At 68.2% G+C, this 226089-nt stretch carries 221 protein-coding genes, 1 tRNA gene and 2 pseudogenes (2 of these 224 only partly in view); 124 read left to right on the forward strand and 100 right to left on the reverse strand.

Features of this window, described 5'->3' with window-relative positions; all coding sequences use genetic code 11:
- From ABCS02_RS27565 to araA, 4 genes are all read left to right on the forward strand, one after another.
- A protein-coding gene (locus ABCS02_RS27565) for a LacI family DNA-binding transcriptional regulator (RefSeq protein WP_345838901.1) crosses the window boundary here: on the forward strand, positions 1-454 show its 3' portion. 545 nt of this gene lie to the left of the window's left edge; 454 of the gene's 999 nt are visible here — the last part of the coding sequence; the start codon falls outside the window, past its left edge; the stop codon is at positions 452-454.
- A gap of 68 nt (positions 455-522) precedes the next feature.
- Complete coding sequence (locus ABCS02_RS27570) at positions 523-2136, forward strand: FGGY-family carbohydrate kinase (protein ID WP_345838902.1); 1614 nt, start codon at positions 523-525, stop codon at positions 2134-2136.
- Positions 2133-2837, forward strand: coding sequence for an L-ribulose-5-phosphate 4-epimerase (locus ABCS02_RS27575; RefSeq protein ID WP_345838903.1), 705 nt, complete (start codon positions 2133-2135; stop codon positions 2835-2837). The genes ABCS02_RS27570 and ABCS02_RS27575 overlap by 4 nt, the downstream gene beginning before the upstream one ends.
- Positions 2837-4354 (forward strand): L-arabinose isomerase, encoded by a 1518-nt coding sequence (araA, locus tag ABCS02_RS27580; RefSeq protein WP_345838904.1) that lies wholly within the window; start codon positions 2837-2839, stop codon positions 4352-4354. Before ABCS02_RS27575 ends, araA begins: the two co-directional genes overlap by 1 nt.
- 141 nt (positions 4355-4495) lie before the next feature.
- On the opposite strand, the gene ABCS02_RS27585 is transcribed toward araA, so the two are convergent.
- Both ABCS02_RS27585 and ABCS02_RS27590 read right to left on the reverse strand, forming a co-directional pair.
- Positions 4496-4807, reverse strand: coding sequence for a GyrI-like domain-containing protein (locus ABCS02_RS27585; RefSeq protein WP_345838905.1), 312 nt, complete (start codon positions 4805-4807; stop codon positions 4496-4498).
- Positions 4808-5171: 364 nt separating this feature from the next.
- Positions 5172-5321, reverse strand: a pseudogene (locus tag ABCS02_RS27590) (MerR family DNA-binding transcriptional regulator); the annotation flags it as partial.
- 60 nt (positions 5322-5381) lie between these two features.
- Between ABCS02_RS27590 and ABCS02_RS27595 the strand changes: the two are divergent.
- Positions 5382-6278, forward strand: a complete 897-nt coding sequence (locus ABCS02_RS27595) for an alpha/beta hydrolase-fold protein (protein ID WP_345838906.1) — start codon at positions 5382-5384, stop codon at positions 6276-6278.
- A 66-nt stretch (positions 6279-6344) separates the two neighbouring features.
- On the opposite strand, the gene ABCS02_RS27600 is transcribed toward ABCS02_RS27595, so the two are convergent.
- From ABCS02_RS27600 to ABCS02_RS27610, 3 genes are read right to left on the reverse strand one after another with little or no spacing between them, the layout of a single operon-like run.
- The gene (locus ABCS02_RS27600; RefSeq protein WP_345838907.1) at positions 6345-8015 is read right to left on the reverse strand and encodes an alkaline phosphatase family protein; all 1671 of its coding nucleotides are present in this window, start codon (positions 8013-8015) and stop codon (positions 6345-6347) included.
- A gap of 46 nt (positions 8016-8061) precedes the next feature.
- On the reverse strand, positions 8062-9300 hold the full coding sequence (gene efeB, locus ABCS02_RS27605; RefSeq protein ID WP_345838908.1) for an iron uptake transporter deferrochelatase/peroxidase subunit: 1239 nt from the start codon (positions 9298-9300) through the stop codon (positions 8062-8064).
- Entirely contained in the window at positions 9297-10472 is a 1176-nt protein-coding gene (locus tag ABCS02_RS27610) for an EfeM/EfeO family lipoprotein (RefSeq protein ID WP_345838909.1), read from the reverse strand. Before ABCS02_RS27610 ends, efeB begins: the two co-directional genes overlap by 4 nt.
- Positions 10473-10709: 237 nt before the next feature.
- Between ABCS02_RS27610 and ABCS02_RS27615 the strand changes: the two genes are divergently transcribed.
- Entirely contained in the window at positions 10710-11015 is a 306-nt protein-coding gene (locus ABCS02_RS27615; RefSeq protein WP_345838910.1) for a hypothetical protein, read from the forward strand.
- Positions 11016-11029: 14 nt separating this feature from the next.
- Here ABCS02_RS27615 and ABCS02_RS27620 read toward each other — a convergent pair whose 3' ends face one another.
- Entirely contained in the window at positions 11030-11206 is a 177-nt protein-coding gene (locus tag ABCS02_RS27620) for a hypothetical protein (RefSeq protein ID WP_345838911.1), read from the reverse strand.
- 98 nt (positions 11207-11304) lie between these two features.
- On the opposite strand from ABCS02_RS27620, the gene ABCS02_RS27625 reads away from it, so the two are divergent.
- From ABCS02_RS27625 to ABCS02_RS27640, 4 genes are all read left to right on the forward strand, one after another.
- A complete protein-coding gene (locus tag ABCS02_RS27625) occupies positions 11305-12018 on the forward strand; it encodes an alpha/beta hydrolase (RefSeq protein ID WP_345838912.1) in 714 nt (237 codons plus the stop codon).
- Positions 12019-12118: 100 nt separating this feature from the next.
- Positions 12119-12505 (forward strand): META domain-containing protein, encoded by a 387-nt coding sequence (locus tag ABCS02_RS27630; protein ID WP_345838913.1) that lies wholly within the window; start codon positions 12119-12121, stop codon positions 12503-12505.
- A 62-nt stretch (positions 12506-12567) separates the two neighbouring features.
- The gene (locus tag ABCS02_RS27635) at positions 12568-13989 is read left to right on the forward strand and encodes a glutamate decarboxylase (protein ID WP_345838914.1); all 1422 of its coding nucleotides are present in this window, start codon (positions 12568-12570) and stop codon (positions 13987-13989) included.
- Positions 13990-13998: 9 nt separating this feature from the next.
- Positions 13999-14607 carry a hypothetical protein gene (locus tag ABCS02_RS27640; RefSeq protein ID WP_345838915.1) on the forward strand — a complete coding sequence of 203 codons (609 nt, stop codon included), beginning with the start codon at positions 13999-14001 and terminating at the stop codon, positions 14605-14607.
- Here the strand turns inward: ABCS02_RS27640 and ABCS02_RS27645 are convergent.
- On the reverse strand, positions 14580-15506 hold the full coding sequence (locus tag ABCS02_RS27645; RefSeq protein ID WP_345838916.1) for an SDR family oxidoreductase: 927 nt from the start codon (positions 15504-15506) through the stop codon (positions 14580-14582). The two genes, ABCS02_RS27640 and ABCS02_RS27645, sit on opposite strands and share 28 nt — an antisense overlap.
- 102 nt (positions 15507-15608) lie before the next feature.
- Between ABCS02_RS27645 and ABCS02_RS27650 the strand changes: the two genes are divergently transcribed.
- Entirely contained in the window at positions 15609-16169 is a 561-nt protein-coding gene (locus tag ABCS02_RS27650; RefSeq protein WP_345838917.1) for a TetR family transcriptional regulator, read from the forward strand.
- A 70-nt stretch (positions 16170-16239) separates the two neighbouring features.
- Here ABCS02_RS27650 and ABCS02_RS27655 read toward each other — a convergent pair whose 3' ends face one another.
- Positions 16240-17232, reverse strand: coding sequence for an aldo/keto reductase (locus ABCS02_RS27655; protein WP_345838918.1), 993 nt, complete (start codon positions 17230-17232; stop codon positions 16240-16242).
- Between the two features lie 41 nt (positions 17233-17273).
- Here ABCS02_RS27655 and ABCS02_RS27660 point away from each other — a divergent pair, with 41 nt between their 5' ends.
- Both ABCS02_RS27660 and ABCS02_RS27665 read left to right on the forward strand, forming a co-directional pair.
- Positions 17274-18413, forward strand: coding sequence for a low temperature requirement protein A (locus tag ABCS02_RS27660; protein ID WP_345838919.1), 1140 nt, complete (start codon positions 17274-17276; stop codon positions 18411-18413).
- A gap of 37 nt (positions 18414-18450) precedes the next feature.
- Positions 18451-19389, forward strand: a complete 939-nt coding sequence (locus ABCS02_RS27665) for a hypothetical protein (protein ID WP_345838920.1) — start codon at positions 18451-18453, stop codon at positions 19387-19389.
- On the opposite strand, the gene rimK is transcribed toward ABCS02_RS27665, so the two are convergent.
- On the reverse strand, positions 19390-20589 hold the full coding sequence (gene rimK, locus ABCS02_RS27670) for a 30S ribosomal protein S6--L-glutamate ligase (protein ID WP_345838921.1): 1200 nt from the start codon (positions 20587-20589) through the stop codon (positions 19390-19392).
- Positions 20590-20614: 25 nt separating this feature from the next.
- Here rimK and ABCS02_RS27675 point away from each other — a divergent pair, with 25 nt between their 5' ends.
- Together ABCS02_RS27675 and ABCS02_RS27680 are read left to right on the forward strand one after the other, a co-directional pair.
- Entirely contained in the window at positions 20615-21133 is a 519-nt protein-coding gene (locus tag ABCS02_RS27675; RefSeq protein WP_345838922.1) for a RimK/LysX family protein, read from the forward strand.
- Positions 21130-22533: an MFS transporter gene (locus tag ABCS02_RS27680; RefSeq protein ID WP_345838923.1), complete on the forward strand. Its 1404-nt coding sequence runs from the start codon at positions 21130-21132 to the stop codon at positions 22531-22533. The genes ABCS02_RS27675 and ABCS02_RS27680 overlap by 4 nt, the downstream gene beginning before the upstream one ends.
- Before the next feature lie 474 nt (positions 22534-23007).
- Here the strand turns inward: ABCS02_RS27680 and ABCS02_RS27685 are convergent, their stop codons facing one another.
- The 3 genes from ABCS02_RS27685 to ABCS02_RS27695 form a co-directional block, all read right to left on the reverse strand.
- Entirely contained in the window at positions 23008-24531 is a 1524-nt protein-coding gene (locus ABCS02_RS27685) for an ATP-dependent DNA ligase (protein ID WP_345838924.1), read from the reverse strand.
- 33 nt (positions 24532-24564) lie between these two features.
- Positions 24565-25173 (reverse strand): DUF308 domain-containing protein, encoded by a 609-nt coding sequence (locus ABCS02_RS27690; protein ID WP_345838925.1) that lies wholly within the window; start codon positions 25171-25173, stop codon positions 24565-24567.
- Between the two features lie 80 nt (positions 25174-25253).
- Entirely contained in the window at positions 25254-25424 is a 171-nt protein-coding gene (locus ABCS02_RS27695; RefSeq protein ID WP_345838926.1) for a hypothetical protein, read from the reverse strand.
- Between the two features lie 378 nt (positions 25425-25802).
- Here ABCS02_RS27695 and ABCS02_RS27700 point away from each other — a divergent pair, with 378 nt between their 5' ends.
- Together ABCS02_RS27700 and ABCS02_RS27705 are read left to right on the forward strand one after the other, a co-directional pair.
- Positions 25803-26678: a hypothetical protein gene (locus ABCS02_RS27700; protein ID WP_345838927.1), complete on the forward strand. Its 876-nt coding sequence runs from the start codon at positions 25803-25805 to the stop codon at positions 26676-26678.
- 128 nt (positions 26679-26806) lie between these two features.
- Positions 26807-27343, forward strand: coding sequence for a hypothetical protein (locus ABCS02_RS27705; RefSeq protein ID WP_345838928.1), 537 nt, complete (start codon positions 26807-26809; stop codon positions 27341-27343).
- Here ABCS02_RS27705 and ABCS02_RS27710 read toward each other — a convergent pair.
- Positions 27322-28026, reverse strand: a complete 705-nt coding sequence (locus ABCS02_RS27710; RefSeq protein ID WP_345838929.1) for a response regulator — start codon at positions 28024-28026, stop codon at positions 27322-27324. The genes ABCS02_RS27705 and ABCS02_RS27710 overlap by 22 nt on opposite strands.
- On the reverse strand, positions 28023-29603 hold the full coding sequence (locus ABCS02_RS27715; RefSeq protein ID WP_345838930.1) for a sensor histidine kinase: 1581 nt from the start codon (positions 29601-29603) through the stop codon (positions 28023-28025). The genes ABCS02_RS27710 and ABCS02_RS27715 overlap by 4 nt, the downstream gene beginning before the upstream one ends.
- A 234-nt stretch (positions 29604-29837) precedes the next feature.
- Between ABCS02_RS27715 and ABCS02_RS27720 the strand changes: the two genes are divergently transcribed.
- From ABCS02_RS27720 to ABCS02_RS27730, 3 genes are all read left to right on the forward strand, one after another.
- Entirely contained in the window at positions 29838-30692 is an 855-nt protein-coding gene (locus ABCS02_RS27720; RefSeq protein WP_345838931.1) for an ABC transporter ATP-binding protein, read from the forward strand.
- 5 nt (positions 30693-30697) lie between these two features.
- Positions 30698-31600 (forward strand): ABC transporter permease, encoded by a 903-nt coding sequence (locus ABCS02_RS27725; protein WP_345839176.1) that lies wholly within the window; start codon positions 30698-30700, stop codon positions 31598-31600.
- Between the two features lie 77 nt (positions 31601-31677).
- Positions 31678-32772, forward strand: coding sequence for an ABC transporter substrate-binding protein (locus ABCS02_RS27730; RefSeq protein WP_345838932.1), 1095 nt, complete (start codon positions 31678-31680; stop codon positions 32770-32772).
- A gap of 154 nt (positions 32773-32926) precedes the next feature.
- Here the strand turns inward: ABCS02_RS27730 and ABCS02_RS27735 are convergent, their stop codons facing one another.
- Positions 32927-33568: a class I SAM-dependent methyltransferase gene (locus ABCS02_RS27735; RefSeq protein ID WP_345838933.1), complete on the reverse strand. Its 642-nt coding sequence runs from the start codon at positions 33566-33568 to the stop codon at positions 32927-32929.
- 18 nt (positions 33569-33586) lie between these two features.
- The gene (locus tag ABCS02_RS27740) at positions 33587-35140 is read right to left on the reverse strand and encodes a molybdopterin-dependent oxidoreductase (RefSeq protein ID WP_345838934.1); all 1554 of its coding nucleotides are present in this window, start codon (positions 35138-35140) and stop codon (positions 33587-33589) included.
- Positions 35141-35299: 159 nt separating this feature from the next.
- Here ABCS02_RS27740 and ABCS02_RS27745 point away from each other — a divergent pair, with 159 nt between their 5' ends.
- Complete coding sequence (locus tag ABCS02_RS27745) at positions 35300-35962, forward strand: fasciclin domain-containing protein (RefSeq protein WP_345838935.1); 663 nt, start codon at positions 35300-35302, stop codon at positions 35960-35962.
- A gap of 89 nt (positions 35963-36051) precedes the next feature.
- Here the strand turns inward: ABCS02_RS27745 and ABCS02_RS27750 are convergent, their stop codons facing one another.
- From ABCS02_RS27750 to ABCS02_RS27765, 4 genes are read right to left on the reverse strand one after another with little or no spacing between them, the layout of a single operon-like run.
- Positions 36052-36819: an SDR family oxidoreductase gene (locus tag ABCS02_RS27750; RefSeq protein ID WP_345838936.1), complete on the reverse strand. Its 768-nt coding sequence runs from the start codon at positions 36817-36819 to the stop codon at positions 36052-36054.
- Positions 36816-37031: a hypothetical protein gene (locus tag ABCS02_RS27755; protein WP_345838937.1), complete on the reverse strand. Its 216-nt coding sequence runs from the start codon at positions 37029-37031 to the stop codon at positions 36816-36818. Before ABCS02_RS27755 ends, ABCS02_RS27750 begins: the two co-directional genes overlap by 4 nt.
- Positions 37031-37438 carry a cupin domain-containing protein gene (locus ABCS02_RS27760; protein WP_345838938.1) on the reverse strand — a complete coding sequence of 136 codons (408 nt, stop codon included), beginning with the start codon at positions 37436-37438 and terminating at the stop codon, positions 37031-37033. The genes ABCS02_RS27755 and ABCS02_RS27760 overlap by 1 nt, the downstream gene beginning before the upstream one ends.
- 9 nt (positions 37439-37447) lie before the next feature.
- The gene (locus ABCS02_RS27765; RefSeq protein WP_345838939.1) at positions 37448-38353 is read right to left on the reverse strand and encodes a helix-turn-helix transcriptional regulator; all 906 of its coding nucleotides are present in this window, start codon (positions 38351-38353) and stop codon (positions 37448-37450) included.
- An 86-nt stretch (positions 38354-38439) separates the two neighbouring features.
- Between ABCS02_RS27765 and ABCS02_RS27770 the strand changes: the two genes are divergently transcribed.
- The 4 genes from ABCS02_RS27770 (at position 38440) to ABCS02_RS27785 (ending at position 41751) form a co-directional block, all read left to right on the forward strand.
- A complete protein-coding gene (locus ABCS02_RS27770) occupies positions 38440-39327 on the forward strand; it encodes an aldo/keto reductase (protein WP_345838940.1) in 888 nt (295 codons plus the stop codon).
- Positions 39328-39353: 26 nt separating this feature from the next.
- Positions 39354-39992, forward strand: a complete 639-nt coding sequence (locus tag ABCS02_RS27775; protein WP_345838941.1) for a hypothetical protein — start codon at positions 39354-39356, stop codon at positions 39990-39992.
- Positions 39993-40105: 113 nt separating this feature from the next.
- Positions 40106-40504 (forward strand): hypothetical protein, encoded by a 399-nt coding sequence (locus tag ABCS02_RS27780; RefSeq protein WP_345838942.1) that lies wholly within the window; start codon positions 40106-40108, stop codon positions 40502-40504.
- Positions 40501-41751, forward strand: a complete 1251-nt coding sequence (locus tag ABCS02_RS27785; protein WP_345838943.1) for an FAD-binding protein — start codon at positions 40501-40503, stop codon at positions 41749-41751. The genes ABCS02_RS27780 and ABCS02_RS27785 overlap by 4 nt, the downstream gene beginning before the upstream one ends.
- A 9-nt stretch (positions 41752-41760) precedes the next feature.
- On the opposite strand, the gene ABCS02_RS27790 is transcribed toward ABCS02_RS27785, so the two are convergent.
- Positions 41761-42219, reverse strand: coding sequence for a MarR family winged helix-turn-helix transcriptional regulator (locus ABCS02_RS27790; RefSeq protein ID WP_345838944.1), 459 nt, complete (start codon positions 42217-42219; stop codon positions 41761-41763).
- A 72-nt stretch (positions 42220-42291) separates the two neighbouring features.
- Between ABCS02_RS27790 and ABCS02_RS27795 the strand changes: the two genes are divergently transcribed.
- Positions 42292-42861 (forward strand): isochorismatase family protein, encoded by a 570-nt coding sequence (locus ABCS02_RS27795; protein WP_345838945.1) that lies wholly within the window; start codon positions 42292-42294, stop codon positions 42859-42861.
- A 13-nt stretch (positions 42862-42874) separates the two neighbouring features.
- Here ABCS02_RS27795 and ABCS02_RS27800 read toward each other — a convergent pair whose 3' ends face one another.
- Both ABCS02_RS27800 and ABCS02_RS27805 read right to left on the reverse strand, forming a co-directional pair.
- Entirely contained in the window at positions 42875-43924 is a 1050-nt protein-coding gene (locus ABCS02_RS27800; RefSeq protein ID WP_345838946.1) for a LacI family DNA-binding transcriptional regulator, read from the reverse strand.
- Positions 43925-44006: 82 nt separating this feature from the next.
- Positions 44007-44558: a CGNR zinc finger domain-containing protein gene (locus tag ABCS02_RS27805; RefSeq protein WP_345838947.1), complete on the reverse strand. Its 552-nt coding sequence runs from the start codon at positions 44556-44558 to the stop codon at positions 44007-44009.
- A gap of 116 nt (positions 44559-44674) precedes the next feature.
- Here ABCS02_RS27805 and ABCS02_RS27810 point away from each other — a divergent pair, with 116 nt between their 5' ends.
- From ABCS02_RS27810 to ABCS02_RS27840, 7 genes are all read left to right on the forward strand, one after another.
- On the forward strand, positions 44675-45685 hold the full coding sequence (locus tag ABCS02_RS27810) for an EamA family transporter (protein ID WP_345838948.1): 1011 nt from the start codon (positions 44675-44677) through the stop codon (positions 45683-45685).
- Between the two features lie 84 nt (positions 45686-45769).
- On the forward strand, positions 45770-46783 hold the full coding sequence (locus tag ABCS02_RS27815) for a LacI family DNA-binding transcriptional regulator (RefSeq protein ID WP_345838949.1): 1014 nt from the start codon (positions 45770-45772) through the stop codon (positions 46781-46783).
- Between the two features lie 74 nt (positions 46784-46857).
- Positions 46858-48723, forward strand: coding sequence for a sugar-binding domain-containing protein (locus ABCS02_RS27820; RefSeq protein WP_345838950.1), 1866 nt, complete (start codon positions 46858-46860; stop codon positions 48721-48723).
- A gap of 107 nt (positions 48724-48830) precedes the next feature.
- A complete protein-coding gene (locus ABCS02_RS27825; protein ID WP_345838951.1) occupies positions 48831-50081 on the forward strand; it encodes an ABC transporter substrate-binding protein in 1251 nt (416 codons plus the stop codon).
- Between the two features lie 100 nt (positions 50082-50181).
- Positions 50182-51057, forward strand: coding sequence for a sugar ABC transporter permease (locus ABCS02_RS27830; RefSeq protein WP_345838952.1), 876 nt, complete (start codon positions 50182-50184; stop codon positions 51055-51057).
- Positions 51054-51971: a carbohydrate ABC transporter permease gene (locus ABCS02_RS27835; protein ID WP_345838953.1), complete on the forward strand. Its 918-nt coding sequence runs from the start codon at positions 51054-51056 to the stop codon at positions 51969-51971. The genes ABCS02_RS27830 and ABCS02_RS27835 overlap by 4 nt, the downstream gene beginning before the upstream one ends.
- Before the next feature lie 56 nt (positions 51972-52027).
- Positions 52028-54382: a family 16 glycoside hydrolase gene (locus ABCS02_RS27840; RefSeq protein WP_345838954.1), complete on the forward strand. Its 2355-nt coding sequence runs from the start codon at positions 52028-52030 to the stop codon at positions 54380-54382.
- 24 nt (positions 54383-54406) lie between these two features.
- On the opposite strand, the gene ABCS02_RS27845 is transcribed toward ABCS02_RS27840, so the two are convergent.
- Positions 54407-55228, reverse strand: coding sequence for an aldo/keto reductase (locus tag ABCS02_RS27845; RefSeq protein ID WP_345838955.1), 822 nt, complete (start codon positions 55226-55228; stop codon positions 54407-54409).
- A gap of 109 nt (positions 55229-55337) precedes the next feature.
- Between ABCS02_RS27845 and ABCS02_RS27850 the strand changes: the two genes are divergently transcribed.
- Genes ABCS02_RS27850 through ABCS02_RS27860 form a run of 3 tightly spaced genes read left to right on the forward strand, consistent with a single transcriptional unit; the run spans position 55338 to position 56830 of the window.
- Positions 55338-55598 (forward strand): hypothetical protein, encoded by a 261-nt coding sequence (locus ABCS02_RS27850; RefSeq protein ID WP_345838956.1) that lies wholly within the window; start codon positions 55338-55340, stop codon positions 55596-55598.
- On the forward strand, positions 55588-55899 hold the full coding sequence (locus ABCS02_RS27855) for a hypothetical protein (protein WP_345838957.1): 312 nt from the start codon (positions 55588-55590) through the stop codon (positions 55897-55899). Before ABCS02_RS27850 ends, ABCS02_RS27855 begins: the two co-directional genes overlap by 11 nt.
- A gap of 55 nt (positions 55900-55954) precedes the next feature.
- Positions 55955-56830 (forward strand): NmrA/HSCARG family protein, encoded by an 876-nt coding sequence (locus ABCS02_RS27860; protein WP_345838958.1) that lies wholly within the window; start codon positions 55955-55957, stop codon positions 56828-56830.
- A gap of 210 nt (positions 56831-57040) precedes the next feature.
- Here the strand turns inward: ABCS02_RS27860 and ABCS02_RS27865 are convergent, their stop codons facing one another.
- Positions 57041-58924, reverse strand: coding sequence for a DEAD/DEAH box helicase (locus tag ABCS02_RS27865; RefSeq protein WP_345838959.1), 1884 nt, complete (start codon positions 58922-58924; stop codon positions 57041-57043).
- A gap of 140 nt (positions 58925-59064) precedes the next feature.
- Between ABCS02_RS27865 and ABCS02_RS27870 the strand changes: the two genes are divergently transcribed.
- Positions 59065-59625 carry a hypothetical protein gene (locus tag ABCS02_RS27870; RefSeq protein WP_345838960.1) on the forward strand — a complete coding sequence of 187 codons (561 nt, stop codon included), beginning with the start codon at positions 59065-59067 and terminating at the stop codon, positions 59623-59625.
- Here ABCS02_RS27870 and ABCS02_RS27875 read toward each other — a convergent pair.
- From ABCS02_RS27875 to ABCS02_RS27890, 4 genes are all read right to left on the reverse strand, one after another.
- Complete coding sequence (locus tag ABCS02_RS27875; RefSeq protein WP_345838961.1) at positions 59622-61109, reverse strand: glyceraldehyde-3-phosphate dehydrogenase; 1488 nt, start codon at positions 61107-61109, stop codon at positions 59622-59624. The two genes, ABCS02_RS27870 and ABCS02_RS27875, sit on opposite strands and share 4 nt — an antisense overlap.
- Positions 61110-61284: 175 nt before the next feature.
- Positions 61285-61590 (reverse strand): hypothetical protein, encoded by a 306-nt coding sequence (locus ABCS02_RS27880; protein ID WP_345838962.1) that lies wholly within the window; start codon positions 61588-61590, stop codon positions 61285-61287.
- Positions 61591-61699: 109 nt separating this feature from the next.
- Positions 61700-63583 (reverse strand): DUF2207 domain-containing protein, encoded by a 1884-nt coding sequence (locus ABCS02_RS27885; RefSeq protein ID WP_345838963.1) that lies wholly within the window; start codon positions 63581-63583, stop codon positions 61700-61702.
- Positions 63584-64070: 487 nt separating this feature from the next.
- Positions 64071-64574 (reverse strand): hypothetical protein, encoded by a 504-nt coding sequence (locus ABCS02_RS27890; RefSeq protein WP_345838964.1) that lies wholly within the window; start codon positions 64572-64574, stop codon positions 64071-64073.
- 212 nt (positions 64575-64786) lie between these two features.
- On the opposite strand from ABCS02_RS27890, the gene ABCS02_RS27895 reads away from it, so the two are divergent.
- On the forward strand, positions 64787-66277 hold the full coding sequence (locus tag ABCS02_RS27895) for a hypothetical protein (protein ID WP_345838965.1): 1491 nt from the start codon (positions 64787-64789) through the stop codon (positions 66275-66277).
- A 2400-nt stretch (positions 66278-68677) separates the two neighbouring features.
- On the opposite strand, the gene ABCS02_RS27900 is transcribed toward ABCS02_RS27895, so the two are convergent.
- Genes ABCS02_RS27900 through ABCS02_RS27910 form a run of 3 tightly spaced genes read right to left on the reverse strand, consistent with a single transcriptional unit; the run spans position 68678 to position 72626 of the window.
- A complete protein-coding gene (locus ABCS02_RS27900) occupies positions 68678-69688 on the reverse strand; it encodes an ATP-binding protein (RefSeq protein ID WP_345838966.1) in 1011 nt (336 codons plus the stop codon).
- Positions 69682-71670: a hypothetical protein gene (locus tag ABCS02_RS27905; protein ID WP_345838967.1), complete on the reverse strand. Its 1989-nt coding sequence runs from the start codon at positions 71668-71670 to the stop codon at positions 69682-69684. Before ABCS02_RS27905 ends, ABCS02_RS27900 begins: the two co-directional genes overlap by 7 nt.
- Positions 71667-72626, reverse strand: coding sequence for a TnsA-like heteromeric transposase endonuclease subunit (locus ABCS02_RS27910; RefSeq protein ID WP_345838968.1), 960 nt, complete (start codon positions 72624-72626; stop codon positions 71667-71669). Before ABCS02_RS27910 ends, ABCS02_RS27905 begins: the two co-directional genes overlap by 4 nt.
- 906 nt (positions 72627-73532) lie before the next feature.
- On the opposite strand from ABCS02_RS27910, the gene ABCS02_RS27915 reads away from it, so the two are divergent.
- The gene (locus ABCS02_RS27915) at positions 73533-73763 is read left to right on the forward strand and encodes a hypothetical protein (protein WP_345838969.1); all 231 of its coding nucleotides are present in this window, start codon (positions 73533-73535) and stop codon (positions 73761-73763) included.
- Positions 73764-73971: 208 nt separating this feature from the next.
- On the forward strand, positions 73972-74145 hold the full coding sequence (locus ABCS02_RS27920) for a hypothetical protein (RefSeq protein ID WP_345838970.1): 174 nt from the start codon (positions 73972-73974) through the stop codon (positions 74143-74145).
- Positions 74146-74703: 558 nt separating this feature from the next.
- Here ABCS02_RS27920 and ABCS02_RS27925 read toward each other — a convergent pair.
- Positions 74704-75870, reverse strand: coding sequence for an epoxide hydrolase family protein (locus ABCS02_RS27925; RefSeq protein ID WP_345838971.1), 1167 nt, complete (start codon positions 75868-75870; stop codon positions 74704-74706).
- Positions 75871-75905: 35 nt separating this feature from the next.
- A complete protein-coding gene (locus tag ABCS02_RS27930) occupies positions 75906-76895 on the reverse strand; it encodes a sugar-binding domain-containing protein (protein WP_345838972.1) in 990 nt (329 codons plus the stop codon).
- A gap of 104 nt (positions 76896-76999) precedes the next feature.
- Here ABCS02_RS27930 and ABCS02_RS27935 point away from each other — a divergent pair, with 104 nt between their 5' ends.
- From ABCS02_RS27935 to ABCS02_RS27990, 12 genes are all read left to right on the forward strand, one after another.
- The gene (locus ABCS02_RS27935; RefSeq protein ID WP_345838973.1) at positions 77000-78562 is read left to right on the forward strand and encodes a sugar ABC transporter ATP-binding protein; all 1563 of its coding nucleotides are present in this window, start codon (positions 77000-77002) and stop codon (positions 78560-78562) included.
- Complete coding sequence (locus tag ABCS02_RS27940; RefSeq protein WP_345838974.1) at positions 78559-79599, forward strand: ABC transporter permease; 1041 nt, start codon at positions 78559-78561, stop codon at positions 79597-79599. The genes ABCS02_RS27935 and ABCS02_RS27940 overlap by 4 nt, the downstream gene beginning before the upstream one ends.
- Positions 79596-80684, forward strand: coding sequence for an ABC transporter permease (locus ABCS02_RS27945; RefSeq protein ID WP_345838975.1), 1089 nt, complete (start codon positions 79596-79598; stop codon positions 80682-80684). Before ABCS02_RS27940 ends, ABCS02_RS27945 begins: the two co-directional genes overlap by 4 nt.
- Before the next feature lie 122 nt (positions 80685-80806).
- Positions 80807-81712: a substrate-binding domain-containing protein gene (locus tag ABCS02_RS27950; protein ID WP_345838976.1), complete on the forward strand. Its 906-nt coding sequence runs from the start codon at positions 80807-80809 to the stop codon at positions 81710-81712.
- A 111-nt stretch (positions 81713-81823) separates the two neighbouring features.
- Positions 81824-83332, forward strand: a complete 1509-nt coding sequence (locus ABCS02_RS27955) for an aldehyde dehydrogenase family protein (RefSeq protein ID WP_345838977.1) — start codon at positions 81824-81826, stop codon at positions 83330-83332.
- Complete coding sequence (locus ABCS02_RS27960) at positions 83333-84319, forward strand: dihydrodipicolinate synthase family protein (RefSeq protein ID WP_345838978.1); 987 nt, start codon at positions 83333-83335, stop codon at positions 84317-84319. It begins immediately after the preceding gene.
- Positions 84312-85244, forward strand: coding sequence for a DUF2090 domain-containing protein (locus ABCS02_RS27965; RefSeq protein ID WP_345838979.1), 933 nt, complete (start codon positions 84312-84314; stop codon positions 85242-85244). Before ABCS02_RS27960 ends, ABCS02_RS27965 begins: the two co-directional genes overlap by 8 nt.
- On the forward strand, positions 85241-85741 hold the full coding sequence (locus ABCS02_RS27970; protein ID WP_345838980.1) for a MaoC/PaaZ C-terminal domain-containing protein: 501 nt from the start codon (positions 85241-85243) through the stop codon (positions 85739-85741). Before ABCS02_RS27965 ends, ABCS02_RS27970 begins: the two co-directional genes overlap by 4 nt.
- Entirely contained in the window at positions 85728-86984 is a 1257-nt protein-coding gene (locus ABCS02_RS27975) for a CoA transferase (RefSeq protein ID WP_345838981.1), read from the forward strand. The genes ABCS02_RS27970 and ABCS02_RS27975 overlap by 14 nt, the downstream gene beginning before the upstream one ends.
- On the forward strand, positions 86978-87736 hold the full coding sequence (locus ABCS02_RS27980) for an SDR family oxidoreductase (protein WP_345838982.1): 759 nt from the start codon (positions 86978-86980) through the stop codon (positions 87734-87736). Before ABCS02_RS27975 ends, ABCS02_RS27980 begins: the two co-directional genes overlap by 7 nt.
- Positions 87733-89397 (forward strand): glycerol-3-phosphate dehydrogenase/oxidase, encoded by a 1665-nt coding sequence (locus ABCS02_RS27985; RefSeq protein ID WP_345838983.1) that lies wholly within the window; start codon positions 87733-87735, stop codon positions 89395-89397. Before ABCS02_RS27980 ends, ABCS02_RS27985 begins: the two co-directional genes overlap by 4 nt.
- Positions 89398-90903, forward strand: a complete 1506-nt coding sequence (locus tag ABCS02_RS27990; protein WP_345838984.1) for an FGGY-family carbohydrate kinase — start codon at positions 89398-89400, stop codon at positions 90901-90903.
- Positions 90904-91035: 132 nt separating this feature from the next.
- On the opposite strand, the gene ABCS02_RS27995 is transcribed toward ABCS02_RS27990, so the two are convergent.
- Positions 91036-92448: an FAD/NAD(P)-binding protein gene (locus ABCS02_RS27995; protein WP_345838985.1), complete on the reverse strand. Its 1413-nt coding sequence runs from the start codon at positions 92446-92448 to the stop codon at positions 91036-91038.
- A 121-nt stretch (positions 92449-92569) separates the two neighbouring features.
- Between ABCS02_RS27995 and ABCS02_RS28000 the strand changes: the two genes are divergently transcribed.
- The gene (locus tag ABCS02_RS28000) at positions 92570-93706 is read left to right on the forward strand and encodes a glycerate kinase (RefSeq protein WP_345838986.1); all 1137 of its coding nucleotides are present in this window, start codon (positions 92570-92572) and stop codon (positions 93704-93706) included.
- A gap of 449 nt (positions 93707-94155) precedes the next feature.
- Here the strand turns inward: ABCS02_RS28000 and ABCS02_RS28005 are convergent, their stop codons facing one another.
- Genes ABCS02_RS28005 through ABCS02_RS28015 form a run of 3 tightly spaced genes read right to left on the reverse strand, consistent with a single transcriptional unit; the run spans position 94156 to position 98149 of the window.
- Complete coding sequence (locus tag ABCS02_RS28005; RefSeq protein WP_345838987.1) at positions 94156-94704, reverse strand: PfkB family carbohydrate kinase; 549 nt, start codon at positions 94702-94704, stop codon at positions 94156-94158.
- Positions 94701-96191, reverse strand: coding sequence for a mannitol dehydrogenase family protein (locus ABCS02_RS28010; RefSeq protein ID WP_345838988.1), 1491 nt, complete (start codon positions 96189-96191; stop codon positions 94701-94703). The genes ABCS02_RS28005 and ABCS02_RS28010 overlap by 4 nt, the downstream gene beginning before the upstream one ends.
- Positions 96188-98149, reverse strand: a complete 1962-nt coding sequence (locus ABCS02_RS28015; RefSeq protein WP_345838989.1) for a glycoside hydrolase family 2 TIM barrel-domain containing protein — start codon at positions 98147-98149, stop codon at positions 96188-96190. The genes ABCS02_RS28010 and ABCS02_RS28015 overlap by 4 nt, the downstream gene beginning before the upstream one ends.
- Positions 98150-98325: 176 nt before the next feature.
- Here ABCS02_RS28015 and ABCS02_RS28020 point away from each other — a divergent pair, with 176 nt between their 5' ends.
- From ABCS02_RS28020 to ABCS02_RS28035, 4 genes are all read left to right on the forward strand, one after another.
- Positions 98326-99618, forward strand: a complete 1293-nt coding sequence (locus ABCS02_RS28020; protein WP_345838990.1) for a sugar ABC transporter substrate-binding protein — start codon at positions 98326-98328, stop codon at positions 99616-99618.
- On the forward strand, positions 99615-100550 hold the full coding sequence (locus ABCS02_RS28025) for a sugar ABC transporter permease (RefSeq protein WP_345838991.1): 936 nt from the start codon (positions 99615-99617) through the stop codon (positions 100548-100550). The genes ABCS02_RS28020 and ABCS02_RS28025 overlap by 4 nt, the downstream gene beginning before the upstream one ends.
- A complete protein-coding gene (locus ABCS02_RS28030; RefSeq protein WP_345838992.1) occupies positions 100547-101374 on the forward strand; it encodes a carbohydrate ABC transporter permease in 828 nt (275 codons plus the stop codon). The genes ABCS02_RS28025 and ABCS02_RS28030 overlap by 4 nt, the downstream gene beginning before the upstream one ends.
- A gap of 62 nt (positions 101375-101436) precedes the next feature.
- A complete protein-coding gene (locus ABCS02_RS28035; protein ID WP_345838993.1) occupies positions 101437-102423 on the forward strand; it encodes a LacI family DNA-binding transcriptional regulator in 987 nt (328 codons plus the stop codon).
- A gap of 16 nt (positions 102424-102439) precedes the next feature.
- On the opposite strand, the gene ABCS02_RS28040 is transcribed toward ABCS02_RS28035, so the two are convergent.
- Together ABCS02_RS28040 and ABCS02_RS28045 are read right to left on the reverse strand one after the other, a co-directional pair.
- On the reverse strand, positions 102440-103615 hold the full coding sequence (locus ABCS02_RS28040) for an MFS transporter (RefSeq protein WP_345838994.1): 1176 nt from the start codon (positions 103613-103615) through the stop codon (positions 102440-102442).
- On the reverse strand, positions 103612-104511 hold the full coding sequence (locus tag ABCS02_RS28045) for an SDR family oxidoreductase (RefSeq protein WP_345838995.1): 900 nt from the start codon (positions 104509-104511) through the stop codon (positions 103612-103614). Before ABCS02_RS28045 ends, ABCS02_RS28040 begins: the two co-directional genes overlap by 4 nt.
- An 80-nt stretch (positions 104512-104591) precedes the next feature.
- Between ABCS02_RS28045 and ABCS02_RS28050 the strand changes: the two genes are divergently transcribed.
- Complete coding sequence (locus tag ABCS02_RS28050) at positions 104592-105302, forward strand: TetR family transcriptional regulator (protein WP_345838996.1); 711 nt, start codon at positions 104592-104594, stop codon at positions 105300-105302.
- Positions 105303-105718: 416 nt separating this feature from the next.
- Here the strand turns inward: ABCS02_RS28050 and ABCS02_RS28055 are convergent, their stop codons facing one another.
- Complete coding sequence (locus ABCS02_RS28055; RefSeq protein WP_345838997.1) at positions 105719-106207, reverse strand: hypothetical protein; 489 nt, start codon at positions 106205-106207, stop codon at positions 105719-105721.
- Positions 106208-106840: 633 nt separating this feature from the next.
- Here ABCS02_RS28055 and ABCS02_RS28060 point away from each other — a divergent pair.
- The gene (locus tag ABCS02_RS28060; RefSeq protein ID WP_345838998.1) at positions 106841-107269 is read left to right on the forward strand and encodes a hypothetical protein; all 429 of its coding nucleotides are present in this window, start codon (positions 106841-106843) and stop codon (positions 107267-107269) included.
- A gap of 287 nt (positions 107270-107556) precedes the next feature.
- Here the strand turns inward: ABCS02_RS28060 and ABCS02_RS28065 are convergent, their stop codons facing one another.
- Genes ABCS02_RS28065 through ABCS02_RS28075 form a run of 3 tightly spaced genes read right to left on the reverse strand, consistent with a single transcriptional unit; the run spans position 107557 to position 108662 of the window.
- Positions 107557-108090, reverse strand: a complete 534-nt coding sequence (locus ABCS02_RS28065; protein WP_345838999.1) for a hypothetical protein — start codon at positions 108088-108090, stop codon at positions 107557-107559.
- A complete protein-coding gene (locus ABCS02_RS28070; protein WP_345839000.1) occupies positions 108080-108376 on the reverse strand; it encodes a hypothetical protein in 297 nt (98 codons plus the stop codon). The genes ABCS02_RS28065 and ABCS02_RS28070 overlap by 11 nt, the downstream gene beginning before the upstream one ends.
- Complete coding sequence (locus ABCS02_RS28075; RefSeq protein WP_345839001.1) at positions 108354-108662, reverse strand: hypothetical protein; 309 nt, start codon at positions 108660-108662, stop codon at positions 108354-108356. Before ABCS02_RS28075 ends, ABCS02_RS28070 begins: the two co-directional genes overlap by 23 nt.
- A 92-nt stretch (positions 108663-108754) precedes the next feature.
- On the opposite strand from ABCS02_RS28075, the gene ABCS02_RS28080 reads away from it, so the two are divergent.
- Positions 108755-109219 (forward strand): hypothetical protein, encoded by a 465-nt coding sequence (locus tag ABCS02_RS28080; RefSeq protein ID WP_345839002.1) that lies wholly within the window; start codon positions 108755-108757, stop codon positions 109217-109219.
- Positions 109220-109758: 539 nt separating this feature from the next.
- Here the strand turns inward: ABCS02_RS28080 and ABCS02_RS28085 are convergent.
- The 5 genes from ABCS02_RS28085 to ABCS02_RS28105 all read right to left on the reverse strand — a co-directional run bounded on the left by ABCS02_RS28085 (position 109759) and on the right by ABCS02_RS28105 (position 113374).
- Positions 109759-110784, reverse strand: coding sequence for a hypothetical protein (locus ABCS02_RS28085; RefSeq protein WP_345839003.1), 1026 nt, complete (start codon positions 110782-110784; stop codon positions 109759-109761).
- 137 nt (positions 110785-110921) lie between these two features.
- Entirely contained in the window at positions 110922-111803 is an 882-nt protein-coding gene (locus ABCS02_RS28090; protein WP_345839004.1) for a hypothetical protein, read from the reverse strand.
- Positions 111804-111852: 49 nt separating this feature from the next.
- Complete coding sequence (locus tag ABCS02_RS28095; protein WP_345839005.1) at positions 111853-112338, reverse strand: hypothetical protein; 486 nt, start codon at positions 112336-112338, stop codon at positions 111853-111855.
- Positions 112339-112427: 89 nt separating this feature from the next.
- The gene (locus ABCS02_RS28100; RefSeq protein WP_345839006.1) at positions 112428-112607 is read right to left on the reverse strand and encodes a hypothetical protein; all 180 of its coding nucleotides are present in this window, start codon (positions 112605-112607) and stop codon (positions 112428-112430) included.
- 71 nt (positions 112608-112678) lie between these two features.
- Positions 112679-113374 (reverse strand): hypothetical protein, encoded by a 696-nt coding sequence (locus tag ABCS02_RS28105; protein ID WP_345839007.1) that lies wholly within the window; start codon positions 113372-113374, stop codon positions 112679-112681.
- Between the two features lie 184 nt (positions 113375-113558).
- On the opposite strand from ABCS02_RS28105, the gene ABCS02_RS28110 reads away from it, so the two are divergent.
- On the forward strand, positions 113559-114143 hold the full coding sequence (locus tag ABCS02_RS28110) for a hypothetical protein (RefSeq protein ID WP_345839008.1): 585 nt from the start codon (positions 113559-113561) through the stop codon (positions 114141-114143).
- Between the two features lie 753 nt (positions 114144-114896).
- Positions 114897-115049, forward strand: coding sequence for a hypothetical protein (locus tag ABCS02_RS28115; RefSeq protein WP_345839009.1), 153 nt, complete (start codon positions 114897-114899; stop codon positions 115047-115049).
- 452 nt (positions 115050-115501) lie between these two features.
- Here the strand turns inward: ABCS02_RS28115 and ABCS02_RS28120 are convergent, their stop codons facing one another.
- The 4 genes from ABCS02_RS28120 to ABCS02_RS28135 form a co-directional block, all read right to left on the reverse strand.
- Complete coding sequence (locus tag ABCS02_RS28120) at positions 115502-115822, reverse strand: hypothetical protein (RefSeq protein ID WP_345839010.1); 321 nt, start codon at positions 115820-115822, stop codon at positions 115502-115504.
- 7 nt (positions 115823-115829) lie between these two features.
- Positions 115830-116750 carry a hypothetical protein gene (locus ABCS02_RS28125; protein WP_345839011.1) on the reverse strand — a complete coding sequence of 307 codons (921 nt, stop codon included), beginning with the start codon at positions 116748-116750 and terminating at the stop codon, positions 115830-115832.
- Positions 116747-116926: a hypothetical protein gene (locus ABCS02_RS28130; RefSeq protein WP_345839012.1), complete on the reverse strand. Its 180-nt coding sequence runs from the start codon at positions 116924-116926 to the stop codon at positions 116747-116749. The genes ABCS02_RS28125 and ABCS02_RS28130 overlap by 4 nt, the downstream gene beginning before the upstream one ends.
- A gap of 65 nt (positions 116927-116991) precedes the next feature.
- Entirely contained in the window at positions 116992-117900 is a 909-nt protein-coding gene (locus ABCS02_RS28135) for a PIN domain-containing protein (protein WP_345839013.1), read from the reverse strand.
- 278 nt (positions 117901-118178) lie between these two features.
- Between ABCS02_RS28135 and ABCS02_RS28140 the strand changes: the two genes are divergently transcribed.
- Positions 118179-118793: a hypothetical protein gene (locus ABCS02_RS28140; RefSeq protein ID WP_345839014.1), complete on the forward strand. Its 615-nt coding sequence runs from the start codon at positions 118179-118181 to the stop codon at positions 118791-118793.
- A gap of 71 nt (positions 118794-118864) precedes the next feature.
- Positions 118865-119818 carry a zeta toxin family protein gene (locus ABCS02_RS28145; protein WP_345839015.1) on the forward strand — a complete coding sequence of 318 codons (954 nt, stop codon included), beginning with the start codon at positions 118865-118867 and terminating at the stop codon, positions 119816-119818.
- A gap of 447 nt (positions 119819-120265) precedes the next feature.
- Here the strand turns inward: ABCS02_RS28145 and ABCS02_RS28150 are convergent, their stop codons facing one another.
- Together ABCS02_RS28150 and ABCS02_RS28155 are read right to left on the reverse strand one after the other, a co-directional pair.
- Positions 120266-120535 carry a hypothetical protein gene (locus tag ABCS02_RS28150; RefSeq protein ID WP_345839016.1) on the reverse strand — a complete coding sequence of 90 codons (270 nt, stop codon included), beginning with the start codon at positions 120533-120535 and terminating at the stop codon, positions 120266-120268.
- 296 nt (positions 120536-120831) lie between these two features.
- Positions 120832-120902, reverse strand: a tRNA-Gly gene (locus tag ABCS02_RS28155).
- A 265-nt stretch (positions 120903-121167) separates the two neighbouring features.
- Here ABCS02_RS28155 and ABCS02_RS28160 point away from each other — a divergent pair.
- Positions 121168-121569, forward strand: coding sequence for a hypothetical protein (locus ABCS02_RS28160; protein ID WP_345839017.1), 402 nt, complete (start codon positions 121168-121170; stop codon positions 121567-121569).
- A 13-nt stretch (positions 121570-121582) separates the two neighbouring features.
- On the opposite strand, the gene ABCS02_RS28165 is transcribed toward ABCS02_RS28160, so the two are convergent.
- The 6 genes and pseudogenes from ABCS02_RS28165 to ABCS02_RS28190 form a co-directional block, all read right to left on the reverse strand.
- On the reverse strand, positions 121583-124246 hold the full coding sequence (locus ABCS02_RS28165; protein ID WP_345839018.1) for an AAA family ATPase: 2664 nt from the start codon (positions 124244-124246) through the stop codon (positions 121583-121585).
- 507 nt (positions 124247-124753) lie between these two features.
- The gene (locus ABCS02_RS28170) at positions 124754-125020 is read right to left on the reverse strand and encodes a hypothetical protein (RefSeq protein ID WP_345839019.1); all 267 of its coding nucleotides are present in this window, start codon (positions 125018-125020) and stop codon (positions 124754-124756) included.
- A 289-nt stretch (positions 125021-125309) separates the two neighbouring features.
- Positions 125310-126962, reverse strand: a complete 1653-nt coding sequence (locus ABCS02_RS28175; RefSeq protein ID WP_345839020.1) for a glycoside hydrolase family 13 protein — start codon at positions 126960-126962, stop codon at positions 125310-125312.
- Between the two features lie 28 nt (positions 126963-126990).
- Positions 126991-127557, reverse strand: coding sequence for a TetR family transcriptional regulator (locus ABCS02_RS28180; RefSeq protein WP_345839021.1), 567 nt, complete (start codon positions 127555-127557; stop codon positions 126991-126993).
- Positions 127554-128150: a sugar O-acetyltransferase gene (locus ABCS02_RS28185; protein ID WP_345839022.1), complete on the reverse strand. Its 597-nt coding sequence runs from the start codon at positions 128148-128150 to the stop codon at positions 127554-127556. The genes ABCS02_RS28180 and ABCS02_RS28185 overlap by 4 nt, the downstream gene beginning before the upstream one ends.
- Positions 128151-128238: 88 nt before the next feature.
- Positions 128239-129428 (reverse strand): annotated as a pseudogene (locus ABCS02_RS28190) (IS481 family transposase).
- Between the two features lie 520 nt (positions 129429-129948).
- On the opposite strand from ABCS02_RS28190, the gene ABCS02_RS28195 reads away from it, so the two are divergent.
- Together ABCS02_RS28195 and ABCS02_RS28200 are read left to right on the forward strand one after the other, a co-directional pair.
- Positions 129949-130362 (forward strand): DUF4383 domain-containing protein, encoded by a 414-nt coding sequence (locus ABCS02_RS28195; protein WP_345839023.1) that lies wholly within the window; start codon positions 129949-129951, stop codon positions 130360-130362.
- Between the two features lie 23 nt (positions 130363-130385).
- The gene (locus tag ABCS02_RS28200; RefSeq protein WP_345839024.1) at positions 130386-130952 is read left to right on the forward strand and encodes a hypothetical protein; all 567 of its coding nucleotides are present in this window, start codon (positions 130386-130388) and stop codon (positions 130950-130952) included.
- Between the two features lie 114 nt (positions 130953-131066).
- Here the strand turns inward: ABCS02_RS28200 and ABCS02_RS28205 are convergent, their stop codons facing one another.
- The 8 genes from ABCS02_RS28205 to ABCS02_RS28240 form a co-directional block, all read right to left on the reverse strand.
- Positions 131067-131618 (reverse strand): hypothetical protein, encoded by a 552-nt coding sequence (locus tag ABCS02_RS28205; protein WP_345839025.1) that lies wholly within the window; start codon positions 131616-131618, stop codon positions 131067-131069.
- Between the two features lie 223 nt (positions 131619-131841).
- The gene (locus ABCS02_RS28210; RefSeq protein WP_345839026.1) at positions 131842-132351 is read right to left on the reverse strand and encodes a DUF6328 family protein; all 510 of its coding nucleotides are present in this window, start codon (positions 132349-132351) and stop codon (positions 131842-131844) included.
- 93 nt (positions 132352-132444) lie between these two features.
- Positions 132445-133581, reverse strand: coding sequence for an enolase C-terminal domain-like protein (locus ABCS02_RS28215; protein ID WP_345839027.1), 1137 nt, complete (start codon positions 133579-133581; stop codon positions 132445-132447).
- Positions 133571-135409: a thiamine pyrophosphate-requiring protein gene (locus ABCS02_RS28220; RefSeq protein WP_345839028.1), complete on the reverse strand. Its 1839-nt coding sequence runs from the start codon at positions 135407-135409 to the stop codon at positions 133571-133573. Before ABCS02_RS28220 ends, ABCS02_RS28215 begins: the two co-directional genes overlap by 11 nt.
- 14 nt (positions 135410-135423) lie before the next feature.
- Positions 135424-137055, reverse strand: coding sequence for a GMC family oxidoreductase (locus ABCS02_RS28225; RefSeq protein ID WP_345839029.1), 1632 nt, complete (start codon positions 137053-137055; stop codon positions 135424-135426).
- The gene (locus ABCS02_RS28230; protein ID WP_345839030.1) at positions 137052-137693 is read right to left on the reverse strand and encodes a gluconate 2-dehydrogenase subunit 3 family protein; all 642 of its coding nucleotides are present in this window, start codon (positions 137691-137693) and stop codon (positions 137052-137054) included. The genes ABCS02_RS28225 and ABCS02_RS28230 overlap by 4 nt, the downstream gene beginning before the upstream one ends.
- Positions 137690-138154 (reverse strand): hypothetical protein, encoded by a 465-nt coding sequence (locus ABCS02_RS28235; RefSeq protein ID WP_345839031.1) that lies wholly within the window; start codon positions 138152-138154, stop codon positions 137690-137692. Before ABCS02_RS28235 ends, ABCS02_RS28230 begins: the two co-directional genes overlap by 4 nt.
- A 28-nt stretch (positions 138155-138182) precedes the next feature.
- A complete protein-coding gene (locus tag ABCS02_RS28240) occupies positions 138183-138530 on the reverse strand; it encodes a hypothetical protein (protein WP_345839032.1) in 348 nt (115 codons plus the stop codon).
- Positions 138531-138665: 135 nt separating this feature from the next.
- On the opposite strand from ABCS02_RS28240, the gene ABCS02_RS28245 reads away from it, so the two are divergent.
- The 3 genes from ABCS02_RS28245 (at position 138666) to ABCS02_RS28255 (ending at position 141268) form a co-directional block, all read left to right on the forward strand.
- Positions 138666-139688: an SDR family oxidoreductase gene (locus ABCS02_RS28245; protein WP_345839033.1), complete on the forward strand. Its 1023-nt coding sequence runs from the start codon at positions 138666-138668 to the stop codon at positions 139686-139688.
- Positions 139689-139712: 24 nt separating this feature from the next.
- Positions 139713-140576 carry an alpha/beta hydrolase gene (locus tag ABCS02_RS28250; RefSeq protein WP_345839034.1) on the forward strand — a complete coding sequence of 288 codons (864 nt, stop codon included), beginning with the start codon at positions 139713-139715 and terminating at the stop codon, positions 140574-140576.
- A 110-nt stretch (positions 140577-140686) separates the two neighbouring features.
- Complete coding sequence (locus tag ABCS02_RS28255; RefSeq protein WP_345839177.1) at positions 140687-141268, forward strand: DNA starvation/stationary phase protection protein; 582 nt, start codon at positions 140687-140689, stop codon at positions 141266-141268.
- Between the two features lie 75 nt (positions 141269-141343).
- Here the strand turns inward: ABCS02_RS28255 and ABCS02_RS28260 are convergent, their stop codons facing one another.
- Genes ABCS02_RS28260 through ABCS02_RS28270 form a run of 3 tightly spaced genes read right to left on the reverse strand, consistent with a single transcriptional unit; the run spans position 141344 to position 143537 of the window.
- Entirely contained in the window at positions 141344-142240 is an 897-nt protein-coding gene (locus ABCS02_RS28260) for an SDR family oxidoreductase (protein WP_345839035.1), read from the reverse strand.
- 30 nt (positions 142241-142270) lie between these two features.
- Positions 142271-142393, reverse strand: a complete 123-nt coding sequence (locus ABCS02_RS28265) for a hypothetical protein (RefSeq protein ID WP_345839036.1) — start codon at positions 142391-142393, stop codon at positions 142271-142273.
- Between the two features lie 34 nt (positions 142394-142427).
- Complete coding sequence (locus tag ABCS02_RS28270; RefSeq protein WP_345839037.1) at positions 142428-143537, reverse strand: glutathione-independent formaldehyde dehydrogenase; 1110 nt, start codon at positions 143535-143537, stop codon at positions 142428-142430.
- A gap of 319 nt (positions 143538-143856) precedes the next feature.
- Here ABCS02_RS28270 and ABCS02_RS28275 point away from each other — a divergent pair, with 319 nt between their 5' ends.
- From ABCS02_RS28275 to ABCS02_RS28315, 9 genes are all read left to right on the forward strand, one after another.
- The gene (locus ABCS02_RS28275) at positions 143857-144870 is read left to right on the forward strand and encodes an acyl-CoA dehydrogenase family protein (protein ID WP_345839038.1); all 1014 of its coding nucleotides are present in this window, start codon (positions 143857-143859) and stop codon (positions 144868-144870) included.
- Complete coding sequence (locus ABCS02_RS28280) at positions 144864-146129, forward strand: bifunctional PIG-L family deacetylase/class I SAM-dependent methyltransferase (RefSeq protein WP_345839039.1); 1266 nt, start codon at positions 144864-144866, stop codon at positions 146127-146129. Before ABCS02_RS28275 ends, ABCS02_RS28280 begins: the two co-directional genes overlap by 7 nt.
- Positions 146126-146800 carry a glycosyltransferase gene (locus ABCS02_RS28285; protein ID WP_345839040.1) on the forward strand — a complete coding sequence of 225 codons (675 nt, stop codon included), beginning with the start codon at positions 146126-146128 and terminating at the stop codon, positions 146798-146800. The genes ABCS02_RS28280 and ABCS02_RS28285 overlap by 4 nt, the downstream gene beginning before the upstream one ends.
- Positions 146801-146883: 83 nt before the next feature.
- A complete protein-coding gene (locus tag ABCS02_RS28290; RefSeq protein WP_345839041.1) occupies positions 146884-147174 on the forward strand; it encodes a hypothetical protein in 291 nt (96 codons plus the stop codon).
- 129 nt (positions 147175-147303) lie between these two features.
- Positions 147304-147642 carry an ATP-dependent DNA ligase gene (locus ABCS02_RS28295; protein ID WP_345839042.1) on the forward strand — a complete coding sequence of 113 codons (339 nt, stop codon included), beginning with the start codon at positions 147304-147306 and terminating at the stop codon, positions 147640-147642.
- Between the two features lie 223 nt (positions 147643-147865).
- On the forward strand, positions 147866-148813 hold the full coding sequence (locus tag ABCS02_RS28300) for a helix-turn-helix domain-containing protein (protein ID WP_345839043.1): 948 nt from the start codon (positions 147866-147868) through the stop codon (positions 148811-148813).
- 91 nt (positions 148814-148904) lie between these two features.
- On the forward strand, positions 148905-149846 hold the full coding sequence (locus ABCS02_RS28305) for an AraC family transcriptional regulator (protein ID WP_345839044.1): 942 nt from the start codon (positions 148905-148907) through the stop codon (positions 149844-149846).
- Between the two features lie 358 nt (positions 149847-150204).
- Positions 150205-150600 (forward strand): hypothetical protein, encoded by a 396-nt coding sequence (locus tag ABCS02_RS28310; protein WP_345839045.1) that lies wholly within the window; start codon positions 150205-150207, stop codon positions 150598-150600.
- Positions 150601-150653: 53 nt separating this feature from the next.
- Positions 150654-151781 carry a tyrosine-type recombinase/integrase gene (locus ABCS02_RS28315; protein ID WP_345839046.1) on the forward strand — a complete coding sequence of 376 codons (1128 nt, stop codon included), beginning with the start codon at positions 150654-150656 and terminating at the stop codon, positions 151779-151781.
- 249 nt (positions 151782-152030) lie between these two features.
- Here ABCS02_RS28315 and ABCS02_RS28320 read toward each other — a convergent pair whose 3' ends face one another.
- A complete protein-coding gene (locus ABCS02_RS28320) occupies positions 152031-152408 on the reverse strand; it encodes a VOC family protein (protein ID WP_345839047.1) in 378 nt (125 codons plus the stop codon).
- Between the two features lie 48 nt (positions 152409-152456).
- Positions 152457-152849: an SRPBCC family protein gene (locus ABCS02_RS28325; RefSeq protein ID WP_345839048.1), complete on the reverse strand. Its 393-nt coding sequence runs from the start codon at positions 152847-152849 to the stop codon at positions 152457-152459.
- A gap of 128 nt (positions 152850-152977) precedes the next feature.
- Between ABCS02_RS28325 and ABCS02_RS28330 the strand changes: the two genes are divergently transcribed.
- Positions 152978-153646, forward strand: coding sequence for a cation diffusion facilitator family transporter (locus ABCS02_RS28330; protein ID WP_345839049.1), 669 nt, complete (start codon positions 152978-152980; stop codon positions 153644-153646).
- Between the two features lie 4 nt (positions 153647-153650).
- Here the strand turns inward: ABCS02_RS28330 and ABCS02_RS28335 are convergent, their stop codons facing one another.
- The gene (locus ABCS02_RS28335; protein ID WP_345839050.1) at positions 153651-154133 is read right to left on the reverse strand and encodes a carboxymuconolactone decarboxylase family protein; all 483 of its coding nucleotides are present in this window, start codon (positions 154131-154133) and stop codon (positions 153651-153653) included.
- Between the two features lie 46 nt (positions 154134-154179).
- Between ABCS02_RS28335 and ABCS02_RS28340 the strand changes: the two genes are divergently transcribed.
- Entirely contained in the window at positions 154180-155580 is a 1401-nt protein-coding gene (locus ABCS02_RS28340; protein ID WP_345839051.1) for a PLP-dependent aminotransferase family protein, read from the forward strand.
- Between the two features lie 18 nt (positions 155581-155598).
- On the opposite strand, the gene ABCS02_RS28345 is transcribed toward ABCS02_RS28340, so the two are convergent.
- On the reverse strand, positions 155599-156696 hold the full coding sequence (locus tag ABCS02_RS28345) for a GNAT family N-acetyltransferase (RefSeq protein WP_345839052.1): 1098 nt from the start codon (positions 156694-156696) through the stop codon (positions 155599-155601).
- A 155-nt stretch (positions 156697-156851) separates the two neighbouring features.
- Between ABCS02_RS28345 and ABCS02_RS28350 the strand changes: the two genes are divergently transcribed.
- Positions 156852-157778 (forward strand): helix-turn-helix domain-containing protein, encoded by a 927-nt coding sequence (locus tag ABCS02_RS28350; RefSeq protein ID WP_345839053.1) that lies wholly within the window; start codon positions 156852-156854, stop codon positions 157776-157778.
- Between the two features lie 50 nt (positions 157779-157828).
- Positions 157829-158110 (forward strand): hypothetical protein, encoded by a 282-nt coding sequence (locus tag ABCS02_RS28355; protein ID WP_345839054.1) that lies wholly within the window; start codon positions 157829-157831, stop codon positions 158108-158110.
- A 6-nt stretch (positions 158111-158116) separates the two neighbouring features.
- Here ABCS02_RS28355 and ABCS02_RS28360 read toward each other — a convergent pair whose 3' ends face one another.
- Together ABCS02_RS28360 and ABCS02_RS28365 are read right to left on the reverse strand one after the other, a co-directional pair.
- Positions 158117-159373, reverse strand: coding sequence for a phosphatidylserine decarboxylase family protein (locus tag ABCS02_RS28360; RefSeq protein ID WP_345839055.1), 1257 nt, complete (start codon positions 159371-159373; stop codon positions 158117-158119).
- A gap of 1 nt (position 159374) precedes the next feature.
- Complete coding sequence (locus ABCS02_RS28365) at positions 159375-159497, reverse strand: hypothetical protein (protein WP_345839056.1); 123 nt, start codon at positions 159495-159497, stop codon at positions 159375-159377.
- Between the two features lie 106 nt (positions 159498-159603).
- Between ABCS02_RS28365 and ABCS02_RS28370 the strand changes: the two genes are divergently transcribed.
- Positions 159604-161586 (forward strand): ATP-binding protein, encoded by a 1983-nt coding sequence (locus ABCS02_RS28370; RefSeq protein ID WP_345839057.1) that lies wholly within the window; start codon positions 159604-159606, stop codon positions 161584-161586.
- Between the two features lie 11 nt (positions 161587-161597).
- On the opposite strand, the gene ABCS02_RS28375 is transcribed toward ABCS02_RS28370, so the two are convergent.
- Genes ABCS02_RS28375 through ABCS02_RS28390 form a run of 4 tightly spaced genes read right to left on the reverse strand, consistent with a single transcriptional unit; the run spans position 161598 to position 165138 of the window.
- On the reverse strand, positions 161598-162224 hold the full coding sequence (locus ABCS02_RS28375) for a 3-oxoacid CoA-transferase subunit B (protein ID WP_345839058.1): 627 nt from the start codon (positions 162222-162224) through the stop codon (positions 161598-161600).
- 1 nt (position 162225) lies between these two features.
- Positions 162226-163005: a CoA transferase subunit A gene (locus ABCS02_RS28380; protein ID WP_345839059.1), complete on the reverse strand. Its 780-nt coding sequence runs from the start codon at positions 163003-163005 to the stop codon at positions 162226-162228.
- Positions 163002-163748, reverse strand: a complete 747-nt coding sequence (locus ABCS02_RS28385; protein ID WP_345839060.1) for a 3-hydroxybutyrate dehydrogenase — start codon at positions 163746-163748, stop codon at positions 163002-163004. Before ABCS02_RS28385 ends, ABCS02_RS28380 begins: the two co-directional genes overlap by 4 nt.
- Before the next feature lie 34 nt (positions 163749-163782).
- Positions 163783-165138, reverse strand: coding sequence for an MFS transporter (locus tag ABCS02_RS28390; RefSeq protein WP_345839061.1), 1356 nt, complete (start codon positions 165136-165138; stop codon positions 163783-163785).
- Between the two features lie 105 nt (positions 165139-165243).
- Here ABCS02_RS28390 and ABCS02_RS28395 point away from each other — a divergent pair, with 105 nt between their 5' ends.
- Together ABCS02_RS28395 and ABCS02_RS28400 are read left to right on the forward strand one after the other, a co-directional pair.
- Positions 165244-166170: a LysR family transcriptional regulator gene (locus ABCS02_RS28395; RefSeq protein ID WP_345839062.1), complete on the forward strand. Its 927-nt coding sequence runs from the start codon at positions 165244-165246 to the stop codon at positions 166168-166170.
- A 66-nt stretch (positions 166171-166236) separates the two neighbouring features.
- Positions 166237-166932 (forward strand): hypothetical protein, encoded by a 696-nt coding sequence (locus ABCS02_RS28400; RefSeq protein ID WP_345839063.1) that lies wholly within the window; start codon positions 166237-166239, stop codon positions 166930-166932.
- Positions 166933-166939: 7 nt separating this feature from the next.
- Here ABCS02_RS28400 and ABCS02_RS28405 read toward each other — a convergent pair whose 3' ends face one another.
- Both ABCS02_RS28405 and ABCS02_RS28410 read right to left on the reverse strand, forming a co-directional pair.
- Positions 166940-168217, reverse strand: a complete 1278-nt coding sequence (locus ABCS02_RS28405) for an MFS transporter (protein WP_345839064.1) — start codon at positions 168215-168217, stop codon at positions 166940-166942.
- A complete protein-coding gene (locus tag ABCS02_RS28410) occupies positions 168214-168816 on the reverse strand; it encodes a winged helix-turn-helix domain-containing protein (protein ID WP_345839065.1) in 603 nt (200 codons plus the stop codon). The genes ABCS02_RS28405 and ABCS02_RS28410 overlap by 4 nt, the downstream gene beginning before the upstream one ends.
- A 107-nt stretch (positions 168817-168923) precedes the next feature.
- Here ABCS02_RS28410 and dcd point away from each other — a divergent pair, with 107 nt between their 5' ends.
- Positions 168924-169529 (forward strand): dCTP deaminase, encoded by a 606-nt coding sequence (dcd, locus tag ABCS02_RS28415; protein ID WP_185275885.1) that lies wholly within the window; start codon positions 168924-168926, stop codon positions 169527-169529.
- 24 nt (positions 169530-169553) lie between these two features.
- Complete coding sequence (locus ABCS02_RS28420) at positions 169554-170081, forward strand: hypothetical protein (protein ID WP_345839066.1); 528 nt, start codon at positions 169554-169556, stop codon at positions 170079-170081.
- Between the two features lie 139 nt (positions 170082-170220).
- Here the strand turns inward: ABCS02_RS28420 and idi are convergent, their stop codons facing one another.
- On the reverse strand, positions 170221-170772 hold the full coding sequence (gene idi, locus ABCS02_RS28425) for an isopentenyl-diphosphate Delta-isomerase (RefSeq protein ID WP_345839067.1): 552 nt from the start codon (positions 170770-170772) through the stop codon (positions 170221-170223).
- 79 nt (positions 170773-170851) lie between these two features.
- A complete protein-coding gene (locus ABCS02_RS28430) occupies positions 170852-172093 on the reverse strand; it encodes a hypothetical protein (protein ID WP_345839068.1) in 1242 nt (413 codons plus the stop codon).
- Between the two features lie 56 nt (positions 172094-172149).
- Between ABCS02_RS28430 and ABCS02_RS28435 the strand changes: the two genes are divergently transcribed.
- The gene (locus tag ABCS02_RS28435) at positions 172150-172878 is read left to right on the forward strand and encodes a MarR family transcriptional regulator (protein ID WP_345839069.1); all 729 of its coding nucleotides are present in this window, start codon (positions 172150-172152) and stop codon (positions 172876-172878) included.
- Between the two features lie 267 nt (positions 172879-173145).
- On the opposite strand, the gene ABCS02_RS28440 is transcribed toward ABCS02_RS28435, so the two are convergent.
- Both ABCS02_RS28440 and ABCS02_RS28445 read right to left on the reverse strand, forming a co-directional pair.
- Positions 173146-174576 carry an MFS transporter gene (locus ABCS02_RS28440; protein WP_345839070.1) on the reverse strand — a complete coding sequence of 477 codons (1431 nt, stop codon included), beginning with the start codon at positions 174574-174576 and terminating at the stop codon, positions 173146-173148.
- A gap of 49 nt (positions 174577-174625) precedes the next feature.
- Positions 174626-175258, reverse strand: a complete 633-nt coding sequence (locus ABCS02_RS28445) for a DUF2461 domain-containing protein (RefSeq protein ID WP_345839071.1) — start codon at positions 175256-175258, stop codon at positions 174626-174628.
- A gap of 76 nt (positions 175259-175334) precedes the next feature.
- On the opposite strand from ABCS02_RS28445, the gene ABCS02_RS28450 reads away from it, so the two are divergent.
- The gene (locus ABCS02_RS28450) at positions 175335-176114 is read left to right on the forward strand and encodes an SDR family oxidoreductase (RefSeq protein ID WP_345839072.1); all 780 of its coding nucleotides are present in this window, start codon (positions 175335-175337) and stop codon (positions 176112-176114) included.
- A 22-nt stretch (positions 176115-176136) separates the two neighbouring features.
- On the opposite strand, the gene ABCS02_RS28455 is transcribed toward ABCS02_RS28450, so the two are convergent.
- Both ABCS02_RS28455 and ABCS02_RS28460 read right to left on the reverse strand, forming a co-directional pair.
- Positions 176137-176706 carry a signal peptidase II gene (locus ABCS02_RS28455; RefSeq protein WP_345839073.1) on the reverse strand — a complete coding sequence of 190 codons (570 nt, stop codon included), beginning with the start codon at positions 176704-176706 and terminating at the stop codon, positions 176137-176139.
- Between the two features lie 48 nt (positions 176707-176754).
- A complete protein-coding gene (locus ABCS02_RS28460) occupies positions 176755-177480 on the reverse strand; it encodes a GTP pyrophosphokinase family protein (RefSeq protein ID WP_345839074.1) in 726 nt (241 codons plus the stop codon).
- 84 nt (positions 177481-177564) lie between these two features.
- Between ABCS02_RS28460 and ABCS02_RS28465 the strand changes: the two genes are divergently transcribed.
- From ABCS02_RS28465 to ABCS02_RS28490, 6 genes are all read left to right on the forward strand, one after another.
- Positions 177565-179145 carry an MFS transporter gene (locus ABCS02_RS28465; RefSeq protein WP_345839075.1) on the forward strand — a complete coding sequence of 527 codons (1581 nt, stop codon included), beginning with the start codon at positions 177565-177567 and terminating at the stop codon, positions 179143-179145.
- Positions 179146-179172: 27 nt separating this feature from the next.
- On the forward strand, positions 179173-179805 hold the full coding sequence (locus ABCS02_RS28470) for a pyridoxal 5'-phosphate synthase (protein WP_345839076.1): 633 nt from the start codon (positions 179173-179175) through the stop codon (positions 179803-179805).
- Positions 179806-179995: 190 nt separating this feature from the next.
- Complete coding sequence (gene dnaK, locus ABCS02_RS28475; protein ID WP_345839077.1) at positions 179996-181864, forward strand: molecular chaperone DnaK; 1869 nt, start codon at positions 179996-179998, stop codon at positions 181862-181864.
- A 2-nt stretch (positions 181865-181866) separates the two neighbouring features.
- Positions 181867-182511 carry a nucleotide exchange factor GrpE gene (locus ABCS02_RS28480; protein WP_345839078.1) on the forward strand — a complete coding sequence of 215 codons (645 nt, stop codon included), beginning with the start codon at positions 181867-181869 and terminating at the stop codon, positions 182509-182511.
- A gap of 139 nt (positions 182512-182650) precedes the next feature.
- Positions 182651-183640 carry a DnaJ C-terminal domain-containing protein gene (locus ABCS02_RS28485; RefSeq protein ID WP_345839079.1) on the forward strand — a complete coding sequence of 330 codons (990 nt, stop codon included), beginning with the start codon at positions 182651-182653 and terminating at the stop codon, positions 183638-183640.
- A 2-nt stretch (positions 183641-183642) separates the two neighbouring features.
- Positions 183643-184056 (forward strand): MerR family transcriptional regulator, encoded by a 414-nt coding sequence (locus ABCS02_RS28490; RefSeq protein WP_345839080.1) that lies wholly within the window; start codon positions 183643-183645, stop codon positions 184054-184056.
- Positions 184057-184140: 84 nt separating this feature from the next.
- Here the strand turns inward: ABCS02_RS28490 and ABCS02_RS28495 are convergent, their stop codons facing one another.
- From ABCS02_RS28495 to ABCS02_RS28515, 5 genes are all read right to left on the reverse strand, one after another.
- Complete coding sequence (locus ABCS02_RS28495) at positions 184141-185814, reverse strand: hypothetical protein (protein ID WP_345839081.1); 1674 nt, start codon at positions 185812-185814, stop codon at positions 184141-184143.
- Between the two features lie 294 nt (positions 185815-186108).
- Positions 186109-187791, reverse strand: coding sequence for an alkaline phosphatase family protein (locus tag ABCS02_RS28500; RefSeq protein ID WP_345839082.1), 1683 nt, complete (start codon positions 187789-187791; stop codon positions 186109-186111).
- Between the two features lie 291 nt (positions 187792-188082).
- The gene (locus ABCS02_RS28505; RefSeq protein WP_345839083.1) at positions 188083-188823 is read right to left on the reverse strand and encodes a cysteine hydrolase family protein; all 741 of its coding nucleotides are present in this window, start codon (positions 188821-188823) and stop codon (positions 188083-188085) included.
- 9 nt (positions 188824-188832) lie between these two features.
- Positions 188833-189516 carry a hypothetical protein gene (locus ABCS02_RS28510; protein WP_345839084.1) on the reverse strand — a complete coding sequence of 228 codons (684 nt, stop codon included), beginning with the start codon at positions 189514-189516 and terminating at the stop codon, positions 188833-188835.
- Positions 189517-189541: 25 nt separating this feature from the next.
- Positions 189542-190213, reverse strand: a complete 672-nt coding sequence (locus tag ABCS02_RS28515; RefSeq protein WP_345839085.1) for a GAP family protein — start codon at positions 190211-190213, stop codon at positions 189542-189544.
- Between the two features lie 112 nt (positions 190214-190325).
- On the opposite strand from ABCS02_RS28515, the gene tdh reads away from it, so the two are divergent.
- Together tdh and ABCS02_RS28525 are read left to right on the forward strand one after the other, a co-directional pair.
- A complete protein-coding gene (gene tdh, locus ABCS02_RS28520) occupies positions 190326-191369 on the forward strand; it encodes an L-threonine 3-dehydrogenase (RefSeq protein WP_345839086.1) in 1044 nt (347 codons plus the stop codon).
- Complete coding sequence (locus ABCS02_RS28525) at positions 191369-192556, forward strand: glycine C-acetyltransferase (protein ID WP_345839087.1); 1188 nt, start codon at positions 191369-191371, stop codon at positions 192554-192556. Before tdh ends, ABCS02_RS28525 begins: the two co-directional genes overlap by 1 nt.
- A gap of 56 nt (positions 192557-192612) precedes the next feature.
- On the opposite strand, the gene ABCS02_RS28530 is transcribed toward ABCS02_RS28525, so the two are convergent.
- On the reverse strand, positions 192613-193983 hold the full coding sequence (locus ABCS02_RS28530) for an alpha/beta hydrolase-fold protein (protein ID WP_345839088.1): 1371 nt from the start codon (positions 193981-193983) through the stop codon (positions 192613-192615).
- 170 nt (positions 193984-194153) lie between these two features.
- Here ABCS02_RS28530 and ABCS02_RS28535 point away from each other — a divergent pair, with 170 nt between their 5' ends.
- From ABCS02_RS28535 to ABCS02_RS28555, 5 genes are all read left to right on the forward strand, one after another.
- Positions 194154-195092 carry an ABC transporter ATP-binding protein gene (locus ABCS02_RS28535; RefSeq protein ID WP_345839089.1) on the forward strand — a complete coding sequence of 313 codons (939 nt, stop codon included), beginning with the start codon at positions 194154-194156 and terminating at the stop codon, positions 195090-195092.
- On the forward strand, positions 195085-196122 hold the full coding sequence (locus tag ABCS02_RS28540; RefSeq protein ID WP_345839090.1) for an ABC transporter permease: 1038 nt from the start codon (positions 195085-195087) through the stop codon (positions 196120-196122). Before ABCS02_RS28535 ends, ABCS02_RS28540 begins: the two co-directional genes overlap by 8 nt.
- A gap of 209 nt (positions 196123-196331) precedes the next feature.
- The gene (locus ABCS02_RS28545; RefSeq protein ID WP_345839091.1) at positions 196332-197732 is read left to right on the forward strand and encodes a hypothetical protein; all 1401 of its coding nucleotides are present in this window, start codon (positions 196332-196334) and stop codon (positions 197730-197732) included.
- Entirely contained in the window at positions 197729-198415 is a 687-nt protein-coding gene (locus ABCS02_RS28550; RefSeq protein WP_345839092.1) for a nitroreductase family protein, read from the forward strand. Before ABCS02_RS28545 ends, ABCS02_RS28550 begins: the two co-directional genes overlap by 4 nt.
- The gene (locus tag ABCS02_RS28555) at positions 198412-199749 is read left to right on the forward strand and encodes a YcaO-like family protein (protein ID WP_345839093.1); all 1338 of its coding nucleotides are present in this window, start codon (positions 198412-198414) and stop codon (positions 199747-199749) included. Before ABCS02_RS28550 ends, ABCS02_RS28555 begins: the two co-directional genes overlap by 4 nt.
- A 6-nt stretch (positions 199750-199755) precedes the next feature.
- Here ABCS02_RS28555 and ABCS02_RS28560 read toward each other — a convergent pair whose 3' ends face one another.
- The gene (locus ABCS02_RS28560) at positions 199756-200142 is read right to left on the reverse strand and encodes a hypothetical protein (RefSeq protein ID WP_345839094.1); all 387 of its coding nucleotides are present in this window, start codon (positions 200140-200142) and stop codon (positions 199756-199758) included.
- 317 nt (positions 200143-200459) lie between these two features.
- Here ABCS02_RS28560 and ABCS02_RS28565 point away from each other — a divergent pair, with 317 nt between their 5' ends.
- From ABCS02_RS28565 to ABCS02_RS28580, 4 genes are read left to right on the forward strand one after another with little or no spacing between them, the layout of a single operon-like run.
- Complete coding sequence (locus tag ABCS02_RS28565; protein ID WP_345839095.1) at positions 200460-200621, forward strand: thiocillin family RiPP; 162 nt, start codon at positions 200460-200462, stop codon at positions 200619-200621.
- Positions 200622-200674: 53 nt separating this feature from the next.
- Positions 200675-201778 carry a site-2 protease family protein gene (locus tag ABCS02_RS28570; RefSeq protein WP_345839096.1) on the forward strand — a complete coding sequence of 368 codons (1104 nt, stop codon included), beginning with the start codon at positions 200675-200677 and terminating at the stop codon, positions 201776-201778.
- The gene (locus ABCS02_RS28575) at positions 201775-204132 is read left to right on the forward strand and encodes a hypothetical protein (protein ID WP_345839097.1); all 2358 of its coding nucleotides are present in this window, start codon (positions 201775-201777) and stop codon (positions 204130-204132) included. Before ABCS02_RS28570 ends, ABCS02_RS28575 begins: the two co-directional genes overlap by 4 nt.
- The gene (locus tag ABCS02_RS28580; RefSeq protein WP_345839098.1) at positions 204125-204874 is read left to right on the forward strand and encodes a thiopeptide-type bacteriocin biosynthesis protein; all 750 of its coding nucleotides are present in this window, start codon (positions 204125-204127) and stop codon (positions 204872-204874) included. The genes ABCS02_RS28575 and ABCS02_RS28580 overlap by 8 nt, the downstream gene beginning before the upstream one ends.
- Before the next feature lie 27 nt (positions 204875-204901).
- Here ABCS02_RS28580 and ABCS02_RS28585 read toward each other — a convergent pair whose 3' ends face one another.
- Positions 204902-205942, reverse strand: a complete 1041-nt coding sequence (locus tag ABCS02_RS28585; RefSeq protein WP_345839099.1) for a LacI family DNA-binding transcriptional regulator — start codon at positions 205940-205942, stop codon at positions 204902-204904.
- 143 nt (positions 205943-206085) lie between these two features.
- Between ABCS02_RS28585 and ABCS02_RS28590 the strand changes: the two genes are divergently transcribed.
- From ABCS02_RS28590 to ABCS02_RS28655, 14 genes are all read left to right on the forward strand, one after another.
- Positions 206086-207480, forward strand: coding sequence for an MFS transporter (locus tag ABCS02_RS28590; RefSeq protein ID WP_345839100.1), 1395 nt, complete (start codon positions 206086-206088; stop codon positions 207478-207480).
- A gap of 12 nt (positions 207481-207492) precedes the next feature.
- Entirely contained in the window at positions 207493-209958 is a 2466-nt protein-coding gene (locus ABCS02_RS28595; protein WP_345839101.1) for a glycoside hydrolase family 3 C-terminal domain-containing protein, read from the forward strand.
- Between the two features lie 356 nt (positions 209959-210314).
- Positions 210315-210620, forward strand: coding sequence for a hypothetical protein (locus tag ABCS02_RS28600; RefSeq protein WP_345839102.1), 306 nt, complete (start codon positions 210315-210317; stop codon positions 210618-210620).
- A complete protein-coding gene (locus tag ABCS02_RS28605; protein WP_345839103.1) occupies positions 210617-211846 on the forward strand; it encodes a hypothetical protein in 1230 nt (409 codons plus the stop codon). The genes ABCS02_RS28600 and ABCS02_RS28605 overlap by 4 nt, the downstream gene beginning before the upstream one ends.
- Before the next feature lie 8 nt (positions 211847-211854).
- Complete coding sequence (locus tag ABCS02_RS28610; RefSeq protein ID WP_345839104.1) at positions 211855-212202, forward strand: hypothetical protein; 348 nt, start codon at positions 211855-211857, stop codon at positions 212200-212202.
- Entirely contained in the window at positions 212199-212534 is a 336-nt protein-coding gene (locus ABCS02_RS28615) for a hypothetical protein (protein WP_345839105.1), read from the forward strand. Before ABCS02_RS28610 ends, ABCS02_RS28615 begins: the two co-directional genes overlap by 4 nt.
- 309 nt (positions 212535-212843) lie before the next feature.
- Positions 212844-213350, forward strand: a complete 507-nt coding sequence (locus tag ABCS02_RS28620; protein ID WP_345839106.1) for a hypothetical protein — start codon at positions 212844-212846, stop codon at positions 213348-213350.
- 235 nt (positions 213351-213585) lie between these two features.
- Positions 213586-214794, forward strand: a complete 1209-nt coding sequence (locus ABCS02_RS28625) for an ROK family protein (protein ID WP_345839107.1) — start codon at positions 213586-213588, stop codon at positions 214792-214794.
- Entirely contained in the window at positions 214794-215747 is a 954-nt protein-coding gene (locus ABCS02_RS28630) for a sugar ABC transporter permease (RefSeq protein WP_345839108.1), read from the forward strand. The genes ABCS02_RS28625 and ABCS02_RS28630 overlap by 1 nt, the downstream gene beginning before the upstream one ends.
- Positions 215740-216555, forward strand: coding sequence for a carbohydrate ABC transporter permease (locus tag ABCS02_RS28635; RefSeq protein ID WP_345839109.1), 816 nt, complete (start codon positions 215740-215742; stop codon positions 216553-216555). The genes ABCS02_RS28630 and ABCS02_RS28635 overlap by 8 nt, the downstream gene beginning before the upstream one ends.
- A gap of 64 nt (positions 216556-216619) precedes the next feature.
- Positions 216620-217861: a sugar ABC transporter substrate-binding protein gene (locus ABCS02_RS28640; RefSeq protein WP_345839110.1), complete on the forward strand. Its 1242-nt coding sequence runs from the start codon at positions 216620-216622 to the stop codon at positions 217859-217861.
- A gap of 77 nt (positions 217862-217938) precedes the next feature.
- Positions 217939-219081 (forward strand): glycoside hydrolase family 15 protein, encoded by a 1143-nt coding sequence (locus ABCS02_RS28645; protein ID WP_345839111.1) that lies wholly within the window; start codon positions 217939-217941, stop codon positions 219079-219081.
- Positions 219078-221318, forward strand: coding sequence for a TIM-barrel domain-containing protein (locus ABCS02_RS28650; RefSeq protein WP_345839112.1), 2241 nt, complete (start codon positions 219078-219080; stop codon positions 221316-221318). The genes ABCS02_RS28645 and ABCS02_RS28650 overlap by 4 nt, the downstream gene beginning before the upstream one ends.
- A gap of 25 nt (positions 221319-221343) precedes the next feature.
- Positions 221344-221892: an isochorismatase family protein gene (locus tag ABCS02_RS28655; RefSeq protein ID WP_345839113.1), complete on the forward strand. Its 549-nt coding sequence runs from the start codon at positions 221344-221346 to the stop codon at positions 221890-221892.
- A 13-nt stretch (positions 221893-221905) separates the two neighbouring features.
- On the opposite strand, the gene ABCS02_RS28660 is transcribed toward ABCS02_RS28655, so the two are convergent.
- A complete protein-coding gene (locus ABCS02_RS28660; RefSeq protein ID WP_345839114.1) occupies positions 221906-222382 on the reverse strand; it encodes a hypothetical protein in 477 nt (158 codons plus the stop codon).
- 47 nt (positions 222383-222429) lie between these two features.
- Here ABCS02_RS28660 and ABCS02_RS28665 point away from each other — a divergent pair, with 47 nt between their 5' ends.
- Entirely contained in the window at positions 222430-223545 is a 1116-nt protein-coding gene (locus ABCS02_RS28665; protein ID WP_345839115.1) for a methyltransferase, read from the forward strand.
- A 54-nt stretch (positions 223546-223599) separates the two neighbouring features.
- On the opposite strand, the gene ABCS02_RS28670 is transcribed toward ABCS02_RS28665, so the two are convergent.
- The gene (locus tag ABCS02_RS28670; RefSeq protein ID WP_345839116.1) at positions 223600-224493 is read right to left on the reverse strand and encodes a glycerophosphodiester phosphodiesterase family protein; all 894 of its coding nucleotides are present in this window, start codon (positions 224491-224493) and stop codon (positions 223600-223602) included.
- Between the two features lie 172 nt (positions 224494-224665).
- On the opposite strand from ABCS02_RS28670, the gene ABCS02_RS28675 reads away from it, so the two are divergent.
- Positions 224666-225334 (forward strand): GNAT family N-acetyltransferase, encoded by a 669-nt coding sequence (locus ABCS02_RS28675; RefSeq protein WP_345839117.1) that lies wholly within the window; start codon positions 224666-224668, stop codon positions 225332-225334.
- A gap of 136 nt (positions 225335-225470) precedes the next feature.
- Positions 225471-226089, forward strand: partial view of an APC family permease gene (locus ABCS02_RS28680; protein ID WP_345839118.1) — the beginning only. It continues 899 nt past the right edge of the window; the window shows 619 of its 1518 coding nt (coding positions 1-619); it begins with the start codon at positions 225471-225473; the stop codon falls past the right edge of the window.

Here is a 226089-nt window from a genome sequence, read left to right on the forward strand (position 1 = left end):
CCACACCCGCATCGCCCACCTCAGCGGCCCCGGCGACTGGTCGGAGGCGCGGGCGCGCCGCGACGGCTACCTGGCCGAACTGGCCGCGGCCGGGCGGGAGCCTGTGGTCTCGCGGGAGGGCGACTGGACGGCCGCGTCCGGCGCGGCGATCGGCGCGGAGCTCCTCGCCGACCCGGAGCTGACGGCGGTGTTCTCGTCCAACGACCAGATGGCGCTCGGGCTGCTGCACGCCGCGCGCGAGCGGGGGTGCCGGGTGCCGGAGGACCTCGCCGTGGTCGGCTTCGACGACATCCCGGAGGCCGCGTACTTCGCGCCGCCGCTGACGACCGTGCGCCAGGACTTCGCCGAGCTGGGCCGCCGTGGGGTGGCGCGCCTGGTCGCGCTGATCGAGGGACGCGAGCTGGCGTTCGACGCGCCGGTGGCGCCGGTGCTGGTGGTGCGCGACTCGGCTTGACACCTCCCGCGGGGGATCGTCTACACTCGTCACATACGAATGTGACCGGTCACAACGGAGTGAGAACCATGAACACCCAGCGCGACGCCCTCGTCGCCGGACGCACCGCCCTCGGCATCGAGCTCGGCTCCACGCGCATCAAGGCCTGCCTGGTCGACGCCGACGACCCCGCGACGGTCCTGGCCGTCGGCTCCCACGACTGGGAGAACGAGTTCGCCGACCGCGTGTGGACCTACTCGCTGGACGCCGTCTGGTCCGGCCTCCAGGCCGCGTACGCCGCGCTCGTCGCCGACGCGGAGGCGCGCCACGGCGTCCGGCCGCGGACCTTCGGCGCCATCGGCGTCTCCGCGATGATGCACGGCTACCTCGCCTTCGACGCCGCGGGGGAGCTGCTGGCGCCGTTCCGCACCTGGCGCAACACGACGACCGGCCCCGCGAGCGCCCAGCTCAGCGCACTGTTCGGCGTCAACATCCCGCTGCGCTGGTCGATCGCGCACCTCCACCAGGCCGTCCTCGACGCCGAGCCGCACCTGGGGCGCCTGCACTCGATCACCACGCTCGCCGGCCACGTGCACGAGCGCCTCACCGGCCGCCGCGTGCTCGGCGTCGGGGACGCGTCCGGGATGTTCCCGATCGACTCGGCCACGAAGACCTACGACGCCGAGCTGGTCGCCCGGTACGACGGCCTCGTGCGGGACAAGGCGCTGCCGGGCCTCCGGGAGCTCCTTCCCGAGGTCCTCGTCGCCGGTGAGCCCGCCGGCGAACTGACGCCCGCCGGCGCGCTCCTCCTCGACCCGTCGGGAGAGCTCCAGCCCGGCATCCCGCTCTGCCCGCCGGAGGGCGACGCCGGCACCGGGATGGTCGCCACGGCCTCGGTCGCCCCGCGCACCGGCAACGTCAGCGCGGGCACGAGCATCTTCGCGATGGTGGTCCTGGAGCGCCCGCTCGCCGAGGCGCACCACGAGCTCGACCTGGTGACGACGCCCGCCGGCGACGCCGTCGCGATGGTGCACTGCAACAACGGCGCGAGCGAGCTCTCGGCGTGGGCCGGGCTGTTCGGGAGGTTCGCGGAGGCCGCCGGCGCGCCGGTCGCACCCGACGCGGTGTTCGAGACGCTGTTCCGCGAGGCGCTCGACGGCGAGCCGGACGCGGGAGGCCTCCTCGCGTACAACTACCTGGCCGGCGAGCCGATCACCGGCCTGGAGGAGGGCCGCCCGCTGGTCGTCCGCACGCCGGACAGCCGCCTCACGCTCGCCAACTTCGCCCGCGCGCAGCTCTACGGCGTCTTCGGGACGCTCGCCCTCGGGATGCGCGTGCTGCACGCGGAGGGAGCGGCCCTCGACCGGATGTTCGCGCACGGCGGGATGTTCCGCACCGCGGGCGTCGCGCAGCGCTTCCTGGCCGGAGCGCTGGATGCGCCGGTCTCCGTCGCCGACACCGCGTCGGAGGGTGGGGCGTGGGGGGTCGCCGTGCTCGCCGCGTACCTCCGCGCGGCCCGCTCGGGCACGCCGTTGGATGTCTACCTCGACCGCGACGTGTTCGGAGGCTTCGCCGTCGAGACCGTGGAGCCGGACGCGGGCGACGTGGCGGGCTTCGCCGCGTACCTCGCCCGGTACGCCGACGGGCTGGCCGCCGAGCGCGCCGCCGTCGCGTCGATCGCTCTGAAGGGAGCCGCCCGATGACCCCCACCCCCGAGTCCCCCGCCACCCGCCGCACCCGCGAGCAGGTCGCGGCCCTCCACGCCGAGCTGGTCCGCTACGGCCTCGTCGTCTGGACCGGTGGCAACGTCTCCGGCCGCGTCCCCGGCGAGGACCTCTTCGTCATCAAGCCGAGCGGCGTCGACTACGACGACCTCGCGCCGGACAACATGATCCTCTGCACCCTCGACGGGGAGGTCGTGCCGGGCTCGCCGGGATCCGACCGGTCCCCGTCCTCCGACACCGCCGCGCACGCCTACGTGTACCGCAACATGCCCGAGGTCGGCGGCGTCGTGCACACTCACTCCACCTACGCCACGGCGTGGGCGGCCCGTGCCGAGGCCATCCCGTGCGTCATCACCGCGATGGCGGACGAGTTCGGCGGCGAGATCCCGGTCGGCCCGTTCGCGATCATCGGGGACGACTCCATCGGCCGCGGCATCGTCGCGACGCTCGACGGCCACCGGAGCCGTGCCGTGCTCATGCAGAACCACGGCCCCTTCACCATCGGACGCGACGCGCGCGACGCCGTCAAGGCCGCGGTCATGGCGGAGGACGTCGCCCGCACCGTGCACATCGCCCGGCAGGGCGGCCCGCTCGTCCCCATCCCGCAGGAGGCCATCGACAGCCTCTTCGACCGCTACCAGAACGTCTACGGACAGAACCCGGAAGGATCCGTCGCCTGATGCCGAAGCTCACGACCTCCCTCGACCACTACGAGGTCTGGTTCCTCACCGGCAGCCAGCACCTCTACGGGCCGGAGACGCTCGCGCAGGTCGCCGAGCAGTCCCGGGGGATCGCCGACCGGCTGGGCGCGTCCGCCGACGTCCCGGTCCGCGTCGTCTGGAAGCCGGTGCTGACCGACTCCGACGCCATCCGCCGCATCGCGCTGGAGGCCAACGCCGACGACGCCGTGATCGGGCTGGTCGCGTGGATGCACACCTTCAGCCCCGCCAAGATGTGGATCGCCGGACTCGACGCCCTCCAGAAGCCGCTGCTGCACTTCCACACCCAGGCGAACGTCGAGCTGCCGTGGGGCGAGATCGACTTCGACTTCATGAACCTCAACCAGGCCGCGCACGGCGACCGGGAGTTCGGGTACATCCAGACGCGGCTCGGGGTGCCGCGGACGACGGTCGTCGGCCACGTCAGCGACCCGGCCGTGACGCAGCGGATCGGCACCTGGACGCGCGCCGCCGCCGGCCACGCGGCCACCCGCTCCCTGAAGCTCGCCCGCTTCGGCGACAACATGCGCTTCGTGGCGGTGACGGAGGGCGACAAGACGGAGGCCGAGCTGCGCTTCGGCGTGCAGGTCAACACCTGGGGCGTGAACGAGCTGGCCGACGCGGTCACCGCCGCCTCCGGCTCGGCCGTGGACGCGCTGGTCGCCGAGTACGAGGACCTCTACGACGTGGCTCCCGAGCTGCGCCGCGGCGGAGAGCGCCACCAGTCGCTGCGCGACGGAGCCGCGATCGAGGTCGGGCTGCGGTCCTTCCTGGAGGAGGGCGGCTTCGGCGCCTTCACCACCAGCTTCGAGGACCTCGGCGCGCTCAAGCAGCTCCCCGGCCTCGCAGTGCAGCGCCTGATGGCGGAGGGCTACGGCTTCGGCGCCGAGGGCGACTGGAAGACGGCCATCCTGGTCCGCGCCGCGAACGTCATGGGCGCGGGCCTCCCCGGCGGCGCGTCGCTGATGGAGGACTACACCTACGACCTCACGCCCGGCGACGAGCGCATCCTCGGCGCCCACATGCTGGAGGTCTCGCCGTCGCTCACCAGGGCGAAGCCGACCCTGGAGGTCCACCCGCTCGGCATCGGCGGCAAGGACGACCCGGTGCGTCTGGTCTTCACGGCCGACCCCGGCCCCGCGGTCGTCGTGGCGCTGTCGGACATGCGCGACCGCTTCCGGCTCGTGGCGAACGTCGTGGAGGTCGTGGAGCCGACGGCCCCGCTGCCGAAGCTCCCGGTCGGCCGCGCCGTGTGGAAGCCCGCCCCCGACTTCACCACATCGGCGACGGCGTGGCTGGAGGCCGGCGCGGCGCACCACACCGTGATGAGCACCGCCGTCGGCATCCAGGCGTTCGAGGACTACGCCCGCATGGCCCGCACCGAGCTGCTCATCATCGACGAGGACACGACGCTCCGCGCCTTCTCCCGCGAACTCGACTGGAACGCCGCCTACTACCGCCTGGCCCGCGGCCTCTAGCCGCGCCCCACTGACCCCCGGCCGCCGGCATGTCATCGGCGTCGGCGGCCGGGTCCCACCTCCCCAAACAATCTCTTCCGGAGTTGTGTACGCAACACGCCGGGCCGCGACGTACACAACTCCGGAATTGATGGGAGGGGGTCAGGAGGTGGGGGCTACGGGGGCTTGGAGTTCGGTGAGCCAGTCGGGGCCGGGGGTGTGGCCGGTGGCCTGGAGGTAGACCTCGCGGGTGGGGCCGGTCACGTGGTAACCGTCGGCGGCGATGCGCTCCATCAGCGCCATCCACGAGTCGCCGATGCCGGTCATGTCGCCGCGGTGCAGCAGCGTCGCCGCGAGCGGGACCGCCGGGAGGTCGACCACCTCGTAGCCGTCGCCGGGCCGCGGCGGCGTCTCGGCCGGGTACGAGATGTGCACCTCCAGCCGCTCGTCGTCTCTGGCCTCGTACCAGAACACGGACGGCGCGAGCAGCGGGCGCCCCGCGGCCTCCAGCGCCTGGTCGAGCGAGCCGATGAGCGGGGTCGACCATCGGCCCGACCAGCTCCGGGCCCATCCCGGGCGCGGTGCCGCTGACGGCGTAGACGGTGACCGGCTCCAGTGCGCGGTATTCGACGGGTGTGGCCATGATCTCTGTTCCTTCCAGTAGGAGGAGGCGTCGCTCCAGGCGGTCGAGCCGGTTCCGGTCGTCGGCGATGCCGTCCGCCAGCTCGGCCCGGCGCTGCCGCAGCGCCGCCGTGAGGGCGGGCCGCGGGTCGTCGGACGCCAGCACGGCGGCGATCGCGTCGAGGCCGATCCCGAGCTGTCGCAGCTCGACGATCAGCAGCAGGCTCCCCAGCTGCGCGTCCGAGTACCAGCGGTAGCCGGTGTGCTCGTCCACGCGCGCCGGCCGCAGCAGGCCGATGGCGTCGTAGTGGCGCAGCATCCGGACGCTGACCCGCCCGATCGCGGCGAACTCTCCGATGGTGTACATGATGGAGGCCACGATCCAGCCTGACACGGTGTGAGGGTCAAGCGCCGTTAGGGTGAGCGCATGAGCGTCGCGCGTCGCACCCTGATCGGGGCCGGGATCGGAGTGGCCGCCCTCGGCGTCCTCGGCGGGGGCGCGGCGTTCGCGGTGGAGGAGCGGCTCCTGCCCGGCCGCTCGGAGCTGCACCGGCTCCTGGGCCTGAACGGCACGCCGGGCCGCATCCCCGACGTCGCTGCCGGCCCGGCCGTCAGCGGTTCGTTCGTCTCCGCCGCGCGGCTCGGCACGACCGTCGGCTGGACCGTGAGCTACCCGCCGGGCTCGAAGCCGGGCGACGCCCTCCCCGTCCTGATCGCACTGCACGGCTTCGGCGGCGACCACCGCTCGGCGTTCGGCTCCGGGCTGGGGCTCGACCGCTTCCTCGCCCAGGCGGTGCAGCACGGCGCGCGGCCGTTCGCCGTCGCGTCCGCGGATGGCGGCAACACCTACTGGCATCGCCGGGCGACCGGGGAGGACGCGGGCGCGATGCTGACCGACGAGTTCGTCCCGCTCCTCGCGAAGGCCGGGTTGGAGACGACGAAAGTCGCGTTCCTTGGCTGGTCGATGGGCGGCTACGGCGCCCTCCACCTCGCCGGCGTCCTGGGCGCCGCGCGGATCGCGTCGGTGGTCGCGGAGAGCCCGGCGATCTGGCACACCGCGAAGGAGGCCGCCCACGGCTCGTTCGACGGCGCGGCCGACTTCGCCGCGAACACGCCCTTCGGCAAGGAGGCGTCGCTCGCCGGGATCCCGCTGCGCGTCGAATGCGGCACGGGAGACGGCTTCTGCCCGAACGTCCAGGACTACGTCGCCGGCCTCCACCCGCGGCCGGCCGGCGGCTTCACCCCGGGAGGCCACGACCTCGACTACTGGCGGCGCCAGGCGCCCGCCCAGCTCGCGTTCGCCGCCTCCCACTTCGCCCGATGACGAGGGGCACGTCGTTGTCACTTTCCTGGCGGAAAAGTGACAACAACGTGCCCCTCGCGTCACGGGTTACTTGTCGTCGGCGACACCGCTGCGGCCGTGCGTGGGCACGACCTGCGTGACGGCGCCGGAGGCCGGGTCGAGCAGCACCTCGCGCTGCTGCGGGTGCTTCCAGTCGAACAGCCCGTTCAGCGAGCCGGCGCGGGCGTCGAACGACGCGTCGCCGATCCGGCCCGTGCCCCAGTTGTCCTCGATGAACTTCAGCGGGCTGGTCTGCTCGATCGCGGTGTGGTCGACCTTGTTCTGCGCGGCCCACGGCGAGACCACGAGGAACGGCAGGCGCTGGCTCGGGCCGCAGCGGTCGGCGTAGCCGCCGGCGATCTGCGTCTGGCTGGTGCAGACCGCGGAGTCGACGGCCGCGTCGTTCGAGCCGTTGGCCACGGTCGGCGCGACGTGGTCGTACCAGCCGTCCGAGTCGTCGTAGGTCACGACGACAGCGGTGCTCTTCCAGTCCTTCGACTTCTGGAGGGCGTTGATCTCGTTGACGAGGAACTTCTGCTCGTCCAGCGGGTCGGAGTAGGCGGCGTGGCCGTCCTGGGCCTCCGGGGCCTTGAGGAACGAGACGGCGGGCAGGTTGTTCGCCGCGAGCGCCTTGTCGAACGAGGTCAGGTCGTACTGGTGGTTGGCCTGGTCGGTGTGACCGATGGCCTGGGTCGACGTCGGCGGCAGGTGGTGCGGGTTCGACGTGGACTTGTAGTACGAGAACGGGTTGTGGTGCGGCGAGTAGTCCTTCGGCGTCGCGCCACCGATGTTCGCGGTGGTCGCGTCGCACTTGGCGTAGCTGCCGGCCTGGCCGTTCCACGCGGTGGTCGGCGTGAAGCCGCCCTGGAACCAGCCCCAGCTGACGCCGCGCGAGTTGAGCAGGTCACCGACGTTCTTGCCGGCCATGCCGACCAGCGCCGAGGTGGAGGTGTGGTCGCTGTCCGAGCAGTCGTCGTACACCGGGTCGGGGTCGCCGATCACGGTGCCGACGCTCGCGGCGTTCTTCGACACGACCGACGTGGAGGCCGGGAGGACCGCCCCGGTCTTCGGGTCGTAGGCGGTGCCGCCGTGGGTCTGGCCCGAGATCAGGTTGAGCGCGCCCGGCGTCGACGGGCCGAACGTGGTGTCCCACATGTTGTCGCTCATCGAGTAGTTCTGCGCGTAGTTCCACAGCCCGGTGACCGTGTTGCCGTCGTAGTAGTCCATGACCAGGCCCGGCTGGCCGAACGCGCCGGTGCAGGTGTCGGTCTCGGTCTTCTGGACGAACATGTCCATCTTGCCGTTGTCCACTGCCTGCTGCTCGGCGGCGTAGCCGTGGTTCTGGTCGCAGGTGAGGGCCTGCGCCGGGGTCAGCCGCTGCGGGGCGTACAGGTTCGGGTTGTTGGTGAGGGTCCCGCTGCTGGCGAGGGTGTTGGCCGCGGGGGTTCCGGCGGCGGCGGTGAACGTCGTGCCGTCGGTGTTGGCCGCCTTCGGGTAGGTGCCGAAGTAGTGGTCGAAGGAGATGTTCTCGTCGAAGATCACGACGAGGTGCTTGATCGGGGTCTGGGTCTGGTTGGAGTGGTCGGGGGTCCCGTGGGCCGGGAACGCCGACGCGGGGGCGATGGCGAGGACGCCTGCTCCCACGAGGGTCGCCGCGCCGAGCAGCGCCAGCCCGGCCGAGGCGACCGGGCGGCGGCGCAGACGAGAGAGTCTGGACACGATTTCTGCTTCCTTCTGTCGGTGGGTGTTACCTGATGCCTCCGGCTCACGCGAGCATGCTGCGCCCGAGCCAGTCGGAGGAGTCGCGGGCTCCGGGGAGCGCGAAGTAGTAGCCGCCGCCGAACGGCTGGACGTAGTCCGTCAGCGGCTCGCCGGCGAGCCGCTTCTGAACGGCCACGAACTGCCGGTCGAGGTCCTGGTTGAAGGCGACGAAGACGAGTCCCATGTCGAGCGTCCCGTTGGCGTCGACGCCGCCGTCGTAGTTGTAGGCGCGGCGCAGCATCCGCTGGTCGGCGCTCGCCGTCGTGCGCGGGTTGGCGAGGCGGATGTGGGCGTCGAGCTGGATGACGTCGCCGGTCGGGTCGTTCTCGTAGTGCGGGTCGTCGTGCTCGGCCGACGCGGTGAGCGGCGCCCCCGTGTCGCGGCGGCGGCCGATCATGTTCTCCTGCTCGTGCAGGTTCACCCGGTCCCAGAACTCGACCAGCATCAGGATGACGCGGACGACGTGGTAGCTGCCGCCGGCGGTCCAGGCGGGCTCGCGTCCCGTCCCCTGCGTCCAGACGAGCCGCTTCATCAGAGCGGCGTCGTGGACGTCCGGGTTGCTCGTGCCGTCCTTGAAGCCCATCAGGTTGCGCGGGGTGCCGCTGGGCCGCGGCGGGGAGACGAAGCCGTCCTGGCGCCAGCGCACGCCCATCCCGCCGCGGGTCGCCCGCGCGATCTCGCGGACCGCGTGCGTGACCGCGTCCCGGTCGTCGGCGCAGACCTGCAGCAGGAGGTCGCCGTCGCACACCTCGCGGCGGAGGGAGTCGTCGGGGAACTCGTCCATCGTCCGCAATTGCGCGGGCTTCGCGGAGGCCAGGCCGAAGCGGCCGTCGAACAGCGACGCTCCCGCCGAGAGCGTGACGGTGAGCCCGTCCGGCACGACCGTGGGGCCGAGGACGCCGGAGTCGCGCGGCGGCGCGGTCAGCCCGGGGTCGGGAGGGGTGCCTCCGGTGGTCAGGAAGCGTGCGCGCTCGGTGATCGTCTTGAGCAGGTCGGCGAGCTCGGCGCGGGAGGCCGCGGTCACGTCGAGCGCGACGAACGCGGCCGAGCGCTGCACCGGCGTGAGGATGCCCTGCTGGTGCTCGCCGTGGAACGGGGCAGCCGCCGCGCGGATGGCCGGGGGCGCCTGGTGCGCGCTCGCCGCGACCGGCGCGAGCGCGACGCCCGCACCTCCCGCCACGGCAGCCCCCGCCGCGACGCCGGCGCCCGCGGTGAGGAAGTCCCTCCGCCCCAGCCCCGTCACGGTGTCCTCCTCGGGTCGCAGATCGCCGCGACCGGCGCCAGCAGCTCCGCCGTCTCGCTGAGGGCCGCGTCGACGTGCTCGCGCTGGGCCGTGGTCAGCGCCGACAGCCGGGTCCAGGTCCCGTCGGCGCCGCGGAAGCCCTCCACGAGCTGCTGGGTGGAGGCGATGGACTGCTGCGTCGCGGCCAGCTGGGGATAGCGCGACGCGAGGAGGTCGTGCAGCGGCGCCAGCGCCTGGGCCGCGCCGGTCAGGTTGGCGTCGACGGTGGCCAGCTCGGTGCCCGAACCGGCGTCGGCCGCGCCGGCGAGCACGTCCCGGAGCGCGTCCTCCACGATCTCGTGCGCACGCAGCCCCATGTCGCCCGGGTCGATCTGCGCCTTCGGGAACTGCGCGAGGAGCGTGTCGACGTCGGAGACGAGCTGTTGCGCCGGTCCGACGACGGCGGCGGCAGTGGCACCGGAGAACAGGGGCGACTCGACCGCGTGGAAGCCGGTCAGCCCGTGGCCGGGCAGCCCGTCGATCGCGTCACCCGCCGCGCCGAACGCGCCGTAGGCGGCGCCGAGCGTCTCATAGGTGGTGTGTGCGGTCAGCCAGTCGCGCTTCGCCGCCGGTAAGTCGCCCTCCTCGGCGTCGGCCGCGACGGCGGCGACCTGCTGGCGCAGGGCCGGCAGGCGCGAGCCGACCCAGGCGCCGTACGCCTTGGCCGGCGGGATGAGGTCGGCGCGGGTCACCGGCACCATTCCCGGGGTGAGCGCCGTCCCCGGTGGAGCGGGGCCCACCCGGACCGTCGGTCCGCTCGCCGGGTCGGCGTCCGCGGGGAGGCAGACGAACCGGTACCGCCCCGAGCCGAGCGCCACGCGGGCGTGGGCGTGCGCGCCGGCGCCGATGCTCTCCAGGTCGAGGTAGACCTTCTTCGTGTCGACCGCCTGAAGGTACACCTCGACACCGGCGATGGTGGTGTTGGAGACGTCGAAGGAGACGGTGCCGCCGAGCGCCCGTCCGTCGTCGGCCCAGCCGCGACCGCAGTCGTCCGTCCCTGCGCTGACCTCGACCTCCGAGGACGGCGCAGCGCGAACCGCGGCCGGCCGCGCCGCGACGGCGACGATCACGGCCACGACGACGAGGGCCGCCAGTACGCCGACGAGCGCCGTGAGCCGGGCGCGCTGGGACATGGACGACGAGCCTCCTGAGGAGTGGACAGGAGCGAGCCTAGGAGGCGCCTGTGCGTCCCCGGGGGTGCTTCATCCGCTGTTCACCAGACCGTCACGGCGAGGGCCCCGAACGGGGGTGGTCGGCGCGTCGACGCCCGCCGGCAGAACAGTTGTCCCACTGGACACCATCCGAATTGCGCGTACCGTTCGTGGATTTGGGTTCTTCAAAAGAGAGCGCGCCCATGAGACGATCGATTCATGAAGGATTCTCACGCTATTGATGTCGCTGAGCCCGCGAGCGCTCACGGCCCCGGTCGTGCGCCAGCAGGAATCCCCCTGACGATCCGCCTCGGTGAGCGCGAGTTCGCCGCCCTGGTCCGCATCGCCCGCCACAGAGAGACGACCGCCGCCGGCCTTGTCGAGCAACTCGTACTGCACGCGCTCAGCCGCGCCGACGTCCCGCCGCCAGCCGAGTCCCACCCCGCCCGCAAGCACACCACCTACGAGGAGGCCACCGCCGGCTTCCGCGCCGATGCCGGGGTCCACACGCCGCCAGACATGTAGCCCCTCGACGGGCTTCAGAGCTCCGAGTGCCCCAGCAGATGCACCGGGATGCCGAACGACAGCGCGACGCAGACGATCCCAGCGAAGAACACCAGCCCCTGCCAGGCGGGGAGCGTGTCCGCGAGGCCCAGCAGGAAGAGGCCCACCAGGAAGAGCACGAAGCACAGGATGAATGCGATCACATCGCCCATGCCGCAACTATCCACCCGGCCCTTGAGGTTGGCAAGAGCCGGAGATTGGCAAGAGCGAGAGGTTGGCAAGACCGGTCCTGCGGCGCGATGCTGGCGACGTGGAAGAGAACGCGCGCCCCGGTCCCGTCCGCGCCGCGCTGCGCTTCGTCCGCAAGGCCGGCGTGCTCCTCGCCGACTACGAGTACGTCCTCCGGCACCAGCTCCGGGCGAACTTCGAGCGCGACCCGCCCGAGGCGCTCGTCGACGAGGCCGGGGAGGGCGCGCCCATCGTGCTGCTGCCCGGCATCTACGAGACCTGGCGCTTCCTGCACCCGCTGGCGCGCCGCCTCCACGCCGCCGGGCATCCCGTGCATGTCGTCACGTCCCTCGGTCACCTGGGCATGTCGCTCGCGGAGGCCGCCGACCAGGTGGAGCACTATCTGCGCGAGCAGCATCTGAGCGGGGTGACGATCGTCGCGCACAGCAAGGGCGGCCTCGTCGCCCGCCTCCTGCTCGGCAGGCCCGACGCGTCGGCGCGCATCCGCCGCGTCGTCGCGATCGCCACGCCGTTCTCGGGGTCGCCGCTCGCCGTGCTGGTGCCGTTCCCGGCCGTGCGCGCGCTGCGGCCCGGCCACCCCGAGCTCGTGCGGCTGGCAGCCGACGGCGCGGACGTCGGCCGTGTCGTGTCGATCTGGGGCTGGTACGACCCGCACATCCCGGGAGGCTGCGCGCTGCCGGGCGCGCGCAACCTCCGGATGCCGGTCGGCGGCCACTTCCGCATCCTCGGCAGCCCGGCCGTCCTGGCGCTGGTGGACGAGCTCACGAGCGGATGAAATCCCGGGTTACGACCCTGGCGCGCGTTCGTCGCGCGCCGCTATCCTCGGCCTCGTGACGCGGTCCGCAGCACCCGGCGGGCCACAGGGGGAGGACGACATGACGCGAACGATCGGGCGGGCGCCGGCTCGTCTCACCGGCGGCCTCGTCGCCGCAGCGGCTCTCGCCCTCCTCGCCGGCTGCGCCGGCACCCCGAGCGGCGCGGCGCTCGTCGGCACCTGGGGCTCGACGGCCGCGTCGCAGCCGAACCTCACGATCGAGAACGACGGCGCCTTCTCCGGCACGGACGGCTGCAACCGCCTGTCCGGCAAGGGCTCCGTCGACGGCGACACCATCACCTTCGGCCCGATCGCCAGCACCCTGATGGCGTGCCAGGGGGTCGACGAGTGGCTGGCGAAGGCGTCCAGCGGGACGGCGAAGGGCAGCACCCTCGTCGTCTACGACATCAGCGGCAACGAGATCGGAAAGCTCGACAAGTCGAAGTGATCCGCTGCCGATAGGAGGGCGCCGCCGACCCGTGGCGGCGCCGAGGCAGAGAGGGGCGGCGCATGGCGCGGCTCGAGTCAGACATCCAGACGGCGAGCGGTGACACCCGGCTCGCCCCCGCCTACACCGGCCGACTGTCGCGGAAGAGCCCGCCGGCCATCCTGCCGGACGACGCCACCGACCCGGCCAGCACGTACCGGCTGCTCCACGACGAGCTTCTCCTCGACGGCAGCTCGCGCCTCAACCTCGCCACCTTCGTCACGACGTGGATGGACCCGGAGGCCGAGATCCTGATGGCCGAGGCGTTCGACAAGAACATGATCGACAAGGACGAGTACCCGGCGACCGCGGCGATGGAGCGTCGCTGCGTGTCCATCGTCGCCGACCTCTTCCACGCCGAGCCCGGCGAGCCGACCGGGGCCGCGACGATCGGGTCGAGCGAGGCCGTGATGCTGGGGGGTCTCGCCCTCAAGTGGCGCTGGCGCGCGAAGCGGGCGGGCGTCTCCGGCGCCGACCCGGGCGCGATGCCCAACCTCGTGCTCGGCTCGAACGTGCAGGTCGTCTGGGAGAAGTTCTGCCGCTACTTCGAGGTCGAGCCGCGCTACCTCCCGGTGGCGAAAGGCCGCTACGTCATCACGCCGGAGCAGGTGGTCGACGCCGTTGACGAGAACACGATCGGCGTCGTCGGCATCCTCGGCACCACCTACACCGGCGAGCTGGAGCCGATCGCCGCGATCTGCGACGCGCTCGACGCCCTCGCCGCGTCGGGCGGACCCGACGTCCCGGTGCACGTCGACGCCGCGAGCGGAGGCTTCGTCGTCCCGTTCCTGCACCCGCACCTGGAGTGGGACTTCCGCCTCCCGCGGGTGGTGTCGATCAACGTCAGCGGGCACAAGTACGGGCTCACCTACCCGGGGATCGGCTTCGTGGTGTGGCGCTCGCCGGAGTACCTGCCGGACGACCTGGTGTTCCGGGTGAACTACCTCGGCGGCGACATGCCCACGTTCACGCTGAACTTCTCCCGTCCCGGCAACCAGATCGTCGGCCAGTACTACAACTTCGTGCGGCTCGGCCGCGCCGGGTTCACCGCGATCATGGAGGCCCTGCGCGACACCGCGCTGCTCATCTCGACGGGCCTCGCCGAGGACCCGGCGATCGAGGTCATCACGGACGGCTCAGCCATCCCGGTCATCTCGTTCGCGCTGAAGGACGGCACGCCGTACACGGTCTTCCAGGTGTCGCACGAGCTCCGCGCCCGGGGCTGGCAGGTGCCCGCGTACACGATGCCGGACGACGCGACCGACGTCGCCGTGCTGCGGATCGTGGTGCGCGACGGCTTCAACGCCGACCTCGCGGAAGACCTCGTGAACGACGTCCGCGCGGTGTGCGCCGAGCTGGGGGAGCAGGCCGAGAAGGCCGGTGCGACGCACCCGGCGGCGACGGCGACGGAGTCCGCGCGCACGCGGACGCACTTCGCGCACTAGCGGGGCGGCGTGAGCGACGGAGGAGGCGGCGGCGAGCGGAGGAGACTCCTGCTCTCCGACGCCTCCTTCGCGGTCGGCTCGGTGTGCTTCGCGGTCGCGGCGCTGCCATCGGTCGCGGCCGCGCTGGGCGCGATCGTCACCAACGTGGTGTTCGTGGTCGGGTCGGTGTTCTTCACGCTCGGCGCGGGGCTGGCCCTCGGCGTCCCGAACCGGAGCTCGTCCATCATCCAGTTCGTCGGGACGCTGTTCTTCAACGGGAGCACGACGATCGCGCTCGCCGCGGCGGTCCCCGCGGGAGCGGCCGGGGGTACGGGCTGGCGGCCGGACGCGTACGGGTCGATCTGCTTCCTCGTCTCCAGCCTGATCGCTGTGGCCGCGGTCGCCCGGCAGCACGGGTCGCGCCGGGACGGAGCCGGAGCCGTGCTCAACCTGCTCGGCTCGGTGCTCTTCGGCTTCGCGGCCGTCGGCGCGTTCGAGCTGCCGGGGACGGACACCCTCCTCAGTGCGTTCTGGACCGGCGTCGGCACGGTCGGCGGCGCGGTGTGCTTCCTGGTCGCCGCCGTGCTCGGCCTGCTTCCCGCGCCCGGCGCTCAGCGCGCGGCGACGGCCTCGAAGTAGGAGCCGGACGCGAAGTCCTCCAGCAGGGTCGGGCCGGTCGGCGTCCAGCCGTAGCGCTCGCGGGTGATCGCGCTGGAGGCCGGGATGTCCATCCCGAAGAACCGGCCGATCCAGCCGAAGTGCGCGTCCACGTCCTCCGGCGCGATGGACTCCACGGGAATCCCGAGCCCCTCGCCGATCGCCGCCGCGATGTCGCGGGCCGGGATGCCCTCCTCGCCGACCGCGTGCACGCGCGCCGCCGGGGTGGCCTGCTCCAGAGCGAGCCGGACCAGCTTCCCGGCGTCGAGCCGGTGGACGGCCGGCCAGCGGTTGGAGCCGTCGCCCACGTACCCGGCGACGCCCTTCTCGCGGGCGACGCGGACCAGCTCCGCGCTGAAGCCGTGGTCGCCGCGGCCGTGGACGGTCGGCGAGAACCGCAGCGCGACCGGCCGCACGCCGCGGTCGGCGTACTCGAAGGCGAACGCCTCGCCGCCGCCGCGTGGGGCGTCCGGGCCGACGTAGGGCGACGGCACGTCCTCCGTCAGCACCTCGCCGGGGCGCGCGACGATGCCCGACGCGAACAGGAACGGCCGGTCGGAGCCGGCGAGCTCGTCGCCGATCGTGGCGACGACCGCGCGCTCGGTGCGGCCGGCGCCGGCGTAGTCGGAGAAGTCGTGCTTGAAGCCGAGGTGGATGACCGCGTCGGACGCCGCGGCGCCGGAGCGGATGCTCTCCAGGTCGTCGAGCGAGCCGGCGACGGCGGTCGCGCCGGTGGCGCGGATGCGCTCGGCGGACGCCTCCGAGCGGGCGAGGCCGGTCACCTCGTGACCGGCGGCGAGGAGTTCGGGGACGACGGCGGAGCCGATCCAGCCGGATGCTCCAGTGACGAAGACGCGCATGGGGATGACCTCCCGAGTCATGGGATCGTGATGATGTCAGTGACTGTCGTCAGTGACTGACATCACGATAGCACCGATGTCAGCAACTGTCATCACCGCGTCGAAACCGGCTACACTCGTCCCGTGGGACGCTGGACACCGGACGCGCGCGGCCGCCTGGAGCGGGCGGCGATCGAGCTGTACGCCGAGCGCGGCTTCGAGGGGACCACCGTCGCCGACATCGCCGAGCGCGCGGGCGTCACCGAGCGCACCTTCTTCCGGCACTACGCCGACAAGCGCGAGGTGCTCTTCGCCGGATCGACCGCGATGCAGGAGGCCGTGCTCGCCGCCATCGCCGCCGCGCCCTCCGACGCGCCTCCCTTCGCGGTGGCCGCCGCCGGGATGCGCGCCGCGGCCGCGCTGATCGACAGCCGCGGCGGCGACTTCCCGCGCCGCCGCTCGGCGGTCATCGCGGCGAACCCGAGCCTGCAGGAGCGCGAGCTGCTCAAACTTGCGTCGCTCGCCACGGCGTCGGGGGAGGCCCTGCGCGCCCGCGGCGTCGCCGAGCCCGCAGCCAGCCTCGCGGGACAGGCCGCCGTGGGCGCGTTCCACGTCGGCTTCGCCCAATGGATCGCCGGCCCCGCCGACGCGACCCTCTCCTCCCACGTCGACGAGGCGCTCGCGACCCTCCCAACCCTCGCCTAAGCGCCGACAGGGGTCGCAACACGCCGCCACGCGTCGCGGACAGCGGCGTGTCGCGACCCCGCTACAGACCTCAGGCGAGCGCGGCGTCGATCGCGGCCAGCTCGCCGGCCTCCAGCGCCGGCGCGTGCACCGCGCCGAGGTTCTGCTCCAGCTGCGCCACGCTGCTCGCCCCGATGATCGCGGACACCACCACCGGGTTCCGGAGCACCCACTGCAGCGCGAGCTGCGCCAGGCTCTGCCCGCGCCCGGCCGCGATGTCGTTGAGCGCCCGCACCCTCGTCAGCACGTCGTCGGTCAGGTCGGACTCGTGCAGGAACACGCTCGTGACGGCACGCGAGCCCTCCGGCACCCCGTTGAGGTAGCGGTCGGTCAGCATCCCCTGCGCCAGCGGCGAGAACACGATCGCGGCGGCGCCAGCGGCCTCCACCGCGTTCAGGACGCCGTCCTCCACGTGCCGGTCGAACATCGAGTAGCGCGGCTGGTGCAGCAGCAGCGGCGTCCCGGCGTCGGCGAGCAGCGAGGCCGCCGCGGTGGTCTGCGCCGGGTCGTAGTTCGAGACGCCGGTGTAGAGCGCCTTGCCGTGCGCGACGGCCGTCGTCAGCGCGCCCATGGTCTCCTCCAGCGGGGTCTGCGGGTCCGGGCGGTGGTGGTAGAACACGTCCACGTACTCCAGCCCCAGCCGGCGCAGGCTCTGGTCGAGCGATGACAGCAGGTACTTGCGCGAGCCGAAGTCGCCGTACGGCCCCGGCCACATCAGGTAGCCGGCCTTGGTCGACACCACGATCTCGTCGCGGTAGGCGCGCAGGTCGGTGGCGAGGATGCGGCCGAAGAACTCCTCGGCGGCGCCGGGAGGCGGCCCGTAGTTGTTGGCCAGGTCGAAGTGCGTCACGCCCAGGTCGAAGGCGCGCAGCACGATGGCGCGCTGGGTGTCGAACGACCGCGCCGTCCCGAAGTTCTGCCAGAGCCCGAGCGAGAGCGGCGGCAGCTGGAGGCCGCTGCGTCCGGCGCGGCGGTAGGGCATCGAGTCGTAGCGGGCGGGATCGGCGACGAACGGAGTGGGCATGGGGCCAGCCTAGAGGGCGCGCCCACCGCTACCGTTGCCCTGTGAGCGGGGCGACCGGAGGCCGGATCGCGCGGGTGGCGTCGCGCGTGTCCACGATCGAGCTGCTGTTCGACCTGGTGTTCGTGTTCACGATCGGCCAGCTCACCGCGGTCATCGTGCAGCATCCCGGCGTCGAGTCGGTGCTGCGCGCGGCCGCCATCCTCGCCGTGGTCTGGTGGATGTACGACGCGTTCGCCTGGCTCACCAACCAGGCCGTGCCCGACACCGTCCCCGTCCGGCTGCTGCTGATCGCGGCGATGGCGGCGTTCCTGGTGCTGTCGCTCGCCATCCCTGACGTGTTCACCGGGTCGGGCGTGCTGTTCGGGCTGGCCTACCTGACGGTCGTGATCATCCACGCCGGGCTGTTCATCGCCCGGGGAGGCCGCGGCTCGGTGCGCGTGATGCTGCGCGTCGGGCCGCTGAACGCCCTCGCGGCGCTGCTGCTGATCGCCTCCGGGTACGCGACCGGGTGGCTGGAGTGGGTGCTCTTCCTCGCGCCGCTCGCGCTGTTCCTGGTGGGCGGGCTGCTCGCGCGGTCGAGCCCGTTCGCGCTCGGCGCCTCGCACTTCGTGGAGCGTCACGGCCTCCTGATGATCATCGCGTTCGGCGAGTCGATCGTGTCGGTCGGCGCCGGCCTGACCGCGTCAGGGCTCCGTCCGCAGGTGGTCCTCGGCGCAGTGGCCACGGTCGCGATGGTCGCGGCGCTGTGGTGGTGCTACTTCTCCGGCGACGACGAGCGGGCCGAGCAGTCGTTCGGGAGGGCCTCCGGGCGGCGCGGCACGACGCTCGCCCTCACCGCCTACTACGTCGCGCACTTCGTGATGCTGTTCGGTCTCGTCGGCGTCGCTGCCGGCCTGCACCTCTCGCTGGAGGATGCCTTCGCCCCCGTCACGCCCGCGGCGGCCTGGCTGCTCTCCGGAGGCGTCGCCGTCTACCTCGTCGGAGACGCGGAGTACCGCCGCGAGCTGCGGCTGGGTCCGTGGGCGTACCGGCTGATCGGAGCGGCCGGAGCCCTCGTCGCTGGCCTCCTCGCGGCGTGGATGCTGCCCCTGCGGGCGGGAGAGCTGCCGGGGATCGCGCTCATCGCCGCGCTGCTGGCGATCGTCGTCCTCGTGCTGGTGGCCGAGCGCTCGCGACGGTGACCCGCGACTGTCCGCGGGCCTGAGTAGCATGCGGGGCATGGACACGATCGAGTGGCTCCTCGACTCCGACCCGAGCATCCGCTGGCAGGTGCTCCGCGACCTCGCCGGCGCGTCCGACGAGACCGTCGCCGCCGAGCGCGACCGCGTCGCGACCGAGGGCTGGGGCGCCAGGCTCCTCGACGCCCAGGGGCCGGACGGTCGCTGGGACGGCGGCGTCTACCGGCCGGGGTGGGCGCAGGAGGACCGCCCGTTCTTCGACGCCTGGACAGCCACGCACTTCACGCTGCAGCAGCTGGCCGACTTCGGGGTCGACCCGGCGCACCCGCGCGCGCTGGAGGCCGTCTCCCACGTGCGCGACCACGTCCGCTGGGACCACGCCGGCGAACCCTACTTCGAGGGCGAGACCGAGCCGTGCATCAACGGCGTCGTGCTGGCGCTGGCCGCCTACTTCGGCCAGGACGGCTCGAACGCCGCCGCCACGCTCGCCCGCGGCCGGCTCGCCGACGGCGCCTGGAACTGCTGGGCCGAGTACGGCGCGCGGGTCTCGTCGTTCCACTCCACGATCTGCGCGGTGGAGGGCCTCGCCGCCTGGAACGCGACCGGCCGGGGCGACGCGGCGTCGGCCGACGCGCAGCGCACGGGCGAGGAGTACCTCCTGGCGCGCGGCCTGTTCCGCCGGCTGAGCACCGGCGAGGTCGCCGACCTGCGGATGACGCTGCTCAGCAACCCGGTGCGCTGGTTCCACGACATCCTGCGCGGCCTGGAGCACTTCCGCAGCGTCGACCGCCGCGACCAGCGCCTCGTGGAGGCCGTGGAGCTGCTGCGCGGCAAAGCGGACGCCGACGGCCTCTGGAACCTGGAGAACCGGCACGAGGGCCCGGCCTGGTTCGACTTCGGCGAGAACGAGGGGATGCCGAGCCGCTGGATCACGCTGCGGGCGCTGCGGGTGCTGCGCTGGTGGGATGCGGCGGTGTAACTACGCCGACGCGGCCTCCGCCATGTGGTCCTTCGGCAGCCGGCGCACCTTGGTGCGGCGCTTCCGCCGGTCCGGGATCATCGACCGCATCTCCTCCAGCTTGCCGAAGCACAGCAGCCGGTCGCCCGCCTGCAGCTCCACGCCGCTGCGCGGGTTCGGGATGACCGTGGCTCCGCGGTGCAGCGTGAGCACCGTGATGTCGCGGTCCCACAGCCCGGACTCCTTGATCGTCTTGCCGATCAGGTCCGCGTTGCCGTGCACGAGCAGTTCGGCCACGCCGTAGCCGCGCGAGACGCTGAGGCGCTGGCGCACGTCGATCTCCGGGAACGCCACCTGGTTGGAGATGAAGTCGATGATCGCGCCCGCGACGTCCAGACCGGTGGCGCGCTCGATGCCCTCCAGGCCGGGCGAGGAGTTGACCTCCATCACCAGCGGACCCTCGTGGCCCTCCAGCATGTCGACGCCGGCCACGCGGAGGCCCATGATCTGGGCCGACCGCACCGCGGCCTCCTCGTACTCCGGGGTCAGCTCGACCTTCTCGACCGTGCCGCCGCGGTGGACGTTGGAGCGGAACTCGTCGCCGCTCGCCACCCGCCGCATCGCGGCGACCACCCGGTCGCCGACGACGAGCGCGCGGATGTCGCGGCCGCGGCTCTCCGAGATGAAGCTCTGGATGAGCACGTTCTGCTTGGTCGAGTGCAGCGTCTCCACGATCGACTCCGCGATCTTCGCCTCCGGGGCGAGGATGACGCCGATGCCCTGGGTGCCCTCCAGCAGCTTGATGACGACGGGCGCGCCGCCGACCTGCTCGATCGCCATGCGCACGTCGGCGCGGCTGTTCACGAAGGTCGTCGCCGGCATCCCGATGTTGTGCCGGGACAGGATCTGGTTGGCCCGCAGCTTGTCGCGCGAGTTGGTGATCCCGTTCGCGGTGTTGGGCGTGTAGACGTCCATCTGCTCGAACTGCCGCACGACCGCGGTGCCGTAGTAGGTGATCGAGTTGCCGATGCGCGGCAGGACGGCGTCGTAGTCGGACAGCAGCCGGCCGCGGTACTGCAGGTCGGGCTCCTCGCCGGACAGGTCGATCGCGAAGCGGAGGGTGTTGAGCACCTTCACGGTGTGGCCGCGGTCGCGCGCGGCCGCACGCAGCCGCTGGGTCGAGTACGCGTGCGGAGCGCGGGAGAGGATGGCGAGCTTCATCGATGGATCCTGCAAAGATAGGGGAATGGCCGGTGACCTCCATTCAAACACCCTCGTCGTGGGGTGGCGTGAATGGGCGAGCCTGCCCACTATCGGCATTCCGTGGACCAAAGTCAAGATCGACACCGGAGCCCGCAGCTCCGCGCTGCACGCGTTCGATCTGGAGGAGCTGCCCGGCGACCGGGTGCGGTTCACGGTGCACCCCTGGCAGGACGCCGACACCGACGCCTCGGTGGTGGAGGTCCCCATCCACGACCGCCGCGTCGTGCGCAGCTCGTCGGGTCACGCCGAGGACCGGATCGTCGTGCTGCTGGAGCTCGTGCTCGGCGGGCGGACCGTCCTTGCCGAGACCACGCTGAGCAACCGCGACCAGATGGGCTTCCGGATGCTCGTGGGCCGGGAGGCCCTCCGGCAGGGCTTCGTCGTCGACCCGGGCCGCTCGTTCCTCGCCGGCCGGGCGCCGCGGGACGTCCGGCGCCGCAACCGCGGGCGCGCGGTGGAGCCCGCGGCCGCGCCGAATCCGGGCGAGGACCCGCGCCCGTGACGCGAACGGCCGTGTCGTTCAGCCGCGGCCTCGCACTCCTCGTCGCGGCCACGTTCTTCATGGAGAACCTGGACGGCACCATCATCCAGACCGCCGCCCCCACGATGGCGCGCGAGTTCGGCGTCGCGCCGGCCGACGTGAGCGTGGCGATGGTCGCCTACCTGCTCGCCGTGGCCGCGGGCATCCCGGCGACCGGCTGGCTGTCCCGCCGGCTCGGGATCCGGCCGGTGCTGCTGACCGCGATCGTCGTGTTCACGCTCGCGTCGCTGCTGTGCGCGTTCGCGCCGACGCTGACGCTGCTGACGGTCGCGCGCGTGCTGCAGGGCGTCGGCGGCGCGCTCATGGTGCCGGTCGGGAGACTGGCCGTGCTGCGCGACATCGACCCGGTGGACCTCCTCGACGCGATCGCCTACCTGACCTGGCCCGCGCTCATCGCCCCGGTGATCGCGCCCGCGCTCGGCGGCATCCTGTCGGACACGATCGGCTGGCGCTGGATCTTCCTGATCAACCTCCCGTTCGGCGTCGCCGCGATCGTGGCGGGGCTGGTGCTCGTGCCGCGCACGGAACGGCAGCGCGACCTCCCGTTCGACGGGCGCGGCTACGCGGCGATCGCGCTCGCGCTGGTGCTCCTGACGGCGGGAGCGGAGGGCCTGAGCGCGGAGGACGGCCGGCTTCAGCTCGCGGGCGGCGCGGCCATCCTCGTGTCCATCGCGGTCGGCTGGGCCGCCATCACGCGGTCGCGCGGACGGGAGCACGCGCTGTTCGACTGGAGCGTGCTGCGGCTGCACTCGTTCCGCGCCGGGAACATCAGCGGCGGCGTCTACCGCATGATCATCACGGGCGCGCCGTTCCTGTTCACGCTGCTGTTCCAGCTGGCCTACGGCTGGAGCGCGACACTCGCCGGGCTGACCGTGATCGCGATCTTCGTGGGGAACCTGGCGATCAAGCCGTTCACGACGCCGCTCATCCGCCGGTTCGGGTTCCGCACCGTGCTGATCTGGTCGAACCTGCTCGGGATGCTGGTGCTCGCCGCGTTCGTCGGCATCGGCCCCGCGGCGCCGCTGCCGGTGCTGCTCCTGCTGCTGGTGGCGAGCGGCGTGTTCCGGTCGATCGGGTTCAGCGCCTACAACACGCTCCAGTTCGCGGACGTGGAGGCCGGGGACACCAACAACGCGAACACCCTCGCCTCCGCGCTGCAGCAGGTCGCGACCGCCCTGGGCCTGGCGGTGGTGGCCGTGTTCGTGCGGGCGTCAACCGCGGTGTCGGAGGGCGTCACCGGGTCACCGCTGCCGGGCTACCACTGGGCGTTCGCGCTCGCGGCGGCGCTGCTGCTGCTGCCGCTGGCGGGAGCGTTCCAGCTCCCGCACAACGCCGGAGCCCGCGCCACCGCCCGCCGCTGACGCGGACCACCTCCCGCCGAGGGGCACGTTGTTGTCACTTTTCGCGCCCAGAAGCGACAACGACGTGCCCTTCGGTGAGGCGGTCAGCGGAGGCGCTCCTCCTCTTCGCGTTCGAGGCGCTCCTTCTCGGCGTCCTTCGCCTCCTGCTCCTTCTGGATCTCCTCTTCACGAGGCGTCTTGTTCGTCACGTCGATCCTCCGTCCCTCGATCCCCGCATCCTACGCCGCGCCCCGCCACCGCCCACCCTCCCGCCCGCCCGCAGCCAACGGAGGACATCCCACCCCAAACCATCCCAAACTCCTCCGTTCACCACCTCCCGCGGTCGCGTCGCGCCGCATCTCCTCCGTTACCCGCGCGGTCGCTAACGGAGGAGATCGCGGCCGAAAAGGCCGCCGGAGGCAGCTAACGGAGGAGATTTGGGGCGGAGGGGGTGGGAGTCCTCCGTTAGCTGCAGGGGCGGCGGGCGGGGTGGGGTTAGTCGCGGAGGAGGGTGCGGAGGGTGGTGATGGTGTCGGCCTCGGCGGCGGGCTTGTCGTCGCGGTAGCGCTTGACGCGGGCGAAGCGCAGGGCGATGCCGCCGGGGTAGCGCGACGAGCGCTGGACGCCGTCGATCGCGATCTCGACCACGGTCGTCGGCGCCACCCACACCGTCCCCGGCGTGCGGCGCACCTCGATCCGCTGGAACTCCTCGGTCTGCCAACGCAGCAGCTCGTCGGTGAGGCCCTTGAACGTCTTGCCCACCATCACGAAGCCGCCCGGCTCGCCGAACGCGCCGTCCGGGTCGCGCGCGCCGAGGTGGAGGTTGGAGAGCATCCCGACGCGCCGCCCGGAACCCCACTCGCACGCCAGCACCACCAGGTCGTAGGTGAGCACGGGCTTGACCTTGATCCAGCTCGCGCCCCGGCGCCCGGCGGCGTACGGCGAGTCGATCGCCTTGACGACCACGCCCTCCTGGCCGGCGGCGAGGGCATCGCGGGAGACGCGCTCGGCGGTGTCGGGATCGTCGGTGACCTCGCCCGGGATGCGGTGCTCCCCGGCGACGCGCTCCAGCTCCGCGAGCCGGACCGACAGCGGCTCGTCCAGCAGGTCGCGCCCGTCCACGTGGAGGATGTCGAAGAACCACGGGTGCAGCAGGGTCTCGCGCCCCTCCGCGCCGAAGCGGGACATCGTCTCCTGGAACGGCCGCGGGCCGCCGTCCTCGTCGAGGGCCAGCGTCTCGCCGTCGAGGACGAGGTCGCGGGCGGGCAGCCGGCGCACGATCTCCACGACCTCCGGGACGCGGTGGGTGATGTCGGCGAGCGTCCGGGTGAAGACGCGCACGCTGTCCCCCGAGCGGTGCACCTGGATGCGCGCGCCGTCGAGCTTGTACTCGACCGACGCGCGGCCGGTCGTCTCCAGAGCGGCAGCGGCGGAGGGCGCGGTGGCCGCGAGCATCGGCAGTACCGGCCGGCCGACGACCAGGCCGACCGCGGCGAGCTCCTCGGCCGTGCCGGTCAGCGCCAGCACAGCCGTCGCGCCGAGGTCGCCCGTCAGCATGGCGGCCCTCCGGACGTCCGGGCCCGGCCGGTCCGCGGTGCGGGCGAGGGCGTCGAGGAGGACGCCCTCCAGCGCGCCGGTGCGCATCTCCCCGAGCAGGACGCGGGCGAGGAGGTCCTGCTCACCCGCGGTCGCGCGGGCCGCGAAGTCGCTCAGCGCAGCACTGCGCTCGCGCGCGGAGCCCTCCCCGCCGAGCGCGGCGAGCTCGCCGAGCAGGGCGTCCAGGTCGAGAACGGTCAGCGTGGGCACGTCCGCGCTGCGCCCGCCCAGCATCCCGCTGACGCTGCGCCACCCGACGCCGACCCGGCCCTGGCGCGGCTTGCCGACCAGGAATCCGACCGCCGGGGCGATCTCGTCGGGCTGCAGGTCACCGAGCAGGCCCGCGAGCGCGTCGACCTTGGCCAGTCGCGAGCGCGTTCCGGCGACGGTCTCCAGCGTGGTGACGATCGTGTCGAGGAGCACAGGCCCAGTGTGCCACCGGCCGCCGACGCCGGCTCAGCTCGCCGGCGTCGCGATCCCGCGCCCGAACGTGATCGCCCGCACGATCTGCACGATCCCGAGCACGATGAGGCTGATCCCGGCGAGGATGAACAGCACCACGATCCCCCACAGCGGGCTGAACAGCAGCACGATGCCGGCGACGATGCTCAGGATGCCGAAGAAGATCGACCAGCCGCGTGACGGCGAGTCGCCGACCTGCGCCAGTGCGACCGCGCCCTCGACGATCCACGCGATGCCGACCAGGATGCCGATGAACACCGCGAGGAAGGCCGCGGTGCCGGACAGGTTCGCGAACGCGATGACGGCGCCGATGATCAGCAGGATGCCGAAGACGATGTCGAGCGCCCGCGCGCCCCCGCCGATCCCGCGCGCGAAGATGCCGATGCCGAGGTAGGCGATGCCCGAGACGAGCAGCGAGATGGCGATCAGGACGGTGAGGCCGACCGCCGCCGTCTTCGGCCAGAACACGATGATCACGCCGATGATGAGCGCGACGGCGCCGCTGACGCCGAGCGCGACGCGGACGCTGTTGATGGCCGACTTCGTCAGGTCCTGCCCGTTGAGCGAGAACGACGCGAACCCGGATGGTTGAGTGCTGGACATGCTCGGAAGGTAGCGCCGTGGAGGCGCGCCTGTCTAGAGCCTTCCGGACCGTGTGAAATGAAACGTCACGCGCCTGACCGCTAGTAGTCCTCGCGCCCCTCGCCGAGCACGGACAGCGTGTCCTGGTCCTCCGACCAGTCCCGCAGAGCCCGTTCGAGCTGGCGGCGGGTCCAGTCGTGGGTCAGCTCGGCGGCGTCCAGCGCGGCCAGGCGGTCGAGGCGCTCGGCCGCCGTCCCCTCCAGGTCGTCCATCTTCGTTCCCCTCTCGGCGCTCGCGGCCGTCCGGCGGCGGGTGGGACCAGCCGCTGTCTGCTTGGCGCTGCCCGTGGGGTGGGCCGCCTGAAACCCGGTGCTCCCGCTCTTGTCCGCGGCTCGGCCGGACGGCCTGGCCCGCCGCTGCCCTCATGGTGCACCCGCGGAGGCCGGTCGCGGTAGCCCCGTACGCGACTCCATACCGGTCGGTATGCTCGCCCGCTACCGCGATGCCCGGACGGCTTCAAGTGCTCTTCGCGACCTCGCAGAGGGTACGGACGGGAGGTCCAGACGGGTCTCGTAACGTCGCCGAATGCCCTCGATCGAGTCAGGCCGGCACCCCTGCCGGCCTCGTCGTGGGCGACGGAAAGGATCCACGTGAAGAACACCATCCAGAACACCTCCGGAACCACTCGCACCGCGTTCGGCGCTCGTCGCGTCGTGATCGGCGCCGCCTCGATCGTGGCGGCTGGAGCACTCATCGGCGTGGGGGCGCAGGGGGCTTTCGCGGCCACCGGCGACACCGGTGCTGCGGGCTCCGGCTCGGCGACGGTCTCCACCTCGACCTCGACGGCCGGCGCCTCGGCCTCGACCGGTGGTTCCGCCGGGTTCGACCTGGGGGACGGCTTCTCGCTGTTCGGCCAGGCGCACGCCCTGTTCAACGGGCACATCAACGGCGCCAAGGCGCAGAAGCTCGCCAAGAAGATCGTCGCGGACACCCCGGTCTTCTCGCTGCTGCCCGACAGCCTGCAGGGCGACCTGAAGACCCTCGCCAACGCGACGTCGCAGGACCGCACCGCCGACGCCAAGAAGCTCGTCTCGACCGCGCTGAGCGGCGGCTACGGCAGCGCCATCCAGAAGCTCGCCGACCAGCTCAAGGGCGCCACCGAGAGCAGCGACGACCAGGACGGCAACGCCCAGGGCGGACTGGACCTGAAGGGCCTCGACATCAAGGGCCTGATCTCCGGCCTGCAGAGCGGCGACCTCCTCGGCTCCGGCTCGACGTCGGGCGCCACCTCGCAGCTCAGCTCCGAGGTCACCGGCATCGCCTCGGCCGTGACCGGCGACAGCCAGCTCGCGTCGAAGCTCCCCGACTCGTTGCGCAACGACCTGTCGCAGCTCGCCTCGGCTCCGGCCTCGGCGCAGTCGGCCGACCTCCAGCACCTCGCGACCACCGCCCTCAGCGGCGGCTACGGCTCGCAGGTGCAGCAGGTCGCCGACCAGATCGAGTCGGCGGTCACCGCGGCCCACTGAGGCCCGCACCGCAGCGTTCGCGCCCTCACCTCCTCCCGGGAGGTGGGGGCGCGGCCGCGTGTCCGGGAGGCCCGAAATCGTTCGCAAGGCGGATGCCGCCGGCCCGCGCGCAGGCGCATCATTCGAGCATGTGGTTTCGCAGGATGGTCGTCGCCGTCGCCGCCTACGCCCTGTTCGCGGGCGGCCTCGCCACGCTCTACGTCGTCGAGCAGCAGGCGGGCCGCAACGCGGTGGAGGACGCCCCGCGCGCGCTGCTCTCCGCCGGGGAGGCCACCGCGGCCGCCACGCAGCCCGACCGCGTCGACCTCACCTCCTACCTCGGCACGTTCTGGGTGCAGTACGACGCGCACGGCGCCCCGATCGCCGGGAACGGCTACCTCGACGGCGCGCTCGCCCAGGTGCCGCACGGCGTCCTGGACACCGCGAAGGCGACGGGGGAGGGCGATGCCGTGAGCTGGGAGCCCGGGCAGGGCCTCCGCTTCGCGATCGTGGCGCAGCCGGTCGGCGACGGCGTCGTCGTGGCCGGCCAGTCGCTGCAGCGGACCGAGGACCGCGCGACTCGCACGCTGATCTACATCGGCCTGGCCCTCGTGGCCGGCGCGTTCGTCGTGGCCGCAGCGGTGGGCGCGGACGCGCTGCTCACTCAGCGGCGCTTGACCCCGTAGCGGTGCTCCGGACGGCCGGTCGCGCCGTACCGGAGCTCCAGCTTCAGCACGTCGCTCTGCTCCAGCTGGGTGAGGGCGCGCTGCGCGGTCGTCCGGCTGATCCCCACCGCCGCGGCGACGTCGTTCGCCGACAGGCTCCCGTCGCCGGCCGCGACCGCGTCGTAGACCGCCTGGAGGGTCGGGGCCAGCCGGCGCAGCTCCTCCGCCTGGCCGGTCGTGGCCGGCCGCAGCAGGTCGAAGACCCGGTCGATGTCGTGCTGCGTCGGCTCGTCGGGGAAGCCGCCCAGATCCTCGTTCGCGCGCCGGAACGCCTGCAGCCGCTCCGCGAGCTGCGCGAACCCGAACGGCTTCACCAGGTAGTGCAGCGCGCCGAGCTGCACGGCCTTGCGCACGGTGGCGATGTCGTTCGCCGCCGAGATGACGATCACCGCGGGCGCCGACGGCTCGCCGAGGAGGCTCCGCACGACCTGGAGGCCGTCGCCGTCCGGGAGGTAGACGTCCATCAGCACGAGGTCCGGCCGCAGCTCGCCCGCCAGCCGCAGGGCGTCGGCCGCCGTGTGCGCCTGGCCGGCGACGCGGAAGCCGGGGACGGCCTCCACGAACCCGACGTGCACGGAGGCCACGCGGTAGTCGTCGTCGACGACCAGCACGCTCAGCGACGGCGTCGCCTGCTGCCCGCTCATCGTGCGGCTCCTTCCCTGCGCGCGGGAGGGGAGGCCTCCCCGGCCGTGTGACGCGGCAGCACGATGGTGAACGTCGCGCCGGGCCCGCCCGACACCGTGACGGTCCCGCCGAGCTTGGTCACGGTCGAGTGCACCAGCGACAGCCCGAGCCCGCTGTGCCGCACGAGCGAGCCGCGCTTGGTCGAGTAGCCGCTCTCGAAGATCCGCGGGAGCTCCGTGCTGGGGACGCCGGGTCCGTTGTCCGCGACCCGCACCGTCACCGACGCGGGCGTCTCCACGACGCTCACGACAGTCCGCCGCGGGGCCGGGGCCCCGGACAGCGCGTCGAACGCGTTGTCGATCAGGTTGCCGAGGATCGTCGTCAGCGCCTGCACCCGCTCCGGCGCCTCGCCGAGGTCGGTGTCCGGCGCGATCACCAGCTCGATGCCGCGCTCGTTCGCCTCCGCGGCCTTGCCCAGCAGGAGGCCGACGATCAGCGGCGAGCCGATGTGCGAGCGCAGGGTGGCGTCGAGGTCGGCGGTCGTGCCGCGGATCTCGTTGAGGTACTCCAGCGCCTCCTTCGTCCTCCCGAGCTCCAGGAGGCCGGACACCGCGTGCATGCGGTTGGAGAACTCGTGCTGCTGGGCGCGGATGGACTCGCTGAAGCTGCGCTCGCCGTCCAGCTCGCGGGTCAGCCCGATCAGCTCGGTGCGGTCCTGGAGGGTGAACACGGCGCCGTGCGGCCGGTTGCCCAGCTTCACCGGCATCCGGTTGATGACGAGCACGTGGTCGTCGGTGATCGCGATCGCGTCCTTGACCTCCGAGGTGCCGGTCAGGGTGTCGCGGATCGGGCCGGCGACCAGCACGTCCGCCAGCAAACGTCCCCTGGCCCCCTCCGGCAGCCGCAGCAGCCGCTGGGCCTCGTCGTTGACGACGGTGATCCGGCCGGCCGGGTCGATCGCGATCACGCCCTCCCGGATGCCGTGCAGCGTGGCCTCGCGCTCCTGCAGCAGCCGCGCGATCTCGTCCAGTTCGAGGCCGAACGTGCGGCGCTTCAGGAGGCTGGCCAGCCCGAACGACGCGAGCGCGCCGATCGCGAGCGCCAGCACGAACCACGAGCCGTAGGCGGGCAGCTCGGACAGCAGCTCGCTCGCCACCGAGCTCTCCCGGATGCCGACCGACACCTCCCCGACGATCTGGTCCGACGCCGGTGCGTACAGCGGCACCCGGGCGTTGGCGTTGACGCCGGTCGCGCCGGTGTCGGTGCGCAGGTGCACCTTGCCGTCGGCGGCGACGAAGGGCTCCTCCACCTTCTGCCCGATCAGCGCCGCGTCGGGGTGCGAGTGCCGCACGCGGTTCCTGTCGATCACCACGACGTAGGCGGCGCCGGTGCTGTTGGCGGTCTGCGACGCCAGGTTCTGGATGGTCGCGTCGCAGCCCGTCCCGCCGTGCGCCATGCAGTTCTGGACGTCCGGGATGCCCGCGAAGGTCTGCGCGATCGCGGCGGCCCGCGCCTGGTAGTCGGCGTCGAGGTTGGCGCGCGCGGACTGCGCCAGCAGGAGGAAGCCGACCAGCATCGAGACGACGAGGATCGCCAATTGAGCCAGGAGTATCTGGCTCGAGAGTCGTCTGATCCGTCGTCGCATCACCCGAGATTGTTTCATCTCCTGCTGAGGAGCGCGTGCGCGCAGAATGCGCAAAACCTGCGACAACGCACACAAGCGGGTGAATCGGGCGCAAGCGAGACAGCCGCGCGGCCGGCGGGAGAGCATCGGTGATCACACGGCATGCACACGGAACTCGTGCATCCGAAGACAGAGAGGTCTTGAACCATGGTCGAACACCGACCCAGAAGCGCCGCCGCGGCCCCCGCGGCCGAGGAGGCGGCGCGCATCGACATCGTCGGACTGACGAAACGCTTCCTCACGCCGAAGGGCGAGACCTTCACGGCGATCCGCGACGTGACCCTGACCGTCGAGCCCGGCCAGTTCTGCGCCATCGTCGGCCCGACCGGCTGCGGCAAGTCCACGACGCTCGCCCAGGTCTCCGGCCTGGAGCGGCCGAGCGCCGGCTCCGTGAGCGTCGGCGGCCGGATCGTGGACGGCATCACCAGCGGCGTGAGCTACATGTTCCAGGCCGACTCCCTCTTCCCGTGGAAGACCGTGCTGGCCAACGTGATGATCGGCCCGATCCTCCTCGGCACGTCGAAGAAGGAGGCCACGGCCCTCGCGATGGACTGGCTGCGCCGCGTCGGCCTGGCCGGCTTCGAGGACCGCTACCCGCACCAGCTCTCCGGCGGCATGCGCAAGCGCGTCGCGATGGCGGCCGCGCTCATCAACAACCCGCGCATCCTGCTCATGGACGAGCCGTTCGGCGCGCTCGACGTGCAGACCAAGGCGATCATGCAGACCGAGCTGCTCACCCTGTGGGAGGAGCTGCGGCCGTCGGTGCTGTTCATCACGCACGACCTCGACGAGGCCGTCGCGCTCTCCGACCGCGTGGTCATCATGACCAGCAGCCCGGGGACGGTCAAGGACGTCTTCGACATCGACCTGCCGCGACCGCGCGGCAACGTTCAGGAGATCCGGCACGAGGAGAAGTTCCTCGACATCCAGGGCCGGATCTGGGAGTCGCTCCGTGACGAGGTCACGCGGGCCTACGAGCAGACGGCAGGAGCGGCGGCGTGACCACCATGACGATCGCAGAGAAGAACAACGCAGAGAAGAAGACGGGAACGCCCGCCTCCGCCCCCCTCGCCGAGCGCGAGACCGAGCTCCGGGTCGCCGGCCGCCGCGCCTACCGCCGCCGGGTCGCCTGGGTGTGGACGGGCCGCGTCGCCGTCGCCATCGTCGTGGTCGGCGGCTGGCAGTGGTTCACCTCCGTCGGCTGGGTCGACAAGTTCTTCTACGGCCAGCCCTCCGGCATCTGGGACAGCCTGGTGCACCTGTTCACGCAGGGCACCGCGTTCGGGACGATCTGGGAGAACCTCTGGATCACGGTCCAGGAGGCCTTCCTCGGCTTCCTGCTCGGCACCCTGCTGGGCGTCGTGTTCGGCATCCTGCTCGGCTCCAACCGCTACCTCGCGTCGGTGTTCGGCCCGTACATCAAGGTCGTGAACTCCATCCCCCGGATCGTGCTCGGCTCGATCTTCATCGTCGCGTTCGGCCTCGGCGTCTTCCCGAAGGTGCTCCTCGCCGCCGTGCTGGTGTTCTTCGTCGTCTTCTTCAACGCCTTCCAGGGCGTGCGGGAGGTCGACCAGAACCTGGTGGCGAACGTCCGCGTCCTCGGCGCCTCGCCGGTGCAGGTCGCCCGGCACGTGACCATCCCGTCGGCCATGACCTGGATCATCGCGAGCCTCCACACCGCGTTCGGCTTCGCGATCATCGGCGCCCTGGTGGCCGAGGTGCTCGGCGCCCAGCACGGCGTCGGCCTCATCATCAGCCAGGCGCAGGGCAGCTTCGACCCGAACACGGTCTTCGCCTGCATGGTCATCGTCGCCGTGGTCACGCTCGTGGCCGAGTACCTGATCACCCTCCTGGAGAAGTCCCTCCTCAAGTGGCGTCCGCCGAGCCGGTCCGAGGCTCAGGCGATCTGAGCGCCGTTTCACCCCCACCTGTCCTGCAACGAAGCAGAACGCCGGCCCCGTCCGGCACGAAGAAAGGAACAACCCCCATGAAGAAGCGCAGCATCGGTGCCATCGTGGCAGCGGGCGCCGTCGTGGCCCTGAGCCTCGCCGCCTGCTCCGGCGGTGGAGGCGGCACCGCGGCGGCCGGCAGCAGCTCCGGCCCGGTGCCGACCGTCAAGATGATGGTCGGCGGCATCGACAAGCAGATCTACCTCCCCTACCAGCTCGCCCAGCAGCTCGGCTTCTACAAGAAGTACGGCGTGAACGTCGAGCTCTCGACCGAGCAGAACGGCGGCGTCGGCGCCGAGGACGCCATGGCCTCCGGCCAGGTGGACATGGCAGGCGCCTGGTACATCCACACCGTCGACTTCCAGTCGAAGGGCAAGGACGTCATCAACCTCGTCCAGCTCTCCGGCGCCCCCGGCGAGCGCGTGATGTGCAACCCGAAGGCGAACGTCAGCTCGGCCGCCGACTTCAAGGGCAAGAACATGGGCGTCACCGACCTCGGGTCTGGCACCGACGAGCTCACCCAGTTCCTCGCCGCCAAGCAGGGCGTGACGAAGAAGGAGTACAACACCATCGCCGTTCACGCCGGCGCGACGGCCATCGCGGCCATCCAGCGCGGCTCCGCGGACTGCGTCATGACCACGCAGCCGACGGTCGGAGCGCTCACCTCGCAGAAGCTCGCCGTCTCCGCGGTCGACATGGCGACGACGAAGGGCGCGACCAAGGCGCTCGGCGGCGCGTGGCCCGCGGCCGGCCTGCTGGCGAACGCGAGCTGGGTGAAGAGCCACGAGGACGCCGCGCAGAAGGTCGTCGACGCGCTCGTCGCGACGATGCACTGGATCGCGACCCACTCGGCCGCGGACATCGCGAACAAGATGCCGCAGGACTTCGTGCAGAACAGCACGATCACCAAGCAGCAGTACATCGACGGCCTGTCGACCGACAAGGGCCAGTTCCTGCCGGACGGCATCATGCCCGCCGGCGGCCCGAAGGTCATCTTCGACATGGAGAAGACCATCGGCGTCGACACCTCGAAGGTGAAGATCAGCGACACCTTCACCAACAAGTACGCGGAGGCGGCGAACAAGCTGGAGGGCACCAAGGTCACCACGACGCCCGCCGGCGCGAACGGCTGACCCACCCACGGAAACCCCCGAATCAGCCCGCCCGGTGTTGTCCAGCCATCCAACGCACCGGGCGGGCTTCCACGTGCCCGCCGTCACCCTCGCCGAAGGGCACGTAAACGCCCCTAAAACGCGCTTTTAGGGGCGTTTACGTGCCCCTCGACGGTCAGCGCGGGCGGGTCGCGCGGATGCGTTCGACCGCGCCGGAGCGCAGGCGCTCGTGCTCCACGACCTCCAGCCCCACGGCCTCCACCTCGGGCCGGTGGCGCCGGGTGAGGTGCTCGCCCTGCAGCGGGACGCTGACCCGCTCGATCAGCCACTGCCCGGCGTAGACGAGGGCGCGGTCGCTGCGGGTGTGGTCGACCAGCACGACGGAGCCGCCCGGCACGACCACGCGCGCCATCTCCGCGAGCGCGACCTCCGGCCGCGGGATCGAGCAGAGCGCGAGCGCGCAGACGACCGTGTCGAACTCCGCATCCGCGAACGGCAGCGCTTCGGCGTCCCCCTCCCGGAGGTCCACGGTTCGCCCGAGCTCCGCGGCCCTGCGGCGCGCGATCGCCAGCATCTCCGGGCTCAGGTCGATACCCACCACCTCGATGCCCGCCGGATAGTACGGGAGGCTGCGCCCGCTCCCGACGGCGACCTCCAGCACCCGGCCGCTCGCCCGGGCGCCGACCCACTCGCGGCTGCCGGCGAGCATGGTCAGCTCGGCCTTGCCTACGGAGCGGTCGTAGCGGGCGGCTTGACGGCGCCAGGTCCGGCGCTGGCGCTGGGTCTCCTTCGAGGCGGCCGGGTTCGCGTCGGTCATGGCGCCAGTCTGGCGGCTCTACCCCACCCGCACCAGCGTCGACTGCCACCCCGTCGACCCGTTCGGCGCGATCGGGGTGCGCTTCTCCTCCTGCAGCCTCCCCGCTCGGTCGGTCGCGCGGACGGCGATGGTGTGCGATCCCGCGGTGGCGTCCCAGTCGAGCGACCACTGCACCCAGGTGTCGGCGTTGATCGGCGCGGCCAGCTGCGCTTGCTGCCAGGGGCCGCCGTCGATCTGCACCTCTACCTTCCGGATGCCGACCGTCTGCGCCCAGGCGACCCCCGCGATCTTCGTCGGCCCGGCCGGCAGCGGCCGGTCGATGCGGGGCGTGTCGATGCGGCTGGAGAGCTTGATCGGCGCCTTCTCGCTGTAGCCGCGCGGTGTCCAGTAGGCCTGGTCTGTGGCGAACGTCGTCACCTTCAGTTCGGTGAGCCACTTGGTCGCCGAGACGTAGCCGTAGAGGCCGGGGACGACCATCCGCACCGGGAAGCCGTGCTCCAGCGGTAGCGGCTCGCCGTTCATCCCGACGGCGAGGATGGCGTCGCGGCCCGGGTCGGTGAGCGCGCTCAACGGCGTGCCCGCGGTGAAGCCGTCGACGCTGCGTGACAGCACCATGTCCGAGCCGGCCCGCGGCCGGGCGCGGGCGAGCACCTCGCGAACCGGGACGCCCAGCCAGCGGGCGTTGCCGACGAGGTTCCCGCCGACCTGGTTGGAGACGCAGGTGAGGGTGATCGCGTACTCGCGCAGGCCCATCGCGAGCAGCTCGCGGAAGGTCAGCTCGACGCGGCTCTCCACCATCCCGTCCACGGTGAGCGACCAGCCGGACGGGTCGATCGACGGCACCGTCAGCGCGGTGTCCACCCGGTAGAAGTCGGCGTTGGGGGTGAACAACGGTGACAGGTCCTTCAGGTGGAGGTCGGCGCCGGCCGGGACCTCCACCCGGTTGGCGGGCGCCGGGAGGTGCAGTGCAGCGCGGATCGCGGCGATCGAGGACGTCGCGGCCGACCCGAGCCGGGACCCGACCCCCGCGACGACGGCAAGTGCCGCGCCAGCTCCGGTGAGGAGCAGGAACCGTCGCCGGTCGACACCGGAGGTCGCGCGCTCGCGGCCGATCGCGTCCCGCCAGCGCCGCAGCGCCTCCACGAGGACCCGGAGCGCCGCCGCGCCCGCCAGCGCGCCGACCGCGGACGGCAGGAAGCCGAGCGGGCTCGCGTCGGCCCGGGTCACGGTCGCGACGACCGCGAGCACCCCGGCCACGAGGAACAGGGCGACGCCCACCCACCGGCGCCAGAGCTCCAGGACGCCGGCGACGGCCGCCGCGACGAGCACCGCGGCGCCGAGCGAGGACAGCAGGAAGAGCTTGTCGTTCGAGCCGAACAGCTCGATCGCGAGCTCCTTCGCCCAGCGCGGGACGATGTCGATCACGAACGATCCGACCGCGATCAGCGGGCCGGCCTCCCGGGCAGCGAGGAGCGCGACGACCTCCGCCACGGCCACGAAGAGCCCTCCGCTCACCGCGCCCGCGAGTGCGGCCCAGGCCCAGGCGGTGCGATGTCTTCTGCGGTCGGTCACGACACCTCTTCGGCGCGGAGCCCGCTGCGGATTGGCGGAGGGGCGACGGATGACGGGTTCCAATCCGATCCGGCCGCCGGGCCGAACCCCTGTTGACGGCCGCCGATGCGGTCTCCCGATCTGCACCGGTTCGAAGCAGCCTCTCGAAGGAGAAGAAACATGCGACCCACAACGCGCACCCGCCTCGCCGCAGCCGGCATCCTCGCCGCCGCCGCGCTCGCGCTCACCGCCTGCTCGTCCGGAGCCGGCTCCTCGACCACCGACACGAGCTCGTCCATGCCGTCGTCGTCCCCGTCGGCGTCGTCCTCGATGGACCCGGCCGCCGACCTGGTCGGCCCGGGCTGCGCCGCCTACGCCAAGCAGGTGCCGTCCGGCGCCGGCTCGGTCCAGGGGATGGCCCAGGACCCGGTCGCGACCGCGGCGAGCAACAACCCCCTGCTGACCCAGCTGGTCGCCTCCGTCTCCGGCAAGCTCAACCCGAGCGTCAACCTGGTCGACACCCTCAACAGCGGCCAGTTCACGGTGTTCGCCCCGGTGGACGACGCGTTCAAGAAGATCGACCCGGCGACGATCGACACGCTCAAGACGTCCGCCGGCGCTCCGACGCTGACCAGCATCCTCACCTACCACGTCATCCCCGGCCAGCTGTCGCCGAAGGACATCGTGGGCACGCACAAGACCGTCGAGGGCGGGACCGTCACGGTCACCGGCTCCGGCGACAACCTCAAGGTGAACGACGCCAACGTCATCTGCGGCGGCGTCCACACGGCGAACGCGACCGTGTACCTCATCGACTCGGTGCTGATGCCCCCGGCCAAGTGACCTGAGCCGCGCACCCCGGGTGCGCACGATCGAGGGGCACGTCGTTGTCGCTTCCCGCACGGGAAAGCGACAACGACGTGCCCTTCGGTCTAGCGGGGAAGCGCGGCGAGGTCGTCGCGGAAGCGCTGCGGCTCGTCCGCGAGCGGGGCGGTCGCCGCGTCCTCGGCGGCGTCGAGCGCATCCGCGGCATCGCGCGTGAGCGCCGCGAACAGCGGGGTGAGGTCGTCCTGCTCCGGGCCGTCCGACGCGACGAGCTCGAATGTGCGGTGGTCGGCCTCCGGGTTCGTGAGGCTGTCGACCAGGACGCGCGCGATCTCGTCGCGGGCGATGACGCCGTCCGCCGGCGTGCCCGACTGCTCCGTGTCGCCCTGGCGGAAGACGATCGCGCGCTGCGTCGCGTCGTTGTAGTCGAACCAGCCGGGCCGGACGATCGTGTACGCGTTCCCGCTCGCGCGGACGAGACGCTCGGCCCGGCGCTTCCACGCCGCGTACGGCGTCCCGGGCCGCGTCGTGCCGACCGCGGTCATGAGCGCGATGCGGGCGCGGCGGCCGTCCAGTGCGGTGAGGATGTTCGCCACGCCCGCGTAGTCGATGTCGCGCACGTCGGCCTCCCGGGTGCCCGAGCCGTGCGTGAGCACGATCGCGTCGACGTCGTCCACCGCCGCCGCAAGGGTCGCCGGGCGGGTCAGGTCGCCCACGGCGAGGTCGGCGGCGGCCGGGAGGACGCGCTCGGCGCGGCCGGCGTCGCGGACGAGGGCCTTCACGCGGTGGCCCCGGCGGAGGGCTTCGGCGACCACGAGGCGGCCGATGCTGCCGGTGGCTCCCACGGCGAGGACGGTGAGTGATCGGTCGTTCATCGCTGCTCCTTTGTGCGCCGCTCCTGCGGGAGGTCTGCCGGGTGGGCCTGCGGCCGGCGGAACAGGCGCCACAGCGGCGGCGCCCCGACGAACCCGGGCGAGGCCCGCAGGGCGGCCTCCACCCGGAGCAGGGCGTCCTCGTCCTCGGGCAGTTCCGCGATCGTCCGCCGCACGTCCCGCGCGAACCGGCGGCTCTCCCGCCGCTCGGACATCAGGACCGCCTCCCGTACTCGTCGTCCGTCACGTGCGCGCCCCACTCCGTCTCGGGGCCGTCCTGCCCGTCGCCGAGCGCCTCCCACATCGCCAGGTGCTCCATGAAGTGCTCAGGGTCGGCGCCGTGCCAGTGCCACTCGCCGGGCGGGGTGTGGACGGTCTGGCCGGGGCGCACCTCCAGCACCTCGCCGCCGCGGGACTGCATGAGGGCGACGCCCTGCGTCACGTGCAGCGTCTGGCCGTTCGCGTGCCGGTGCCAGGCGGTGCGGGAGCCGGGCGCGAAGCGGACGAGGTTGACGCGGAGGCGGGAGGGCGCGGCTCCGGCGGCGATGACGTCGAAGTGGACGGTCCCGGTGAAGAGGTCGGCGGGGCCGCGGGTGGTGGGGGAGTCGGGGAGCAGTTCCACGTCGGTCTCCTAGTCGTTGATGGTGATGTCGGGACGAGCGGCGTCGGCCTCCGGGTGCGCCTCCGCCTCCCGCTGCGTCGCCGCCCAGCTCGCCAGCAGCTTCAGCGCGTCCTCCGACGGCGTGCCGGGGTCGGCCGTGTACACGTTGATGCGCAGCCCCGGTTCGCCCGGCAGCTCGAACGCCTCGAAGGCCAGGTCGAGGTCGCCGACGATCGGGTGGTGCACGCGCTTGCGGCCGGTGCGGTGGTACTTGACGTCGTGCCGCGCCCAGCGGGTCCGGAACTCTTCGCTGCGGGTGGACAGCTCGCCGACGAGGTCGGTGAGGTCCTTGTCGTACGGGTTGCGTCCGGCGGCCGAGCGGAGGATGGCGACCATGTCGTCGGCGGCCCGCTCCCAGTCCGCGTAGAACGCACGCGACTTGGGGTTGAGGAAGGTGAACCGCGAGGCGTTCGGCGGCTTCACCACCTCGGACATCAGGTCCACGTACAGCGCCCGGCCGAGCTCGTTGGCGGCGAGGACGTCGCCGCGGTCGTTGCGCACCCAGGCGGGGGCGCCGGTGATCGCGTCGATGACCCGCTGGAGGCTGGGCCGCACCGTCTGCGGGCTGCGCCGGCGGCGGATGCGCGGGGCGACGTCCGCGGCCCGGGCCAGGTCGTAGAGGTGCGCGGTCTCCGCCTCGTCGAGCTGGAGCGCCCGCGCGAGCGACTCCAGGACGCTGTCGGAGGCGCCGGACAGGTTCCCGCGCTCCAACCGCGTGTAGTAGTCGACGCTCACGCCGGCGAGCATCGCGACCTCCTCGCGGCGCAGCCCAGTGACGCGGCGGTTGCCGCCGTACGCGGGCAGCCCGGCCTGCTCCGGGGTGAGCCGGGCGCGGCGGGAGGTGAGGAAGTCCCGCACGTCGTCGCTGTTCGTCATAGCCCGACGCTACGCCGCGCCGGACCCGCGAGGGAGGCACTGGCACGACCTCCCTGCCGTCCGCCGACGCGCCTAGCGTGGTGACCATGACCATCGAACTCACCCTCAACAACGGCGTCACGATGCCCGCGCTCGGGCTCGGCGTCTTCCAGAGCCCGCCCGAGGAGACCACGCAGGCGGTGGAGGCCGCCCTCGCGATCGGCTACCGGCACATCGACACGGCCGCCGCGTACGGCAACGAGCGGGAGGTCGGCGAGGGCCTGCGCCGCTCCGGCCTCGACCGCGCCGACGTCTTCGTGGAGACCAAGGTCTGGGTGTCCGACTACGGCTACGACCGGACGCTGCACGCGTGGGAGAAGGCCACCGGGAAGCTCGGCCTCGATCAGCTCGACCTCCTCATCCTCCACCAGCCGGCGCCCGACCGCTTCGAGCAGACGATCGAGGCGTACAAGGCGCTGGAGACCCTCCTCGCCGACGGCCGCGTCCGCGCGATCGGCGTCAGCAACTTCATGCCCCACCACCTGGACCGGCTGCTCGCCGAGACCAGCGTGGTCCCGGCCGTGAACCAGGTCGAGCTCCACCCCTACTTCACCCAGCCGGAGGTGCAGGCCGCGAACGCCGCGCACGGCATCGTCACGCAGGCCTGGTCCCCGATCGGCGGGATCACCTTCTACCCGGGCTGGGGCGAGCAGCGCCGCAACGTGATGGAGGACCCGGTGCTCGCCTCCCTCGCCGGGACTCACGGCAAGACCCCGGCCCAGGTCATGCTGCGCTGGCACCTCCAGCAGGGCCGCTCGGCCATCCCGAAGTCGGTGAACCCGGGCCGCATCGCGGAGAACTTCGACGTCTTCGACTTCGAGCTGACCGCCGACGAGCTGACCCGCATCGACGCGCTCGACGCGGGCGTGCGCAACGGGCCCGACCCGGACGTGGCGCGCCCGGAGCGGTTCGCGATGGTGATCCCGGAGGCCTGAGGGGCGGCCGGCGCTAAGCTCGCGGCGTGACCGAGGGTGAAGCGCCCGCGCCGGACGCCGGGCACGACGACGCCGCGCGCGACGACGCGCCGCTCGTTGTGCCGCCGGGGGTGCCGTTGCGGGTGTGGGACTGGCTGCTGCCTCCGCTGTTCTTCGCCATCCTGGTGGTCGTCCTCGCGTGGTTCCCGCCGGTCCCGTCGCTGAAGCCGTATCTGATCACGACGGCCTCGATCCTCATCGCTGTGGTGTTCGCGCAATGGGTCTTCGGCTTCCGCGCGTACACGCGCTGGGAGGATGTCGACGTCCGATGGCTCCGCCGGTCCCAGTCGGCGGGGATCGCGGCGCTCGCGATTTTCCTGCTCCCCTACGTCTTCGGGATGACGAGCGCGGCACTCTTCGCCGGCGCCGCCTACCGCGTCGCCGACGATCCGAGCCCCGCGATCGGACGCGTGCGGTCGGCCCTGTCGCCCCGCGCGTGGATACGACTGAAAGTCGTCTCCGGGATCGTCGCGGCCGTCGCCCTCGTGGCCCACCCGCTGGCGTCCGCCTTCGGCCTCGGCCTCCTGGCCGTGATCCTCGCCTTCGCCGCCGCGCTCACCTTCGGTTTCGCGCTCCGCGCCCAACCCCGCGACCACGCCCCCCTTCCACCCCGCACCCGCCGGTAGGAAAACACCCGCGACACCCCGAGGAATCTCCTTCCGAAGCTCGTTCGGAAGGAGATCCCGTCGTGTCTTCCTGCTGAAGCCAGCGCCCCAGCCCGGGGCTACACTCTGGTCCCATGTCCAGGAAGCACCGCTCCTCCCCCGACGAGGAGGCCGTCGAGCGTTACGAGTTCGTGCTCGCGACCGGCCAGCCGGACCAACTCGTGCAGATCCACGCCGAGGCGTTCGCGGCGCTGACCGACGCGCAGCGCGCCGACCTGCGCACCCGGCTCGCGGAGAGCGTCGACGAGGCCGACCGCCCGGTCGACGGGCGTCCCGACTCCCTCGCGCGCGTCGCCACCGACCTGGAGGTCACCCGCCCCGGGAGCCTCGAACGCGTCCTCGGGCCGCTGCTGCCCGCCGTCGCGGCCTCCGTCATGGTGTCGCCGCTCGCGATCGCGCTGTTCCCCTACGGCTACGCTTCCGGGAGCTCCGTCTGGCAGGACGACGCCGACGACGACAGCCCGCTCCTGTGACCCCGGAGCGGAGCAGCGTCGACCGCGGCAACTGGGCCGGGACCCACACCTTCGCCGCCCCGCGGATCGAGCATCCCGAGACCGTCGAGGAGGTCGCCCGCCTCGTCCGCGAGAGCGAGAACGTGCACGCGCTCGGCACCCGGCACTCCTTCACCGACCTCCCGGACACGGACGGCACCCTCATCCAGACCGACCGGCTCCGGATCGCCCCCGCCCTGGAGAGCACGGGCCGCGTGACCGTCGCCGCAGGCACCCGTTACGGCGTCCTCGCCGAGTGGCTGCACGCGCGCGGCTTCGCGCTGCACAACATGGGCTCGCTCCCGCACATCTCGATCGCCGGTGCGACGGCGACCGGCACCCACGGCTCGGGCGACCGGCTCGGCATCCTCAGCACGGCGGTCTCCGGGCTGGAGTTCGTCACGAGCGACGGCTCCGTCGAGCGCGTCGACCGCGGCGACCGCGAGTTCGACGCCCTCGCGGTCGGCCTCGGCGCGTTCGGCGTCATCACCGGCGTCACCCTCGACGTCGAACCCACGTACGACGTGCGCCAGGACGCCTATACCGGCCTCACCTGGGACGCCCTCCTTGACGACCCCGACCGCGTCTTCGGCGCCGCGTACAGCGTCAGCGTGTTCGCGAAGTGGGCGACGGAGGTCACCGACTCCGTCCTGCTCAAGTCGCGCATCGGCGTCGACGGCGAACCGCCTGAGAGCCTGGCGGGCGCGCGGATCGCGGAGGCCGGCGCCGTCGTCCCGGCGTCGGTCACGCAGCGCGGCGGCGTCCCCGGCCCGTGGAGCCAGCGGTTGCCGCACTTCCGCCTGGACGCCACGCCCAGCATCGGCGAGGAACTGCAGGCCGAGTACTTCGTCCCGCGCGAGTCCGCCGCGGCCGCCCTCCGCGCCGTCCGCGAGCTCGCCGACCGCATCGACCCGGTGCTCGGGATGACCGAGCTGCGCACGACCGCCCCCGACGGCCTGTTGCTGAGCGGCTCGTACGACCGCGACACGTTCGCCATCGCGTTCACCTTCCTCCGCCGGCCCGCCGAGGCCTACGCCCTCCTGCCCGACCTGGAGGCGGCGCTCCGGCCCTTCGGCGCCCGCCCGCACTGGGGCAAGGCGCACGGGTTCGACGCGGCGCGGATCGCGGAGGTCTGGCCGCAGGCTCAGCGCGCGCGGGAGGAGTTCGACCGGCTCGACCCGCGCGGCGCGTTCGTCAACGCGCACCTGCGGCGGCTCGGGATGCGGTGAGGCGCCGCCTCAGGGTGCGGTCCGCGCGCCCTCCGCCATCACGACCGCCCGCAGCATCCGCCGCAACTCCCCGGCATCCGCGCTCCCCAGCGGCCCCAGGAACTCCCCCTCCGCCGCCGCATACGCCGCCTCCGCCGCCGCGTTCGTCGCCTGCCCGCTCGCGGTCAGCGCGATCTGGTTGCGCCGGCGGTCCGCCGGGTCCGGCCTACGCGTCACGATCCCCTTGTCCTCCAGCGCGTCGAGCACCGCGACCATCGTGGTCGGGTCGACGCCGAGGAGGCCCGCGAGCGCCTGCTGCGAAAGCGGCTCCCGCGCGGCCAGCACCCGGAGGACGCCGAACTCCTTGCGGTCGAGACCGTGCGGTTCGAGGGCGGCGTCCGCGAGCGCCATCAGCCGCTGCTGGGCGTGCTTGAGCAGGGAGGCGAGGAGCTCGCTCGGGTCGCCGGCCGCCGGCCTCTCGCTGGACATGCAGAAATCATAGCGTAGGCTGATCATCAGCGACACAAACGATTGTGTCCGCGAACGTTACAGGAGACCCGCATGAGCATCGAGCTCGAACAGACCCCCGCCCTCGTGGTCATCGACCTGCAGACCGGCATCCTGGGCTATCCCACCGCGCACCCGATCGAGCAGGTCGTGGCCAACTCGGCGCAGCTCGCCGCGGCCTTCCGCGCGAAGGGCCTCCCGGTCGTGCTCGTGAACGTCGCGGGGACAGCGCCGGGCCGCACCGATCGCGGCAAGGCGACCGGACGCGCCGGAGGCCAGACCTTGCCCGTCGAGGCGACCGCGCTCCTCCCCGAGCTCGACCAGCAGCCGAGCGACATCACCGTCACCAAGCGCACGCTCGGCGCCTTCCTCTCGACCGACCTGGACGCCAGGCTGAAGGAGGCCGGGGCGACGCAGATCGTCCTGACCGGCGTCTCCACGACCTCCGGCGTCGAGTCGACCGCCCGCTCCGCGTACGAGCTCGGCTACCACGTCGCGTTCGTCACCGACGCGATGAGCGACGCGCTGGAGGCGCACGAGGCCTCCATCGCGCACCAGTTCCCCAAGCTCGGCGAGCTCGGGACCACGGCCGAGGTGCTGGAGCTGGTCGCGGCGCGCGACTGACGGCGCCGTCCGCCTACCCGGCGTCGGGCCGGACCGTGCTCGCCCCGACCCGCATCCCCACCGGCAGCACCACGCGCTCGTGCCGGTGCCCCGGCTGCGCCTCGTCCAGCACCAGCCGGATCGCCTCCTCGCCCATCCGGTAGCCCGGCAGCGTGATGGAGGTCAGGCTCACCCAGTCGGACTCCGCGCCGTCGTGGGTGCCGTCCAGCCCGATGAGCGCGACGTCCTCCGGGATGCGCAGGCCGCCGTGCTCGCGGAGGACGTGCAGCGCGCCGAGCGCCAGGTCGTCCGTGATGCCGACGAAGGCGAAGCGCTCGCCGTCGCGGCGTCCGGCCAGCAGGTCGGCCATCGCCGCGCGGCCGTGCTCGGCGCGGAAGCCCTCCGTGGTCACCTGGGTCAACTCCAGCCCCAGCGTCGCCGCGGCCTCCTCGATGCCGCGGCGGCGGTCGGTGATGGGCTGGGCGGCGTCGGGCGGCGACACGTAGAAGACGCGGCGCACGCCGATCCCGGCGAGGTGCTCGCCGGCGATCCGCCCGGCCTGGCGGTTGTCCATCAGCACCGAGCACCAGTCGCCGGGCTGGTCGTAGTTGATCACGACGATGGGCCGGACGTGGCCCCGGATGCGGTTGATCCCGTCCGTCGGGTCGCTCATCGCCGCGTAGAGGATGCCGCTCGTGCGCTCCTCCGCGAAGTAGTCGAGGAACTGGTCCTGCTGGTCGGTGACCACCAGCGGCTCGAACGACTGGAACGCGTAGACGGCGTTGGCCATCAGCAGGCTCAGGCCCTTCTGCCCGGCGGTGATCTGCGCGCCGCGGGAGATGTCCACGAACAGCCGGTTGAGGATGTCCGGCACGATGAGCCCGATGCCATCGCTGCGGCTGCGCTTGAGGTCGCGCGCGGCGGCGTTGCGGATGTAGCCGAGCGACTCGATCGCCGCCCGCACCTTCTCCCGGGTGCCGGGCGCGACGCGGGACGGCTGGTTCAGCACGTTGGACACCGTCGCCAGCGAGACCCCCGCCGTGTCGGCGACGGCCTGCATGGTGGGCAGCTTCCCGTCCGTCACTGCGTGTTCTCCGACGTCATAACGTGTGGCTGCTCCGGTGGGGTGGATCGGTCTGTCCGTCATCCTCTCACCTCGCAGGCCGCTACTCCGCCTCCTGCCGCGCCCGGAACGCCACCATGTTCATCCGGTTGCCGCACCGCACGCTGCAGAACCGCTTCGACCCGTTGCGGGACAGGTCGAGGACGAGCCCGTCGCAGTCGAAGGCGGCGCAGCTCCGCAGCCGGTCGTTCTCGTTGGAGCGGATGACGTCCACCAGCGCGAGCGCGACCTCCACCCGGATGCGCTCGGCGAGCGGCGCGTCCAGCGACGTGGCGTGCAGGTGCCAGTCGAAGCCGTCGTGCCGCATCAGGTAGGGGGAGGCGTGGGCGTCGGCGAGCATGGCGTTCACCTCGGCGACGGCGTCGTCGCGTTCCATCGTCCAGGCCCGGCGGAGGCGGTCCCTCGTCTCGTGCACCTGCCGGAGCTCGGCCTCGTCGCCGTCGATGCGTCCCGAGTACTGGTTCTCGTGCATGAGGGCGACGAGCTGCGCCGGGGTGGCGAGCTCGTCCTCCCCGCTGCGGGAGGCCGTGGGGACGGTGTTGCACAGGGTCACGGCGAACTGGAGGGCGTCCTCCGTGTCAGGGGCAAAATGCAAGTTGACTCCTTACCTCGCCGGGTACTAGCGTCAGGATCATAACCCACTACGGTCCTGACGCGGGCGTGCTCCGCGCCGCCGGGGCCCGTCCGACGCACGCAGGCAGGAGGCCTCCGATGGCACCGAACCAGACATCCCGGGGTCTCGTCGTCGCGGTCGTCGCTGCCGCGTCGTTCGGTCTGTCCGGCGCATTCATCAAGCCGCTGCTCGAGAGCGGCTGGTCGCCGGCCGCCGCGGTCACCGCGCGCGTGCTGATCGGCGGCGTCGTGCTGGCGCCGTTCGCGATCCTCGCCCTCCGCGGCCGTTGGGCCTCGCTCTGGCGGGGACGCTGGCGCCTGCTCGGGATGGCCCTGGTCGGCGTGGCGGGGACGCAGGTGCTCTACTTCGCCGCGATCGAGCGCATCCCGGTCGGCACGGCCATCCTGATCGAGTACCTGGCGCCGGTGGTGCTGGTGCTGTTCGTGTGGGCGCGCACGCGCCGGGCGCCGAAGGCCGTGGTCCTCGCCGGCTCTGCCGTCGCGATCGCCGGGCTGCTGCTCGTCGTGTCGCCCGGCGGCGGAAGGCCGCTCGACCTCGTCGGCGTCGCGCTCGCGGTGACCGCGATGCTCGGCTGCGCGGGGTACTACATCATCGCCGCGCGCCCGTCCGACGGCCTCCCGCCGGTCGCCCTCGCCGCGGGCGGCCTGCTCGCGGGCGGTGTGGCGCTGGCCGCCGTGAGCGCGACCGGCCTGCTCCCGTTCGTCGTGAGCACCCGCGACGTGGAGCTTTTCGGCGGCCCCGCGCCGTGGTGGGTGCCGCTGGCCGTGGTCGGCGTCCTCGCGACCGCACTGGCGTACGCGTCGGGCATCACCGCGGCGAACATGCTGGGCTCCCGGCTGGGCTCATTCGCCGGGCTGCTGGAGGTTGTGGCGGCGACGTTCTACGCGTGGCTGCTGCTGGGGGAGTCGCTGAACGCGCTGCAACTGGTCGGCGGGGTGCTCATCCTGGGCGGCATCGCACTGGTCCGCGCCGACCCCACGGCCCCCGAGCCCTCCACCCCCACGGCTCCCGCCACCCACGAGCCGGCGAAGGGCACGTCGTTGTCACTTCCGGCCGTCCCAACCGACAACAACGTGCCCCTCGGCTGACGGTCGGCGGTGCGTGCGCGACCTGGATAGGATGAGCGCGGGTTGCCACGAGGCAAAGCGCGGAACGGCAGGGAGCGGGGGAGCATGGCGGCGACACGTCGTGAGGTGGCGGAGGCCGCCGGCGTCTCCGTCCGGACCGTCTCCAACGTCGTCAACGGTTTCGACCACGTCGCGCCGGCGACCCGGGAGCGCGTCCTCCGCGTCATCCACGAGCTCGAATACCAGCCGAGCGAGCTCGCGCGCAGCCTGAAGGTGGGGCGGTCCGGGCTCATCGGGTTGATGCTGCCCGAGCTGGACACCGCGTACTTCGCCGAGCTCACCCGCGCTTTCGTCGAGGGCGGCGCCGAGCGCGGGCTCACCGTCGTCGTCGACCAGACCGACGGCGACCGGGAGCGCGAGCTCGCCCTGCTCCGCCGGACCGCGGGCGGCTCGCTCTTCGACGCGCTCGCCCTGAGCCCGCTCGCCCTCCGCGCGGAGGACCTGGAGGCGCTCGCCGCGGGGCCGCTCGTGTTCCTCGGCGAGGATGAGTTCCCGGGTTACGACAAGGTGATGATCGACAACTTCCAGGCCGCTCGGGAGGCCGTCGAGCACCTGCTCGCGCAGGGTCGCCGCCGCATCGCCGCGATCGGCGCCGAACGCAGCCACCGCGCCGCCAGCTCGCAGCGCCTGGAGGGCTACCGCGCCGCGATCCGCGCGCACGCCGACCTCGGCCTCCCCGAGATCGTGGAGTACGTGGAGGGCTTCCGCCGGCCCGAGGGCGCCGCGGCGATGCGCCGCCTGCTCGACAGCGGCGAGCGGTTCGACGCGATCTTCTGCTTCTCGGACGCCCTGGCCCTCGGTGCGCTGCGGACCCTGCATGAGGCGGGGGTCTCGGTGCCGGACGAGGTGGCGGTGGTCGGCTGGGACGACATCGAGGACGGCCGCTTCTCCATCCCGTCGCTCACGACAGTGAGCCCGGACAAGCAGTGGCTGGCCGAGACGGCGCTTGACCGCATCGTGCGGCGGCTGGCCGGGGAGGCGCTGGAGCCCGAGGTGCTCGTGGCGCCGCACAGGCTGGTGGTGCGGGAGAGCGCGCCCGTGGTGGGGGCTCCCGAGTGATCCTCGCCCTGTGATTCCACACATTTTCCGGAATGTGTTTGCATCGAGGCAAACGGCGCGCTAGCATCCTGATCGTGTCATTTGCATCGAGGGAAATCGAACAGGGCGGCGACGCGGCCGGCTCGCAGGCTGTGCCGCGCCCGGAGTACCCGCGCCCGCAGTTCGTGCGCGACCGCTGGCTGAACCTCAACGGCGTGTGGAGCTTCGGCTTCGGCGCGACCGAGGCGACGGAGACCGCCGGCGCCGCCGCTCCCACCACCTGGACCCTCGACCGCGACATCCTCGTCCCGTTCGCCCCCGAGTCCGAGCGCTCCGGCATCGGCAGCACCGACTTCCACCCCGCGGTCCGCTACCGGCGCACCGTGGAGGTGCCGGCGGCCTGGGCCGACGACCGCCTCCTCCTCCACTTCGGCGCCGTCGACTTCGACACCACCGTCTGGGTGGACGACATCGAGGTCGGCCGGCACCGCGGCGGCTTCACCCCCTTCACGATCGACATCACGGACGCCGTGGCGGGATCGCCCAGCACCGCCTTCACCCTCTCCGTCCTCGCCGAGGACGACCACCTCACCATCCAGGCGCGCGGCAAGCAGTCCCGCCGCCCCGAGAACTACGAGGCCTTCTACACGCGCACGACCGGCATCTGGCAGACCGTTTGGATCGAGCCCGTCGCCCCGGCGCACTTCGGCCGCCCGGTGATCCGTCCCGACCTCCCGTCGTCGTCGTTCGCGGTCGAGCTCGACGTCGCCTCGCCGGCCGCCGGGCTCACCGCGCGGGTCGAGGTCAGCGACGCCGACGGCCTCGTCGTCACCCGTGAAGTGGAGGTGACGGCGCAGGTGAAGCCCGTCCTCACCCTCCCGATCCCGGCCGACCGCCTCCGCCCCTGGTCGCCCGAGGACCCGCACCTCTACACCGTTCGCTTCACCCTCCTGCGCGGCGGGACCGTGGTCGACGTCCTCGACAGCTACGCCGGGATGCGGTCCATCGCCATCGACGGCCGCCGCGTCCTCCTGAACGGCCGCCCGGTCTTCCAACGGCTCGTCCTCGACCAGGGCTACTGGCCCGACACGCTGATGACCGCGCCCAGCGACGACGCCCTCGTGGCCGACATCGAGCTCGGGATGGCGGCCGGCTTCAACGGCGCCCGCCTCCACCAGAAGGTGTTCGAGGAGCGCTACCTCTTCCACGCCGACCGGCTCGGCTACCTGGTCTGGGGCGAGTTCGCCGACTGGGGCGCCAAGGTCGGCCCGGGCGGTCCGCAGGAGCCGACCCTCTCGTTCATCACCGAATGGGTGGAGGCGCTCACCCGCGACCTCTCCCACCCCTCGATCGTCGGCTGGTGCCCGCTCAACGAGACGTTCCAGCCGATGACCGACCGGATCACCGTCCTGGACGACGCCACCAAGGCGCTCTACGCGGTCACCAAGGCGATCGACCCCACCCGTCCGGTGATCGACGCCTCCGGCTACTCGCACCGGGTGCCCGGCGCCGACATCTACGACTCGCACCTGTACGAGCAGGACCCGGACGTCTTCGCGCAGCGCATGGGAGGCCTCGCCGACGGCCGCCCGTACGTCAACACCGCGCTCGACGGCGCCGAGTGGTCCGTCCCGTACGCCGGGCAGCCCTACTTCTGCAGCGAGTTCGGCGGCATCTGGTGGTCGGACAGCGACCGCGCCGGCGACGACTCCTGGGGGTACGGCGAAGCGCCGCGCACCCGCGAGGAGTGGGTCGACCGGTTCCGTCGGCTCGTGGACACGCTGCTCGACGACCCCGGCATGTTCGGCTACTGCTTCACCCAGCTCACGGACGTCTTCCAGGAGAAGAACGGCGTGCTCGACTTCCGGCGCGTGCCGAAGTTCGACCTCCGGCTCCTGCGCGACATCCAGTCGCGACCCGCGGCGTATGAGCGCGACGACGTCCCGCCCCTCGAACCCTGATCCGAGGCGCGGGCCAGGCTCCATAACCCCCGCACCACACCCCCGCACCACCCACCACGCAACGCACCACCTGACAACACAGGCTCATCACAAAGGAGTGGACACCCATGCGCAAGAAACTGATCCTCGCCGCCGCCGTCTCGGCGGTCGCGCTGGCGCTCGCCGGCTGCTCGTCGGGAGACGGCTCCAGCAGCGGCAAGACCACGCTGACCGTCGTCGGCTTCGAGGGCGGCGGCACCGAGCTCGCCGACATCCCCCAGATCAACGCCGACTTCCACAAGAAGTACCCGAACATCACGATCGACTACAAGTACGTCGCCAACGGCGAATACGACCAGTACAACAACACCCGCCTCGCCGCCGGCACCGCCGCCGATGTCCTCATGACGAACGCGACCCGCGTGCAGCAGTGGCAGAAGCAGGGCTACCTCGCAGACCTCAGCGACCAGTCGTGGGTGAAGCAGCTCCTCCCGAACGTCGCGCCGTTCGGTGCGATCGGCGGCAAGACCTATGCGTTCACCCAGCAGAACATCCCGATCGGGATGTACGCGAACCTCGACATCCTCAAGAAGGCCGGCATCAGCCAGGTCCCGCAGACCTGGCCGGACTTCCTGGACGCGCTGCAGAAGCTGAAGGCCGCGGGCCAGCCGGGCCTCCTCCTCGCCGACCAGGGCGGCTGGACCAGCGAGCAGCTCTCGCTGGCGCTCGCCGCGAACCTGGTCGACGCCAAGTGGGGCCAGGGCTACGACGAGGGCAAGACCAACTGGAACCCGTCCTTCACGCCGGTCTTCGACCACATCAAGCAGCTGCTGACCTCGGGTGACGTCGACGGCAAGCTGATGAACGGCATCGAGCCGTTCAACACCGGCAACGCGGACTTCGCCGCCGGCAAGTGGGCCTTCACCATCATGGGCGCGTGGGAGCTGCAGAACTTCCAGCAGAACGCGAAGTTCGACTTCTCGCTCAACCCGTTCCCCGGCGGCGACGCGGGCAGCAGCCCCTACGGTGTGACCTTCGTCGGCTCCGGCTGGGGCGTCAACGCCGCCAGCCAGCACACCGACGCCGCGAAGAAGTACGTCGCGTTCATGGCCGACCCGGCCAACGACAGCCGCTACCTGGCCGCCGAGAACTCGTTCACCACACTGAAGAACGTGCCGAGCCCGACCATGGAGAAGGCGAGCGCCTACGTGGACGCCTTCAACGCCGGCCACTCGCAGGTCTCGCCGATCGAGTACCTGCACTTCCCGACCTACGAGCAGGAGTTCTGGAAGGTCGGCACCTCGCTCTTCAACGACCCGTCGCAGTCGACGAGCACGCTCCTGAAGCAGCTCGACCAGACGATCCCGAAGACGAAGTAGTCACACCCGTCCCGGCCGGGGAGCAGCGCACGCCTCCCCGGCCGGGCAGCCACGCTCCACCGCACCCCGCTCGACCGCACCACCCCTGAAAGGCGATTCCATGCAAATCCGTGGCCGTTCCGCGATGGTGCTGATCGCGCCGGCAGCCCTGATCTTCGCCGTGTTCGTGATCTACCCGCTGATCCGCGGCGTGCAGCTCAGCTTCACCGACGCGATCGGGCCGAGCGGCGGCAACTTCGTCGGGCTGAAGAACTACCTGCACGCGCTGTCCGACCCGACCGTGCTGCACGCGCTCGGCAACACCATCGTCTACACGATCGTGGTCGTCGTCGTGCAGAACGGCCTCGCCCTCCTCGTCGCGTTCTGGCTGTTCAAGCTGGAGCGGGTGCGCAACTTCGTGCGCGCCGGCCTGCTGCTGCCCGCGATGATGGCGTTCGTCGCCGTCGGCTACCTGTGGTCGTACATGTACTCCCCCCTGGGAGGCCCGATCGACGACGTCATGAACGCCCTCGGCCTCCACGCCCTCGAACCGATCTGGCTGGGCGACCCGCACACCGCGCTGATGTCGATCGCGGCCATCTACATCTGGATGTTCCTCGGCTACACCGCCACGATCTACCTGGCGAACTACATGGCCATCGACCCGGCGCTGATCGAGGCGGCGAACCTCGACGGCGCCGCCGGCTGGCGCCGGTTCTGGAGCATCGACTGGCGGCTGCTCGCGCCGTCCTTCACGATCAACATCACGCTCAGCGTCATCGGGTCGCTGCGGGTGTTCGACCTGCCGTTCATCATGACGCAGGGCGCACCGGCCGACGCCACCCAGACGCTCAGCCTCGTCATCTACAACAACAGCTTCGCGAACTACCAGTTCGCCTACGGCACCACGCTCGCCGTCCTGCTGCTGATCCTCACGATCGTCGTGGGGGTCACGCAGGCGACGCTGCTGCGCCGACGGGAGGCCGACCTCGCATGACCGCACTCATCAGCCAGGAGACGGAGCCGGCCGTTCGCCGGGACACCCCCGACGAGCCGAACAGGCGCGCCCCGCGGTTCCGGTCCCGCCGCTTCCGCTCGCGCGCGTCGACGGTCATCGCCTCCGTCGTCCTGCTCGCCTTCACCGCCGTCGTCCTCACCCCGATCTGGGTGCTCGTCATGGTGTCGCTGCACCACGGCAACACGTCGCCGTCGAACCCGTTCGCACTGCCGGCGCCGATCGACTTCCAGAACTACGTCACCGCGTTCCAGAACATGCACTACCTGCACAGCGTCGGGAACACGCTCATCATCACGCTCGCCACCGCGGTGATCACGGTGTTCGCTGCCTCCCTCGCGGCCTGGGCGATCGTGCGGCACACCCGGCGCTGGACGCGCACGCTGTACCAGATCTTCGTCTCCGGACTCACCATCCCGATCTTCGTCGTGCTCACCCCGCTGTACGAGGTGATGCAGAAGCTGCACCTGCTGGACAGCTACATCGGCATCGTGCTCGCGTACACCGCGACGATCATGCCGTTCGCGGTGTTCTTCTTCGCCGGCTTCCTGCGCACCGTGCCGCCGGAGCTGGAGGAGGCCGCGGCGGTCGACGGGGCGGGGCTGATCCGGACCTACTGGAAGATCGTCTTCCCACTGCTGCGCCCGGCCACCGCGACCCTGGCGATCTTCGTCATCCTGCAGGTCTGGAACGACCTGATCCTGCCGCTCGTGCTGCTCTCGTCGGACGACAAGCAGACCGTCACGCTCGCGGTCTACGCGACGATCGGCACGCACACGATGAGCCCGGAGCAGCTGCTGCCGACGCTCGTGCTGGGGGTGCTGCCGCTGTTCATCGTGTTCCTGGCGCTGCAGCGGTATGTGGTCGCGGGGATCGCGGTGGGGGCGGGGAAGTGAACTGACCAGCACCATCCATCAGGGCGAACGCCCGAACAGAGATCCGGAGGTCGACAATGCAGTCACTCGTACACCGCCCGCTCGGGGCCAGGTTCGCGGCGCTCGCCGCGCTGGTCATCGCGCTCGCCGTGGCCTTCGTCGCGGGAGCGGCGACGCCCGCCCACGCGAACTCCTCGGGGTCCAGCCTCTACACCTCCACGTCGAGCAACGACTTCCTGGCATACAGCCGGGTGATCCGGCTCGCCCACAGCGGCTCGGCGAACGGCACGCTGCTTGGCACGTTCGAGCACGCGGACAAGAGCGGCGCGGCAGCATCCTTCGTCATCCGGCAGAGCGCAGACGACGGCGCCACGTGGTCGACGCGCTCGACCGTGGGTGACCCGCTGACCGGCACCGGTCATCCGTCGTCGCAGATGTGGCAGCCGTTCCTGTACGAGTTCCCGCAGACGCTGGGCGCCTACCCGGCGGGGACCCTGCTGCTCGTCGGCAACGTCACCCCCGCGACGAACACCAGCACCACGTTCGTCGAGTGGCGCAGCACCGACGGCGGGACGACCTGGACCTACGTCTCCGCGTTCCAGACCGGTGGAGGCGAGGGTACCGGCATCTGGGAGCCCTTCCTCGCCCTCGACTCCTCGGGCAAGCTGAACTGCTACTTCTCCGACGAGCGCCAGAGCGGCACCTACAGCCAGAAGCTCGCGCACATCGTCTCGACCGACGGCGGCGCCAGCTGGAGCGCGAACCCGGACGGGTCGACGCGCGTCTCGCCCGGCGAGGTGAACGATGTCGCCAGCACCACGCAGTCCGACCGGCCGGGGATGGCGACGGTCGCTGTGAGCGCCTCCGGGACGTACGTCATGGCGTTCGAGGTGTGCGGGCCGGCCTTCAACTGTGTCGCGAGGGTGAAGTCCTCCAGCACCGGCGACACCTGGGGATCGGGCGCCACCGACCTCGGCGCGACGGCGACCACCGGCGACGGCAGGCAGCTCTTCCACTCGCCGTACATCGCCTGGAGTCCGGCCGGCGGCGCGAACGGCGAATTCCTGCTCGCCGGCCAGACCGAGTCGGGAGGCTCGGAGGGCGGACAGGTGGTGTTCGTCAACAGCTCCGCCAACGCATCGGGCTCCTGGTCGTGGATCCCCGCTCCTGTGGCGACCGCAGGCTCGTCCTCGAACTGCAGCGTCGACTACAGCCCCGATCTCCTCGTGTCCGCCTCCGGCCAGACCGTCCGCTACACCGCGCCGTCGGCGATCGGGCCGAACGGCTGTGAGGAGGTCACCGGTGAGACCAACGCGGGTGTCCTGCCGTTCCGTTCGACCTTCAGCGGAGGGGACTCCGGCTGGGTCGACTACAACGGCTGCTGGTCCACGTCCGGCGACGTCTACGCCGAGACGTGCGGCGGCACCGCGGGCCCGAAGGCGATCGCCGGGTCGACAGCCTGGACCGACTACACCGTGCAGGGCGACGTCCGCATCGACTCGGGAACCCAGGCGGGCCTGCTGCTCCGCGTCTCGAACCCATCGGCCGGGACCGACGCGCTCAAGGGCTACTACCTCGGCATCACGACCACGGGCCTGGTACTCGGCCGCGAGAACTCCGGGTGGACCTCCCTGTCGAGCGCGAGCCTTCCCGGCGGCGTGACGACCGGAGCCTGGTACCACCTCGTGGCGCAGGCGTCCGGCTGCACCTTCACCGTCAGCGCGGTCCCCGTCGGCAGCACGGCCGCCCCGACCGCGTTCACGTACACGGACTCCGGCTGCGCGCTGACCTCGGGCGCGATCGGCCTCCGCGACCAGGGCAGCACCGCGTCGTTCCGGAACGTCGCGGTGACCGCCGGGGCCACGGCCTCCACCGCGGTCGCACCGTACGCCGCGCCGTTCGCGAGCGGCGCGGCGTCGGGCTGGACCACCTACGGGGGCACGTGGGCCACGACAGCGTCGACCGAAAGCTACGCCGACTCGGCGGGCGGCTCGGGCGACAAGAGCGTCGCCGGGTCCGCCGCCTGGGGCAACTATTCGCTGACGGGCGATGTCCGGCTCGACAGCCTCGGTTCGAACCCCAACGCTGGCTTCATCGTGCGCGTCACGAACCCCGCGGTCGGTGCGGACGCGCTGAACGGATACTACGCGGGCGTCACGCCGACGGGTCTCGTGCTCGGCCGTGAGCTGAACAACTGGACGCAGCTCGCCACGGTCGCGTTGCCGGTGTCGCTGCCGACCGGAGCCTGGTACCACCTCACCGTGGAGGCCGTCGGCTGCACCATCACCGTGACCGGACAGCCGGCGGATGGCGGCTCCATCGTCTCCGCCAGCGCTGTCGACGCAGGCTGCACGCCAACCAGCGGCGCGATCGGAGTGCGTACGTTCAACGCCGGCGCAACCTGGAAGGACGTCGCCGTCACCCCGCGCTGATCGTCTCCGGACGCGGGAGGGCGCTCAGCGCCCTCCCGCCTCCATCCCATCCAGCGCCGCCACATCCTCCGCGCTCAGCTCGAAGTCCAGCTTTGCGTTCTCCGCAATGCGGTGCGGCGTCGTGGACTTCGGGAGCGGCAGGACACCCTTCTCCAGCAGGTAACGGAGGCTGACCTGCGCGCCCGTCTTGCCGTACTTCTCCGCGATCAGCGCGATGTCCTCGTCCCCGATCAGCCGCCCGGTCGCGAGCGGCGAGTAGCCCTCGACGAGGATGCCGCGCTCCTGGCAGTAGGCCGTCGTCTCGGGCTGCGTGTGCCCGACGAACCAGCGGATCTGGTCGACGTGCGGCACCACGCTCGTCCCGCCGATGAGCGACTCCAGGTCGGAGACGACGAAGTTGCTGACGCCGATGGAGCGCGTGCGGCCGGCGTCGTACAGCTCCTCGAACACCTTCCACACCTCGATGTTCCCTGCACGGTGGTCGCTGCCCTGGTGGTTCCACGGCCAGGGCGCGTGGATGAGGTAGAGGTCGATCGGCCCCAGGTCCAGGAGCTCGGACGACCGCTCGAACGCGTGGCGCGCGCCCGCGGCGTCCTTCACCTCCGCCGGGCACTTGGTCGTGATGAAGACGTCCTCGCGCGGGAGGCCGCTGTCGCGCACCGCGCGTCCGACGCTCGCCTCGTTGCCGTAGGCGCGCGCCGTGTCGATGTGCCGGTAGCCGGCGTCGAGCGCCGTGCGCACCGAGTCGTAGGTCAACGGGCCGTCCGGGATCTGCCAGCTGCCGAACCCGACCTTCGGGATCTCGACGCCGTTGGACAGGGCGAAGGTGTCGGTGAGGACGGGCATAGGGGGTCTCCTTTCGGCGGGCGGATGCGGGCCATCGTAGACCCCGCGGGTTTCGGGACGCCGAGCCGGTCATTGCCGCCGGCTCCACCCCGTCGGTAGCATCCGAGCCATGTCCACCGATGAGCGCAGGCCGAAGATCCGCCGGACGCCGAACCTCGCGATCACCGTCCTCGTGACCATCTACGTCGTCGCGCTGATCAGCGCGGTCGTCCTCTACTTCGTCGGCTTCGCCATCCGCGGGACCGACGCCGCCGGCGCCGCGGACGTGTTCGCCTGGGGCAACCGGCTCGGCGTGCTCGGGGTGCTCGGCGGGATGCTGCACCTCGCGGTCGGGGCCGTCCGGCACATCGTGGAGGACAATGCGCGCTAGGGCGGCGGAGGCGGGCCCACCCCGCCCCGTCCTCTGGCTGGCCGCATCGGTGCCGGTGGCGCTCGTGGTCGACGCCCTCGTCGCCGGGTTCGGCCGGTTCGCCTGGTGCGGGTTCGGCTGCTCCCAGGCGCCGGGCGACGTCGGGGTGGCTCTCGGGAGTCTGGCGATCGTCGCTGTCGTGACCTTCCTGGCCGTCGCCCTCCCGCCCTGGATACCGGGGTGGCGCCGCCCGGTCATCGCGGCCGGGGCTGCGCTCATGGTCGTCGGAATCGGGGCGTTCTGGGTGTTCCTGTTCGGCTGACCCGGGGCTACGTTCGCGATGACGCCCCATGAGCGGAGCGCTGGAGGAGGACACCGTGGACACTGACGCAGACCCGGCCGGCCGCCCGTTCGGGGTGGTCGGCGCCACCGGCCGGCAGGGCGGCTCCGTGGTGGACGCCCTCCTGGAGCGCGGCGCCCGCGTCCGAGCCCTCGTCCGGGCCCCCGATGCGACCGCTGCCCGGCGCCTCGCCGACCGCGGCGTCGAGCTCTCGGTCGGCGAGCTGGACGACGCCGCCTCCCTCGACCGCCTGTTCTCGGGCGTCGCCGGCGCGTTCGCGATGACCACGCCGCGCGGCGGGATCGAGCACGAGACGACCTCCGGGATCGCCGCCGCCGACGCGGCCGCCCGCGCCGGGGTGCCGCACTACGTCTTCAGCTCGGTCGGCGGCGCGGAACGCCACACGGGCATCCCGCACTTCGAGAGCAAGCGCCGCGTCGAGGAGCACCTGGACGCGCTCGGCCTGCACCGCACGATCATCCGACCGGTGTTCTTCATGGACAACCTCGCGGCGCGCTCGGTCAGTGTCGAGGACGGCCAGGCGGTCGTGAGGATGGCGCTGCCCCCGCACGTCCCGCTGGAGATGGTCGCGGTCCGCGACATCGGACGCGTCGCCGCCGCGATCCTCCTCGGCGGCACGCCCGTGGAGGGGTCGAGCCTGGAGATCGCGGGCGACCGCCTGACCGGGGACGACATCGCGGAGGCGATCGGACTCCACGCCGGGCTGCCCGCGCGCTACGAGGTGCTCCCGCTGGAGGCAGTCGCGTCGTTCGGGGACATGGCCCAGATGTTCCGGTGGTTCGCGGAGACGCCCGCGTACCAGGCCGACTTCGCGACGACGCGCGCGATCGACCCGGAGCTGCTGGACCTGAGCGCGTGGCTGGCGCAGTCGGGGTGGATGCCGGGGCGGTGACGGCTCCTTAGGGTCCGTTTAGATCCTTTGGATTCTTTGTGCGGAGAGCCGTCGCCACTACCGGCGACGATTGGCCGGCCAAAAGCTGACCTTGGGTTGCTTGCTATCCCTGCGAATTGGCCCCGCGCGGGCCCGGCGGCGTCCATACGGTGGGCGATGCCCTACGCGGCTTGGTCGAAGGGGCCAGCCGAACAGTTCGACCTAGCCTCCTCAGCGGTGCCGCGGCTTGCGCGGCGGCCGCTCGTCGCGCGCCGGACCGTCGCTCCGCTCGTACCGCTCGCTCCGCCCCGCCCGCTCATCCCGCCCGCGCCGCTGCTCCCGCGGCCGCCGCTCCTCCCACTCCCCGCGCTGCCGCCGCGCCCCCGGCCCGTTGTCCGGCCGGAGCTCGATCAGTTTGCCGCTGATCCGGGTCCCCGACAGCCGGGACAGCGTGTCGCCCGGGAGGTCCGCCGGCAGCTCCACGAGCGAGAAGTCGGGCATGATCCGGATGTGGCCGAAGTCCTCGCGGCTCAGGCCGCCCTCGTTGGCGAGCGCTCCGACGATCTGGCGCGGCTCCACCTTCTGCCGCTTGCCGACCTCGATGCGGTAGGCCGCCATCGGCTTGTCGCCGCGCTCGCGCCTCGAACCCCGATCAGCCCGCTCGCCGCGCCCGCCTCGGTCGTCGCGTCCGCTGGAGCGGGTGTCGCGCCCGTCCCGTTCCACGCTCCGCGCCAGCGCGTCGTCCGCGTCCAGCAGCAGCGGCTCGTCGCCCTGCGCCACGACCGCGAGCGCCGCCGCGACGTCCGCCTCCGGCACGTCGTGGTGCTCGACGTAGTGGCCGATGATGTCGCGGAACCGCGTGACCCGCTCGACCTGCGCCAGCGCCGCGGTGATCGCGTCGTCGAACCGGGCCAGCCGGGTGACGTTGATGTCGTCCACGCTCGGAAGCTGCATCTGCGTGAGCGGCTGGCGGGTCGCCTTCTCGATGGCCGTCAGCAGGCGCCGCTCGCGCGGGGTGACGAAGCTGATCGCCGCACCGCTGCGTCCCGCGCGGCCCGTGCGGCCGATCCGGTGCACGTACGACTCGGTGTCGACCGGGATGTCGAAGTTGACGACGTGGCTGATCCGCTCGACGTCGAGGCCGCGGGCGGCGACGTCGGTGGCGACCAGGATGTCGAGCTTGCCCGACTTGAGCTGGTCGACCGTCCGCTCGCGCTGGGCCTGCGCCACGTCGCCGTTGATCGCGGCCGCCGAGTAGCCGCGGGCGCGCAGCCGCTCGGCCAGCGTCTCGGTCTCGTTCTTGGTGCGGACGAAGATGATCATCCCCTCGAAGTTCTCGACCTCCAGGATGCGGGTGAGCGCGTCCACCTTCTGCGGGTACGAGACGACGAGGTAGCGCTGGGTGATGTTGGGGGAGGTCGTGGTCTTGGTCTTGACCGTGATCTCCTCCGGGTCGTGGAGGTACTTCTTGGAGATGCGCCGGATCGAGGCGGGCATCGTCGCCGAGAACAGCGCCACCTGCTTGTCGTCCGGGGTGTCGGCGAGGATGGTCTCCACGTCCTCCGCGAACCCCATCTTCAGCATCTCGTCGGCCTCGTCGAGCACGAGGTAGCGGAGCTCGGAGAGGTCCAGCGTCCCCTTGTCGAGGTGGTCCATGATCCGGCCGGGCGTGCCGACCACGATGTGGACGCCGCGCCGCAGCGCCGACAGCTGCACGCCGTAGCCCTGCCCGCCGTACACAGGCAGCAGGTGCACGCCGCGCAGGTGCGCCGCGTAGCTCTCGAACGCCTCCGCGACCTGCAGGGCGAGCTCGCGGGTCGGCGCGAGGACCAGCGCCTGCGGCGTCTTCTGCGACAGGTCGAGCCGGGAGAGGATCGGGAGGGCGAACGCCGCCGTCTTGCCCGTGCCGGTCTGGGCGAGCCCGACCACGTCGCGCCCCTCCAGCAGCAGCGGGATCGTCGCCGCCTGGATGGCCGACGGGGTCTCGTAGCCGAGCTCCTTCACGGCCTTCAGGACGTGGGAGTCGAGGCCCAGGTCCGTGAAGGTGAGGGAGGCCTCCGTCTCCGCGGCGTCGTCGGTCGTCTCGGTCGGGGCTGCGTTCTCGGGGGTGCTCACCCTTGAACGGTAGTCGCCCCCTCCAGCAACCGCACCTCCGCGCGCGGCGGGACGACCGCGGGATGCGTCCCCGCCATCCGCTCCAGCACCCGCACGGGTGGCGCGGCGGGTGATCTGACGGCGAGGCCGAATGGCGCGGCGTGGGCGCCGCCCGCGCTTTCGGCCGCAGCGTCGAGGCGTCGTTGATCGCCAGCGACCGGGTGGTCGTCGCCGGCCGCCTCATATTAGGAACACGCAGACAAGAAGGAGTGAAGCCAATGCGGATCGGGTGTTCTTTGGCAGCTGTCGGTGCTGTTGCAGTGTTGATGGCCGCGGGGGCGGGGCCGGGGGTTGCTGTTGCGGACGAAGGATTGACTCCCGACTCGGTTCCTCCGATCGTGGCAACGAACTCGGGATACGTCGACCAGCTTGAGAAGCTCGTCGGGACGCAGAGCGAAGAGGAAATCGAGGCGATCGAGAACCTCCCTGGCCCGGTGCAGCTACTTGTGGATTCCGAGACCGGGGAGACCTTGGCCGCTATCCCCGAGCAGATCACGCTGTCGCGCGCCCTCACGCTCGTTGGGCCCGGATGTTCGACAACGAGCATGTGCTTGAAGAACAGCGTCCCCAACGGCTACCAGGGAACTGGTTCCTTGTCCGGGTCCTGGAAAAGGGTGCCCCAGGTTGCCACGGGGGATAGGGCGGGTACGGCCGCGGCCTAGGGCGTCGCCCCCTCCAGCAACCGCACCTCCGCGCGCGGCGGGACGACCGCGGGATGCGTCCCCGCCATCCGCTCCAGCACGCGCACGACCTGGCAGGAGTAGCCGTATTCGTTGTCGTACCAGACGTACAGCACGAGGTTGGTGCCGTCCGCGATGGTGGCGAGGCCGTCCACGATGCCGGCGCGGTGCGAGCCGACGAAGTCGCTGGAGACGACCTCCGGGGACTCCACGTAGTCGATCTGCTGGCGCAGCTGGGAGTGCAGCGACACCCGGCGCAGGTAGTCGTTGACCTGCTCCTTCGTCGCCGGCCGCTCCAGCGTCAGGTTGAGGATCGCGAGCGAGACGTCCGGCGTCGGGACCCGGATGCTGGAGCCGGTGAGCTTGCCCGCGAGCGACGGCAGCGCCTTGGCCACAGCCTTCGCCGCCCCGGTCTCGGTGATCACCATGTTGAGCACCGCCGACCTCCCGCGCCGGTCGCCCTTGTGGAAGTTGTCGGTGAGGTTCTGGTCGTTCGTGAACGAGTGGACCGTCTCCACGTGCCCGCGCACGATGCCGTACGCGTCCTCCAGCGCCTTGAGCACCGGGGTGATCGCGTTCGTCGTGCAGGAGGCCGCCGAGACGATGCGGTCGTCCTCGGTGATCGTGTCGTCGTTGATGCCGTGCACGATGTTCTTCAGCGGCGACTTGCCCGGCGCCGTCAGCAGGACCCGCGCCACGCCCGGGCTGGCCAGGTGCTGCGCGAGGCCGGCCTCGTCCCGCCAGCGGCCGGTGTTGTCGACCACGATCGCGTCGCGGATGCCGTAGGCGGCGTAGTCCACGCTCGTCGGGTCGTCCGAGTAGATCACCTGGATGCGCGTCCCGTTGGCCACGAGGACGTAGTGCTCGGCGTCGACCGTGACCGAGCCGGGGAAGGGCCCGTGCACCGAGTCGCGGGCGAGGAGGCTGGCACGCTTGTCGAGGTCGTTGACCGAACCGCGGCGCACCACGATCGCCCGCAGGCGCAGCCCGTTCCCGTTGCCGGCGTGGTTGATGAGGATGCGCGCGAGCAGCCGCCCGATTCGGCCGAAGCCGTAGAGGACGACGTCGGTCGGTCCCGCCGCGTAGGTGGAGTGCGCGCTGTCGAGCTCGGCCCGCACCCGGGCCTCCACGTCGGCGTCGTCAAGCCCGCGCACCGACATGGCGAGGCGCCCGACGTCGATGGAGGCCGGCGCCGGCGCGATCCCGAGCAGCGCGGTGAGCACCGTCGCCGTCTCCCGCAGGGTCAGCTCCTCGTGCCCGAGCTCGCGGGCGCGGTCGTGCACCGAGATGACGCCGGTGGCGGACAGGTTGATGAGCCGGTGGCCGTGGATCGAGGTGACGACGCCATGGTCGCGGTAGAGGCGTCCGATGAGCGGGATGAGCTGCTCGGCCTGCACCTCCCGCGCGACCCAGGCCGCGCGGTGGGACTCGAAGGCGTGCGGGTGGTCGGTGTTGAAGGTGGTCACGCTCGGTACTCAGGGCCTTCCCGCGTCGGATGAACGCGTCTGTTCGTCTGGCTGCGGAGGTCGCCCGCACTGCGACCGTAACGGGCGAACGCCGGTTCTTGGCGCGGTTGAGCGCCGAAAGATCCTGCGATCTTTCGCTCGCGGCAAGAAGTGCGCGGTTCCGCGCGCAGGAACCCTAGAACTTATCGGGCGAGTCGATCTTCTCCCCGACGAGCACCTGCGGCGGCGTGCTCGCGTCGCCGCCGACGGACGCGATGAAGCCCTGGAGCTCGGGGTCGGCGAAGAACGTGCGGAACGCGTCCTGCGTCTCCCACTCGTCCATGATGACCACGAACCCGTCGCCGACGGCGAACTGGTGGTGCAGTGCACCGGCCGCCTTGGCGCGATCCGCGATCTCCCGGTACTCGCCGGCGCGCTCCGTGAGCGAGCTGGTGAACGTCGCCGTGTCGCCGGTGAACTTGGTTGCGATGAGAACAGACATAGGGGGTACCTCCTGCGGTCTCCCCCGGATCGGTGCCGATGGTAGCGCGCGGGGTGGGCGGCGGCAATGGAGACCGAGGGGTCCGGTCGTGACGTCGGAGGACGTGCCGCTATACGCCCCCTCCACCGCCACCACCGCCCCCGCCGCCGGAGAATCCGCCGCCCCCGGTGCCGCCGGACGACGAGCTGCTCGTCATCGTCGTGCTGGAGGCGATGCCGCCGACCAGCTGTGAGAGCACGGCCGCGTTGAGCGCGGTCTGCCCCGCGTACCAGGTCGGCGTCTCCCCGGTCTGCTCGTAGAACCTCCCGAGCTCGGCCAGCCACTTCTTCTCCTCGCCGAACAGCACGGCCCACGGGAGGAGCCGCTCGTTCAGCCTCAGCATCTCGCGCGGGTCGCCCACCGCGACGGGTACGCGCTCCGCGCCCTGCGGCGACTGGAGGTAACGGATGCGGTCGGCCTCCGCCAGACGCACGTACATCCGCAGGCCGTCCACGTACTCCCGGAGCGCCGTGCCGGTGGCGGTGAGGGGCGAGCGGGAGACGAGGGCGGCGGCGGCGATGAAGAGGAGGACGGACGCGACGATGATCAGGATCGGCACCGCCCCTCCGTAGACGCCGACGACGCACAGCACCGACCCGACGACGGCGAGCACGGTCGCGGCCAGTCCGGTGAAGAACACCGCCCGGACCGGTCCGCGCGGGCCGCTCGTGCGATGACCGGAGTCGGTGGCCTCCTTGTGCACGCGCTTCATCAGCGACTGGATGGCGCGCGCGACACGGGTGTTCGTCGAGCCGAGCTCCAGCGTGGCGCCGGGAACGAGGGACTCGCCGAACAGCGCCCGGAGGAACTGCAGCTCGGTCGGCGTCGGGTGCGGGTCGCGCAGCGCCTGCCGCCCGGTCGCCTCCGTCCCGACGAGCTCGAGCGTGTACCGGGGCCGGCCGAAGAATCCCGCCGACTCCAGCACGCGCACCCTGCCGCTCACGGCCAGGTCGAGCGTCTGCGCGGCGACCGCTTTCTTGCTGAGGCCGGTGGCGTCCGCCGTGAGCAGGAGCCCCTCCGTCGGCGGCACGTACTCGGGGACGATCGTCCCGCGTCCCGGCGCGTCGCGCAGCAGGCGGACGCGCACGACGACCGCGCCGACCAGGCTGAGGAGGACGAGCAGGAGGCCGCCGAGGGCCGCGTATCCCCAGCCGGTGTCGAACAGCCCATCCGCACGTAGGGTGAAGGTCCCGGGCGCGAACCCGATGGCGAACGTGAGGTTCTCCCGCGGCCCGAGCCCCTCGGCCGAGAACCGGAACCCGTCGCCCGTCCGCTCGACGCCGGCTTTCTGACTCGACCCTTGCACGCCGCGGTAGGCGGACGCCTCCCCCTGCAGCGCGCCGGCGAGCCCGGGCCCCAGGTGCACCGTCGCGGTGACGCGCTCGAACGGCTGCGCCCACGCGGTCCCGTTGGTGTCCCAGTAGAACTCGTCATTCCCGGTGTCGGGGAAGTACCGCGTGACGTTCGTCTGCCGGTAGGTGATGACGTAGGTCTGGTCCCCGTGGACGAAGTGGTCGGCCGCGATCGTCAGCGTGCGGACGCCGTCGCTGGACTCGCTGGTGTAGCCGCGCGGGGCGCCGTTCTGATCGGTAACCGACACGACCTCCAGGCCGGTCGGATGCCCGTCGAAGTCCTCGACCAGCTCCCGCCGGATGCCGTGGTTCTGGTCGGTCTGCGGGAACCGCGCGACCAGGGTCTCCACGGTGGTGAGCGTGGAATGGCCCTGCGCGTCGCGCGAGAGGCGGTAGTCGCCGTCAAAGCTCGCGAAGGTGAAGTCGTCGACGGAGGCGGGCGTGGCGGCGGCGTGCGCGGGCGCTGCGCTCGCCCCCGCGATGCCGACGAACGCCGCGACCGCGGACAACGCCACTGCGACCGTCGCGCGGAGCAGCCTCCCGCGATGACGGCGCACGTTCACCTGCACCTGCTGACGCGAACCGCGCTCTGTGATCGACACCCACCTAGTGTCGAACAAATGCGAAGATGGCGAAGACGCGGTGACATCGAACGACGTCTGGCCAGGAAGTGTTGGTCACAATGCGCCACAGCTTCGTTTCTCGATGGCAATCTGCTCCCCGGTCGTCGAACGATAGGCCTGATCCACCGATATTCCACGGCCCGGCAATTCGCCTTGAGTTGGTGACTCACGTGGTTGCGCGATGAGCGACTTCGATCGGATAGGAGCACTCCGGGCGTTTGCCGGTGGGCTGTTCGATGGGAAGGGGCTCCCAGAGATTGTCGCCCGGAGACCCTTCCAGAATCTAGGAGGGATCCGCGGGCAGCTCGGGCTTGGAATCGCGCCCGAGTTTCGTAGCTATGTTCCTGTCCAGAGCGACCGCTCCGAAAGGCGGGGCTCCGCTGCGTCTAGCCCTTCCGTCGCCGGAGCTCCGAGACGAAGAGGTACACGGCGGCGCGGCTGCGCCGAGCCAGAGCTGGCGAGACGATCAGTGCCGGTCCAAGCGTCGCAACTCGGAGCGCGAGATGGTCTTCTGGGACTCCAGCACTGGGGTCGGCAGATTTCGCCATTTCCGTTCCTGCATCATCCAGGCGCGCCGCCTCCGCTGCCGGTGCACTGTAGACGTCTGGCCGATGAAGGCCAGGATCACCGCTACGAAATAGAGGGCCCAGGGCCAAAGAAGCGAGCCATCAATAAACGCGTAGGCGAACCAGATCGTGACGGCGATACCGCTCGTCAAGAAGCAAAACCAAGCCCCCGCGCTCAATCCGACCAGACGAGGGGCTTGAGCACGCAGCGACCATTCAATCGCGGATCCATCTCGCAATTCTTCGACCAGCGAGCGTCCGGGGCCCGCTGGCATCTCCGCCGCAACCGCCGACAATCGAGCCGCTCGGCCGAGCAGATCTTCACGCTTGTTGAAGATCGCTAGGCCGACTGCCCCCGCTGGCGCAGCCAAAGCAGCCAACAGCTGCAAAAGGGTGAACCCCAATAATCACCTTCCGAGCTTGTGAACGCCAAACAGCCAAAGGTCTTGTGCACCCCGGACACAGATCGGAGACAAGAGTCTCATTTGTGTGAGAGTCGCGCGAAAGACGACAATAATCGCAAGCCGGGAGCACTGGGTGCGACTGGCCGAGCAAGCCTGCATCAAGAACTAGCGAGGCCGACCAGGCAAAGAGTGAGGACAGCTGAGATAAACCCATGACTGCCAACAACCCGAACGCTACACTCGACACCTCTCGGGCGCCGCGGGGCGTGATCGCTGCAACGGAACTCGTTGCGGCCGTCGCGCAGATCGGTGACCTCGCCGAGCGTCACTACCTGGAGCTCAAGGGGCCGGAAGATCTCGACTCGAAGGCGAGCAAGCAGAAGGTCGCCAAGTTCATCCTCGGCGCTGCCAACCGCATGCCGGACAGAGCAGCCGAGGCATTCGAGGGTTGCGCGGTAATGATCCTGGGCATCACCAAGGCCGGCGTTGTTGGACTGCCGCCCATCGAGATGCTTGAGCTCAACAAGGTGGTCGAGCAGCACCTTGGTCCAAACGGTCCTCGCTGGGACATAGTCAGGGTGCCGGTGAAGGACTCGGCCAATGAAGTGCTGGCCGTCGTTGTCGAGCCGCCGAAGATGGGCCAGCCTGCCTGGATCTGTCGGGCAAGCGGAGAGGGACTCACCGATGGTCGCGTATACATTCGTGCGGACGGAGAGACTCGCGAAGCGACCTCAGCGGAACAGGATCTGCTACGGGAACGCGGCGCGACAGCAACCGCCCCTCCCGTGGAGCTCGATGTTCACGTGACCGGCGAAGTAACACCGATCTTCGTCGACCAGGACAGGACCCTGGGCGCGTACATCGCCAAGACCAGGAAACGCCTCCTCGACGCGCTGCCGAGGCAAGCGTCGAAAGTCGAAGCTGTCTCCATTGATGGGCAGGAAGGTCCGGGGAACGCAGCGGGTCTTTCGCTTGCCGACTACGGGAGGCTGAGTGAGTCGGTGGCGAAGCTTGCCCAGTCCGCTGTGGCGGGCGCCATGATCGGCTCCATCCCTGAGAAGAGGACCGAGGCTGAGTACCGCAAAGCGATCGACGATTGGGAGGCTGAGCTGCGGGCCGCGTGGCCCAAGAGCGTCCTACAGTTCGCCAGTTACCTAGACAGCCGAAACGAGGTCGAAATCGTCAATAAGACCACGACCTTCCTGCATGACGTTGAAGTCAGCGTCCACCTCGATGGAGACGTCATCACTATTCGGCCGAGAACTATCCCTGACCACCTTCGGGAGCCCGACATCCATTTGCCAACGCCACCGCGAACGTGGGGGCCCATACAGCGGGACTTCGGCCGCACCTTCGACCCAGTGCTCTACATGCCGAGCCCCGGGCCGGGGAGCACCCTGGCGTCCAGATCCAGCTGGCGCAACTCCGGTTCGGTCGACATCGACGTCAGGGTCGGTGACCTTCGCCCGCAAGCGACCTTCAGCACCAAGGACGCGGAATCGGTGCTTGTGATCGTCGGGAATACTCCAGAGAAGGTGACTGGAACCTGGAGCGCAACCGTCCGCGGTTACAACGCGATCTTCAAGGGTCCCCTTGACGTCAAGGTAGGCAAGCCCCGCGACCTCACAGCCGGAGTCCGTGCGTATTTTGGTCTCGCCGACGATGGCATCGGCCACCGGGACCAGGTTGGCGAGCAAGACTGAACTGCGGAAGCCTATTGGGTGCGCCGATCGTGCTAACGGAGAGACCGAGGATCGGCCGAGTTCCTGAGTCGCCCTTGCAGGGTCCGAACCGCGCGCTGCGTGGCCTTTCGCGCCGGTGCCTTCCCGTGCGGGCGAAAGAGCGGTCGTCGGCCTGGGCTGTTTCCGACGTTTGATCCGCACGTGCCCGCCATTGCCACCGCGTCCAGACACTCCGACGTGCTTTACAGGTCTTCGAGATCACGGGCAGCGACTCGATCGCTCTTGGGACAGTCTGGGCATCCTCCAGTGCGTCTTCGGTTGATCGGGCGTTCCCATCGTGTGTGACCTCGGAAGCAGGTCCAGAATCGAGGTCGATTTCCGGGTAGTACAAGCGCGGGATCGAGACCGAGATTCGCAACTGTGTCCCAATCTTGGATGATCGGTCCATACCTGCAACGAAGGTCGTTGACCCCGGTTACGCATCGTTTGTCCATGCAAACGGAGCATTCCGAACAGCGACGCATATCTCGGATGGACTTCCAGAACGGGTGGCCTTTTGCGCATCTCCATCCGTGAATCGCGTCGCCGGCGGCAAGGACAGCGTCTGCTTCGAGTCCGTGATTCAATCTCGGGTCCCATAAGTGTGCCCACTCAGGGTACGCATGAGCGATATCCGTCACGCCTTTGACGAAGACGGTTCGGGCGCAGGTGCGACAGCGTCTCACGTCGGCCACAGCCTCTTGGTAGGTCGCAAGGTATTGGTGTCCAAGCTCGCAAGCCCACCTTGCACGCCATGTAAGTCCGGGTCCGACAAGATAGGCAGGGAATCCATTCGCCTCTTCGTCCCAGAATGGTGAAATCGACGGCTGCGTGAGTTCAACATCATTGACTCCGGGCATCGTCTCGCGTCCGCTGCAGTATGGGCACGTTTGAAGATTGACGAGGTTCGCGACTTTCTCGTAGAAGTACGAGTTGCAATCTGGACAGTGCCACCAAAACGATCGTTTTGAGTGGGGCGGAAGTGAGTCCGGGGTAACCGGCGCATAAGGCTCAGGCCACCACATCCGTGCGACTGCTGGAAATAGGAACGAGACGTTGTACATGTCGGTCACGCCTCCGCCTTTGTGGTCGCATTCTGGACAGAGATGCCGTTCGACCTGGGCTCTGACGGTTGCACGATAGGAATGGCCTTCGCCGCATCTCCACCAGTAGCGCTTGGTGGTATCGGTAAGCGACAGTCCGTCCGGCAGAGGGCATCCGTTTTTCAACTTGTCCCACCGCGCGGCATCCAGTGGTGCGAGCTCGTAGATGCTGTTGACGCCTCGACGGCGCACAAAGCCCGCGCAAACTGCGCAACCTTCTTCTCCTCGGAGTCTTGAACTCTCGATCGAGTATGGGGACCTGGCCGTGACATGACCCTTCGAGCAGATAAACCTGAAGAGGCCCCTTCTCCGTTTTCCAGATAGTGCACCAACTGCGTGGAGGAGGTAGAACGCGTCCTTCGAGTTCGCGGGAAGGGAGCGCACGAGTGTTGTGTACCTGCTCAAGGGCTCGAGCGGATAGTTGAACTCCAAAGCTGTCCCCGGGGGTCGAGGATTCCCGAGGAGATCGAGTACAGCCTCGTTGTGGTTAGAAGTCAGTTCTCGACGGGCGACGAACATCGGGTAGAGGAGCAGCCAGATGCAATCAACAGCCGGCTGGCGAATGTCGTACTCAAGCCCGGCAAGCAGTGAGTTGAGCAAGGCATAACACTCGCGAAATGTGAGGCGCGAATCTCTCGCGTAGTCGCGCTGAGCCGTCAGATATTCTCGAAGCAGAGCAACTGTCAGTACGAAGATGTCTTGGGAGTCGTACTGAGGATGACTTGGCTTGAGAAGAAGTTCGGATATTCCCCAAGCGGTCGCAAACACACGCCACGTGAGGTCCGGGTTCTGCATAAGAAGTCGCGATAGCTTCCGGTGTGCCTGGATAGTCGGGCGCCGAGCTGCTGTGCCGATCTCAGCCGGATACAGCCAGACTTTGTGGCGGCGACAGATCAGCGGAAACCACGCGAAGGCGGTACGTGCTCGGTCCGCGACGGCCACGCAGCGGGGACACGGCACCCGGTGAAAAAACATAGCTCTGGCACCAAATCTGTCTTGAAGCGTCAGATACCGGACAGCAGGAGCTTGAGCCGTGGCTTGTGCGCGCGACCATCGACCTGAGGTTAGGAGGTCCAGTGCGCGATCCAGCGATTCGCCGGAGGTCAGCGGCTCGGATGACGCAACGCGAATCGAGCGAGCAACATTGGAGACATGGCCGGGTGGAAGAAAGTTCCGGGCTTCGAGTCTGGTCGCGTAGCTTTCAGCGATTTCGAGGGTGGCCGGCCGAGGTATCCAGGGAAGTTCGCAAACGTTGATTGTTTGTGCCATGCGCCGCTCCTTACGGTCTTCCCTCGTTGGGCGATTTGGCGTCTAGGAACGTCCTGTTCAAGACGTCCGCGGTGATGGTCTCGCTCTGCGGCGACGAGGACGTATGGATCACTTGGGCTGCAGCCCGGCGAAGCAGCTCGTTGACCGCGGAGATCCTCCCGTTGGTGCGGGTGAAGATATGCCGGCTGAGGTCGAGTAGTGTTCCCGGTCGTTGACCGAAGAGTCCGAGTTTCCTCTCGAAGGACGCAAGAGCTCGCTCCCATTCCCCGTTGCCAGCCGCGTCCGCGTTGTAGTCCTCAAGTTCGATCAGCTGAGACCGCGCAAGGACGGGGAATCCGAGATCTCCAAGCATCACAGCAGATTGGCCGGCGTCAGAGCCGGCAAGGATGAACGTGCAGCCATAGGTCTGCTCAATGAGGTCCTTGAGTACCCGCGAAGATTCGATTCCAAGGAATGAGGTCGTCCTAAGGTTCTGGATTTCGTCAACGACGACCAGTCGTGTGCCGTGGGCGACCATGTTGTTGACAACTCTGCTCTGAAGTGATTCAAGGTTTGAGTTGATCTCAGGAAGCCCGATGAACCTGCTTGCCCTTTCGACGAGCGCCTTGGGGGTGATGTGTGCGGGTAGGCAGATATAGACGATGGGGAGCGCATCGGCGAGATCTACGCCGTCGCGTTGGCGGCGATAAGCTGTGTAGAAGAACCGCATCGCTTCAAGGCAGAGAGTGGTCTTTCCCCGAGTGGGGAGACCGTTGATCACGAATCCCGACCGCCCGCGCGCACGTTCCTCGTTGAGGACCGAGGTGAGCAGGAGTTCGCGGTGAAGCCTCACCATGCTTGGCGTAGTGATGGTGAGATCCCGGCCGAGGCGCACGATTCGCTGATGGTTGAAGCGCGCCTTGGTTGTGTCGTCCCATCCTTCGTATTCTTGGATCGGAGGGAGCGCGAACTCCCGGGCGGCCGCGAGGTGCGCATAGAGGCCTTTTCGGAATTCCAGGCGGGTCTGGTCGGCGGCTACCACAGTTCCGGCTCCACGTCGTCTAGATCCGGCTGGATTGGTCCTGGCGTCTTCGGCAATCCCTTCATGCGTGAATCGGAAATCTGCGTCATATCCGCTTGGACCGCGGGCGGAGCGTACGTTGGATCCAGTTTCCGTGCTGCATTGTCGCGAGCGTCGCGACGGTTTCTTGCCTTCACCTGCAGCCTTGCGGCCTTGCCAAGCTCGTGGGCGAGTTCGTGCTGTTCGGCGCGACTGAGCTCTCGGCTTTCCGCCGCCACTCGTCGCACCTCCGCGTCGATCTCGTCGGCGAACGGTCGGTAGAACCGATCGCGGTCCTTCAATGGGGCTGTGATGGGTTCAGCGTCAGGCGGGATGATCCACACCTGGCCGATGTCGGTCGGGTGGTAGTAGATCGGCCAGCTTTTCGTTCCCGTGATCGGCGACAGCTTGAGCCGGAAAGCGTCGAGCTCTGGGGAGTCGTAGACCCGATAGTTCATCTGGATCCCGCTGCGTGAGATCACTCTGTGGGTAACGTTAGCGACGCGAGGGAGGTAACTCGCGGGCACAGACAGGGGCCGCTCGGGGTAGAACCGACGAAGTGCGGCGAGCATCGTGTTGGGCGAATGAGATACCGAGGGTCGTCGGGGGTCTCGGATGCTCGAATGGCGCGTGTTCTGATAGACATGCGCGAACCAAACCTCGAAGAACACGGCCAATTCGAAGACCGTCAGCAGCTCTTCGCCTGGAGTGGGTTCGCCCCGATTGGTGACGTCCTCGGCCAAGTAGCCCGGGAGATATTGGGCGAAGTCGCGTTCGACGGTGAGGAACGCCCGCTCAATGGCCGGCTTGTCGGTGGGCGTACGGGGCCGGGCTTCGGTGTGGTTGATGCCGCAGAGTTTCATCGCGGCGGCAACGTTCCGGGACATGAAGTCAGCGCCGTTGTCGGATGTAATGCCGTGCGGCCTAACAAACGGCAACCGCGCTTCGGGCAGCGTTTCGCCGAAGATGCGGCGCCAAGCGCCAGAAGCGAGCCGCGCCGACAGGTCCTTATCGAGTGGCAAGACGCGTCGCGGCATGCAGGACGCGACGATCATCAGGGCAATGTCGATGCCCTTCATGCTCTGGAGGCGAACGCAGGCCCCGACGATGGAATGGCTGCTCTTGTCGACCATCAGAGCCAACTGAGCAGTTGTCCGGCGGTTGCTGAACCCGTCTAGAACCTCGACATCGAAGCGGCTCGTGTCGATCTGAACCTCGGACCCCGGGACATCGGGGACCGCACGCGCCCGGTTGCTTCTGGTCGGCCGATTCGATTCGCTCTGTCGGCGCTTGAACGTCCAAAACGGATCCGAAGGACCCCCGATCAGTCGAAGGTAGTTGCGGAGGGTCGGATCTGAAGGGAGTTTTTCATCCTCACCCCCAAGTCGATCGAGCTCGTCGCGGATTGTTCCGCGAAAGACGGCGAAGGTGTGGGTGGATTGGTTCGCGAGAAGCTTGCGCGACGACTCGATCGCTTCCCTCAGAATCGGAGACACATTCCGTAGGGGATCTTTAAGCCGAACGCGGTTACGGAGCCCGGCCTCCCCGTAGTCTCGGTAGGCGTACAGGTCCGACTGAAAGGTCCGCTCCTTTATCGGGAAACCGAGAAGTTCGAGTTCCCTCCTCTTCGTAGCCTGGCGCTGCATCATTGGAACATCTGGCTGGTACTCGGGCCGCCGCTCACCTCCGGGTTCAAGGGGTGCCCCGCTGAGGACTTCCTCGAGGTGGGCCGCAAGATTCCACGGCCTGGTTGTCATTGACACTGCAAATGGATCGACGCGATTCATGCGTTCGAACGCAGACTCCGCTTCGTCGTTATGAGCTAGCAGTTCCTCCGACGGGACGTCGTACTCAGCGTCGTCCTCGAGGTCGTGAACGCGTACTACGCCATCGATCTCCAGGATCGGCACGCAGTCATGCCCTTTGAATTCGATGGGCACACCCAGTGTGATGAACGCGTTCATGCCTTGCTCACCCACCACAACCGCGTCTCAGGGCCAATAGTCGCACCGAAGGTGTACCCGACATCGCGCGACCACATCAGAGCGAAAAGCTCGTACTCGCTTACGGATCCTCCGACGTGCTCGAAGAACTTGGCCCACGTCAAGGATGGCTTCACGGTTAGTGTTTGGCGAACGACCTCGCGGACATCTGCTGAGGGCCGGTAGTCGGGCCCGCGGTATTCGGAGAGGCGCCGCACGTTCTGAGCGGGGATACTTTCGCTCTCCCCGCTCATCACGTTGTAGAGCCATCCGATTCGGAAGCAGACTTCGCGAGTCCGCTGGAACTGCTCGGCCGCCGTGTCATCCCGGAGCGCCTCGGGACGCACGTCGACAACGATTCGCGTGCCGTCCGTGGCGAGAGCGAAGAAGTCCGGCACGTGGCGGACCCCATCCGGATGCACCAGGCAAAAAGGTTGTGTCGCGATTGAGCTGATGCTCGCGACGTGATCCAAGAGGCGGAGTGCTGCTGCCTCGGTTTCGGACTCAAACCACAGCCATTGGCCCGTCTGGGCAAAGATGTAGTGCCCGAAGGAACTTGGCTGACCCCGGTACTTGGGGCCGCGACGACACGGAACCGCTAGTTCGAGTGGCGTTCTCAGTGCGTCAGCGGACGCGCGAACTTCATGTGGACGCCCGTAGGCATCGAGCCAGTGAATCGATGGTTCATCGCGCGGAGGCACGTTCCGAAACGTGTCAAAATAGCGCAGTCTTCCGTATGGCATGTTCTCTCGACCTTCCTGCGGCCGGCGGCCGCGATATGGAATGTCGATCGAGTGCCGTGACGTGCGCAAAAAGGATGAGGGAGGAGTTGAAATCGGGGCGTGCCACGTTCCCGGTGTCTGACTCAAACTGCCCGACGCCGGGGGAATACGCTCTCGCTTCACGAAGCGTGCCCATGTCCGGGAGCATAGCCACATCGACGAGCGACTACGGTCGGCGCGCCGCGCGATGGATTGCGATCATCAGTTCAGCGATCGGGGCTGATCGCGGCACGACAGCACAACTTCCGGTCGGGTCCGTCGTCGAACGTCCGCGCCGGCGGACCTTCGGCATCAGGATGAAGGGATAGGCGAACGGCTCTGATTGCGTCTCGTTGAGCCTGCCGGACTCGGCGATGAGACTTACGTCCGGCTGGCAACCAGAGGCCGCGAGCTGTTGGCCATCGTCGAAGCAGCCAACGATCTCCAGTGCTGGGTCCCGAGCGAGCACGATCTGCAGACCTGTCCGATACCGAACATCGGCGTCAATTATCGCCACTCGAATGGTGGGGGCTCGCGTCCGGGTGGCTGCGCCTGATGAGGGCGCAGCTCTGTTTCCGCTCGGCCGTTGTGGATCGTTCATTGGCGCCACGCCCAAGCGGATCGACCGGCCGCGCCAATAACAGCTGCAGCGTCCCCATCTCGCAGCAGTTCCCACCGCGCTCGTTCATCTGTCGCGGAGGCATGACCGAGAAGCCACGTCCACCAGGTCTCTGGGTCCTCGATGCCGTCAGCAAGTTCGCAGAGCACTGCGTCGAGGTTGGGCAGGATCGCGCCGTCGACCACTTGAAGGGCTGGGTAAAATGCTGGGCCGCCGTCGCTGGTCACACGGAACAAGCAACAGCGTTCGACAAGAACCTCCAGCTGTTCGGGCTCGATCCCAAGCTCCCGGAGAATGCCGCCCTCTGTGTAGGCAGGACCCGCTGTCACGGGCGAATCGCCTTCCATGATCCCTCCCGCTTGAGTGTCGGACCGATCTCTGGCAGTGTCTGCACTGGTTAGAATAATAGACGCTTTGCATTCATAAGTCACCCGAAGCAAGCGACGACGGCGCAGAGGGGGCGCATGAATGATCAGTCCTTTGACAGCGAGGACCTTGCGCGACGCGTGAATGACAGCATCAGAGCTGCCATCGGCGATGACCACATCTGGGCCGTCGCCGAGAAGACAGGCCTCGACCCGGACCGGATAGTCGAGATCGTCGGTGGCGACCTACCGGACAGCTTCGAGCTGATCAGCCTTGAACTCGGATATCACCGACCCATTTGGCCCCCAAATTCGGACGAACCGGACTGACCTCTGTCGCCCTCAGGTGCACATCCTCCATCGAATCCAGATTGATGCGGTCGCCTCACGGGTCGGCTCCTCCGGCAACGGCACCTTGCCCGCTAACTTGTACGGTATGCCCCGCCCAATCCGCCCGACCCCGAACGCGGGCGACCCTGACGGCTGGCCGTGGGAAGAGCGCACTGACCCCGTAGCGGAGACTGCGCGTCGGCTTGTCGTGAACATCCGCCAGCGAATGGGCGACTCAAGCATTCGCGCGACGGCGCGGGCGGCAAACATCGACCACAATGTTCTGCGTACGGTGCTTGCGGGCGAATCGTGGCCAGATCTGATCACGATTGCGAAGCTCGAGCAGTCGATTGGCTCGGTTTGGCCGGGAGTGATCGAGTAAAGCTGGCAATCGGGGCGCCCCGCACCTCAAACGCGTGTACTTTCGCGACGCGCGTCAATTTGCTTTTGGATGTCCAGCGCGGTGGCACCAGGCCTCAACCCACCGAGGGCAACGTCCCGTCGACAGCGGCCCCACGCAGTTCCGTCAAGACCTCCAGGACGACGTCCCCCTCGTCGAGCAGGAGGAGGAGACGACCTAACCGGCATCACCAGCGAAGTCGCTAGCGTGTCCGATGAAGGCGGAGACAATTTCTACCTCTCGGACAAAGCGGTGCGTTTCCCTGGATTCGTCGAAGACGAGCCCGTTTACCGCTATCTATGCCATGAGTACCCGGAGGGCCCCGCTACGAAGTCATAGCTCGTCCGGGACAGACGGCGCGCTCGTTCCCCGCAAGCGCTTCGACGTCGAGTCGGACGACGGCTTTGTGGCATGGCGCGACGCGATCGCGGGCCGCGGCACGGGGGACTTTCTGCGCGCCTCGCCAGCCACCGGCAATTCGAGGGTCCTAGCCATCACGGCTGGCCAGCGGTAGACGCTGTCGTCGGAACACCGGGACCATCACAACTGTCGATGTTCTATGTCCGCATGAGGTTGCAGCGGTGCCGCGCTGGAAAGCATTGACCGCAATTCGTCAGCGAGCAGTTCCGGCTCCTCCATCGCGGCGAAATGGCCTCCGCGCGGCATCTCCTTCCAGTGAGCGACATTGAAGAAGTAGTCTGCGAAGACTTTGGTCGGGCGGACGAGATCTTCTGGGAACAGCGAGAACCATGTTGGGGTATCGATGCGGCCGGAGGGCTGGCCGTCGTCGGTAGCCCAGTAGACCCAGAAGCTGGACCCGATCGATTCGGTGAACCAGTAGATGCTGAGGTTTGTGAGGAGGGTGTCGCGATCGAAGCGAGACTCCAGATCGCCCCCGCAGTCGCTCCAGGCGCGGAACTTTTCCAGGATCCAGGCCGCGAGCCCGGCCGGGGAGTCTGAAAGGCCTGGGGCGAGCATCTGAGGTCGGCTGTGCTGCACGTGCCGGTAGGGGCCATCCGACCACTCCCATTCCTCGCCACGCGCTAGATACTCTAGGGCTGCGGGAGGTAGCGGCATCGGGTCGACCTTGAGGAGATAGACGAGGTCGGTGAGGTGTAGGCCGAGAACGGCGTCTGGCGCCGCCCTCGTGACGGCATCGGCGACGGGAGCACCCACATCTCCGCCGTGCACGAAATAGTGCCGGTATCCCAGAATGTCCATCAGTCGCGCCATGAGAACACCGAAGTCGCCGCACGACAACGGACTTGTCGGCTTTTGCGAGAAACCGTAGCCGGGGTAGGAGGGGATCACGAGCGTGTGCTCGTCAAGCAGAGGAGTCAGCCGCTCAAAACGCTGGACTCCGTCCGGCCAACCATGAAGCAGGAGCAAGGTCTTGGAGTCCGCCGACGGTCGTTGGGGCGCATGGATCTCCACGTGAAGCTCAAGACCATCGACGTTGACGACATAGTTCGGACGAGCGTTGAGGCGCTCCTGGAACCCGGCGAAGTCGAATTCGTCCGCCCAGTAGGCGACGATCTCTCGGAGGTAGTCGATGTCGAAGCCGAGTGTCCACCCCTCGTCGACAGTTGCGGCCGGCCAGCGCGTGGTCCGAAGTCTGGACCGCAGATCGGCTATCGCTTCCTCGGCCACCGTGAGCCGGCGTGATCGAATAGTCATGGCGCCACTTCGAAATTCGGTGCTGAACACATGTTCACAACCCTACGACATGGCGCGATTGGTGTCTATCGCGATGCGTAGTCGAAGATTGCTGTTGCGGCAGCGTGGTCGGTGACAAGGTCGGTGATGAGTCCTGCACGAGCGGCGCCGACAATGGCTCGCGCCTTGCGAGCACCTGAGGCCACCGCGAGAACCTGCGGTGTTCGCTTGAGCTGTTCGCGCGTGATGGCAAGCAGCGACTCGTCCGGGGACGCGCAGGGGGAGCCATCCGTCGTGTAGAAATTGGCGGCGACGTCGCCAACCGCGTCGGAGAGCCTGTCGATGGACCGGAACGTCCGTGGAATTGGCTGCTTCGCGGGGTCATCAGTCATTGCCCCGATTCCCACGAGGGCGGCGTCCAGTCGATCCCACAGCGCTAAGCGATCGGCAATGCTCGGCTCCTTCAGCAGGCTGGCGCGGAATCGCAACGATACAGCTGCCGGCACGTGAAGGAACGTGGCCGAAGCCCCGGTGTGGGCGCTGAGCTGGCGAACGATTTCATTTATCTGAAAGCGCGGATCTGCCTCATCGACGCCGCCGATCACCGGTACGAGGTTGACCTGTGAAAGATCGATCTCCGTGCGTGCGTTGCTGATGCGTCGCACGGCATCGCCCCAAGACACCCCCATGACCGACCCCGGTTTCAGGTCAAGGCGCCCTAGCTCGGCAAGGGCGGCGTCCACGAGGTGCTCGCTGGTCTCATCTCGCGCATTTGCCCGGGCTGCCTCTGTGTCGACGATCGTGGTCGAGCGGATGTGAAGGAGATCGGCAAGCTCGACGGAGGAGCTGACGGTGTGGGAAGGCTCGACCAAGCTGACACGCACGATTCCGCGCTCCTTCGCCATGCTCAAAAGTCGCGACACGGTCGAACGAGATACCTGCAAGCGTTCCGCGACATCGAGCTGCGAGAGCTCATCCTCGTAATAAAGCCGAGCTGCCCTGTACATCAGGGCCGCCGAGAAGGTTCCTGCCTGGCGGAGCGGCAACTCTGTCTTGGTCTCGTGATCTTGTCCCACAGGAAGAAGTATCTCCCTCCCGCGGCCCAATTGAAATCCGTTCAGAACGAAAGTGCTGAAAATTCGTGCTGGACAATTGTGCAGAGTGGGTTTACATTTCATACATGTCCGTCATAGAAGACGCCAAAAGGCAGGCCGTGTTCAACCCGGCGCTGGCATTCGCGGGTCTGAAAAAGGCGTTCGGATCAGTGGTGGCGGTATCCAACGCTGATCTCACGCTGCGAAGCGGGTCCATCCACGCGCTCGTCGGCGAGAACGGCGCCGGAAAGTCCACGATTGTCAAGATCATTGCAGGCCTGTACTCCCGGGACTCCGGGACTTTCGAGCTGGCCGGCTCGACGGTGAACTTCACCTCGACCGCAGAAGCTCGCAGGGCGGGCATCGCAGTCATCTACCAGGAGCCGACGCTGTTTCCAGACCTCTCGGTCGCTGAGAACGTCTTCATGGGACGACAGCCGATGCGGCTCCGCTGGCTCATCGACAAGCGTGCGATGCGTGAAGAGACCATCCGGTTGATCCGGAGGCTTGGCGTCGATCTTGATCCCGACCGTCAAGTGTCCGGCCTGTCGATCGCGGACCAACAAATAGTAGAGATCGCGAAGGCCATCTCCCTTGACGCGGCAGTGCTCGTCATGGACGAGCCCACTGCGGCGCTCAGCGGCGTAGAAGTCGACCGCCTACTCGCTGTTGCTCGCCAACTTCGCGACGAAGGCCGGGCGATCCTGTTCATCTCACACCGGTTTGAGGAGGTGTTCGAGTTGTGCGACACCGTCACTGTGATGCGCGACGGGCACACAATCAGCACGGATGCTATCGGAGACGTGACGGTGGACGAGCTGGTGCGACGGATGGTTGGGCGTGACATCTCGAATCTCTATCCAAAGGTCCCGAGCACGATCGGCAAAGTCATGCTCGAGGTGAATGGACTGAGCCAGCCCGGTGTGTTCCATGACATCAGCTTCGAAGTCCACGCCGGAGAGATCGTGGGACTGGCCGGCCTGGTCGGAGCGGGACGTAGCGAAGTCGCGCGAGCAATCTTCGGCATCGATCCGTATCGTTCCGGGACCGTTGTCTTCGACGGGCGTCCCCTGCCGCGCAACAGCGTCCGGGCAGCTATTCGCGCAGGCATTGCCATGGTCCCAGAGGATCGACGTAATCAGGGACTGGTCATGGACGGGACCGTCCTGGAGAACGCGACCAGTGTCATCCGGCGTGAATTGGCGCGTTTTGGAGTAATGAAGGTCGGGGCCGAGACGCAAGCAGCAGCGGATTGGGCCGGCCGCCTGGAGGTCAAAGCAGCCGCCCTCGACACCGGCGTTGCCAATCTAAGCGGGGGCAATCAGCAGAAAGTGGTCCTCGCCAAATGGCTGGCCACGACTCCGCGGCTGCTCATCATCGATGAACCGACTCGAGGCATCGACGTCGGCACCAAGTCCGAAGTGCATCGGCGCCTCTCCGAGTTGGCATCCCGAGGCATGGCGATCCTGATGATCTCGTCCGAGCTTCCCGAGGTGCTCGGAATGGCCGATCGCGTGCTGGTGCTTTCTGCCGGTCATCTAACTGCAAATCTCCAGCGGGCCGAAGCGACCCCGGAGCGCGTCATGCGCGCTGCGACGAACGCAATCGGGCAATCGGCCTCTGGTACGACTGGAACGGAAGACAAGTGAGCGGCACCGCGCATCGAACCTCAGCTTTCTCACGATTGCGGTCTTCGCGGGAGGCTGCCACAGCGCTGACGCTTGTGGTCCTCCTTGCCGTAACAGTCGCAGTGTCTCCGCATTTCCTGTTCTCGGACGTCGGGCGCGCGAATCTGCTGCAGTCATTCGCCATCCTCGGCATGCTTGCCGTTGGTCAGGCGATGGTCATCATCACCCGGAATGTCGACATCTCCGTCGGCGCCATCGTCGGACTGACTGCATACGTCGCCGGCAAGATCGTCATTGCTCAGCCGCACCTATCCATCGCACTCGTGATCGGGGCCTGTGCGGTCGCTGGTGCCATCCTCGGTCTGGTCAACGGACTGTTGGTGGGCTTTGGCAAGGTGCCAGCACTGGTCATCACCCTCGGCACCATGTACGTCTATCGGGGAGTTCTGCAGTTGTGGACGAGTGGCGGCCAGGTGACCGCATCGAATCTATCTCACGACTTCCTGCAGTTCGGAACCGCGCAGGTCCTCGGTATTCCAGTGCTCTGCTATATAACGTTGATCGTTCTCGTGCTAGGTGCCTTCATCACTACGTCGATGCGATTCGGCCGGGATCTCTACGCGATCGGGTCAGCGCCGGACGCCGCAGTGCTCTACGGATTGCCCACTCGCGCGCGCGTCACCATTGTCTTCGTCATCTCTGGCATGCTCGCCGGCATTGCCGGATGCATGTACGCCGCCCTTTACGGCACGGCGGACGCGTCGGTGGGTACAGGCATGGAGCTGCAGTCGATTGCAGCCGCCGTCGTCGGTGGTGTGGCGGTGTTCGGAGGCAGTGGGAGCATCGTCGGCGCTGGAATCGGAGCTGCCCTCCTAGTAACGCTGAATCAGGCACTGCCGACTCTTGGCGTCAGTAGCTTCTGGCAGCAGGCCGTGGACGGCGCATTGATCGTCGGCGCAGTGACGGTCGACCTCTTCCATCAACGACGGCGCCGACGCCGGCTCTTGAGCAAGGACGTCGTGTCGATTCGTCAAGTAAAGAAGGAGATGGCCGCATGAACGCCTCGTCCGACGCGACAATCCGCCGACAGCGCCAATACGCCCTTCACGAACGCACGGGATGGCGACGCCTGGCGACTTACGAATCAGTACTCGTGCTGGTCTTGATCGCGTTCTTCCTCGTCGCCGCGCTAACCGTCCCCTACTTCGACAGTCGTCTCACGACCATCTACTTGTTGCAGGACGCGACGCCGGTGCTCATCGTCGCGCTGCCGATGACCATGGTCATCATTCTCGGCGAGATCGACCTATCGGTCGCCAGTGTCGCGGGCCTATCGAGCGTGGTCTGCGGCGAACTGTTCCACAGCGGATGGAGTTTCCCGCTCGCTGCGCTCGTCGCCCTCCTCGTGGGGATCGCGTGCGGCCTCTTCAACGGCTTCATGATCGCCTACGTCGGCCTGCCGTCGCTGGCCATGACCATCGCTACCATGGCGCTCTTCCGCGGCATCGCGGTGGGACTGCTCGGCATCAATACCGTGAGCGGATTCCCCGCCGAGTGGACAGGCGAGGCCCAGGGTGCCATCGGAGGTTCGTATGTGCCCAACGTGGCACTACTCCTGATAGTTCTCTCGCTCGTCGCGAGCTTCGTACTCCACAGAATGCTCTTCGGCCGAAACCTCTTCGATATCGGCAGAAGCTCGGAGGCATCGCGCTTCGCAGGAATCAATGCCCGACGCATAAAGCTCGCTACATTCGTCGCGACTGCACTCTTCGCTTCGCTCGCGGGCATGTACGACACGCTGCGATACGACAGCGTCCGAAGCGACAACGACACGGGTCTGGAACTGCTCGTCATCGCCGCTATCGTCCTCGGTGGCGTGTCCATTTTCGGCGGACGCGGCAAGATGCTCGGTGTTATCGCCAGCGTCCTGCTCATCGGCACGGTATCCAGCGCGTTGCGACTCGAGAACGTGAACGCGAACACCATCAACGTCATCATCGGAATCCTCCTGATTGTTTCCGTGATGCTGCCGCGTCTATCGGGTGTTGCGGCACGCCGTTTCCGGCGAAATCGACCCGAGCAACCCGTCGCGACAGATAGTAATCTGCCGCGCTCAAACAAGGAGAGTGCATTTCGATCATGAGAAGGCGCCTGATTTCAACGGCGATTGTCGGGGCCCTCGTGTCTATTAGCTTGGTGGCCTGCTCGGCAAGCAATAGCACTGGCAGCTCGGACAATCAGAACGGCAGTTCCAACAGCAAAGCAATGCGCATCACTGTCATTCCCGACCTCATCGGTACCCCCTACTGGGATGTCAATGCGAAGGGCGCCCAGGACGCCGGCAAAGAGTTCGGTGCCAAAGTCAACATTGCGGGCCCCACCGCCGTGAGTCCGTCGGCGCAGGTTCCGTTCACAAACACAGCTGTCCAGCAGGGCGTGAACGCCATCCTCGTCGGCATCAACGATCCGAACGCGCAAGCCAACTCGCTCGACCAGGCCCGTGCAGCGGGTACAAAAGTCGTCACGTACGACTCCGACGCACCGGGACATCGAGATCTTTTCGTCAACCCCGCTTCTGTGAAGGCGATCGGTGGAGGTCTGATCGATGTCATCGCAAAGCAGATCGGCGAGTCCGGGCAGATCGCCTTCCTTTCGGGAGCGCCGACCCAGCCGACGCAGAACCAGTGGCTGGCCGCAATGCACAACGCTGTGAAGACCAAGTATCCGAACATCCAGGTCGTCACCACCATCTACGCCAATGGCGACAACCAGACGGCGACGACAAACGTCGCGGCGCTCCTCACCAAATATCCCGATCTGAAAGGAATTGTCGCCCCCGATTCTCTGGGATTCCCCGCCGCCGCCAAATACGTCGAGGCCAACGGGTTCAAGGGCAAGGTGGCCGTAACCGGGCTTGCACTGCCGAGCGTGATGAAGGCATATATCGACGATGGAACTGTCCAGGCCGGAGCGCTGTGGAACGACCCCGACTTGGGGTATCTCGGCGCGTACGCAGCCAAGGCTCTGGTAGACGGCACGATCTCCGGCAAGAAGGGCGACACCTTTACCGCCGGAAAGCTCGGCAAGTTCACCGTCTTGGACGGCGGGGAAGTCGATCTGGGCCCGCTGCTCGTCTACGACAAGTCGAACATCGACAAGTACGACTTCTAACCGCTTGTGTCAGCGGGAACGGGCGGAATGCTGTCCGTTCGTTCCCGCTGCACGACATCGATGTGGGCCAGCCGGCGCGCAAGCAATCGAGATTCAGAAAACGGACAAATCATGACTACCATTCCCGCTGCGGAGTCGCGCTCGGATCGGCCCCGGCGCCAAAGCGAAAACCGTTCGCCGCGAACTCTTCATGGCACGATCGACAATCGCGAGGTTGTCTCTTCTGGAAGCAACATCTTCGAACGACACGCACCTGCCGACGGATTTCTGGCCAGCTACGTTCCCAGCAGTTCACCGTCCGAGATCGCAGGTGCGATCCGTTCAGCACGAACCGCATTTGATACAGGCCGCTGGCCTGACATGCCCGCGGACGCGCGAGCACAGCTGCTACGGCGTCTCGCCGATCTCATCGATCGTGACCGGGAGCTGCTTGCAGCGCTAGACGCAGAGGAGGTCGGCGCTCCTATCACCAGTGTCGAGGCGGACATCGCGCTGGCCGCGGAGCTGTGCCGGTACGCGGCCGGACTCGGAATGAGCTCCCATGGTGACCTGGTCACCAATCTCGGTCCCAGCTACACAGGACTGATCGTGCGTCAGCCGGTGGGCGTTGTCGGCTTGATCATCCCGTGGAACTTCCCGCTGCTGATCATCTGCCAGAAACTGCCCTTCGCGCTCGCGGCCGGATGTACGGCCGTGATCAAGCCCTCGGAGTTCACCAGTTCCAGCGCGGTACATTTCATGAGCCTCGTCGCCGAAGCGGGATTCCCCGAAGGAACAGTCAACCTCGTGCTCGGCCGTGGAGACGTAGGCGAGGCTCTTACGGCCAGCCCCGAGATCGACCTCGTCTCGTTCACAGGGTCGACGCGAACCGGACGCAGGGTCAAGCAAGTCGCCGCTGTAACGAACAAGCGTCTGCATCTGGAGCTCGGAGGTAAGGCAGCAACGATCGTGTTCGGCGACGCGGACCTCGAGTCGGCCGTGAACGGGATCGTGCACGGCGCAACCTTCAACAACGGCGAGTGCTGTGTGGCCCAGTCCAGGCTCCTGGTGCACGAGAGTGTGCGCGAAGAGCTGCTTGCCGGCCTCGCTGAGCGATTCGCCGCTCTTTGCACCGGGGATCCATTCGACCGCGACACACAGGTCGGGCCTCTGATTCACGAGCAGCACCTCGAGCGAGCACTCTCGTTCGTCGCCGACGCGCCCACCGTGCTCGTCGGGGGCAAGAAGCTCACCGGCGACCGCTACAGTGCCGGGCACTTCCTCGCTCCCACAATCCTGGCCGACATCGAGCCCAAGCACGCCTCCTTCCGCGAGGAGATCTTCGCGCCGGTACTGACGGCGACCACGTTCAAGACCGCGGAGGAGGCAGTCGCTCTCGCGAACTCCGTGGACTACGGCCTTTCGAACAGCGTGTGGTCGAAGAACATCGACACTGCGCTAGGCCTGGCACAGCGCCTTCAAAGCGGCATGGTCTTCGTCAACACCTCCATCGATGTCCAGAAGAACATGCCCTTTGGCGGAGTCAAAGCCAGCGGCGTGGGACGTGAGATGGGACAGGCCGGCTTCGACGAATTCACCGAACTCAAGACGATCGCGATCCGAACAAGATTCGCCGTCTGATTGCCGCTGCTCGATTTCAGAAAGATTCGCATGAGATACCTACCATCGGGGGTTATTCCCGCATGCCTGCTTCCGTTCCAAGTCGACTATTCGATCGACGAAGCGGAGCTTCGACGACACCTTCAAGACCTAATCTCCACCCGAGGCGTTACGGCGATCACCACGGTGGCGCACGCCTCGGAAGTGGCGTCGCTATCTGACACCGAGCAGATCGAATTGCTCGACATCACGGTCGACGAAGCGGCGGGCCGTCTGCCTGTGATCGCCGGCGTCTATGACACGTCCAACCGGGGAGCAGCTCATCGAGCGCAGATCGCAGCGAAACATGGCGCCTCGGCAGTGTTGGCCTTCCCCTCGGCCGCTTGGGACATGGGCCACGATCAGAAGCCCGAAATTGCGTTCAACTACATCCGCGATGTGGCCGAGGCGAGCGAGCTACCGGTGATCGTCTTCGTCTACCCCAAGCAGTCCGGGTTGCACATTTCCACGCCGAACCTGATGCGTATCTGTGCCGAGATCGACAACGTCGTTGCAATCAAAGACTGGTCCAACGACATCGTCACCTACGAAGACAACTTCCGATCCCTCAAGGCGCTGGAAAAGGACGTGCGCATCCTGAGCAGCTTCAGCTTGTCACTACTCCCCACGCTGGCGATCGGAGCAGACGGGATCCTGTCGGGCCACGGCTCGATGGTAGCCACTCTGCATGTGGCGCTCTTCGAAGCAATGGAAGCAGGGAATCTGCCCGCAGCGCGTGAAATTGCCGCCGCCCTGCATCCGCTCACCCGGAGCATTTACGCGCCGCCTTTCCTCGACGGTCACAACCGAATGAAGAACGCGCTCCAACTGTCCGGCCGGCTTCAGCGCGCCGTCGTCCGGCCGCCGCTCGAACCGATCGACGAACCCGAACGCGCCCGTATTGCAGACGTGCTCGCGCGCGTCGGCCTGATCTCACCCCCATCCGACCTGGAGACATCTCATGCCTAATTTCCCTGCCCGCGCGACGCACGCTGCGCCCATCCTCATGGCCGCGTTCGACCATGCCGCCGAATTCCACGAGGCAGCGTCGGGCGGCCTCAGCGAGCCCGGCCAGTCTGTCGCACAGACGACGCGTGCCAAAGAGCTCGTCTTCGAGGGGATTCGGCAGGCGGTGGACGCCGGCGTTCCTCGGGAACACGCAGCGGTGCTCCTTGACGACAAGTACGCACAAGGTCTCATGTCCCGTGCCCGCGAGGCTGGCATTGCATTCTCGATCCCTGTTGACAGCCCCACCGGTCACGTCGTGCTACAGCCCGGCTGGCAAGACATTCTGCTGCGGAATCAGCCGGACTGGGCCAAACCGCTGCTCTTCCTGAATGTCGAGGGCGATGCGATTGACAATCACCGGCAGCTCGAGAGCACACTTGTCCTGCAGCGATGGTTGCAAGAACACGGCGGCCAGCTCCTCGTCGAGATTCTGATCCCGCCGGAGCCGGCTCAGCTGGACCGCGTCGGAGGAGACTTGAGCCGTTATCGACTGGAGCTCATCCCCGACCTCGTAGTGGCCGCCATGGAGTCGGTGCAGCAGGCGGGAATCCGGCCGAACCTGTGGAAGGTCGAGGCAGCTGCATCGGTCGACGGAGCCCGAAAAATCGGCCAGGCCGCGGTCGCCAGCGGAGTCGACTGCTTGATCTTAGGCAGCGGTGAATCGCTGGAGACCGTCGGCGACTGGCTTGCCGTGGGCAAGACCATTCCGGGCTATCGAGGCTTCGCCGTCGGGCGCACGATCTGGCAGGAGCCGGTCGAGACCTGGGCACATGACAAGGACGACGAACAGCTCCGCTCCGAAGTTGCACGCCGTTACACCTACCTCGCCACCGCCTTCACCCGCGAAACCGAGGACATGAGCGCCCACGTTCAGGAGCCGGCGTGACATCGAACACTGTGCCAGCCGAGTCGTTTCCCGTGCTGGGCTGGCCTGACCTCCATGTCGGCCGCACCTTTCGCACGCGCGGCCGTACTATCACCGAAGCCGATGTCACGATGTTCGCGGCGACGACAGGGGACTTCTCGCAAATCCATGTGAACCGCGTCGCGGCTGCTGACAGCGTCTTCGGTCAGCCCGTCGCCCATGGCCTTCTCGTCCTCTCCTACGCACATGGACTCATGCTCGGCTCAGGGGTGTTCGAGGGCCAAGCGTTAGCGTTTCTGGGTATCGACGAATGGGTGTTCCGGAAGCCGGTTTTTCTCGGCGACACCATCGCAGTCGATTTTCGTGTGGCGGAACTCCGGCCGAGCACGAGCAAGCCCGATCGCGGAATCGTGCGTTTCGACGTCGCGGTCGTCAACGGCGACGGCGAGATCGTCCAGCAAGGAATCAAGTCCCTGATGTTCGCGATCGTTCCGGAGGAGACTCATGGCCGGGGTTGACGTCTACGAGGGAATTCGGATACTCGACTTCACACAGCTTGAACAAGGGCCGTCGGGCACTCAAGTGCTCGCCGACTTCGGTGCCGAGGTAATCAAGGTCGAACGAGTCGATGTCGGCGAAATCGGACGTTCAGGACGAATGCGGATGCCCACAGGCTGGACCCCGCATTGGGCCGCGAACAATCGGAACAAGAAGAGCCTTTCGCTCGACCTCAAGAACCCACAGGCGATGAACCTCGTCCGCTCGCTCGTGCGCCAGGTCGACATCGTGGCCAGCAACTTCAGGCCCGGAGTAATGGAGCGCCTGGGCCTCGGCCACGAGGAACTCAGACAGATCAACCCGCGAATCATCTCGGCATATGCGTCTGGATACGGTCGTACAGGGCCGTATCGGGCACGACGCGGACAGGATCTCGCCGCGCAGGCGATCGGTGGCGTGATGGCAATGTCAGGAACCCCGGACAGACCATCGCCGGTCGGCACATATGCCATCGACTATCTGGCGGCGATGCACTTCGCGCAGGGCATGATGCTTGCTCTTGCGGCACGAGAGCGCACAGGGTGTGGGCAGGTCGTCGACACAAGTCTGTTGAACTCCGCCGTGGCGCTGCATTTGCAGGAAGGCACCGAATACTTGAATGACGGAGTCGTGCCGCACCGTGCGCCGCTCGGCATCGCCCATCCGGGCGCGTCGGCCCTGTATGGGCAGTACCGGGCGGCGGATGGCAAGTGGCTGGTCCTCATCGCCGAATACTTCATCGACCAGCCGTGGGATCGAGTGTGTGCCGCCCTTGAGCTCGACGAGAGTATCCGACTGGACGACCGCTTCACCGACGACGCCGCGCGCGCCAGCAACACTGAAGCTTGCCAGCGGGCCATCCAGGATGGCATCGAGAAGTTCGACCGAGAAGAAGCAATAGCGCGATTCGAGGCCGAAGACGTTCTGGTCGCTCCCGTCCTCGAATATGACGAACTCTTCGTAGACCCCCAGGTCGTGCACAACGGGATGGTGCTCGAGTACCACCACGAGCGGGCGGGTCTGATGCGAATGGTCGGGATGCCGGTTCGGCTCAGCGCCACCCCGGGGCGCCCACGACTTCCTCCGCCGACGGTCGGCGAACACAACGAACAGCTCTTGACCGAACTCGGCCTCACGGAGGCGCAGATCGCTGCTCTCCAGGCAGAGGGGGCGGTTGGGGCAGAGAACGTCCGGCGATTGTCGGGACAGGGAGATTCATGGTGAGTGCCGCGAGCCTTATGGACGCCCCGAGCGTTCTGGTGACGGGTGGTAATGGCGGACTTGGGCGTGCCATATGCCGTCTGGTAGTTGAACGTGGCGGTGAAGTCGCGATCGGCTGCAGGCTAGAAGAGCAGGATGAGTGCCGCGACTTTGCGGCATCTCTCGGATCTCGTGCCATGGTTGTGGTCGGGGACATCACCGACCCCAGCGATGTCGAACGGATGGTCCAGGAGGTGCTGGAGCGTCTACCGCACCTGTCAGGTCTGGTCAACAACGCAGGCGTTCTCGGGCCCGTCAGCCAGATCACGGATGTCGACGTGCCCGATTGGCGCACCGTCCTGGACACCAACCTGACCGGAACCTTCTTGATGAGCCGAGCGCTGATCGGTCACCTGCGCACCCGAACCGGCGCGGCGATCGTAAACATGTCCTCGCAACTCGCCTACATCGGCGCACCAGACCTGGTTGCTTACTGCACGTCGAAGGCCGGCCTTCTGGGGTTCACGCGAGCATTGGCTCACGACCTTGCAGGCCAGGTGAGGGTGAACGCGGTGGCCCCTGGTCCGATCGACACGAGTCTGCACCAAGGCGTCGAAGACACTACGTGGCTGGACAAAAAGTTGGAACGGGTTGTGATGCACCGATTCGGCACCCCGGCCGAGGTTGCCACAGTGGTTTGGTTCCTATTAACAAATGAAAGTTCCTACATGACTGGACAGACGATCGCCCCGAACGGTGGAGGAGCGTTCCTATGACTCAACAATCTGAAACCGAAGGTCGGGCGAGCGCCTTGGCGCGGCTGGATGAGCCGTTCGACCTTGTCGTGATCGGCGCAGGCGTCAACGGCGCTGCGACCGCGTGGGACGCCTCGCTGCGCGGCATCCGCACTCTACTGATCGAGCAGGACGACTACGGCTCGGGCACCTCGGCTTGGTCGAGCCGCTTCATCCATGGAGGCCTCAAATATCTCGACAAGCTCGAGTTCGGCCTGGTGCGCGAGGCGCTCCGCGAACGCGAGTGGTTGCTCCAGACTGCCGGTCACTTGGTCGTGCCGATGCGTTACGATATGCCGTTTTATCGGCGCTCCTCAACGCCGCCGGCACTAATCGGCATGGGAATGGTCCTCTATGACGTGTTGTCTTATGACAAGAGCGTTCCGCGCTTCACCGTCATGAGCAAGAAGAAGATTCTCCAACGTCTGCCCGGCCTGAATCCGGAAGGCCTACTCGGGGGCGTGTCGTACTACGACGCCCAGGCCGTGCACGCGGAACGCCTCACGGTCGAGGTGGTGCTCGCAGCGGCTAAGGCCGGATGTGTGACCTTGAACCACTGCGCCGCCGGTGCACTCGAGGTCGAGGACGGTCGAGTCAAAGCTCTCATGGTGACAGACCGGCTAACGGGCGTCGCCTATCGAGTCGAAACCACAGCCATTGTCAATGCGGCTGGGCCGTGGGTCGATCAGGTGTTGGAGGACATGTTTGGCGGCCGACCCGGCGAGGTGCCTCCGAGAGCCATCGGTGGAACGAAAGGATCACACCTATTCGTCGACCACTTCCCCGGCGCCCCTTCCGACGTGGTGGTGCGCGAGGCCGGTACCGACGGCCGGCTGGTGTTCGTCGCGCCTTTCCAGGGGCGTTACATGATCGGCAGCACTGACCTGCGTTTTGAAGGTGACCCGGTCGAAGCGCGAGCGGACGATGAGGAATACGCGTATCTTCTTCGGGAGGCCAATCGGATGTTCCCTTCCGCAAATCTTACCGCCCAAGACGTGCTATTTCACTATACGGGCGTGCGACCGCTTCCCTACAGCCCTGACAAGCCGGTCGAGGAAATCACACGTCGACACTTGCTCGTCGATCATTCCGCGAACGCCCGCGGGTTGTATTCGATCGTCGGAGGGAAGCTCACGACCTTCCGCGCGACGGGCGCGGATGTCGCCGATCATGTCGCAGCACTGCTTGACGTAAAGCGTCCGTCCACGAGTCGCACGGCTATGCTGCCCGGAACTCGCTCGGCAGCCTCGGGCGCGACGGTCAGCGCCTCGAATCTGCTGTCCCGCCATTCGTCCCAACGAATCAATCAGCTATATGGTCGCCAGGCGATAGAGGTGCTCGGATACGCCAAGCGCTCGGGCGCTCTGGATGTGCTGGACGTGCAGTCCGGAGCGATCAGAGGGGAGATCGGATGGGCCGTCGAACATGAGGGGGCGGCCACACTGACCGATGTGCTTGCTCGCAGACTGATGCTGAGCCTTTCGCCTGATCTCGGGCAATCGCTGACAGAAGCCGTCGCCCACGAGTGCGCCCGGCTGCTGGGTTGGACTGGTGCACGTCGCGCGGCCGAGCTCACCGCTTATGCAGCGTTCCAGGATCGACTCCGGAATCCCCGAGTCGCCGAACATGGCGTGGGAGTGTAGATGCTTCTGGGGATTGACATCGGCCTGACATCATCCAAGGCCGTTGTATTCGACAACGCCGGTGTTGTTATATCCACTGCCGCGCGGCCCACTCGTAACGTGGCGCCCAGGCCAGGCTGGTCCGAACGCCAGCCCGACGAGTTCTGGCTTGACCTGGCCGGCATTATCCGCGACGCAGTCGCGGCGCATGCCGATCAGATCGAAGGCGTCGCGGTCGCAGCTCACGGGGACGGCCTTTGGCTGGTCGACGACAAACTGCGTGCGGTGCGACCGGGGATCACCTCCCTCGATGCTCGAGCCGGGTTTCAGGCGAATCTCATCCAGCGCGAGCTGGGTGTGAGCGGGCTGGTCAGACTGGGCAAACTGCCGTGGGCATCTCATCCCTCTGCGCTACTGCGATGGTTGCAGGAGCACGAGCCCGCCGTCGTCCAACGCGCCGCATGGGCGTTTTCGGCCAAAGACTTCATCCGGTCATGCCTTACCGGCGTACCCGCTTCCGACTTGACGGACGCAGGCGCTGCTTTCACCGACATTGCCCGGCAGACGGTGTCAACGGAGGTTCTTGAGCTGCAGGGGCTAGGCGGACTGGATCGTCTGGTTCCTCCTGTCCTGCTCCCCGACGAAATCGCGGGCGTCGTCACCGCCGCGGCGGCTGCCGCGACCGGCCTTCGTGAGGGGACGCCCGTCGTCGCCGGTTTGCATGACACTGCTGCGGCCGCGTTGGGCTGCGGGGCCGCGAGTCCTGGTGATGTGAGTTTGCTCAGCGGCACTTTCAGCGTCAACCAACAGGTCGTTGACAGCCCGGACACCAGCCCCGACTGGGTCCTCAATTCGTTCGTGCACCGCGGCCAGTGGGTCCGCGACTCTTCATCGCCTGCATCGACCGCCAACCTTGATTGGTTCATCCGCGAGATCTGTCCTGACATCGAACCCGCGGTGCGGCGGAGCACGGGTACCCTGCTGACGCATTTCGGACTCACGGAGCCGGACGCAACGACTCGCGCGAACCGTCCGTACTTTCTGCCCCAGATGAACGGCAGCCTTAATGACTCACGTCACTCGGGCGGATTCATCGGGCTTCGCACCAGCCACACCCGCGCCGACATGCTGTTCAGCGTGGTGGAGAGCCTTGCGTTCAATCACCGCCTTCATTTGTCTCTGATGGGCATTTCGGCGGGGCAAGACGAACCGCCGCTTGTGCATGTCGCAGGTGGGATCAGCCGCAGTGCGTGGTGGCGGCAGATGCTGGCAGATGTCCTCGCTGTCCCCGTATCCACGCCGCGACTTGCCGAAAACGGCGCGTTGGGCGCAGCGATTGTCGCGGGCTCCGGGGTCGGCGTGTTCGGCAGCATCGACGAAGGCGTGACCCGCACTGCAACTCCTGGCCGCGCTCTGCCTCCATCGTCGGAGCGATCGGTGGCCTTTTTCGAGCACCGCTACCAGCGGTACCTGGAGCTGATAGAGGCACTGAACGGATGGTGGAGCGGCGGCCAGGCCTATCCCTGAGGCCCGGCGCTTCGCTCGCGCGCAGCGGTCTGTCGGGAGAGGGCAGGCAGCGATGCGGTTCAACGCCGAACACGGGACGACGCGAAGCGCTCCGCCGGCCACGATCCGCCCGCGCGAGCAGTGAGCGCGTCCTCAGTCGAGAGCCGCCCCCTCGTGATCGCGGAGCAGGCGATCGAGGGACGCCATTGCCGGCTCGAGGAGGTCCTGGTAGGTACAGAGTAGTTCGGCCACGTCCGGTCGATCCGCCGCATAAAAGGCCGGATCGCTGATGAACGACCTTGTGCGGACGGTGGACAACCAGCCCTGCACTTCCTCGAACTCATCCCATCGAGAGTGGTTCTGAAGATTGGTCCGCAGCATTCGGAGCCAGTCGAGCGGGACGTCCGGTACCGGAATCGGCTCGCACAGATAGTTCTTGGTGACGTCGTCCGTGAATCGGGCCTCAATGAACCCGATGAGCGACGCGCTGAAAGTGGGCTGGCAGGTACGAACCCACTGGAGGACGATCTCGTCGCCGCTGAACACGCGCCGCGAAGGGCGTCGGTAGATGCCTTGGGCGGTACAGTTCACGTAGATCGCGTTCTGATGGGTGGGCAGATCGCCGTGCTCCAAGTGCAGACGTCCCCGCTCGACGGAGCGAACGTGACCCAGTCGCACGACATTCTTGATCTGACGCAAGACGTCGAACTCCCCGTCGCTGATGACTGCGCAGTGGTAGGCCGTGGGGTCTGACATCGCGTCGATCCGACGCAGCTCGCCCACTTCCTCCAGAAGCTGGAAGACGTTCTCAACCGTGCGAGCCCGCGTCACCGTGGCGAGCTGGTTCACCATGCTGGTCACAAGGCGTACGAGGTTCTCGTCACCCAGCTGGAAGTTCGCTCGATCCTGAATCCAGAAGTCTCTCGGCACGATCCAAGTAATGGCGTCCGGGTCGACACCATGTTGAAGCAGCCAGATGCAGGTGTCGATACCAGTCTTCCCGGCTCCAATCACCACGAACGCTGGCGAAGGTGAGGCGATGTGCGTGAGTTCGTTGGGTGGGATGAGCGCGACGCCGTCGTCGACTCGAAACCGGGGCTTCTCGACCGACGGCACCCGAGACTCGTAATAGCGGGCATCGACGATCTTTCTCGCGGTAATCCGGTGTTCTCTCCCGGATACAAGCGAGGTGATCGTCCCGTCGAACTGGGCGTTGGACATCGGGAAGTGGCTTACTCTGCCGGTAGGCAGAAGCGTGTCGTTGAGGACGGCGTCGAAGTGATTGAGCACTTCTTGGCCCGACGCCAGTTGGTGCATGCCCCGGTTCAGCCCCACCAGGTCCATCGCCCCGGAGCCCAACGGCTGCGAATTGGCGCCGTAGTGCGCGGACGCCTGCTGCAGGTGCACGAACGGATAGGCATCGTTCCAGTGACCCCCGGGCTTGTCATGCCGATCCACGAGAGCGACGGTGACATCGGCCTGAGTGACGAGCGTGTCGGTGAAAGCCATGCCGACGGCCCCTGCCCCGATGACCAGGTAGTCGACTTCGGTGGTGCGTGCCGCCATGAATGCTCCTTCGCATGCGCAAATGTGCAGAACGTATGTGCAAGACTAGCTGGGAGGCGCGCGCTGCACAATGCCTCAGACCTTGTCGCCGCGGCGTCACCGCGAATATGCCGAAGGGGGCATGCCGATGATCGGACCGCCGCGCATCCTGATCGCCCCGGACAAGTTCAAGGGCACGCTCTCTGGCGCGCAGGCTGCCGCCGCGATCGCCTCGGGTATCGCGCGGGTGCATCCGGAGGCAGAGATCCGCACCGTCGTGATAGCTGACGGTGGTGAAGGAACCGTCGACGCGGCCATGGCGGCAGGCGCCGAACGACATACAGCGGTGGTCGCCGGGCCGCTAGACGATCCGGTGACCGCGGAGTGGGCGCGGCTTGGTGATGACGCCGTCATCGAACTGGCCAGTGCCAGTGGTCTGCAACTTGTCCCGGCGGCCACCACGGCCACTGCTCTCGCCGCTCACACCGAGGGAGTCGGGCAGCTCATTCGCGCCGCACTAGACGTCGGCGTCCAGGAGATCCTGGTCGGCGTCGGAGGGTCCGCAGGTACCGACGGCGGAACCGGTGCGCTGCGGGCGCTGGGCGGGCGTTTCCTGGACAGGGCTGGCCGTGAGATCAGGGGAGGGGGTGGTGCGCTGGGCCGCATTGCCTCCATTGACCTTGGTGGCCTCGATTCTCGGCTCTCCCGCGCTTCAATCACGGTGGTCTGCGATGTCTCGGCCCCGCTGTTGGGCTCGCGTGGCGCCGCTGCCGTGTTCGGACCGCAGAAGGGCGCGGACGCCCCGACCGTAGCGTTGTTGGAGGACGGGTTGGCGAACCTCGCGGCACGGATGGCCGAGACGACAGGGCGAGACATGTCCGACATCTTGTGGGGTGGGGCGGCCGGTGGGACGGCTGGTGGCCTGTATGCGGCCTTGGACGCGTCGTTCGCCCCAGGGATCGAGCAGGTCGCCGCACTGATCGGGCTGGACGCGCTCGTGGAGTGGGCGGACGTCGTTGTAGTCGGCGAAGGTAGCCTTGACGCCCAGAGTCTCCAGGGCAAGGGGCCGATCGGCGTGGTTCGCAAGGCGATCAAGTGGGGCAGGCGGACTGTTGCCGTTGCCGGCAGAATCACACTGTCCCCTTCCGAACTCACGGCCGTCGGGCTCGATGCATGGGCTGCCGCAGTGGACGTAGCGCCCGCGCCGGGCGCTGCCCTTGGTCCGGACGCATCCCGCTGGGTTTCCGAGGCCGCCGCACGTGCGGCCGCGATGCTCTAGGACCCGGACCCACGAGGTTCCTTCTCAGCACCGGTCCGTGGCCGCCCACTCATTTCCGCATCCAATGATTCGCTTGAGAACGGTCACGCACTGTGCTGGCGTTCAGGGGCCGAAGCTCCGAGCGGTGCGGAAGGTCGGCTCCCGCCCTACCGACGACGATCCCAGCGCCGCGGGAGGCATGACCTGCCAATCGGTCGAGCGCCTCGGCGCTCGCAGACGCCGGGTCCACGCCGAGCGATAGCAGCCCGTCCAGCAAGGCAGCCATGAAGCCGTCGCCGGCTCCGGTGGTGTCGACAACGTGATCCGAGGCTGCTGGGACCCATTGCCTGGCGGTCTCGTTCGCGAGGATGGCCCCTTGCCCACCGAGAGTCATCGCACAGAGGTGAGGTCCGAGGTCGAGCAAGTGTTGCAGGATGCGATCCGGATCTCGAATGCCTGGATAGAGATGTTCAGCGTCCTTCTGGCTGAGCTTGACAACATCGGCTTCCCGTAAGAACGGCTCGATCGTCTCGATGGCGGCCCGTGGGGAGGAACCGGCTCCGCACGTTCGGGTCGACCGTCAGCAGGACGTGCTTCGGACGATGACGAAGGAGGTTGAGGAGGCTGCTTGCGCCGGGCTCGAGGGCGAGTGCGATCGAGCCGGTGTGGACGATGTCGTACGAGTCCCATCGGATGGAGTCCGGAATCGCCCAGGTAACTGCAAATTCGAGGTCGGCCTCGCCGGCGGCGGTCAGGTCGACTTCGGCGCGCGACGTGTAATCGTTGATCCTCGACTTGAGGTGGATGCGTACTCCGGAGTCGTGGAGGTGCGTACGGAGAATCATTCCGTCGTCATCGTCTCCAAGGCTGGTCAGTTCGGTCACGGAGTGGCCGAGCCGTGAAAGGCCCACCGCGACATAGGTCGGGCTGCCGCCCGGAAGCCGGGAGGTGGTCCCGTCGGCTTCCCGGACGATATCAATGAGTGCCTCACCAATGACGAGGATCTCCGGCTCCATCATCGGCCGGGTTCCGTCTGGCCGTGCCGAATGATGCGCAGGACCGCAGTGCGTGGATCCGGCGTCTGCCGGAGTGCTTCGACAGCGTCAGTGAAGTCACCCACGAATTCCTTATCGACGCTCAGGTCGCCGAACCAGTCGGTATTCGCCAGGAAGCCCGATGGGTGAGCGCGCATCCGGTCCACGGCGTCCCGCACGGCGGTCTCCTGCCGATCCCGCAGGGGAAGGGAATGCTGGACGCAGACTTCTGCGTAGCGCGCCCACGCTGCCACGATCAGGGCGCCAATGCGTGTCCTGTTGCCGCTCGAGCGCAGGTCGCGGATGACCGGGATCACGAACTTGGGAATGCGGTCCGAGGTATCTGTCGCAAGCCGTTCCAGGGTATCGGCTATCGAGGGATTCGTGAACCGTTCGAGGAGCGAGAGCTTGTACGCTCGCAGGTCGATGCCCGGCACCGGATCGAGGGTAGGCGAAGCCTCGGCATCCATGTATCGCTGGGTCAGCTCCCTGATCACGGGGTCGGATGCGGCTTCGTGGACGTAACGGAATCCGCTGAGGAGGCCACTGAAGGCAAGCGTTTGATGCCCGGCGTTCAGGAGCCGGAGCTTCATCAGCTCATACGGGCGGACATCGGAGACGAGCTGCACTCCGGCGTCCTCCAACGGAGGGCGGCCGGATGCGAAGTCGTCCTCGAGGACCCATTGGTCGAAATTCTCGCCGATCACCGGCCACGCGTCATCCGCGCCGAACTCCTTGGCAACCCACTCCCGGTCCGCGTCGGTGGTGACAGGCGTGATCCGGTCCACCATGCTGCTCGGGAACCGGACGGACACTTCGATCCACTCGGCGAGCTCTGGGTCGACGAGTTGTGCGAACGAGACGACGCTTCGGCGCGCCACGTGCCCGTTCCCCTCGATGTTGTCGCAGGACATGACGGTGAACGGCTCGATCCCGCGCTCGCGTCGGCGCTTCAAGCCCGCGACGATGATGCCGAACACGGTGGCTGGGCTGGCGTCCGGACGGGCATCGGCCAGCACGGCCGTGTTCGTGGCGTCGAAAGCGCCGGTCGAGTCGCTCACGTTGTATCCGCCCTCGGTTATGGTCAGCGACACGATGCGGATCATAGGGTCGGCCAGCTGTTCGAGGACGGTCTCGATCTCCTCCGGAGCGTAGAGGTATTCGATGATCGCCCCTACACGTCGGGCTGCCGCTGCACCGTCTGGTCGCCGCTCGACCAAGGTGTATTCACAACCCTGCGAGAGGAGCGCGTCGCGCATCCGCATATCGGTAGGCAATACTCCGACACCGCAGATGCCCCAGTTCGCGGCGGCATCGAACGTCGCAGGATCCGATAGCAGCCGGTCCACATACATCGCCTGGTGAGATCGGTGAAAGTTCCCGACGCCGAAGTGGACGATCCCCGCGTGTACTCGGCTCCGGTCGTAGCTGACGGTATGGATCTCCGAATCCCCGCTGACGACGCCGCTCATCGTGACACCTCCTGGTGGCGATCCTCGAAGTGGACGTGGTTCTGGGGCTCGGACGCGTCGGGGACGGGTGACCCGGGATGCGGCTGCTCTGACGGCTGCTTCGGTCTGCGATGCCCGCTGGTGTCGACGCCGTCGCCCTGCACGATCGAGCGAATCACTTCGGCGGGGATCTTGGGTACTCGGTCGGCATCGGTGAGCCCGTTCGCCTCCTGCCGGGTGTCGGTCAGTTGGGTGTAGCAAAAGCCCGCGAGCACGGGGCTGGACTGGAGAGCTTGGAAGAGCTCGCGTAGGAGGTGTTCGAACTGCTCCGGATTGGTCGCCGATGTGTAGCCCCAGGCGTCCCCGGAACCGGAGGGCGCGTAGCTGACCCCGCCGAACTCGGAGACCACGACCGGCTGGCCGCGGTCGGGGCGGTCGAGCAGCCGCATCCGCCGACCGAGCGGTCCGATGCCTCCGAGGAGACCATCGACGACGGCGCGATTGGTGTAGTTCGCGGCGAGTTCGTCGTGGGTGATGCCGTAGTCGTGCACGGTCCAAATGTCGGAGTCCGCGTGCTCCCAGCCGTCGTTACTGACCACGGGACGCGACGGGTCCAGCGCCTTGGTGAGGTGGTAGAGCGCTTGAGCGTAGTCGAGCTGTGCCGGCGAGTGCGCGATCTGCTGCACGCCCCAGCTCTCGTTGAGGGGCACCCAGGTGACGATGCAGGGGTGCGAGCTGTCGCGCCGGATCACCGCGGCCCATTCCGTCGACATACGCTCGACCGCGGTCGTCGAGTAGGCGTAGGCGCTGGCGTTCTCTCCCCAGATCAGCAGCCCCAGGCGGTCGGCCCAGTACAGGAAGCGAGGGTCCTCCACCTTCTGGTGCACGCGGGCGGTGTTGAAGCCGAGATCCTTGATGAGCTGGACCTCGCGCCGGAGGGCGTCGGCGCTGGGCGCAGACAAATGCGAGAGCGGCCAGTAGCCCTGTTCGAGAACGGCCCGAAGGTAGTACGGACGGTCGTTGAGCATGAAGTGGCCGTCCCGCCAGCCGACGCTCCGCAGCCCGAAGTACGAGGACAGGACATCGGGCTCGTAACCGGGAGCCTCGAGCTCGATGGTCGCTTCGATCAGTCGCGGAGCTTCCGGAGACCACAGCAGCCAGGTCTGCTCCTGGCCGTTCGCATGGCGGGCGAGTGTGAGCACGTTCGTGTTCTGGCGTTCGTTCACCGCAAAGGACGCATCGGCCAGTACGTCGCCCTCCAGTGTGAGCTGAACGCGGACGCGCGTGCCGGCCGGCGGGCGCCGGTCGAGGTCGAGATGGAGTGTCACCGTACCGGCCTCCGCTTCCGGCGCCCAGGTCAGATGCTCGACGTGGAGGTCGGGCACGTGCTCGAGCCAGACAGGCTGCCAGATGCCGGTCGTCCGCTCGTACCAGATCCCGTGCGGCTGCGGCCTCCACTCCTGCTTGCCACGTGGTTGGGCCATATCGTGAGGGTCGTCCTCGGCGCGGACGACGAGTTCGACGGGTCCTGTGGAGTCGGCGAGGATCTGGGTGACATCGAACCGGAACGGCGTGCTCCCTCCCTCGTGCCCGCCCAGATACCGCCCATCCAGCCAGACGTCGGCCCGATAGTCGACTGCGCCGAAATGCAGAAGGGTCCGTCCGGTCTCGATCGCGAGCGACGTCGCATCGATAGGCCGGCGGTACCAGACCACCGGGTGAATTCCTCGATCTCCGATCCCTGAGGCATCGGATTCCGGCGGGAACGGGACGACGATGGGCGATGTGAACGGATCACGGCCTTGGAGACTGGAGAACCAACGATCGCGACGGCCGACGTCCGAATCGTCGGTCGCGAATGACCACGTGCCATCGAGGCTCTGCCGACGGTTCGCCGCCCGACGTAGTTGCGGTCGCGGGTGTTGTCCGGGGTCGTCGGACAGAGGCGCGGTGGTAAGGGAGAGGGCGGCTTTCGACATGAAGGTCATCCTGCTTCATGCCCGACTATTTTGCAACGTAGCAAACTTGGATTACATTTGACTTGACTTCGCGCATAAAACCGTCCACACTACCGACGAACCCCAATTTGCTACGTGGCAAATTTGACGCCAAGCCAACAGGCCTCAGGTGGGACCCGAGAAGAAAGAGCGAATCAATGAAGATGAAGCCCGCGGTCGCCGTCATCGGCGCAGCCGCCGTAGCGGTAAGCATGGCTGGATGCTCAGGGAATAACGCCTCGACGCAGAGCACGACGGCGTCACAGTTGACAGTGATGGTGACGAACAGTCCGAGCGCCACAGCACTGCAGGCGATCGCGCCCGCCTACGAGAAGAAGACTGGCACCAAGATCGACTTCGTCACGGTCTCGGGCGATCAGCTCGCCACGAAGCTCGTGCTGTCGGGCAAGTCGAAGACGGCGACGTTCGACATCGCGCAGTTCGATCAACCGCAGTTGGCCTCGATCGTTCCAGCACACGCTCTACTCCCGCTCGACAAGTACCTCACCAGCGACAAGACGTACGACTTCTCCGACTTCCAGAAGCCGCTGCAGGAGTACACGCAGATCGATGGCACATCGTACGGCATCCCGCTTTCGACCGAACCCTACGTGAACTTCTACCGCACGGACCTTTTCGATCAGGCGGGCCTGAAGGCGCCGACGACGTGGAGCGAAGTCGATGCTGCCGCCAAGGCCATCAGCGCCGCGGGCGGCTACGGTTTCGACGGCCCGTACGGTCCTACCCTGGACTCCGGACCGGAATATTTCGAGCGCCTCCTCGAGAACGGTGGCCGCCTCCTCGACCCGAAGTCTGGGGAGCCCCTGCTCGACAGCAAGCTGGCGATCGACGTGATGAAGGACACCATCGATCTAGCGAAGTACTCGCCGCCGTCGACCCTCGCTGGCACGGCAGGTGACTCGGCGACGGCCTTCACTCAGCAGAACGTCGGCCAGAACATCCAGCCGTCGGGCTGGTATGGCACGCTGGACGACCCCAAGTCCTCGAAGGCGGTCGGCAAGATCGGCGTCGCGCCCGTTCCGTCGGCGACGGTCGGCCCCTACCAGCCAGCCAACATCCTCAAGGGGTGGGTCATCGGCATCAACGCCAACACGCAGCACGCCGCGGCGGCGTGGAACTTCCTGTCGTTCGCCCTCGGCAAGGACAACGTCCAGAAGTTCATCGATGCCGGCGCCCCTGTCCCAGGTCGAACGTCCACTCTGCAGAGTACGAAGTACAACGGCGAGCTGCCTTACCTGAAGTATCTGCTTCCGAGCATCCAATCCGGGACCACCCTCCCCGTCATCCCAGAGCTCACCCAGATCACGGTAGACGTCTGCCAGGCGATGAGCAAGATGGCTAACCAGGGCGCGGACGTCTCCAGCACGATGAAGTCTCTGAACGAGCAGGTGAAGCAGCTGCTCGTCCAGGACGGAAGGATCAAGCAGTGACCCTGTCGCTCAAGACCGCAGGGGGCCGTACCAGCGGCCCCCTGCGGGGCACGTTATCGACGCGGCGTCGGCCCCGTACCCGGATTAGGAGGTGGCTGTCAGCCCTCCCGTTCATCGGACCGACCTGGCTGCTCGTCGTCTTCACTGGAATCCTGCCTCTGGTCTTCGCGCTCTGGCTCTCGGTGACCAATCAGGGCCCGAACGCTGCCGGCAACGAGTTCGTGGGTCTCCAGAACTACCTACAAGCGGTCTTCACGCCCTCCTTCGGCGAGTCCCTCGCTGTCACGGCGATCTTCGTCGTCTTCGGAGTCGTGCTGCAGTTCGTGATCGCCTACGCCCTCGCGTCGTTCCTCTACCTCGAGCTGCGGTTCTTCCAGGTCGCGCGAACGATCCTGCTCATCCCCATCACGATCACCCCGGTGATCGTCGGGCTGATGTTCCGCTTCATGTTCACCCCAGACATCGGCGTCGTCTTCTTCGCCGAGAAGGCTATCGGCATCAACATTCCCTGGTTCACCGACCCGCTCTGGGGCCGGGTCTTCATCATCATGCTCGACACCTGGCTGACCACGCCGTTCCTCGTACTGATGATCCTCGCAGGGATGTCCGGCCTCTCCGCCGAGCCCCTCGAAGCGGCCTCCCTCGACGGAGCGGGCTGGTGGCAGCGCACACGTTTCGTGACCCTTCCGATGCTCCTTCCCGTGATCACCGTGGCGCTGCTTGTGCGGATCGTCGACGCGGCGCGAATGTTCGACCAGGTGTATTCCTCGACACGAGGCGGCCCCGGTACATCGACGCTGACGGTCTCGATCCTCGCGTACAACGACACGTTCCAATACTTCGAGTTCGGCCACGGAGCGGCGATCGCCATCGCACTGACCGTGCTCATGTTCCCGGTGTACTTCTTCTACATCAGATTGACCAAGGTATGAAGCGCGCAGTCCTCACCCAGAAGGTCGTCGCCTACGTTGTCCTGATCGTCGCGTGCGCCCTTGCGCTGTTCCCGTTGCTGTGGATCGGGCTCGCCTCCTTCAAGCAAGAGGTTGATGCCGACGCCCCCGCGACACAGGCGTTCCATTTCACGCCGACCCTCGTTAACTACATCAGCCTGTTCCAATCGCAAACGTTTCTGGCCGACGCGCTGACGACCGTGGTCACCACCATCGGGACGACGCTCCTCTCGGTCATTGTCGGGACACTCGCGGCCTACGCTTTCAGCCGGCTGTGGGTACTCGGCCGCCGCCTCCTCGTCACGATGATGGTCCTGGTGCAAGTGGTGCCGCAGATCGTGCTGCTCATCCCGCTCTATCAACTCGTGAGCGCGATAGGCCTTTATGATCGCTGGATCACCCTCATCGTCGTGCAGACCGGCCTGTTCACGCCCTTCGTGACCTGGCTCATGCTGGCATTCTTCCGCTCCGTCCCGGTCGAGATCGAGGAGGCCGCCTTCGTGGACGGAGTGAACCGCTATCAATTGTTTCGGCACATCCTCATCCCAATGCTCACGCCCGGAGTCGTGGCCGCCTCGATCTTCACTGGGATCAGCGCGTGGAACTCATTCCTGGTCCCCGTCGTCCTGGGTCAGTCGCAGGCCGAGACTCTGACCGCGTTCACCTCCGGCTTCATTACGCAGGACCGCCTGCTCTGGGCGCAGATGTGCGCTGCGGCCGTGTTGATCGTCGGGCCAGTCGTGGTGTTCACACTCGTCATGCAGAAGCCGCTCGTGCGTGGGATCACAGCGGGTAGCGTGAAGTAGTGTCATGCTTCCCGGAGGGTTGTGAATAGGAGTCCGAACCTATGCCTGTGAGCATGCGAGACGTGGCGAAGCTTGCCGGCGTCTCTCAGAGGACTGTGTCCAATGTCGTCAACGGCTACGTCCACGTAAAGCCGGAGACCAGGGTGCGCGTCCAGGACGCGATCAGCACGCTCAACTTCCGCCCGAATGTGTCTGCTCAGCGTTTGAGAAAGGGCAAGACCGGACTTCTGGCGCTGGCGATGCCGGAAATCGCAGCTCCTTACTTCGCCGAGCTGGCCGACCTCGTCCAGCGCGCCGCCGAGTTGCAGGGCTCGACGCTGCTCATCGAACAGACCGGCGGCACACGCGAACGTGAGCTTCAGGTGCTCGACGGTTATCAGGCGAACCTCATCGACGGTCTGATCCTGAGCCCCCTCGCGATCAGCGCACGCGACCTGGAACAGCGCTCGCTGGACTTCCCGACGGTCCTCCTCGGCGAAAGTGTGTCTCCCGGCAGTTTCCTCCACATCGGGATTGACAATGTCGCCGCCGCCCGCATGGCCACCGAACATCTCATCCAGTCCGGTCGCACGAAGGTCGGCGTCATCGGCGCCCCTTCGCTTCAGCAACTCCCCGGGCCTGCGACACGGCGTATGCAAGGATTTCGCGACGCCCTCGGCCTCGCCGGGCTCGGCGTGCGACCCGACAGGGTATTCGAGACGACGAGCTGGACGCGGGCGACGGGTTATGCATTCGGCCGACAGATCGCACAGGATGGCATGGATGTCGACGCGCTCTTCTGCTTCAACGATCTGCTCGCGTTGGGAGTCATGAAGGGCCTGCAGAGCGCGGGAATTCGCGTCCCAAGCGACATTGCAGTCGTCGGTTGGGACGACGTCCAGGAGTCGGCGTACGCGACCCCGACTCTGACCACTATCTCACCCGATACCGCGGAGATAGCGCGCCGGGCGGTCGAGGGGGTGCTTGCCCCCGAGGTGAGCGCCCCGACCGCTGCGGATGTTGTGATCGCTTTCTCACTGATCGAGCGAGAAAGCACGCTTCGAGGCTGAAGCAGGTTATCCGGGATCAAGTCGAGGGCTGCGCATCGCGGCGCGCTCTCCCGCGCTCCGGCGCGAGAAACATCGCGAGGGCGATCGCGAGCACGCCGATGATGGCCGATGCCATCGTCGCCGTCTCCGCGCCGCCCGCGATGGCGATACCTCCGATGCCCGCTCCCACTGCGCTGGCGATGTAGATCGCCGAGCCATTGAGTCCCACAGCGACAGGGGCCAACTCGGGGACGGTCGCGAAGAGGCGATGCTGTTGCGGCACCACCGTGAGTCCGACGCTCAGACCGAGAACCGCCATCGTGATCACAGCTGGCACGAGTGTCGTGCGAGTCAGGATCAAGCCTGCCGACGCCACGGTCACACCGACCGCGCCGACGACGAGGGAGGTGCGGGGGCCATAACGATTGATGAGCTTCGGTGCGGTGGCGGTACCGCAGACCTGCCCGATCCCGTAACCGAGGATCGTGACGACGACGAGCGGGCCGCCCGTGTTCAGGATCGCCGGCAAGTAAGCGATCACGAGGAAGCCAGGCGTCAGCACGACCACCGTCCCGGCCAGGACCTTGAGGACGCGACGATCGGTCAGCGCTCCCGCCCTCGCCCGCAGGCTGAGCTTGGGGGCATGGGCGCTCGGCAGCAGCCAGACAGCCGCGATCGAGATGACGCCAAGGCAAACCAGTATCCACATCGTGGCGCGCCAGCCCAGGGCTTGTCCGACCAAAATTCCGAATGGGAGGCCGGCGATGAGCGCGACCGAGCTACCGGCGGCGACGACCGCGAGCGCAGAGGCCCGGTGCTTGTCGTCGCTCAGGATCCCGGCCGTGCTGTAAGCAGTGGCCTGGTAACCGGCGGCACCGAGCGCGGCGACGACGCGTCCGATCGCGACGAGCACGAATATAGGCCCGACAGCCTGCAGAATCACGCCAGCCACGAACACGGTCATTCCCGCAGCGAGCAGGACACGGCGATCCCAGCGTCCAGCCACCGTCGCGATCACGGGCGAGCCGACGGCATAGACGAGAGCAAACAAGGTCGTGAGCTGCCCAGCAGTGCTCTGGGATACGTGCAAAGACGACGCCACCTGGGGGAGCAGGCCGGACAGCACGTATCCGTCGATACCCAGGGCGAACGTGCCCAGCGCAAGAATGGCGAGCGAGGTGCGCCCCAGTGAGCGACGTGTGTCGGTCGTCATGACACACCCGCGAAGAAGTCGCCACTCGCCATGTCATCCAAGAGCCGAATGTGCCACGGCTCCCACTGCAACAAGTTCATGGTCAGGTCATTCGACGCCGGAGCGTCCAGGCCGACGAGCGCCCCGATCCAACCGAAGTGTTCGACCGCGCTCTCTGCACTGATGGATTCGACGGGTACATCCAGTCGATCCCCGATGAGTTCGGCAATATCCCTCAGCCTGACTCCGGTCTCGCCGACGCCGTGCACGACGGTCCCTCCCGGTGCGGATTCGAGTGACGTACGAAACAGGGCGGCAGCGTCTTTGCGGTGCACTGCAGGCCAGCGCTGAGCGCCGTCCCCTACATAACCGGATACCCCGGTGCGCTCGGCCGCGTCGATGAGGGCGCCGACGAATCCGCGTCGAGCTCGATCATGCACGCATGGCGCAAGCCGGACCAACGACACCCGCACGCGGCGCTCGGCAAGGCCCAGCGCTACAGCCTCGTTCGCTCCCCGGAACGAGGCAGCCCCCTCCGGGTCCGGTCGATCCTTCTCGCTGCCCAGCTTTCCGGAAGGCAGGGTCAAGGTGCCTCCCGCGATGACCAGCGGGCGATCCGATCCGGCCAAGGCCTCACCGAGTGTCTCGATCGCGCGACGGTCCGTCGCAGCGGCCGCTTCGGCGCCGCTGCTGTTCTGGTAGGCAAGGTGAATGACGCCGCCCGAGTCGGACGCCTGCTCCGCCAACTGTTCGGGGTGGTCCAGCGACCCCCTAATCGGTGTGGCACCAAGTGCCTCGATATCGAGCGCGGATCGGTCGCTCCGCGCCAGGCCGGCGACATCGTGGCCCGCCCTGAGAAGTTCGCTGATGACGGCCGAGCCGATGAACCCAGACGCTCCAGTCACGAATACTTTCATCGCTTATCCTCCTTCAATGATGTCTATTTCTGTGCGAGCGTTCCAGAACTCACCACAGCGACAGTACACTTCTTGACTGCTTGGTCAAGAAGTCGTACCGTTTTTTCATGACACGTACGGGGCGGCCGAGAGCATTCGACGAAGCGACGGTTCTGGCGAAGGCGCGGGACCTCTTCTGGGCTCAGGGTTATGGAGCCACTTCGATCGAGCAATTGGTTGACAGTCTTTCGCTGCAGCGCGGGAGTCTGTACGGCGCTTTCGGTGACAAGAGGGCCTTGTACCTCAGGGCAGTGCAGCTCTATGCGACCGAGAATCGCGACAGGCTGGTGTCGATGCTGGAGACGGCGGATGAAGTGCTTCCGGTGCTCAGGCGAATACTCGTCGCGCCGGCCACACTTAATGACCCCGACGGGCGGCCGCCCACTCGCGGATGTCTCGTCGGAAATACCACCGCGGAGCTCGTGCCATTCGATGACGAGGCGCGGGAGCTCGTGAGCAGCGCATTCGACGGGTTTCTCGATTCGGTGTCCCGCGCCCTCGCGCGCGCCCAGGAGCGCGGTGAGGTTACCACCGCCGCTTCTCCACAATCTCAAGCGCAGATGCTGCTTGTGCTCTTCCAGGGTTCCGCGCTCATTGCTCGCGCCGACAACGGCGACCGGCAGCGCATAATCGGGGGCATCGACGCGGCGATTGACGGAATGCGCGCGGTCACGGGGCCAGGGCTCGCTGATGCCGTCGTCGCGGCTGACGAATATCAGCCGAGAAACGGACGGACCGCGGTCCGACGCTGACGTTCCTGAATTGTCGCCTCGCGCGATAGATTCCGCACTGGAAACGTCCGTTCTTCGGCCGCAGTTTCTGGGTTGGACGGCGGTGGCGGCTTCATCGCCTTTTGTCTTATTTGCTGATTCGACTCCGCACGTCGAGGTGACCGCTTATCTTTGCGCTTCTGGTCGAGCAGGCATTCACTCGCCGCTGAATGGAACACCTTCGGCGTGCTGACTTCCAAGCCTCGTTCCGATCCGGCCGCCGATCATAACGAGTTCCAACAGCTCCGTTCCCGCTGCTCGCTGTTTGATTTCTCTGGTCGAAACCCACATCGCGGCTGTCAAGTTGCACCCCTTAGCCGACGCACGCGGGGGCGCGTCGTGCGTGCCGTGTCCTGAGGACCATGGATGTCTCAGCTGGATAAAGGTGTCCGTGTCAGCTACTCCGGCATTTGGTCGGCATGCTCGTAGGCGGCTCGCTGCACCCCTGCAATCCGGGGAAGCGCGAGTTGGGCGCGAGCTTTGAGAACGAACTCTCTCACCGCCTCGTATAACCCAGAGAGGCTATTCGGGGCCTCGGATGGTGTGGTCCGAGCTAGTTTCGCTTGAACGACCGCATAGGCCTCGCTCTGCAACCTCACAGAGGCTTCGGCGAGTTTTGGGTCAGCCAAAAGAAGGAGCTGACTGCACCGCATGCGAACTTCCTGTAGGGCGTCGACCAATTCGGTTGCATCGGCGCTTAGCTTTGCCGTGCTTCCGACCAGGTGCATCAGGCGCCGCGTGGCGGCCAAGTAGTCCGACGCCAACTCGCGGACCTCCCGGTCCCAACGATGCCGAAACGCACGACGCTCCCGGAGGATCTCGTTCAGCACGGAGAGAAGGAATGCAACCGTAGCCGCGATGGCGGCCGTCAGCACAGTTTGAAGCACGCAATAAGGCTAGCGACCAATTTGTGGGATGCCTCAATGCGCGGCCCTGGGGACTCTCGGCGCTATTCCACGAAGCCCGGCACCTCGGCGCCATGATCGGCTAACCGCGAGGTGATCCAAAATCGTTGACTTTCCGGGAATCTGGCAGGAGCTGAGGGAGCGCAAAGCCATGCCATACGAGCACGCGGCTCAAAATGACTGCGGTCCTCTTTGGACGCGATGTTCAATGCATGCGGAGCGAGCACCCAGGCAGCCATGTGGCGAGGGGCACGGTCATCGTTGGCGTGCTGACCGTGGCTGGGATCGCCGTCGACCGCGCTGAGCGCGCACGACGCTCCTGACTAGCCACCCACCCACTGCACTCAGAGCGCGACGAGCTGCAGCCGTACCTGATCGTTCGTTTCCAGAGCCTTCCACCCAGCCGTGGCCCCGCTGGCGCGCATAGCTGCACTATGAGGTCCCGACCAGGGTCTGTGAGGCGCGGTTCTGTCAGGGACCTGCTCACGCAGATGCTGAACCACGCGCTCTCGGCCCAAGTCTGGCAGAGCGGCTCCAGCCATAGCCCGCACGGGTGGCATAGCTGGGTCAGTGAGAAAGGGAGCCCCTCTTTTGCCACACCAAACAAGGAGCACTATGCAGGAACACTATGGAATCCGTCTCTTCGTCCTCCGCGGCGCCGATCGCGACGACGCCACTCTCGGCGGCATCAGTAGCAAGCACCACCGCCTGACTCTGATCGGAGTCGTGCACAATAGCGTCGGCCTGGTGGACAGGCACGACCTCACGCCAATCCCGCGGCCGCTCGGTACGCTGGCTCAACTGAACGACGCACCGCCGGTCGGACTCGAAGTGCGCACGGACTACAGAGGCCGCTACGCCACGCTCGCGCCGGCCGAGTTCGACCAGGAGCGAGGCGTGTGGCACCTCACGCGTAAGTGGTCGATGGCGGGCGGAAACTACGCCAACACCATCGACAGCCGGTTCAGCGACCTCATGTTCAGGCACCTCGGATACCCGTTCCACGGGGCGCTGTCGATCCACGACCGAATCGAGCGTCGTTAGGCCAGCGTAGATCGACTCTCGTTAGAACGAGACAATGGATGTAGCTCAGTCGCGATGCGACCGACAAACGGATCAATTCTCCGGGCACTCGCCAATCGATTAGGTTGACTGTGCGTTGAAGTAAACGCGCCCGGGAAAGTGACAAAGGCTTCCGTAAGTGCCACTTCGGCGCGGAGAGATCTTGAGTTGTGTCAGATTCGATCGAGCCTGTACCAGAGCAGGGCGGTCCTCACGCGGGCGGCCATTCAGTCGCGAAAGGTCAGCATCTTCACGCGTCGGCTGAACTGCTAGTCGGTATCCCCAGGGTTCTCGGGCGCCTTACGAGACCTTCGCTTCGCGTCAAGATGCACTCTGGGTTCTGAGGGTGTCACACCCGCCGAGAGATCGTTATCGAGCCCTTCTGCGACAATGTCTGTTCGGAGCCAACGCTCACGTGATGCGTTATGGGCCACCTGCCAGGCCTCTTCGGTGTGGGGTTCCGGTTCCGGCTCGGCCACACTGGCAGCCTCGATCACCTGTTCAAGGTGGTCAGCCCGGATGGCGTCAAGGGGTGCTGCGCCGAGCAGCTCGTTCCAATCGTTGAACCAGCGTCGGACTCCCCATTCGTCGGTCTTCTTGGCAACGATGTTCCACGCCTCGTACGCGGTCATGAGTCTTTGCACTTGGTCGGGATCAGGGCTGGGGTCTTCGGGCCCGCGCTCGAACGCTTCGCCCCACAGGTACGCATCCAACGGGTCGGATGCTCGCGCGAGCCAGGAGACGTTGTGCGAACTCAGCCGATCAGTGAGGTACATCGACAGCCACATCACATCAATCGTCATGCGATGCCTCGCCTTCGTCGACGGATTCGATTGTGATGATTGGGCTCGTGAGCTGCCAGTAGTACTCAAGGCCGTCGTCGTCTGGTTCCATCGTCCAGTAGCCGGGATATCCAACAGCGCAGGTGATCACCTGACGAATTGGACGCGTCCCGTCGTTGATGGTGGGGCGGGAGCGATCGCCCAGCTCTCGGGACACTGTGCCGGCGGCGAGATCGAAGGTGTACTTGGAACCGCTGCGGGTTGTGACGACGTATCTACCTGTGTCATTCGGGAGGGCGTTCAGCATCGTTCCGCTCCTCGATGAGGCGGTCGCGGTATCGGATCAGCGCCTCCGCGTACTCCAGGGGATCGTCGTCGAGATTGAATTCGAGAGCCGTGAGAGAGCGAGCGATGCCGCAGACGGTGACGCCGGCGCAGCCCACCTCTTCGGGAACGGTCTCGCCGACGAATGTCGTGCCGTAGTGGATCTCGAACTCGCCCGGCGGAAGGATCGCTTCAATGCGCATCAGGAACTGGATCGCAACGGGTCGAAGGCGCAGCGCCTCGCCGTGAGTGCGGAATCGTTCAACCATATCGGCGTCCTATCGAACAACGTATGGCTATATTTCTAACCGTTTGCTACCGTGTGGTCAAGAGCGATCGGCGTGAACAAGGAGGCCGGCCGATGATGGATGGCTACACGCAAATCATCGAGCTAGCTCACGCCTTCGATACCGACCCCGGTCCCGTCATCATGGCCGCGCTCGAGCGGGACGTGTCATTCGATGAGGTCGTAGCCGCGTATATGCGAACGCTCCGCTACATTCGGATCCACGGATTTGAGGCGACGAGCAAAGCCCCTGTCACCGATCTGGATGCCCGTCCGCCAGGTACATTCGACCCTCACATCGTCTTGCAAGGCGAACTGTGGATCGACATCCTGCGGCGTCCATTCCTGGTTGCGGAGATGCCGCAACGTTACGCCGCCAATGTCATCGTCCATCTTCATAACAGAGTCGACAGCATCGTTGAGGTGGTCGCCGGCGGCGGCGACCCTCACGACTGGCTGGACCAGACACTGCTTGTTCGTGCGCTCCGCGAGCGTGTCGGTTCAGGAGGGGACGGCGCCGCTGAAGGCCCTTCTCGATAACAAACGTCGCTGGCTGCGAATGCAAATAGCAGAGGCGGTGAAAAGTATGGATGAACAAGCTCGGCCGTCTATGTTCGGCTCGAATAGGGGATGAAATTGCGGGCCATTCGCATCCACATTTCCCTGACGTTGTATGACCGAGCGCTTCTGGACGCCGAATCTGCGCGCACCGGGTTTTCGATCTCGGCTTTGATCCGGATGGCGGTTAGACGCGCATACGGCCCGACACCCGATATTGAGCAAGACATCCAGGCGATATTGAACGCCGCAGGGGCGTGGGAAGACCGGGCTCGCTATGGAGAGGCATATGTCGAGGCCCTTCGATCCGCTCGACGACCCCTGCAGGCTGACCGGGGAGGGGACGTCAACTTCGTGTTTCCGACGGCCAGTGCGACCAGAACCGACCTCACCGCGTTAACGCCGGAGGAACGATCGGCGCTTCTCGCGAGGCTGAGTTCGAATTTCGGGGATGGGTTGAATTGCGACGACGTGCAGTTGTCGGAGCTGCGTGAGGGATGGCCGGAGTAGGTCGCGTCGTGTCAGAAGGGCGTTTCATCACCACTGCTGAAGCGTTCCGAACCCCGCGTGTCCGGCAGTGCTTCGGGTCGAGCGACCTCGGCAGCTTCGCGTAGACGGCGCTGCTCATCGCGTCGCGCACGTGCTGCATTGATTTCGCGCGGCTCCTGATTCGAAAGTCGCACCGCAAGGGCGGCGGCGACATGAATAGCGAGCCACGCGTCGGCTCGCGTCACATCCCCGTCGCGGTGCGCGTGGGCGTTCCCGTGGTCGGAGCGATCCGCGTTGACCCAATCGGTGATTGGCTTCATGAGGTTTCGGTCGGCAGCCGTGATGAGCCCAATGCGCTGCGCTGCATTGAGTTGGTCTCCAATGGAGTTGCCTGTCGCCCCGAGCGCCCGGAAGAGCTCCTGAAGCGCCGCGCCTGCATCGGTTATCGCGGCGTCGGGCCGATTTTCCGAAAGCCTTGTCAGCGCCAGTTGAAGTCCGGCGGAGGCTTTCGAGAACTTTGGATCAGCTTCGAGCAAAAGGGTTGCGGGCTGGACAACTTCGTCGTGCAGAACTGAACTCGTTCGCGGGAGAAATCGCCCATCACGGAACTCCCAGTTCACGCGAGCTCCAAGGAGGAAGTCGTTGACCGTCTCCTCGAACTCGGTGGGCCGATACCACGGCTTTTCCCACTCTTGAGAATTCCATTCGCCGACCTCGACCAAGTCTTCGTCGCCTTTTGCGAGGCTGGCAAACGCGTACATAACGGCAGCGACTACATCCAGACGGTCCTCGTCCGAGCCATCGCCGTTCTCAAGCGATCGCCACGCGTCGACCTCGACTGATCCTTCCGCGCTGCCGACGGTCCGGTGCCGATCTGCGTGCGTAAGTACCCGATAAGTAGCGTTGGTCATGCCTCCGAGAAGGGCGTAGACCTTGTGACCCACCGACGGCGGGCAGCTCTCAAGCCAGTTCACGCCTTCGCGGGCTTCTAGTTCGGCAAGGGCTTGGCGTCGACGAATCTCTGACGGTAACGGGCTGAATCGGCCGACGGAGCTCATGAACCAAGAGTATGGCGGAGACAGCCCAGCCCACCGCGACTTACCCGGCTCAGGCAGACTCAACCTTCTCGACCTTGCTGCGTCCCTGGTGCAAACGGAACGCGGTCAAGGGGCTTATTCGAAGTGCGCAAGTGCGGTCACGTGCGGGGCGAGTCGTTGGCCAGTCGAACTATCAAGGCACCTACTATGTGGACGATCAGCCAGGCGTCTTCCTGACTTGATGAGATCGCGTGATGAGCATCACCATTCGCGCTTCGGTCTGCGGAAACCCATTGCATTACATCTTCGGTAGCTCGCGTCAAGCGTTCGTCATGCGATGCGAAAAGGCCACGCTTCTTCGCGTCGAGGATGAGCGGACCGAGCGCATTTCCCTTGCATCCTAGAGCCTCGAGTGCCTCTTGAAGAGCGGTTCCGGCATCAGTAATCGCGTCAGGTGCGGAACCCCCGTGGAGCTCGCCGAGCGCATTCTGATATGCCCGTTCGACCTTCTCCCATCCCGGTCGACCGCCGAGTAACCGCAAGGTTGGTGCAACCACTTCTGAGTGAAGTTCAAGTGAGTTCTTCTCGACCATCTCACCGGTAATGAACTCATATCTGATGCGGTGTCGCAGGAGGCGTTCGTTCACGAACTCCTCATAGTGATCCCGCTGTTCTTTGACTATCTGATTAGTCTGCCAACTGGTCTGGGTAACCTGCCGGGTGTAGTCGTCGATGGACTGCCCAATTGCCTCGATGACAGTGGGAACCATTGCGTCGGGGCAGGAATCCAAGTAGCGCGCCAGGTCTTCAGCGGTGTTCAGTTCACGGGCCCCAGTCAATGAGCGAAGCCCCTCATCATCAAGGATGAGTTGTTGCGCTCGACCCAGGATGGTTATCGCGTCTGAGTGATGGTAGTTGCCGTACAGATAGCGACCGAGTTGGACCCGGAACGGTTCTGAGAACGTGTCGACCCAGAAGTCGGCACCCGCGGCTTCCGCTTCCTCCTGTGCCCTCTGGCGGCGGCGCTGATTGTGAAACATGAGCACATGCTAACCAGCGGCGATGTACCACAAGACGTTCCAGGCCGCGCTATGTCTGGAGGGTAACCCGAATCAGCTGGTCTCGTTCCGCAAGACGCCAGAAATCCCGAACTGCGAGCACGAAGTTTCTGGTTCCAAGCACCCACTCGAATAGCGCGATCTCGTTGATCAATGAGCCGTGTCTGGAGCGAATCCATCGGTCGAAGTCTCCATGGAGCAAGGTGCCGTAGAGGTCGTCGAAGGCCAACATTTGGCTCGTTATGTTGACGTTGTTGTTGATGACGTATTCGATCCCGCCACCCTGACGAAGGGACTTGAATGCCTTTCGGAGTTCCGTCCAAGTCGCACGGACCTCGGGATTCGAGCCGTCGACGCTCCGCTCGAATGCGTCGATCACGCGGCGGAGGAACAGATTATCGTCCGGCGACACATACTTGCGCAAAAGTGCGCCGTGCAGCACATGCAACCAGTAGTTGCGTTGATCGTGGCTTGACCCGAGAGTTACTGTTTCGGGCAATTCGAAGGCGCGGGACATCTCCTCGTATCGCGACACTGAATCCAAGAACAACGCGATTCTGTCCGGATCCGAGAGGGGTGCGCTGCTCGCTCGTCTCTGCGACACGGTTAGATACTCGGTCGGTCCAGGCGCTCAGCGATGGCATGGAGCGCTTCCCAGATTGCGACGTCACGGATATTCGCGAGCATCTCCGCCTTCACCTCGGACGGGAGATCGAGCGCCAACGCGTCATCGAGTTTCTCACGTTCACGGTCGGTGATTTGATCGAACAATTCAACCAGGCTCATGCCCCAAGGTTATGACTCGCGAGCGACAGGGCCGCCGTTGCGCTGTATAAGCGAAAGTGGCTTCTGGCCACCTACTTGGGATTGCGAGCGCCAGCCCTCTTATTTCGACCGATGGAGTCCAGGGGAGACCCGAGAATACCAACCACTTTGCTCTCGAGCTCGGCGTCGAGCGTGCCGGCCTTGGAACGCTTGGCGAGTCGATCGATCCAGCGCCGCAACCGGCCCTCATCGGCCTCTTCAGGCGTAAGCGTCTTCCCGGACCGAGCGCGCACGTTTCGCGGGTCGCGACCGGTTTCGGTCACAAAAAGCCTGAGGTCCGCAATCAGCGAGTCTTCGACATCGTTGATCACAGGGTTGTCCCAGCGCCAGCCAGGGATGTCGCCGAGCTGCTCTAGGCGCTCCCGCGTTGGCGGATTCCGCCCTTCGACGCCGCGGGCCAATCCCCGTTGCTCGCTTGCCCATGCCTCGAGTCGTCGCTCCCGGGGGTCTTTGCTCGCACCTGAGGGCAAACGGCCGTGGCTGAGATAGAAGGCGCCATAGTCTCTGACGTTCGCCTCCCAGGCGTCGGAGAGCGGAGTCCAACTGAATCCAGGAAGCGCCTCGATGCGCCCGATCTGCTCCGACGTCAGAACCGCGCGACGACGCCGTTGCGCGGACAGGAAGTTTGCGAGGCGATCTTCACGTGGATTGACATGGTCGGCGTCAAGACGCGCATTTCTGCGAGGAAGTTCGCCGGTTGCTGCGGCGAATCGTTCCAGATCTGCCATCTGAGCTTCCCAGGGGAGTTGTTGTGCCATCGGGTCCTAACCGTCGGGGTCCGATTAACCAATCGGCGTGGCTGTTCTCTTGGTTAGGGCTACAGCGGAGCTCGCTGGCTTGCGTTCAGCAGCGAGCAGAGCCTGTGGCCGCGTCGGCCGAGGTTCTCAAGGGAGGTGGCAGTACGCTCGCGGCATGACGGACACGAGCGCGGCGATCATCATCGGCGCTTCGATCACATCGTCTGTCGCACTTTGCGGCGTCGTGGCGACCGTGATTGCTGGGGGCCGTCAACAACGACGCACACTTGAATTCAGCGCGCAGCAAGCCACATTGGCTCGCCAAGCGGAATTTGAGCGAGAGGCGCGAGCTGCCGCTGTGCAACGCTACGAGCGGATAAGAGCAATCTTGGACCCACACGTTGCCCTTGCTCGAGAAATGCGGTCGTCGACTTCAGGTTGGCAGGTCATAGTCGGGTCGCAAACCACGCAGCAACGGATAGCGCAGATCATTGAGCGTGTCGACGCAGCGTGGCAGGTAGCTGAGCAACGACGCGGTGACTTCGAGATAGAGCCAGGTCTCGATCAGATGAGGGAGACGTTCGCTCAACTCTCGGGTGCCTTCAACGTCTTCGCAAACATCGCCAGCTCGCAAACCGAGGGCTGGGTCTCATTTGCGGTCGAGAAGACGCAGGAGATCCACATGCGCGCTGATCAATTCATCGAAGAAGCTCGTGCACTCGTGGCGAAGCTTGAGCAGCGCCAATCGGCTGCGCCGTAGGCCGCCCGTTCAGAAGATGAGGGTCACCGCTCCCGCAACAACGGGATCGAGTGCCGGGCGGGTCGGTCGATACTCAACGCCGTCGCTAGCGACACTCAAACGCGGACCCTGCTTCGCCCCCTTTGGGGGCTGGACCTGGTGGCCTTCAATGCAAAAGACTTTCGAGTGTGGCATGCGCACGGAGTAAGGGGACCGCGAGCGTTGAGGGACCCCGAAAATCGCTGTGGCACCCAGCGAGAGCGAAACAGTGAAGCGCGACCGTCCATCTGAACGCGAAACTCTGGCGCGCCGGAAGTTTGATCGTGTCCGCCTTCTGAACGAGGAACTCGATCGCCTGACCACGGACGTCGGGGAGCGAACGCTAAGCGTTTCGAGCAAAGGCTCCTTTCTGGCCGTGTCCGCAGGTGTGCTTATCGCAGCGACCACCTCGCAGCTGTGGACTCGGTTCCAATGGTTCGGGATCGCAGCGTTTGTGTTTGCGTCACTCGCGCTGCTTTGCGCCGCAGTGGCCCTGCGTCCGGGTCGACGTTACGGAATTGTCGCGCGACGCCTTACGGACTCGTTTCTCGACACAACCAAGACTGCACAAGCTGTTGAAGCTGAAATCGTGCGAGTCAAGTCGGATTCGATCGCTCGCCGCGAAGGTGACCTCACAGCTCGTGCCGCCTGGGTTTGGGCAGGTTTCGGGGCCCTAGTTCTGTCGGCCGCATCTCTTGCAACAGTGTTTTCGGCTCAGCTTCTTGGAGGGTAGTCATGGGACGACCGGATTTCGACGGTACTGATTTCGACGATGTCAGCGATGGAACTGATTTCAGCGATTTTGGCGACTATCTGCAGGAGGGCGCAGACCTGACCGGTGGCCTTACGGCTGCCGGTGGTCGGATCGACGAAGCCGATAAGGACTGAGCACGAGACCACTGTGGGCGGTAGCAGTCCCGCCTCAAGCTTGACCTGGGCGAGCGATTGCCAATGTGTAGGAAGGTTCATGCGACGTGGGCGTCGTTAGTGCAGTCTTGCAAGGAATCACCATCGTTATCTCGATCGTCGCGCTGGTCTCAACGCGGGTCAGTAGAGGGAAGCGATTGGCTGATCGGGCAGAAGCATCCCTTCGGCTGTCGGCGGAGCTGGCTCGCATACCGGGCGGAAATGCGCCCCGGCAGTTTGGTGACGCGGACCCCACCCTGGTCCTGGTCGGAGAGCTCGCGGACGACGCGCGAGTCAACGCGGCTCGCTTCGTCCAGAGCGGCAAGGGTCTCGGGATTCGATCTCCATTAATCGCGCTCGGGGTCGCCTATTGCGTCCTATTCAATGCAATGGGGTGGATTGAGCTTGCCAATGAAACAACTGGCCCCCAATGGCTAGGCGGGCTGATAACTGTCCTCTTTGGCGTTACTTCTGGGGTGATGGCCCTGATTGGTCTCGCGAATAGGGATTCCGAACACAAAGCACTTCAGGCGGCAGGACTTCCGATCACCACGACCTGGGGTGACTTTAAGAACATCGGAAATCGTATTCGCAACCGTCGAATCGTTCGGCGACACAGGAAGAGGCAACGATCCGGCCAGGCGACGGACGGGCGAGCCCTGAACTGACTTGCCGTGTTGCGCGGCTGGAGGGGCGCGCAGAAGCGCCGCACTGGAATTGTTCAGAACAAAAGCGAGCGCGTGGTCGGCATCCATGCAGCGCTCAGGTTCCGAGTGGTGGCGCATCCGGATCTCGATCAAGTTTGTGCATGGGCACGCCGACATCTGCCTGGGCGTAGGGCCAGACCTCGAGCCACGTCTCGGCCGCCGTGGTGATCGCCTCCAGAGCGGCGTCGGCGATTGCGATCGCGTCGGCCGCGGGGATCGGCTCCATTGTCGGGCGCGTCGTGACCCGGAGCACGACGCTTCCCTCCTTGCCGTTCGGCTTCCACGGGTTGTGCGGATTGACGCCGCCGGAGACGCTCTGCGGGCGCAGCTGGTGGAAATCGCGCCGACGGGTGTCGATGAGCTCGCGCCAGGCGGGATCTTTGGCGAGCTCTCCGACGGCCTCGGCAAGGCGCAGCGCGTCGTCGCCGCCAGCGGCGCGAGCATACCTGCGCAGCTTCCGCGCAGCGTCTCGCTCAAGAGAGATCCACCCACGGGTCTCGGTGGTGAAGGGGTCGCCCACAATGATGCCTGAGATGCCACCGGCGGCCTCGCGCGCATTTTCGTTGAGCAGGAGAACCCGTAGCGTCGCGTTGGCGAGCCCGTGGCCGGCAGCAATCATGAAGTACCCGGCAGTCTCAGCCAGCGCGCGACCCCCCATGGCCGCTGTGCTCGCGTCGACTCCAGGTTGCAGCCAGCGCCGCGCATCTGAGAGCGCCGTCCACGCGAGCGATAGCTGCTCACCCGTCGCCGCGATACGACTGAGGAGCGCGTGCCCGAGGCCGCGCGGTACACCCTTCATTGTGGCTTGGAATTCGGCTAACGGGGCTTGCCAGCCAACACCCTGGAGTTGTGTAGCGATGTCCAGGGTCCGTGTCGATTCGGCGAATGCAGTCGAGGATCCTGGGACAAGCGACTGCAGGTGCATGGCGTACACGCGCCCCCGCTCATCGGGCGAGGGGTCCTCCTCGGTCGTCATGCGACGCACGCGTGTTCAGTCAGCTGCGGGCCGTTGTCGGTCACATTGAACGCGGCCACCCGGTCGAAACGCAGCGTAGACGCTTCGGCGACGCCAGCGCGGATAGCTTCGTTGACGAAGGCTTGATCGCCGACGATCGTCTTCACGCGATCATCCACCGCGAGCCTGCCGCACATGCTCGTGAGCGTACTGCCGACCATCCGTCCGCGGGGCCGCAGCTTGCCGCATCCTGAGTTACGAGTCAACGCCCCATGCTCGCTTGCACATCCGCCTCGTCGACGTCGGCGTAGTCCAGGCGCAGGGTCGTGAGGCCGTAGAGCTCGGCGGTGGAGCGGATGTTGTTGTCGTAGCTGGCCAAATAGACTCGCTGAGCGAACGGCACGAGATCGAGGGCGCGTGCGACGATCTCGTTGTCGGGCGACGGCAGCCGGCGGTGATCGAGTTCATCAACCTGCAGATCGAGCCCCAACCGCGAACGGACGGGTGTGTCCAATTCAGCGCCGTGCTTACCTTGGGGGACAGTGCGGTTCAGATAGCGCAGCGCCAGACTCGCCTGCTTGCGCTGCTCGACCTTCACCCTGTTGATCAACGGCTGGTTGCTCGTGAGCTTGTGAGCATCGAGTTCGTCGCGGACGACCGACGGAATGATCAGACGGAGACCACCCTCTGGGAGCTCAAGCCTCTGCCACCAGTTCAGTTCGCTGAGGTGGTGATGGTGAAGTTCGAGCACGTTCGTGTCCAGCACTAGGGCGTGCCAGCGGGCCGGGGCTGCGCCTTCGGCATCCTTGTAGGCCCATTCCGCAATCACCTCGTCTAGCGCGTCGGCGGCTGCCGTGAGTTCGGCCTGGCGGTCGCCGAGCTCCTGCGAGATCGCCCGGACGTGGTACGGATTGCCCTGAACGGTTGCGTTTTCGTAGGTCGCCCAGTAGCGCCGGGTGAAAAGCAGCCGATCCATTTCGACAGGAGGCAGCACCGAGGCGAGCGGACTCGCTTGGGTATGCGCCCAATCGAGGTAGTCCTGATCCGAGTGCGAGGCGGCCGAGAGTCGGCCGGCGACGTTGCCGGCTTCGCGCGCGGCTTCACGAAGGAGGCGCGCTGCGTGCTCGGCGGACACCCCTTCCCGCAGTGTCGGAGCCTTCGCCCGGGTCATGATGCGGCCAGCCCAAGCGGTTGAGACCGCTGTTCCTGCGATATAGACCTGGCGACCTGGTGCTCAGTCACCTTGACGACGCCGATGGTCTTCACGCGATCGCGGGTCGCGAACCTACCGCTCATGTCCGCCAGCGTACAGCCAGCCCAGGTTCACCGGAGCGGTCCGGCTGAGGCGGCCGGTTGGGGCCATGGCCGTCGCCCTTTTCCTGTGGGCTAGACCTCTCACATCCGGCGGGCTTACAATATTGTATAGACCAAGAGTTGAGGTGATCCACTGTGGCAACTTCCTGGCGGTCCCGGCTGTACGCGGCGGCCGCCCACCGCCGAGTCGGCGAAGAGGATTGGTACCGCACCGTCGCTGACGCTGTGGAGGAGGCGCCCTCTCAGGCGGCTGTCGCGAACGTGCTTCACACCTCGCAAGCGAATGTTTCTCGGTGGGCTGCGCGCGGGCGAAAGCTGCAGGCCCAGTGGGAAGCCGGAGCCTCAGGCAATCAAATTCAGGCGCTCGCCGAACAGTTGGGTCTTCCTCCTTCAATCGGGAGGGTGATGGCGTCCCCCTACGAGGCCGCGCTTCGCTATTCGCGCGGGCAGCTGACGAGGGATCAAGTGGTCTATCTGCTTTCGTCGTGGCCCTATCGAAGTTGGAATAGCCGTACTCGGGGCGAGCAGGATGATGTGCTAGCAACGGTGAACGGGTCGTTCGACGATCTCATCGCGGCGCACTCGGCCGGACTGCTCGACGACGATCTTTACGACGAGATCGCTGATGCCCTTGAGCGGAAGGCAGCTGCTCCACCCCCAACCAGCGACCCTCAAACAGAGCTCACAGAGCACGCGACTGTGTACACCACTCTCATATCACTCGAACAACCGGCCCACGCCCGGCGGTGAACGTTGCCGAACGGGAGGCCAAGGTCGCCTCCCATCGCACAATCCTCACGGAGCTCACGAAGCCTGGCGGGGTGATCGGAGCCGACACGGCGGCCGCCAGTATCAACAACTCCAGCTGGTACCGCGCAACGATTGGGCTCCCGCGTGCGTCAAGACAGCGCACTCTCGACAGCATCCTCGCCCGATTCCGTGCCGAGAAACCGAATGTGCGAAAGGTTAGGGAGGCGATCATACTGGCCGGTCCTCCCGGCAGCGGCAAGTCCACCGTCCTCCGTATGATCCTGAAGGAGCAAGCATCGACTGAGGATGAATGGCGGATCCTCGACGCCGATCGATTCAAGGACTACCTGCTGGCCGAAGCAATCGCGGACGGATCCATCGACGGGCATCTCGCTCCGCAAGAGGCCGTCGATGCCGCGAGAAGCGGCGAGAAGGTGTGGCCGCGCGAGAAGGCGGCACTCGTCCACGAGGAATCCTCCCAACTCGTCAAACGCGCACGCGCCGTCGCAATCGCGGAAGGCGAATCCATCATCATCGACGGGACCCTGGGGAACCCAATTTCGGCCGCAAAACTGGCTGAGGAGCTGGAGGCTGCTGGCTACACTATGACAATCATCGTGGTCGACGCCCCACGCCCAGTTGCTGAAGCGCGCGCTGACAAGCGTTGGTCCCGCGGATTCATCGCAGCGATCGATGGAACCGCCGCTGCCTCCGAAAGTGCCGAACTTGGGGGCCGATGGGTGCCGCAGGGAGTCGTCCAAGAAATGTACCCGAGCGGGGGCGACTCCTCGATCTGCAACGTGTCAGCGACGTCGATGATCGCGACGTCGAAGAACGTCACCAAGGTTGCCCGCTACCACGTCGCTCGAATGGACGCGGCACCGGAAGCAACAGACATCGCCGTGCGGACGGCCAGCGGCTGGAACACCACGCACTACGCCTCGGGCGATAATCCTGTGAAACCAACATGGGCAACCGACTCACCTGCTGCTGCCGATGCGGATCCGGAGGAAGAGGCGAGCTGATCCCGACTGACTTGGATTGGCCACTCGCCTGGTTTGATGAGGGATCCATCTCCCGAGACCACGTCCGGCTTCCTTTAAGCTGCGGGTCCGAACCCATTCCCGGGTTGCATACCGAGTCGGTCCGACATCACTCCAAGTATCCGACCCTGCGGACGGCATTGGCCCACAACCAGACATATTCCTCATGCCGTTCACCAGCGGGTACGAATCGAACCAGGACGGCGCCGCCCCGTGTCGAGGCGATGACATCGGCATCGACTTCGATGACGTCCGAGTATGCCACTCGGACCGGGACGATCGCGCGCACGCGCACAGGGCGTTGCTCATCCTGCCGCCGGCCCGTCCGCCTGACGAGCGAGTCGGGCAGACTCACGGGTTTGGGCCGTCGATCCCGTGCTTCGGATTCGGCCTTGAGGTCGGGATTCCCAAGCTCATAGCGCTTTTGGCTCACGCGTAGACGCCGGCCAATTCCCGCCGGCCGTCGGCGATCTGACGGACGTCAAACACCCTCTTTTCTCCGTCGGCGGCACTACGGCCCTGGAACCGCCACCCGATGACACGCTCTGTGGGGTGTTTCAGTGCGTCATGGTCGAACCGCCGATACAGCGGCGTTGGAAGATCGGTCACTAGATAACGTGTCCCGCGCCAAATCATTCGAACTGGTCGGCCACCATCGACCCAGACCGACACGAATTCGTTTGCATGAATCGTGCTCATTTTCGTTCCCGTCCTTCGAAGTTAGGTTCGGAACATATGTTCGAATCGAGAGTAAATCGAATCCTCTAGACACGCCAACAGATTTGGCCGGCGCGGGCCGATGGTCGAAGTGTGAGCTCCGCCCTGAACGGTCGGTTACAAACTTGAGCCGCGCCAAGCATCACAAAGATGGGCGACCATTTGCCCAAGCATGGAGGGAAGATTCGCAAACGAAGCTTTCGTTCGCACACGTTGCTTTCGATTCGCAGGTTTCACGTTGAATCGACACCTAGGGTGCCATGAGAAGCCACACGCGGAGCGAGTGACGGGAATCGAACCCGCGCTATCAGCTTGGGAAGCTGAAGTTCTACCATTGAACTACACTCGCGTGGCCGGGAATCCCAGTAAATCACTGGGATGTAAGGCTTCGGCCCAGACTACCCGCTCAATGGTTTTTGGCCAAACTCACCGTTTACTCACCGCTTTGGGATTTCTGGCCGTAGCTTCACAGCATGCACGGGCCGAGACCGCTCAACAATATTGGGAGGATCTAACGATGCCAGTGTCGTGTCAGACTTCCCGAGGTCGGCTTCAATTGTCACGAAAGCTAGTGCGTCAGTTCGGTTGACCGTGGCGTCGGGCAGACTGGTGGGGTGGAACGTGAGCCTCCGGCGCCGAGGCCGTTTGGTGTCTCTGCCGATGAAGCGGTCGAGTTGTGCCGCGAATGGATGATCTACCTCGGCGCGGTGGACACCGTCGTCGCGCAAGATCCTGCACGTCAACTCTGCGATCTCTACAGTTCTCGTTATCTCGCCTGGGTCGACAATCGACGGGGAAATCTGGATGTCGATGCCGTTGAGAACGCTGCGCGGCTTGCCGCCTCCGATGGCCGGCAGGCGTTGATCTTCGTACGCGGGGGCGTTCGGCCGGTGGGGCAGCAGCGAGCAGATGAGCTTGGCGTGGCGGTCCTCTGGTACCACGCGGTCGACGCGACGTTGGCGGGCGCGAGCCGGCCCGGGCTCAACATCTTGGCCTCGGGCTTGGTGTCAGGGTAGCGGTGCGGTCAGGTCAGAGACGCAGGTACAGCGAGGAGGCTTCGGTCGTGGCCGAATCTCGGGTCGGGTCGCTACGGGATGCGCGGGCCAGTTCACGGCGGGCGGCGATCCGGGACTTCTCGAGCGTCTCTTCTCGCGGCTGGCGCTGCATGGTGTCCGCCAATTCGGAGATTGCGGCGCGTATCGTTCCTGCGATGACGATCGCTTCGTTTCTCCCGCGTCCGCGGGTGAGACCGACGTAGAGGCCAGCCGCGTCGACGCCGGGGCCGACGATGGATCGCTCGGTGGTTTCTCCTTGGACGCCGTATACGGTGCTGGCGTAGCCGAGATGCAGGTGCGAGGCGGCGTACTCGTGCGTGATCTTCTTTAGGTGGGACGAGTCGGTGAGGCTGGCCAGGAGCACGTGGTCTTTGGTGATGCTCTTGATGGTCCAGGTTTGACGGTTTTCCACTCCAGAGGTGCTGTCGTTGCGTCGAGTCTGGACGACATCGCCCACGAAACATGGCTGTTCGGACTGGCAAAGCACCTGGTGCATGGCGGTCAGTGCACCGGACGCGATTCGCTGACTCTGGATGCTTTCGTTGACTTGCTGCGCTTCGGCATGGGTAGCGGTGACAAGGGCGATCGTCTGCCCGTGCCGGGCCGCATCGAACCAGCCATCGACCATTCTTTGCCGCGCTTCAACCTCGGTGGTGACGGATGCCACGTGTCCGGTTTCGATCAACTCCGCAGCGATCCGCCGGCCTTCTTCAGCGCCGTCGGCGTCTCGAAGCCGCAAGGTGAGATCGGCCCAATCTGTGTCGCGGAATCGGTGGATGTTCGTGAGTTCGATCCGCCCGAATGATGCAGATCGGAACAAGGCCATGGCGCCGGAGTGTCCGACGGGGAGAGCCTGATAGTCGTCGCCGACGACCGCGATGGTTGCCCGGGTGCGTTCGACGACATCCATGAACGCCGTCGCTGCTTCGAGGTCGAGCATGCCGGCCTCATCGACGACGATCCTGTCGCCAGGCCGAATCGAGATTCGAGGACCGCGATAGCTGGCACCGGTAGTCGGATCGATTGTCCCGGGAAGCACCCGCGTCCATTCGGTGCTACCAGAGGTGGTAGTTGTCCAACGCCACCCGTAGTCATGGAGGAGCTGGTGGAGAGAGGTGGCGGCGCTGTTGGTTTCGCGGCCAGCAACGGTGGAGGCCTTTTTGGTGGGAGCGACGATGATCATGTTTCGGCCTCGTCGGCGAAGTGCTGCGCCGGCGACCTTGAGCATCGTTGTTTTGCCCGTTCCCGCGGCGCCGGTGATAGAGACGATTGAGGCTGTTCCGGCGAGTGCGGCTGCACCGTCGGTCTGGTCACCATCGAGGACGCGCTCAGGGTCGAGTGCATGAGCGATCGCGTTAATCTCCGTGGTCGAGATCGCATCCCCCGGCGCCGCCATCGCGTCGATCCGATTCGCAAGGGTCGCCTTCACAACAACGGTCGAGGTGGCCATTCGATGCTTGATGTGCTTCGGCGTATCAGATTCGTTCAGAAGCGTCACCGTGTAGGTGCGAGCAGCCGTCTCTGCGACAACATCTACAGTTGCGGCGAGCTCACTTCGCTCCGCCAGAACGCCTGTGGCTGCGATCGCGCGAATGGCGCCGCCACGGATGTCCATGTCGCTGAAACGGCCGCCCGTTCCCGTCGAGCGGGCATCAGCATCAACGATCGCTCTGGCCGCAAGAAGCTCCACATCTAGGTCCTCGATAGAGACGGCGGAAAGGGGGGCAGGGGCGCGTACTTGACCCATCGTCGGATCAGCCGTCCACAGTTCCTGACGTATGACCTCGGCCCAGTCGTCTTCGTCCAGGTTGCCGGGCTTGTTGGGTCGGCCGGCGGCCCACGCCCACCGGTCGATCTGGCTCAGCACATCATGGGAAGGTTCCTGTCCTGGGTGCTGCTGCTTCCACCAGGCGGTGCGGACGACCTTGTTGGCTTCGATCTGCGCGGATCGTTTCGACAGCGGCCGCACCAGATGCCGCAATTCTGTGATCTCGCCGTCCGCATTGAGGGTGAACCCCTTGGCTGCGAGTGCCCCGATCCATGCCGGGTCGGTGCGGGTGGCGAGGTCGCCTTCGGCGTTGATGACGTTCTGGAACCGCAACGCGACACGGGTGTCGATGTTGGACCACTTGCCGTCCACGCCTTGGACTTTGACGTTCAGCCACAGGTGGCGGTGCTTGTGCGGGTCCAGGGAGCGAGAGCGCTCATGCCGGAGCTCGACGACCTCGATCCGGGCCAGGTCTTCGCGGATCGCGCCGCCTTTGCCGCGGCGGGCGTTGAGCTCGGACTGCCAGAGCTTCACAATCCGGTCACGGAGCCGGTCTTGGAGGTCCTCATACGCTGCCGCCAGGTCGGGGTCGAGCATGGCGGCGATCGAGAACGACTTCGGCGCGTTAATCGTCGCATCCAGAATCAAATCCGCGGCAGGCGACTCGAAGTCCCGGCCACGCCGCTTCCCGGTGAGTGGGTCCAGCCCGTCGACCCAGGCTTTGAGCTGGTCGCGGGTGAGGAGGTCGTCGCGGATGGCACCGTTCTCCACGATGTACCGGGTCATCACGGCGTCGGCGTAGCCGGCGGCGGCGATCACCCCGTCTGCCGTTTTGGCGGTGAGGGTGGCGTCACAGACACCGCTGAACACGTAGTTGACCGCTTGGCTGACCCCGTGGGACTGCTGTCCTCGCTTCCATCGGGCTACTCCGCCTCGCACCTGCACTCACCTCCCTCTGACCTGTTCTCGGGCTTCTCGAAACTGGACAGTCTTGTCCATTCGAGAAAACGTCCTTCTACTTAGAACTTCCGGTTCGAAGCCGGTTTTGGCGCGCAAACAGCCCAAATGTCCGAAACCCGCTAGATATTCATCAGAATCGGGCCGCTTCTCCGTTTTGAACCGTGCCGGGGACCGCGGGGCCATTGTCCGTCTAACCACCGACGCAAACTCGAACCGGTAGCGGCTCAGCGTCTTCGGTTGCAAGGCGGCAGAGGTTAGCCCGGGGCACAGCCGCCGTCGACGAGCGGATGCGGCGGGCCGCCAGGAAGTATCAATGGCGAGGCGCGCCACGGCGCTATCCCCGAAGCCAAAGCTCTCATACCTACACGTTGTGTCTCCAAGACCGAATTGACGCGCAAATCCGAAATTCGTCGGGACCTACCGTGCCGGTTCAGGGGCTGACCTGACGATTGCGGCGATGTTGACGAAGGGCACACATGCGGCCTCGGCGGTGAGCGCGGCGAGCCAGCCGATCGGGGTGCGCGGGTTGGCGGCGATCGCCCAACCATCCATCATGAACGTGCTGACGGTTTCTAGGCACTCATGCTTCTCCGCCGCGGTCGGGTTTAGGGAGCCTTCTACGCCGATGAGTCCGCCTTGTAGTTCCGGCGCCATGTTGCTGGTGTCGATGATGAATACCCGCATCCCGCTCACTCCCTTGGGGTCGATCGTTGTCTTGCCGTTCCGGCACGAAGATCGAGAGCGGGTGGAGGCAGCGCAGTGCCCGGAGGGAGTGGTTGCTAAGCGCAGGGAGCGCAGCGAGTGGAGTCTGCAAATAGCGCGTGGAGGGAACGGAGCTGGTGGAGCTGGCTATGATCGGCTGCCGGAACGGGAAGAAGAAGAACTTAGGAACAGCCGTGCAAGCTACGCCACAGATACAGGCCGCGAGTGCATCGATTGGATCCGGGTAGGGACTTTGCCGCAGGCCGCGTCGCTAGTTGCTGAGGTCTAGCCAGACTGCCTCGTCGGTGAGGAGCACGTCGCTGATGCGACCCTCGGAGTGGGCGAGTATTGCAGCGGTTGATGGGATCTGCCAGGGGTGGGAACCGAGGTTGAGAACGACGCGTGTCGAAGCGTTGTCGTGGGTGACGTCGAACGTGATCAGGTCGTCGCCGAGTGGCACGGGGTGAAGTGTTCCGGCGCCGAGCTGTCGTGTACGGCGATGGCGGAGGAGCGTGCGGTAGAGCTCGAGCGTCGACTCGGGATCTCCGGTCTGGGTCGATGCTGCGAGGTGTGCGTATGTTGTCGGCTGCGGTAGCCAGGGCGCGTGGGTGGGGTGGTCGCTGCTGAATCCGTAGGCGGGTGGCTCTGGGTTCCAGGGCATCGGGACGCGGGCGCCGTCTCGTCCGATGACGGCACCGTTGGTGCGTGCAAATGTGGGGTCTTGTCGTGCGTCGGCGGGGAGGTCGAGGACTTCGGGTAGGCCGAGTTCTTCGCCGTAGTAGAGGTAGGCGCTGCCGGGCAGTGCGAGCATCAGGGTGGTGGCGGCGCGGGCTCTTCGGAGGCCGAGGACGGGATCGGGTGTTTCGTAGTCGGCTTCCAGCCAGGGGGAGGTGTGGCCGCCGGGGAATCCGAGTCGGGTGGCGTGGCGGACGACATCATGGTTGGAGAGGACCCAGGTGGAGGGTGCGCCGACGCTGCCGTTGGAGCTGAGCGACACAGCGATCGCATGGCGTAGGTCGGGTGCGTCCCAGGAGGTGAGCAAGAACGCGAAGTTGAACGCTTGATGGAACTCATCCGGTCGCACATACAGGGCCAGTCGTTCGGGCGGGTTCACCCATGCCTCGGCGACCAGGATCCGCTCGCCCGGGTAGGTGTCGATCAGCGTGCGCCACTCGCGCCAGATCTCGTGGACACCGTCCTGGTCGTAGAACGGTGCGCTGTTGGTGGGGATGCGGAGGGAGACGATGTCGGCGAAGTCGCCCTCGAAGTCGGGCAGATCGGGTGCCTTGACCAGGGCGTTGGCGACGTCGACGCGGAAGCCGTCGACGCCGTGGTCGAGCCAGAATCGGATGACATCGAGGAACATGGCCCGCACGTCGGGATTGTTCCAGTTCAGGTCGGGCTGCTTGGGGTCGAACAGGTGCAGGTACCACTGCCCGTCGGGGAGTTGTGTCCAGGCGGGGCCGCCGAAGTCGGCCGGCCAGTTGTTCGGGATCGTCTCGCCGTCGCGAAAGATGTAGCGGTCGCGTTCGGGTGAGCCGGGTGCGGCGGTGAGTGCGGCCTGGAACCAGGGGTGCTCGTCGCTGGTGTGGTTGGGGACGACGTCGACAATTACCCGGATGCCGAGCTCGTGGGCAGCGTTGATGAGCGTGTCGGCGTCGTCGAGTGTGCCGAACAGGGGGTCGACGTCGAAGTAGTCTGCGACGTCGTATCCGCCGTCCGCTTGCGGGGACGGGTAGAACGGGGAGATCCAGATGGCGTCGACGCCGAGGTCGCGCAGGTAGGGCAGGTGCTGGGTGATGCCGGGGAGGTCGCCCGTGCCGTCACCATTGCCGTCCGCGAACGACCGCGGATACACCTGATAGATCACGGCGCTCCGCCACCACGGCTCTGATGGGGTGGGCGCTGGATTCTGATCGGTCATGAAGGGCCCCAATCGAGGTGGGTGCTGGCTAGATGCGCTGGAGGGTGACGCGTCTGACCGCATCCATCGCGAGGCTGAGATCGGCTTCCGCGTCGAACGCGCGGTGCAAGGTGAGGCCCTCGATGAGTGCGTCGAGAATCCTCGCGGTGGCTGGATCGAAGTGCAGTCCGAGCGCCTCCCGGCTGCGGCCCATCCAGTGCTGCGTGATCGTCCGGAAGCGGGGTTCACGTGCGGCGAGCGTATACAGCTCATGCGTGATCACCAGATCGCGCGGGTCGCTGCTGACGTCCTCGTTGATCAGGTCAGCGATCACCTCCTGAGCTTGTGCGAGTGTCTCCGCGTCGCGCATGCGTTTCGTGAAGGTGTCGCTTGAGCGGTCGGCGAAGCGGGTGAACGCCTCGAACAGCAGGTCTTCCATCCCGGAGAAGTGATAGGTCATCGACCCGAGCGGCACCCTCGCGACGGCCGCAACCTTCCGGTGGGAGGTGCCGGTAACGCCCTCAGCGGCGATCACGTCCAGGCACGCGTCAATGATCCGATCGCGCCGATCCGGGTCGAACCGCCGAACGCTCGCTGTTGCCGCGGCTGCGCTCATTCCCCGGCCCGAACCGATCGGACGACACGGGCAGGACTACCCACGGCGACGACGCCGGCGGGGATGTCGCGGGTCACGACCGAACCGGCGCCGATGACGGTGTCATCGCCGATCGTGACTCCGGGGCAGACGATGACGCCACCGCCGAGCCAGACGTTGTCGCCGATCACGATCGGGAGGGCAGCCTCCAGGTGCGCTCGTCGCAGTTCGGGATCGATCGGGTGGGTGGGCGTGAGCAACTGCACGCCGGGGCCGATCATGCAGTCGCGGCCGATCGTGATGGTCGCGACATCGAGCGCGGTGAGGTTGTAGTTGATGAACGTACCGGCACCGATGTGAATGTTCTCGCCATAGTCGACGTAGAGCGGGGGCTTCACGAACGCGCCCTCACCAAGGGAGCCGACGAGCTCCGCAAGCAGAGGACGAGCGGCCGCCTCGTCCGCGATAGCGGCCCGATGATATGCGTCCGCCAGTTGGACCGCGCGCTGGCCGATCTTCGCGCTCTCCGGGTCCTCACCACCGAGATAGAGGTCGCCAGCAAGCATCCGCTCACGGTTCGTCCGAGGGTCACCCTCGAAGAAGTTGGTCACCATGCGTACGATCGTACACCCTTATGTACGACCGTACACTTCAAGCCGTTCCACTTATGTCTTGTCTCAGGACATCGGAAGCGGAAGTGTCTCAGGACATCGGTAGCGGTTGGTGTCTCAGGACATCGGTGACGGTTCGTCTGGTCGTGGGTTGGGGCGGCGGCCGCGGGGTCGGCCGTTGGAGACGTATTTGACGCCGGGTGAGGGCCAGGGTTGTTCGATGATGAGGGTGCCGTCGAGGTCGAAGAACATGATGGTGGGGCCGGTGTCGAGGATCGCGATTCGTTTCTTGCTGTAGTCGCGGCTGATGCCGAAGCGGATGCCGTGGAACTCGACGCTGCCGCCGCGGTCGACGAGTTTGACGCGGATGCCGTCGTCACGGCGGCCGAGTCGGGAGTCGTGCGCGGGCGGCCTGGGTGATTCGGCTTTCTGGGTGGTTTGCCAGGCCTGGTGCGGGGTGATCCGTCCGGGGAGGGCTTGGTGGGGTCGTTGGGTGTTGTAGATGATGTCGAACGCATCGACCTGCTCCTGCAGCTGGGCGAGGGTGGCGGCGATGGGCTGCTTGTCGAGGTAGCGGAACAGGGTTTGGTGGAAGCGTTCGTTCTTGCCTTGGGTGGTCGGCTTGAACGGTTTGCCGGTGATCGCCTCGACGCCGTAGGAGGCGAGGTAGGTGGTCAGTTGGCCGGCGAAACCACGGCGGGAGGGGTTGAGGGCCATCCCGTTGTCCGAGAGCAGGCGTTGGGGAACACCGTGGAGCCGGATCGCTTTGGCGACCACGGTGATCGCGTCTTGGGAGCTCTCGGTCCAGGCGACGTGGGAGGCGACGGCGAGGCGGGAGTGGTCGTCGATGAGCTGGAAGATGACGCACTTGCGTCCCTCGGTGAGGACGTATTCGGTGGCGTCGATCTGCCAGCACGCGTTCGGTGCCGGATAGACGAACCGGCGGTAGGAGGCCCGTGGGCGTTTCCGTGGTTCGAGGCGGGCAACGCCCGCGTCGCGGAAGATCCGAGCCAGAGAGGACACCGCCGGGACCGGGGTGATCCGCAGCAGCTGCATCCGGTCGTGGACGCTGATCGGGCCGTGGTCCAGGCCCGACTGTTCTAGCGCCGCCCGAACTTGGATGGCCTGCTGTTTGATCTCCTCGGTGATCTTCGCGGGGCTGGCCCGAGGGCGCCGGGACCGGGGTTCGAGCGCGGCGGCGGGGCCGTCTTCGATGGCGCGTTTCCGGATCGCGTAGAAGGTCTTTCGGGAGATGCCGTGCTCGGCGCAGAAGGTGGTCACCGACCCCCGCGGTGCATCCGGTGGCCACTGGGTGATCGCGAGACGGACACGGGGATCAACGGGTTCGACACGGCTCATGCCTCAAAGATCGAGGAGAAGTGTCACCACCAAACAGGGCCCTAGTGTCACCGATGTCCTGAGGCAGATTCGTCACCGATGTCCTGAGACATAACAAAGCCGTTCCACTTAAGTGCCTGCGTGCATTGCTCTTGGCTACTCATGCTTCTTCCCTTCATCCGTTCCCCCTTGCCGTTCCTTCTCGCTTGTTTATTCTTTGATCTCTTGTTCTCTGGTTGTCGTCTTCCTTGGCCTCGTCTTTGGTGCCCTTCTCCGAGTTAGCTAGACCTCCGTTAGCAAGCGTCGCGAAGCGTCGATGAGTTGAGCTACTGAGGTTCCGGGTCGCATACAGCAGAAATTCAGACATTTACAAGGGGCTCCCTTGTCGGCTCAACCAGGTCCACCCTTCGGGATAACAATCGAGGCGCACGATCGTGCCCTCGTCACCGGAGGGGAACAACGAATGCGCACGTCACCTAATCGCCTGGTAGCGACGATCTTCGGCGCGGTCTATCTACTTGTCGGCCTGCTCGGTTTCGCCTTCACGGGCGGCGTCGGCTTTGTGGCCACCCAGGGCGGGCTGCTTCTCGGCATCTTCGAGGTCAACCCGCTGCACAACGTCGTCCACCTGCTCGTGGGTGCCGTGCTGCTTGTCGCAGGCCTGACCCGCGTGGCCGCTGCGAAGGCGGCCAACACCACCATTGGAGCTGTGTACCTACTGCTGGGTATCGTCGGCTTCTTCCTGGTCGGGACCGGGGCGAACATCCTCGCGCTGAACACCCCGGACCACTTCCTCCACTTGGTGAGCGCCATCGTGCTCCTCGGTGTCGGTCTCGGTGCCGAGCGGACCGTGCGTTCCCGCTCGGCCACTGTCTGACCGATACGGGCCACGGCTCTCCCATGAGCAGGATGTACGGAAGCGCAGCGATCGTGGAGGAGTCGCGGACCGCTCGGATTCGGGCCGAGCGTGCTCCCGGGGTGGCTCCCACGACACGGGCGTTCCTCGCCGTGGCCGCGCTGGGGGCCGGGCTGCTTCATGCAGCTTTGGCTCCCAGCGCACCTTTCGTCGTGTCGGGGCTGCTTCTGTGCACAGCGCTCGTCGAGCTTGGCTGGGCGGCAGCGACGCTGGCTCTCGACCGGCCGCCGCTGTTCCGTCTCGTCCCTGCACTTGCGCTTGTGCCGATCGTGCTGTGGGCGACGCTGGTGGTGGTCGCAGCGACGGCATCGTCCGGAACTGTCGTGGCGTTGCCGCTGCAACCGATGGGCGTCGCATCGTCACTCGATCTTGCGATCGCGGGAACTGTTGCGGTTGTGATTCGGCGCAGGCGCGCAGCCGTTCAAGCCACGGGCGCCCTGCGATTCGTGGTCGCTCTCGCCCTCAGCGCTGTTGTCGTGTGTGCGATTACCATCCCGGCCCTTGGGCTCACGGATGCCGGCGTCGTGGCGGTGACTGTCCATCATCACTGACGGGTGACGATCCGGAGCGGCGATGTGAGTTCCGCCGGTTCCATCCGGATAACGCTTCGGCGCCCCGACCAATGGCCAGGGCGCCGAAGCATTCTTTGTCGTGCTGCAGCTCAGTCAGCGACCCAGCGTCCCGCTGGTGCCGTTGAGGCCCTTGAGAGCGTCGCTCACAGCGCTGTTGACCGAGTCGGTCACAGACGCGCCGAGGTTGCTCAGCGACGTGCCGGTCGTGTTGCCGGAGCCGACCGGAGCCGAGACGCCCGTGCCGTTGCCGGCAGAGGTGTCGTTGCCCGAGCCGACCGGGGTGGTGTTGCCGCTGCCGACCGGGGTCGAGTCATTGCTGCCGACGGAGTTTCCGTTGGCCTGGTTGCCGCTGGCGACCGGGTCGCCGCTCGCGACCGGTCCGACGGTGTTGCCACTCGCGTTGCCGCTCGCGACGGGGCCCTGAACGACGGGGCCGACCGTGACCGGAGCGGAAACGCTGTGCAGGATGTCCGACACGCTCAGGTAGTCGAGCGTGTGCGGCGCCACGGCCGTGGTCGTGGCGGGTGCGGTGTCGGTGTTGGTCGTCTCCGCGTTCGCCGGAAGGGCGAGACCTCCCACGATCAGACCGGAGGCGACGACAGCCGCTCCGCCCAGGATCCCGACGCGCTTGGTGACGTTGTTCATTCCGAACTCCCTTGCGTTGTGCGGCCGGAATGGTTCCGGCCGTCAGGGGTTGTCCGGAGCCCGTCAAGATCCAGATGGGAGATTGTCCCCCAATGGAGGGGTTTCCCAGGTTCGGCCGTGCGTCGCCGACCAGGTGGGCGTAGCGCGGCCAGGCGCGCAAAGCGCGTGAGCACCTCGGGCTCGCTCGTGCCGGGAAGGCGCCAACACCCGGTGAGGCCTGGCGTCAGGACCTGGTGCCGCGGAGTCGTCTGAGTACGATCGCAGGGAAGAACACCAGAAGGAGCACGAGCGCGACAAGGATTCCGACTCCCGTGACTATGGCAGCTGTGAGGCCGAGCGTCACGTCGAAGACGAAGAATACGACGCCGGAGGTCAACAGAGCCACGAGGGCGAGCGTGATCTTTAACATCCGGTCCGCGATGGCGACCGTCTGAGACTTCTCGTGGTGCCGGAACAGTTGGCGGTGCAGCGCTACCGGTGCAAGTCCGAGCGCGGTGCTGCTGGCGGCAAGGAGGACGAGAACCAGGTAGACGTCGACTTGGAATGCGTCAAGCGTGCTGAACCTCTGCTGGAAAGCGATCGCGAGCAGGAAGCCGCTGATGAGTTGAGTGCCCGTTTGGGTGACCCGAAGCTCCTGCAGGATCTCGTTCCAGTTGCGGTCCGCGCGCTGTGTTGCGGACTCCGTGCGTCCGTCCTCGGGATCGATGTCCTCCGGCTCCGGCGTCTGAGTCATCGCTCCATCGTTCCCCTGGGAGGAAACGGGTGCAATGCTCGGGCCACCCTTTGCGCACGGAACTGATTGTGGATGCGTAGCATTGTGGGTCAATCAGTTGACGTCCACCGCGAAGGTTTGCACGCGATGGGCGTCGATGTCGGGTTCGCGCAAAGTCAACCCGTGGCCGGGCGCGGAGAGGTCCGGCTTGAGTTCGCCATGGTCCAGCACGGGTAGCCCGTCGAAGAACCGAGCCTCGATCCTCGCGTGGTCGTGGAAGTACTCGACGTTGATTGCCGGTCGGTGGGCTGCGGCGACTGAGGCGTGCAGAGCGGGAGCCGTGTGCGCGGAGAGCGGGACGCCGAACGCGGTGGCGAGCGAGGCGGCGATCCCGAAGCCCGTGATCCCGCAGCGCGTGGCATCGGCCTGGAGAACGTCGACGCAGCCGTCGATGAGAAGGTCGCGGAAGTCGGCAGGTGTGTACCCGTACTCACCGGCCGCGACGCGGATCGACGCGGGCATCCGGTCGCGCAACAGTCGGAGTCCCTGACGGTCCTGGCTGGATACCGGCTCTTCGAACCAGGTGACGCCGTGCTCGGTGAATGACTCGGCGAGTTGGAGGGCCTGCTTGCGTTCGTACGCCCCGTTGGCGTCGACGAAGAGCTCGACGCCGGTGCCGATGGCCTCGCGGGCCAGCGCCACCCGACGCGGATCGTCGGCCGGGTTGGAGCCGACTTTCATCTTCACCGAGCGGAAGCCCTGAGCGGCCCACGAACCAAGCTGGTCGGTCAGCTCGCCGTCGGTGTAGTCCGTGAAACCTCCGCTTCCATAGGCCTCGACGCTCGCGTGCGCGCCACCCAGAAGCTGCGTCAACGAGATCCCGCAGAGGCGCGCTTTCAGATCGTGGAGCGCGATGTCGACGGCCGCGATCGCACCCGCGCTCACGCCGGCCCAGCCGATGTTGCGGGTGGCCCGCGCCATCTCCCAGAACAGGTGCTCGGTGTCGAACGGGTCGGCGTTCGCGATGACGGCCCAGAGCACGTCCTGGACGACTTGGAGGCTCGCGGGGGCCGTGTACGCGTAGCCGAGCCCGGTGGCGCCACCCGCCTCCAGTGTCACGACCAGGACGCCGGTGCTGTCCCAGCGGATGGTCCCGTCGCTCTCCGGCCGCTTCCGGTCCTCGGTCGCGGTGGGCACCGTGTAGGCGTCGGCCCGGAGCGAGCGCACCCGCACCTGCCCGTCAGTGGTCATCGCTGTCGCCGCGCTTGTCGCGGTGCAACGCGCCCTTCACCCGTTCGACGCCCTCGGTGATGAGCGAGGTCGCCGAGTCCTTGATCGCCCCCAGCCCGTCCGGGTCGCCCTTGAGCAGCGCGAGGCCGGTGTTCTTCGCGAACTCGAGCGTGATGTGCGGCGGCAGCGGCGGCACGTTCTTGCTGGTGTGCGCGTCGATGAGTGTCACCCCGGGATGTGCGAGCGCGGCATCCCAGGCCGCCTCGATCTGGTGGTCCGAGGTGACTGTGATGCCCTGGAAGCCGAGGAGCTGCGCCCAGCCTGCGTAGTCGACCGACTCGACGTCCTGGGAGGTCGACCAGACCGGATTGGCGTCCTCCGTGCGCATCTCCCAGGAGACCTGGGTGAGGTCGTCGTTGTGCAGCACCAGCACGACGAAGGTCGGGTTGGACCAGCGCGAGAGGTACTTCTTGATCGTGATCAGCTCGTTCATCCCGAGCATCTGGAACGCGCCGTCGCCGATCGTGCACACGACCGTGCGGTCCGGGTAGGCGAACTTCGCCGCCTCCGCGTACGGCATCGCGGCGAGCATGGTCGCCAGCCGTCCGGAGAGGTCGCCGCGCATCCCGTCGCGCAGCCGGATGTGCTGCCCGTACCAGTCGGCGGTCGTGCCGGCGTCGGCGGTGACGATCGCACCGGCCGGGAGGCGCTTGTTCAGCTCGTGGTACACCCGGCGTGGGTTCACGCCGTCGTCGTAGTGCTGCTCGGCCTGGGCGGCGAGCTCGTCGTCCCACTCCCGCATTCCGGAGGCGGCCTTCTCCTGCCAGGACAGGTCGTCCGTCTGGGTCAGCAGTGGGATGAGCGCCGCGAGCGTGGTCTTCACGTCGCCCCAGATGCTCACGTCGGTGGGGTAGCGCAGGCCGAGCTGCTCGGGACGGAGGTCGATCTGCACCGCCTTGGCCTGTCCCGTCTTGGGCAGGAACTGCCCGTACGGGTAGTTGGTGCCGAGCAGGACGAGCGTGTCGCAGTCCTGCATCTGGTCGTAGCTCGGCCGCGAGCCGAGGAGGCCGAGCTGCTGGGTGTGGAACGGCACGTCGCCCGGCACGACCTGCTTGCCGCGCAGCGTCGTCATCAGTCCGGCGCCGGTCAGGCGGGCGGCGGCGAGGACCTCCTCGGTCGCGCCGACCGCGCCGTGCCCGACCAGGAAGGTGACCCGCTCGCCGGCGTTGATGATGTCGGCGGCCGCCCGGAGCTGCTCCGCGGGAGGCGCGATGGCGGTCGAGGGCGGCACAGCGCTGGACCGGGACACCCACATCTCCGCGCCGGGGGCCGCCATCTCCATCCCCTGCACGTCGTGCGGCAGGATGACCACGCACGGCTGCTTGCGGGTGATCGCCGTGCGGAACGCCGTGTCGATCACGGCCTGCGCCTGCTCCGGCGACACGATCGTCTGCACGTACTCGGCGACGTCGGAGAACGTCTGCTCCAGCTTGCTCTCCTGCTGGTTGAAGGTGCCGAAGGAGTTCAGCCCCTGCTGGCCGACGATCGCGACGACAGGCTGGTTGTCCATCTTCGCGTCGTACAGGCCGTTCATCAGGTGGAAGCCGCCCGGGCTGGAGGTGGCGATGCAGACGCCGACCTCGCCGGTGAACTTGGCGTGCGCCGTCGCCATCAGAGCGCAGATCTCCTCGTGGGTGGGACGGATGTACTCCAGCCCCTCGCCGGCGCGCTCGGCCTTGCCGAGCATCCCGTCGAACTCGCCGATGCCGTCTCCGGGGAACGCGAACACACGCCGCACGCCCCATTCCCGCAGTCGTCCGATCACGAACTCGCTGACTGTCGTCGCCATTCTTGGTCCCTCTTTCACTTCTCCGGATGCCGGATGAGACGGTCCGCCGCGCGCGCGGCGACCGCCATGATGGTGAGCGCGGGATTCGCGCTGCCCTGAGTCGGCAGCACGCTCCCGTCGGTGATGAGCAGGTTGGGCACGGCGAACGACCGGCAGTCCGCGTCGACAACCCCTTGCGTCTCATCGGCGCCCATGCGCGCGCCGCCGACCAGGTGGGCGTACCGCTGCACGGTCATGGTCTCCTGAGCTCCCGCGGCCTCCAGGATGCGCTCCATCGTCGCCTGCGCGGCCTTCGCCAGGGCGCGGTCGTTGTCGCACTGCGAGTAGGCGAAGTGCGCGACCGGGAGGCCGTAGCGGTCCTTCTCGTCGGCCAGAGTGACGCGGTTCTCGGCCCGCGGCAGGAACTCGCAGAGCGCGCCGAGGCACGCCCAGTGCACATAGTCGGTCATGTACCGGCGCAGGTCGGCTCCCCAGTGCCCTTGCGCCATGACGTGCTCCGCCCAGGTGATCGGCAGCGGTGAGACGGTCTGGATGGAGTACCCGCGCTTGTAGGGCTTGGCCGGGTCGGTCTCGTAGAACTCCTCGGTGCTCACCTCGGGAGGCGGCGCCTTCCACATCCGGATCTCCTGCTCGAACCGGCCCGCGGTCTGCGGCGCGCCCTGAACCATGAGGTAGCGACCGACCAGGTCGAAGTCGTTGCAGAGCCCGTCCGGGAAGCGCGCCGACGCCGAGTTGAGCAGCAGCCGCGGTGTCTCGATCGAGTAGCCCGCGATCGCGACCATCCTGGCCTTCTGGAAGCGCGGGACGCCGTCCTTCACGTAGTGCACCCCCGTCGCCCGGCCGGTGAACTGGTCGACCTCGATGGAGGTCACCATGCTGTCGGCACGCACCTCGGCGCCATGCGCGAGCGCGTCAGGGATGTGGGTGATGAGCGGCGAGGCCTTGGCGTTCACCTTGCAGCCCTGCAGGCAGAACCCGCGGTAGATGCAGTGCGGCCGGTGCCCGAACCGGCCGTTCGAGATGGCCACCGGCCCGACTTTCGCCTCGACGCCAGCGGCGTACGCGCCGCGAAGGAAGGTCTCCCCATTGCCCGACACCGGGTGCGGCCGGTGCGGGTAGCGGTGCGGGTCGCCCCACGGCCAGTCCTCGCCGGCGACCGGGAGCTCGTTCTCGATGTCGTCGTAGAACGGGGCGAGGTCGGGGTACTCCAGCGGCCAGTCCGCGCCGACGCCGTCGCCGCTGAAGGTGTGGAAGTCGCTCGGGTGGAAGCGCGGCACGTAGCCGGCGTAGTGCACCATCGACCCGCCGACGCCGCGGCCGGAGTTGTTCGAGCCGAGCGGCACCGGGTCGTCGCCGCCGATCTGCCGGGGCTCCGTCCAGTAGAGGTGGTGCGAGCCGGCCTCGTCGCTCACCCAGTCGCGCGCCGGGTCCCAGAACGGTCCGGCGTCAAACGCGACCGCATCCCAGCCGGCACGTGCCAGGCGCTGGAGCATCACGGAGCCGCCGGCGCCGCAGCCGACGATGGCGATGTCGACTTCGTCGCTGTCGGCGTAGCGTCGCATCTGGTGCCGCAGCCGGGGTTCCTCGCGGGAGCCGTCGGGCGTGAGCAGCCACGCGGAGTCGTTGCGTTCGCGGACCGCGCTCATGAGCCGGCCGTCCCGGTGTGCGGCATGTCGTCGGGCTGCGTGTCGGCGACCTCGAACGGCTCTCGGCTGTCGAGCCCGAGGTTCTTGTAGCCCCGCGGATACGCCGGCCCGGCGAAACCGATCTCGTCCCAGGCGGCCGGATGACTGTAGAAGGCGGTGCAGGCGTAGCGCGTCCAGAGGCTCCAGATGCGCGCCCGGTGGAAGCCGCGCCATTCGCCCTCGCCGTCTTTGATGCCAGAGAGGAGGTCGAGCTGCTGCTGTTCGCCGCACTGCGCGAAGGCGCGGCCGTGAACGGCGTGGGCCTCCTCGTCGAGGGCGGCGAGGCTCGTGTGCCACACCTCCCAGTCGTCGGCCATCGAGTCGTAGTGCCAGCCGTCGGTCTCCTTCGCGGCCAGCCGGGCGTCCACCATCGCGGTCACCGGCACGCGGCGGTCTTCAGGATGCTGGTCCAGCAGACGGTCGAACAGGGCGGTCGCGGCGGCCTCCTCCGCAGCATCGAAGAAGCGGATGTCCGCCGGACGGCCGACGCGCGCGAAAACAACCGAGCGGGTCTCCTCGTCCCAGTGCTTCGCCTGGTCGAGCACGCGGAGACCGGGGAAGCGCTCGGGGACGGCGTCGCTCACATCGCGCGCGGTCACTTCTCGCGCCTCAGGACGGCGGCCAAGAGGCCCATCCCGCCGACAAGGGTGACCAGCAGTGGAGCGAGCAGGGGCGGCCCCATCTCCAGGTTGTAGCGGAGGTTGCGCCAGCCGCCGGGCTTCTGCCCGATGCCGCGGGCATGCAGCCAGACGCCTTGCAGGCCGTTCGCCACGATCGTGGCCGAGGCGACTGGGAGTGCCGTCTTCGCCGCCGTCCGGCTGAAGAATCCCGCCACCCCGGCGACCGCGCCGACCGGACCCAGGATCACGGGGACCCACATCCACCGGTTGCCGAAGCTCGCCTTGTCGTGCTCGAAGTAGATCTCCGCGGCGGTCACCACGGCGCCCGCGGCCGTCAGGGCGGAGAGCGAGCGCTCGAACCGGCCCGTCTCCACGTTCCTCACCAGGCGGTCGATCCCGACGGCCGCGCGTTGCGTGCGCCGTCGCGCGGCTCGTCTCATCCCTTTGTGCATTCGTCGCACGCCGGCCTCACTCGCCGTCGATCTGCTCGAGGAGCTTCTTGGAGGCGCGCGCGATGTCGTCGTGGTCGTTCTGCGCCGCGCGGCTCTCCAGCGAGATGACGCCGCAGCGGTGGACTTTGGCGAAGTCGCCGTAGGGGAAGCTGTAGCGGCCCTTCGTCTCCTCGCTCTTCTCGGCATCCTCGCCGAGGTGCCAGAGCGCGTACTGCTCCCAGCCGTGCTTGTCGATGTAGGTGTTCTCGTCGTCCGCGCTCGGTGCGTCCTCACTCCACGCGTCCCGTTCGTCGCGGACCACGGTGCCCTTTCCGACGAGCGAGCGGGCGTGATCGAGGGCCCTCCGGTTGAGCTTGACGGTCATGGTGGTGCCTTCCTGTCGTCCCGACGCCTCACTCCGGATGGAATGCCCGCTTGTGCGTGAACGCAAGGGGTTGACCGGATTCGGAGGCAGCGCGGAGCATCGGCGTTGGATCGCACCGGGAGAGAAGGAGCGCACATGAGCCGCATCGAAACGCTGGAGGGCGCGGTCGTCGTCGTGACGGGCGCCAGCGGCGGAGTCGGCCGCGCGGCCGCGGTGGAGTTCGCGCGGCACGGCGCGAGCGTCGCGCTCCTGGCTCGCGGCGAGGCAGGACTGGAGGGTGCGGCGGGTGAGGTGCGCGACGCGGGCGGCCGTGCGCTCATCGTGCCGGTGGATGTCGCCGACGCGGACGCCGTGGAGGCAGCGGCGGCGCGCGTCGAGTCGGAGTGGGGACGCATCGACGTGTGGGTGAACTGCGCGTTCTCCTCGGTGTTCTCCGAGCTCGGGAAGATCGCGCCGGAGGAGTTCCGCCGCACCACCGAGGTGAGCTACCTCGGCTTCGTCTACGGCACGATGGCGGCGCTGCGCCGCATGCGCCCCACCGGCCGCGGCACCGTCGTGCAGATCGGCTCGGCGCTCGCCTACCGCGGCATCCCGCTGCAGTCGGCGTATTGCGGCGCGAAGCACGCGATCGTCGGGTTCACCGAGTCGGTGCGCACCGAGCTGCTGCACGACCACAGCGATGTCGCGATCACGATGGTGCACCTCCCCGCGATGAACACGCCGCAGTTCCGGTGGCTGCTCTCACGCCTGCCGAAGCAGGCGCAGCCGGTGCCGCCGATCTACCAGCCGGAGGTCGCCGCCCGCACGATCGTCCGGGCGGCACTGCGGCCGCGACGGGCGTACTGGGTCGGGGCCTCGACGGTGCAGACGATCCTCGGCAACCGGCTGATCCCCGGCCTGCTCGACCGGTACCTCGGTCGGACCGGTTACCAGTCGCAGCAGACCGAGGAACCCCGGCCCGCCGACCAGCCCGCCAACCTGTGGGAGCCGGCGGACCGGGAGGTCGACCACGGCACGCACGGCGCGTTCGACGGCCGCGCGAAGAAGACGAGCGCCCAGGCGTGGGCCGCACGCAACCGGCGCATGCTCGGCGCGGCGGGCGCGGCGTTGGGCGTTGCCGCCCTCCTGACGGTCGGAGGTCGCGCCACGCGACGCTGAGCCTCCGTGAGTACAGTGCGTTCCGTGTTCGAGGGCTTCTCCGTGAGCGATGTCGAGGTGGACGAGGCGACGATCCACGTCCGGCACGGCGGAGACGGACCGCCCGTGGTGCTGCTGCACGGGCATCCGCGCACCGGAGCCACCTGGCACCGTGTTGCGCCGCTCCTCGTCTCTGCCGGATTCCACGTGATCGTCCCGGACCTCCGAGGTTACGGCCGGTCGACCGCTCCTGCACAGCGGCCGGACCACTCGCAGGCTTCGAAACGGGCGATGGCCGCTGACATCGTCGCGGTCATGCGGTTCCTCGGGCACGAGCGGTTCTTCCTCGCCGGTCACGATCGGGGCAGCTACGTCGCCTTCCGACTGGCGATGGACCACCCGGAGGTGGTGCGCGCCGTCGCGCTGCTCGACTGCATCCCGATCGTCGAGCACCTCGATCGCCTCACTCCCGAGTTCGCCACTGCCTGGTATCACTGGTTCTTCTTCGCCCAGCCCGAGACGCCGGAGCGGGTGATCACCGCCGATCCCGAGGCCTGGTACGGCGGCGACCCGGCCGCGATGGGCGCGGAGAACTTCGCCGAACGACAGGCGGCGATCCGCGACCCACGAGTGGTCACGGCGATGCTGGAGGACTACCGCGCGGGGCTTACGGTCGACCGCGCGGATGAGGAGGACGATCGTCGGGCCGGGCGCCGGCTCGCCGTCCCGGCGCTGGCCCTGTGGTCGAGCAGGGACGACCTCGAAGAGCTGTTCGGCGATCCGCTGGCGATCTGGCGCGAGTGGGCGCTCGACGTCTCCGGAGGCCGCATCGACTCCGGACACCACATGGCGGAGGAGGCTTCGCAGGCGCTCGCGGACGCGCTCGTGACCTTCTTCCGTGCCCGGTGACGGCGGCTCGCGAGCGCGCGACAACGCCTCTGCCGGATGGTCAACCCCGTTGGCACCCGATCGAGCCCGGCCTACCGTCCGCACGGAATGACTTCCCAGGGAAGAAGGAACTGATGGCGACCACCACGAAGAACACGACCAAGAACTCGGCAGCATCCCCGTCTCGCACGACACGCTCCAAGAGCGCCGCACCCGGCGAGCACGAGACGCGGCGGGAGAACGCGGAGAACGGCTTCGTCGCCTCCGCCACCCTCGCAGAGAGTCTCCAGCGGGTGCAGGTCGACCTGATCGAGCTGTCGCTGCAGGGCAAGCAAGCGCACTGGAACATAGTCGGCCGCAACTTCCGCGACCTCCACCTCCAGCTCGACGAGATCGTGGAAGCCGCGCGCAGGTACAGCGACGACGTCGGCGAAAGACTGCGAGCCCTGCACGCGACGACCGACGGCAGGTCGCGCACCGTGGCGGAGACGACGTCGCTCGCCGTGTTCCCGAACGGCGAGGTGGACACGGGCGACGCGGTCGATCTGATCACCGACCGCCTCGAGACCACCGTGCGCACCATCCGTGACGTGCACGACGACGTCGACGAGGAGGACCCGACCTCGGCCGACCTGTTGCATCAGATCATCGAACGCCTGGAGCAGCTGGCCTGGATGGTGAGCGCGGAGAACCGTCGCCCCGCCACACGGTGATGTGAGCGCTGACGTGAAGCGAGGAAGGGCGCGTCCGTGTGGACGCGCCCTTCCTCGTGCGGAGCTCGGCCATGCTCAGGGCGTCGGCATCCCGCCCGTCACCGTGAGGGTCTCACCGACGACGTAGCTGGACTCCGGCGACGCCAGGAAGACGTACGCCGGCGCCAGTTCGGCCGGCTGCCCCGGGCGCCCGATCGGCGTCTGGGAGCCGAAGTCGGGCAGCTTCTCGGGAGGCTGGCCAGCGCTGACCTGCAGCGGCGTCCAGATCGGGCCCGGCGCGACGGCGTTCACCCGGATGCCCTTCGGCGCGAGTTGCTGGCCGAGGGCCTTGGTGAAGGTGTTGATCGCCGCCTTCGTGGTCGCGTAGTCCACCAGCAACTCGCTCGGGAGGTACGCCTGAACCGAGGTCGTGTTGATGATCGTGGCGCCCGGCGAAAGGTGCGGAAGCACTGACTTGGTGAGCCAGAACATCGCGTAGACGTTGGTCTTCATCGTCTCGTCGAATTGCTCGTCGGGCAGTTCGGCCAGGTCAGTGCAGAAGAGCTGCTTGCCGGCGTTGTTGACCAGGATGTCGACCGCGCCGAAATCGCCCACCGTCCGCTTCACGACCTCGTCGCAGAACGCCCGGTCGGTCAGGTCGCCGGGGATCAGCAAGGCGGTCCGGTTCGCGTCGCGGATCTGCTCGGCGATCGCCTGCGCGTCCACCTCCTCGGCCGGGCGGTACACGATGGCGACGTCTGCGCCCTCCCGCGCGAACGCGATCGCGACGGCCGCGCCGATCCCGGAATCGCCTCCCGTCACGATCGCTTTGCGGCCGTTCAGCCGGCCCGTACCGACGTAGCTGGCCTCGCCGTGATCGGCGGGTGGGTTGAGTTCGCTGTCGCGGCCCGGCTCGGGCACCTGCGTCTCGGGCGGGTGGATGTGGGGGTAGCGGTCGACGGGGTTATCGAATTCGTACTGGCTCTCAGGCATGGGTCGGAGGTCTCCTTTCGTCAGGATGCTTCAGCGGTCGTCCGCGCCGCCGCCCGAAGCCGTGTCGGAACCGTCGTCCGGTTCCTCGGCATCGGTGCCGGAACCGTCCGGTAGGTCGTCCGGGTCGGGGTGGCGTGCTTCGTGGTCTGTCATCGTGAGTGGTCCTTTCGTGTGGTGGTGTCGTTCGTCATGCCGCGGCCGGATGCAGGATCACCTTGGTCCAGCCGTCGTCGCGAGCGTCGAAGTGTGCGAACGCGTCCGCCGCCTCGGTCAGCGGGAGTTCGTGGGAGACGATCGCGCTCGGGGTGGCCTTGCCGTGGATGATGAGGTCGCGCAGCTCGCGGTTGTACCGCTTGACCGGGCACTGGCCGGTGCCGAAAGCGATCCCCTTCTCCCAGGCGGCGCCGAAGCTCCACGGCACCCGGCCCTCCTTCGAGCCGGCGTCCGCGGCGCCTGGGTCCTCCGGAACGTACACCCCGACGATGCCGATACCGCCGGTCGCACGCACCACGCCGACCAGATTGTCGAGCGCCAGTTCGGGATGCTCGTGACCCGAGGAGTCGTGGGCCTGGTAGCCGACGGCCTCCACGCCTCGGTCGACGCCGAACCCGTCGGTCGCGTCCACGATGGCCTCGACCGGGTCGCCGTCGGCGAGGGAGACTGGGGTCGCGCCGAAGGTCTGGGCGAGCGCCAGGCGGTCGTCCTCCTTGTCGACGACGAAGACCTGCGAGGCCCCTCGCAGCATGGCGCTGTGCGCGGCCATCAGCCCGACCGGGCCGCCCCCGAAGATCGCCACCGACTCGCCCGTGCGGAAGCCGGACAGCTCCACGCCGTGGTGCCCGGTCGGGAAGATGTCCGAGAGCATCGTGAAGTCGCTCTCCCACTGGTCGCCCGCCGGCAGCTCCAGCAGGTTGAAGTCGGCCCACGGCACGCGCAGGAACTCCGCCTGACCGCCTCGGTACGGGCCCATCTTCGGGTATCCGTAGCCGGCGCCCGGGTTGCCGGAGGGGTTGGCCCGCAGGCACGCGGACGTGTAGCCGAGGTTGCAGTTGCGGCAGGTGCCGCAGGCGAGGTTGAACGGAACCGACACGCGGTCGCCGACCTTGATCCTATCGACGCCGGGGCCGACTTCCTCGACGATGCCCATGTTCTCGTGCCCGAACACCATGCCGGGTTCCATGTCGGCCCTGCCCTCGTACGGGTGCAGGTCGGAGCCGCAGATGTTCGCGGTGGTGATGCGGATGACGGCGTCGAGCGGCTGCTCGATGCGGGCGTCCTCGACGTCTTCGACTGCCACGTCGCGGGGTCCTTTGTAGACGACGGCCTTCATGTGTTCCTCCCGGTTTCTCGTCTCGTGCTCATTCGCCCCGGACGCTACGCGGACAATGGGCTGGATGGAGCCGGTTGTCTGCTCGGGAGGGCGCGCGTACCGTGCCCGCCGACGGTCCCGAGATCGCCCGAAGACGGACGACACGCTCCCGGCCGCTGCGCAAGGGGCTTGATCGCCACCGTTCGCGGCCCAGAGTGCGTCTTATGCATACGAGCCGGGTCGACACCACCAGGGGCGCCCGACGCCTCGAACCGTCCAGCGCACTCCAGCGAATGCGCGTCGTCGCATGATGTCCGCGCCACGCACGATCACCGGGATCAGCGCGTATCTCGACGCCGCGGCCCAGTGCGGTGGCAGCGTCGCGCCCCTGCTGGAGGTGCTGCGAGCGACCTCCCCGAACTCGCTGCTGCCACTGCCGGGTTCGGGGCGAACGGCCGAACGCTTCCGCGGACTCGCCAGGATCGCCGCCGTCGACGTGACGGCGGCGCGCGTGATCGAACCGCACCTGGACGCCGTGGCGATCCTCGCCGAAGCCGACGCTCCGGAGCCGGAGCAGGGCACGACCTGGGGCGTGTTCGCGGCCGAGGCGCCCGGCGATGTGCTGCTCGCCTGCCAGGACCACGATCGCTGGGTGCTGCGGGGTCGCAAGCCGTGGTGCTCGCTCGCCGGTCGGCTCACCAGCGCACTGGTCACCGCATCCACCCCCGACGGCGGTCGGCGGATGCTCGCGGTCTCGATGGGTGCTCCCGGGGTGACGGTCGAAGCGGCGCAGTGGGTCGCTCGCGGTCTCGCCGAGGTGGTGAGCGGGCCGGTTACGTTCGACCATTCGCCTGCCCGCCCGGTCGGCGGCGACGGCTGGTACCTGGACCGCCCGGGGTTCCGGTGGGGTGCGATCGGTGTTGCCGCGTGCTGGTGGGGCGGCTGCCTCCCGGTCGTGGATGCTCTCATCGCCCGCGCCAGGAAGCGACCTGAGGACGCGCTCCTCGCGGCGCGAGCCGGTGAGCTGTACCGCCGCCTCGACGCCGGTCGACTCGCACTCGATGACGCGGCCGCCCGGATCGACGCGCACGAGGTCCCGGATCCCGCAGTCCTGGCCTACGCCGTCCGCGGCACGGTCGCCGACGCGGTCGCGGCCACGCTGGACGTCGCCCGCGACGTCCTCGGACCGGCCGCCCTCGCGTTCGACGAGGGCCTGGCCCGCCGCTGCGCGGACCTCGAACTCTACGTGTCGCAGTACCACCGCGGCCGCGACGACGCGTCGCTCGCGGGCCACCTGGCGGGAGGGCTCCTCGCATGGTGACCTTCGACCCACTCGTCACGACCACGCCGTTCGACGCCTGGGAGGACACGTCGCGCTGGGACGCAGTGCCTCTCCGTACCCGCGACTGGCTCGCCGGCTTCAGCCGGATCGTCGTCTTCTCCGCTCATCCCGATGACGAGACGCTCGGTGTGGGCGGCCTCCTCGTCATGGCCGGCGAGCTCGGCATCGACATCTCGGTGATCGTCGCCACGAGCGAGCGCGAAGAGCGCGTGGCAGAACTGACCTCGGCGCTGTCGCGGCTCGGGTCGACGATCGACCTGACCGTCCTCGGCTTGTCGGACGGTGGCCTCAAGCACGAAGCCGATCTGCTCCGTGACGCGGTGGAACTGGCGCTGGCCGCCCGACGCCGCGAGGGCACGCTCGTGCTGGCACCCTGGCCGGGCGACCGACACGGCGACCATCGGACGCTCGGCCGGGAGGTCGCCAGCGCGTGCGCGGTTCACGGCGACCGACTCCTGCTCTATCCGATCTGGATGTGGCAATGGGGTTCGCCCGATGATCTGCCGTGGGAGCGGGTCAGCGAGGTCGAGCTGACCTCATCAGCACGTGCTCGGAAGCGGGTTGCGCTTTCGATGTTCGCCAGCCAGATGCACACCTCGGAGAACCCCGACGGCGTTCTCACGGACGAGTTCGTCGACCGGGCCATCCAGGGCAGGGAGGTCTTGTTCGAGCCGGAGGCGAACGTCTGCGACGATCATTTCGAAGCACTGCACCGAGTGAGCGCCGATCCGTGGTCCGTACGCACGCGATGGTACGAACGGCGCAAGCGCGCGATCACGTGCGCAGCCCTCCCGAGAGAGCGGTACGCGCGCGGATTCGAGATCGGCTGCTCCAACGGCGAGATGTCGGCCCTGCTCGCGGAACGATGCGACGCGCTGCTCAGCATCGACACCGCGCCGACCGCCGTTGCCCTCGCCGCGGAGCGCACGGCGGCACACCCGAACGTTGCGGTCCAGTGGATGCGGGTGCCCGACGAGTGGCCCGACGGCCGGTTCGACCTCATCGTGGTGTCCGAGGTGGCCTACTATTTGGCGGCCGATCAGTGGACGGCGACACTCGATCGCATCCTCGGCTCGCTCGCAGAGGGCGGTCACGTCGTGCTCTGCCACTGGACGGGTCACGCGGACGACTTCGCCCAGTCCGGCTGGGACGCGCATGCCGCCTTCGCGAACCGCACCGGGCTCCGTGTGCTGGTGCAGCACCAGGAGGAGGACTTCCTGCTGGAGGTCTTCGGGTGACGACCGAGGGTGTGCTCGTCGTCATCCCGGCGCGCAACGAGGAGTCGACGCTGGGCGCATGCCTGGAGTCCGTCGCGGCGGCGCGGGCGGCCGTCCCGGTCCCTTCCACGGTCGTCGTCGTGCTGGACGCGTGCACGGACGGTTCCGCCGGCGTCGCACGCCGGTTCCCAGATGTCATCGTGATCGAACGCGACCACGCGAACGTGGGCCGGAGCCGCCACGACGCCGTCGTCGCTGGGCTGTGCGCCTCGACGGTCCCGACGGATCGCACGTGGCTCGCATTCACCGACGCCGACAGCGTCGTACCGGATTTCTGGTTGCGGGAGCACCTGGACGGGGCTGCGGGATCCGACGCGTATGTCGGTGCCGTCGTGCCGCGATTGGACGAGCTCGATGAGGCAAGGCGGCGTGCTTGGAAGCGGAGCCATCCCCCCGGCGCGACCCTCGGTCACGTGCACGGCGCGAACCTCGGGGTGCGTGCGGATGCGTACACCCGGGTCGGCGGATTCCTGCCGCTGTTCATCGGTGAGGATGTGGACCTCGTCGCCCGGCTGCGAGCGGCTCGATACACGATCGCCGAGAGCGAGCGCCACCCGGTGACGACCTCCGGCCGCCTCACCGGGCGCGCTCCAGACGGCTATGCCGCCTACCTGCGCGGCCTCACGACCTGAGCGGGCCCGTCGTCGTCACCTGCACGTCGTCGCGCATTGTCAACCGGAGGCTGGAACGGTTACATCGGCATACGTTGCGTGTCATGAAGCACGTGACGTACGGCGAGAAGTCCTTGCTGGTCGGCGACGAAGTGTCCGACCTTCTGATCAACTACGCCGCGTTGCTCGGGGCCCAAGGTCGGACGAATGTCGTCACGGTGCACGCGATCGGATCGGACGGGAACGAAGTCGATGCCAGCTTCCTCCTGAACGCAGCGACAGAGTTGATGGTCGAGACCGCGTCGACGACGGCCACGGAGCCCGAGAACCATCTGTCGACCGGTTACCTCCTCGAACGGATCGAGGAGGTCGGAGGAAGCTTCCTCCCACACTGATGGCCAGCACACCTTCGGCCGCAACCAGCGTGCTCGGGCTAAGCGGACGTGCTGCGTCAAAACAGTATCTTTTCCTCGCAATCCGGATCACACTTGCGTTAACGAGCAGGTGGAAGCGGGTGAAGCCTCATGGGGACGCTGACCTATGACGGAACAGTGATCGCCTTCGACGATCGGCTGCTGGCGCATCTGCAGATCGTAATCGTCAATAAGCTGCGCCGCCGGGAGAGCTTCGCGTTCTCGTGGCGGGACGCTCCGGAGGTCGGCGACGGCCGCAGCACGATCTGGATGGACCCGTCGATCCCGTTGTACTTCAAATTCGAGGGATCAAGAGCCCCGTCGATCGACCGGGACTGGATCGAGCAGTTGGCCGAATCAGCTGCAAGTTCCACCGGACTGATCGTTGCAGGCCCTGACGGGGAACCCGTCAACGGCGCCCGTCTCCACGCCGCAATGGCCGGCCGGTGACACTGAAGCGTTGATGAGCTGTGGAATCTGGAGCGTGTTCACCGTCGCCCAGCGTTGACGAGTCGTAGTTGTCCGCGGATGCTTGTAGTGGCTACTCCAGCGGTGCAGGTGGGGGATATTCAATGATGCTCATCGAAGAGTTCAGTGTCGACGTGACCCCGTCTTTCTGCTCTTTTCGGCACTGCCAATACAGTCTCGGATTGCCGTCGGATTGGTGCGTCTGATGGCGACGTCGTTCTATGAGTTCGAGTTCACGTCCGCGGATGCGGGCGAGACCGAACACTTCCTCTCGGGCCGTTACGGCAAGGTGGCGCTGAAGGGGAGGCTCGACCGGATCGGCATGCGCCTTGCCGGTGATGAGCGGTTCCAGATCGCGTCGGTGCGCTTCGACGGGGAGCACACGGCCGCGGCCGAGACGGATGTGTTCGTGGTGGCCACCGCCACATCGCGCAGCGGCTGGGAGGAAGCGCGAGAGAGCGGCGACATGTTCGATCAGCCGGTGCTGTTTCGACCGGGCACGCCGTTCACGTCCTTCACGGTGAACACCGAGCGCAGATCGGTGAACCTGGACGTCATCGCGCTGGAGCGGACCGCCCGGCTGCTCTATGGGCGGAAGGATCTGGTCGTGGCGTTCGATGGACCACATCCTGCGAGTCGGCAGGCGGGCGCGACCTGGTCTAGTGTGCTCGACCTTGTTCTGATGTATCGGGACACGGGTGCGCTAAGCAACGAGATGATCCGCTCGAGCGCGTTTCGGCTGCTGTCGGTCGCTGCACTGGAGGTCTTCCGCCTGGACGGCGATCGTGCGGCCCTGCACGCGACGGCGGAACGTCGACAGCGGATCTACCGTTCCGCGGTCGAGTTCTTCCGTGACTACGCGTCGCTGCCGATCACGGTCGACGACGCCGCTGAAGCGGTGGGTGCGTCCGTGCCCGAGTTGGCGGAGGCCTTCCACGCCCTGCACCCCGAACAGATCTCTCCCACCGCTTATCTGCGAACGATACGACTCGGCGCAGCGTTCGCCGATCTCCAGGTCGGTGATCCCACCACCGGAGCGACCGTCGCTCAGGTCGCCCGTCGGTGGGGGTTTGCCTCATCGAGGCGGTTCGCGTCGCTCTTCCTCGACACCTACGGGCTGCACCCGGAATGGATCCTCGACCGCGAAGACTGAGGTCCGCTCGCCGTGAACGGATTGCTCCCTAGCCGGGAGCACACGGGAGGCGGACACTAAGGAGCAGTTGCCTCGCCGGGAGGAGATTCCTATGGGCACCTTTCGTACCGCGGTTTCGACGACAGATTCCGAGTACGCGATGGCTGTTCTCAACGACATGTACTCCGGCGTGGAGATGGAGCCGCACCCGGAGAAATTCGGCCTGGATCTCTCCGCGGTGGGCGACGAACGCTTCGCCATTCTGCACGAACAATGGACCTCGAGCGGACGCTTCCAGATGGAGCCGCAGCCGATCGTCATCGTGGTAGAGGTCACCGAAGGGGCGTGGGACTGCAGCATCGGACGCACCCCGGTCGACACGACCCGGCCCAGCCTGTTCCCAGCGGCGGCGGCCGACGCCTCCTGGCAGGACTCCTTCACCGTCAACGGCACACAACTGGACGCACGTCAGATCAACACCTTCGCGGCAGACCACTTTGCCACACCCGGCCTGCGGGTCGCGTTCACCGGAAGCGCGCCCGTCTCGATGTCGCTGCAGCGATCATGGGAGGCGACCACCGCGTTCGTGCGCGACAACGTGGTCACGGAGGAGGCTCTGCTGAGCAACGATCTGATCCGCGACCGAGCCTTCGAGATCCTGATCTCCTGCCTGCTCGTCACCTTCCCCAACAACACCCTCGACCTCCCGGCCGGCCATGACGGAGCACGAGCACTCCCGGCAGCTGTGCGCCGCGCCATCGGCTACATGGAAGAGCATCTCAGCGAACCGATTCGGTTGGAGGACCTCGCCGGCGCTGCCCGCCTGTCCCCACGGGGGCTGCAAGACGTCTTCCTTCGTATCCTCGGCACCAGCCCCACCCGTTACCTGCGCGGACTACGAATGGAAGCAGCCCGCGCCGACCTCCGAGCGGCCAAACCCGGGGACACAGTGGCCACCATCGCCCACCGCTGGGGGTTCGTGCACGTCCCGCGATTCGCAGCCGCCTACCGTGACGCCTTCGGTGAGAACCCCAGCGAGACGCTTCGCGGCTGATTCAGGGTCTAGATCTGCACGGAGAAACAGTAATCGCGTCGCAAGAGCGCAGCCGATCTCGCACTAGATAAGCCGGTCGCGGGCGTCCGAGATCGCCTGCAAGGCCTGCGGTGCGCCCGTGCTCCTCTGAAGTTGCGATGAGCCGCCTGCGGCGGCGCTGAACTTGCTGCCTTGTTTGTCTTTCCGCCGGTCGATCGTAGCTCGTTCCCGGTGCTCCGTGCCCGGGCTTTCGCGGCATATCCTCGCTCCGCTGCGCTCCGTTCCGGTATTCCACGGTCCCGGCACTGCGCCCCTCCCACTCGCTCTCGATCTCTCCGCCGGAAGGCAAACAAGAACGAGAGTCAGGAGAGTGATTGTGATGCGGGTATTCGTCATCGACACCAGAAACATGGGTCCGGAACTGCAGGGTGGACTGATCGGAGTCGTCGGCTCGCTCAGCCCGAGCTCCGAGGAGAAGAGGGAGTGCGTCGAAACAGTGAGCAAGTGCGCCGTGGATGGGTGGGCGATCGCAGCCAACCCGTTCACGCCGATCGGACGGCTCGCGGCGCTCACGGCTGAGGCGGCATGCGTTCCCTTCGTGCGGCTCGACGACCATCGCGTGGTTGGGCTGGTCGCGCGTACCATTGGCGCCACGCGTGGTCCCGTGCGGGATTCCGCTGACCTCGACGGATCGCCGTTTCCCGCGCCGACCCCTACGCCCCGCATTTGCGGAGCCGGGTCAGTCGGCTCGCGTATCGAGGACGGGGGTCGGTGATCATGTCCCGTCCTCCGCTCGTCTCCGAAACGTGGGGCACAGTCACTACCCGCATGCTCACGCAAGATCGCTGGGCAGCCCGCGCCCGCTACCGCGACGTCGACGGCCGCACGCGGCAGATCGAGCGCATCGGCCGCACCAAGCAGAAGGCCGAGGCCCTCCTCCGTGAAGCTATGCGCGATCGCATCAAACCGTTGGGCGACGGTGAGCTCAACCCGGAAACCCGGTTGGCCGATCTCGCGATCGTCTGGTGGGACGAGTTCAGCCACACGTCCCGCTCGAACGGCACGTTGCGGCGATACGAGACCGTCCTGGACAAGTACATCGTTCCGAACCTCGGCGGCTGGATGATCCGCGAAGCCTCGGTATCAAAGCTCGACCGGTTCATCAAGCAGACCGCCCGACTCAACGGTTATTCGAACGCGAGCATCGCAGTCGTCCTGCTGACCGGAATGTTCGCAATGGCGGCCCGGCACGATGCCATCGAAGCCAACCCGATGAAGTCTGTTGCGCCTGTTGAAGAGCCAGATCACGAGGTGGCCACGTTCACGCTCGAGGATGTTGCCGAGTTGCGCGAGATCCTCGCTCGTTGGGACGCAGGCTTGGACGCATCAGGCCGTCGCCGCGGCACCGACCTCGCGGATCCCGTGGACTTCTTCCTTGGCACAGGCTGCCGCCCGGGTGAGGTGTTCGCCCTGATGTGGGAGGACGTCGACTTCACCATCCAGCCGTTCACTGTCGACATCCACCGGACAATGGCGAAGAACCGCGAAGGCCGGTGGACCGTTCAGAACAAGACCAAGACCGGAGGCGGACGCCGCCTCTTCCTGCCCACGTTTGTCGGGAAGATGCTCCTCCGTCGACGGGTCGAGTCGTTCTCCGAGCTCGTCTTCCCGTCCTCGACGCTCACGCCGCGCATCCCCGACAACTTCCGTCTTCAGTGGCACATCGCTCTGAAGGGAACGCGGTTCGAAGCGCGGGTGCCGAAGGAGTTCAGGTCCACCGTTGCGACCGCGATCCGCGACGCGGCCGGCCTCGAGCGCGCGCAGCACCAACTGGGCCATTCGACCTACGCGACGACCGAGCAGTCCTACCTTCCGCGGGTGGCGCAGGTGCCGGACTCGACGGCGATCCTCGAACGGTTCAACGTGCGGGGCGACTCCGGACCCGGACTCGCGTAGCTCACCGTTTACTCACCGCTTTGAGCGTGATCCACGGCGTTTCACTGAGATCACACGTGTACGCCAATAGTCGGAAAAGCCCCGATCAACGGGGCTTATGAGGCCGAGTGTGACTCTCTGATATCCGGAGTAGTAGAAGCTGAAGTTCTACCATTGAACTACACTCGCACGGCCCGGAATCCCAGTAAAACACTGGGAAATTAGGCTTCCGCCAGCACTACCCGCTCTCCGTGGATCGGCCAAACCCGCTCACGGGTCGTGCCGGGGCTCGTAACTCACCAGCCCCACAGTGTTCCCCTCACTGTCCTCGATGAACGCCATCCACTCGTCGTTCCCCGCCGGCCCGATCGCGTCGTCCTGGTGCGTGAAGATCACGTGCGGCTCCGTGACCACCTTCACGCCGTCGCCGCGCAACCGCTCCACCGTCTCCGCCACATCGTCCACCTGGAGGTAGACCCGCGCCGACGGGGCGCCCTTCTCGAGGAGGAGGCGGCCGATGCCGATGTTGAAGAAGAGGAGGCCCGGCGGGTCGAAGCGGGCCGCGGCCGTCTCGCCGAGCAGGTTCTCGTAGAACGCCGCGGCGCGGTCGAGGTCGTCGGCGTGCTGTGCGACCTGCAGAATCTCCACGCGCTCAGTATCCGGTCAGCGGGGGCTCGGCGCCAGCCCCGGCCGGCCTCACGCGCGCCGTCGGAGGTTGTCCGCGATCGTCGCGAGGGTGCCGTCGAGCGCCTGCTGCATCCCGTCGACGTCCTCGGCGGTGTGGATGGTCAGCTCGACCCGGTCGTCGGCCAGGCGCAGCGAGCCGCGGTAGTCGTGCGGTCCCGGGGCCGACCAGCGGATCTCCCGCGCGGCGTTGTCGACGTCGAACTCGGCGACGGAGGTCACCGTCTCGTCGCGGCCGTCGCGGTCCGCGTCGACGTGCGCGGTCGTCTCGACCTTCCCGTCGGGGAGTTCGTGGGCCTCCGTCATGCGGGGGAAGTACGCCGGCAGATTCTCGGGGTCGGCGATGTAGTCGAAGTACTCGTCGGCGTCGCCGTCGAGCGGGCGGGTGGCGGTGTAGGTGGGCATTGCCCGAGGGTACGTCTGCGATCCGGGGTGCGTCAGGGGTTGACGACCGCCATGAGCCGGGAGGCGGTCTCGACTGCGAACGGCGGGCGGTGCTCGGTCAGATCCTGTCACGTGACAGGATCGGGAGTGTGGACTCCGAGCCGGACATCGCCGGGGCCGATCGGACGCCGAGGCTGAGTCAGGCTCGCCGGGTCGCGATCGTGCTCGGGCTGAACGCCGCCCTGATCGTGGGGCTGGTCGTCGTCGGTCTGGTCGCCGGGTCGGTGAGCGTGCTCGCCGCGGCGGGGGACACCGTCGCGGACTGCCTCGCGCTGGCCCTCGGCCTGGTCGCGATCGCCCTGCGGGACCGCGACCCCGGGCATCCCCACGCGAACCGGCCGATCGCCGTCGCGGCGCTCGTCAACGGGACCCTCCTGCTCGTGGTCACGGCGTCCGTCGTCGTGGAGGCGGTCGGCCGGCTGCGGGAGGGCTCGCCGCCGGTCGAGGGACTCCCGGTGGTGATCGTCAGCCTCGTGACGATGGTCGTGATGCTGGCGGGTGCGTTCGTCCTCGGCTTCTCGGCCGGGGACGAGGACATCCACATGCGGTCGGTCCTCCTGGACGCGCTGGCCGACGCCGCGGTCGCCGCCGCCATCGTCATCGCCGGCGTCATCATCCTGCTCACCGGCGGCGCCTACTGGCTCGACCCGGTCCTCGCGCTCGGCGTCTCGCTGGTGATCGCCGTCGCCGCGGTGCGGCTGATCGTGAAGGCCGTCGCCGCGCTGCGCGGTCGAGCCGTCGACTTCGACGACGACTGAAGGCTCAGCGCGCGCCCTCCAGCTCCGGCTGCCAAGGACGGGCCGCAGCGCCGAGCGCGTTCCACGCGTTGATCGTGACGATGAGTGAGAGCATGGCGCCGAGCTCGTCGGGGGTGAAGTGCTCGGCGACGGCCGCGAAGTCCTCCTCGGGGACATGCGTGGCGGCGACCCGGGTCACACTCTCGGTGAAGGCGATGGCCGCGCGCTCCCGGTCCGTGAAGAACATCGACTCCTGCCAGACCGGCAGCGCGAAGATCCGTTGGGCCGTCTCGCCGACCGCGAGGGCGTCGCGGGAGTGGGTGTCGACGCAGTAGGCGCAGCCGTTCAGCTGGGAGGCGCGGATGCGGATGAGCTCGCGGAGGCGCGCGTCGAAGTCCACGCGGTCCAGCTCGCGGGTGGCGGCGTTGTCCAGGTGGTTCATCGCCTTCCCGAAGATCGCGGCGTGCGTGTCGAGGTCGAGGCGGACGGGGATGGTCGTTGTCGTCATGCTGCAAATCTAGGAGCGAAGAGGCCCACGAGTAAGATCCAATCGCATGACTGAACGATGGGCCATTTCGGGTCGCGACCTCCACGTCGAACTCGGCGGCAACACGGTCCGGACCTCGCTCGAGGAGTCGCTGCGGCTCGCCGTCCGTGAGGGGAGGCTGCCGGCCGGCGCCCTCCTGCCGCCGACGCGGACGCTGGCCGCCGACCTCGGGATCGCCCGCAACACGGTCGCGAACGCCTACGCCCAGCTGGTCGCGGAGGGCTGGCTCACCGCCAGGCAGGGCTCGGGCACCCGGGTCGCCGAGGCCGCCGTCGAGCCGTCCCCGAGCCCGGAGCCGCCCACGACCGCGCCCGCCCCCGCCTTCGACCTGCGCGCCGGCTTCCCCGACGTCTCGTCGTTCCCCCGGTCGGCCTGGATCGCCGCGTCCCGTGCGGCGATCACCGCGGCTCCCGCGAGCACGTTCGGGTACGCCGACGTGCAGGGGCTGCCCGTCCTCCGCGAGGCGGTGTCCGGCTACCTCGCCCGGGCGAGGGGAGTGCGCGTCACGCCCGACCGGGTGGTGATCTGCTCCGGCTTCACGCAGGGCCTCTCGATCGTCGGGGCGGTGCTCCACGCGCAGGGCGCCCGCGGGGTGGCGGTCGAGTCGCACGGGCACCGGCAGCACCGCGACCTCCTAGCCGAGCTCGGCCTGAGCTGCCACCCGGTGCCGGTGGATGCGCTCGGCGCCCACCCGCCGGAGCCCGGCACGGCCGACTTCGCGCTCCTCACCCCGGCCCACCAGTTCCCCCTCGGCGCGGCCCTGGACCCGGCCAGGCGCGCGGCCTTCCTGGAGTGGGCGACCGGCACGGACGGCGTGATCGTCGAGGACGACTACGACGGCGAGTTCCGCTACGACCGGCGACCGATCGGGGCGATGCAGGCGCTGGCTCCCGAGCGCGTCGCGTACCTGGGGACCGTCAGCAAGACCCTGGCTCCCGGCATCCGGCTGGGGTGGATGGTCCTCCCGGCCCGGCTGATCGGTCCCGCGGTCGAGCGGCTGGCGCGGGAGCTGGCCCTCCCGTCGGTGCTGGATCAGCTGACGCTCGCCGAGCTGATCCGGTCGGGCGGGTACGACCGCCACGTCCGGCGCAGCCGTCTCGCCTACCGCCGCCGCCGCGACGTGCTGGTCCGGCAGCTCGCGCGGACGACCCCCGCGCTCGGACTGGAGGGCCTCCCCGCCGGGATGCACGCCGTGCTGTCGCTGCCCGAGGGCGCCGACGAGTCCGCTGTCGTGGCGGACGCCGCCTCCCGCGGGCTGGCTCTGGACGGGCTGGCCCACTACGCGGCACCGGGGCAGTCCCGTCCGCCCGCGCTCGTGATCGGCTACGCCACCCCGCCGGAGCACGCCTACACGAGCGCGCTCGCGCGGCTGACGGCGACGATCCAGGGCGCGGGCCGCTCCGGGTGAGGGCGGCCCGCGTCCCGCTTAGGCGTCCAGGCGCTTCCGCCAGCGCGCCGAGAAGGCGGTCGACGCGAAGCCGATCGCGTCGTTGACGTCGAGCATCGGCCGGTTCTCCTCCGCGTTCACCGTCTCCACGAGCGCGCACCCGGGGAACCGGGCGGTCAGCTCGCGCAGGTTCGCCAGCTTCAGCAGCATCCCCAGGCGGTGCCCGCGGTGCTCGCGCAGCACCAGGGTGTCCATCTGCTCGGCCGGGCGGTCGGACTCGCTGGACACGTCGAGCTCGGTGAACCCGACGGCCTGTCCGGTCGCCTCGTGGACCACGATCGACGTCAGCGCGACCCGGGGGCTTTCGGCCCAGAGGTCGTCGACGGCGCGGACGCGGTCCGCCGTCCAGACGTCGGTCAGCTCGATGCCGGCGTTGGGGGCGTCGGTGTTCATCCGGGTGCGCAGGAGCGCGATGGACTCCACCCACTCCTCGGGCGTCCGGCCCTGCCAGGAGACCGTTCGGTAGCCGGCGGACCCGGCTGCCGCCTCGGCGAGCAGCGCGGCGAGCACGTCCGCGTCGACGGGCAGCGGCAGGGCGCTGATCCGCCCGACCTGTTCGAGCGTGAAGCCCTGGCGGAGCAGGAACCGGGTCGACGGGAGGTCGACCGGCACCGACCCGAAGCCGGTCGGTGCGGCGACCGCCTCGCCCCCGACGCCGGCCGGGTAGGTCGTCTGGTTCTGGATGGTCGCGCGGCCGGCTGCCCTGGCCAACTCCTCCAGGCGGGCGAACAGGGCCGAGCCGATGCCGCGGCCGCGGAACTCCGCGAGGACGGAGACCGCGCCCCAGCACTCCGGCGCGCCGGTCGGCAGCGCCAGGTTCGCCCGGGCGACGACGCGGCCGTCGACCTTGGCGACGAGCCCGGCCATCTGCCGCGACTCGTCCCTCCAGTCCGGCAGCAGCTCGGCCGCGGTCATGACCTCGCCGGCGTGGCCGCGCTGCTCCGCCTCGACGGCGCTGCGCACGTCGGCGAAGGCGACGAAGTCCGCGGCGTCCGCGGCATCGACGCTGACCGGGACGACGAGCGGCTCGATGGTGAAGCCCGCGAGGGTGGTGGTGGTGTTCTCTGACGTAGACATGAAACCTCTTCGTGTGCAGGGTCGATCGACTCACCCACGGTCGTGGGGAGGAAGGGGCTCTGCTAGAGGATCACGAGGGAGAGCATCCCATGACGGCCGCCCGGATCGCAACCACCGGTAGGTGTCTCCGGCCTCCCGGGGGTACTGTGCCCGATGTGGACGCTCTCAGGCGCGTGCAGAGCAGCACGGGCGACCCGGCGGAGGCCGACGCACTGCTCCGTGAGGCGGGAGGTCGGTTCGCGTTCACGCGCGATCCCGGGTCGGACTTCTCCTTCCGGGTGAAGCAGGCCGGTGACGAGGGCGTCGCGGTCGGGGTGTACCGCATCGACGGCGAGTGGCAGTCCGACGGCGAGTTCGACCAGTTCGGCGTCCACGGCGTCTTCTCCGGCGACTACCGGTGGGAGATCGACGGCGACCGCGACTCCGGCTACGCGACCCCGTTCCTGTCCCGGCCCGGGCACGAGCTGTTCGGCCACGGCGACGACCTGACGATCGTCAACGTCTACATCAGCCCCGAACGGCTCAGGGAGGTCGCGCGCCAGATCTACGCCGACGACAGTGTCGACCCGGCCTTCGAGTCGCCGCGGCCGATCGACCCTCAGCGCAGCCTCGTGATGCTGCAGACCCTCCAGGTGGCCTCGGAGTACGTCCGGTCGGGGATGATCGAGCATCCGATGGTCCGCGCGAGCCTGTTCCACCAGCTCGCGGTCGGCGCGCTCACGACCTTCCCGCTGGAACGGGACCACGAGCGCGCGCCCGTGACCCGGCGCGGCGAGGCCGCCGTCTACCGGCGCGCGACGCACTTCATCGACGACTGCCTCTCGCTGCCGATCACCCTCGGCGACGTCGCCGCCGCGGCCGCGACAGACCTCGACACGCTCAATGAGACGTTCCGCTCGCGCACGGGCACCGGCGCCGGCAGCTACCTGCGCCGCGCCCGCCTCTCGGCCGCGCGGGTCGACAGGACGGCCGAGCCCACGCTGAGCGACGCGGCGCTGGCCGCCCGCTGGGGATTCCCCTCGGAGGACCGGTTCCGCCGCTCGTACCGGGCCGCCTTCGGCGCGACGGAGGGCACCCCCTAGCCGAATCCCTCGCCGGGTGTAACGTTCACGGCGAATCCGAGGAGGCTGCCATGCCCGACTTCTTCGTCAGGGTCGCCGGCCGCCGCCTCGACCCCGTCGCCGATCTGGAGACCACCCGCGCGCAGCTCGTGGCCGCCGTGCGGGAGGGCGGCGACTTCGTGGACTTCCTCGACGGCACGCGGCTGATCAGCGTGCTCATCACGCCCGCCAGCGCCGTCACCGTGCACACGGTCGCGGAGGCCCAGCGGGGGCTCCATCCCGTGCAGGCAGCCCATGCCGCCCTCGATGCGGTCTTCCCGTCGTTCGACGCCTACGACAACTACGGCAGCTGACCGGCGCTACGACTGCGCCGCGACCGCGAGCCGGGAGCGCACCTTCAGCACGGACTCCCCGGCCGCTCCGGTCTGCGGGATGGCCCCGAGCGCGAACTCCTGGATCACCCCCGGCCGGAAGACCAGGCACTCGGTCGAGCCGCCGAACTGGAAGTACCCCAGCTCGTCGCCCTTCCCGACGTGGTGTCCCGGCACGATGTCGTCGCCGATCACGCAGGAGGAGACCTCCACCATGCCCACCGGCACCACCGCCATCAGCCCGATCGCCGGGTTGTCGGCCTGGATGAGGATGATTGCCCGCGCGGCGACGTGGGCGAGGTAGCCCTGCGAGGCTGTCGCCTCCACCGCCTCCGCGCCCTCCGACTCCGCCTCGGAGAAGTAGGTGCCCGGCTGGACGTAGGCGCGGACGACGGTCCCCGCGACCGGGCTGTGCCAGCGGTGGTAGTTCAGCGCGCTGAGGAAGCCCTGGTACACCGTCCCGCCGACGAACTCGCCCACCGACTCGTCGTCCGCGAGCAGGTCCTGCAGCGAGTAGGGCTGGTTCTTGATCCAGAACTCGCTGTGCCGGGCGACATCGCGGCCGATCCGGTATGGCGTGGACTCGCAGGCGCTGACCACCACCGCGTCGTCGTCGGGGGAGTCGACCGGCCGGGCGCCCTCCTTCAGCCGGCGGGTGAAGAAGTCGTTCCAGGAGGTGAAGCCCCAGTGCTCGGCGTTCGGGTCGTGCTCGAACTGGTCGATGCCCACGACCTCGCGGGCCTTCTCGGACATCCAGCCCTGCGGCGAGTCGTTGAGCACGGAGAGCGAGCCGGGCCCGTTGAGGAACTCGGCCCAGGCGTCGAGGACCTTCTTCAGGATCGCGTTGACCCGGGGGTCGCGGTAGGCGGCCATCCCGGAGCGGGTGCCCATCGTCCAGTCGAGGATGCCCGTGAGCGGCGTGGTCACCATCGCGCCCTCGCTGAACTCCGGCGCCGTGTCCAGCACGCCGTCGATCAGGCGGAGGAGCTGGCCGACGCTCTCGATGTGACGCGCGCTGTACTGGCGGGTCTGCGGCACCTCCTCGATCATCCGGGTCATGTACATCCGCACGATCGCGTCACGGTCGATGAGGTCGGCGAACTCCTGGATCACGGGATGCCGGTACGGCGCCGTGTCGTCGTCGCCGAGCCGGTCGATCCGGCCGTCCAGCCAGGACTCCAGCTCGTCCTGGTCGTGCGGGAGCCAGCCGCCGCGGCGCTTCAGGTCCTCGGACTCCCGGGTCATGTCAGTGGTCGTCCGCTCCGCCGCCCGAGGCGGTGTCGGCGCCGTCGTCGGACTCCTCGGACTGCGGGCCGGAGCCGTCGGGGAGGTCGTCGGGGTCGGGGCGGTGCGTGTCGCGATCGGTCATCGTTCTCGTCCTTCCTGTCGTGCTGTCGTCATGGCACCGTACGCCGGGGGTGGGGAGAGGGCGAGCCTGCACGCTGAAGTCGCCGCCCGCAGGTACGGTCCCTGATGTGACCCTCAGCCCTGCCGACGTTGCTCTCGCCGACGATCAGGAGACCGATCGGTCGCGCGGCGCCTTCCCGTGGTGGGGGTGGCTGCTGGCCGTGGTCCTCATCTTCGCCGCGTCGGTTCTCGGCGTCCGGCTGGCGCCGCCCGGCAGCGACGTGGCGATCTGGTGGCCCGCCGCGGGCCTCTCGGTGCTGCTGGTGATCCTCGTTCGCGACCGGAAGGAGCGGGCCGCGGCGCTGGCCGCGATCTTCGTGGTCACCGCCCTGGCGAACGCCGTGGCCGGCCGACCCGTCCTGCTCTCGTCCGCCTTCGGACTGGCGAACACCGTCGAAGCCCTGGTGGTCTTCGCGGTCCTGGCGCGTTGGGGTGGCCAGGGATTCCGGTTGCGCGATCTCGACTCGGCGCTCAGATTCACCGTCGCGGTGCTCGCCGGCGCCGTCGCGATCGGCGTGCTGGCGGCGGCGGGCGTCGCCGTCGTCGTGGGCGGGGCCTTCTTCCCCACCGCGGTCTTCGTCGCGGCCTCGCACGCGGCCGCCGTCTACATGATCGCCTCGTTCGGGCTGCTCCCGCCTGCCATCCCGGTGCGAGCGACCGTCGTGGAGATGGTGGTCCAGTGCGTCGCGCTAGCGGTCGTGATCGTCCTCGTCTTCCATCCGGGTACGAATCTGCCGCTGGCGTTCCTCCCCTATCCGGTGCTCTCGTGGGCGGCATTCCGGTTCCCCATCCGCGTCGTGGTCACCGAGACCCTGCTCGCGTCGATGGCGATGCTGGCGCTCACCATCGCCGGCGGCGGCCCGTTCACCGTCGCGACGCTGGACTTCACGCAACGGGCCGCGCTCGGGGAGACCTTCCTGGTCACCTTCGCCGGCTTCGCGATCGTCCTGACGGCCGCCCAGTACGAGCTGCGGGCCACCACCCGGCAGCTCCTCGCCACCACCCGGCTCCTCACCGGCAGCGCCGTCGAGGCCTCCGTGGGCTTGCTGATCGCGGAGCGTAACCGGGCCGGCGGTATGCACGTGATCTGGAGCAACCCCACGGCCGCCGCTCTGCTCCCTGCCGGGAGCGGCCGCCGGTGGGAGGGCGAGCTCGCCGACGCCGCCGAGTCCGCGCTCGCCGACGGGACGCCGATCACGGTGGCCGGCGGGTCGCGCACGCTCACGGTGGCGGCGAACGGCATCCCGGACGAGCCCGACCGCTTCGCCGTGCAGCTCGTGGATGTGACCGACACGCTCCGGATGCAGGCGGCGACGCTCGCCGCCGAACGCGAGCAGGAGGCGGCGCGCACGACCCGCATCGACCTGGAGCGTCAGCGGGAGGACTTCGTCGCGACGACGAGCCACGAGCTCCGCACCCCGATCACCAGCATCGTCGGGTTCTGCGAGCTGCTCGCCGAGTCGGACGCGCTCGGGGACCAGGAGAAGGCCTGGGTCGAGGTGATCGACCGGAACGCGGTGCGGCTGTCCTCCCTGGTCGAGGACCTCCTGACCCTCGGGGCGACGGTGGGGAGGCCCGGCGGCGCGCTCGCCGAGGCCGACGTGGACGATCAGATCCGCGACGTGGTGAGCGCGTCCAGCGTCATCGCGGCCAAGAAGCACATCGACCTCTCGACGCACGGCCACGCCGGGACGGCCCGCGCGGAGCCGGCGGATGTGGCCCGCATCCTCACCAACCTGGTCGCCAACGCCGTCAAATTCACGCCGGAGGGCGGGCGCGTGACGGTCACGTCGTCCGCCGACGAGGCGACGATCACCGTGGTGGTCGCGGACACCGGACCGGGCATGAGCGAGGAGATCCTCGCGCACGCCTTCGACCGCTTCTACCGCGCGCCGGGGATGCAGAAGGCCGCCGTCCCCGGAACCGGTCTCGGGCTGGCGATCGTCGCGGAGCTGGTGGAGCGCAACGGGGGCTCCGTGCGGCTGGACTCGCCCGCGACCGGTGGCACGCGGGCGACGATCGAGCTGCCGAGGAGCACGCCGCCGGCGTGAGGGCGCGTGCCTCAGGCGATCGGCGCCGCCGTCGCGTCGAGCACCGCCTGCAGCTCCACGCCGGGCGCGAGCTCCACGAGCCGGAGGCCGTCGGGCGTCACGTCGATGACGGCGAGGTCGGTGATGATCCGGTCGACCACCCCGCGCCCGGTCAGCGGCAGCGTGCACTCCGGCACGATCTTCGGGCTGCCGTCCTTCGCCACGTGCTCCATCAGCACGATGACCCGGCCGGCGCCGTGCACGAGGTCCATCGCGCCTCCGGGGCCCTTGACCATCCGCCCCGGGATCATCCAGTTGGCCAGGTCGCCGCTCGCGGACACCTGCATCGCGCCGAGCACCGCCACGTCGATCTTCCCGCCGCGGATCATCCCGAAGCTGAGCGCCGAGTCGAAGAACGCCGCGCCCGGGAGGGTGGTCACGGTCTCCTTGCCCGCGTTGATGAGGTCGGGGTCGACCGCGTCGGCGGCGGGGTAGGGGCCGGTGCCGAGGATCCCGTTCTCCGACTGGAGCACGACCGACCGCCCGGCCGGGAGGTGGTTCGGGATGAGCGTCGGGAGGCCGATGCCCAGGTTCACGTACGCGCCGTCCGGCAGTTCGCGGGCGGCGCGCGCGGCGAGCTGATCGCGGGTCAGCGGCATGTCAGGCCCGCGTTCCCGCGACGGTGAGCCGCTCGACGCGTTTCTCGACGTCCCCCACCTCGACCACCCGGTGCACGTAGACGCCGGGCAGATGGATGTCGTCCGGCGCCAGCTCGCCGGGCTCGACCAGCCGCTCCACCTGGGCGACGCAGACCCGGCCGGCCATCGCGGCCAGCGGGGAGAAGTTGCGCGCGGAGGCGTGGAAGCGCAGGTTCCCCGCCCGGTCGCCGACCTCGGCGTGCACGAGCGCGAAGTCGGTGCTGATGGCCTCCTCCAGCACGAACTCCTGGCGCGCGCCGCCGACCTCGAAGGTCTGCACCTGCTTGGGCGGGGAGGCCACGGCGACCGAGCCGTCCGGCGCGTAGCGGCGCGGCAGACCGCCCTCCGCCACGAGCGTGCCGACGCCTGTGCGCGTGAAGAACGCGGCGATCCCGGAGCCGCCGGCCCGCAGCTTCTCGCCGAGCGTGCCCTGCGGGGTCAGCTCCAATTCGAGCTCGCCGCTGAGGTACTGGCGCTCGAACTCGCGGTTCTCGCCGACGTACGAGGAGGTCATCTTTCGGATGCGCCGGGCGGCGAGCAGGACGCCGAGGCCCCAGTCGTCCACGCCGCAGTTGTTGCTGACCACCGAGAGGTCGTCCACGCCGCTCGCGAGCAGCGCCTCGATGAGCACCATCGGGATGCCGCACAGCCCGAACCCGCCGACCGCGAGGGAGGCGCCGCTCGGGATGTCGGCGACCGCCTCCGCCGCGGAGGCGACCGTCTTGTCGATCCCGGCGCTCATCGGGCGCTCCACCCGCCGTCCATCGTGTAGCTCGCGCCCGAGACCATCCCCGCGTCCGGCCCGGCGAGCCAGAGCGCGAGGCTGGCGACCTCGTGCGGCTCCACCAGTCGCTTCACGGCCGACTCGGCGAGCAGCACCCGTGACAGCACCTCGTCTTCGTCGATTCCGTTGAGGCGAGCCTGGTCCGCGATCTGCTTCTCCACGAGCGGGGAGCGCACGTAGCCGGGGTCGATGCAGTTGCTCGTCACGCCGTGCTCGCCGCCCTCCAGCGCGGTCACCTTCGAGAGGCCCTCCAGGCCGTGCTTGGCCGAGACGTAGGCCGCCTTGTACTTCGAGGCGCGCAGGCCGTGCACGCTCGACAGGTTGATCACGCGGCCGAAGCCGCGCTCGTACATGCCGGGCAGCGCGGCGCGGATGAGCAGGAACGGCGCCTCCAGCATGAGCCGCAGGATCAGCGAGAACCGCTCCGGGTCGAACTCCTCGATCGGGCTGACGTGCTGGATGCCCGCGTTGTTGACGAGGATGTCGGTGTCCAGCCGGAGGTCGGCGAGCGCGCCCGTGTCGGCGAGGTCGACCTTCCAACTCGAGCCGCCGATCTCGGCGGCGACGCGGGAGGCCGCGTCGCCGTCGATGTCGGCCACGGTGACGTGCGCGCCGGCGGCGGCGAACGCGCGGGCGCAGGCTGCGCCGATTCCGCTCGCGCCGCCGGTGACGAGTGCGCGGCGTCCCTGGAACGGGCTCATAGTGGTGGTGCCTTTCGGTGGGGGTGGGTCGGGGTCAGCGCGCGACGGACGGCGCGGCGCTCCGGATGCCCCGCGCCGCGTCGGCCTGATCGACGGCCTCCAGCGAGATGCCCTTCGTCTCGCGCAGCGTCAGCACGGCGACCAGCGTCACGACGCAGGCGATCACGATGTAGACGGCCACCGGCATCCAGCTGTGGTAGTCCTTCAGCCACGCCGTCGCGAGGATCGGCGCGAGCGAGCCGGCCACGATCGAGACCACCTGCGAGCCGAGGGAGACCCCCGAGTAGCGCATCCGGGTCGGGAACAGCTCGGCCATGATGGCGGGCTGCGGCGCGTACATGAAGGCGTGGAACACCAGTCCGATGGTCACCGCCAGGACGATGAGCGGCGGGTTGAGGGTGTCGAACAGCGGGAAGGCAAAGAACGCCCAGGTGGCGGCGAGCACCGCGCCGACCAGGTAGACGGGCTTGCGTCCGACGCGGTCGCTGAGGCGGCCGACCTGCGGGATGACGAGGAAGTGCACGACGTGCGCGATGAGCAGGGCCAGCAGCAACTGCGCGGTGTTGTAGTTGTGGACCTCCTTCAGGTAGACGATCGTGAAGCTGACCACGATGTAGTAGAAGATGTTCTCCGCGAACCGCAGGCCCATCGCCTTCAGCACGCCGCCGGGGTAGCGCTTGAGCACCTGGCCCACGCTGTACCCGCCGCGCTGCTCGTTCTCGGCCTGCGCCTTCGCCTCGATGAAGATGGGCGCCTCGCTGACCCGGGTGCGGATGTAGAAGCCCACGAGCACGATCACCGCGGACAGCCAGAACGCGATCCGCCAGCCCCAGCTGAGGAAGGCCTCCGGGGCCATCACCCACGACGACACCAGGAGCACGAGGGTGGCGAGGAGGTTGCCGACCGGCACGGCGGCCTGCGGCCAGCTCGACCAGAATCCGCGCGTGCGGTCGGGGCTCTGCTCGGCCACCAGCAGCACCGCGCCGCCCCACTCGCCGCCCAGCGCGAAGCCCTGGATGAAGCGCAGAGCGACCAGCAGCGCGGGCGCCCAGTAGCCGACGCTCGCGAAGCCGGGCAGGCAGCCCATCAGGAACGTGGCGGCGCCGACGATGATGATGGTCGCCTGCAGCGTTGGCTTGCGGCCGAGCCGGTCGCCGAGCTGCCCGAAGACGATCCCGCCGAGCGGGCGGGCGATGAAGCCGACCGCGTACGTGACGAACGCGGCGATGACCCCGTCCAGCGGGCTGCCGGTGGCGGGGAAGAAGAACGTGCCGAAGACAAGGCTCGCGGCAGTGGCGTAGAGGAAGAACTCATACCATTCGACGACCGTGCCTGCCATGGATGCGGCGACGATCGTCTTGAGGGTGCGGGGACTCGCTGTGGTTTCCATAGTCTCTCCTTCGATGTCGACGGTGACATCCGCGGGCCAGTCAACCCGGGGTACAAGTGCGAATCAATGCCCAAGGATGCGATGGCGCTGTGCATAATTGCACGCATGGACGCGTCGAAGAAGCCCCGGTCGGACGACCTGCTCGTCCTCCTCGCGGTGGCGCGGGCCGGCCGGTTCGCGCGCGCGGCCGAGCAGCTCGGCGTCGACCACACCACGGTCTCCCGGCGGATCGACGCGCTGGAGGAGACCCTGGGCGGGCGGCTGCTGACCCAGGCGTCCGGCGGCTGGGAGCTCACGCCGCTCGGCAGCCGCGCGGTGGACGTCGCCGGCCGCATCGAGGCGGCGGTGGCGGCGCTCACCCGTCCCGAGGCGGAGGCCGACCCGATCGACGGGGTGGTCAGGATGTCCGCGACCGACGGCTTCAGCGCATACATAGCCGCCCCGGCCATCGCCGCGCTCCGCAGGGAGCATCCCGGCCTCTCGGTGGAGATCCTCACCGTGACCCGGCGTGCGCTGCAGCACCGCTCGGGACTGGACATCGAGATCGTCGTCGGCCGGCCGGAGACCCGCCGCGCCCACACGGTCGAGCTGGGCTCCTACGCGCTCGGGATGTACGCCTCCCTCGAATACCTCGCACGCAACGGCACCCCGACGACGCCGGAGGAGGTCTTCGCGCACCCGCTCGTCTACTTCATCGACTCGATCCTGCAGGTGGACGACCTCGACCTGCCGCGGCGCCTCGCCCCGCAGATGCGCGACGCGCTGACCTCAACGAACGTGTTCGTGCACGTGGAGGCCACCCGCGCGGGCGCCGGGATCGGGCTGCTGCCGTGCTTCATGGCGGACCGCCACGACGACCTGGTCCGGCTGCTGCCCGGCGAGCTCCACGCCACGCTGCCGTACTGGATGGTCGTCCATCCCGACTCGCTGCGGCATCCCGCGGTCGCCGCCGTCGCGCACGCGCTGCGGGAGGGGGCGCGGGACGCCGCGGACATCCTGGCCGGACGGTCGGCCGAGGTGAGCGGCGCCTGAGGATTCCGGGACTGTTCGCACCGTGTCCGCGGCGGGCGCACAGCAGCGACTTGCTTGACTGTGATCGTGAACGACACCCCCAAGCGTGATCGCCGGCTCGAAGCCCAGAAGCGCGCCGCCGAGCTGCGGCTGCAGGAGCAGCGCCGGGCCCGCCGCCGCCAGGCCCTCATCGGAGGCGGCGCCGTGGTCGCGGTACTCGCCGTCGCCGGCATCGTCACCGCGGTCGTCGTGAACGGTCAGCAGCCGTCGACGTCCGCCGCGAGCACCTCCACGTCCTCCGCGAGCGCGACAGCCTGGGCCGCACCCGCCGATGTGGAGGGTGCCGTGCGCGCCGCCGGCCTCCAGATGCTGACCGCCGAGGGGACCGCGCTGCACATCCACCAGCACCTGACCGTCACGGTCGACGGCGCGCCCGTCGCCGTTCCCGCCGGCATCGGCATCGACGAGGCGCAGCAGCGCATCTCGCCCATCCACACGCACGACAAGTCCGGGATCATCCACGTCGAGTCGGCGGAGGTCCGCACCTTCACGCTGGCCGAGGTGTTCGCGGAGTGGGGCCAGAAGCTCGGCCCCGGCCAGGTCGGCGAATATCGGGATGGGGTCGACGGGCAGACCGTCACCGTCTTCGTGAACGGCAAGACGTTCACCGGCGACCCGCGCACGATCCCGCTCACCTCGCACGAGGACATCGACTTCGTCGTCGCGAAGAAGGGGACGACGGCCTCCGCGCCGAAGGCGTTCGCCTGGCCGTCCGGGTACTGAGCGCGCCTCACGCCGCCTCGGGCCCGAGCCGCGGCGACCCCGGCGCGGAGGCCGGACGGTCGAGCTGCCGCCAGACCGGGAACATCAGCGGCGCGATCGTCGCCAGCAGCATCACCACGCCCGCGCCGACGCACGCCCAGGTCAGCCCGACGCCCTGCGCGAGGAGACCGCCGAGCAGCGACCCGAACGGGACGCCCAGGTAGGCGCTCGCCTTCATGGCCCCGAGCACGCGGGTCTGCAGCAGCGCGGGCACCCGCTCGTACTGCACCGCCCCGATGATCGGGTTCGGGACGCCCCCGAAGACGCCGCACACGAAGATCACCGCGGCGACCGCGACGACCGAGGTCCACCCTGCCACCGCGAAGAACGGCGGCGCCGACGCCAGCAGCGTGCAGAGGGCGAAGGTCAGCCAGCGCGGGAGCCGCCGGCCTAGCCAGGCGGTGAGCAGCACGCCGGCGAGCATCCCGAGCCCGGACGCCCCGCCGACCACGCCGAATGCGACCGCGTCGTGCACCCGGTCGTGCGCCCAGACCGGGAGGAACACCGCGCTCATTGCCTGGTCGAGCAGGTTCGTGAGCACGATCAAGGCCATGAGGCTGAGGAGGAGCCGGTCGGCGCGGAGGAAGCGCAGTCCTTCCCGCAGCTCGGCGAAGTAGGCGCGCGGTCCGAGCCGTGGCGCGGCGGGCGCCTCCGACTCCTGCGGGAGGGTCGGCACCGTCGCCGCAACGACCACGACCGCGCAGAGGAAGCTCAGGCTGTCGAGCAGGATCGTGACCGCGGGGCCGACCAGCGCGACCAGCACGCCCGCGAGCGGCATCCCGACCAGCAGCGCCGCCCGGTTCGCGCCCGAGTAGAGCCCGACCGCGCGCTCGTCGCTCCAGCGGGCCAGCCGCGCCAGCGGGGGGATCATCGGCGTGGAGGCCGCGTCCGCCGCGCCACGCACTGCGCCGGCCACCGCGACCAGCACCACCAGCGCGCCGAGCGGGAGGTCGTGCAGCGCGCCGAGCAGGAACACCGCGAACACCGCCGCCGCGGCGACGAGGTTGCCGATCAGGAAGGTGCGGCGCAGTCCCACCCGGTCGACCAGCGGCCCGGCGGTCGCCTGCAACAGCACGTACGGTGCCATCTCCGCGAACCCGACCAGGCCCGTGGCGACGGCGCTGCCGGTCGTGACGAGCACGAGCCACGGGATGGCGATGGCCGACAGCGCCGTGCCCGCGCCGGAGACGAGGTACGCGCCGATGAGCCCGAGCAGGGGAGCGCGGCGGGGTGCGATGCCGTTCATGGCTCCGGGAACAGCTGGAACTGCGCGTGCACCCGGATCCCGTCGCCGGCGTCCGCCCCCGGCTCGCGCCGGAACCGCGTCACGAGGTCGCGCACGGCCGCCGTGACCTCCCGGGCCTGCTCGACGGTCAGCGTGAGCGGCCAGTCGCTGACCGTCCACGGCAGCTCCGGCAGCTCGTCCACCTGGCTGGACAGCGTGTCCACCCAGGCCAGCACGCGCCGGTGCGACTCCTCGGCGTTGAGCCGCACGAACTGCACGGCCTGGTCGACCGTCTCCTCGGTGGCGGCGTCGCCCGGAACGCGGAACGAGAAGGAGGTCGACCGGTGCACCGCCCGCCACCAGCGGTCGCGGTCGTTGCCGCGCTCGGCGTCCTCCACGATGAAGCCGTGCTCGGCGAGCACGCGCAGGTGGTAGCTGGTGACGCCGGTGGACTGGCCCACGCGCCGGCCGAGCTCGGTCGCGGTGGAGGGTCCGTCGGCTTGCAGGAGGTCGAGCAGCCGGAGGCGCAGCGGGTTGACCAGCCCGCGCATGGCGGAGGGGCTGAGCAGCACATCCTGTGCCGGATCGAGCTCCGGGAACGGGTTCGGCTCGTCGGTCATACCGTGCAGTGTAATCGCAGAAAAGATTCTGCAAAAGAGTTTCTGCGATTGGCGACCCTCGACGTAACCCCCGATCCCGCTCCCGCCGCACCCGATAGGCTGGGCGCGTGCTTCTCTCCGATCGTGACATCAAGGCCGAACTGGGTGCCGGACGGATCGCGCTGGAGCCGTACGAGCCCGCGATGGTCCAGCCGTCGAGCATCGACGTCCGGCTCGACCGCTTCTTCCGCCTGTTCGACAACCACAAGTACCCGTTCATCGACCCCGCGGTCGACCAGCCGGAGCTGACCCGGTTCGTGGAGGTGGACCCTGATCAGGCGTTCATCCTGCACCCGGGCGAATTCGTGCTCGGGTCCACCTTCGAACTCGTGAGCCTGCCCGACGACGTCGCCGCGCGGCTGGAGGGCAAGAGCTCGCTCGGGCGGCTCGGCCTCCTCACCCACTCCACGGCCGGCTTCATCGACCCCGGCTTCTCCGGGCACGTGACCCTGGAGCTGAGCAACGTCGCGACCCTGCCGATCAAGCTGTGGCCGGGGATGAAGATCGGCCAGATGTGCTTCTTCCGGCTGTCGTCCGCGGCCGAGAAGCCGTACGGGTCGGCCGAGTACAGCTCGCGGTACCAGGGCCAGCGCGGCCCGACCGCCTCCCGTTCGTACCTGAACTTCCACCGGACCGACGTGTCCGCGACCGAAGCCGGACGCCCGTCCAGCTAGACCCCCTACCCGAGAGGGCTGCCCATGAGCGAGTCGACCGATTCCGTTTTCGCGCGAGCCCTGATCGCGGCCGAGCCGACGCCGGAGCGTCCGCAGCGGATGCACCTGTTCGGGCAGCTCGTCGGGAGCTGGCGGGCCGATGTCCGCTTCCTGGACGAGGCCGCCGGCGCGTGGACGGAACGCGTCGAGGAGTGGGTGTTCGCATACACGCTCGGCGGCCGGGCCGTGCAGGACGTCCTGGTCGCACGCGATCCCGAGCACCCGGAGTCCCTCGTCGCCCACGGCTCGACCGTCCGCGTCTACGACTCGACGCTCGGCGCGTGGCGGGTGAGCTGGTTCGGTGCCGCGGCCGGCGACTTCTGCACGCTGGTCGCCACACCGCACCGCCGCGACGGCATCCGGCAGGACGGCACGCAGACCGACGGCCGGCCGATCCGCTGGAACTTCTCGAAGATCACCGCCGAGTCGTTCGAGTGGGACGGCTGGGTCTCCAACGACGAGGGCCGCACCTGGTGGCTGGAGCAGCACGCCGACGCGGTGCGCACCGGCTGATCCGTTCTGCGCAGAGGCTGTGCGGTCCCGCAACTGCTACCCCGGCGAACTGCTTCGTCTCCGAATGGATTCGCTTCGCGGCATACACGCCGCGAGTTATCCACAGTCGATTACACAGGTGGAAAATAGTGAGTCAGACTCACAGCTGGCCTGAAGCTTCGGGTGCATCGTCGGCATAGAGCGCGGGGAGCTGGAGGGTCAGCCACGGGCTGAACGCCCACGGCGTCGCCTCCACCGCGGCCAGCAATGAGCGCGGGTCGACCCACTCCCATTCGGCGACCTCGTCGGCGGACGGATTGAGGTCGCCGGCGATCGTCGCCGTGAACACCGGGCAGACCTCGTACTCCACGATGCCGGCGGCGTCGGTGGCGCGGTACTGGAAGTCGGGGATGACCGGCACGAGGTTCTCGACCGAGGTGCCGAGCTCGTCGGCGGCGCGGCGCGCGATGGCGTCCTCCATCGACTCGCCCGGCGCGGGATGCCCGCAGAACGAGTTGGTCCAGACGCCCGGCCAGGTGGCCTTGCTCAGCGCGCGGCGGGTCACGAGGATGCGGCCCTCGCCGTCGAAGAGGTGGCAGGAGAAGGCGAGGTGGAGGGGCGTGTCCGCGGTGTGGACGGTCGCCTTGTCCGCGGTCCCGATCGGGGTGCCGTCCTCCGCGAGCAGGACGACCTCTTCGCGCGGTGACGTCATGCGTCCATCCTAGGCGCGGGCGGGACTGCGGGAGGGGGTGCGACCGGTGGCCGCGCCCCCTCGGGAGTGTGCCGCCGGGTCAGTCGGCGTCGGTGCCCTCTTCGGCGTCGGTGCCCTCTTCGGCGTCGGTGGCCCCGCCAGTGGCGGTAGTGGCCTCTGCAGCCTCCTCCGCCCGCGGCGTCCAGCCGAGGTTGCGCGCCATCGCTTCGAGGGTGGCGAGCGTGGTGGCGAGGTCGGCGGGGTCGATGCCCTCGGAGACCGTCGCCCGCGCCGCGCGGATCCGCTCGGCCGCGGTGTCGTGTGCCGCGCGCCCCTCGTCGGTCAGTGTCGCGCGGTCCCCGTCGAACCAGACCCAGCCGCGCTCGACGAAGTCCGCGAGGATGCGGTCCACGCCGCCGCGGCAGCGCCCGTCGAAGCCGTGTCGTCCGGCGAACGGAGGGCGACCGCGCCCGTAGTGCTCGTGGCCCCATGCGTCCGGACCGAACCGGCCGGGACCGAAGCCGCGACCGTAACGGCCGGGGCCGAAGCCGCCGTAGCCGAATCCGCCGGGGCCGAAGCCGTGCCCGCCGTGCCCACGCTCGACGCCTCGGACGAACCCGCGCTCGAAACCGCGCTCGAACGCCTGCTCGGCGCCGTGGTGGTCGGGGTGCGGGTGGTGGTGGGAGTGCTCGTCGTGGTGGTGGTGCTCGTGGTCGTGGTCGTGGTCGTGGTTGTGCTCGTCGTGCTCGTGCCCGTCCCCGGCGTGCACCTGGTGGTCGTCGGCGTGATCGGGTCCGTAGTTGTCGGGCTTGCTCTGGTCGCGCTCGCCCTGCTCGTGCGGGTGCCCGCCGTCATGTCCGTGGTGGTCGTGCTCGCCGTGCTCGTGATCGTGCCCGTCGTGCTCATGCGGCCCCGCCTGCGCACGGGAGCTGTCATGCTCCATCCACGCGCGGTACATCTGCTGGCGGCGCTCCCATTCGCGCCGCATCCAGTCGGGGTGGCCGCGCCATTCCCGAGGTGCGGCGGCCGCGTGGGTCTGCTCGCCGGAGGGTGCGTCGCCGTCCGGGCGCGCGTCCGCCTCAGCAGGACGGCCTGCTCCGCTGGGCCGGCCTCCGAACGGCCCGCCGCGGCGTCCACGGTGCGGGAGGGAGGCGTAGAGCTCGTCGGCGGTGGCCGGGCCGTCCGCGAGGGTGTGCAGGACGCGCCAGCCCCGGCGGCCGAGGTCGAGCTCGTGGAGCTCGTCGCGCGTCCGGGCGCGGAGGCGCGCGCTGATCTCGCCGAACCAGAAGTACGGCGGGGTGTCGGATGAATCGTGGGTGTTCGAGTCGTCGATGGTCGTCATCGGGAGACTCCCTTCGGTTTCTATGTACTGTTACAAGTAAATGTATAGTTACATGCATGGCTGAGGATCGTCAAGAGCAGGACCGTTCGCCCGAAGCGGACGTGGTCGCACTCATCGAGCGCTCGCTGGTCGCCGTCCGCCGCGACCAGTCGCGCCGCCGCCCGACAGGACCGTGGGACCACGGCGCCTACCCCGGCCACGGCCACGCGAACCACGACCACGGCGACAACGGCACGGACCAGAGCCACGCCACCGACGCCGCCGACCGCGGCCGCACCGACAACACCACCCCCCACGACCACCACGGCCACTCCCACCCCACCCCGCACGGCTTCGACCCGCACACCTGGTCCCCGCGCGGCCCGTGGGCCGGCTTCCCCGGTCCGTTCGGCGACTCCGCCCGTCCCGGCCCAGGCCGCCGCGGACGCGACGGCTCGCTCGGCCGCTTCGCCCGCATCCGGATGCTGGAGGCGCTGGCCGCCGCCGACGCGGAGGGGCGGCAGCTCTCGGTCAGCTCCCTCGCCACCGCGATCGGCGTCGATCAACCGCGCGCGAGCCGGCTCGTTCAGGAGGGCGTCGAGCGCGGGCTCGTCCGGCGCGTGCCCGACCCGTCCGACGCGCGGCGGGCGCTCATCCAGCTCACCACCGCCGGGCGCGCGCAGCTCGGCGAGGTCCAGGACCACCGCCGCTCCGCCGTCGAGACCGCCCTGGCCTCCTTCACCCCCGAGGAGGCGCGCACCTTCGCCGAGCTCTTCGCCCGCTTCGTCCAGGCCTGGCCCCGCTGACCCCCCCGCCCCCGACCCCGTAGCCAACGGAGGACATCCCGCGCCCAGCGCGCCCGATCTCCTCCGCTAGCGCCCACGCCCCGGCGCGTCGCCACACATCTCCTCCGCTACCCGCGGCAACCGCACCCCGCCAGCAGCACCCCGCGCTCCTTGACGCCACAGCCAACGGAGGACATCCCGCGCCCCACACCCCGGATCTCCTCCGCTAACCCCCACCGCCCGGCGTGTCGCACCGGATCTCCTCCGCAGCCAACCGGAGGACAGCTGCTACCGCGGCGACCGCACCGGCACCAGGAGCACCAGCCCCACCAGCAGCACGAGCACGATCCCGAGAATCCCCCAGTACTGCGCCCCTCCGACCGCCACGAACAGCGCGAACAGCAGCGGCGCCACGAACGACACCGCGCGTCCGCATGTCGCGTACAGCCCGAACACCTCTCCCTCTCGCCCGGCCGGCGTCACCCGGGTCAGGAAGGTCCGGCTCGCCGACTGCGCAGGGCCGACGAACAGGCACAGGATCAGCCCGAACACCCAGAACGCGATCGCCCCGGCGTCGTGCAGGAAGAACACCGCGAGCCCGGCGATCACCAGCCCGACCAGCGCCGTGACGATCACAGGCTTCGCGCCGAAGCGGTCGTCGAACCGCCCGGACAGGACCGTGCTCAGCCCCGCGACCACGTTGGCCGCGATCGCGAACACGATCACGCCCGACTGGCTGAACCCGAACGTCCCCTTCGCGAGGATGCCGCCGAACGTGAAGACGCCGACCAGCCCGTCCCGGAACAGCGCCGACGAGATGAGGAACAGCACCGTGTTCCGGCTCTCCTTCCACAGCACCCCGAGGTCGCGGAACAGCAGCCGGTACGACGCGAAGAACCCGAGCCGCGGCAGCCGCCGGTTGGCTGGCGCCTCCGGCACCTTCAGCAGCACCGGGATGGACAGCACGAGCGTCCAGATCGCGGCGACCAGCGCGACGAGCCGGTAGTTGAGGCCCTGGTCCGTCGACACATGGAGGACGCCTCCCGTGCCGTCGCCGTTGGGCGATGCGAGCAGCACGAGCACGATGACGAGCAGCAGGATGCCGCCGAAGTAGCCGCTGGCCCAGCCGAGCCCGCTCACCCGGCCGACCGTCTTGGGCGTGGACACCTGGACGAGCATCGCGTTGTAGTTGACGGTCGCGATCTCGTAGAACACGGTCCCGACCGCCACGAGGACGACGCCGAACAGGAAGAACGACGGCTCGCCGACGACGAAGAACATCAGCGCGGTGAGGAGCACCACCACGCCGGTGTTGATCCCGAGCCACAGCTTGCGGCGACCGGACCCGTCCGTCCGCCGGCCGAGCACGGGCGCGAGCACGGCGACGACGATCCCGGCGATCCCGATGCCCCAGGCCAGCCCGCTGGAGAGTCCGGCGATCGCGCCGGTCACCGCGTGGTGCGCCGGACCGGAGGCGTCCTTCTCCGCGTCCTGCGCCGAGACGAGCGCGGGGGAGATGAAGTAGCTGGAGGTCAGGTAGACGGTGAAGACGAAGGTGGTGATGACCGCGTTGAAGGCCGCGCCGCCGGCGTCCCAGAGCGCCCACGAGGCCACCCAGCTGCGCGGGATGCGGCGCTCGGTGGAGCTGTCGGCGAAGATCGGGCTCGCCGCGGTCGCGAGGGCGTCGCCGTCGCCGCCCGCCGGTCGTTCGGTCGTCATGGGGACAGCGTAGGGCGTGGCGGGGAACCGGCGGTGAACGCGCGCGAGGTCAGTCGCCCGGGCCGGTCACGTTCGCCCGGAACCACGCCGTGACGGGCTCGCTGTCGTGGAGGAATCCCGCGATCCGGTCCGCGGCCTCCGGCGTGGCGAACCACTCGGGGATGCCCCAATCGGCCCAGGTGATGATGCCCTTGTAGCGCAGCAGCTCGGCGCGCGGATGGTCGGCCGGGTAGCCGCGCGGGGCGGTCTTGAGCTGCTCGGGGATCTCGATGGCGACCCCGGAGGCGCGCAGCGTGGCGAGCGCGGCCTCCAGCTCGCCGCCGGTCCGCGGCGCGTCGACGGCGCGGCGGTAGCGGTCGAGCTGTTCCTTGTCGAGCTGGTAGACGCCCGCGCCGCCGGCCAGGCCCTCCGCGGAGACCTGCACGTACCCGCCGCGCGCGAACGTGAGGGCGGCGTGCAGCTTGTACGGCGACTTGTCGCGCGAGAACCGCACGTCGCGATATGGGCGGAAGAGCCGCCCCGCGCCGAAGGCCGGTTCGAGCGCCTCTGCGAGAGCGTGCATCGGCGCCGCGACCCGCTGCTCATAGCGTTCGCGGTTCTCCAGCCAGAACGCCTTGTCGTTGTGCGCGGTCAGCTCGCGGTAGAACGCGACCGCGTCCTCGTCGAACCCGGTGAATGTCATGGCCCGATCGTACGTCGGCGCGCGGGCCGCTCGGGCGGAGGTTGTTTTGGAGGCGTGGGATGCGGATGCTGTCGGTATGGACACGATGAAGGTCGCGGTCGCCGGCGGGACCGGCGTGGTGGGAGCCCGCACGGTCGAGGCGCTGCGGAGGGCGGGGCACGAGGCGGTGGTGCTGAGCCGCTCCGAGGGCACGGACCTCCTCGCGGCGGCCCAGGACACAGGCGAGGCGCACCGGCTCGCCCGCACCCTCGACGGCTGCGCGGCCGTCGTGGATGTGACGTCGGTGACGACGATGGGAGGCGCGGCCTCCACGCGCTTCTTCGAGGCGGTGACGACGGCGCTCCTCACCGCCGAGCGGGCCGCCGGGGTGAAGCACCACGTCGCGCTCTCGATCGTGGGCGCGGCGGCCGCGCCGTACGCGTACTACGCGGGCAAGGACGCCCAGGAGCGGCTGGTGATGGCGAGCGGGGACGGCTGGAGCCTGCTGCGCGCGACGCAGTTCCACGAGTTCGCGTCCCAGCTGGCGGCGCGCTCGCGCGGCCGGGTGAAGCCGGTCCCGGCGGTGCGCTCGCAGCCGGTCGCGGCGGCGGAGGTCGGCACGCGCCTCGCCGAGCTGGCGACCGGGGAGCCGGCCGGGCTCAGCCGCGACCTCGGCGGCCCGAAGGTGGAGGACATGCCCACCCTCGTCCGCCGCTACCTCGCCGCGACGGGGAGCCCGGCCCGCGTGTTCGCGGTGCCGCTGCCCGGCCGCTGGGGCCGCGCCCTCCGCGATGGCACCCTGCTGCCCGGCCCCGAGGCCCAGCTCGGCACCGTCACCTTCGACGACTACCTCGCCACCGTCGCGCGCGATTCGTGACGAATGGCGCGTTTCGCGCGCGCTAACCCGCCATTCGTGCCGAATCGTCGTGCGTGTGCCGCGGCCCGCCCCGGAGCGGGACGCCGACGACGGCGAGGATCAGCGCGAGCACCGCGCCGCAGAAGATCGCGATGTCCGCGACGTTCCCGATGAACCAGTTCGCGTAGGCGATGAAGTCGACCACGTGCCCCTGCCCGAACGACGGCGCCCGGAACAGCCGGTCGCCCAGGTGGGTCACCGCGCCGCCGAGCAGGAGGCCGAACGCCACGGCCCACGACCGCGCGCCGACCCGCCGCGAGAAGTAGAGGAGCGCGACGACGGCCAGCGCGGCGATGATCGTGAACACCCAGGTCTGGTCCACCAGGAACGAGAACGCCGCACCCGAGTTGTAGATGAGCTGGATGCCGAGCAGGTTCCCGATGAGCGAGTGGTAGACGCCGACCTGGAGGCTCGCGGTCGCCCACAGCTTGGTGAGCTGGTCGGCGAGCACGACGACGACCGCGATGACCAGGATGAGGACCAGCGCGCGCGAGCGGCGCCGCGGGAATTCGGTGTCCTCTGGCCGTTCGGACGGTTCGGTGGTCTCGGTCACCGGGTTATCCTCGCATGCCCGCAGCGCGCGAAACGACGAACTACCCGCCTACATCGACACCGGCAACGCGTACTGCGCCGCCCCGCCATCCCCGCGCACCTGCCGGTGGATGTCCTCCATCGTGATGTCGAGCTGCCCCGCCGTGCCCGCCGCCGCCGTGAGGTCGCGCAGCAGCGCCTCCGGCACCTCGCCGTCGTACTTGTAGTAGATCTTGTGCTCCAGGCTCGCCCAGAAGTCCATCGCCACCGTGCGCAGCTGCACCTCCACCGGCACGGCGACCGGGCCGCCGCTGAGGAAGACCGGCACCTCCACGATCACGTGCAGGCTCTTGTACCCGTTGGGCTTGGGGTGCGCGATGTAGTCCTTCACGCGCAGCACGTGCACGTCCTCCTGCGCGGTCAGCAGCTCGAACACGCGGTAGACGTCGGAGACGAACGAGCACACGATCCGGATGCCCGCGATGTCGGTGATGGCCTCGCGGATCGCGTCGAACGACGGCTCGCAGTTCTTGCGGATGACCTTCTGCTCCAGGCTCTCGGCCGATTTCAGCCGGCTGGAGATGTGCTCGATGGGGTTGTAGTCCTGCAGCTCGGCGAACTCCTCGCGCAGGATGGACACCTTGGTGGAGATCTCGTCGATGCCGAACTTGTACGGCATGATGAACCGCGCGAAGTCCTCACGGAACGCCTGCACCTCGCTCAGCGTGGCCGGGTCGATGCTCTGGAGAGCCTCGATCGCCCGGGTGGAGAGCAGCGGGGCCGGGTCCGAATCCATGTCCCCGACGCTATCGACGCGGGTTGTGGAACGGGTGTGAATCGGCTGTCGCCAAACTCCCGCGCGCTGTGCTTTCCTGTGCGCATGACCGGAGGGGACGGCGCCGAGGCGCCTTTCAACTTCCGCCTCGCGATCCTGCTCGCGATGGCGATGTTCGTCCTGGTCGTGGACACCTCGCTGATGAACGTGTCGATCTCCGCCGTCGTCCACGACCTCCACACCACGGTCAGCGGAGTCCAGGGCGCGATCGCGCTGGAGGCCCTGGTCTCGGCGGCGTTCATCCTGATCGGCGGCAAGACCGGCGACCTCATCGGCCGCAAGCTCGCCTACATCCTCGGCCTGCTCGGGTACGCGGTCGGCGCCGTCGCGATGACGCTGGCGCAGAACCTCCTCGCGATCGTCATCTTCTGGGCGGTGATCGGCGGGATCGGCGCCTCGTTGCTGCTGCCCGCGATGCAGTCGCTCATCCACGGCAACTTCGAGGGCGCGCACCAGAAGCGGGTCTACGCGCTGGTGGGAGCCTCCGCCGCCATCGCGGCCGCGGTCGGCCCGCTGCTCGGCGGCTTCATCACGACCTTCCTGTCCTGGCGGGTCGGGTTCCTGCTGGAGGCCGTCATCATCGCGGTGGTGCTCGCCGGGATCGGGCTGGTCCACGACGTCCCGTACACCGGCTCGCGCTCGATCGACCTGGTCGGCGCGCTGCTGTCGGTCGTCGGGATGGGCGGCATCGTCACCGGCATCCTGGTCTGGCAGGAGGGCGGCGAGTACGTGCTGCTGCTGATCGTCGTCGGCGTCGCGGCGCTCGTCGGCCTGGTGTTCTGGCTGCGCTCGCGCGCCCGCCGCGACAAGCCGACCCTCCTCGACCCCGCCCTGTTCTCGTCGAAGCTGTTCCGCACGGGCGTCAGCGGCCAGCTCCTCCAGCAGGTCGCGCTCGGCGGCACCATGATCGCGCTGCCCATCTACCTGCAGATGGTGCTGGAGTACAACGCGCTACAGGCCGGCCTCTCGATCGCCCCGTTGTCGCTAAGCATGTTCGTCGTCGCGCTGCTCGCCGGCCGGAGGGCGAAGGGACGGCCGGCGAACCTGATCCTGTGGGGCTTCCTGCTCAACGTGATCGGTGTGGCGATCCTGCTGCCGATCGTCCCGATCGCGACGAACGGCTGGTTCCTGACCATCCCGCTCATCGTGTCGGGCAGCGGCCTCGGCCTCCTGGTCTCGCAGCTCAACAACTACACGCTGTCGCCGATCAGTGACGAGCGGGTCAGCGAGGCCGCGGGCGTCAACTCCGCCGCGGGCTCGTTCGGGCTGTCGTTCGGCCTGGCGTTCGCCGGCGCGATCATGCTGGCGACGCTGGCCTTCGCCTTCACCTCGCTGACGAACGCGAGCACCGTCCTCCCGTCCGCCGACAAGCAGCAGGTGGCGGCGGCCCTGGAGGAGGACGCCCAGGTGATGTCGAACACCCAGCTGGAGAAGCAGCTCGCCACCGAGACGCCGGAGGTGCGTGCGGAGGTCGTGCGCATCAACACGGAGGCGCGGCCGATCGCGCTGCAGGTCGCGCTGCTCGTGCCGCTCGCCGCCGGCCTCCTCGGCGCGGGCAACGCGCTGCGGATGCGCCGCCTGCCCGACCCGGCGCCGTCGGACAGCGACGCGCCCGTGCTGGGCTGACGCGCGCGCCGCGGGTACGTTCGGGGCATGTCCGACTTCCTCCTCGGCGCCTCCGGGATGCCGCCGCTGCCCGCCGCCTCCGAGGCCACTCGCGATCCCGGCGACCTCCTGCGCGCCTGGGTGGCGGAGGCCGAGCGCTCCGGCGTCCGGGAGGCGCTCGCCGCCACGCTCGCCACGGCCTCGCCCGAGGGCATCCCCTCGTCACGCACCCTCCGGCTCGCGGCGCTCTCCGCGGACGGCGTCGTGTTCGGCACGTCTGCAGCCAGCCGCAAGGGGCGCGACCTGGCCGCCAACCCGGTCGCGAGCGTCACCGTCTACTGGCGCGAGCTCGCGCTGCAACTCCGGCTCGACGGCGGCGTGGAGGTGCTGGAGGCCGACGCGTCCGACGCGCTGTTCGCCGACCGGCCTCCCGCCGCGCGTGCGGCGACCGTCGTCTCGGAGCAGGATGCGGCGCTGGACGACCTCGCGGTGCTGCGCGCCCGGGCCGAGTCGCTGGCCGCAGCGGGCGCGCCGATCGCACGGCCGGCCGACTGGTGGGGCTACCGGCTCGTGCCCTCGTCCATCGAGTTCTGGCAGGGGAGTCCCGACCGGTTGCATCGCCGCCTCCGGTACGAGCGGGCGGACGGCGGCGCCTGGTCGGTGCGGGGACTTCAACCCTGATCAGGGAATCCTCCGCAAATTCGGAATACTCGGGGTCGTCTCAAAGTTGAGTCACATGTACTCAAGTTTTGAGCGACACGGCTTGACAGCATCCCACCCGGGATGCCAGGCTTGAGCCGTCGAGGCTCAACTCTTGACCCCATGAACTTCACCGGCTATCCACGCCAGCAACAAAGGAGAGAAAGCACATATGTCACGTGCAGTAGGAATCGACCTCGGAACCACCAACTCCGTCGTCTCGGTGCTCGAGGGCGGCGAGCCCACGGTCATCGCCAACGCGGAGGGCTTCCGCACCACCCCGTCCGTCGTCGCGTTCACCAAGGACGGCGAGGTGCTCGTCGGCGAGACCGCCAAGCGCCAGGCGGTCACCAACGTCGACCGCACCATCTCGTCCGTCAAGCGCCACATGGGCACCGACTGGACCCAGGAGATCGACGGCAAGAAGTACACCGCCCAGGAGATCTCGGCCCGCATCCTCCAGAAGCTGAAGCGCGACGCCGAGCAGTACCTCGGCGACACCGTCACCGACGCCGTGATCACCGTCCCGGCCTACTTCAACGACGCCGAGCGCCAGGCCACCAAGGAGGCCGGCGAGATCGCGGGCCTCAACGTGCTCCGCATCATCAACGAGCCCACCGCCGCGGCCCTCGCGTACGGCCTCGACAAGGGCAAGGAGGACGAGCTCATCCTCGTCTTCGACCTCGGTGGCGGAACCTTCGACGTCTCCCTCCTCGAGGTGGGCAAGGACGACGACTTCTCCACCATCCAGGTCCGCGCGACCGCCGGCGACAACCGCCTCGGTGGCGACGACTGGGACCAGCGCGTCGTCGACTGGCTGATCAAGCGCTTCAAGGACTCGACCGGCGTCGACGTCTCGAAGGACAAGATCGCCCTCCAGCGCCTCAAGGAGGCCGCGGAGCAGGCCAAGAAGGAGCTCAGCTCCTCGATGAGCACCAGCATCCAGCTCCCCTACCTCTCGCTGACCGAGAACGGCCCGGCCAACCTCGACGAGACGCTCACCCGCGCCCAGTTCGAGCAGATGACCAGCGACCTCCTCGACCGCACCAAGAAGCCCTTCCAGGACGTCATCCGTGAGGCCGGCATCAAGGTGTCCGACATCGCGCACGTCGTCCTCGTCGGCGGCTCCACCCGCATGCCCGCCGTGAGCGAGCTGGTGAAGCAGGAGACCGGCGGCAAGGAGCCCAACAAGGGCGTGAACCCGGACGAGGTCGTCGCCGTCGGCGCCGCCCTGCAGGCCGGTGTCCTCAAGGGCGAGCGCAAGGACGTCCTCCTGATCGACGTCACCCCGCTGTCCCTCGGCATCGAGACCAAGGGCGGGATCATGACAAAGCTCATCGAGCGCAACACGGCCATCCCCACCAAGCGCAGCGAGACCTTCACCACGGCCGACGACAACCAGCCGTCCGTCGCGATCCAGGTCTTCCAGGGCGAGCGCGAGTTCACCCGCGACAACAAGCCGCTCGGCACCTTCGAGCTGACCGGCATCGCCCCGGCCCCCCGCGGCATCCCGCAGATCGAGGTCACCTTCGACATCGACGCCAACGGCATCGTGCACGTGTCCGCCAAGGACAAGGGCACCGGCAAGGAGCAGTCGATGACGATCACCGGCGGCTCCAGCCTGCCGAAGGACGACATCGAGCGCATGGTGCGCGAGGCCGAGGAGCACGCGGCGGAGGACAAGAAGCGCCGCGAGTCCGCCGAGACCCGCAACCAGGCCGAGCAGCTCGTCTACTCGAACGAGAAGCTGATCAAGGACAACGAGGACAAGCTCCCCGAGGACGTCAAGAACGAGGTCCAGGGCGACATCGACGCGCTGAAGACCGCGCTCGCCGGCGACGACGACGAGGCCGTGAAGACCGCGTACGAGAAGCTCAGCGAGAGCCAGCAGAAGCTCGGCCAGGCGATCTACTCGTCCGCGCAGGCGTCCGAGGCCCCGGCCGGCGACGCGGGCGAGGCGGGCCAGGCCGGCGAGGGCTCCTCCTCCGACGATGAGGACGTCATCGACGCCGAGGTCGTCGAGGACGAGGAGAAGAAGTAACCATGGCCGACCAGAACCGCGACGGGCACGGCTCGGAGGAGCCGGAGCGCGAGGAGCCGATCGTGCGTGACAAGCGACGCATCGACCCCGAGACCGGCAAGGTTCGCGAGCCGCAGGGCGACGAGCACGACCTCTCGCACGAGGAGCTGGTCGACGTGGGTCCGGGCGAGGAGGAGAGCGTTCTGTCCGACGACGACCTCGACATCCTCTCCGGCCAGACCACGGCCGACCAGCTCGCGGCGGAGCGGCTCGCCGACCTCCAGCGGGTGACCGCGGAGTACGCGAACTATCGCAAGCGCACCGAGGCCAACCGGGAGATCGAGCGCGAGCGCGCGATCGGGGACGCCGTCAAGGGTCTCATCCCGGTGCTCGACGATGTGGAGCGCGCCGACAAGCACGGCGACCTCACCGAGGGCAGCGCGTTCGCGACCATCGCGGCCAAGCTGCGCACCGCGGTCGAGCGGCTCGGCCTCACCCCCTACGGCGAGAAGGGCGAGCCCTTCGACCCGCAGGTCCACGAGGCGATCTTCCAGCAGCCCACCCCCGGCGTGACGGCCGACACCGTCGCCGAGGTGGTGGAGACCGGCTACCGGCTGGGCTCCACCGTCGTGCGGGTGGCCAAGGTGGTCGTCGCCACCCCGGCCTGACCGGCCGGACGATGAGCGCCAGGAGCGGCGGGATGCGTGTCCCGCCGCTCCTCGCGCCACGACACATGCAGACTTCGAGACAGACAGCGGGCCCGGGGAGGGCCCCGACCACGACAGCACAGGCACGAGAGGAGGCGCCGTGGCAAGCCAGGACTGGTTCGACAAGGACTTCTACAAGGTCCTAGGCGTCTCCAAGGACGTCAGCGAGGCGGAGCTCAAGAAGACGTACCGCAAGCTCGCGCGCAAGTACCACCCGGACTCCAACCCGGGCGACCCGGCCGCTGAGGCCAAGTTCAAGGAGATCAGCGAGGCCCACTCGGTGCTCGCCGACCCCGAGCAGCGCAAGGAGTACGACCAGATCCGGGCCATGGGCTCCGGTGCGCGGTTCACCGCCCCGGGTTCGAGCGGCCAGGGCGGGTTCGACGACGTGTTCGGCGGGATGTTCACCGGCCAGGGCGGCCAGCGGTACACCTACCAGCAGGGCGGCCAGGGCGGCTTCGACGATGTCTTCGGCGGCCTGTTCGGCAACGGCCGGTTCGGCACGACGAGCGGCGGCTTCCGCGGCTACGGCGGCCCCACCCGCGGCAACGACGTGACCGCTCACACCACCATCGACTTCCTCACCGCCACCAAGGGCGAGACGATCAGTCTCCAGGCCGGGGACGGCAAGCCGTTCAAGGTCAAGATCCCCGCGGGCGTGGCCGACGGCCAGAAGATCAAGCTGCGCGGCAAGGGTCAGCCCAGCCCGGACGGCGGCGAGGCCGGTGACATCGTCCTCACCGTGACCGTGCGCAAGCACCCCGTGTTCGAGCGCGACGGCCTGAACCTGCGCGTCACCGTGCCGGTCACCTTCGCGGAGGCCGCGCTCGGCGCGACCATCGAGGTGCCGACGCTCGGCGGCGACCCGGTCAAGCTGCGCGTGGCCCCCGGCACCCCGAGCGGTCGCGTGCTGCGGGTGAAGGGCCGCGGCGTGCAGACCGCGAAGGGCACGGGCGACCTCCTGGCCATCGTGCAGGTCGCAGTGCCGTCGCACCTCTCCAGTGACGCCAAGGAGGCTCTCGAGGCCTTCGCCGAGAAGCTTCCCGACGGGAACCCGCGAGAGGACATCCTGGCCAAGGCTCGGGGCTAGCGATGGATGAGAACACCCAGGTCTTCGTGATCTCGATCGCCGCCGAGCTGGCGGGAATGCACCCGCAGACGCTCCGGCAGTACGACCGGCTCGGGCTCGTCAGCCCCGGCCGGACGGCGGGCAAGTCGCGCCGCTACTCGATGCGCGACGTCGAGAAGCTCCGCGAGATCGCGCGCCTGGGCTCCGAGGGCGTCAGCCTGGAGGGCATCCGCCGCATCCTGGAGCTGGAGGACCACGTGAGCGCGCTGAGCGCCCGCGTGCGCGACCTGGAGTCGGCGCTCGCCGACGAGCTGCTCAACCGGCCGGGCCGGCGCGTCTTCGCCGCCGGGTCGGAGGGGGAGGTCGTCTCCATGCGCGCCGGGACCCGCGTCCGCCGCAGCAACCAGATCGTCGTCTGGCGCCCCCTGGAGCGCTAACCCCGCACCCGCAACCGCCGAGGGGCACGTCGTTGTCACTTTTCCGCGTGGAAAGCGACAACGACGTGCCCCTCATTCGTTGGGTCAGTACGCGACGAAGGGGGCGTCCCACCATGTGACGGCGATCGCCTTCGCGTTCGGCGGCAGGGTGGTCACCTTCGTGGCGGTCGCATAGGGGCCGGCGAACGCCGGGTCGATGCCCGAGTTGTTCTCGTCGTTGACGCCGGAGTACCAGACGTCGCCGGAGTGGTCGAGCACCAGCATGGCGTGCGCGCCGCAGGCGAAGTCGTCGACGTTCTCGACCGGGATCTTGGTCCACTCGCGGACCGGAGTGGTCATGCCGTGGCCGGACTGTCCGTAGTAGGCGCCGCCGAGCATGTAGAGCTCGTCGCGCGTGTTCTTGATGAAGTAGCCTGCGGTCTCCCACTCGTAGGGCTGTCGCTCCCAGAGCTCGGCGATCCCGCCCGGCGGTGTCGCGATCTCGTGCAGACGGCCGTCGCCGGGGTAGTCGGCCGGCGTGATGTTGGTCGTCGCCGTTCCGGAGTACGCCAGGCGGCCGTCCTCGAACAGCAGCATCATGCCGCGGTCGTTGCTCTGGACGGCCTTCTTCACCCCGGTCACCGGTGTCCCGTCGGGCCAGGTGAGCTGCACCATGCTGGGGCCCGTCGTGGAGATGCCGCGGTCGTAGTACTGCATGTTGACGCGAGTGCCCGCCAGCCAGGCGGTCCCATCCGCGAGGGTGAACAAGTTGACGTTGCTGTTCCGCGTGTAGGAGACCCACGTGGGCTTGGCGGGGAGCGCCTGACCGATCTTCGTGAACCGCGTGAGGCTGCGGTCGGCGATGTTGCCGGTCATGGCGAGCGAGTTCCCGAGCTGCTGGCCGGCGGCCCACCAGTCCCCGGAGGAGTCCTCCAGGATGAACAGGCTCTGCTCGGAGCCGTTCTGGGCGCCGATGCCGCGGACCGCGTCCGTGAAGACCGTTCCGTCCTCCTTGATGGGCTCCGCGGGGACGGCGACGGCGGTCGAGACCGCCCCGACACCGCACTCGCCGCTCGTGTTCCAGCCGCCCGTGCGCACCCGGCCGTCGGCGGTGATGCCCATGAACGAGCTCTGGGTGGCGTAGACGGCCGCGAGCGGCACGTCCAGCGCCCAGGGTGTCGGGTATCCCACCGCGTTCAGGAGGGCACCGTTGCCGGTCTGTCCTTCCGGCGTGTGGCCGCCGAGCGTGTAGGCGAGACCCGGCTCGGCCGTCAGAGTCGAGACCGCGGAGTCCCCGTTCGCGGCGGCGGTGATGGTGGCCGTGGTGTCGCCCTTGCTGAACGGCGGGATCGCGACGAAGACCTCGGCGACACCGGTCGCCGAGGTCGTGACGGTGACGGACTGCGTGGGAAGGAAGGCGGTGTTGTTCGCGACCGTGTAGAGCGCGAATCCGGCCCCGCTCACGGTCACGGTCACGACGGTGGCCCTCGCGGGCGAGACGGTGATCGGGATGCGCGTCGCCGTCGGCCGCGCCGACCGCGCGTAGCCGGTCGGGAGGCCGTTCGCCCCGAAGGCGGTCGCGATGGACCAGCCACCGCCGATGACGCCGGTCAGCGTCGGCGGGATGTTGACCGGGCCCTCCGCGGACGCGGCATAGGCCGGTGACGCGGTGGCCACCGCGATGGCGGGGACGCTCCAGGCGCTTGCCGCGACGACGGCCCGCCGGGAGGGGAGGCGATGTCCAGCGTCTGGTCGCTGGGCTTCGTTGGTGCTCGACATGTGTTCCTTGTTTCTCGATGTGGCGTCGGCGACGGAGCCGCCACGGCAGGACGTTAGGGGGTGATGTCGGATTTCGGCGGTCCTCAGGCCTATTCGGGGGTGGAACTCACCGTCTGCTTCACCTTGATTTTCGGTGACGATCAGGGTCCTCTCGCCTCAGGCTTAAACGCGTCCTGTGTTTATACCGCATGACATTAACCCGTTAACACAAAAGCGGCCCGCCGCCCTCACCTCCATATGGAGAGCGAGGGCGACGGGCCTCTGGAGGGCTCCCGCGGGGACCCGGGTGCTCCGCTAGCGCTGCGACGCCGGGAGGACCTTGGTCCCCTCGATCTTCACTGCCTGGAGGGCGCGCGGGTCGAGCCCGAGCTGGCTGAGGATGGTCGGCGCGATCTGCGTCGTCTCGACCGGGGCGCCGATCCGCTGCGCGTGCTTCGCGCCGGGGGCCGAGACCAGGATCGGGACGTTGCGGTCGTCGGCGCTTGCGCCGCCGTGCTCCGCGATCTTCGACGTGCCGCCCGTGTAGACGACGCCGGTCTGCGCGATGCCCAGGACGTCCGGGATGCGCGGGTCGGTCGACGCGGTGCCGAAGTACTTCGCGACTCCCGCTCCGGCGTAGATCGTGGTGAGGCCGGAGGCCTGCACCGTGACCGGCGCCTTCGTGATCGTGTTGCCCGCCGCGGTGTGCGTCGCCAGGTACTGCTTGGCGAAGTCGTCGGCCGCCTGCGAGTGGTCGTTCAGCCAGAGCTGCATGATGTCGTCGTCCGTCGAGAACGCGACCAGGTCGCCCGAGCCCGGGTGGGCGGCGGTCCACGCGGCGTCCAGGCCGGCGATGATCGGGCCGTCATCCACGCGCTTGAGCGCGGCCGGGTTGGTCGGGGACTGGCCGTGCTTGGCCGACAGGATGACCGTCGTGTCGCCCGCGTGACCGGTCTTCTTCAGCTCGGAGGTGAACGCGCCCAGCGACGCGTCGACGTAGTCGAGCGCCTTGCTCAGCAGCGGGCCCGGGGTCGAGCCGTCGGCGAGGTAGCCGCCGGTGAGGCCGTCGGACGTCGGCAGCTTCTGCGCGGTCGAGACCGTCTGGAAGTTCATGCCGAAGATCCCGGGAACGGCTGCGGCCTTGGTGCCCGAGTGGTCCTTGCCGTCGATCTCGTTGAGCACGGCCTGCACCTTGTAGCCGTCGTACTGCTGCGTGGCCAGGTTGTCCTTGGTCCAGTCGCCCGTGAACGGCGCGGCGGCGTCGCTGTTGATCTCCGGGGTGAAGAGGTCGTCGACCCCGGTGCCCGACGGGCCGTTGAGGATCTCGTACGCGGGGTGCTTGTCGCTCCACGCGGTGTGGAGGCCGGCCTGCTTGGCGACCTCGAAGATCGTGTTCACCTTGAGGTACTGGTGCGGGTAGACCGGCTTGCAGGTGGCCGGGTCGACCGGGAGCTGCGCGGGGTCGAGCAGGGTGGCGGGGGTGCCCGTCATCGACAGGATGCTGCCCGGCAGGCCCGCGAGGCCCTGACCGGCGTCGATGCTCGACTGGTTCTTGTCGGCGGCCTCCGTGAAGGCCACCTCCGCGCCGGGCTTCACGCCGACGCAGTTCGTGGTGCCGGCCGGCAGGAGCGCGTGGTTGAAGGTGTCGTCGTAGTAGACGCCCGTGGTGCCCGGGTTGCCGCCGGTGGCCTGGGCGACCATCCCGGGGAACGAGTCGGACGGGACCGGCGTGGAGGCGTTCGTGTAGTCGGTGCCGTGCGCCGCCAGCGCCGCCATAGCGGAAACGGGGTGCGTGCGGACGTACCAGTCGAGGTCCTTCTGGTGGAGGCCGTCCACCGAGAGCAGGAGCACGTGCTTCACGTCGGCGCGGGCGCCGTGGCCCTGGCCTTCGTCGGCGAGGGAGGGCGCGGCGGTGACGCCGACGAGCAGCGCTCCACCGGCGATGGCGGCGCTCGCTGCGAGGACCCGGGGGCGTGCGGTCCGTCTGATGGGGGCCATCAGCATCCTTTCGAGAGGTCGCCCCCGAACGGGGGCGTTCAACCGGGTCGATCCTGGCCTCCGCGCGTGCGAGGGGCCAGGCGCGGAGCCGACTGCTCGCCCACGCTTCACGCGGCGTTCACCGGGCGGGGGACGGCGTGGAGCGCGCTCTCAGGTCCGGGGTGGCGGGGCTGCGGAAGTGCTCATGTGTGGGCATACAGACCTCCCACCCGCCGCTCCACGATCGAAGGGCACGTAAACGCCCCTAAAACGCACTTTTAGGGGCGTTTACGTGCCCCTCGACGAAGGGCGTCAGAGCGACGTCGACGCCCCCTGCCCGACGTACAACGTGTTCGCGAACTCGTGCGCCTCCTCGGCCGCGATCTCGCGGTCGATGCCCGCGCGGACCTCGCGCATCAGCTTGTGCAGCTCCTCGTGCTTGCCCGGCACGCGCGCGTGGCCGGTGCTGTCCCACAGGTTGGAGACCGGGAGGGTGTCGCCGGCCTCCACCGCGAGCGTCCACTCCTCGGTGGTCGCGACCGCGGCGAACTCCGAGTCCATCGTCACGAGCACGCTGATGTGGAGGGCGTCCGCCGAGATCGAGCCCGCCTCGTTGACGAGGTCGAGCGTCCCGGTCGCGTCGGACAGGAACTCCACGGTGAAGCCGAGCGCCGCGGCGTCGCGGGCCGTTCCCGCGCAGCAGTGCTGGGTCATGTAGCCGGCGATCGTGACCGTGTCGACGCCCTCCGAGCGCAGCCACTGCTCCAGCTGGGTGCCCGCGAAGGAGGAGACGCCCTGCTTCGTGAGCAGGAGGTCCGGCTTCCGGTCGGCCACCGACGAGTGCAGGGCCGCGCCCTCCGAGCCGCGCGCGAACACCGGCGAGCCCTCGTCCTCGATGTGCTGCACGAGCACGAGCTTCACGTCGTGGTCGGCGGCCGCGTCCATCGCGACCTCGATGTTCGGGATGGAGGTCATCAGGTCGGGGTGGCAGATCTTCAGGTTGCCGGTGACGTACTCGTTCTGCACGTCGATCACGATGAGTGCGCGCTTCATGTCGGCACTCTAACTCTGCGCGCCGCCCTCCAGGGAGAGGGGAAGAGGATGCCCCACCCATGCAGCCCACGCCTCCCACCGTTCCGGCAGCCACGCCCGCTCCGCGAGCTGCGGATGCCCGGGATGCCGCGCCCGCGCCCACAGCACGAACAGCAGCTCCGACCAGTGCGAATAGATCCGCCAAGTGACCGGCCCGCGATCGGACCGCCCCTGCAGCACAACCGTGTTGAAGTCGACCACCTGCATGAGGTCGATCGACCCCCAGTCCCAGCGGAATGTGCCCGTGCCCGTGACGATGACGAAGCCGAGATCGGTCACCGTCAGCATCCCGGCGTGGTCGGGTCGCCACATGACCTGCGCGTCGGCCATCGCCTGCGCCCGGGCGGCGTTGTTCCGCGAGGCGTTGGCGGCGAGCGTGCCGGCCGTCACCGCCAGGCCGATCACGCCGACGCCGAAGGCGAACGAGCCCGTGCGCTGGTAGCTGCCGTCTCCGATCGCGCGCAGGGAGTCCACGGTGTACGCGCCCTGCGCGAGCGCGACCTCCCCGTCCTGCAGTGGGAAGAGCGTGCGGATGCCCGCGTCGGGGACGACGCCGCTCTCGACCGCGGCGAGGATGCGCGCGGTGTGCCAGAGCGCGCTGTCGGCGTCGGTCCACGGCCGGTCCCCGCCGCCCGCGATCAGTTCGCCCGTCATGGCGCCGAGCCTATAGCGACCCGCATCACAGGAACGAGTTCCCCACCAGCACCGCGCCGAACAGCACCAGCACCACGCACGTGATCGTTCGGCTCGACCTCTCCAGGGCCGCGCGCACCCGGTCCAGCGCCGGCCGGATGCGCGCGCCGCCGACCGCCACGGCGACGACCGGGATGCTCACGGTGACGCACCCGATCGCCGCGTAGAGGGCGACAGCCGCGATGGTGGGCGGCGCCTCCGTCAGAGTGCTGCCGATCACGATGCCCGCCCCCGCGCCGAAGGCGAGCTCCTTCAGGTTCGCCGTCGAGAGCGCGAAGCCGAGGCCGAAGGCGTTGGGCGCCGAGACCCGGGTGAGGGAGGTCAGCCACCGCGGCGGCGTGCCGGCGACCGCCCCGCGCGGGCGGCGGACCCACGTGACCACGCCCAGCGTCATCATCCCCGCGCCGATGACCGCGGTGGCGAGGTGGAGGGCGGCCTCCGACCCGCGGAAGTCCGCCAGCAGCTCCGACGCCGCGGCGAACGCGCCGACCACCACGACGATCCCGAGGAAGCGCCCCTCGACCAGCGCCGCGCCCCGCACACCGCCCCGGCGGCCGAGCGCGATCACCAGCACCGCGATGAGCGGCGTCGAGCTGAGCGCCACCCCGACGGCGAGCGGGAAGAGCTCGGCGAGCACGTGCCCGAACGGGGACCACATGGGATGAAATGTAGCGCGCGGGGGCGGGTAGGCTGGTGCGCGGCCTCCACGCTCACAAGGCACGGCGGCCGCAGCGAAGACGCACCCGCACGACCCCACGAGGATGGCGAACATGAAGGCCCTGTACAAGAGCGAAGCCGCGCCCGGCCTGGCACTGGTCGAGGTTCCGGAGCCCGTGATCGGGCCGGAGGACGTCAAGATCCGAGTGCTGCGCACCGGCATCTGCGGCACCGACCTGCACATCCTGCGGTGGGACGACTGGGCGGCCTCCGCCGTCGCCGCGCCGCTCGTGCCGGGCCACGAGTTCTACGGCGAGGTCGTGGAGGTCGGCTCGCTCGTCCACGACGTGGAGGTCGGCGACAAGGTCTCCGGCGAGGGCCACATCGTCTGCGGCACGTGCCGCAACTGCCGCGCCGGCCGCCGCCAGATGTGCATCCGCACGCAGGGCGTCGGCGTGCAGCGCGACGGCGCGTTCGCCGAGTACCTCGTGCTGCCCGCGACGAACGTGTGGGTGCACCACAACGGCATCGAGCCGGAGGTCGGCGCGCTGTTCGACCCGCTCGGCAACGCCGTCCACACCGCCCTCGCGTTCCCCGTCGTCGGCGAGGACGTGCTCGTCACCGGCTGCGGCCCGATCGGTCTGATGGCCATCGCCGTCGCCCGCCACGTCGGCGCCCGCTTCATCGTCGGCACCGACGTCAGCGCGCAGCGCCTGGAGCTGGCGAAGGGGATGGGCGCGGACTTCACCGTCGACGTCTCGAAGCATGACATCCGGGAGGCCCAGCGGGCGCTCGGGATGCGCGAGGGCTTCGACGTCGGTTTCGAGATGAGCGGCGCCCCCACCGCGCTGCCCTCGATGATCGAGAACATGAACCACGGCGGCCGGATCGCGATGCTGGGCCTCCCGTCGCAGCAGATCGCGATCGACTGGGGCATCGTCGTGACGCACATGCTCACGCTGAAGGGCATCTACGGTCGCGAGATGTTCGAGACCTGGAACGCGATGGGCGCGATGCTGCAGACCTCCAAGCCGCTGCACGACTCCATCGCCTCGATCGTGTCGGACCGCTTCGCGGCGCGCGACTGGGAGAAGGGGTTCGCGGCAGCGGCGGCGGCCGGCGGCGGCAAGGTCATCCTCGACTGGACGGAGCTCTGATGTACGGGACGTTTCGCGACCACCTCGCGGCGCAGCTGACGGAGATCGAGGAGGCCGGGCTCACCAAGCGCGAGCGCAGCATCCACGGCCCGCAGGCGGCGCTGATCACCGCGGACGGGGCGGAGGTGCTGAACTTCTGCGCCAACAACTACCTCGGCCTCGCCGACCATCCCGCCCTCCGCGACGCCGCCAAGACCGCGCTCGACGACTGGGGCTACGGGATGGCGAGCGTGCGGTTCATCTGCGGCACGCAGGAGCAGCATCTGGAGCTGGAGCGGCGGGTGTCCGCGTTCCTCGGCACCGAGGCGACGATCCTGTTCTCGTCGTGCTTCGACGCCAACGGCGGCGTGTTCGAGACCCTGTTCTCCGCGGAGGACGCGATCGTCTCCGACGAGCTCAACCACGCCTCCATCATCGACGGCATCCGGCTGTCGAAGGCGCAGCGGTACCGGTACCAGAACCGGGACATGGACGACCTCCGCGCCCAGCTCACGGCGGCTCGGGATGCCGGCGCCCGCCACACGGTCATCGTCACCGACGGCGTGTTCTCGATGGACGGCTACATCGCCCCGCTGCGCGAGATCTGCGACCTGGCGGACGAGTTCGGCGCGCTGGTCTTCGTGGACGACTCGCACGCCGTCGGCTTCGTCGGCGAGCACGGCCGCGGCACGCCGGAGTTCTGCGGCGTCGCCGACCGGGTCGACATCTACACCGGCACCTTCGGCAAGGCGCTCGGCGGTGCGTCCGGAGGCTACGTCTCCTCGCGCCAGGAGGTCGTGGACCTGCTGCGCCAGCGCGCCCGGCCGTACCTGTTCTCGAACACGCTCGCGCCGTCGATCGTCGCCGGCACGCTCGCCGCGCTCGACCTGCTGGAGCAGTCGGACGCGCTGCGCGAGCGCCTGGTCGCGAACGCCGCGCTGTTCCGCGAGCTGATGACGGAGGCCGGGTTCGACCTCCTGCCCGGCGAGCACCCGATCGTGCCCGTGATGTTCGGCGACGCCGCGCTCACCGCCCGGATCGCGGACGAGATGCAGAAGCACGGCGTGTACGTGACCGCGTTCTCGTTCCCGGTTGTGCCGCGCGGCAAGGCGCGCATCCGCGTGCAGCTGTCGGCGGCGCACACCGACGACGAGATCCGCCGCTGCGTCGCCGCGTTCAGCGCCGCGCGCGACGCCGTCGCCGCCTAGCGATTCGTGCCGAATGGCGCGAATAGCGACGCGAAAGGCGCCACTCGGCACGAATGTCAGGCTGCGTCGACGCGGAGCCGGCGCCCGCGGCGGAAGAACAGCAGCAGCTGCGCCCCGAGGAACACGGCGAGCACGCTGAGGTCCACGATCGTGACCGTCCCGGCGACCGCCCCCGCCTGCGTCAGCCCGCAGGCGCGCGCGTTCTGGTCGGGCGTGCAGAGCAGCCGGTCGGCCTCCGGCGCCACCGCGCCCGACGACACCCAGACCCCGATGAGCTGGTTGTAGGCGGTCTTCAGCCCGGGCTCCAGCGCCTGGGTGTGGGTGGAGTCGGGGACCGCCCAGTAGGTGACCTTCCAGCCTGCCTTCTCGGCAGCGGTCGCGGTCGCCTCCACCTGCGGGCGGAAGTGCGGGTCCAGCGCGCCGGCGACGAAGATCGCCCGCGTCGGCTGCGGATAGCGCGTGGACGCGAGGATGTTCTCCGGCCAGGCGGCCTCGTAGGCGGCCTGGCTGCCGCCGTAGTAGGTGTCGCGCGTGTAGTTCGGCCGGTGCTCGCCGGGCTTGTCCGGCCCGGAGACGGAGACGACGTTCCCCCAGATCCCGGGGTGCGTCGCGCCGAGGTAGGCCGCGCACTCGCCGCCGTGCGAGTATCCGGCGATCGCCCAGTCCGCGCGGTTCCCGCTCACGGGGAGGTTGCCGCGGATCCACGCCGGGACGTCCTTCGACAGGTAGGTGTCGAGCTTGCCGGCGCTGGTGTCGCTGCACGGCGGGTTGGCCTTGACGTTCCCGAGCTGGTCCACCACGAGGACGAACGGCGCGTCGTCCAGCCGCTCGCCGCCGATGCCGTGGAGGGCGTCGAGGGTCGCGCCGAGGGTCGGGTTACCCGGCTGCCCCATCATCATCTCGACGACGGGACGCGTGCTGGACGGGTCGCGCAGCCAGCCTGGCGGTACGAAGAGGTGCGCGTCGCGGGCGACGAATCCGGAGGCGGTCGGCGGGATGTGCACGGCGAGCTGGGCGCCGTTCGTCAGGGTCTCCTCGGTGACCGGGACGGCCTTCCCCGCCACCGTCGCCGTCGCGAGGGTGGGGCCGATGGTGAGCACTCCGGCGGCGACGGCGGTCAGCGCGGTGACGGCGGTGAGCACGATGGAGAGAACCCGGAGCCGCCCGACCGACTGCAGTGCGTCGCCGAGCGCGAGCGGGATGGCGACGGAGGCCAGTGCGATGGCGAACCAGCCGATCCCGCCCAGGTCGGCCCGCGGCGCGAGCAGGCACCACGCGAGGATGAAGGCGAGCCCGGCGACCTGGCCGATGACGACGACGCGCACGGTCGACCCGGCGCGGAACCGCCATCCGCGCGCGGCGAAGCGCACCACCGGGTAGGCGGCGAGCAGCCCGAGAGCGAGCGTGAGCCAGGCGAGAGTCCCCACGGGTTAAAGCGTAAGCGGGCCCATGCGCGGTTCCGACCGGGCTGCGGCCCGTAATCGGGGGTCGCTAGGCCCGAGCTGGCGTCGTCGGGGCTTGGCCTGGAAGCATAAATTGGAACTTCCAATCTTAATGCTGTACGTTTTCACACGAAACGATTCGGGGGAATCCGACGATGTCGCAGAGCGTGATCCAGGTACGCAAGCTAACGAAGACGTACGGAGTGCGCACGGTCGTTGACGGGCTCGATTTCGACGTGCGGGCGAATGAGGTCTTCGGGCTCCTCGGGCCGAACGGCGCCGGAAAGACGACCCTGATCGAGTGCATCGTCGGGCTGAGGCGGCCGTCTGACGGGACCGTATCTGTGCTCGGCCTCGATCCTGCTCGAGAACGCGTCGCGTTGACATCGCGAGTCTCAGTGCAACCGCAGAGCGCGAGCCTCTACGAGACGCTCACTGTTGACGAGACGCTCCGGCTCTTCGCGTCGTTCTACAAGAATCCACGTTCCGTGGACACGATCGTCGGTCGGATTGGACTCGCGAAGCACAGACACGTCCGCGCCAAGAACCTCTCAGGCGGGCAAGCGCGGCGGCTCCTCCTCGGTGTCTCGCTCATCGGGAATCCGGAGATCGTGGTTCTCGATGAGCCGTCGGCGGGTCTGGATCCCGCATCGCGGCGCGACTTGTGGGCCACCATCTCCGAACTGCGCGACGCGGGCACGACGGTGCTTCTGAGCACGCATCACATGGATGAGGCCACGACCCTGTGCGACCGGGTGGCAATTCTCGTGGATGGGCGTATCGCCGCGCTCGACTCTCCGGGAGCCCTGGTGCGGGCGAACAGCAAGGCGGCCACGGTGTCATTCGTTGCTCCCGTCGGCACCGCCGACGAGGCGGTTATGAGGCACGCACCCGGTTGTGCGCTGTCGAGGTTCTCCGAAGGTGCACAAGCGCGATTCAGCATCGACACCGCCGAACCCGATGAATTGGTCAGAAAGCTGACCTTCGATCGGTCGATCACGTTGAGCGAATTGAGCGTGGTGCAGCGCAGCTTGGAAGACATCTTCCTTCAGTTCGCATCCTCCACGACTGGCGAGGGGAGCCCTGATGAGTGAGCGTGAAACCCCAGCGAGCACGCGGAGCACGCTGAGGGAACTGAGTGCGGCCAACGCGCGCGAGCTGATGAGAAACGGTAAGTCCGTCTTCTCCGTTCTCTTCATGTTCGGCTTCTTCCTCATCCTGATCTGGGCACTCAACTACGCGATCAACATCGGGAATCGTGCCGCGCCAAGCGTGCTCCTGAATGGCGAGTCGTCCGCGTCGTCGCGCATGACCGACGAGTTCTCCGACCGCGGCATCGACTTCGTGACCGGGGTTAACGCATCCGACTCGGCGAACGCCGTGGTGACGCTTGACGGAGCGCGTGCGAATGTCGTCCTCGGGAACCCGATGCCGAACTGGTCGGGAATCGTCGGCGCACTCGAGGCGTCAGGCTTCGCGAACTCCGACATCGCCGTCGTGGACGCCCAGGGGAATCCCGTAGTGGATCTCTTCAGGAGCAATCTCGCAGCCACGCTGATGATGGGTTACGCCGGCGTCGCATTCTTGGGGACGTCCGTACCCCTGGTGGCGCTTCGGAGGCGCGGAACGCTGCGCCTGCTCGGTACGACGCCGCTCCGGAGAATGACGTTCATCCTTGCTCAGACGCCGATCCGATTCGGCATCGGCGCGATTCAGGCGTTGATCGTCATTTTGCTCGCCCTCGGATACGGCTATGTCGGCGGCGAGAACCTCGTTCGCCTGATCGTCACACTCCTCCTCGGGTTGGCGTTGTTCTTCGCTCTCGGTTACCTCTTGGCGAGTCGATCACGCAACCCGGATCTCATAACCCAGATCTCGGGAGTCCTTCCGGTCATCGTCCTCTTTCTGTCCGGCAGCGTCTTCCCGATGTACATCCTTCCCGAGTGGGTCCAGCAGGCGATCACGTACCTGCCCACGACGTGGTTCGTCCAAGCGGCAAGCGCCGACCTCGTCGGCTCGGAGCCGTTCCTGAATGTCTACGTGCTGTGGGCGATGATGGCGACCGCCACTGTTCTGCTCACCCTCCTGGCCTCGAAGCTCTTCAAGTGGGACCGAACCGAATGAGACGAGTGAGCGAGAGTCACACACCCGGAATCAGTGCGGCCTTCTTGGCCGCGGCCACAAATGGGGACCCGCAATTCATGCTTCCACCGCATCCACGATTGGTCACGTCACTACAACGGATCTGGTTGGATGACGGTCTGGTGGTCGACGGCGGGATGTCCAGGAGATACCTCCGCGGCCAGTCGGTCATGGCTTTGCTCCCTCTCTTGATGCCCCTGCTCGACGGGACCCGCGACCACCGCGCCCTGGCGAGGGACTCCGATCTGACCGAGGTCGCGTTGCGACAGGTGCTGAGCACACTGTTTGCTGCGGGGATGCTGGTGGACGGTCCCGCAGCGGGAGAAATCGATCAGAGTTACGCGTTCTTTGAGCGGATGGTGGACGCCAGTCGCAGAAATCGTTCCGCGGTCGATGCTCGCGCAAAGAGAGATTCGCGCCGGATTCTTGTCGCCGGAACAAGCCCAGCAGCGGAGGCGATACGGACTGCATTGATCGAAGCCGGCATCGTTCTCGTCCAACCGGACAGCTCGATCGAGGAGGTGTTTCTCTGCGTTCTGGTGGATCCGGGGGACGCCGCATCTCTCGATGTGGAGATCAAGGCGCGCGCGGCAGCAATCCCGATTCTTCCCGTTCGGGTGGGGGCGCTCGAGTCTGGCATCGGCCCGGTTTCGCATCACGACTTTGGTCCGTGCCTCGCTTGTATCCAGCACGCCAGTCCCGCGCGCGGGGGAGCATTGTCAGACTGCGCCCTTCGCGTTCATGCGCTCATGGTCGCGATCGAGGTGACGATGCTCGTCTGTGAGGTCGGGCGCCCCACGAGCGAAAAGGCTGCTATCCGCATCGACCCGGTCGATCTCTCCACCTCGAGCCACTGGATTCCGCCACGGCCCGAGTGTCGGGTTTGCGGGGCTGGGGTCGAACTCGATACGGCTACGGAGCTTGCGTACATTTACGAGACGTCCGTGGAGTTTCCGCCGTCGCGTCTGGCGAACCCCAGAGACCATCAGGGGCACTTCGAGAGCTCGAGCGTTCGGCTCACTTATGATCGTCGCGAGTTTCCGGCTTCTCATCGGGTTGATCTGACCGCTGGGTCGGAAAGTGGAAGTTGCCTGCCGAACTCCCCTCTCGCGATTCTCGGTCGTCTTCTCCGGTACTCGTTCGGCTTCAAACCTGCTGAGGAGCAGGCGATTCGGCCGCGCCGTTGGGCCCCGAGCGGAGGAAATCTCGGCTCGCCGCAAGCCTACCTATCGATCAGAAACGTGCCGGGAATCCTCGACGGGGAATACGCGTACGTGGCTGTCGACCACTCTCTCGTCCCGGTCGCTGCGCGTGACGTTGCGATGCCGCCTGCCTCCACGCCTGCGAGCGTCGAACTCTTCATCGCCAGCGAGCTCGAGCGGGTGTGGAATAAGTATTCGGCCTTCGCGTACAGGGTGACCGCGCTCGACGCCGGCGTTTCGCTGGCGCACGTGATCCTGATGGCAGCGACAGCGGGCTTGACTCTGCGATGTGAGCCCGGCTGGAACGAGGCGGAAACCGCCCGTCGTTTCGAGTTGGACCGGTCTCAGCAATCCATCAGCGCACGAGTGGTGATTGGGGGCTTCGCATGAGCGAACTCGAGGCTTATAGAAACCTGAGGCTCGCAGCGACTCAGTCGGCGTCGGACAACATGAGCCGTCCGAGTCGTTCGGTGGAAGTGGATAGTGCCCTGGCCGCTGATTTGGTGGCCGCCCTTCCCTCTCGCCGATCGGTCAAGTACTACCTGCCGGAGCCGATCAGTGTCGACTGGCTCGGAGGAATCCAACCAACTCTTCAAAGTATCGACCAGCAGCTTTCGGGCGGCAGGGCTGCCCTGCGCTTCATTTGCGCTTTCTCCAACATAGAAGGGCGCACTCCGGGGCTTTACGAACTCGGCACCGACGGGTGGGCGCAGATGAGTGTCCCTTTGGAGAGCTCCGATCTCAGGACCATGACCTTACAACCCGAGTTCGGCGATGCGGCGCTCATCGTCGTGCTCGTCGGCTCGCTCGTCGACGCGGTTGAGCACGAGGGTCCGAACGGCCATCGGCAACTGCTTCAACGAGCAGGCGCCATTGCAGAAGTCGTATGGCTCGCGGCCGTAAGCGAGGGTTATGCCGCGAGCATCTTCGCCGGCTTCCTCCCGGCGGAGCTGAAAAGTCGGCTCGGATTCGACGGGATAGACAGCCTTCAACTCATCGCCATCGCAATCGGGATGGAAGACGCCGAGCGGCTCGCGCGCGCAGAGCGGGAAGCGATGGGGGCGCTCGGATGAACGCACCCTTTGAGCCGAGCGAGTGGAGCCTCGAGCCGAGTCTTGCTTCACTCGCGGATGTGATCTCGCCCGAAGCGGGATTGATCGGATCGGTCACTCAGATATCGACGCACGAAGACCCGTTTCACGTCTATGTCGCTGGTCTTGGCGAACTGGAAGCGGTGCAGGACAACATTCGCCGTATCTCCGAGCTTCCGAGCGGCGTCGAGATGGCCGGTAGCGGCGGCAATATCAATCCGCTTCTCGCTCGGGCGATTGCGACCGTCGAGGCGATCGAGCGTTACTCGAATTGTGTGCCGGCTCCGGGCATCACCTGGGCTACACAGGACGAGCTCGTCGGTCGTGTCGTCGATATGAGCGAGATGCCCGCATGTTCACCGATCGAACTCGCGCATCCGAAATGTGTCGTCGCGCCTTTCGATCCGGAGGAAAGAGTCAGATGGACTCGAGGGTGGTCGCTGCTCTCGAACGAACCGGTCTGGGTGCCTGCCGTCAACGTATGGATGCACATACCTGCGCTGACATCGAGCGAGCGATTCACGCTACCGATCTCCACCGGCAGTGCCGCGCATACCTCCCTCGCGAACGCCATCTTGAATGCGATCTGCGAGGTGGTCGAGCGGGACTCCATCGCCCTTACGTGGATGCAAATGCTCGCATTGCCGCGTATCGAGTTCGCGAATGCGTCTGAAACCTTGAGGCGGGCGCTGGAGAGCGCCGAATCGACGGGTATCGAGTACGCCTTTTTCGATGCAACAACGGACCTGGGACTGCCCACCGTCTATTGCGTCGATACCGACCATGCGAGTTCCAAGCTGCGTCACGTAGTCATGTGCGCTACGGATCCGGATCCGGAGCGTGCTGTCATCAAGATCTTGCGGGAGATTGCCGCTTCTCGAATGGGACTCAATTCCGTGCGGCGCGCGCCCGAATCAGTTGACGACTTTCATGACGTCTTCCATGGCGCCCAGTACATGGGGGCGGCCGAGCGTGCCCACGCGTTCGACTTTCTCCTGAACACCACCGCGCCTTCCCGCGGGATTGAGCATGTCGCCTCGATGGTCGGAGGGGATTCGACGCAGGAGCTCGAGGCGGTGCTCGAGGCGTTCCGTTTGCGCGGGTGGGAGGTGGTTGTTGTCGATATCAGCACGGTGGAGGCGCGTGACGCGGGCGTGACCGTGGTGAAAGTGATCATCCCGCGCCTGATGCCGCTCTCCTTCGTTTACCGCTCTCAGTTCAGAGCACATCCGCGCCTGTTCGATGCCCCGCGCAACATGGGGCTTGTTGTCCGTTCCGAAGAGGAATTGAACCGGTTTCCGCAGCCGTTCGCATAGGAGTTTTCAATGATCGATGTTCATTTCCTGGTAGGTGACGATTTCGGCGCGGCGATAGCCGTCGAGCTCTCTCGCATGGGGTGCGCCGAGAGAATGCGGTCGGAGCCGCTCGAGATCCCGCCTTCGCGCTGGCCGAGTGCGCGCGTCCAGGTTGTTTCGACACAGGACGACAGCTCTGCGGAGATCGACCGAGTCGATGAACTGGCGTTCAATCTCGATCGCCCCTGGCTCCCGGTCGTTATGCGACCTCGCGCCTTCCGGGTCGGTCCGCTCGTGGTTCCCGGTGTCAGCGGGTGTTACCGGTGCTTTCGGCGGCGGCAGTATCAGCACGGCCGGCTGAACCAGACGGACAGGAAAGTCGAAGCAACGCGCCGTATCGACCGCGACCTGCAAGTGTCGGGTTTCCTACCCGGTCATGTCTCCCTCGCCGCGCAACTGGCGCACGCAGATCTCGAGGCTGCCCTCTCTGGGCGAACGGAGTCACGTGCAGGTCGCCTGACTGTCGTGCGATGGCTGAGTCTCGGGGTTTCGGCCGGCCGACTTACGCGGGTGGATGGATGTGATCGATGTGGCGCCGTGCGATCCGAGCATTCGACGTGGCGCGCTATCGAGAGATTCGCAGAAGAGCTTCGGGCCAGATGAGGGATCGGCTCGTCGAGACCTGGGGCCAGGTTTTGGTTCCAGCTGAAGAAAGGAAAGGAAGCACATTGATGCGCAACACGATCGACCTGGTGTCCATTGAAGACCTGACTGCCGAGGACCTCCCGGAGTCGGCGTCGGCCGGTGTGAGTTCGGCGGGAACGGCGTCGTCGTTCTCTTCGGGCACCGGATCGCTGGGCACCGGCAGCTCGCTGTCGACGTACAGCAACTGAATGGGCCGGGTGGAGGCGAAACGGAATCGCCTCCACCCGACTCTCCCAATCTTATGGATCTCACTCTCGAATCGTGGCCGTCGCTTCCAGAGCTCAAGCTCCGCGCTGACACTCAGATTCTCACGGCGGCGGACGGCAGGCCTTTGCTCAAAGCGCCCAACGGTCGGTTCGTCGTCGTCTCGGGGTCGAGCTCGGTTCTTCTGAGTCTGTTGCAGGAAGGACTCTCCGGAGCAGACCTGGCGGAGGCGACCGGCGTGATCGGCTCTGCCGCGCAGGGCGACGGCGGAGTCGCTCAGGTAGGAGCATTTCTCGGGGTGCTTGACAGGGCGGGCATGTTGACCGTTTCGGATGCAAACGGACAGCCGAGAACGGGCTTCTTCGCGGGCATCGGTGTCGACTTCCTGAAGCGGATTCCGCTACGGGGACTTCACGCGGACCACGTGTTCGACCCGATCAGCAGTCGCCTCAAAGTGTTCCCGCCGAGCGTGCTCATAGCAGTATTTCTGACGGGCTTCATTGGTTCTGCCGTTTCGGTCCCCGTGCTCCTCCGGGACCAGAACATGACCGCAAACCTGTGGACCATCCTGATCGCAGCCGTAATCGTTCTGCTGTTCCTCCCGCTCCACGAGAGCTGTCATGCGATTGCGATGCGGTACTGGGGAATCCACATTCGTGAAGTTGGCGTCGGTCTCCTGGCCTTCATCGCCCCCGTAGCCTACGTCGACAGAACAGAAACATATGCGCTGCGGAGTCGCTGGGGACGGCTCACGATTGCGATCATCGGGCCGGCGTGTGACGCGGCAGTCGCGCTCGCGTTCGCCATCGTCGCAGTCACGATTCCCGACGGCTCGAGCATCTTCGGCATCGCTTCAGCGATGCAGCTTGGAGTGATGATCATGAATCTCAACCCACTCGTGCGCGGCGATGGATATCACGCAATCGAGGCAGCTTTCGGGCGCTTGAATGTTCGCGCTCACGCGTTCGAGTATGTAGCACGCGCACTGCTGAGGCGATCCCAGCCTCTTCACTTGGCGAACCAGAGCCGACGGGTACGCCTGGGCTACGTCGTCTACGTCGCCTTCGGTCTCGTTTACATGCTCGGCGCGGCCTGCGTGCTCATCTTCGTCTTCGTCTCCATAACTGGGCCGATGCAATGAGCGCGATCATTGCTGAACTCCAGGTCGTCCGCATCGCAGGCCTTGCGTCAGATCATTTGGAACTCGTCCGGACCCTGGACGGGTGGCTGCTTCAGGAGCTGGAGTCGTCCAGAGAAGACCTGGCCACGTGGCGCCGCGCAGCATCCGACGAGCTCTACTCGCTCATTCCCACGTTGCAGCGCGCTGACCGGCGCACTGCGCTCGCGCTTCGTCGGAGGATGCATTCCGATGATCTCGGCCCGATCGCCGGGGATGCATCGTCAATTCTCTCCGCCGGTCTAGCGGATCGTCTCGCCGCAGCCGAGCGTCTTCACGAGGACCTTCGGTTGAAGGTCGAATCGGCGGTTCGCTCGGATGAAGCCCGAGTGCCTTCTCTCATCCGCCGCGCACTGGAGACCTCGGAGATACGAGATGCACTCGACCTCCTCGCACCGGGATTTCGTGAGCTGAGCCAGCGAAGCGCGTTCACCGTGGGGGCGCGCCACACTCGAACGGCGCTTGCTTACATGGGGCGCGCCGCACTCAAGCCGAGCCCGCTTTCGACGCTGACTTCCGTCGGTACTCCTGGCAGCACAGACGCGAGGAAACGCATCGATCCTTCTCCGCTCTTCTTGTTCAGGCTCCTGCACACCCTGGTCGACGACCCTTCGTTAGTCACAACGCTGGAGTTCAAACCCGCTTATGTGATCGACCGGAAGGTCGTCGTTCGTCGGGTCATCGAAGCGCACGGATCAGCGTGGCTGGAGGAAGACATCGTCTCACTTGATCCTTACGCGAACGAGTATGAACGCCTCCGTGATTGGCGGGGAGGCGACTTCGACTCGCTCGCGGCCCTGGCGGGCGCTGATCCGCATTTGCGGATCGCCCGATGGGTAAAGCTCGGGTTGGTGCAGGTCGTGGTTCCGGGGCGGCCTGGGGATCACCCGCAGAGTGCTTTGGCGCGCAGCCTTCGCCGAATCGACGGCAATCCTCATGCTGCTGAACTCGCGCGAAATTTGGAGTTGCTTGAGACCGCGTTGCGTTCGGCAGAATCCGCACGCAAGGCTCGCCAGCCCGCTCTGGCGAGCGCGCAAGCGGTTCTCGAGCAGATCGGACAAGACTTCCGCGTGCGAAAGCAAACAGCGCGACTTCTGAATGAGGACAGCGTCTCCCCGGCTCCCGTCGGCTCGTCGAACATCGACGCGATGCTCCGGCGATGGGGCGACGGAGTCCGCCCCTCGATTTTCCGCTCGCACCGTTACGACGCCATCGTCCGTCGATTCGAGCAGGAGGTCGGCCCCGATTCCACACATCCGGATGCGGCGGCGTTCTTCATCGCTGCCTATGCGTCCCGGGAGTTCCGCGATTCCATGCGGGATGCGTGGTCCGAAGACCGGGCGTGGATCGAGCGACCGTCGACAGGGCGCTCGTTCCTCCCGGCCGGTGATACGAATGCTCCACCGACCGTCGGCGTCATGTACCAGGAACTGGCGGACCCACGGGGCGGCGGCGGCCCCGCCTTTGTGGTCAACCAATTGGTCAACGGCGTGGGCGGTATCGTCGCGCGATTCGGCGCGGTCGGCGGCGGGACCGGTTCGCGTATCCGGGCTGACCTTCTGGCTTGGATCGACGGAATGTTCCCTGGCGTCGCGGCGACGTTCGCCTTCCATCCGTCGAGCGAGGTGAATCCGCTCCAGGGTGCTGCAAGGGGGCTTCTGCCTTCCATCGAATGGCCCACCGATCCGAGGCGGACCGGCCAGGAGCTCACCTTTGAACACGTAGGACTGAAACACGATTCCAAGCGAGGTGTGCTTGATTTCGTCGATCAGGATGGCAGGCCCGTGGCGATCGCACACTTGGGCATCGTCCCGGCATGGTCGATCGCCGGCGCACGAGGCTTGGCTCTCTGCGTCATGGATCCATGGGTGGACGGAACTGCTCTGACGCTTGAGTCGAATCCGGTGGAACGAGCGCGGGTCGCGCACGCGGAGCCGCGGTATCGCCCGAGAGAACAGGTCGAGGACGTCGTCGTGCGGCGCGAAACCTGGATGGTCGAATCATCCGAACTCCCCATTCCCGGTAAGACAGAGACCACGGCGGAGTTCCTCTGCCGTTTCGATCGGTGGCGCAGAGCTCACGGAATCCCCGAAGAGGCATTCGGGCTGGCAATTTCGTCGAGAGGCTTCGCATCAGAAGCGAGGAAGCCGCTCTGGGTCAACATGCTGTCGACGCATTCGCTCTACGCGACGCTTCCGCTCCTTCGTGAGGGCACGCACGTTCGGTTCCAGGAGGTGCTGCCGGGGCGGAGGGCCGGCGGGCATCGGGTGACTGAACACGTCCGCTTCTTACGCTGGAAACGGAGCCACGATGACTGACCTGACTTGGCTGTATGCGAAGATCTACCCAGGTTCACTCAGCCAGCTCGATCGTGTCATCACGACGATGGTGATGAGAATCGTGCGGGACAACGATGCATGTATCGATCGCTGGCACTTCCTTCGGTTCATTGACACGGACGGCCCGCACATTCGACTTCGCTGTCTGATCGATGACGACGTGGCAGATTCGATCGTCGCGAGTTTCGGCGATCTCGAAGAGCACCTGGGGTCGCACGCTCGAATCGACGTCGCCTATTACGATCCTGAAGTCGGCAAATGGGGAACGGGCGAGGATCTGCGCCTGGCCGAAGTGCAGTTCCAGCGTGCGAGTGAGTGCGCTGCCACTCTGCTCGAATCCCGGCCGAGCCGCCGCATGCGATGGGCTGCATGCGAGCGTGTGTTCACTGCGATGTTCGACGTATTGCCGCTCGAGGGAATATCGAAGGCGAGCCTCTTCGAGACACATGCACGATGGTGGCTGGGCTCGATGGATTTGGTCTCAGCTGCAACTCAAGCCCCGAATACGCCGTCTTCGCAGATTCCGCAAGCGTTCCTCTTAGGCGTCGAGCAGTTGGTCGACGATTTCGGCCTCTGGAGCCAGCGTCATTCACGGCCGGAGAGACTTGCGTACCTGGCTCACCAGCTGATTCATCTCTCGATCAATCGAATCGGGCTCACCCCGGCTGAAGAAGGCACGTTGGCTGCGAGTCTGTGGAGTCGAGAACAAGCGATGAATTGAGCGATTGGGCCTGGACCGCGCCCATTGTCAGCGTGACGCCGGCTGCCGCTCCGCCCGGATCGCGCTGGACTCCCGCGCCTCCAGCCGGATCGGCGGCGCCGCCAGCAGCTCCACCCGCTCGCCCGCACGCATGCGCGCGAACGCATCCAGGAGGGTCCCCGCGAGCGCGTCCGCATCGAAGGTGACCGTGCTCAGCCGCGGCAGGAAGTCCGCCGCTCCCGGGTGGTCGTCGGCCCCGACGACCGACAGGTCGGCAGGCGCCCGCAGGCCGGCGTCGGCCAGCGCGCGGATCGCGGCCATCGCGAGTCCGTCGTCGGAGGCCGCGATGGCGGTCGGTGCGTGGGTGTCGTAGCGGAGGCCGTGTGCCCAGTCGCGGAGAGTGCGGGCCGAGGCCGCCGCGTGCGTGACGTCGAGCCGGACTCCTAGGAGCTCGGCGGCCTCCCGGGCGCCCGCGAGGCGTTCGGCGGTGGCGGGGCCGGGTGTCGCGGGCGCGAGGTAGACGATGTGCTCGTGGCCGAGCGCCGCGAGGTGCTCGACGGCCAGGCCGCCGAACGGGCGTTGCGGGATGACGAGCGACGGCGCGTAGTCGACGGCCGCCACGCCGTACACGACGAGGGCGCGCACGCCGGCCAGGCGCAGCACCTCGGTGGCCTCCGCGTCGCAGCGCGCGGCCTCGGCGAGCACGGCCTCCGGGCGCAGCTTGGCCCAGAGCTGGCCGGCCTCCGCGCCGGTCGTCGCGGTGTCGGCGTGCCGGAGGGCGTCGATGCCGTCGTCCACCGTGCGGGCGAGCAGTGCGTCGAGCGCCCGCGCGACGGTCGCGCCGTGGTCGGTCGCGGAGGACGCGACGAGCAGGCCGGCGACGGACTCGCCGCTCGCCAGCGACCTGGCAGCGGTGTTGGGCGTGTAGCCCAGCAGGCGCGCGGCCTCCAGCACGCGGTGCCGGGTGTCGTCGGAGACCCGGGAGTTCGGCTTGTCGTTGAGGACGAACGACACGGTCGCGCGCGAGACGCCGGCCGCGAGCGCGACGTCGGCGCTGGTCGGGGCTTTGACGACCTGGGGCGTGAACATGGTGTGCTCAGTCTAGGTCTCGGCGATGGATCTGCTTACTCGCGTCAGCAAAACCGAGCGATGGCTTGTATTCGGAGAGGACCCTGGCGTATGGTTACGCGTGTTAGCACGCAACGTCGCCTGCTCTGAAAGGACAAACCCCCGTGACAACGCCGTCTGATGACTTCCCCGAGGGCCCCCGCCCGGTCCAGCCCACCCTCCCGCCGAACCTCTCCGGCGCGCCCGACAGCGTGGCGCTCGGCTCCACGCTGACCACCGCCGACTCGGCGTTCTCGGCCGCCCCGACCTCCGCCGTCTCGGCTCAGGCGCCGCAGAAGGTGAAGGTGCGCGGCAAGCTGCTGAAGCTGATGCTGTGGATGGCGCTGGCGAACATCGCCGTCTTCGGCATCTGGGGTGCGGTCCCCGGCCTGCTGCTCCCGACCCAGATCACGAACATCGTGGGCAAGGACGCGAGCGTCGGCGCCTTCGGCCTCATCGCCACGATCGGCGCGTTCGCCGCGATGGTCGCGCAGCCCATCGCCGGCCTGGTCTCGGACCGCACGCGCAGCCGCTTCGGCCGCCGTGCCCCGTGGATGGTCGCCGGCGGTCTGCTCGGCGGCCTCTCGCTGGTCTTCATGGGAGCGTCGAACTCGATCGTGCAGGTCGGCATCGCGTGGGTGATGATCCAGGTCTGCTACAACTTCGCGCAGGGCCCGCTGTCCGCGATCCTCCCCGACCGCGTCCCGAGCGGCGCCCGGGGCACCTTCTCGTCGCTGTCCGGCCTCGGCCTCATGGTCGGAGCGCTCGGCGGCAGCATCGCGGGTGCGATGTTCCTCTCGAACGTGGCCGCCGGCTACCTCGTCTTCGCCGGCTTCGCCCTGATCGTCCTGGTGCTGTTCGTGGTGTTCAACCCGGAACGCTCCAACAAGGGAGAGCCGAAGCCGCCGTTCAGCCTCGGCGCGTTCCTCCGCACGTTCTGGGTCAACCCGGTCAAGCACCCCGACTTCTTCTGGGGCTTCACCGGCCGCCTGCTGCTGTACGCGGGCTACTTCATGGTCACCGGCTACCAGCTCTTCATCCTGCGCGACTACGTCGGGCTCGGCGACAAGGCCGGTGCGTTCGTCCCGGTGCTCAGCCTGATCAGCATGGCCGGCACGATCATCACCACCCTCATCGGCGGCCCGCTCTCCGACAAGCTCGGGCGCCGGAAGGTCGTCGTCATCGTCGCCGGGACGGTGATGGCCCTGTCGATGGTGTTCCCGCTGATCCTCCCGTCGCTGGTCGGGATGATGCTGTTCTCGTTCGTCGCCGGTCTCGGCTTCGGAGCGTTCCAGGCCGTCGACACCGCGCTGATGAGCGAGGTGCTGCCGTCCAAGAACGACTTCGCCAAGGACCTCGGCGTGCTGAACATCGCCGCCACCCTCCCTCAGACGCTCGCCCCCGGAATCGCGAGTATCGTCATCCTCTCGCTCGGCGGTTACGCCGCGCTGTTCCCGATCGGCATCGTGATCGCCCTGCTCGGCGCGTTCGCGGTCCTCCCGATCAAGTCCGTCCGCTAGGAGATCCATCGCATGACCGACATCACCACCGAGACGGGCGTCGCCGACGAGTTCCTCGACGGCCTGCTCGGCTCCCTCTCGCTCGCGCAGAAGGTGCGCCTCCTCACCGGAGCCTCCTTCTGGACCCTGCACGACGAGCCGCAGATCGGCCTGGAGACCATCGTGGTCTCCGACGGGCCGGCCGGCGTGCGCGGCCAGCTCTGGGACGAGCGCGACTCCTCCGCCAGCCTGCCGTCGCCGACCTCCCTCGCCGCGTCGTGGGACGTCGAACGGGTGCACCGGCTCGGGCAGCTCATCGCGGCGGAGGCCCGCCGCAAGGGCGTCGGCGTCGCCCTCGGCCCGACCGTCAACATCCAGCGCTCGCCGCGCGGAGGCCGGCACTTCGAGGCGTACAGCGAGGACCCGTGGCTGTCCGGCGTCGTCGGCACCGCGTTCGTGAAGGGCATCCAGTCCTGCGGCGTCGGCGCCACTCCCAAGCACTACGTGGCGAACGACAGCGAGACCGACCGGATGACCGTCGACGTGCAGGTGGACGAGCGGACCCTGCGCGAGGTGTACCTCGCCCCGTTCGAGCGCATGGTCGTGGAGGGCGGCGCCTGGCTGGTGATGTCCTCCTACAACTCGGTCAACGGCGTGACGATGACCGAGAACGACCTGCTGCGCGCGCCCTTGAAAGAGGAGTGGGGCTTCGACGGCGTCGTGGTCTCCGACTGGATGGGCGTGCGCGACACCGTCGCCGCCGGGAGCTCCGCGCAGGACCTGGCGATGCCCGGCCCGGAGGGCGTCTGGGGCGACGCGCTGGTGCAGGCCGTCCAGGCCGGCCAGGTGGACGAGGCCGCCATCGACGAGAAGGTGCGACGCATCCTCCGGCTCGCCGGGCGCCTCGGCGCGCTGGAGAGCGTGGAGGCCGCGACCCCGCTGGCCGAGCCGTGGCCGCAGGAGCGCATCGACGCCCTGCTCCGCGAGGCCGCGGCCGACGGGATGGTGCTGGTTCGGAACCAGGGCGTGCTGCCCCTCGACCCCGCCGCCGCGCCGACCGTCGCCGTCGTGGGCGAGCACGCCCGGATCGCCCGCACGCAGGGCGGCGGCTCGGCGACGGTCTTCCCCGACCACGTGGTCACGCCGTTCGACGGGCTGGTCGAGGCGTACGGCGCCGAGCGTGTACGCTACGCGGCCGGCGTGAAGTCGTCGGAGTCCGTCCTCCCGATCGACGGCCGTGTCGCCACCGACCCGGTGACCGGCGAGCCCGGCGTGCACGTCCGCTTCCTCGCGGAGGACGGCGCCGTGCTGCTCGACGAGCACCGCGCCTCCGGCAAGCTGGTCTGGCTCGGCGACCCGATCCTCGGCGACACCGCCGTGGTGGAGGCCACCGCCGAGTTCACCGCGCCGGAGGACGGCGAGTACTCGGTCGGTTTCGCGGGCCTCGGCCTGTTCCGCTTCGAGGTGGACGGCGAGCTGAAGAGCGACGGCCTGTTCTTCCCGGAGGGCACCGACCCGTTCATGGCCTTCCTCAACCCGCCGAAGCAGTCGTTCCCGGTCGACCTGAAGGCCGGCCAGAGCGTCTCTCTGCGCCTGGAGCACCGGCCGCAGCAGCAGGCCGGGCTGGCGGCCGTCATGTTCACCTTCGGCTACGAGGAGCCGTTCGCCGACCCCGAGGCCGAGCTGGCCCGCGCGGTCGAGCTGGCCGCGGCCTCCGACGTCGCCGTGGTCGTCGTCGGCACGACCGAGACCCTGGAGTCGGAGGGCTTCGACCGCGCCGGGCTGCGCCTCCCGGACGGCCAGGACGAGCTCGTCCGCCGGGTGCTCGCGGTCAACCCGCGCACCGTGGTGGTCGTCAACTCGGGCGGCCCGGTCATCCTCCCCTGGCTGGAGGAGGCCCCGGCCGTGCTGCTCACCTGGTTCCCGGGCCAGGAGACCGGCGGCGCGCTCGCCGACGTGCTCACCGGCGCCCGCGAGCCCGGCGGCCGCATCCCCACCACCTGGGCGGCGGACGAGGAGGACGTGCCGGTCTGGCAGGTCGAGCCGATCGACGGGAAGCTGTTCTACGACGAGAAGCTCAACGTCGGCTACCGCGAGTGGCTGCGCCGCGCGGCCCTCGGAGGCCCGGCCCCGGCCATCCCGTTCGGCCACGGCCTCGGCTACACCGACTGGGAGCTCGGCGAGGCGACCCTCGACGGTCACGCGGTCAGCGTCCCGGTCACGAACGTGGGGGACCGCGCGGGCAAGCAGATCGTGCAGGTGTACCTGTCGCGGGTGTCCGAGTCGGACATCGAGCGCCCGGTGATCTGGCTGGCCGGCTACGCGCTGATCCGCGCGGAGGCGGGGGAGGCCGCGGTCGCGACCGTCGAGATGGAGCCGCGCTCGCTGCAGTACTGGTCGGTCGACGACCACGCCTGGCGGACCGAGCCGGGCGAGTACGCGGTGCAGGTCGGCACGTCGGTCGCGACGCTCGGGGAGCCGATCCGGTTCACCGTGTGACCCCGGGGCGGCTGCGCCGTCCGTCTGAAAAGCCCGCCCCCTCGGCCGTGATCATCCGGCCGAGGGGGCGCACCATTTCCGCTGTTGCCGATGACGACGTTGTGGGTGTGAACGATCAGGTGATCATTGGCCCGGACTCCGGGTCTCGCCCGTTTCCGCTTCGTCACCGTCGTGTTGAGTAGAACGACCGGTCCTCCTGTGACGGCTCTATCCCGTCCGGGTGGTGGATTCGGGTTCTCAACAGATGGCGCGGGAGCGAGGTGCACATGCGGGTGGTTCGAGTGGTGGGCGCCGCTCTGCTGGGCGTTGCGCTGGTCGTCGGCCTCACGGCCTGTTCACCGATAAGGAATCGCCTCATGAAACCAGACCCTCCGGTGAAGGAGCAGCAGCGGGCGGCCGCGCTCTACTTCCGCGACGAGTGGCAACCGAACGTCGAGAAGGTCCGGTTCACCCAGGACGGCAGTCGCGGGGGCCTCGGCGCGCCGTGGCGAGTAAATGCGATAGCAACCGTCGAGGGCGGTGAGTACTACGTGATCATCGGGCCGGACAGCGGTCCGGCGTTCGTGGGCGGCACTGGCGAGCCACCCGAAGCGCCGACACCTGCACCGCACCTGCCGTTGACGGTGGTCTATAGCGATGGAACGTCGGAGGTGATCGAGTGACGACCGCCGAGCAATACATGGACCTTGCGCGTGAAGCCTACGATGTCGACCGACTAGTCCGGGATCCTCCGCTGAGCGTTGGCGAAAGGTTCCGCGCCGGTAGCGGCGAGCACACGCAGCGATATCAGGTGATCGACACTGAGGACAATCCCGTCAACGGTTTCCAGGCGATGGCCGTCGTGCCGGTCGTGGACGGCGTACCGGACATGTCGCACATCGTCGTCTCCTACGCCGGTACGAATCCGGATCACCGGGCGGACATCCTGGAGGATGTCGAGACGGTCGTCGGGGGTACGAGTGGTCCGATGTCTCAGGTGCTCGATGCGCACTTCTTCGCTGATCGGGTGAGTAACACGTACCCCGGCTCGACTGTTTCGACGGCGGGGCATTCGCTGGGCGGGTTCCTCGCGTTGTTGGTGGCTGCGGAGAACGGGTGGGACGCGACGACGTTCAACGCACCGGACCCGTGGGCGCAGTTGTCGCCGCAGGCGAAGAAGCGGCTGGGAGCCGAGCAGGGGGCGGGTCGTGCGCGGCAGACGAACTACGTGATCGAGTGGGACCTCATCGCCAACCTCTACGCCCACCGGACCGGCGCCACCGTGTTCCTGACCGCTGAGCAGGGCCTTGACCCGTTGACCTATCACAACCTCGGAAGAGAGGTGTTCGATTTCAACCCGGACGGGTCGCTCAAGCACACCGGGGCGAAGGGCCATCGCCTGGAGGATATCCTCGCGAACGCGGTGGACACCCTCCTCCCCGGGTCATCTGTCGCTTTCTCCCCGGTGCTGTTGATGCTGGCGGGCATCTCGCGCAACCCGGCGGCGATGAAGACGCTGGCGAAGAATGCGTCCGGGGCGATGGTGGCGGTCAACTCCCTCGCCGCGCTCGGCCTCGCGGCCAGCATCGGCGGCACAGCGGCTGCGCTGGCGCAGATCAAGCAGGCCAACGGCCGGATCATCCCGCGGATGGAGGACGGATTGCTGGCGGCGAAGAACGCCGCCGCGGTCCTGCCGACCATCACCGCCTACGACATCGACCACTGCGTCGACAGGCACCGCCTGCACGTCCATCAGAACGTCGACGTGGATGCCGTGCGGGCCGTCGATGCGCGGGTCGACCGCCACATCGAGCGGGTGGGGCAGCTCAGCCAGGGGATCTCCCAGACCGTGCGGCACACCCTGCAACAGGACGCGCAGTGGGCTGTGACCTTCGGGCTCGGCGGATAGAAGGAACCATGGACCCAGCAGAATTCGTGCACGAGCTCTTCGACGGCATCGACCGCGAGATACGGACCGGCGTCCAGGAGGTCCAGGACTGGATCGAGGCGCAGGTCCACGGTGCGGCCGTCCAACTGTTGGACAGCCTGATGCCGCCGATCGTCCGAGCCGACCGCGCTGCGGTGAAGGTCAGCGAGTCCGCGATCGTGCTGCCGGCGCACACCGGCATCGGCCTCACCCTCGGCTCCGCCGAGGTCGGCAACACGGTCCTCGCCGGCGCCGTCGCGGACACGGTGCAGCGTGGCCTCGACGAGCTGAAGGCCGAGCGTGACTACGCCGCGGGGGTGAACAGCATCGCATGGTGACCTACCGATCGCTGGCGGAGCTGGAGGACGCCCAGGACAAGGAGCGAAGGACCGCGCGGATGCGGATCGAGTCGGCCGAGCAGTACCTCGGCCACTACCGCTCCCGAATCGACCAGGTGCGGGAGACGTTCTACCGTCTCGGCGCGCGCGAAGGGGTGGCCGACGACCCGGGCTTCCGGCAGGAACTCCAGCGCGTCTCGGATGCCGCCGGAGAGAATGTCGCGTACGCGGGCCGCAAGGTCGGCGAGCTGGAAGAAGAGTATTTCGCCATGCTCAGGGAACAGGACGAACAGCGAGACCGCTTCCTGGCACAGCGCGACGACGCCGGCTGACGGATTCGCGCCGAACCTTCACAAGCCCACGTATCAACGCTAAGCGCCGGTCGTCTTCGAGACACACGAGCGCGCGACGGGAATGTCGGCGACCTCGCAGTTCCGCGGGGCGCGCGAGCCGGGCGCGGCGGAGGGCGAACTTGTGAGCGTAGTCGGCGCCGGTCGAGCTCATCCTGCCGCTCCCGCTCCTCGGCGCGGCTCCGCTCGTATCGCGCAGAGTGTGAGGCGCCCACGTTCTCGAATGACGTCACACGGTTCGACTTCGACCTCCGCCGGGCGACCGTAGATTGATCCACGCGAAGGAGAATCATGCGGAAGAAGCGCTCGGGGCTGGCGATCGCACTCGCCCTCTCTCTGGCGGCGGTGCTGAGCGGGTGCTCCAACGCCGAACAAGCGAGGGCCTCGGCGGAGCGCGACGTCCCTCAGGTCAGGAAGGCGATCGAGCCGGCCACTAGGACTGGGTTGCAGTACACCGTGACCGCAGAGAGTAGCTGCTCTGAAGGGTGTTCGGGCATCGTGGTCATCGAACTCACCGCAGGCGAGTTGCAGGTGGCCGACGTGCTGGCCCTGCACGAAGCGCTTCGCGACGTCGACACCTCGGGCACGCTGCTGTCGAGAAATGGCGTGGTGCTCCAAGTGCCCGACCAGTATCGCCTGGTGCCCTTCGAAGCCGGATTCTGCACATCGGGAGGCGGGAGCTTCCCGCTCCAAGATGACCCCGACCCAGGGTGCATCCCACGCACCTCCACTCCCACGCCCAGCCCGCACCAAATTCTCGGTGCAGACGACGACATCGTCGGTATCGCCGTCCGCTGAGACCACCCGTTGATGCGGGGAATGCCGGCTTCCGTAGGAGGTCAGTTCGCGGGGCTCCTCGTGGTGACCGCGCCGGTCTCGTATTTGCGAACGATTGTCACGGGAGCAGCCCAAAAGGCTTCCGCCCATATGCCACCTGCCGTGACCATCCCGCCGAGGGGGCGCACCATTTTCCGCTGTTGCTTTGTTTACGACTATGTTCTATGGTTTATTTACTCCTGAACAAAGGCAGGCAATGGCGCTCTCCTCCCTCTCCCGCACCGATGTGAATCGCACGGCGATCCTCGCCCACCTCGGCGCGCACGGCCCGGCATCGCGGGCCGACCTGGCCCGCAGGCTCGGCGTCTCGCCGGCGCTGGTCACCCAGCTCACGCGCGACCTCCTCGCGGACGGCCTGCTGGAGGAGCTCGACCACGCCAGCTCGGGAGGCGGCCGCCCCGCCCGCATGCTGGGGCTCGTCTCCCGGACCGCCTCCTCGATCGGCGTCAAGGTCGCCCCCGACCACATCGCCTTCGTGGAGGTCGGCATCGACGGCTCGGTGCTCCGCTCGGCGACCGAGGAGTTCGACGCCGTGTCGCCGCTCGCCGCCTCCGGCCTGGTCGAGCGCCTCCGCGCCTTCATCGCTTCCGGCGACGGCACCCCCGTCCTCGGCGTCGGAGTCGGCCTGCCCGGCACGGTGCTCGAACAGGGCGTCGGCGTGGTCGACTCCACGCAGCTCCGCTGGAACCAGGTGCCGCTCGGCGCGACCCTGCGGCGGGCGCTCGACCTCCCGGTCGTGGTCGAGAACAACGTGAACGCGCTGAGCGTGGCCGAGAAGCTCTTCGGCCAGGGACGCGACTTCCAGGACTTCCTCGTCGTCACGATCGGCAACGGCGTCGGCGCCGGTGTGGTCGCGGGCGGCTCGATCCTCCGCGGACGCTCGGGCGGCGCCGGCGACATCGGTCACGTGCCGGTCGTCCCCGACGGCCCGCTCTGCCAGTGCGGCAACCGCGGCTGCCTGGAGGCCGTCGTCGGCCAGGGCGCGCTCGTCGCCGCCGGCCGGGAGGCTGGGATCCTCGGCGAGACCGACGGCATCGACGCCCTCCGCTCGGCCGCGAACGACGGAGACGAGCGCGCCACGCGGATCTACGCCGACGCGGGCCGGGTGTTCGGGCGCGCGCTCGCCGGCGTCGTCAACGTCCTCGACCCCGAGCTCGTCGTCCTCCTCGGCGAGGGCGTGGAGGCCTGGCAGCACTGGGCCGGGACCTTCGAGCCCGCCCTCCGCGCGTCGCTCGTCCCCGGCAAGCGCGGCGTCGCCGTGGCCGTCGAGAGCTGGCAGGACGACCGCTGGGCGCAGGGCGCCGCGGCGCTCGTGCTCGCCACACCGTTCGACTCCAGCGGCGTCGCCGGCGAGCAGGGCCGGCTGGTCCGCGAACGGCTCGTCTCCACGGCGGGAGGCCGCTGATGGTCATGTCGGCCGTGCGGCCCACCGAGGTCGCCGAGCGCAGGCCGGGAGGCTCGCGTCCCGTGCGCAAGCGCCCGCTGAAGCGCCGCCTCGGCTACGGGGGCATCGTCGCGGTGTTCCTCCTGCCGAGCCTCATCCCGCTGCTCGCGTTCGTGATCGGCCCGATGATCTCGGCGGCGTGGACCAGCCTCCACGAGTGGAACCTGATCGGCGACATGAAGTGGGTCGGCTTCGACAACTACGCCCACCTGCTCACCGACCCGGCGACGCAGCAGGCCTTCCTGCACACGGTCTACTACATCGTGGGCTACCTGCCGCTGGTCTACGTCGGCGGCCTGGGCCTGGCCCTCGCGCTGAACTCCAAGCTCAAGGGTCGCTCGTTCCTCCGCGGCGTGTACTTCCTCCCGGTGGTCACGAGCTGGGTGGTGGTGGCGCTGGTCTGGCGCTGGCTGCTCAACCCCAGCGTCGGCGTCGTGAACTACGTCCTCGGCCTGGTGGGCATCCACGGCCCCGGCTGGTGGGCGGACCCCGCGTGGTCGATGCCGTCGATCATCCTGGCGTCGGCGTGGAAGGACCTCGGCTTCGTCATGGTCATCCTGCTCGCCGGCCTCCAGACGATCAACCCGGACCTGTACGAGGCCGCGGAGATCGACGGAGCGGGCTGGTGGCGGAGGCTGTTCAGCATCACGCTGCCGATGCTGTCGCCCTCGACCTTCTTCGTGATCGTGCTCTCGCTCATCAACGGCTTCCAGGTCTTCGACCAGGTGTACGTGATGACGGGAGGCGGCCCGAACAACTCCAGCGAGGTGGTCGTGCAGCAGGTCTACGACCTGACCTTCCGCTACGGGCAGGCGGGCATGGCCTCCGCCCTCTCGTGGCTCCTCTTCATCGTCATCCTCATCGTCACGCTCGTGCAGTTCTACGGCCAGAAGAAGTGGGTGAACTATGCGTAACCCGGCCGCGAAGACGGTGCTCTACGTCGCGGTGATCGTGGGCGCGCTGGTGATGATCTTCCCGTTCGTCTGGACGGTCGTCACCTCGATCAGCCCCGGCGCGAGCCTCACCAGCACGCCGAAGCTCATCCCGGACAACCCCTCGCTGGCGCCGTACCTGGCCCTGTTCGAGCGGGTGCCGTTCGCCCAGGTGATCGTGAACTCCCTGATCATCGCCGTGATCAGCACGGCGTTCCAGCTCGTGACGAGCGCGATGGCCGCGTACGTGTTCGCACGGCTGCCGTTCCGCGGCCGAGGCGCGATCTTCCTGCTCTACCTGGCGACCATGATGATCCCGTTCCAGGTGCTCATCGTGCCGCTGTTCGTGGAGATGAAGTCGCTCGGGCTGATCAACACGTACGCGGGAGCCATCCTCCCGACCATCGCGTCCGCGTTCGGGGTCTTCCTGCTGCGGCAGGCCATCAGCACGGTGCCCTACGAGCTCGACCAGGCGGCCACCCTCGACGGCGCCGGGCACTTCCGGGTGTTCTTCCAGATCGTGCTGCCGCTGATCCGCCCGGCGCTCGCCACCCTCGCGGTCTTCGCGTTCCTCAACACCTGGAACAGCTTCCTCTGGCCGCTCATCATCCTGCGCGATCCGCTCATGCAGACGTTGCCCGTCGCCCTCTCCAGCCTCCAGGGCCAGTACTCCACGCAGTGGGACGTCCTGATGGCCGGCTCGGTGATCAGCATCCTGCCGATGTTCGCGCTCTACATCTTCGCCCAGAAGTACATCGTGCAGGGCGTCGCGGGCACCGGTCTCAAGTAGGCCGGGAGCCCCCCTCCACCCCCCAACCCCCACGAAACACAGCATCGAAGGAGATCGCACCCCCATGAAGAAGTCACTCGTCGCCGGCATCGCCGTCGCGGCCCTCGCCGCGGTCGGACTGGCCGGCTGCTCGTCCTCCGGCAGCTCGGACGGCGGCAAGGCCACCGTCACGTACTCCAACTTCATCTCGAACGGAGGCAACGAGAAGAACCTCCAGGCCATCGTCTCGGCGTTCGAGAAGGCCAACCCGAACATCACGGTCAAGGTCACCACCACCGACTACGCCAACTACTTCACGAAGCTCCAGACCGACCTCTCGGCGGGCACGCAGGCCGACGTGTTCGACGTCGACGCGGGCAGCTACGCGACCTACCAGGCGGACGGCGTCCTCGCGCCGCTCGACAACGTGGACTCCGCCAAGTACCGCACCTCGGTGCTGGACACCTACAAGACCGGCGGCAAGCAGTACGGCCTCCCGACGTCGTTCTCGAACGTCGTGCTGTTCTACAACAAGAGCCTCTTCGACAAGGCCGGCGTGAAGTACCCGACCAAGGACTGGACCTGGGCGGACGAGAAGGCCGCGGCCGAGAAGCTGACCGACAAGTCGGCCGGCGTCTGGGGCGACTACCAGCCCGTCACCTACAACGAGTACTACAAGGCCGTCCAGCAGGCGGGAGGCCAGTTCCTCAGCAGCAACGGCAAGAAGGCCGCGTTCGACGACGCAGCCGGCCAGAAGGCCGCCGACTGGATCGCGGGCAAGTCCGGCACCGTGATGCCGACCGCCGCCCAGGGCGCCGGCACGGCCGACTTCGACACGAACCTGTTCAAGTCCGGCAAGCTCGCCATGTGGCACACCGGCATCTGGATGTTCAGCACGCTGGGCACGCTGCCCTTCGGCTGGGACGTCCAGGTCGAGCCGGGTGACACCCAGAAGGCCAGCGCCACGTTCTCGAACGCGGTCGTGGTCTCCAAGGACGCCAAGGACAAGGCTGCCGCGCAGAAGTGGGCCGACTACCTCACCAGCTCCAAGGAGATGGTGGACGTGCGCCTGAAGTCGGGCTGGGAGATCCCCGCGATCAGCGAGGACTCGCTGCTCAAGCCGTACCTGACCGCCGGAACGCCCGCCAACCGCCAGGCCGTGTTCGACTCGCTCGACCACGTCGCGACCGCGCCGCAGCTCGGCGCCAACTCGCAGAAGATCCAGGACACCGTGACGAACGCCCTCGGCGAGATCGCCGCGGGACGCCAGAAGTCGTCCTCCTCGATCCCGTCGACGGCCGACCAGGTCACCTCGCTGCTCAAGTGAGAGATCGTCCGGCCGCGCCAGGGACCCCCCACCCCGGCGCGGCCGGGCTCGCCCACCCACAACACGGAAGAACCGACGTGCCTCGTTACACCTCCTCCCCGCTCGCCGAGCACAGCCGCGCGCTGATCGGCCGCCTCCAGACTCCGGAGGGCGCGTACCCCGCCAGCCCGACGTTCTCGGCGTACACCGGCTACAGCTGGTTCCGCGACGGCGCGTTCATCGCGGACGGCATGTCGGCGGTCGGCGAGGCGGAGAGCGCCGAGCGGTTCTTCGACTGGTGCGCCGCCGTGCTCACGGCGCGTGCCGACCACATCCGCTGGATCGTCGCGGAGACGGAGGCCGGCCGGCCCCCGGCGGGCGCGCAGATGCTGCCCGCCCGCTACACCTTCGCCGGCGGCGTGGGCGGCGACGAGTGGTGGGACTTCCAGCTCGACGGCTACGGGACGTGGCTGTGGGCGCTGGTGGAGCACTCCGATCGCCACGGCGCCGACGCCGCGCGCTGGCTGCCGGCGATCGAGCTGACGGTGGACTACCTCGTCGCGTCGTGGGACCGCCCCTGCTACGACTGGTGGGAGGAGCACAGCGAGCACGTGCACGTCTCCACGCTGGCGTGCGTCGCGGCCGGGCTGGACGCCGTCGCCGGCGCCGGCCTCCTCGACGGCGCGCGGGAGTCCGGCGCCCGGAAGGCGTCGGCCGCGATCCGCGAGCTGGTGGCCGAGCGCGGGACGCTCTCCGGCCACCTGGTGAAGTGGCTCGGCAGCACCGCGGTCGACGGCAGCCTCGCCTCCGCGCTCGCCCCGCTGGGCTTCGCCGACCCCGCCTCCGGGCTGGGCGCGGCGACCATCGACGTGCTGGAGCGCCACCTCACCGTCAACGGGGGAACGCACCGCTACCTCGGCGACACCTTCTTCGGCGGCGGCCAGTGGCCGCTGCTGAGCTGCTTCCTCGGCCTCGCCCAGCTCGCCGCCGGCGACCGCGCCCGCGCGGTCGAGCTGTACGAGTGGGCGGCCTCCACCGCCACCGAGGAGCTCGACCTCCCCGAGCAGGTCGGCGCCCATCTGATCGCGCCGCGCATGCGCTGGGAGTGGGTGGAACGGTGGGGGACCGTGGCCACGCCCCTGCTCTGGAGCCACGCCATGCTGCTGCGCCTCGGCGCCGAGCTCGACACCACTGCCTCCGATACCGCAACCGACTCCGTCCTGGAAGGACTCGCACGATGATCCGTCACCGGCCCGCCGGCTCCGGTCACCCCTACTCCGTCGACACCGAGCAGCGCTGGCCCGTCGAGCCAGAGGCCGGCGGGACCGCCGCCCTCGGGGCGCGCGCCGACGCGAGCGTCGACGCGGTCACCGCGGAGCTCGTCTGGACGCCCGACGGCGGCGCGGCCGAGTCCTCCGAGCTGACGCTGGAGCGCGTCGCGACGACCTCCCGCGGCCGGGTCACCGACGGCGGCCACCTCGCCTCGGCGCAGGCCAAGCTCGCCCGCGCGGTCGGCGGCTGGCAGGTCGTCACCCCGGCGCTGCAGGCCGGCGGCACCTACGGCTACCGGTTCACCGCGCACCACGAGGACGGCCGGACCGAGCGCACCCGCTGGTTCGACGTCCGCGCGGCGACCTGGCGCCCCGCCCCCGATCTCGTGGCGGCCATCGGCGCCTCCCGCGTCATTCCCGGCTCCGTCGAGGCCCTCGACGACGGCGTGCGCGTTCACCGGGTGCGCTTCGCCCTCCGCCTCGCCGCGGGGGAGCACGTGACCGGGTTCGGCGAGCGCTACGACACGCTCGACCACACCGGCGCCGAGCTCGACTCGGTCGTCTTCGAGCAGTACAAGAGCCAGGGCGCGGAGAGGAAGACCTACCTCCCCATGCCCTTCGCGCACGTCGTCGGCGGCGACGGCTGGGGCTTCCACGTCGTCACCTCGCGCCGGGTCTGGTTCGACCTCGGCGCCACCGACCCCGCGGTCATCGGAGTGGAGGCGCAGACCGGGCCGGACGGCTCGCTAGACGTCCGCTTCTTCGACGGCGACCCGGCGACGGTGCTGGGCGGCTTCCTCGACGGGGTCGGCCGCGCGGAGGAGCTGCCGTCCTGGGTCTTCCGGCTCTGGGCCAGCGGCAACGAGTGGAACACGCAGGCCGAGGTCATGCGGCAGATGGACCTCCACCGCGAGCACGACATCCCCGTCGGCTCGGTCGTCATCGAGGCGTGGAGCGACGAGAGCACCTTCACCGCGTTCCGGGACGCCCGGTACGCGGTGACAAAGGATGGCGCGCCGCACCGCCTCGCCGACTTCGACTTCCCCGCGGAGGGCGCCTGGCCCGACCCGAAGGGGATGACCGACGAACTGCACGCGCGCGACATCCGCCTGCACCTGTGGCAGATCCCGCTGATGAAGATGCGCCCGCACCCGCAGGGCCAGGCGGCGGCCGACGCGCAGGCGGCGATCGACGCCGATGTCCTGATCGCCGAGCCGGCGCCCGGCGGCGGGACCCGGCCGTACCGCAACCGCGGCTGGTGGTTCCCGCTCGCGCTGATGCCCGACCTCACCGACCGTCGCGCTGCGGAGTGGTGGACAGAGAAGCGCCGCTACCTCGTGGACGAGGTCGGCGTGGACGGCTTCAAGACAGACGGCGGCGAGCACGCCTGGGGCGGCGAGCTGGTCTACCTCGACGGCCGGCGCGGCGACGAGAAGAACAACCTGTTCCCGGTCGCGTACGCGGCCGCGTACGGCGACCTCCTGCGCTCCTCCGGCAAGGCGCCCGTCACCTTCAGCCGCGCCGGCTTCTCCGGCTCGCAGGCGCACGGCGCGTTCTGGGCCGGCGACGAGAACTCCACCTGGGACGCCTTCCGCTGGTCCGTGAACGCCGGCCTCTCCGCCGCCGCGAGCGGTGTCGTGTACTGGGGCTGGGACATCGCCGGGTTCTCCGGCGACATCCCCGACGCCGAGCTGTACCTGCGGGCGACGGCGGCCAGCGTGTTCATGCCGATCATGCAGTACCACTCCGAGTTCAACCACCACCGCACCCCGTCGCGCGACCGCACCCCGTGGAACATCGCCGAGCGGACCGGGGATGAGCGGGTCCTCCCGCTGTTCCGCGAGTTCGTCCAGCTCCGCGAGCGCCTGCTCCCGTACCTGACCGAGGAGGCCGCGAAGACGATCGCGACCGACCGGCCGCTGATGCGCCCGCTGTTCTTCGACCACCCCGGCGACCCCGAGGTCTGGCGGGCGGGCGGCGAGTGGATGCTGGGCGACGACCTCCTGGTCGCCCCGGTGCTGGAGCCGGGCGCCGACACGGTCGCCGTCTACCTGCCGGAAGGTGACTGGGCGGACGTCTGGAGCGGCGAGCGCATCGCCGGGGGCCGCACGGTCGACGCCGCCGCGCCGATCGACCGGATCCCGGTCTTCGCCCGGGCCGCCGCGACCGAGCGGCTGCGTGTCGCGTTCCCGTTCGGCGAGGGGTAACCTCGTCCCCGTTGAGGGGGATCGCATGACAACACTCCACGGCCGCGAGGGTTCCGCGCTGCTGGTGATCGACGTCCAGAACGGGGTCATCGGCGGCGCGTACCGCCGGGACGACGTGGTCGGGAACATCCGCGGCCTCGTCGACCGGGCGCGCTCCGAAGGCGTGCCGGTCGTGTGGATCCAGCACTCCGACGAGAACGTCGAGTACGGCAGCGAGGCGTGGGAGTACGTGCCGGAGTTGACGCGCGACGAGGCGGAGGCGCTGGTGCCCAAGCACTACGCCGACGCGTTCGAGGAGACGCAGCTGGAGGAGGTGCTCGCCGCCGCGGGCGTCGGCCGGCTCGTCGTCACCGGCTCGCAGACCGACGAGTGCATCCGCTCGACCATCCACGGCGGCCTCGTGCGCGGCTACGACGTGACGCTGGTCGGCGACGCCCACACGACGGAGGACCTGAGCGAGTGGGGCGCGCCCTCGCCCGACCTCGTCATCGCGCACACCAATCTGTACTGGGGCAACCACCGGGCGCCGGGGCGCACGGCGGAGGTCGTCGGGGCGGCCGACGTCACGTTCTAGGCGACGTCACCGTCTAGGCGACGGGGACCCCGGAGACCGCGACCACTTCGAGCGTGGTCAGCGTCACCCCGCCTTCGCAGCGGTCCACCCGGATCGGCATCCCCGGCAGGTCGACGGCGAACCAGAAGACGAGCGTGGCGTCCCCGCGCCGCACTCGGTAGCGCAGGCAGCGGCGCTGCGCCAACGGCCCGAGTAGCTCCACGCGGTCGATCGTCGTGTGCTCCGCCGGGAAGGCGGCGTGCTCCTGCAGCTCCAGCCAGGTGGACCGCTCGCGTTCGACCTCGCCGGCCGGGCGGCCCTCCTCGTCCAGCGGCGTGTCCTCGATCCAGGCGCCCTCGTCGTCGCCCTCCGCGAACCGGATGGCGACCAGCCGGTCGGGGTGGCGGACCACCGACACCCGCCCTTCGGGGCAGCCGGCGCGGATCTCCGCGGCAGTGAACGGCGTGGGCGCGAGTCCGGGCGCGAGCACGTACGGGTCGGGGTCGGTCATGGCTCAGGAGTACCACACCGCGCGGTCCGGTCTGATTGACTGAACCGGTGTTCCCCTACGAGCGCCTCCGCCGCCGCCCCGACGTCGAAGCGCCGAACCTCTTCGCGTCGGACGCCGCCGACCGGCTGATCGCCGACATCGCCGGCGACGACGTCCTCCGCGACGGGCTGGTCGTCATCGGGGATGCCTACGGGGCGCTCACTCTCGCCGCGGCGTCTCGCGGAGCCCGCGGCATCCGCGTGCACCAGGACCCGCTCACGGCCGAGCGGGCGCTCGACGCCAACGCCGCCGACCTCGGGCTCGGCGGCACGTACGAGCACCGGCCGCTCGACGCGTCCCTCGTCGCCGGTGCCCGCACCCTGCTGCTGCGCCTGCCGCGGAGCCTGGAGGCGCTCGCCGAGATCGCCGCGCTGACCGCCGGGCACGCGCATCCGGAGGTCGTGGTCTACGCGGCCGGGATGCTCAAGCACATGACCACCGCGATGAACGCCGTGCTGGGCGAGGTCTTCGGCGACGTCCAGGCGTCGCTCGCCCGGCAGAAGGCCCGCGTCCTCACGGCGCGAACCCCCGAGCCGGCCGCCGCGCTCGCGCTCGACCGCTGGCCCGACCGGGCGTTCGACGAGGCGACCGGCCTCCACGTCTGCGCCTACGGCGCGGCCTTCGCGGGCGCGACGGTGGACATCGGGACGCGGTTCCTGCTGACGGTGCTCGACGACGCGGTTCCGGAGGCCGGGACGGCGATCGACCTCGGCTGCGGGACCGGGGTGCTGGCCTCCGCGCTCGCCGCCTCCCGGCCGAGTCTGCGCGTGATCGCGACCGACCAGTCCGCGGCGGCGGTCGCGTCGGCGCGGGCGACGGCTGCAGCGAACGGCGTCGCCGACCGGGTGGAGGTCGTCCGCGACGACGGCCTGGCCTCGCAGCCGGACGCGTCGGCCGACCTCATCGTGCTCAACCCGCCGTTCCACATCGGCGGCGCGGTGCACACCGGGATCGCGCACAGGATGTTCGCCGACGCCGGCCGCGTGCTGGCGCCGGGAGGCGAGCTGTGGACGGTGTGGAACTCGCACCTCGGCTACCGCCCCGCCCTGGAGCGCGCCGTCGGCCCGACCCGTCAGATCGCCCGCAACCCCAAATTCACCGTCACCGCCTCCCGCCGCCCCTGACCCACCACCGCCGAGGGGCACGTAAACGCCCCTAAAACCGCGCTTTAGGGGCGTTTAGGTGCCCTTCGGCGCGAGGACTTCGCGCACGCCGGAGACGACCATGCCGGAGGCGCCGCGCCTGCGGGCGGTCTCGGCACCGGCGGCGTCGGGGACCACGTGCGCCAGCACCGGCTTGCCGAGCTTCCGCATCCGCTCCCACACCGCGGGGGAGCCGTTGTAGTCGAGGCCCAGCGACGTCCAGCGCGCCTGCGTCGACGTCAGCAGCTTCGCGTCGGCCTCCACCTCCGACGCGTAGTAATACCCCCAGCCGCGGTAGCCGCGCGCGGCGGCCTGCGCGGGCCACTCCGTCGCCGTGCAGTAGCCCTTGGCCACGAAGGCGCGCGCAGGCGACGGCGCGCGGGACATGATCGCGAACAGCTCGGGGAAGTGGATGCCAGGCACGACCTTCGGGTCGACGTAGAGCACGTGCGTCGCGGCGAAGGCGGCGACGATGTCCTCGAAGCGCGCGTACGGCTGCGCCGGCTGCGACGGGTTCGTGGTCCCCGCGGCCGAGATGCGGTGCTGGGAGACCTCCGCCCAGGTGTGCTCCGCCGCCACGAAGTCCGTGGTCCCTGACGTGCGGTCGAGGGTGGCGTCGTGCAGCCCGAACCAGACCCCGTCACGAGTGCGCGCGAGCGAGACCTCCAGCGCCCTGGCCCCGAGCAGGACGGAGTTGCGGTAGCCGAGCATCGACATCTCCGGCCAGTCCCGGGAGCCGCCGTGGTGCGCGACCGTCAGCATCCCGGAGCCGGTGGACGGCGTCGCGCCCGGCGAGGTCCGGTCGGCCGCGGAGAGCAGCGAGCCGACGCCGACCGCGCCGGCGGCCACCGCCGCGACGGCGCCCACCGACACGCCGATGACCGCGCGCCGGGAGACCTTCCCGGGCTGCCGCTCCTCGTCGCCGCTCATGGGCAACCCTAGGCACATCCGGCCTCTGATTTGAAGACACCCCGTCGGGGGTCGACCGCCCCGCCCTGTGCATGGGCTATGCGACGCTTCCGGGCTTCTCACGCTGGCCGCGGAGGTCGCAGCGCAGCCATAGCACGCCCGTTCTACCGTCGAAGCAGGAGAGGAGGACGCTGTGACCTCTCTCCCGCGTCGCCCGCGCCCGCTGCGATCGCTACGCTCCCTGTGGGCCGGGCCGGTGCCCGGGCTCCCGGTCGAGGCGCACGAGGTGCGGACGCCGCGCCTGCTGCTGCGGCCCTACAGCGCGACCGACGCCGCCGACTGGCGTCGCATCGAGGACGACGAGGAGGTGCGCCGCGGCCTGGACTGGCCGCTGCGGACCTCGCGTCAAGTGGCCGCGCACCTCCTGGCCCGCACCGCGCACCGCACGCTCTCCGCTCCGGGCGACCTTCTGGTGCTCGCGGTCGAGCACGACGGTCGCGTGATCGGCGACGTGTCGCTGCACCTGCGGACGGTCGCGCCCGAGACCCGGATCGCGGAGATCGGCTGGCTGCAGCTCACGGCCGAGGGAGGCCACGGCTACGCGACGGAGGCCGCCCGCGCGATGCTCGACCTGGCCTTCGGCGAGCTGGGCGCCTGCCTGGTGACGGCGGTCGTCGAGCGGTCCAACACGTCGTCGGCGCGCCTGGCGCTCCGGCTGGGCTTCCGCCTCGCGGGAGGCACCGCCCGACGAGCCACCTTCGTGCTGGCGGAGGCCGACCACGCCGCCGAGTGCGCGGCCCAGCCGTCCCGCGGGGCCGTCGAGACCCCGCCGCTCGGAACGAAAAGTGTCGATAATCTCTGAGTGGACCCACATCCACCTCGGTTTTCGTCACTTTCATTCACATTCACAACCGATTTCGTGGCGAAAAGGGTTGTCCTCGGGTCCGGGAATTGCTAACGTCCCCCTGTCGCACACGCGACCCTAGCCAGGGAGAGCAATGACGCAGGAATATTCCCGGCCGGACTCCGTAGCACTCGGCAACGGAGCCGACCCTCGCGGGGGCGAAGACAAGCACGCACTGCAGGCGGACGGGGTGAGCGCCGCCGGCTCCATCGTGATGGCCGTGGCGGGCAGCGCGCCCGCGTACTCCATCGCAGCCACCACCGCGACCCTCGTGGGCGCCGCAGCGCTCGGCGCGCCCGCCGCACTCCTCTGGTGCGGCATCCCGATGCTCGGCATCGCGTGGGCGTTCCTCTACCTCGGTCGCGCGGATGTGAACGCGGGAGCCACCTACTCGTGGGTCGCCAGGGCCCTCCACCCCATCCTCGGCTTCCTGTCGGGCTGGGCGCTGGTCATCTCGGCCACGATCTTCATGGTCGCGGGAGCCCTCCCGGCCGGCGCGATGACCGTCACGCTGTTCGCGCCCGACCAGGCCAACAACGCGTGGCTCATCACGGGCGTCGGAGCCATCTGGTTCCTCGTCATGGCGGCGTGCGTGCTGTTCGGCGTGCACGTGACCGCTCGTGCGCAGTGGATCATGTCGCTCATCGAGGTGGGCATCCTCATCCTCTTCGCCGTGCTGATGATCGTGCGTGCCGCGACCAGCAGCCACGCGG

This window comes from Microbacterium sp. X-17, assembly GCF_039615055.1.

Bases quoted from the DNA above. Each gene is read 5' to 3' on its own strand.
- ABCS02_RS27570 (WP_345838902.1), top strand. From the start codon at position 523: ATGAACACCCAGCGCGACGCCCTCGTCGCCGGACGCACCGCCCTCGGC.
- ABCS02_RS27575 (WP_345838903.1), top strand. From the start codon at position 2,133: ATGACCCCCACCCCCGAGTCCCCCGCCACCCGCCGCACCCGCGAGCAG.
- araA (WP_345838904.1), top strand. From the start codon at position 2,837: ATGCCGAAGCTCACGACCTCCCTCGACCACTACGAGGTCTGGTTCCTC.
- ABCS02_RS27595 (WP_345838906.1), top strand. From the start codon at position 5,382: ATGAGCGTCGCGCGTCGCACCCTGATCGGGGCCGGGATCGGAGTGGCC.
- ABCS02_RS27610 (WP_345838909.1), bottom strand. From the start codon at position 10,472: ATGTCCCAGCGCGCCCGGCTCACGGCGCTCGTCGGCGTACTGGCGGCC.
- ABCS02_RS27615 (WP_345838910.1), top strand. From the start codon at position 10,710: ATGAAGGATTCTCACGCTATTGATGTCGCTGAGCCCGCGAGCGCTCAC.
- ABCS02_RS27620 (WP_345838911.1), bottom strand. From the start codon at position 11,206: ATGGGCGATGTGATCGCATTCATCCTGTGCTTCGTGCTCTTCCTGGTG.
- ABCS02_RS27630 (WP_345838913.1), top strand. From the start codon at position 12,119: ATGACGCGAACGATCGGGCGGGCGCCGGCTCGTCTCACCGGCGGCCTC.
- ABCS02_RS27635 (WP_345838914.1), top strand. From the start codon at position 12,568: ATGGCGCGGCTCGAGTCAGACATCCAGACGGCGAGCGGTGACACCCGG.
- ABCS02_RS27645 (WP_345838916.1), bottom strand. From the start codon at position 15,506: ATGACTCGGGAGGTCATCCCCATGCGCGTCTTCGTCACTGGAGCATCC.
- ABCS02_RS27655 (WP_345838918.1), bottom strand. From the start codon at position 17,232: ATGCCCACTCCGTTCGTCGCCGATCCCGCCCGCTACGACTCGATGCCC.
- ABCS02_RS27665 (WP_345838920.1), top strand. From the start codon at position 18,451: ATGGACACGATCGAGTGGCTCCTCGACTCCGACCCGAGCATCCGCTGG.
- rimK (WP_345838921.1), bottom strand. From the start codon at position 20,589: ATGAAGCTCGCCATCCTCTCCCGCGCTCCGCACGCGTACTCGACCCAG.
- ABCS02_RS27675 (WP_345838922.1), top strand. From the start codon at position 20,615: ATGGCCGGTGACCTCCATTCAAACACCCTCGTCGTGGGGTGGCGTGAA.
- ABCS02_RS27690 (WP_345838925.1), bottom strand. From the start codon at position 25,173: ATGTCCAGCACTCAACCATCCGGGTTCGCGTCGTTCTCGCTCAACGGG.
- ABCS02_RS27695 (WP_345838926.1), bottom strand. From the start codon at position 25,424: ATGGACGACCTGGAGGGGACGGCGGCCGAGCGCCTCGACCGCCTGGCC.
- ABCS02_RS27705 (WP_345838928.1), top strand. From the start codon at position 26,807: ATGTGGTTTCGCAGGATGGTCGTCGCCGTCGCCGCCTACGCCCTGTTC.
- ABCS02_RS27710 (WP_345838929.1), bottom strand. From the start codon at position 28,026: ATGAGCGGGCAGCAGGCGACGCCGTCGCTGAGCGTGCTGGTCGTCGAC.
- ABCS02_RS27720 (WP_345838931.1), top strand. From the start codon at position 29,838: ATGGTCGAACACCGACCCAGAAGCGCCGCCGCGGCCCCCGCGGCCGAG.
- ABCS02_RS27725 (WP_345839176.1), top strand. From the start codon at position 30,698: ATGACGATCGCAGAGAAGAACAACGCAGAGAAGAAGACGGGAACGCCC.
- ABCS02_RS27730 (WP_345838932.1), top strand. From the start codon at position 31,678: ATGAAGAAGCGCAGCATCGGTGCCATCGTGGCAGCGGGCGCCGTCGTG.
- ABCS02_RS27735 (WP_345838933.1), bottom strand. From the start codon at position 33,568: ATGACCGACGCGAACCCGGCCGCCTCGAAGGAGACCCAGCGCCAGCGC.
- ABCS02_RS27745 (WP_345838935.1), top strand. From the start codon at position 35,300: ATGCGACCCACAACGCGCACCCGCCTCGCCGCAGCCGGCATCCTCGCC.
- ABCS02_RS27750 (WP_345838936.1), bottom strand. From the start codon at position 36,819: ATGAACGACCGATCACTCACCGTCCTCGCCGTGGGAGCCACCGGCAGC.
- ABCS02_RS27755 (WP_345838937.1), bottom strand. From the start codon at position 37,031: ATGTCCGAGCGGCGGGAGAGCCGCCGGTTCGCGCGGGACGTGCGGCGG.
- ABCS02_RS27765 (WP_345838939.1), bottom strand. From the start codon at position 38,353: ATGACGAACAGCGACGACGTGCGGGACTTCCTCACCTCCCGCCGCGCC.
- ABCS02_RS27770 (WP_345838940.1), top strand. From the start codon at position 38,440: ATGACCATCGAACTCACCCTCAACAACGGCGTCACGATGCCCGCGCTC.
- ABCS02_RS27780 (WP_345838942.1), top strand. From the start codon at position 40,106: ATGTCCAGGAAGCACCGCTCCTCCCCCGACGAGGAGGCCGTCGAGCGT.
- ABCS02_RS27790 (WP_345838944.1), bottom strand. From the start codon at position 42,219: ATGTCCAGCGAGAGGCCGGCGGCCGGCGACCCGAGCGAGCTCCTCGCC.
- ABCS02_RS27795 (WP_345838945.1), top strand. From the start codon at position 42,292: ATGAGCATCGAGCTCGAACAGACCCCCGCCCTCGTGGTCATCGACCTG.
- ABCS02_RS27810 (WP_345838948.1), top strand. From the start codon at position 44,675: ATGGCACCGAACCAGACATCCCGGGGTCTCGTCGTCGCGGTCGTCGCT.
- ABCS02_RS27815 (WP_345838949.1), top strand. From the start codon at position 45,770: ATGGCGGCGACACGTCGTGAGGTGGCGGAGGCCGCCGGCGTCTCCGTC.
- ABCS02_RS27825 (WP_345838951.1), top strand. From the start codon at position 48,831: ATGCGCAAGAAACTGATCCTCGCCGCCGCCGTCTCGGCGGTCGCGCTG.
- ABCS02_RS27830 (WP_345838952.1), top strand. From the start codon at position 50,182: ATGCAAATCCGTGGCCGTTCCGCGATGGTGCTGATCGCGCCGGCAGCC.
- ABCS02_RS27835 (WP_345838953.1), top strand. From the start codon at position 51,054: ATGACCGCACTCATCAGCCAGGAGACGGAGCCGGCCGTTCGCCGGGAC.
- ABCS02_RS27840 (WP_345838954.1), top strand. From the start codon at position 52,028: ATGCAGTCACTCGTACACCGCCCGCTCGGGGCCAGGTTCGCGGCGCTC.
- ABCS02_RS27845 (WP_345838955.1), bottom strand. From the start codon at position 55,228: ATGCCCGTCCTCACCGACACCTTCGCCCTGTCCAACGGCGTCGAGATC.
- ABCS02_RS27850 (WP_345838956.1), top strand. From the start codon at position 55,338: ATGTCCACCGATGAGCGCAGGCCGAAGATCCGCCGGACGCCGAACCTC.
- ABCS02_RS27855 (WP_345838957.1), top strand. From the start codon at position 55,588: ATGCGCGCTAGGGCGGCGGAGGCGGGCCCACCCCGCCCCGTCCTCTGG.
- ABCS02_RS27880 (WP_345838962.1), bottom strand. From the start codon at position 61,590: ATGTCTGTTCTCATCGCAACCAAGTTCACCGGCGACACGGCGACGTTC.
- ABCS02_RS27895 (WP_345838965.1), top strand. From the start codon at position 64,787: ATGACTGCCAACAACCCGAACGCTACACTCGACACCTCTCGGGCGCCG.
- ABCS02_RS27905 (WP_345838967.1), bottom strand. From the start codon at position 71,670: ATGAACGCGTTCATCACACTGGGTGTGCCCATCGAATTCAAAGGGCAT.
- ABCS02_RS27910 (WP_345838968.1), bottom strand. From the start codon at position 72,626: ATGTGGCTATGCTCCCGGACATGGGCACGCTTCGTGAAGCGAGAGCGT.
- ABCS02_RS27915 (WP_345838969.1), top strand. From the start codon at position 73,533: ATGAATGATCAGTCCTTTGACAGCGAGGACCTTGCGCGACGCGTGAAT.
- ABCS02_RS27935 (WP_345838973.1), top strand. From the start codon at position 77,000: ATGTCCGTCATAGAAGACGCCAAAAGGCAGGCCGTGTTCAACCCGGCG.
- ABCS02_RS27945 (WP_345838975.1), top strand. From the start codon at position 79,596: ATGAACGCCTCGTCCGACGCGACAATCCGCCGACAGCGCCAATACGCC.
- ABCS02_RS27950 (WP_345838976.1), top strand. From the start codon at position 80,807: ATGCGCATCACTGTCATTCCCGACCTCATCGGTACCCCCTACTGGGAT.
- ABCS02_RS27955 (WP_345838977.1), top strand. From the start codon at position 81,824: ATGACTACCATTCCCGCTGCGGAGTCGCGCTCGGATCGGCCCCGGCGC.
- ABCS02_RS27965 (WP_345838979.1), top strand. From the start codon at position 84,312: ATGCCTAATTTCCCTGCCCGCGCGACGCACGCTGCGCCCATCCTCATG.
- ABCS02_RS27975 (WP_345838981.1), top strand. From the start codon at position 85,728: ATGGCCGGGGTTGACGTCTACGAGGGAATTCGGATACTCGACTTCACA.
- ABCS02_RS27980 (WP_345838982.1), top strand. From the start codon at position 86,978: ATGGTGAGTGCCGCGAGCCTTATGGACGCCCCGAGCGTTCTGGTGACG.
- ABCS02_RS27985 (WP_345838983.1), top strand. From the start codon at position 87,733: ATGACTCAACAATCTGAAACCGAAGGTCGGGCGAGCGCCTTGGCGCGG.
- ABCS02_RS27990 (WP_345838984.1), top strand. From the start codon at position 89,398: ATGCTTCTGGGGATTGACATCGGCCTGACATCATCCAAGGCCGTTGTA.
- ABCS02_RS27995 (WP_345838985.1), bottom strand. From the start codon at position 92,448: ATGGCGGCACGCACCACCGAAGTCGACTACCTGGTCATCGGGGCAGGG.
- ABCS02_RS28000 (WP_345838986.1), top strand. From the start codon at position 92,570: ATGCCGATGATCGGACCGCCGCGCATCCTGATCGCCCCGGACAAGTTC.
- ABCS02_RS28005 (WP_345838987.1), bottom strand. From the start codon at position 94,704: ATGATGGAGCCGGAGATCCTCGTCATTGGTGAGGCACTCATTGATATC.
- ABCS02_RS28010 (WP_345838988.1), bottom strand. From the start codon at position 96,191: ATGAGCGGCGTCGTCAGCGGGGATTCGGAGATCCATACCGTCAGCTAC.
- ABCS02_RS28015 (WP_345838989.1), bottom strand. From the start codon at position 98,149: ATGTCGAAAGCCGCCCTCTCCCTTACCACCGCGCCTCTGTCCGACGAC.
- ABCS02_RS28020 (WP_345838990.1), top strand. From the start codon at position 98,326: ATGAAGATGAAGCCCGCGGTCGCCGTCATCGGCGCAGCCGCCGTAGCG.
- ABCS02_RS28030 (WP_345838992.1), top strand. From the start codon at position 100,547: ATGAAGCGCGCAGTCCTCACCCAGAAGGTCGTCGCCTACGTTGTCCTG.
- ABCS02_RS28040 (WP_345838994.1), bottom strand. From the start codon at position 103,615: ATGACGACCGACACACGTCGCTCACTGGGGCGCACCTCGCTCGCCATT.
- ABCS02_RS28045 (WP_345838995.1), bottom strand. From the start codon at position 104,511: ATGAAAGTATTCGTGACTGGAGCGTCTGGGTTCATCGGCTCGGCCGTC.
- ABCS02_RS28060 (WP_345838998.1), top strand. From the start codon at position 106,841: ATGCAGGAACACTATGGAATCCGTCTCTTCGTCCTCCGCGGCGCCGAT.
- ABCS02_RS28065 (WP_345838999.1), bottom strand. From the start codon at position 108,090: ATGACGATTGATGTGATGTGGCTGTCGATGTACCTCACTGATCGGCTG.
- ABCS02_RS28070 (WP_345839000.1), bottom strand. From the start codon at position 108,376: ATGCTGAACGCCCTCCCGAATGACACAGGTAGATACGTCGTCACAACC.
- ABCS02_RS28075 (WP_345839001.1), bottom strand. From the start codon at position 108,662: ATGGTTGAACGATTCCGCACTCACGGCGAGGCGCTGCGCCTTCGACCC.
- ABCS02_RS28080 (WP_345839002.1), top strand. From the start codon at position 108,755: ATGATGGATGGCTACACGCAAATCATCGAGCTAGCTCACGCCTTCGAT.
- ABCS02_RS28085 (WP_345839003.1), bottom strand. From the start codon at position 110,784: ATGAGCTCCGTCGGCCGATTCAGCCCGTTACCGTCAGAGATTCGTCGA.
- ABCS02_RS28090 (WP_345839004.1), bottom strand. From the start codon at position 111,803: ATGTTTCACAATCAGCGCCGCCGCCAGAGGGCACAGGAGGAAGCGGAA.
- ABCS02_RS28095 (WP_345839005.1), bottom strand. From the start codon at position 112,338: ATGTCCCGCGCCTTCGAATTGCCCGAAACAGTAACTCTCGGGTCAAGC.
- ABCS02_RS28100 (WP_345839006.1), bottom strand. From the start codon at position 112,607: ATGAGCCTGGTTGAATTGTTCGATCAAATCACCGACCGTGAACGTGAG.
- ABCS02_RS28105 (WP_345839007.1), bottom strand. From the start codon at position 113,374: ATGGCAGATCTGGAACGATTCGCCGCAGCAACCGGCGAACTTCCTCGC.
- ABCS02_RS28110 (WP_345839008.1), top strand. From the start codon at position 113,559: ATGACGGACACGAGCGCGGCGATCATCATCGGCGCTTCGATCACATCG.
- ABCS02_RS28115 (WP_345839009.1), top strand. From the start codon at position 114,897: ATGGGACGACCGGATTTCGACGGTACTGATTTCGACGATGTCAGCGAT.
- ABCS02_RS28120 (WP_345839010.1), bottom strand. From the start codon at position 115,822: ATGGATGCCGACCACGCGCTCGCTTTTGTTCTGAACAATTCCAGTGCG.
- ABCS02_RS28125 (WP_345839011.1), bottom strand. From the start codon at position 116,750: ATGACGACCGAGGAGGACCCCTCGCCCGATGAGCGGGGGCGCGTGTAC.
- ABCS02_RS28130 (WP_345839012.1), bottom strand. From the start codon at position 116,926: ATGTGCGGCAGGCTCGCGGTGGATGATCGCGTGAAGACGATCGTCGGC.
- ABCS02_RS28135 (WP_345839013.1), bottom strand. From the start codon at position 117,900: ATGACCCGGGCGAAGGCTCCGACACTGCGGGAAGGGGTGTCCGCCGAG.
- ABCS02_RS28150 (WP_345839016.1), bottom strand. From the start codon at position 120,535: ATGAGCACGATTCATGCAAACGAATTCGTGTCGGTCTGGGTCGATGGT.
- ABCS02_RS28170 (WP_345839019.1), bottom strand. From the start codon at position 125,020: ATGCGGGTATTCATCATCGACACCAGCAACATGGCGCCGGAACTACAA.
- ABCS02_RS28175 (WP_345839020.1), bottom strand. From the start codon at position 126,962: ATGACCGATCAGAATCCAGCGCCCACCCCATCAGAGCCGTGGTGGCGG.
- ABCS02_RS28180 (WP_345839021.1), bottom strand. From the start codon at position 127,557: ATGAGCGCAGCCGCGGCAACAGCGAGCGTTCGGCGGTTCGACCCGGAT.
- ABCS02_RS28185 (WP_345839022.1), bottom strand. From the start codon at position 128,150: ATGGTGACCAACTTCTTCGAGGGTGACCCTCGGACGAACCGTGAGCGG.
- ABCS02_RS28195 (WP_345839023.1), top strand. From the start codon at position 129,949: ATGCGCACGTCACCTAATCGCCTGGTAGCGACGATCTTCGGCGCGGTC.
- ABCS02_RS28200 (WP_345839024.1), top strand. From the start codon at position 130,386: ATGAGCAGGATGTACGGAAGCGCAGCGATCGTGGAGGAGTCGCGGACC.
- ABCS02_RS28205 (WP_345839025.1), bottom strand. From the start codon at position 131,618: ATGAACAACGTCACCAAGCGCGTCGGGATCCTGGGCGGAGCGGCTGTC.
- ABCS02_RS28210 (WP_345839026.1), bottom strand. From the start codon at position 132,351: ATGACTCAGACGCCGGAGCCGGAGGACATCGATCCCGAGGACGGACGC.
- ABCS02_RS28215 (WP_345839027.1), bottom strand. From the start codon at position 133,581: ATGACCACTGACGGGCAGGTGCGGGTGCGCTCGCTCCGGGCCGACGCC.
- ABCS02_RS28220 (WP_345839028.1), bottom strand. From the start codon at position 135,409: ATGGCGACGACAGTCAGCGAGTTCGTGATCGGACGACTGCGGGAATGG.
- ABCS02_RS28225 (WP_345839029.1), bottom strand. From the start codon at position 137,055: ATGAGCGCGGTCCGCGAACGCAACGACTCCGCGTGGCTGCTCACGCCC.
- ABCS02_RS28235 (WP_345839031.1), bottom strand. From the start codon at position 138,154: ATGAGACGAGCCGCGCGACGGCGCACGCAACGCGCGGCCGTCGGGATC.
- ABCS02_RS28240 (WP_345839032.1), bottom strand. From the start codon at position 138,530: ATGACCGTCAAGCTCAACCGGAGGGCCCTCGATCACGCCCGCTCGCTC.
- ABCS02_RS28245 (WP_345839033.1), top strand. From the start codon at position 138,666: ATGAGCCGCATCGAAACGCTGGAGGGCGCGGTCGTCGTCGTGACGGGC.
- ABCS02_RS28260 (WP_345839035.1), bottom strand. From the start codon at position 142,240: ATGCCTGAGAGCCAGTACGAATTCGATAACCCCGTCGACCGCTACCCC.
- ABCS02_RS28265 (WP_345839036.1), bottom strand. From the start codon at position 142,393: ATGACAGACCACGAAGCACGCCACCCCGACCCGGACGACCTACCGGAC.
- ABCS02_RS28275 (WP_345839038.1), top strand. From the start codon at position 143,857: ATGATGTCCGCGCCACGCACGATCACCGGGATCAGCGCGTATCTCGAC.
- ABCS02_RS28280 (WP_345839039.1), top strand. From the start codon at position 144,864: ATGGTGACCTTCGACCCACTCGTCACGACCACGCCGTTCGACGCCTGG.
- ABCS02_RS28290 (WP_345839041.1), top strand. From the start codon at position 146,884: ATGAAGCACGTGACGTACGGCGAGAAGTCCTTGCTGGTCGGCGACGAA.
- ABCS02_RS28295 (WP_345839042.1), top strand. From the start codon at position 147,304: ATGGGGACGCTGACCTATGACGGAACAGTGATCGCCTTCGACGATCGG.
- ABCS02_RS28300 (WP_345839043.1), top strand. From the start codon at position 147,866: ATGGCGACGTCGTTCTATGAGTTCGAGTTCACGTCCGCGGATGCGGGC.
- ABCS02_RS28305 (WP_345839044.1), top strand. From the start codon at position 148,905: ATGGGCACCTTTCGTACCGCGGTTTCGACGACAGATTCCGAGTACGCG.
- ABCS02_RS28310 (WP_345839045.1), top strand. From the start codon at position 150,205: ATGCGGGTATTCGTCATCGACACCAGAAACATGGGTCCGGAACTGCAG.
- ABCS02_RS28315 (WP_345839046.1), top strand. From the start codon at position 150,654: ATGCTCACGCAAGATCGCTGGGCAGCCCGCGCCCGCTACCGCGACGTC.
- ABCS02_RS28325 (WP_345839048.1), bottom strand. From the start codon at position 152,849: ATGCCCACCTACACCGCCACCCGCCCGCTCGACGGCGACGCCGACGAG.
- ABCS02_RS28335 (WP_345839050.1), bottom strand. From the start codon at position 154,133: ATGACGACAACGACCATCCCCGTCCGCCTCGACCTCGACACGCACGCC.
- ABCS02_RS28340 (WP_345839051.1), top strand. From the start codon at position 154,180: ATGACTGAACGATGGGCCATTTCGGGTCGCGACCTCCACGTCGAACTC.
- ABCS02_RS28345 (WP_345839052.1), bottom strand. From the start codon at position 156,696: ATGTCTACGTCAGAGAACACCACCACCACCCTCGCGGGCTTCACCATC.
- ABCS02_RS28355 (WP_345839054.1), top strand. From the start codon at position 157,829: ATGCCCGACTTCTTCGTCAGGGTCGCCGGCCGCCGCCTCGACCCCGTC.
- ABCS02_RS28360 (WP_345839055.1), bottom strand. From the start codon at position 159,373: ATGACCCGGGAGTCCGAGGACCTGAAGCGCCGCGGCGGCTGGCTCCCG.
- ABCS02_RS28365 (WP_345839056.1), bottom strand. From the start codon at position 159,497: ATGACCGATCGCGACACGCACCGCCCCGACCCCGACGACCTCCCCGAC.
- ABCS02_RS28375 (WP_345839058.1), bottom strand. From the start codon at position 162,224: ATGCCGCTGACCCGCGATCAGCTCGCCGCGCGCGCCGCCCGCGAACTG.
- ABCS02_RS28380 (WP_345839059.1), bottom strand. From the start codon at position 163,005: ATGAGCGCCGGGATCGACAAGACGGTCGCCTCCGCGGCGGAGGCGGTC.
- ABCS02_RS28385 (WP_345839060.1), bottom strand. From the start codon at position 163,748: ATGAGCCCGTTCCAGGGACGCCGCGCACTCGTCACCGGCGGCGCGAGC.
- ABCS02_RS28390 (WP_345839061.1), bottom strand. From the start codon at position 165,138: ATGGAAACCACAGCGAGTCCCCGCACCCTCAAGACGATCGTCGCCGCA.
- ABCS02_RS28395 (WP_345839062.1), top strand. From the start codon at position 165,244: ATGGACGCGTCGAAGAAGCCCCGGTCGGACGACCTGCTCGTCCTCCTC.
- ABCS02_RS28405 (WP_345839064.1), bottom strand. From the start codon at position 168,217: ATGAACGGCATCGCACCCCGCCGCGCTCCCCTGCTCGGGCTCATCGGC.
- ABCS02_RS28410 (WP_345839065.1), bottom strand. From the start codon at position 168,816: ATGACCGACGAGCCGAACCCGTTCCCGGAGCTCGATCCGGCACAGGAT.
- ABCS02_RS28420 (WP_345839066.1), top strand. From the start codon at position 169,554: ATGAGCGAGTCGACCGATTCCGTTTTCGCGCGAGCCCTGATCGCGGCC.
- idi (WP_345839067.1), bottom strand. From the start codon at position 170,772: ATGACGTCACCGCGCGAAGAGGTCGTCCTGCTCGCGGAGGACGGCACC.
- ABCS02_RS28430 (WP_345839068.1), bottom strand. From the start codon at position 172,093: ATGACGACCATCGACGACTCGAACACCCACGATTCATCCGACACCCCG.
- ABCS02_RS28435 (WP_345839069.1), top strand. From the start codon at position 172,150: ATGGCTGAGGATCGTCAAGAGCAGGACCGTTCGCCCGAAGCGGACGTG.
- ABCS02_RS28440 (WP_345839070.1), bottom strand. From the start codon at position 174,576: ATGACGACCGAACGACCGGCGGGCGGCGACGGCGACGCCCTCGCGACC.
- ABCS02_RS28445 (WP_345839071.1), bottom strand. From the start codon at position 175,258: ATGACATTCACCGGGTTCGACGAGGACGCGGTCGCGTTCTACCGCGAG.
- ABCS02_RS28450 (WP_345839072.1), top strand. From the start codon at position 175,335: ATGGACACGATGAAGGTCGCGGTCGCCGGCGGGACCGGCGTGGTGGGA.
- ABCS02_RS28460 (WP_345839074.1), bottom strand. From the start codon at position 177,480: ATGGATTCGGACCCGGCCCCGCTGCTCTCCACCCGGGCGATCGAGGCT.
- ABCS02_RS28465 (WP_345839075.1), top strand. From the start codon at position 177,565: ATGACCGGAGGGGACGGCGCCGAGGCGCCTTTCAACTTCCGCCTCGCG.
- ABCS02_RS28470 (WP_345839076.1), top strand. From the start codon at position 179,173: ATGTCCGACTTCCTCCTCGGCGCCTCCGGGATGCCGCCGCTGCCCGCC.
- dnaK (WP_345839077.1), top strand. From the start codon at position 179,996: ATGTCACGTGCAGTAGGAATCGACCTCGGAACCACCAACTCCGTCGTC.
- ABCS02_RS28480 (WP_345839078.1), top strand. From the start codon at position 181,867: ATGGCCGACCAGAACCGCGACGGGCACGGCTCGGAGGAGCCGGAGCGC.
- ABCS02_RS28490 (WP_345839080.1), top strand. From the start codon at position 183,643: ATGGATGAGAACACCCAGGTCTTCGTGATCTCGATCGCCGCCGAGCTG.
- ABCS02_RS28495 (WP_345839081.1), bottom strand. From the start codon at position 185,814: ATGTCGAGCACCAACGAAGCCCAGCGACCAGACGCTGGACATCGCCTC.
- ABCS02_RS28500 (WP_345839082.1), bottom strand. From the start codon at position 187,791: ATGGCCCCCATCAGACGGACCGCACGCCCCCGGGTCCTCGCAGCGAGC.
- ABCS02_RS28505 (WP_345839083.1), bottom strand. From the start codon at position 188,823: ATGAAGCGCGCACTCATCGTGATCGACGTGCAGAACGAGTACGTCACC.
- ABCS02_RS28510 (WP_345839084.1), bottom strand. From the start codon at position 189,516: ATGACGGGCGAACTGATCGCGGGCGGCGGGGACCGGCCGTGGACCGAC.
- ABCS02_RS28515 (WP_345839085.1), bottom strand. From the start codon at position 190,213: ATGTGGTCCCCGTTCGGGCACGTGCTCGCCGAGCTCTTCCCGCTCGCC.
- tdh (WP_345839086.1), top strand. From the start codon at position 190,326: ATGAAGGCCCTGTACAAGAGCGAAGCCGCGCCCGGCCTGGCACTGGTC.
- ABCS02_RS28525 (WP_345839087.1), top strand. From the start codon at position 191,369: ATGTACGGGACGTTTCGCGACCACCTCGCGGCGCAGCTGACGGAGATC.
- ABCS02_RS28535 (WP_345839089.1), top strand. From the start codon at position 194,154: ATGTCGCAGAGCGTGATCCAGGTACGCAAGCTAACGAAGACGTACGGA.
- ABCS02_RS28540 (WP_345839090.1), top strand. From the start codon at position 195,085: ATGAGTGAGCGTGAAACCCCAGCGAGCACGCGGAGCACGCTGAGGGAA.
- ABCS02_RS28545 (WP_345839091.1), top strand. From the start codon at position 196,332: ATGCCCCTGCTCGACGGGACCCGCGACCACCGCGCCCTGGCGAGGGAC.
- ABCS02_RS28550 (WP_345839092.1), top strand. From the start codon at position 197,729: ATGAGCGAACTCGAGGCTTATAGAAACCTGAGGCTCGCAGCGACTCAG.
- ABCS02_RS28555 (WP_345839093.1), top strand. From the start codon at position 198,412: ATGAACGCACCCTTTGAGCCGAGCGAGTGGAGCCTCGAGCCGAGTCTT.
- ABCS02_RS28565 (WP_345839095.1), top strand. From the start codon at position 200,460: ATGCGCAACACGATCGACCTGGTGTCCATTGAAGACCTGACTGCCGAG.
- ABCS02_RS28570 (WP_345839096.1), top strand. From the start codon at position 200,675: ATGGATCTCACTCTCGAATCGTGGCCGTCGCTTCCAGAGCTCAAGCTC.
- ABCS02_RS28575 (WP_345839097.1), top strand. From the start codon at position 201,775: ATGAGCGCGATCATTGCTGAACTCCAGGTCGTCCGCATCGCAGGCCTT.
- ABCS02_RS28580 (WP_345839098.1), top strand. From the start codon at position 204,125: ATGACTGACCTGACTTGGCTGTATGCGAAGATCTACCCAGGTTCACTC.
- ABCS02_RS28585 (WP_345839099.1), bottom strand. From the start codon at position 205,942: ATGTTCACGCCCCAGGTCGTCAAAGCCCCGACCAGCGCCGACGTCGCG.
- ABCS02_RS28595 (WP_345839101.1), top strand. From the start codon at position 207,493: ATGACCGACATCACCACCGAGACGGGCGTCGCCGACGAGTTCCTCGAC.
- ABCS02_RS28600 (WP_345839102.1), top strand. From the start codon at position 210,315: ATGAAACCAGACCCTCCGGTGAAGGAGCAGCAGCGGGCGGCCGCGCTC.
- ABCS02_RS28610 (WP_345839104.1), top strand. From the start codon at position 211,855: ATGGACCCAGCAGAATTCGTGCACGAGCTCTTCGACGGCATCGACCGC.
- ABCS02_RS28620 (WP_345839106.1), top strand. From the start codon at position 212,844: ATGCGGAAGAAGCGCTCGGGGCTGGCGATCGCACTCGCCCTCTCTCTG.
- ABCS02_RS28625 (WP_345839107.1), top strand. From the start codon at position 213,586: ATGGCGCTCTCCTCCCTCTCCCGCACCGATGTGAATCGCACGGCGATC.
- ABCS02_RS28630 (WP_345839108.1), top strand. From the start codon at position 214,794: ATGGTCATGTCGGCCGTGCGGCCCACCGAGGTCGCCGAGCGCAGGCCG.
- ABCS02_RS28635 (WP_345839109.1), top strand. From the start codon at position 215,740: ATGCGTAACCCGGCCGCGAAGACGGTGCTCTACGTCGCGGTGATCGTG.
- ABCS02_RS28640 (WP_345839110.1), top strand. From the start codon at position 216,620: ATGAAGAAGTCACTCGTCGCCGGCATCGCCGTCGCGGCCCTCGCCGCG.
- ABCS02_RS28650 (WP_345839112.1), top strand. From the start codon at position 219,078: ATGATCCGTCACCGGCCCGCCGGCTCCGGTCACCCCTACTCCGTCGAC.
- ABCS02_RS28655 (WP_345839113.1), top strand. From the start codon at position 221,344: ATGACAACACTCCACGGCCGCGAGGGTTCCGCGCTGCTGGTGATCGAC.
- ABCS02_RS28660 (WP_345839114.1), bottom strand. From the start codon at position 222,382: ATGACCGACCCCGACCCGTACGTGCTCGCGCCCGGACTCGCGCCCACG.
- ABCS02_RS28670 (WP_345839116.1), bottom strand. From the start codon at position 224,493: ATGAGCGGCGACGAGGAGCGGCAGCCCGGGAAGGTCTCCCGGCGCGCG.